This is a genomic window from Microbacterium sp. LWO14-1.2 (genome assembly GCF_038397715.1).
GTDB lineage: Bacteria > Actinomycetota > Actinomycetes > Actinomycetales > Microbacteriaceae > Microbacterium.
Genome location: NZ_CP151633.1, coordinates 502160 through 728126, shown reverse-complemented (window position 1 = coordinate 728126; position 225967 = coordinate 502160). Strand labels below are relative to the sequence as shown.

General features: G+C 69.5%; 206 protein-coding genes, 2 tRNA genes and 1 riboswitch (2 of these 209 cut by a window edge). Of the genes, 123 read left to right on the top strand and 85 right to left on the bottom strand.

What is annotated here, in order from left to right:
* Together MRBLWO14_RS03575 and MRBLWO14_RS03570 are read left to right on the top strand one after the other, a co-directional pair.
* Nucleotides 1-2228: the 3' portion of an aminotransferase gene (locus MRBLWO14_RS03575; RefSeq protein ID WP_341935091.1), read on the top strand. It extends 718 nt beyond the left edge of the window; only the last 2228 of its 2946 coding nucleotides appear in the window; the start codon falls outside the window, past its left edge; it ends in the stop codon at nt 2226-2228.
* Between the two features lie 153 nt (nt 2229-2381).
* Nucleotides 2382-3809, top strand: coding sequence for an APC family permease (locus MRBLWO14_RS03570; protein ID WP_341935090.1), 1428 nt, complete (start codon nt 2382-2384; stop codon nt 3807-3809).
* A gap of 84 nt (nt 3810-3893) precedes the next feature.
* Here MRBLWO14_RS03570 and gdhA read toward each other — a convergent pair whose 3' ends face one another.
* Nucleotides 3894-5270 (bottom strand): NADP-specific glutamate dehydrogenase, encoded by a 1377-nt coding sequence (gdhA, locus tag MRBLWO14_RS03565; protein ID WP_341935089.1) that lies wholly within the window; start codon nt 5268-5270, stop codon nt 3894-3896.
* A gap of 178 nt (nt 5271-5448) precedes the next feature.
* Nucleotides 5449-8136, bottom strand: a complete 2688-nt coding sequence (locus tag MRBLWO14_RS03560; RefSeq protein ID WP_341935088.1) for a phosphoenolpyruvate carboxylase — start codon at nt 8134-8136, stop codon at nt 5449-5451.
* A 149-nt stretch (nt 8137-8285) separates the two neighbouring features.
* Between MRBLWO14_RS03560 and MRBLWO14_RS03555 the strand changes: the two genes are divergently transcribed.
* From MRBLWO14_RS03555 to MRBLWO14_RS03545, 3 genes are all read left to right on the top strand, one after another.
* The gene (locus tag MRBLWO14_RS03555; RefSeq protein ID WP_341936155.1) at nt 8286-8939 is read left to right on the top strand and encodes a MazG family protein; all 654 of its coding nucleotides are present in this window, start codon (nt 8286-8288) and stop codon (nt 8937-8939) included.
* 88 nt (nt 8940-9027) lie between these two features.
* Complete coding sequence (locus MRBLWO14_RS03550) at nt 9028-10299, top strand: ATP phosphoribosyltransferase regulatory subunit (RefSeq protein ID WP_341936154.1); 1272 nt, start codon at nt 9028-9030, stop codon at nt 10297-10299.
* An 82-nt stretch (nt 10300-10381) separates the two neighbouring features.
* Nucleotides 10382-11197, top strand: coding sequence for an SGNH/GDSL hydrolase family protein (locus tag MRBLWO14_RS03545; protein ID WP_341935087.1), 816 nt, complete (start codon nt 10382-10384; stop codon nt 11195-11197).
* Here the strand turns inward: MRBLWO14_RS03545 and MRBLWO14_RS03540 are convergent.
* Nucleotides 11163-12419, bottom strand: a complete 1257-nt coding sequence (locus MRBLWO14_RS03540) for an APC family permease (RefSeq protein WP_341935086.1) — start codon at nt 12417-12419, stop codon at nt 11163-11165. The genes MRBLWO14_RS03545 and MRBLWO14_RS03540 overlap by 35 nt on opposite strands.
* Nucleotides 12420-12473: 54 nt before the next feature.
* Complete coding sequence (locus MRBLWO14_RS03535) at nt 12474-12944, bottom strand: DUF4442 domain-containing protein (RefSeq protein ID WP_341935085.1); 471 nt, start codon at nt 12942-12944, stop codon at nt 12474-12476.
* A gap of 106 nt (nt 12945-13050) precedes the next feature.
* Here MRBLWO14_RS03535 and MRBLWO14_RS03530 point away from each other — a divergent pair, with 106 nt between their 5' ends.
* The 10 genes from MRBLWO14_RS03530 (at nt 13051) to MRBLWO14_RS03485 (ending at nt 22771) form a co-directional block, all read left to right on the top strand.
* Entirely contained in the window at nt 13051-13479 is a 429-nt protein-coding gene (locus MRBLWO14_RS03530; protein ID WP_341935084.1) for a GntR family transcriptional regulator, read from the top strand.
* The gene (locus tag MRBLWO14_RS03525; RefSeq protein WP_341935083.1) at nt 13476-14528 is read left to right on the top strand and encodes a DUF1648 domain-containing protein; all 1053 of its coding nucleotides are present in this window, start codon (nt 13476-13478) and stop codon (nt 14526-14528) included. Before MRBLWO14_RS03530 ends, MRBLWO14_RS03525 begins: the two co-directional genes overlap by 4 nt.
* On the top strand, nt 14525-15493 hold the full coding sequence (locus MRBLWO14_RS03520; protein WP_341935082.1) for a type II CAAX endopeptidase family protein: 969 nt from the start codon (nt 14525-14527) through the stop codon (nt 15491-15493). The genes MRBLWO14_RS03525 and MRBLWO14_RS03520 overlap by 4 nt, the downstream gene beginning before the upstream one ends.
* Before the next feature lie 32 nt (nt 15494-15525).
* Nucleotides 15526-16185, top strand: a complete 660-nt coding sequence (locus MRBLWO14_RS03515) for an O-methyltransferase (RefSeq protein WP_341935081.1) — start codon at nt 15526-15528, stop codon at nt 16183-16185.
* Nucleotides 16186-16284: 99 nt separating this feature from the next.
* Nucleotides 16285-17565: a phosphopyruvate hydratase gene (gene eno, locus MRBLWO14_RS03510; RefSeq protein WP_341935080.1), complete on the top strand. Its 1281-nt coding sequence runs from the start codon at nt 16285-16287 to the stop codon at nt 17563-17565.
* A gap of 55 nt (nt 17566-17620) precedes the next feature.
* Complete coding sequence (locus MRBLWO14_RS03505; protein ID WP_341935079.1) at nt 17621-18178, top strand: septum formation initiator family protein; 558 nt, start codon at nt 17621-17623, stop codon at nt 18176-18178.
* A gap of 61 nt (nt 18179-18239) precedes the next feature.
* Nucleotides 18240-18782 carry a DUF501 domain-containing protein gene (locus MRBLWO14_RS03500; RefSeq protein WP_341935078.1) on the top strand — a complete coding sequence of 181 codons (543 nt, stop codon included), beginning with the start codon at nt 18240-18242 and terminating at the stop codon, nt 18780-18782.
* Nucleotides 18779-20068: a S8 family serine peptidase gene (locus MRBLWO14_RS03495; RefSeq protein ID WP_341935077.1), complete on the top strand. Its 1290-nt coding sequence runs from the start codon at nt 18779-18781 to the stop codon at nt 20066-20068. Before MRBLWO14_RS03500 ends, MRBLWO14_RS03495 begins: the two co-directional genes overlap by 4 nt.
* A 39-nt stretch (nt 20069-20107) precedes the next feature.
* The gene (locus MRBLWO14_RS03490) at nt 20108-21685 is read left to right on the top strand and encodes an FAD-dependent oxidoreductase (protein WP_341935076.1); all 1578 of its coding nucleotides are present in this window, start codon (nt 20108-20110) and stop codon (nt 21683-21685) included.
* A 279-nt stretch (nt 21686-21964) separates the two neighbouring features.
* Nucleotides 21965-22771 carry a cation-transporting ATPase gene (locus MRBLWO14_RS03485; RefSeq protein ID WP_341935075.1) on the top strand — a complete coding sequence of 269 codons (807 nt, stop codon included), beginning with the start codon at nt 21965-21967 and terminating at the stop codon, nt 22769-22771.
* Nucleotides 22772-22782: 11 nt separating this feature from the next.
* On the opposite strand, the gene MRBLWO14_RS03480 is transcribed toward MRBLWO14_RS03485, so the two are convergent.
* Nucleotides 22783-22858: transfer RNA gene (locus MRBLWO14_RS03480), tRNA-Leu, on the bottom strand.
* 86 nt (nt 22859-22944) lie between these two features.
* On the opposite strand from MRBLWO14_RS03480, the gene MRBLWO14_RS03475 reads away from it, so the two are divergent.
* The 3 genes from MRBLWO14_RS03475 to MRBLWO14_RS03465 all read left to right on the top strand — a co-directional run bounded on the left by MRBLWO14_RS03475 (nt 22945) and on the right by MRBLWO14_RS03465 (nt 26153).
* Nucleotides 22945-24192 (top strand): alanine racemase, encoded by a 1248-nt coding sequence (locus MRBLWO14_RS03475; protein WP_341935074.1) that lies wholly within the window; start codon nt 22945-22947, stop codon nt 24190-24192.
* A complete protein-coding gene (locus MRBLWO14_RS03470) occupies nt 24189-25502 on the top strand; it encodes a D-arabinono-1,4-lactone oxidase (protein ID WP_341935073.1) in 1314 nt (437 codons plus the stop codon). Before MRBLWO14_RS03475 ends, MRBLWO14_RS03470 begins: the two co-directional genes overlap by 4 nt.
* Before the next feature lie 84 nt (nt 25503-25586).
* The gene (locus tag MRBLWO14_RS03465; RefSeq protein WP_050721493.1) at nt 25587-26153 is read left to right on the top strand and encodes a LemA family protein; all 567 of its coding nucleotides are present in this window, start codon (nt 25587-25589) and stop codon (nt 26151-26153) included.
* A gap of 42 nt (nt 26154-26195) precedes the next feature.
* On the opposite strand, the gene MRBLWO14_RS03460 is transcribed toward MRBLWO14_RS03465, so the two are convergent.
* Both MRBLWO14_RS03460 and MRBLWO14_RS03455 read right to left on the bottom strand, forming a co-directional pair.
* A complete protein-coding gene (locus MRBLWO14_RS03460) occupies nt 26196-26675 on the bottom strand; it encodes a hypothetical protein (RefSeq protein ID WP_341935072.1) in 480 nt (159 codons plus the stop codon).
* Entirely contained in the window at nt 26672-28018 is a 1347-nt protein-coding gene (locus MRBLWO14_RS03455) for a crosslink repair DNA glycosylase YcaQ family protein (protein WP_341935071.1), read from the bottom strand. Before MRBLWO14_RS03455 ends, MRBLWO14_RS03460 begins: the two co-directional genes overlap by 4 nt.
* 208 nt (nt 28019-28226) lie before the next feature.
* Here MRBLWO14_RS03455 and MRBLWO14_RS03450 point away from each other — a divergent pair, with 208 nt between their 5' ends.
* A complete protein-coding gene (locus MRBLWO14_RS03450) occupies nt 28227-29423 on the top strand; it encodes an AI-2E family transporter (RefSeq protein WP_341935070.1) in 1197 nt (398 codons plus the stop codon).
* On the top strand, nt 29420-30649 hold the full coding sequence (ilvA, locus tag MRBLWO14_RS03445; RefSeq protein WP_341935069.1) for a threonine ammonia-lyase: 1230 nt from the start codon (nt 29420-29422) through the stop codon (nt 30647-30649). Before MRBLWO14_RS03450 ends, ilvA begins: the two co-directional genes overlap by 4 nt.
* A gap of 136 nt (nt 30650-30785) precedes the next feature.
* On the opposite strand, the gene greA is transcribed toward ilvA, so the two are convergent.
* A complete protein-coding gene (gene greA / locus MRBLWO14_RS03440; protein WP_341935068.1) occupies nt 30786-31274 on the bottom strand; it encodes a transcription elongation factor GreA in 489 nt (162 codons plus the stop codon).
* Between the two features lie 96 nt (nt 31275-31370).
* Entirely contained in the window at nt 31371-31757 is a 387-nt protein-coding gene (locus tag MRBLWO14_RS03435; protein WP_341935067.1) for a DUF4307 domain-containing protein, read from the bottom strand.
* Nucleotides 31758-31826: 69 nt separating this feature from the next.
* Here MRBLWO14_RS03435 and MRBLWO14_RS03430 point away from each other — a divergent pair, with 69 nt between their 5' ends.
* Nucleotides 31827-32111 (top strand): hypothetical protein, encoded by a 285-nt coding sequence (locus tag MRBLWO14_RS03430; protein WP_341935066.1) that lies wholly within the window; start codon nt 31827-31829, stop codon nt 32109-32111.
* 70 nt (nt 32112-32181) lie between these two features.
* Here MRBLWO14_RS03430 and MRBLWO14_RS03425 read toward each other — a convergent pair whose 3' ends face one another.
* Nucleotides 32182-32910, bottom strand: coding sequence for a hemolysin III family protein (locus MRBLWO14_RS03425; protein WP_341935065.1), 729 nt, complete (start codon nt 32908-32910; stop codon nt 32182-32184).
* A 120-nt stretch (nt 32911-33030) separates the two neighbouring features.
* On the opposite strand from MRBLWO14_RS03425, the gene MRBLWO14_RS03420 reads away from it, so the two are divergent.
* Together MRBLWO14_RS03420 and MRBLWO14_RS03415 are read left to right on the top strand one after the other, a co-directional pair.
* The gene (locus tag MRBLWO14_RS03420; protein WP_341936153.1) at nt 33031-33810 is read left to right on the top strand and encodes an isoprenyl transferase; all 780 of its coding nucleotides are present in this window, start codon (nt 33031-33033) and stop codon (nt 33808-33810) included.
* A 299-nt stretch (nt 33811-34109) separates the two neighbouring features.
* Complete coding sequence (locus tag MRBLWO14_RS03415; RefSeq protein WP_341936152.1) at nt 34110-35396, top strand: PhoH family protein; 1287 nt, start codon at nt 34110-34112, stop codon at nt 35394-35396.
* A gap of 71 nt (nt 35397-35467) precedes the next feature.
* On the opposite strand, the gene MRBLWO14_RS03410 is transcribed toward MRBLWO14_RS03415, so the two are convergent.
* From MRBLWO14_RS03410 to xseA, 5 genes are all read right to left on the bottom strand, one after another.
* On the bottom strand, nt 35468-36880 hold the full coding sequence (locus MRBLWO14_RS03410; RefSeq protein ID WP_341935064.1) for a class II fumarate hydratase: 1413 nt from the start codon (nt 36878-36880) through the stop codon (nt 35468-35470).
* Nucleotides 36877-37566, bottom strand: coding sequence for a carbonic anhydrase (locus tag MRBLWO14_RS03405; protein ID WP_341935063.1), 690 nt, complete (start codon nt 37564-37566; stop codon nt 36877-36879). The genes MRBLWO14_RS03410 and MRBLWO14_RS03405 overlap by 4 nt, the downstream gene beginning before the upstream one ends.
* A 3-nt stretch (nt 37567-37569) precedes the next feature.
* Nucleotides 37570-38208, bottom strand: a complete 639-nt coding sequence (locus MRBLWO14_RS03400) for a DUF4245 family protein (RefSeq protein ID WP_341935062.1) — start codon at nt 38206-38208, stop codon at nt 37570-37572.
* Nucleotides 38205-38444 carry an exodeoxyribonuclease VII small subunit gene (locus tag MRBLWO14_RS03395; protein WP_341935061.1) on the bottom strand — a complete coding sequence of 80 codons (240 nt, stop codon included), beginning with the start codon at nt 38442-38444 and terminating at the stop codon, nt 38205-38207. Before MRBLWO14_RS03395 ends, MRBLWO14_RS03400 begins: the two co-directional genes overlap by 4 nt.
* Nucleotides 38445-38636: 192 nt before the next feature.
* A complete protein-coding gene (gene xseA / locus MRBLWO14_RS03390) occupies nt 38637-39917 on the bottom strand; it encodes an exodeoxyribonuclease VII large subunit (protein WP_341935060.1) in 1281 nt (426 codons plus the stop codon).
* Nucleotides 39918-40007: 90 nt separating this feature from the next.
* Between xseA and MRBLWO14_RS03385 the strand changes: the two genes are divergently transcribed.
* The 3 genes from MRBLWO14_RS03385 (at nt 40008) to MRBLWO14_RS03375 (ending at nt 42618) form a co-directional block, all read left to right on the top strand.
* Nucleotides 40008-41051 carry a 4-hydroxy-3-methylbut-2-enyl diphosphate reductase gene (locus tag MRBLWO14_RS03385; RefSeq protein ID WP_341936151.1) on the top strand — a complete coding sequence of 348 codons (1044 nt, stop codon included), beginning with the start codon at nt 40008-40010 and terminating at the stop codon, nt 41049-41051.
* A 2-nt stretch (nt 41052-41053) separates the two neighbouring features.
* Complete coding sequence (locus MRBLWO14_RS03380; RefSeq protein WP_341935059.1) at nt 41054-41842, top strand: IclR family transcriptional regulator; 789 nt, start codon at nt 41054-41056, stop codon at nt 41840-41842.
* A 254-nt stretch (nt 41843-42096) separates the two neighbouring features.
* Entirely contained in the window at nt 42097-42618 is a 522-nt protein-coding gene (locus tag MRBLWO14_RS03375) for a DUF6264 family protein (RefSeq protein WP_341935058.1), read from the top strand.
* A 64-nt stretch (nt 42619-42682) separates the two neighbouring features.
* On the opposite strand, the gene fbaA is transcribed toward MRBLWO14_RS03375, so the two are convergent.
* Nucleotides 42683-43711: a class II fructose-bisphosphate aldolase gene (gene fbaA / locus MRBLWO14_RS03370; RefSeq protein ID WP_341935057.1), complete on the bottom strand. Its 1029-nt coding sequence runs from the start codon at nt 43709-43711 to the stop codon at nt 42683-42685.
* A 182-nt stretch (nt 43712-43893) separates the two neighbouring features.
* Here fbaA and glpX point away from each other — a divergent pair, with 182 nt between their 5' ends.
* Both glpX and MRBLWO14_RS03360 read left to right on the top strand, forming a co-directional pair.
* Entirely contained in the window at nt 43894-44880 is a 987-nt protein-coding gene (gene glpX, locus MRBLWO14_RS03365; RefSeq protein WP_251585932.1) for a class II fructose-bisphosphatase, read from the top strand.
* 158 nt (nt 44881-45038) lie between these two features.
* Complete coding sequence (locus MRBLWO14_RS03360; protein ID WP_341935056.1) at nt 45039-45341, top strand: hypothetical protein; 303 nt, start codon at nt 45039-45041, stop codon at nt 45339-45341.
* A gap of 23 nt (nt 45342-45364) precedes the next feature.
* Here the strand turns inward: MRBLWO14_RS03360 and MRBLWO14_RS03355 are convergent, their stop codons facing one another.
* Nucleotides 45365-46624 carry a DNA recombination protein RmuC gene (locus MRBLWO14_RS03355; RefSeq protein ID WP_341935055.1) on the bottom strand — a complete coding sequence of 420 codons (1260 nt, stop codon included), beginning with the start codon at nt 46622-46624 and terminating at the stop codon, nt 45365-45367.
* 72 nt (nt 46625-46696) lie between these two features.
* On the bottom strand, nt 46697-47320 hold the full coding sequence (locus MRBLWO14_RS03350) for an exonuclease domain-containing protein (RefSeq protein WP_341935054.1): 624 nt from the start codon (nt 47318-47320) through the stop codon (nt 46697-46699).
* 59 nt (nt 47321-47379) lie between these two features.
* Between MRBLWO14_RS03350 and MRBLWO14_RS03345 the strand changes: the two genes are divergently transcribed.
* The gene (locus tag MRBLWO14_RS03345; RefSeq protein WP_341935053.1) at nt 47380-48120 is read left to right on the top strand and encodes a class I SAM-dependent methyltransferase; all 741 of its coding nucleotides are present in this window, start codon (nt 47380-47382) and stop codon (nt 48118-48120) included.
* 36 nt (nt 48121-48156) lie between these two features.
* Nucleotides 48157-49230, top strand: coding sequence for a redox-regulated ATPase YchF (gene ychF, locus MRBLWO14_RS03340; RefSeq protein ID WP_341935052.1), 1074 nt, complete (start codon nt 48157-48159; stop codon nt 49228-49230).
* Between the two features lie 27 nt (nt 49231-49257).
* Here ychF and MRBLWO14_RS03335 read toward each other — a convergent pair whose 3' ends face one another.
* Both MRBLWO14_RS03335 and MRBLWO14_RS03330 read right to left on the bottom strand, forming a co-directional pair.
* The gene (locus MRBLWO14_RS03335) at nt 49258-49647 is read right to left on the bottom strand and encodes a CPCC family cysteine-rich protein (protein WP_341935051.1); all 390 of its coding nucleotides are present in this window, start codon (nt 49645-49647) and stop codon (nt 49258-49260) included.
* Between the two features lie 141 nt (nt 49648-49788).
* Nucleotides 49789-50670 (bottom strand): manganese catalase family protein, encoded by an 882-nt coding sequence (locus MRBLWO14_RS03330; protein WP_341935050.1) that lies wholly within the window; start codon nt 50668-50670, stop codon nt 49789-49791.
* A gap of 202 nt (nt 50671-50872) precedes the next feature.
* Between MRBLWO14_RS03330 and MRBLWO14_RS03325 the strand changes: the two genes are divergently transcribed.
* From MRBLWO14_RS03325 to MRBLWO14_RS03310, 4 genes are all read left to right on the top strand, one after another.
* Entirely contained in the window at nt 50873-52297 is a 1425-nt protein-coding gene (locus MRBLWO14_RS03325; protein ID WP_341935049.1) for a M20/M25/M40 family metallo-hydrolase, read from the top strand.
* Nucleotides 52298-52395: 98 nt separating this feature from the next.
* A complete protein-coding gene (locus MRBLWO14_RS03320) occupies nt 52396-52956 on the top strand; it encodes an alpha/beta hydrolase (protein ID WP_341935048.1) in 561 nt (186 codons plus the stop codon).
* A 49-nt stretch (nt 52957-53005) separates the two neighbouring features.
* A complete protein-coding gene (locus MRBLWO14_RS03315) occupies nt 53006-53254 on the top strand; it encodes a DUF4190 domain-containing protein (protein ID WP_341935047.1) in 249 nt (82 codons plus the stop codon).
* Nucleotides 53255-53288: 34 nt separating this feature from the next.
* Nucleotides 53289-54953 (top strand): ABC-F family ATP-binding cassette domain-containing protein, encoded by a 1665-nt coding sequence (locus MRBLWO14_RS03310; protein ID WP_341935046.1) that lies wholly within the window; start codon nt 53289-53291, stop codon nt 54951-54953.
* 51 nt (nt 54954-55004) lie between these two features.
* On the opposite strand, the gene MRBLWO14_RS03305 is transcribed toward MRBLWO14_RS03310, so the two are convergent.
* The 3 genes from MRBLWO14_RS03305 to MRBLWO14_RS03295 form a co-directional block, all read right to left on the bottom strand.
* Nucleotides 55005-55349, bottom strand: a complete 345-nt coding sequence (locus MRBLWO14_RS03305; protein ID WP_341935045.1) for a LysR family transcriptional regulator — start codon at nt 55347-55349, stop codon at nt 55005-55007.
* A gap of 131 nt (nt 55350-55480) precedes the next feature.
* Nucleotides 55481-55780: a Fe-S cluster assembly protein HesB gene (locus tag MRBLWO14_RS03300; RefSeq protein ID WP_096715219.1), complete on the bottom strand. Its 300-nt coding sequence runs from the start codon at nt 55778-55780 to the stop codon at nt 55481-55483.
* Nucleotides 55781-55856: 76 nt separating this feature from the next.
* A complete protein-coding gene (locus tag MRBLWO14_RS03295) occupies nt 55857-56366 on the bottom strand; it encodes a GNAT family N-acetyltransferase (protein ID WP_341935044.1) in 510 nt (169 codons plus the stop codon).
* 102 nt (nt 56367-56468) lie between these two features.
* Between MRBLWO14_RS03295 and MRBLWO14_RS03290 the strand changes: the two genes are divergently transcribed.
* The gene (locus MRBLWO14_RS03290) at nt 56469-57011 is read left to right on the top strand and encodes a DNA starvation/stationary phase protection protein (RefSeq protein ID WP_341935043.1); all 543 of its coding nucleotides are present in this window, start codon (nt 56469-56471) and stop codon (nt 57009-57011) included.
* Nucleotides 57012-57044: 33 nt separating this feature from the next.
* Here MRBLWO14_RS03290 and MRBLWO14_RS03285 read toward each other — a convergent pair whose 3' ends face one another.
* Nucleotides 57045-57569 carry a DUF6328 family protein gene (locus MRBLWO14_RS03285; protein WP_341935042.1) on the bottom strand — a complete coding sequence of 175 codons (525 nt, stop codon included), beginning with the start codon at nt 57567-57569 and terminating at the stop codon, nt 57045-57047.
* Nucleotides 57570-57653: 84 nt separating this feature from the next.
* Here MRBLWO14_RS03285 and MRBLWO14_RS03280 point away from each other — a divergent pair, with 84 nt between their 5' ends.
* Nucleotides 57654-57854 carry a hypothetical protein gene (locus tag MRBLWO14_RS03280; protein WP_341935041.1) on the top strand — a complete coding sequence of 67 codons (201 nt, stop codon included), beginning with the start codon at nt 57654-57656 and terminating at the stop codon, nt 57852-57854.
* Here MRBLWO14_RS03280 and MRBLWO14_RS03275 read toward each other — a convergent pair.
* On the bottom strand, nt 57821-58420 hold the full coding sequence (locus tag MRBLWO14_RS03275) for a 1-acyl-sn-glycerol-3-phosphate acyltransferase (RefSeq protein ID WP_341935040.1): 600 nt from the start codon (nt 58418-58420) through the stop codon (nt 57821-57823). The genes MRBLWO14_RS03280 and MRBLWO14_RS03275 overlap by 34 nt on opposite strands.
* Before the next feature lie 129 nt (nt 58421-58549).
* On the opposite strand from MRBLWO14_RS03275, the gene MRBLWO14_RS03270 reads away from it, so the two are divergent.
* On the top strand, nt 58550-58699 hold the full coding sequence (locus tag MRBLWO14_RS03270; RefSeq protein WP_341935039.1) for a hypothetical protein: 150 nt from the start codon (nt 58550-58552) through the stop codon (nt 58697-58699).
* Nucleotides 58700-58805: 106 nt separating this feature from the next.
* Here the strand turns inward: MRBLWO14_RS03270 and MRBLWO14_RS03265 are convergent, their stop codons facing one another.
* Complete coding sequence (locus MRBLWO14_RS03265) at nt 58806-60281, bottom strand: MDR family MFS transporter (protein ID WP_341935038.1); 1476 nt, start codon at nt 60279-60281, stop codon at nt 58806-58808.
* 176 nt (nt 60282-60457) lie between these two features.
* On the opposite strand from MRBLWO14_RS03265, the gene MRBLWO14_RS03260 reads away from it, so the two are divergent.
* Nucleotides 60458-62509, top strand: coding sequence for an ABC transporter ATP-binding protein (locus MRBLWO14_RS03260; protein ID WP_341936150.1), 2052 nt, complete (start codon nt 60458-60460; stop codon nt 62507-62509).
* 54 nt (nt 62510-62563) lie between these two features.
* Here the strand turns inward: MRBLWO14_RS03260 and MRBLWO14_RS03255 are convergent, their stop codons facing one another.
* The 7 genes from MRBLWO14_RS03255 to MRBLWO14_RS03225 form a co-directional block, all read right to left on the bottom strand.
* Complete coding sequence (locus MRBLWO14_RS03255) at nt 62564-63337, bottom strand: SDR family oxidoreductase (protein ID WP_341935037.1); 774 nt, start codon at nt 63335-63337, stop codon at nt 62564-62566.
* A gap of 34 nt (nt 63338-63371) precedes the next feature.
* On the bottom strand, nt 63372-64319 hold the full coding sequence (locus MRBLWO14_RS03250) for a glycosyltransferase family 2 protein (protein ID WP_341935036.1): 948 nt from the start codon (nt 64317-64319) through the stop codon (nt 63372-63374).
* A 127-nt stretch (nt 64320-64446) separates the two neighbouring features.
* Nucleotides 64447-65586, bottom strand: coding sequence for a cysteine desulfurase family protein (locus MRBLWO14_RS03245; RefSeq protein WP_341935035.1), 1140 nt, complete (start codon nt 65584-65586; stop codon nt 64447-64449).
* A 4-nt stretch (nt 65587-65590) separates the two neighbouring features.
* The gene (nadC, locus tag MRBLWO14_RS03240) at nt 65591-66442 is read right to left on the bottom strand and encodes a carboxylating nicotinate-nucleotide diphosphorylase (RefSeq protein WP_341935034.1); all 852 of its coding nucleotides are present in this window, start codon (nt 66440-66442) and stop codon (nt 65591-65593) included.
* A complete protein-coding gene (nadB, locus tag MRBLWO14_RS03235; RefSeq protein WP_341935033.1) occupies nt 66442-67926 on the bottom strand; it encodes an L-aspartate oxidase in 1485 nt (494 codons plus the stop codon). Before nadB ends, nadC begins: the two co-directional genes overlap by 1 nt.
* Complete coding sequence (nadA, locus tag MRBLWO14_RS03230; protein WP_341935032.1) at nt 67923-69260, bottom strand: quinolinate synthase NadA; 1338 nt, start codon at nt 69258-69260, stop codon at nt 67923-67925. The genes nadB and nadA overlap by 4 nt, the downstream gene beginning before the upstream one ends.
* Nucleotides 69257-69943, bottom strand: coding sequence for an NUDIX domain-containing protein (locus MRBLWO14_RS03225; RefSeq protein ID WP_341936149.1), 687 nt, complete (start codon nt 69941-69943; stop codon nt 69257-69259). Before MRBLWO14_RS03225 ends, nadA begins: the two co-directional genes overlap by 4 nt.
* Nucleotides 69944-70225: 282 nt before the next feature.
* Here MRBLWO14_RS03225 and MRBLWO14_RS03220 point away from each other — a divergent pair, with 282 nt between their 5' ends.
* From MRBLWO14_RS03220 to MRBLWO14_RS03160, 13 genes are all read left to right on the top strand, one after another.
* On the top strand, nt 70226-71917 hold the full coding sequence (locus MRBLWO14_RS03220; RefSeq protein WP_341935031.1) for an ABC transporter substrate-binding protein: 1692 nt from the start codon (nt 70226-70228) through the stop codon (nt 71915-71917).
* Between the two features lie 40 nt (nt 71918-71957).
* The gene (locus tag MRBLWO14_RS03215) at nt 71958-72953 is read left to right on the top strand and encodes an ABC transporter permease (RefSeq protein ID WP_251585878.1); all 996 of its coding nucleotides are present in this window, start codon (nt 71958-71960) and stop codon (nt 72951-72953) included.
* A complete protein-coding gene (locus MRBLWO14_RS03210) occupies nt 72946-73929 on the top strand; it encodes an ABC transporter permease (RefSeq protein WP_341935029.1) in 984 nt (327 codons plus the stop codon). Before MRBLWO14_RS03215 ends, MRBLWO14_RS03210 begins: the two co-directional genes overlap by 8 nt.
* The gene (locus MRBLWO14_RS03205; protein WP_341935028.1) at nt 73926-74789 is read left to right on the top strand and encodes an ABC transporter ATP-binding protein; all 864 of its coding nucleotides are present in this window, start codon (nt 73926-73928) and stop codon (nt 74787-74789) included. Before MRBLWO14_RS03210 ends, MRBLWO14_RS03205 begins: the two co-directional genes overlap by 4 nt.
* Nucleotides 74786-75622, top strand: a complete 837-nt coding sequence (locus MRBLWO14_RS03200; protein WP_341935027.1) for an ATP-binding cassette domain-containing protein — start codon at nt 74786-74788, stop codon at nt 75620-75622. Before MRBLWO14_RS03205 ends, MRBLWO14_RS03200 begins: the two co-directional genes overlap by 4 nt.
* A gap of 56 nt (nt 75623-75678) precedes the next feature.
* Nucleotides 75679-75773, top strand: a riboswitch (glycine riboswitch).
* A gap of 150 nt (nt 75774-75923) precedes the next feature.
* Entirely contained in the window at nt 75924-77030 is a 1107-nt protein-coding gene (gcvT, locus tag MRBLWO14_RS03195) for a glycine cleavage system aminomethyltransferase GcvT (RefSeq protein WP_341935026.1), read from the top strand.
* Nucleotides 77027-77404 (top strand): glycine cleavage system protein GcvH, encoded by a 378-nt coding sequence (gene gcvH / locus MRBLWO14_RS03190; protein WP_341935025.1) that lies wholly within the window; start codon nt 77027-77029, stop codon nt 77402-77404. Before gcvT ends, gcvH begins: the two co-directional genes overlap by 4 nt.
* Nucleotides 77405-77411: 7 nt before the next feature.
* Nucleotides 77412-80288 carry an aminomethyl-transferring glycine dehydrogenase gene (gcvP, locus tag MRBLWO14_RS03185; protein WP_341935024.1) on the top strand — a complete coding sequence of 959 codons (2877 nt, stop codon included), beginning with the start codon at nt 77412-77414 and terminating at the stop codon, nt 80286-80288.
* Between the two features lie 259 nt (nt 80289-80547).
* Entirely contained in the window at nt 80548-82182 is a 1635-nt protein-coding gene (locus MRBLWO14_RS03180; protein WP_341935023.1) for an ABC transporter substrate-binding protein, read from the top strand.
* A gap of 98 nt (nt 82183-82280) precedes the next feature.
* Complete coding sequence (locus MRBLWO14_RS03175) at nt 82281-83207, top strand: ABC transporter permease (RefSeq protein ID WP_341935022.1); 927 nt, start codon at nt 82281-82283, stop codon at nt 83205-83207.
* On the top strand, nt 83200-84141 hold the full coding sequence (locus MRBLWO14_RS03170; protein ID WP_341935021.1) for an ABC transporter permease: 942 nt from the start codon (nt 83200-83202) through the stop codon (nt 84139-84141). Before MRBLWO14_RS03175 ends, MRBLWO14_RS03170 begins: the two co-directional genes overlap by 8 nt.
* Entirely contained in the window at nt 84138-85811 is a 1674-nt protein-coding gene (locus MRBLWO14_RS03165; RefSeq protein ID WP_341935020.1) for an ABC transporter ATP-binding protein, read from the top strand. The genes MRBLWO14_RS03170 and MRBLWO14_RS03165 overlap by 4 nt, the downstream gene beginning before the upstream one ends.
* A gap of 2 nt (nt 85812-85813) precedes the next feature.
* The gene (locus MRBLWO14_RS03160) at nt 85814-86377 is read left to right on the top strand and encodes a PH domain-containing protein (protein ID WP_341935019.1); all 564 of its coding nucleotides are present in this window, start codon (nt 85814-85816) and stop codon (nt 86375-86377) included.
* A gap of 19 nt (nt 86378-86396) precedes the next feature.
* On the opposite strand, the gene MRBLWO14_RS03155 is transcribed toward MRBLWO14_RS03160, so the two are convergent.
* Together MRBLWO14_RS03155 and MRBLWO14_RS03150 are read right to left on the bottom strand one after the other, a co-directional pair.
* The gene (locus tag MRBLWO14_RS03155) at nt 86397-87182 is read right to left on the bottom strand and encodes a CPBP family intramembrane glutamic endopeptidase (RefSeq protein ID WP_341935018.1); all 786 of its coding nucleotides are present in this window, start codon (nt 87180-87182) and stop codon (nt 86397-86399) included.
* A gap of 32 nt (nt 87183-87214) precedes the next feature.
* The gene (locus tag MRBLWO14_RS03150) at nt 87215-88324 is read right to left on the bottom strand and encodes a hypothetical protein (RefSeq protein WP_341935017.1); all 1110 of its coding nucleotides are present in this window, start codon (nt 88322-88324) and stop codon (nt 87215-87217) included.
* Nucleotides 88325-88447: 123 nt separating this feature from the next.
* On the opposite strand from MRBLWO14_RS03150, the gene typA reads away from it, so the two are divergent.
* The 4 genes from typA to MRBLWO14_RS03130 all read left to right on the top strand — a co-directional run bounded on the left by typA (nt 88448) and on the right by MRBLWO14_RS03130 (nt 94238).
* Entirely contained in the window at nt 88448-90361 is a 1914-nt protein-coding gene (gene typA / locus MRBLWO14_RS03145) for a translational GTPase TypA (RefSeq protein WP_341935016.1), read from the top strand.
* A 162-nt stretch (nt 90362-90523) separates the two neighbouring features.
* Nucleotides 90524-91399, top strand: a complete 876-nt coding sequence (locus tag MRBLWO14_RS03140) for a phospholipase (RefSeq protein WP_341935015.1) — start codon at nt 90524-90526, stop codon at nt 91397-91399.
* 104 nt (nt 91400-91503) lie between these two features.
* A complete protein-coding gene (gene glsA / locus MRBLWO14_RS03135; RefSeq protein ID WP_341935014.1) occupies nt 91504-92619 on the top strand; it encodes a glutaminase A in 1116 nt (371 codons plus the stop codon).
* Complete coding sequence (locus MRBLWO14_RS03130) at nt 92616-94238, top strand: MFS transporter (RefSeq protein ID WP_341935013.1); 1623 nt, start codon at nt 92616-92618, stop codon at nt 94236-94238. Before glsA ends, MRBLWO14_RS03130 begins: the two co-directional genes overlap by 4 nt.
* Here the strand turns inward: MRBLWO14_RS03130 and MRBLWO14_RS03125 are convergent, their stop codons facing one another.
* Nucleotides 94239-94787: an XRE family transcriptional regulator gene (locus MRBLWO14_RS03125; protein ID WP_341935012.1), complete on the bottom strand. Its 549-nt coding sequence runs from the start codon at nt 94785-94787 to the stop codon at nt 94239-94241.
* Nucleotides 94788-94880: 93 nt separating this feature from the next.
* Here MRBLWO14_RS03125 and MRBLWO14_RS03120 point away from each other — a divergent pair, with 93 nt between their 5' ends.
* The 6 genes from MRBLWO14_RS03120 (at nt 94881) to MRBLWO14_RS03095 (ending at nt 99381) form a co-directional block, all read left to right on the top strand.
* Complete coding sequence (locus tag MRBLWO14_RS03120) at nt 94881-95594, top strand: AzlC family ABC transporter permease (RefSeq protein WP_341935011.1); 714 nt, start codon at nt 94881-94883, stop codon at nt 95592-95594.
* Nucleotides 95591-95905 carry an AzlD domain-containing protein gene (locus MRBLWO14_RS03115; RefSeq protein WP_341935010.1) on the top strand — a complete coding sequence of 105 codons (315 nt, stop codon included), beginning with the start codon at nt 95591-95593 and terminating at the stop codon, nt 95903-95905. Before MRBLWO14_RS03120 ends, MRBLWO14_RS03115 begins: the two co-directional genes overlap by 4 nt.
* A gap of 65 nt (nt 95906-95970) precedes the next feature.
* Nucleotides 95971-96468, top strand: coding sequence for a histidinol dehydrogenase (locus MRBLWO14_RS03110; RefSeq protein ID WP_341935009.1), 498 nt, complete (start codon nt 95971-95973; stop codon nt 96466-96468).
* A gap of 9 nt (nt 96469-96477) precedes the next feature.
* Entirely contained in the window at nt 96478-96798 is a 321-nt protein-coding gene (fdxA, locus tag MRBLWO14_RS03105) for a ferredoxin (protein ID WP_341935008.1), read from the top strand.
* Nucleotides 96799-96801: 3 nt separating this feature from the next.
* The gene (gene dapC, locus MRBLWO14_RS03100) at nt 96802-97914 is read left to right on the top strand and encodes a succinyldiaminopimelate transaminase (protein WP_341935007.1); all 1113 of its coding nucleotides are present in this window, start codon (nt 96802-96804) and stop codon (nt 97912-97914) included.
* A 171-nt stretch (nt 97915-98085) separates the two neighbouring features.
* Nucleotides 98086-99381: a citrate synthase gene (locus tag MRBLWO14_RS03095; RefSeq protein WP_341935006.1), complete on the top strand. Its 1296-nt coding sequence runs from the start codon at nt 98086-98088 to the stop codon at nt 99379-99381.
* Nucleotides 99382-99474: 93 nt separating this feature from the next.
* Here the strand turns inward: MRBLWO14_RS03095 and MRBLWO14_RS03090 are convergent, their stop codons facing one another.
* Both MRBLWO14_RS03090 and dapD read right to left on the bottom strand, forming a co-directional pair.
* The gene (locus MRBLWO14_RS03090; protein ID WP_341935005.1) at nt 99475-100854 is read right to left on the bottom strand and encodes a DEAD/DEAH box helicase; all 1380 of its coding nucleotides are present in this window, start codon (nt 100852-100854) and stop codon (nt 99475-99477) included.
* Between the two features lie 246 nt (nt 100855-101100).
* A complete protein-coding gene (gene dapD / locus MRBLWO14_RS03085; protein WP_341935004.1) occupies nt 101101-102054 on the bottom strand; it encodes a 2,3,4,5-tetrahydropyridine-2,6-dicarboxylate N-succinyltransferase in 954 nt (317 codons plus the stop codon).
* Nucleotides 102055-102119: 65 nt separating this feature from the next.
* Here dapD and dapE point away from each other — a divergent pair, with 65 nt between their 5' ends.
* From dapE to MRBLWO14_RS03070, 3 genes are all read left to right on the top strand, one after another.
* On the top strand, nt 102120-103193 hold the full coding sequence (gene dapE / locus MRBLWO14_RS03080) for a succinyl-diaminopimelate desuccinylase (protein WP_341935003.1): 1074 nt from the start codon (nt 102120-102122) through the stop codon (nt 103191-103193).
* Nucleotides 103175-104392: a hypothetical protein gene (locus MRBLWO14_RS03075; protein WP_341935002.1), complete on the top strand. Its 1218-nt coding sequence runs from the start codon at nt 103175-103177 to the stop codon at nt 104390-104392. Before dapE ends, MRBLWO14_RS03075 begins: the two co-directional genes overlap by 19 nt.
* A gap of 97 nt (nt 104393-104489) precedes the next feature.
* Nucleotides 104490-104663: a DUF3117 domain-containing protein gene (locus MRBLWO14_RS03070; RefSeq protein WP_017203323.1), complete on the top strand. Its 174-nt coding sequence runs from the start codon at nt 104490-104492 to the stop codon at nt 104661-104663.
* Nucleotides 104664-104766: 103 nt separating this feature from the next.
* On the opposite strand, the gene MRBLWO14_RS03065 is transcribed toward MRBLWO14_RS03070, so the two are convergent.
* The gene (locus tag MRBLWO14_RS03065) at nt 104767-105402 is read right to left on the bottom strand and encodes a class I SAM-dependent methyltransferase (RefSeq protein ID WP_341935001.1); all 636 of its coding nucleotides are present in this window, start codon (nt 105400-105402) and stop codon (nt 104767-104769) included.
* Between the two features lie 90 nt (nt 105403-105492).
* Between MRBLWO14_RS03065 and MRBLWO14_RS03060 the strand changes: the two genes are divergently transcribed.
* Nucleotides 105493-105879, top strand: coding sequence for a Sec-independent protein translocase TatB (locus MRBLWO14_RS03060; protein WP_341935000.1), 387 nt, complete (start codon nt 105493-105495; stop codon nt 105877-105879).
* 38 nt (nt 105880-105917) lie between these two features.
* On the opposite strand, the gene MRBLWO14_RS03055 is transcribed toward MRBLWO14_RS03060, so the two are convergent.
* The 4 genes from MRBLWO14_RS03055 to MRBLWO14_RS03040 are packed head-to-tail and all read right to left on the bottom strand — an operon-like array spanning nt 105918 to nt 109337.
* Nucleotides 105918-106397, bottom strand: coding sequence for a YcxB family protein (locus MRBLWO14_RS03055; RefSeq protein WP_341934999.1), 480 nt, complete (start codon nt 106395-106397; stop codon nt 105918-105920).
* Entirely contained in the window at nt 106394-107518 is a 1125-nt protein-coding gene (locus tag MRBLWO14_RS03050; RefSeq protein WP_341934998.1) for an Mrp/NBP35 family ATP-binding protein, read from the bottom strand. The genes MRBLWO14_RS03055 and MRBLWO14_RS03050 overlap by 4 nt, the downstream gene beginning before the upstream one ends.
* Nucleotides 107515-108057 (bottom strand): DUF1003 domain-containing protein, encoded by a 543-nt coding sequence (locus tag MRBLWO14_RS03045; RefSeq protein ID WP_341936148.1) that lies wholly within the window; start codon nt 108055-108057, stop codon nt 107515-107517. Before MRBLWO14_RS03045 ends, MRBLWO14_RS03050 begins: the two co-directional genes overlap by 4 nt.
* Complete coding sequence (locus MRBLWO14_RS03040) at nt 108057-109337, bottom strand: CBS domain-containing protein (RefSeq protein ID WP_341934997.1); 1281 nt, start codon at nt 109335-109337, stop codon at nt 108057-108059. The genes MRBLWO14_RS03045 and MRBLWO14_RS03040 overlap by 1 nt, the downstream gene beginning before the upstream one ends.
* 102 nt (nt 109338-109439) lie before the next feature.
* Here MRBLWO14_RS03040 and MRBLWO14_RS03035 point away from each other — a divergent pair, with 102 nt between their 5' ends.
* Entirely contained in the window at nt 109440-110177 is a 738-nt protein-coding gene (locus MRBLWO14_RS03035; protein WP_341934996.1) for a general stress protein, read from the top strand.
* Nucleotides 110178-110208: 31 nt separating this feature from the next.
* Nucleotides 110209-110871: an alpha/beta family hydrolase gene (locus MRBLWO14_RS03030; protein WP_341934995.1), complete on the top strand. Its 663-nt coding sequence runs from the start codon at nt 110209-110211 to the stop codon at nt 110869-110871.
* 64 nt (nt 110872-110935) lie between these two features.
* On the opposite strand, the gene MRBLWO14_RS03025 is transcribed toward MRBLWO14_RS03030, so the two are convergent.
* Together MRBLWO14_RS03025 and MRBLWO14_RS03020 are read right to left on the bottom strand one after the other, a co-directional pair.
* Nucleotides 110936-112357, bottom strand: coding sequence for an aminopeptidase P family protein (locus MRBLWO14_RS03025; RefSeq protein WP_341934994.1), 1422 nt, complete (start codon nt 112355-112357; stop codon nt 110936-110938).
* Nucleotides 112358-112394: 37 nt separating this feature from the next.
* On the bottom strand, nt 112395-113423 hold the full coding sequence (locus MRBLWO14_RS03020; RefSeq protein WP_341934993.1) for an endonuclease/exonuclease/phosphatase family protein: 1029 nt from the start codon (nt 113421-113423) through the stop codon (nt 112395-112397).
* A gap of 86 nt (nt 113424-113509) precedes the next feature.
* Here MRBLWO14_RS03020 and MRBLWO14_RS03015 point away from each other — a divergent pair, with 86 nt between their 5' ends.
* Together MRBLWO14_RS03015 and MRBLWO14_RS03010 are read left to right on the top strand one after the other, a co-directional pair.
* Nucleotides 113510-114382 carry a PHP domain-containing protein gene (locus MRBLWO14_RS03015; protein ID WP_341934992.1) on the top strand — a complete coding sequence of 291 codons (873 nt, stop codon included), beginning with the start codon at nt 113510-113512 and terminating at the stop codon, nt 114380-114382.
* 64 nt (nt 114383-114446) lie between these two features.
* Nucleotides 114447-115454 (top strand): DUF817 domain-containing protein, encoded by a 1008-nt coding sequence (locus MRBLWO14_RS03010; protein WP_341934991.1) that lies wholly within the window; start codon nt 114447-114449, stop codon nt 115452-115454.
* Here the strand turns inward: MRBLWO14_RS03010 and MRBLWO14_RS03005 are convergent.
* Nucleotides 115367-116881 carry a DEAD/DEAH box helicase gene (locus MRBLWO14_RS03005; RefSeq protein ID WP_341934990.1) on the bottom strand — a complete coding sequence of 505 codons (1515 nt, stop codon included), beginning with the start codon at nt 116879-116881 and terminating at the stop codon, nt 115367-115369. The two genes, MRBLWO14_RS03010 and MRBLWO14_RS03005, sit on opposite strands and share 88 nt — an antisense overlap.
* A 167-nt stretch (nt 116882-117048) precedes the next feature.
* Between MRBLWO14_RS03005 and MRBLWO14_RS03000 the strand changes: the two genes are divergently transcribed.
* Nucleotides 117049-117762, top strand: a complete 714-nt coding sequence (locus MRBLWO14_RS03000; protein ID WP_096714816.1) for a ferritin-like fold-containing protein — start codon at nt 117049-117051, stop codon at nt 117760-117762.
* Between the two features lie 28 nt (nt 117763-117790).
* Here MRBLWO14_RS03000 and MRBLWO14_RS02995 read toward each other — a convergent pair whose 3' ends face one another.
* Both MRBLWO14_RS02995 and MRBLWO14_RS02990 read right to left on the bottom strand, forming a co-directional pair.
* Nucleotides 117791-118078, bottom strand: a complete 288-nt coding sequence (locus MRBLWO14_RS02995; RefSeq protein WP_341934989.1) for a hypothetical protein — start codon at nt 118076-118078, stop codon at nt 117791-117793.
* 6 nt (nt 118079-118084) lie between these two features.
* Nucleotides 118085-118309, bottom strand: a complete 225-nt coding sequence (locus MRBLWO14_RS02990; protein ID WP_096714814.1) for a DUF3107 domain-containing protein — start codon at nt 118307-118309, stop codon at nt 118085-118087.
* Nucleotides 118310-118478: 169 nt separating this feature from the next.
* On the opposite strand from MRBLWO14_RS02990, the gene MRBLWO14_RS02985 reads away from it, so the two are divergent.
* Both MRBLWO14_RS02985 and MRBLWO14_RS02980 read left to right on the top strand, forming a co-directional pair.
* On the top strand, nt 118479-121715 hold the full coding sequence (locus MRBLWO14_RS02985) for an ATP-dependent DNA helicase (protein ID WP_341934988.1): 3237 nt from the start codon (nt 118479-118481) through the stop codon (nt 121713-121715).
* Nucleotides 121712-125203, top strand: coding sequence for an ATP-dependent DNA helicase (locus tag MRBLWO14_RS02980; RefSeq protein ID WP_341934987.1), 3492 nt, complete (start codon nt 121712-121714; stop codon nt 125201-125203). Before MRBLWO14_RS02985 ends, MRBLWO14_RS02980 begins: the two co-directional genes overlap by 4 nt.
* Here MRBLWO14_RS02980 and MRBLWO14_RS02975 read toward each other — a convergent pair.
* Nucleotides 125149-126513, bottom strand: a complete 1365-nt coding sequence (locus MRBLWO14_RS02975; RefSeq protein ID WP_341934986.1) for a hypothetical protein — start codon at nt 126511-126513, stop codon at nt 125149-125151. The two genes, MRBLWO14_RS02980 and MRBLWO14_RS02975, sit on opposite strands and share 55 nt — an antisense overlap.
* Nucleotides 126514-126611: 98 nt before the next feature.
* On the opposite strand from MRBLWO14_RS02975, the gene nudC reads away from it, so the two are divergent.
* On the top strand, nt 126612-127508 hold the full coding sequence (nudC, locus tag MRBLWO14_RS02970) for an NAD(+) diphosphatase (protein ID WP_341934985.1): 897 nt from the start codon (nt 126612-126614) through the stop codon (nt 127506-127508).
* Complete coding sequence (locus MRBLWO14_RS02965) at nt 127505-129226, top strand: ATP-dependent helicase (protein ID WP_341934984.1); 1722 nt, start codon at nt 127505-127507, stop codon at nt 129224-129226. Before nudC ends, MRBLWO14_RS02965 begins: the two co-directional genes overlap by 4 nt.
* Before the next feature lie 816 nt (nt 129227-130042).
* Here the strand turns inward: MRBLWO14_RS02965 and MRBLWO14_RS02960 are convergent.
* The gene (locus MRBLWO14_RS02960; RefSeq protein ID WP_341934983.1) at nt 130043-131500 is read right to left on the bottom strand and encodes a zinc-dependent metalloprotease; all 1458 of its coding nucleotides are present in this window, start codon (nt 131498-131500) and stop codon (nt 130043-130045) included.
* Between the two features lie 116 nt (nt 131501-131616).
* On the opposite strand from MRBLWO14_RS02960, the gene MRBLWO14_RS02955 reads away from it, so the two are divergent.
* Together MRBLWO14_RS02955 and MRBLWO14_RS02950 are read left to right on the top strand one after the other, a co-directional pair.
* Nucleotides 131617-132711, top strand: coding sequence for a PDZ domain-containing protein (locus tag MRBLWO14_RS02955; protein WP_341934982.1), 1095 nt, complete (start codon nt 131617-131619; stop codon nt 132709-132711).
* Nucleotides 132712-132776: 65 nt separating this feature from the next.
* A complete protein-coding gene (locus MRBLWO14_RS02950; RefSeq protein ID WP_341934981.1) occupies nt 132777-135674 on the top strand; it encodes a UPF0182 family protein in 2898 nt (965 codons plus the stop codon).
* A gap of 42 nt (nt 135675-135716) precedes the next feature.
* Here the strand turns inward: MRBLWO14_RS02950 and MRBLWO14_RS02945 are convergent, their stop codons facing one another.
* Nucleotides 135717-136562 (bottom strand): type II CAAX endopeptidase family protein, encoded by an 846-nt coding sequence (locus MRBLWO14_RS02945; RefSeq protein ID WP_341934980.1) that lies wholly within the window; start codon nt 136560-136562, stop codon nt 135717-135719.
* 149 nt (nt 136563-136711) lie between these two features.
* On the opposite strand from MRBLWO14_RS02945, the gene MRBLWO14_RS02940 reads away from it, so the two are divergent.
* Both MRBLWO14_RS02940 and MRBLWO14_RS02935 read left to right on the top strand, forming a co-directional pair.
* A complete protein-coding gene (locus tag MRBLWO14_RS02940) occupies nt 136712-137536 on the top strand; it encodes a nitrilase-related carbon-nitrogen hydrolase (protein WP_341934979.1) in 825 nt (274 codons plus the stop codon).
* A gap of 55 nt (nt 137537-137591) precedes the next feature.
* Nucleotides 137592-139088, top strand: coding sequence for a cytosine permease (locus tag MRBLWO14_RS02935; RefSeq protein WP_341934978.1), 1497 nt, complete (start codon nt 137592-137594; stop codon nt 139086-139088).
* A gap of 68 nt (nt 139089-139156) precedes the next feature.
* Here the strand turns inward: MRBLWO14_RS02935 and MRBLWO14_RS02930 are convergent.
* Nucleotides 139157-139230 (bottom strand) — tRNA-Met (locus MRBLWO14_RS02930).
* Nucleotides 139231-139311: 81 nt separating this feature from the next.
* On the opposite strand from MRBLWO14_RS02930, the gene MRBLWO14_RS02925 reads away from it, so the two are divergent.
* Nucleotides 139312-140118 (top strand): carbon-nitrogen hydrolase family protein, encoded by an 807-nt coding sequence (locus MRBLWO14_RS02925; RefSeq protein WP_341934977.1) that lies wholly within the window; start codon nt 139312-139314, stop codon nt 140116-140118.
* Between the two features lie 36 nt (nt 140119-140154).
* Here the strand turns inward: MRBLWO14_RS02925 and MRBLWO14_RS02920 are convergent, their stop codons facing one another.
* Entirely contained in the window at nt 140155-141354 is a 1200-nt protein-coding gene (locus MRBLWO14_RS02920) for an aminotransferase class I/II-fold pyridoxal phosphate-dependent enzyme (RefSeq protein WP_341934976.1), read from the bottom strand.
* Nucleotides 141355-141454: 100 nt separating this feature from the next.
* On the opposite strand from MRBLWO14_RS02920, the gene MRBLWO14_RS02915 reads away from it, so the two are divergent.
* From MRBLWO14_RS02915 to MRBLWO14_RS02905, 3 genes are read left to right on the top strand one after another with little or no spacing between them, the layout of a single operon-like run.
* Entirely contained in the window at nt 141455-143104 is a 1650-nt protein-coding gene (locus MRBLWO14_RS02915; RefSeq protein WP_341934975.1) for a trypsin-like peptidase domain-containing protein, read from the top strand.
* 56 nt (nt 143105-143160) lie between these two features.
* Entirely contained in the window at nt 143161-144411 is a 1251-nt protein-coding gene (locus MRBLWO14_RS02910) for a CDP-glycerol glycerophosphotransferase family protein (protein ID WP_341934974.1), read from the top strand.
* Nucleotides 144408-145844 (top strand): CDP-glycerol glycerophosphotransferase family protein, encoded by a 1437-nt coding sequence (locus MRBLWO14_RS02905; protein ID WP_341934973.1) that lies wholly within the window; start codon nt 144408-144410, stop codon nt 145842-145844. Before MRBLWO14_RS02910 ends, MRBLWO14_RS02905 begins: the two co-directional genes overlap by 4 nt.
* 21 nt (nt 145845-145865) lie before the next feature.
* Here the strand turns inward: MRBLWO14_RS02905 and MRBLWO14_RS02900 are convergent, their stop codons facing one another.
* The gene (locus tag MRBLWO14_RS02900; protein WP_341936147.1) at nt 145866-146891 is read right to left on the bottom strand and encodes a glycosyltransferase; all 1026 of its coding nucleotides are present in this window, start codon (nt 146889-146891) and stop codon (nt 145866-145868) included.
* A gap of 148 nt (nt 146892-147039) precedes the next feature.
* Between MRBLWO14_RS02900 and MRBLWO14_RS02895 the strand changes: the two genes are divergently transcribed.
* The 6 genes from MRBLWO14_RS02895 (at nt 147040) to MRBLWO14_RS02870 (ending at nt 152940) form a co-directional block, all read left to right on the top strand.
* Nucleotides 147040-148320 carry a CDP-glycerol glycerophosphotransferase family protein gene (locus MRBLWO14_RS02895; protein ID WP_341934972.1) on the top strand — a complete coding sequence of 427 codons (1281 nt, stop codon included), beginning with the start codon at nt 147040-147042 and terminating at the stop codon, nt 148318-148320.
* Nucleotides 148320-149093: a biotin--[acetyl-CoA-carboxylase] ligase gene (locus tag MRBLWO14_RS02890; RefSeq protein ID WP_341934971.1), complete on the top strand. Its 774-nt coding sequence runs from the start codon at nt 148320-148322 to the stop codon at nt 149091-149093. The genes MRBLWO14_RS02895 and MRBLWO14_RS02890 overlap by 1 nt, the downstream gene beginning before the upstream one ends.
* Before the next feature lie 54 nt (nt 149094-149147).
* Nucleotides 149148-149702 carry a PH domain-containing protein gene (locus tag MRBLWO14_RS02885; protein WP_341934970.1) on the top strand — a complete coding sequence of 185 codons (555 nt, stop codon included), beginning with the start codon at nt 149148-149150 and terminating at the stop codon, nt 149700-149702.
* A gap of 74 nt (nt 149703-149776) precedes the next feature.
* Entirely contained in the window at nt 149777-150901 is a 1125-nt protein-coding gene (locus MRBLWO14_RS02880; protein WP_341934969.1) for a 5-(carboxyamino)imidazole ribonucleotide synthase, read from the top strand.
* Between the two features lie 120 nt (nt 150902-151021).
* A complete protein-coding gene (purE, locus tag MRBLWO14_RS02875) occupies nt 151022-151489 on the top strand; it encodes a 5-(carboxyamino)imidazole ribonucleotide mutase (protein WP_251586432.1) in 468 nt (155 codons plus the stop codon).
* Between the two features lie 50 nt (nt 151490-151539).
* The gene (locus MRBLWO14_RS02870) at nt 151540-152940 is read left to right on the top strand and encodes an LCP family protein (protein ID WP_341934968.1); all 1401 of its coding nucleotides are present in this window, start codon (nt 151540-151542) and stop codon (nt 152938-152940) included.
* A gap of 364 nt (nt 152941-153304) precedes the next feature.
* Here MRBLWO14_RS02870 and MRBLWO14_RS02865 read toward each other — a convergent pair whose 3' ends face one another.
* Both MRBLWO14_RS02865 and MRBLWO14_RS02860 read right to left on the bottom strand, forming a co-directional pair.
* Entirely contained in the window at nt 153305-153913 is a 609-nt protein-coding gene (locus MRBLWO14_RS02865) for a hypothetical protein (protein WP_341934967.1), read from the bottom strand.
* A gap of 143 nt (nt 153914-154056) precedes the next feature.
* Nucleotides 154057-155820, bottom strand: coding sequence for a DUF4012 domain-containing protein (locus MRBLWO14_RS02860; RefSeq protein WP_341934966.1), 1764 nt, complete (start codon nt 155818-155820; stop codon nt 154057-154059).
* An 84-nt stretch (nt 155821-155904) separates the two neighbouring features.
* On the opposite strand from MRBLWO14_RS02860, the gene MRBLWO14_RS02855 reads away from it, so the two are divergent.
* The 5 genes from MRBLWO14_RS02855 (at nt 155905) to MRBLWO14_RS02835 (ending at nt 163224) form a co-directional block, all read left to right on the top strand.
* Nucleotides 155905-156978, top strand: coding sequence for a glycosyltransferase (locus tag MRBLWO14_RS02855; protein WP_341934965.1), 1074 nt, complete (start codon nt 155905-155907; stop codon nt 156976-156978).
* Nucleotides 156930-159545, top strand: coding sequence for a VCBS repeat-containing protein (locus tag MRBLWO14_RS02850; RefSeq protein ID WP_341934964.1), 2616 nt, complete (start codon nt 156930-156932; stop codon nt 159543-159545). The genes MRBLWO14_RS02855 and MRBLWO14_RS02850 overlap by 49 nt, the downstream gene beginning before the upstream one ends.
* A 168-nt stretch (nt 159546-159713) precedes the next feature.
* The gene (locus MRBLWO14_RS02845; RefSeq protein ID WP_341936146.1) at nt 159714-160544 is read left to right on the top strand and encodes an ABC transporter permease; all 831 of its coding nucleotides are present in this window, start codon (nt 159714-159716) and stop codon (nt 160542-160544) included.
* Complete coding sequence (locus tag MRBLWO14_RS02840) at nt 160541-161278, top strand: ABC transporter ATP-binding protein (RefSeq protein ID WP_341934963.1); 738 nt, start codon at nt 160541-160543, stop codon at nt 161276-161278. Before MRBLWO14_RS02845 ends, MRBLWO14_RS02840 begins: the two co-directional genes overlap by 4 nt.
* Nucleotides 161275-163224 (top strand): DUF6541 family protein, encoded by a 1950-nt coding sequence (locus MRBLWO14_RS02835; protein ID WP_341934962.1) that lies wholly within the window; start codon nt 161275-161277, stop codon nt 163222-163224. The genes MRBLWO14_RS02840 and MRBLWO14_RS02835 overlap by 4 nt, the downstream gene beginning before the upstream one ends.
* A 13-nt stretch (nt 163225-163237) precedes the next feature.
* On the opposite strand, the gene MRBLWO14_RS02830 is transcribed toward MRBLWO14_RS02835, so the two are convergent.
* Together MRBLWO14_RS02830 and MRBLWO14_RS02825 are read right to left on the bottom strand one after the other, a co-directional pair.
* A complete protein-coding gene (locus MRBLWO14_RS02830; RefSeq protein WP_341936145.1) occupies nt 163238-163621 on the bottom strand; it encodes a DUF2304 domain-containing protein in 384 nt (127 codons plus the stop codon).
* Nucleotides 163622-163626: 5 nt separating this feature from the next.
* Nucleotides 163627-164313 carry a glycosyltransferase family 2 protein gene (locus tag MRBLWO14_RS02825; RefSeq protein WP_341934961.1) on the bottom strand — a complete coding sequence of 229 codons (687 nt, stop codon included), beginning with the start codon at nt 164311-164313 and terminating at the stop codon, nt 163627-163629.
* A gap of 79 nt (nt 164314-164392) precedes the next feature.
* Here MRBLWO14_RS02825 and MRBLWO14_RS02820 point away from each other — a divergent pair, with 79 nt between their 5' ends.
* The 4 genes from MRBLWO14_RS02820 to MRBLWO14_RS02805 are packed head-to-tail and all read left to right on the top strand — an operon-like array spanning nt 164393 to nt 168890.
* A complete protein-coding gene (locus MRBLWO14_RS02820) occupies nt 164393-165004 on the top strand; it encodes a DapH/DapD/GlmU-related protein (protein WP_341934960.1) in 612 nt (203 codons plus the stop codon).
* The gene (locus MRBLWO14_RS02815) at nt 165001-166098 is read left to right on the top strand and encodes a DegT/DnrJ/EryC1/StrS family aminotransferase (RefSeq protein WP_341934959.1); all 1098 of its coding nucleotides are present in this window, start codon (nt 165001-165003) and stop codon (nt 166096-166098) included. Before MRBLWO14_RS02820 ends, MRBLWO14_RS02815 begins: the two co-directional genes overlap by 4 nt.
* A complete protein-coding gene (locus tag MRBLWO14_RS02810) occupies nt 166098-167093 on the top strand; it encodes a Gfo/Idh/MocA family oxidoreductase (RefSeq protein WP_341934958.1) in 996 nt (331 codons plus the stop codon). Before MRBLWO14_RS02815 ends, MRBLWO14_RS02810 begins: the two co-directional genes overlap by 1 nt.
* Nucleotides 167094-167096: 3 nt before the next feature.
* Nucleotides 167097-168890, top strand: coding sequence for an ABC transporter ATP-binding protein (locus tag MRBLWO14_RS02805; protein ID WP_341934957.1), 1794 nt, complete (start codon nt 167097-167099; stop codon nt 168888-168890).
* Nucleotides 168891-168916: 26 nt separating this feature from the next.
* On the opposite strand, the gene MRBLWO14_RS02800 is transcribed toward MRBLWO14_RS02805, so the two are convergent.
* Both MRBLWO14_RS02800 and MRBLWO14_RS02795 read right to left on the bottom strand, forming a co-directional pair.
* The gene (locus tag MRBLWO14_RS02800; protein WP_341934956.1) at nt 168917-169999 is read right to left on the bottom strand and encodes a glycosyltransferase; all 1083 of its coding nucleotides are present in this window, start codon (nt 169997-169999) and stop codon (nt 168917-168919) included.
* Nucleotides 170000-170025: 26 nt separating this feature from the next.
* Nucleotides 170026-171105, bottom strand: coding sequence for a glycosyltransferase family 2 protein (locus tag MRBLWO14_RS02795; protein WP_341934955.1), 1080 nt, complete (start codon nt 171103-171105; stop codon nt 170026-170028).
* 77 nt (nt 171106-171182) lie between these two features.
* Between MRBLWO14_RS02795 and MRBLWO14_RS02790 the strand changes: the two genes are divergently transcribed.
* Nucleotides 171183-172379: an acyltransferase gene (locus MRBLWO14_RS02790; protein WP_341934954.1), complete on the top strand. Its 1197-nt coding sequence runs from the start codon at nt 171183-171185 to the stop codon at nt 172377-172379.
* On the opposite strand, the gene MRBLWO14_RS02785 is transcribed toward MRBLWO14_RS02790, so the two are convergent.
* The 4 genes from MRBLWO14_RS02785 to MRBLWO14_RS02770 form a co-directional block, all read right to left on the bottom strand.
* On the bottom strand, nt 172363-173580 hold the full coding sequence (locus tag MRBLWO14_RS02785; protein ID WP_341934953.1) for a glycosyltransferase: 1218 nt from the start codon (nt 173578-173580) through the stop codon (nt 172363-172365). The two genes, MRBLWO14_RS02790 and MRBLWO14_RS02785, sit on opposite strands and share 17 nt — an antisense overlap.
* On the bottom strand, nt 173580-174743 hold the full coding sequence (locus MRBLWO14_RS02780; RefSeq protein WP_341934952.1) for a glycosyltransferase family 4 protein: 1164 nt from the start codon (nt 174741-174743) through the stop codon (nt 173580-173582). The genes MRBLWO14_RS02785 and MRBLWO14_RS02780 overlap by 1 nt, the downstream gene beginning before the upstream one ends.
* Before the next feature lies 1 nt (nt 174744).
* Nucleotides 174745-175782: a hypothetical protein gene (locus tag MRBLWO14_RS02775; protein ID WP_341934951.1), complete on the bottom strand. Its 1038-nt coding sequence runs from the start codon at nt 175780-175782 to the stop codon at nt 174745-174747.
* A gap of 118 nt (nt 175783-175900) precedes the next feature.
* Complete coding sequence (locus MRBLWO14_RS02770; protein ID WP_341934950.1) at nt 175901-177109, bottom strand: hypothetical protein; 1209 nt, start codon at nt 177107-177109, stop codon at nt 175901-175903.
* Nucleotides 177110-177284: 175 nt separating this feature from the next.
* Between MRBLWO14_RS02770 and MRBLWO14_RS02765 the strand changes: the two genes are divergently transcribed.
* Nucleotides 177285-177959 carry a GCN5 family acetyltransferase gene (locus MRBLWO14_RS02765; RefSeq protein ID WP_341934949.1) on the top strand — a complete coding sequence of 225 codons (675 nt, stop codon included), beginning with the start codon at nt 177285-177287 and terminating at the stop codon, nt 177957-177959.
* A gap of 4 nt (nt 177960-177963) precedes the next feature.
* On the opposite strand, the gene MRBLWO14_RS02760 is transcribed toward MRBLWO14_RS02765, so the two are convergent.
* The gene (locus MRBLWO14_RS02760) at nt 177964-178842 is read right to left on the bottom strand and encodes an LpxD N-terminal domain-containing protein (RefSeq protein WP_341934948.1); all 879 of its coding nucleotides are present in this window, start codon (nt 178840-178842) and stop codon (nt 177964-177966) included.
* Nucleotides 178843-178927: 85 nt separating this feature from the next.
* Between MRBLWO14_RS02760 and MRBLWO14_RS02755 the strand changes: the two genes are divergently transcribed.
* From MRBLWO14_RS02755 to MRBLWO14_RS02740, 4 genes are read left to right on the top strand one after another with little or no spacing between them, the layout of a single operon-like run.
* Nucleotides 178928-179158: an acyl carrier protein gene (locus MRBLWO14_RS02755; RefSeq protein WP_341934947.1), complete on the top strand. Its 231-nt coding sequence runs from the start codon at nt 178928-178930 to the stop codon at nt 179156-179158.
* Nucleotides 179151-179918: an SDR family oxidoreductase gene (locus MRBLWO14_RS02750; RefSeq protein WP_341934946.1), complete on the top strand. Its 768-nt coding sequence runs from the start codon at nt 179151-179153 to the stop codon at nt 179916-179918. Before MRBLWO14_RS02755 ends, MRBLWO14_RS02750 begins: the two co-directional genes overlap by 8 nt.
* Before the next feature lie 26 nt (nt 179919-179944).
* Entirely contained in the window at nt 179945-180952 is a 1008-nt protein-coding gene (locus MRBLWO14_RS02745; RefSeq protein ID WP_341934945.1) for a ketoacyl-ACP synthase III, read from the top strand.
* A gap of 7 nt (nt 180953-180959) precedes the next feature.
* Complete coding sequence (locus MRBLWO14_RS02740; RefSeq protein WP_341934944.1) at nt 180960-182912, top strand: DUF6541 family protein; 1953 nt, start codon at nt 180960-180962, stop codon at nt 182910-182912.
* Nucleotides 182913-182928: 16 nt separating this feature from the next.
* Here MRBLWO14_RS02740 and MRBLWO14_RS02735 read toward each other — a convergent pair whose 3' ends face one another.
* Nucleotides 182929-183909 (bottom strand): glycosyltransferase family 2 protein, encoded by a 981-nt coding sequence (locus MRBLWO14_RS02735; RefSeq protein WP_341934943.1) that lies wholly within the window; start codon nt 183907-183909, stop codon nt 182929-182931.
* Nucleotides 183902-184330, bottom strand: coding sequence for a GtrA family protein (locus MRBLWO14_RS02730; RefSeq protein ID WP_341934942.1), 429 nt, complete (start codon nt 184328-184330; stop codon nt 183902-183904). Before MRBLWO14_RS02730 ends, MRBLWO14_RS02735 begins: the two co-directional genes overlap by 8 nt.
* A 62-nt stretch (nt 184331-184392) precedes the next feature.
* On the opposite strand from MRBLWO14_RS02730, the gene glf reads away from it, so the two are divergent.
* From glf to MRBLWO14_RS02715, 3 genes are read left to right on the top strand one after another with little or no spacing between them, the layout of a single operon-like run.
* Nucleotides 184393-185529: a UDP-galactopyranose mutase gene (glf, locus tag MRBLWO14_RS02725; protein WP_341934941.1), complete on the top strand. Its 1137-nt coding sequence runs from the start codon at nt 184393-184395 to the stop codon at nt 185527-185529.
* Nucleotides 185530-185539: 10 nt separating this feature from the next.
* Nucleotides 185540-186358 carry an ABC transporter permease gene (locus MRBLWO14_RS02720; RefSeq protein WP_341934940.1) on the top strand — a complete coding sequence of 273 codons (819 nt, stop codon included), beginning with the start codon at nt 185540-185542 and terminating at the stop codon, nt 186356-186358.
* On the top strand, nt 186358-187092 hold the full coding sequence (locus MRBLWO14_RS02715; RefSeq protein WP_341934939.1) for an ABC transporter ATP-binding protein: 735 nt from the start codon (nt 186358-186360) through the stop codon (nt 187090-187092). The genes MRBLWO14_RS02720 and MRBLWO14_RS02715 overlap by 1 nt, the downstream gene beginning before the upstream one ends.
* 29 nt (nt 187093-187121) lie before the next feature.
* Here MRBLWO14_RS02715 and MRBLWO14_RS02710 read toward each other — a convergent pair whose 3' ends face one another.
* The 3 genes from MRBLWO14_RS02710 to MRBLWO14_RS02700 are packed head-to-tail and all read right to left on the bottom strand — an operon-like array spanning nt 187122 to nt 190589.
* Entirely contained in the window at nt 187122-187718 is a 597-nt protein-coding gene (locus MRBLWO14_RS02710) for a hypothetical protein (protein WP_341934938.1), read from the bottom strand.
* Nucleotide 187719: 1 nt separating this feature from the next.
* On the bottom strand, nt 187720-188682 hold the full coding sequence (locus MRBLWO14_RS02705) for a glycosyltransferase family 2 protein (RefSeq protein ID WP_341934937.1): 963 nt from the start codon (nt 188680-188682) through the stop codon (nt 187720-187722).
* Nucleotides 188679-190589 carry a glycosyltransferase gene (locus tag MRBLWO14_RS02700; protein WP_341934936.1) on the bottom strand — a complete coding sequence of 637 codons (1911 nt, stop codon included), beginning with the start codon at nt 190587-190589 and terminating at the stop codon, nt 188679-188681. Before MRBLWO14_RS02700 ends, MRBLWO14_RS02705 begins: the two co-directional genes overlap by 4 nt.
* 151 nt (nt 190590-190740) lie before the next feature.
* Here MRBLWO14_RS02700 and galE point away from each other — a divergent pair, with 151 nt between their 5' ends.
* Nucleotides 190741-191730: a UDP-glucose 4-epimerase GalE gene (galE, locus tag MRBLWO14_RS02695; RefSeq protein ID WP_341934935.1), complete on the top strand. Its 990-nt coding sequence runs from the start codon at nt 190741-190743 to the stop codon at nt 191728-191730.
* 2 nt (nt 191731-191732) lie between these two features.
* Here the strand turns inward: galE and MRBLWO14_RS02690 are convergent, their stop codons facing one another.
* The gene (locus MRBLWO14_RS02690; RefSeq protein WP_341934934.1) at nt 191733-193031 is read right to left on the bottom strand and encodes an O-antigen ligase family protein; all 1299 of its coding nucleotides are present in this window, start codon (nt 193029-193031) and stop codon (nt 191733-191735) included.
* Entirely contained in the window at nt 193028-194443 is a 1416-nt protein-coding gene (locus tag MRBLWO14_RS02685; RefSeq protein ID WP_341934933.1) for an O-antigen ligase family protein, read from the bottom strand. Before MRBLWO14_RS02685 ends, MRBLWO14_RS02690 begins: the two co-directional genes overlap by 4 nt.
* 107 nt (nt 194444-194550) lie before the next feature.
* On the opposite strand from MRBLWO14_RS02685, the gene manA reads away from it, so the two are divergent.
* The 4 genes from manA to MRBLWO14_RS02665 all read left to right on the top strand — a co-directional run bounded on the left by manA (nt 194551) and on the right by MRBLWO14_RS02665 (nt 200763).
* Nucleotides 194551-195693 (top strand): mannose-6-phosphate isomerase, class I, encoded by a 1143-nt coding sequence (gene manA, locus MRBLWO14_RS02680; RefSeq protein ID WP_341934932.1) that lies wholly within the window; start codon nt 194551-194553, stop codon nt 195691-195693.
* Between the two features lie 158 nt (nt 195694-195851).
* Nucleotides 195852-196169: a WhiB family transcriptional regulator gene (locus MRBLWO14_RS02675; RefSeq protein ID WP_144877231.1), complete on the top strand. Its 318-nt coding sequence runs from the start codon at nt 195852-195854 to the stop codon at nt 196167-196169.
* A gap of 71 nt (nt 196170-196240) precedes the next feature.
* Entirely contained in the window at nt 196241-199387 is a 3147-nt protein-coding gene (locus tag MRBLWO14_RS02670) for a glycosyltransferase (protein WP_341934931.1), read from the top strand.
* On the top strand, nt 199384-200763 hold the full coding sequence (locus MRBLWO14_RS02665; protein ID WP_341934930.1) for a DUF5719 family protein: 1380 nt from the start codon (nt 199384-199386) through the stop codon (nt 200761-200763). The genes MRBLWO14_RS02670 and MRBLWO14_RS02665 overlap by 4 nt, the downstream gene beginning before the upstream one ends.
* A gap of 37 nt (nt 200764-200800) precedes the next feature.
* Here MRBLWO14_RS02665 and MRBLWO14_RS02660 read toward each other — a convergent pair whose 3' ends face one another.
* Nucleotides 200801-201226, bottom strand: a complete 426-nt coding sequence (locus MRBLWO14_RS02660) for a hypothetical protein (RefSeq protein WP_341934929.1) — start codon at nt 201224-201226, stop codon at nt 200801-200803.
* Between the two features lie 74 nt (nt 201227-201300).
* On the opposite strand from MRBLWO14_RS02660, the gene MRBLWO14_RS02655 reads away from it, so the two are divergent.
* A complete protein-coding gene (locus tag MRBLWO14_RS02655) occupies nt 201301-201507 on the top strand; it encodes a DUF3499 family protein (protein ID WP_096714759.1) in 207 nt (68 codons plus the stop codon).
* Here the strand turns inward: MRBLWO14_RS02655 and MRBLWO14_RS02650 are convergent.
* Complete coding sequence (locus tag MRBLWO14_RS02650; protein ID WP_341934928.1) at nt 201504-202313, bottom strand: RDD family protein; 810 nt, start codon at nt 202311-202313, stop codon at nt 201504-201506. The genes MRBLWO14_RS02655 and MRBLWO14_RS02650 overlap by 4 nt on opposite strands.
* Before the next feature lie 16 nt (nt 202314-202329).
* Between MRBLWO14_RS02650 and MRBLWO14_RS02645 the strand changes: the two genes are divergently transcribed.
* Nucleotides 202330-203322 carry a stage II sporulation protein M gene (locus tag MRBLWO14_RS02645; RefSeq protein WP_341936144.1) on the top strand — a complete coding sequence of 331 codons (993 nt, stop codon included), beginning with the start codon at nt 202330-202332 and terminating at the stop codon, nt 203320-203322.
* 30 nt (nt 203323-203352) lie between these two features.
* Here the strand turns inward: MRBLWO14_RS02645 and MRBLWO14_RS02640 are convergent, their stop codons facing one another.
* From MRBLWO14_RS02640 to MRBLWO14_RS02620, 5 genes are all read right to left on the bottom strand, one after another.
* A complete protein-coding gene (locus tag MRBLWO14_RS02640) occupies nt 203353-204660 on the bottom strand; it encodes a DUF58 domain-containing protein (protein WP_341934927.1) in 1308 nt (435 codons plus the stop codon).
* A complete protein-coding gene (locus tag MRBLWO14_RS02635; protein WP_341936143.1) occupies nt 204661-205584 on the bottom strand; it encodes a MoxR family ATPase in 924 nt (307 codons plus the stop codon). It lies immediately after the preceding gene.
* Nucleotides 205585-205682: 98 nt separating this feature from the next.
* A complete protein-coding gene (locus MRBLWO14_RS02630; RefSeq protein WP_341934926.1) occupies nt 205683-206873 on the bottom strand; it encodes a DUF4350 domain-containing protein in 1191 nt (396 codons plus the stop codon).
* Nucleotides 206870-207508: a DUF4129 domain-containing protein gene (locus MRBLWO14_RS02625; RefSeq protein ID WP_341934925.1), complete on the bottom strand. Its 639-nt coding sequence runs from the start codon at nt 207506-207508 to the stop codon at nt 206870-206872. Before MRBLWO14_RS02625 ends, MRBLWO14_RS02630 begins: the two co-directional genes overlap by 4 nt.
* On the bottom strand, nt 207505-208944 hold the full coding sequence (locus MRBLWO14_RS02620) for a hypothetical protein (RefSeq protein WP_341934924.1): 1440 nt from the start codon (nt 208942-208944) through the stop codon (nt 207505-207507). The genes MRBLWO14_RS02625 and MRBLWO14_RS02620 overlap by 4 nt, the downstream gene beginning before the upstream one ends.
* A gap of 95 nt (nt 208945-209039) precedes the next feature.
* On the opposite strand from MRBLWO14_RS02620, the gene mtrA reads away from it, so the two are divergent.
* The 5 genes from mtrA to raiA all read left to right on the top strand — a co-directional run bounded on the left by mtrA (nt 209040) and on the right by raiA (nt 214685).
* A complete protein-coding gene (gene mtrA / locus MRBLWO14_RS02615; RefSeq protein ID WP_341934923.1) occupies nt 209040-209720 on the top strand; it encodes an MtrAB system response regulator MtrA in 681 nt (226 codons plus the stop codon).
* 5 nt (nt 209721-209725) lie between these two features.
* On the top strand, nt 209726-211399 hold the full coding sequence (gene mtrB, locus MRBLWO14_RS02610; protein WP_341934922.1) for an MtrAB system histidine kinase MtrB: 1674 nt from the start codon (nt 209726-209728) through the stop codon (nt 211397-211399).
* Complete coding sequence (locus MRBLWO14_RS02605) at nt 211396-213114, top strand: LpqB family beta-propeller domain-containing protein (RefSeq protein ID WP_341934921.1); 1719 nt, start codon at nt 211396-211398, stop codon at nt 213112-213114. Before mtrB ends, MRBLWO14_RS02605 begins: the two co-directional genes overlap by 4 nt.
* A 124-nt stretch (nt 213115-213238) precedes the next feature.
* The gene (locus MRBLWO14_RS02600) at nt 213239-213934 is read left to right on the top strand and encodes a phosphoribosyltransferase family protein (RefSeq protein ID WP_341934920.1); all 696 of its coding nucleotides are present in this window, start codon (nt 213239-213241) and stop codon (nt 213932-213934) included.
* Nucleotides 213935-214028: 94 nt separating this feature from the next.
* Complete coding sequence (raiA, locus tag MRBLWO14_RS02595; protein ID WP_341934919.1) at nt 214029-214685, top strand: ribosome-associated translation inhibitor RaiA; 657 nt, start codon at nt 214029-214031, stop codon at nt 214683-214685.
* Between the two features lie 67 nt (nt 214686-214752).
* On the opposite strand, the gene MRBLWO14_RS02590 is transcribed toward raiA, so the two are convergent.
* Both MRBLWO14_RS02590 and MRBLWO14_RS02585 read right to left on the bottom strand, forming a co-directional pair.
* Nucleotides 214753-216087 (bottom strand): hypothetical protein, encoded by a 1335-nt coding sequence (locus tag MRBLWO14_RS02590; protein WP_341934918.1) that lies wholly within the window; start codon nt 216085-216087, stop codon nt 214753-214755.
* Nucleotides 216088-216150: 63 nt separating this feature from the next.
* The gene (locus MRBLWO14_RS02585; protein ID WP_341934917.1) at nt 216151-216753 is read right to left on the bottom strand and encodes a PadR family transcriptional regulator; all 603 of its coding nucleotides are present in this window, start codon (nt 216751-216753) and stop codon (nt 216151-216153) included.
* Nucleotides 216754-216914: 161 nt separating this feature from the next.
* Between MRBLWO14_RS02585 and secA the strand changes: the two genes are divergently transcribed.
* Complete coding sequence (gene secA, locus MRBLWO14_RS02580) at nt 216915-219725, top strand: preprotein translocase subunit SecA (RefSeq protein WP_341934916.1); 2811 nt, start codon at nt 216915-216917, stop codon at nt 219723-219725.
* Nucleotides 219726-219802: 77 nt separating this feature from the next.
* Complete coding sequence (locus tag MRBLWO14_RS02575) at nt 219803-221029, top strand: pyridoxal phosphate-dependent aminotransferase (protein ID WP_341934915.1); 1227 nt, start codon at nt 219803-219805, stop codon at nt 221027-221029.
* On the opposite strand, the gene MRBLWO14_RS02570 is transcribed toward MRBLWO14_RS02575, so the two are convergent.
* Complete coding sequence (locus MRBLWO14_RS02570; RefSeq protein WP_341934914.1) at nt 220953-222194, bottom strand: P-loop NTPase; 1242 nt, start codon at nt 222192-222194, stop codon at nt 220953-220955. The genes MRBLWO14_RS02575 and MRBLWO14_RS02570 overlap by 77 nt on opposite strands.
* Nucleotides 222191-222811, bottom strand: coding sequence for an SAF domain-containing protein (locus MRBLWO14_RS02565; protein ID WP_341934913.1), 621 nt, complete (start codon nt 222809-222811; stop codon nt 222191-222193). Before MRBLWO14_RS02565 ends, MRBLWO14_RS02570 begins: the two co-directional genes overlap by 4 nt.
* 98 nt (nt 222812-222909) lie before the next feature.
* On the opposite strand from MRBLWO14_RS02565, the gene MRBLWO14_RS02560 reads away from it, so the two are divergent.
* Nucleotides 222910-223188 (top strand): helix-turn-helix domain-containing protein, encoded by a 279-nt coding sequence (locus tag MRBLWO14_RS02560; RefSeq protein ID WP_341934912.1) that lies wholly within the window; start codon nt 222910-222912, stop codon nt 223186-223188.
* Here the strand turns inward: MRBLWO14_RS02560 and MRBLWO14_RS02555 are convergent.
* Nucleotides 223176-223787, bottom strand: coding sequence for a hypothetical protein (locus MRBLWO14_RS02555; protein ID WP_341934911.1), 612 nt, complete (start codon nt 223785-223787; stop codon nt 223176-223178). The genes MRBLWO14_RS02560 and MRBLWO14_RS02555 overlap by 13 nt on opposite strands.
* Nucleotides 223788-223914: 127 nt before the next feature.
* On the opposite strand from MRBLWO14_RS02555, the gene MRBLWO14_RS02550 reads away from it, so the two are divergent.
* Both MRBLWO14_RS02550 and MRBLWO14_RS02545 read left to right on the top strand, forming a co-directional pair.
* Complete coding sequence (locus tag MRBLWO14_RS02550; protein ID WP_341934910.1) at nt 223915-224301, top strand: Rv3235 family protein; 387 nt, start codon at nt 223915-223917, stop codon at nt 224299-224301.
* Between the two features lie 24 nt (nt 224302-224325).
* Nucleotides 224326-225810: a histidine kinase N-terminal domain-containing protein gene (locus MRBLWO14_RS02545; protein ID WP_341934909.1), complete on the top strand. Its 1485-nt coding sequence runs from the start codon at nt 224326-224328 to the stop codon at nt 225808-225810.
* Between the two features lie 69 nt (nt 225811-225879).
* Here the strand turns inward: MRBLWO14_RS02545 and MRBLWO14_RS02540 are convergent, their stop codons facing one another.
* Nucleotides 225880-225967, bottom strand: the final stretch of a protein-coding gene (locus MRBLWO14_RS02540) for a WhiB family transcriptional regulator (protein ID WP_017203224.1). Its footprint extends 161 nt past the window's final position; 88 of the gene's 249 nt are visible here — the last part of the coding sequence; its start codon lies beyond the right edge, outside the window; the stop codon is at nt 225880-225882.

The window sequence follows — 225967 nt, the reverse complement described above, 5'->3', positions numbered from 1 at the left end:
TCGCCGTGTGCGCCTCGTCGATGCTGCACCACGAGCCGGAGCGTCCGCTGCGGGTGCTCGACACGATCGTCGCCTTCCACGAGCGTGTGCTGCTGCAGCGGGCGGAAGCACGGGCGGTGTGGCCGCTCATCGTGCTGCGAGCGGCGCTGCTCGTCGCCAGCGGGTGGCGGCAGCTCGCGATCGACGGCGCCAACGACTACGCGCGGGAGCGCATCGCGACGGAGCAGGCGATCTTCGACGCCGCCACGGCCGTGCCGCTCGCCGAGGCGGTCGAGCACGTGCTCGACCGACTGGGCGTCGTGCCTGCGCCCGACCGGCCGCGGGCGACCCACGGACTGCTTCCCGACCTCGCCGGCGGACTCGTCGTCGTCGATGCGGGCGTCGAATCGGCCGAGCTCGACGCAGGACGCTGGACGGATGCCGCGGCCGAGACCCGCCTCGTCGCCGAGGCGCACGCTCGGGGAGCCGCCGTGGCGGTGCTGCCGTACGGCACGTTCCGACTCACCCGTGCGACGGTCGACGCCGCCGATCCGGCGGCGACGTGGCCGGTCGAGGCCGAGCTGCACGTGGCCCCCGGACGGGAGTCGCGCATCATCGCTCCGTGGGCCGGCGACCTGCAGGACGACGACGCAGGCCTCCGCCTCGTCGCGGACGACGGGTGGGTGCTGGAACTGCGCGGCTCAGGACTGCGTGGCTCAGGATTGCGTGGCGGGCCCGCAGGCCGGCTCGTGGGAGCGGGCGAGCAGATCGCGACGGTCGCGGCGGCCGGGGACCCCGCCGTGCTCGTGATCGGAGTCCGGCGGATCGGCGCGCCTCCTCACCACGGTCGGGGCGACGCCGCGGCCCTCGTGACCCCCGACCCCGTGCCCGCGTGGCGGCGGCTCACTGCGGATCCGGCCGCGCTGCTCGGCATCCCCTCGCACGCCGAGCACGACGAAGCGGGGGAGGAGCTGCGTCGGAGAGAGCGCATCTTCGCCGAGGCGCAGGAACGGTATTACGAGCGTCCGCCGCAGATCGAGCGCGGCTGGCGCCACCACCTGATCGACACGACGGGCCGCACCTACGTCGACATGGTGAACAACGTCGCCGGACTCGGCCACGCGCACCCTCTCGTGGCGGACGCCGCGAGCCGTCAGCTGCGCACGCTCGCGACCAACTCGCGCTTCCTGTTCCGCGACCTCGCCGAGTACAGCGAGCGGCTCATCGCGCTGATGCCGGAGGGCAGTGCGCTCGACACGGTGCTGCTCGTCAACAGCGGCTCCGAGGCGGTCGATCTCGCCCTCCGGCTCGCGCAGGCCGCCACCGCGCGTCGGACGGTCGTCGCGCTCCGCGAGGCGTACCACGGGTGGACCATGGCGAGCGACGCGGTCACGACCAGCGCGTACGACAACCCCTTCGCGCTCGAGACGCGTCCCGACTGGGTGCACGTCGCCGACGTGCCCAACCGCTACCGCGGCGCCTATCGCGGCGACGACACGGCCCACCGCTACCTCGCGGACCTCGACGCCGACCTCGACCGACTCGCCGCCGAGGGGCGGGACGTCGCGGCCTTCCTCTGCGAATCCGTGCTCGGCAATGCCGGCGGCGTGCTGCTCCCCGACGGCTACCTCGCCGGAGCCTACGAACGCGTGCGTGCTCGCGGTGGGCTCTGCATCGCCGACGAGGTCCAGGTCGGGTTCGGACGCATGGGGTCGACGTTCTGGGGCTTCGAGCAGTCGGGCGTCGTGCCCGACATCGTCACGATCGCGAAGCCCATGGGCAACGGGTTCCCGATCGGCGGCGTCATCACCTCGAAGCGGATCGCCGACGCGCTCAGCAGCCAGGGGCAGTTCTTCTCGTCGGCGGGCGGCAGCACGCTCAGCTGCCGGGTGGGGATCGCCGTGCTCGACGCGATGGAGGCGGACGGGCTGCAGAGCAACGCCCGCGAGATCGGTGCTCGGCTGGCTGACGGGTTCCGGGAGCTCGCGCGACGGCATCCGCTGATCGGGCCCGTGCACGGCGCGGGCCTGTACCTCGGCGTGGAGCTGGTGCGCGACAGGGAGACGATGGAGCCGGCGGATGCCGAGGCCGCGGCGATCTGCGAACGGATGCGGGAGCTCGGGGTCGTCGTCCTCACGACATCGGAGCGGTCGAACGTGCTCAAGGTCAAGCCGCCGCTGTGCCTGACCGCGGACAGCGCCGACCACGTGCTCGCCTCGCTGGATCGGGTGCTCTCGGAAGGATGGTGAGCCCGGCCTTCGAATCCGGCCTTCGTTCGTCATGTTAAATGCGTATTTCGAACGAGATTTGCTCTTCCGCTGACGAATAGCCCGGGTCCATACTGATGCTCAGCGTCGGACGACCCGAAGTCCGGCCCCTGCGCTGTTCCCGGAGGAGTACATATGGCCACGAAGACCAAGCCGCTCGCGCAGGGAGGCGGAACCCTCCGACGCAACCTCGGACTGTGGGCGATCGTGGGACTCGGTCTCGGCTACATGACGCCCACCGTCGTGTTCGACACCTTCGGCATGGTCGCCCGCGACACGAACGACGTCGTCCCGGCCGCGTACCTCGTCGCGCTGATCGTCATGGTGTTCACCGCCATCAGCTACGGCAAGATCGCCAGCGCCATCCCGAGCGCCGGATCCGCCTACACCTACGTGCGCGAGTCGATCCATCCGAACCTCGGCTTCATGGTCGGCTGGACCTCGCTGATCGACTACGTGCTCCTGCCGATGGTGAACTGCCTCATCATCAAGAGCTACCTCGAGGCGATGTTCCCCGACGTCCCGGCCTGGATCTGGGTCGTGCTCTACTGCATCCTCGTCACGAGCATCATCTACATGACCATGCGCGGCACGTCGAACCTCAACATGATCCTGCTCGTGTTCTCGATCGTCGTCATGGTGGTGTTCGTGGTGCTCGTCGTCGCGCAGCTCATGCGCGGGGAGGGCGCGGCGACGATCCTCTCGGTCGGCGCCTTCCTGCACGACGACGTGACCATGGGAGCGGTGCTGACGGGCGCCACCATCGTCTGCTTCTCGTTCATCGGCTTCGACGCGGTGACGATGTACGCGGAGGAGGCGAAGGATCCGAAGATCATGCCCAAGGCGATCCTCCTCACGGTCCTCCTCGGCGGGGGGATCTTCCTCGTGGCCTCGTACGTGTCGCAGCTGCGGTTCCCCGACTGGAACGAGTTCGCCCCCGGCGGCGACATGCAGTTCGTCGAGGACTCGACCCTGCCGATCATCGGCGATCTCGTGGGCGGCGACGTCTTCATGGCGGTGCTCACCGCGGCTGGTTTCTGCGCGACTCTCGCGTCGGGTCTCGCCTCGCACGCCTCGGTCTCGCGCATGCTCCTCGTGATGGGGCGCAACAACGTGCTGCCGCAGCGCGCCTTCGGCTACATCAACCGCCGCACCCACACGCCGACGTTCAACATCGTGCTGGTGGGGGCGATCTCGCTGCTCGCGATCCCGTTCACGCTCGAGCTGATCGCCGCGTGGATCAACTACGGCGCGCTCATCGCGTTCACGTTCGTCAACGTCTCGGTGATCGCCTGGTTCGCCATCCGCAAGGGTATGCGCCGCACGCCGCGGGAGATCTTCTCGTACATCGTGATGCCGGGCATCGGCATGCTGCTCACGGGGCTGCTGTGGGTGAACCTGCACCCCGACGCGCTGATCGGCGGCATCACCTGGACGGTGCTCGGTCTCATCTACCTCGCGGTCATCACGAAGGGCTTCCGCAAGAAGGTGGTCGCGTTCGACGAGAACCAGGCGGTGACGGGCTACAACAAGGTCGTGAAGGTGCCGGTCGACGAGCGCTGAGGCGTCCGCCGGTTTCGAATCGCTTGAATTGCAGCATTCCCCGGGTGGGAGCTGCCATTCAAGCGATTCGAAACGCGGATGGCGTCAGATGACGCCCTGCGCGAGCATCGCGGCAGCCACGCGCTCGAAGCCGGCGATGTTGGCGCCCGCCACGTAGTCGCCCGCGACGTCGTAGCGCTCGGCGGCGTCGAACGCGGCCCGGTGGATGTCGGCCATGATCTCGCGCAGCTTGTTCTCGCTCGCGTCGAAGCTCCAGCGCTGACGGGAGGCGTTCTGGCTCATCTCGAGCGCCGAGGTGGCCACGCCGCCGGCGTTCGCGGCCTTGCCGGGGGCGAACAGCACGCCGGCCGCCTGGAAGGCGTCGATCGCCGAGGGGACGCACGGCATGTTCGCGCCCTCGGACACGGCGCGGACGCCGTTCGCGATCAGCGCCTGCGCGGCCTCGTGGTCGAGCTCGTTCTGCGTCGCCGAGGGCACCGCGATGTCGACGGGGACCTCCCACACGCTGCCGCCCTCGACGAAGCGGGCACTCGGCCGGCGACGCGCGTACTCGACGATGCGGGCGCGCTCCACCTCCTTGATCTGACGCAGCAGATCGACGTCGATGCCCTCGTCGTCGACGACATAGCCGGAGGAGTCGGATGCCGTGACTGCGGTCGCCCCGAGCTGCGCAGCCTTCTGGATCGCGTAGATCGCGACGTTGCCCGAGCCGGAGACCGCGACGCGCTTGCCGTCGAGCGAGTCGCCGTGCACGCCGAGCATCTCCTGCGCGAAGAACACCGCGCCGTACCCGGTGGCTTCGGTGCGCACCTCGGCGCCACCCCATCCGGTGCCCTTGCCGGTGAACATGCCCGACTCGTGGCGGTTGGTGATCTTGCGGTACTGGCCGAACAGGTAGCCGATCTCGCGGCCGCCGACGCCGATGTCACCGGCAGGCACGTCGGTGTGCTCGCCGAGGTGACGGTAGAGCTCGCTCATGAACGACTGACAGAAGCGCATGATCTCGGCATCTGACCGTCCGTGCGGGTCGAAGTCGGATCCGCCCTTGCCGCCGCCGATGCCCTGTCCGGTGAGCGCGTTCTTGAAGATCTGCTCGAAGCCGAGGAACTTGATGATCGACAGGTTCACCGAGGGGTGGAAGCGCAGGCCGCCCTTGTACGGGCCGAGCACCGAGGAGAACTGGATGCGGTAGCCGCGGTCTACCTGCAGCCGTCCCGCGTCGTCGACCCACGGGACGCGGAACAGGATCTGCCGCTCCGGCTCGACGAGGCGCTCGACGATCCCGCCGTCGACGTACTCCGGATGCCGTTCGAGCACCGGGGCGATCGAGTTCAGCACTTCGTGCACGGCCTGCTGGAACTCCGGCTCGTGCGGGCTGCGCGCCAGCACGGTGTCGAAGACGGGCTGCACGGTGTCGGCGAGCGGGTGGAAGTCGGCGGAGGGGGAAGGTGAAGGGGTCACGCGCGAGAGGGCTTTCTGACGGGGTTCAGGGGCGTGCGATCGTGTCGCGTGAAGAAGGGGACGCCGGATGGGGCGAGCTTTTCACTCTATCGGGATGCCGGAATATGGCATGCCGAGCGCACGGACAGGCGGGCGGGACGCGGTGCGACCGCCTCCCGCCCGCCTCTCCGGCATCAGGTCATCCGGTGTTCTGCAGCCCGGCTGCTACGCCGCTGACCGACAGCAGGAGCAGACGACGCTGCTCGTCCTCCGATCCGGAGCCCACGGCCTCGGCCGGGTCGCGGAGGGCGCGCAGCGCGCGCAGCTGCAGCAGCGACAGCGCATCGACGTACGGCGTGCGCAGCTGCACGGCGCGCTGCAGGATCGGCTTGTTCTCGAGCAGGCCGACGCCGCCGGTGAGACGGATGACCCACTCGCGGGTGAGCGCCAGCTCGTCGAGCACGAGCTGCGCGAGGTCGTCGCGGTCGCCGAGCGCCAGGTACTGGCGGGCGATGCGCTCATCGGTCTTCGCGAGGCTCATCGCGACGTTGTCGATCATGGTGTGCAGCAGCGGCCACTCGCGATACGCCTCGGCCAGTCGCTGCTCGTCGCCGACGGCGGCGAGGGCCGTGCCGAGACCGAACCACCCGGCGAGGTTGATGCGCGCCTGCGTCCACGCGAACACCCACGGGATCGCCCGCAGGTCTTCCAGCGACTCCACCGACAGGCCGCGTCGCGCGGGGCGCGACCCCAGCGCGAGCAGCCCGATCTCCTCCATGGGGGTCACGGTCGCGAACCACGGGGCGAAGCCGTCGGCCTTCACGAGCGAGAAGAACCGCTCACGGGACGAGCGGTCCATGACCTCGGCGATGTCGGCGAAGCGGCGCGCGGCGTCGCTCGTGCGCTGCTCGACGGTAGGGGAGGAGGCGAGCAGCGTCGCTGCGGCGACCTGATCGATGTGACGCATCGCGATCGCCGGCTCGCCGTAGCGGGCGAAGATGACCTCGCCCTGCTCGGTGAGCTTGAAACGGCCGTCCACCGAGTGGGGCGGCTGCGCGAGGATCGCGGAGTTCGCGGGGCCGCCGCCGCGGCCGAGAGCACCGCCCCGACCGTGGAACAGCGTCAGCTCGATGCCGGACTCCTTGGCCCAGAGCGCGATCTTCTCCTGGGCCTCGTACAGCGCGAGGTTCGCGGCGACCGGGCCGACGTCCTTCGACGAGTCGGAGTACCCCAGCATGACCTCGAGGCGGTTGCCGGTGGCGGCCATGCGCTCGCGGAACTCGGGGAACGTGACGGCCTCGGCGAGGATCGCGGGCGCGGCCTGCAGGTCGGCGAAGGTCTCGAACAGCGGCACCACGTCGAGCACCGGGGCGTCGTCGCCGAGCGCGTGGCGGGCGAGCGTGTACACGTTCGCGAGGTCGGACGCGGCCTGCGTGAACGACACGACGTAGCGACCGGCAGCACGCAGACCCCGGTCGCGCTGGATGTCGGCGATCGCGCGGAAGACCTCGAGGACCTCCTCGGTCTGGGCGCTCACCGGCTCGTCACCGGAGAGCTCGGCCAGCGCCTTCGCGTGCACCTGCGAGTGCTGACGCACCTCGAGCTCGGTCAGGTGGAAGCCGTACGTCTCGACCTGCCAGATGAGGTGCTGCACACCGCCGAACGCGTGACGGCGGGCGCCGGCATCCGCGAGCGACGACTGCACCGCGCGGAGATCGGCGAGGAGCTCCTCGGGGGCGCCGTACCGCTCGTCGTCGCCGCGACGGGTGGCGCCGACGCGATGCGCGAGGGCGAGCACGACCCGGCGGTGCGGCTCGCCGGGCGACCGTGCGGCGAGCTCGTCGGCGAGTCCGGGCTCGGCGGTCGCGAAGCGCTCCCACAGTGCGAGCACCTCGTCGCTGGGCGGCGTGTCCTCGGCATCCAGCGTCAGCGTGCGGCCGATGCGCTCCAGGGCGCGCTCGAGTCCGCGCAGCACGTGGTCGGAGGCGATCTGCGACGCCTCCCTGGTGACGGATGCCGTGACGAACGGGTTGCCGTCGCGGTCGCCGCCGACCCAGGAGCCGACGCGTACGAAAGCCGGCACGACGGGCTCGCTCGCGCCCGAGTCGTCGCCGCGCAGGGCGTCGTCGATGCGGCGGTACACGTGCGGCACCGTCGTGAACAGCGTCTCGTCGAACACGCTCATGACCGTGCGCACCTCATCGGTGGGCGAGGGCTTCTGCGCGCGCAGAGGCGCAGTGCGCCACAGGGTCTCGATCTCCTCGAGCATGCGGCGGCGCGCCCGGTGCTGCTCCGCGCCGCTCTCGCTCGCGGCGTCGTGCTGGGTGAGCAGCTCGGAGAGGCGGCGGATGCTCGACGACACGGCGCGCCGGCGGGCCTCGGTGGGGTGCGCGGTGAACACGGGGTGGAAGCGCAGGCCCCGCAGGCGGCGGCGCGCTTCATCGTCGCCCACCTCGGACTTCAGTCGGGCGTAGGCGGTCGCGACGGTGTCGGCGGCGTCCTCGCGACCGGGCTGGCCGGCGCGCTCGCGCAGCACGCGCACGCGCTGGTGCTCCTCGGCGAGGTTGACCAGGTGGAAGTAGCACGTGAAGGCGCGGGCGACCTCGTCGGCGCGCTCGATCGTGAACGATTCCGCGATCGCCGCAGCGCGGTCGAACGCATCGGACGTCTCCTCGTCGTACGCCTGGATGGTGGCGAGACGCAGGCGCTCGACGTCGGCGAACAGCTCGTCGCCTCCGGCTTCGCGCAGCACCTGGCCGAGGAGACCGCCGAGCATTCTCACGTCGGAGCGCATGGCGTCCGGAATGCCGCGGCCCGCTTCGAATCGGCCGATGATGCGGATGGCCGAGGTGTCGGTGGGCTCGGGAAAACTCTGTGCGGGGGTCACGCACACGAGCGTAGCCGGGTCGGGAGCGGTGCCCTGCACGCATGACGGCGCGAGACATGAGAGAGTCGATCCGAACCGAGGACCCGCACCGAGGAGCAGCCGTGACCGAAGACTCCCAGACCGATCCGCTGCGAGCGGCAGCCGACACGATGCGCGCGGTCAGGGAGCGCTGCGTGTGGTCGCAGCGCATCACGCATCGCGACCTCGTGCCCTACCTCATCGAGGAGTCGCACGAGGTGATCGAGGCCGTCGAGAGCGGCACGAGAGACGACCTGCGCGAAGAGCTCGGCGATCTGCTGTGGCAGGTGCTCTTCCACTCGGCGATCGCTGCGCAGGACCCCGACGATCCGTTCGACATCGACGACGTGGCGCAGACCCTCACCGAGAAGATGGTCAGGCGGCATCCCCATGTCTTCGCGGGCGAGGTCGCGACCACGCCCGACGAGGTGCTCGTGCACTGGAACGCCGCGAAGGCGGCCGAGAAGCGCGCGAGGACCAGCGTGCTCGACGGCGTGCCGCGCGGGATGCCGGCCCTCGCCCTCGCGCAGAAGCTCGTCGGACGTGCAGCCGGTGTCGGCGTCACGCCCGACGCGTCCGGGCCCCAGCCATCGTCCGGGCCCCACCCCTCGTCCGGGCCCCAGCCCTCGTCCGGGCCCCAGCCATCGTCCGAAGGCGAGCTCGGCGATGCCATGCTCGCCCTCGTCTCCCTCGCCCGCGAGCGAGGGTGGGACGCCGAGCGGGCACTGCGCGAGCGTCTGCGCGGCCTCGAGGACGAGGTGCGCGCCGCGGAGGCCGAGGGCTGAGGCCACTGCATCCGTCTCCGACCGGGACGGGCTTGCGTCTCCGACCTGGGAAGATGGAGACGTGGCTACTGTGAACCCGCCGCGCGGCATGCGCGACATCCTCCCCGCCGACAAGGCCCGCCGCGAGCGGGTGCTCTCCGTCATCCGCGACCGCTACCGCGCGCACGGCTTCGACGAGATCGAGACCCCGGCGCTCGAGGAGTACTCGCGCCTGCACGCCGGCATCGGCGGTGACAACGAGAAGCTGGCCTACAACGTGCTGCGTCGCGGCCTCGACGCCGAGGCGATCAGGGCGGCGGCCGACGACCAGGGCGCGCTCGCCGACCTGGGGCTGCGCTACGACCTCACCGTGCCGCTCGCGCGCTTCTACGCGAGCAACCGCGGACAGCTGCCCGGCGTGTTCCGTGCGATCCAGATCGGGTCGGTCTGGCGCGCCGAGCGCCCACAGAAGGGGCGCTACCGCCAGTTCGTGCAGTGCGACATCGACATCATCGGCGACGACTCGTCGCGGGCCGAGGCCGAGCTGATGGTGGCCTCGCTCGACGCCACGGGCGCGCTGGGTCTCGAGGGCGCGACGGTGCGCATCAACGACCGCCGCGCGCTCGACTGGATGCTCGACAGCTTCGGCTTCACCGCCGAGGAGCGCCCCGGCGTGCTCATCACGATCGACAAGCTCGACAAGATCGGCGTCGAGGGCGTGGCGGCGGAGCTCCGCGAGCGGGGCGCCGCGGCATCCGCCGTCGACGCGTTCGAGGCGTTCCTGCAGCGCCCGCAGACCATGGAGTACAACCCGTTCGGCGAGAGGCAGATCCGCAAGGCGCTGCCCGACGGAGCGCCCGACGACATCGTCGCGCACCTCGTCGGCATTGGAGACGCCGTGGCAGCGGGTCTCGCTCCGGACGCTCCCTCCGCCGACGTCACCGACATCCCCCTCGTCTTCGACCCGTTCCTCGTTCGGGGCATGGGCTACTACACGGGCACGATCTTCGAGCTCGCGCACCCCTCGGTCGGCTACTCGCTGGGCGGCGGAGGTCGCTACGACGGCATGATCGGCCGCTTCCTCGGGCAGCAGGTCGCGGCGGTCGGGTTCTCGCTCGGCTTCGAGCGCCTCGTCGACCTCGTCGCGGACGGGACGGATGCCGAGGAGCGCGCCGTCGTGCTGATCCACGACGCCGACGTGCCGGTCGGGGAGCTCGTCCGGCACAAGGCCGCGCTCGTCGCGTCCGGTGCCCGCGTGCGGCTCGAACGGCGCACCAAGAACGTCAAGGCGCTGCTGGAGCGCTCTGCCGCCGACGGCTACACGGCCTTCGCGACCGTGAGCGCCGGCGCCTCCGACCTGGAGCTCAAGCCGCTCAGCTGACGGACGCGGTGCGGAGTACCCGGCGCAGCGTCTCCCGGATTCCGTTCACGCCGCGTTCACGACCGTGGGGTCGAATCAGCGCATGCGCCGATCGCCCATCGCCGTTCTCGCCGGGATCGGCGTCGTCGCCGTCACCACCGCGTTCGGCGTCGGCGCCGTGCTGCGGCGCCAGGCGGCGATCGCCCGTCGCCGCATCGGCAAGCCCCTGGGCGAGGAGTCGATCGACGCCGATCGAGTCTGGCGCCGCGCACTCGAGGGCGACCCCGTCGACCTGCTCGTGCTCGGCGACTCGCTCGCGGCAGGGCTCGGGGCCGAGCGGCGCAAGGAGACCCTGGGCGGTCGGCTCGCGAAAGGGCTCGGTCGCCGCCTGCACCGCCCGGTGCGCTTGCGGACCGGCGCCGTGGTGGGCTCGGAGTCGCCCGACCTCGACGCGCAGCTCGCACTCCTTCCCGCCGGGTATGCGCCGGATGTCGCCGTGATCGTGGTCGGCGGCAACGACGTGACCCACCGGCTGCCCGTGTCGACCTCGACGCGGCACCTCCGTCACACGATCGACGAGCTGCGAGCCCGCGGTGCCGAGGTCGTCGTGGGGACGTGCCCCGACCTCGGCGCGCTCCGTCCGGTGCCGCAGCCGCTGCGTCGGCTCGTATCGAGCCTCTCCCGTCGGCTGGCCGAGGCGCAGACCGCCACGGCGCGCGACGCGGGCGCCGTCGCGGTCGACCTGCGCCGCGCCGTCGGACCCATGTTCTTCGACGACCCCGACGCGATGTTCAGCCTCGACCGCTTCCACCCGAGTCCTCTCGGCTACCGTCGCACGGCCGACGCGCTGCTTCCCGCAGTGGTCCGAAGCGCGGAGACCGCGCTCAGCGCCCGTCGCCGTCCGGAGGCTGCGCGCTGACCGCGAGCCGCAGTCGTATCGCGCGGCAGAGGATGCCGAGCAGCACCACCGCCGTGCCGACCAGCGACGCCGCGACCGGCAGCGTGTTCACGAGCAGCAGGCACCCGAGTGCGCCGACGACCTGCAGCGCACGAGGGTACCGCCGCACCGGCCCCGCCTGTCGGAACGCGGCGGCGTTCGCGATGAGGTAGTAGAGCAGCACCCCGAACGACGAGAAGCCGATGGTCTCTCGCAGATCGCCGAGCATCACGATGGCGATCACGACGACGCCGACGGCGATCTCCGCGCGGCGGGGCACCTGCCACCGGTCGTCGATCCGGGCGAGGACGCGCGGCAGATCACTCTCCCGTGCCATCGCGAGGGCGGTGCGCCCGATGCCGGTGAGCAGAGCGAGCAGCGCGCCGAGCGACGCGGCTGCCGCGGTGATCCGCACGACGGGACCGAGCGCCGACCACTCGCTCGCCGCGACCACCTCGGCGAGCGGAGCGGTCGTCGCCGCGGCATCCGCTCCGAGCGCCAGCATCACCGTGATCCCGACAGCGGCGTACACGACGACGGCGCCGCCCAGGGCGAGGACGATCGCGCGGGGGATCGTCCTCGCGGGGTCGACGACCTCTTCGCCGAGCGTCGCGATGCGCGCGTACCCGGCGAACGCGAAGAACAGGAGCCCCGCGCCCTGCAGCACGCCGTACGCGTTCGTGGCGGGCAACGGCGTCGGCTCGCTGATCCCGATCGACCCCGCGCCGATCGCCACGACGACGGCCAATCCGACAAGCGAGCATGCGACGAGGATGCGGGTGAGCAGCGCCGTGCGGGTCACGCCGAAGCAGTTCACGACGACGAGAGCTGCGACGGCGACCACGGCCACCGGCACCTGCCACCCCGCGGGCGCCGCGTAGGCGGCGAAGGTGAGCGCCATCGCCGCGCAGCTCGCGATCTTGCCGATCACGAAGCTCCATCCGGCCACGAACCCCCACCAGGGGCCGATCTCCGCCCGCGCGTACGCGTAGGTGCCGCCGGCGACGGGATGCACCGCGGCGAGCTGGGCCGAGGCGGTGGCGTTGCAGTAGGCGACGACGGCGGCGATGACCAGAGCGACGAGGATGCCGTTGCCGGCGACTCCGATGGCCGGACCCCACACCGAGAACACGCCGGCGCCGATCATCGATCCGAGACCGATCGCGACGGCGTCGGGGAGGCTCAGTCGGCGGGCGAGGGGCACGGAATCATCGTGGCACGGGCGGATGAACGGGCGGTGTCGCGAGGCGCGGGCACATCAGGACCGGGCGGCCGTCACCCGCTTCTTCTCGCGCACGTACACCTCGCGCCGCACCCGGGCGACCACGTCTCCGTCGCTGTCGGTGATCACCGTCTCGAACCATTCCCGCACCTTGGCGCCGCCCGCGGCGCGGGCTCGCAGCTCGTCGGCCTTCTCGCGCGTCACCTCGAACTCTGCCGTGAGCACCCCGCGGCCCGGTTTGACGAACTCGATCTCGCCGCGGGTGTCCCACACGACGTAGTCGCGGCCGAGCTGATGCATGACGAGCATGAAGAAGTACGGGTCCGTCATCGCCGACATCGATCCGCCGAACGCGGTCTTCACGTAATTGCGGGTCACGACGTTGACGTGCAGTTCGACGGTCGCGCGGGTCCAGTCGTCCGAGAACCGACGGACGCGGATGCCGCTGAAGAGGTTCGGTGCCCAGAGGCTCATGCCGATCGCGAGACGGCGTGGGGTGATGCGCATCCCGACAGTGTGCGGCAGAGGAGCGCACCATCCGAACTCTTCTGGAGATTGCCACAGTTGTTATAGTTCACATAGAATTACTAGCGAAGGATGAGGAGGTGCGCGGATGCTGATCAGAGTCGACCCCGAGAGCCCCCGGCCGCTCTACGACCAGGTGGCGGCATCGATCCGCGCCGATCTGCTCGCGGGCGTCCTCGCCCCGGGCGACCGGCTCCCCGCCGCCCGCGACGTCGCGACGGCGCTGCGCATCAACCAGCACACGGTCCTGCACGCGTACCAGGGGCTGCGCGACGAGGGGCTCATCGATCTCCGCCGCGGGCGCGGAGCGGTCATCTCGGCCGCAGCCGCGCCGCTCGCCGACCTCGCGCACGAGATCGACGACCTCGTGGAGCGCGCCGCGCAGATGGGGGTCTCCGCCGAGATCCTCGCCGGCATCATCCGCACACACGCCGACGCCCGGCCCCGTCCGGGTGCCGCGCAGAGCTCGACGCGCAGTCGCGCGGCGACGCACGACCCAGAGGAGGCACAGCCATGACGTCCACCGGCCCCCGACCCGCTTCCGGCACCCCGCTACGGCGGGCACGCCTGCTCTTCACCCTGGTCGCGATCGTCGTACCCGTCGTCATCGTGGCCGTGGCCGCCGTCGTGCTCTCCGGATGGCTGCCGGCCTTCACCGAACCCGTCGCCGTGCACTGGGGCACGGGCGGGGCCGACGGCTTCGGCCCGGCCTCCCTGTACCTGTGGCTCCTCCTGGGAGTCGGCCTCGGGGTCCCCCTCCTCCTGGTGGTGACGACACTGGTCGCCGTGCGCGATCAGTGGGGTGGCGCGGCCCGGCTGATGGGCGCGCTCGCCGCAGGCATGTCGGCGTTCGCCGCGGTCACGAGTCTCGGCTCCCTGTGGATCCAGCGCGATCTCGCTCCCGGGGCGGAGGTGCCGGGCGTCGGCGGCGTCACGGCTGCGGCCCTGGCGGCCCTCCTCGTCGTCGGAGGTGCCGCCTGGTCGGTGCAGCCGCGCTACCGCACCCCCGCCGGGCGACCGCTCGCACCGCGGCAGGACGTCAGCGTCGGCGCCGCCGAGCGCGTCGTCTGGCTCGCGACGACCACGATGCCGCGGGGTGCGCTGATCCTTCTGGGGCTCGTCCTGGCCGGGATGATCGTGCTCGCCGCGACCATGCTGTCGCTCGGCGTCGCCGGCTGGTGGGTCGTCGCGGTGGGCGCGCTCGTCGTGGCGGTCGCGCTCGCGGCCACCGCCTCGTACCGCGTGAGCATCACTCCCGAGGGCTTCAGCGCCCGCTCCCTGCTCGGGCGACCGCGCGTCGACATCCCGGTCCACGAGATCGTCGATGTGCGCGCGATCGACGTCTCGCCGTTCGGCGACTTCGGCGGCTGGGGATGGCGGATCTCCACCGACGGCCGCACCGGCATCGTGACGCGGCGAGGTCCGGCGATCGAGGTGTCGCGCCGGGAACGAGCGTCCTTCCTCGTCACGATCGACGGGGCCGAGGAAGGGGCTGCGCTGCTGCGGACCTATGTCGACCGGCACACCGGCGGCCCGGCCGCCGCGACAGGGGAGGGCGACCGATGACCGCGGCGCAGAAGGTCCGCTGGGCGCCCGTGCTCGCCTTCGTGCTCCTCGCATGCGGGCTCGCCTGGCTCGTCGCGTTGCCGCTGTGGCTCGGCGACGGCCTCGCCGAGCCGCTGGCTCCCGTGCTCCTCGTCGTCATGATGCTCACCCCTGCCGTCGCCGCGCTGATCGTCACGTTCGCGCTCGGGGCACCCGCGCGCGGCACCCGGCTGCGGTTCCTCGGGTTCTGGCCGCTGCGGCCGGCGAGGCGCGTCGTCTGGCTGCTGCTGATCGGCTGGCTCGGTCCGCCGGTGGTGGTGGCGCTCGGCATCCTCATCGCGGTCGCGCTCGGCATCGTGCAGCTCGACTTCACGTTCGCGGGCCTCGCGGCGCAGATCGAACAGGCGCTCCCGGCAGGGGCGCCGATGCCGCCGGTCGGTCTCGTCGTGATCTCGCAGCTCGCGATCATCCCCATCGCCGCCCTCGTCAACAGCATCCCGGCGCTCGGCGAGGAGCTGGGATGGCGCGGATGGCTCCTGCCCGCCCTCCGACCGCTCGGCACGTGGCCGGCGCTGCTCGTCAGCGGAGTCATCTGGGGGCTCTGGCACAGCCCGGTGATCCTCCTGGGCTACAACTTCGGCCGGACCGACATCTCCGGTGTGCTGTTCATGACCGTCGGGTGCGTCGCCTGGGGCGTGCTGCTGGGGTGGCTGCGGTTGCGGTCCGCCTCGATCTGGCCGGCGGTCGTGGCGCACGGATCACTGAACGCGTCGGCGGGGCTCATCCTCATCGTCGCCGCCGGACAGCCCGACCTCGCGCTCGCCGGCCCTCTCGGAGTCGCGGGGTGGGTGGCGGCGGCCGTCGTCGTCGCGGTGCTCCTCGTCACCGGTCAGTTCCGGCGTCAGCCCGAGCTCGGTGCGGCACCCGTCGCGACGACGAGGGTCGGCGAGACGGATGCTCCGGCATCCCCGTCCGTCGCCCCTTGACGCCCTCGTCCGCATCGCGGTTGGCTGAGGGCATGGAATCCACGCCCTCAGCCTGGTCGCACGCCGACGCCTATCTCGCTCACCTCCTCGTCGGGCACGATCCGCAGCTGGAGGCGGCGCTGGACGCCCAGCGCGAGGCGGGACTGCCCGAGATCGAGGTCGCGCCGGTCGGCGGCAAGCTGCTGAACCTGCTGGTGCGCATCAGCGGCGCCCGGCGGGTGCTCGAGATCGGCACACTCGGCGGCTACTCGACCATCTGGATGGCGAGGGCCGTCGGGCCGGAGGGGCGGGTCGTCACGGTCGAGGCCGAGGCCGACAACGCCGCGGTCGCGAGGGCGAGCATCGATGCGGCCGGCGTCGGCGACCGCGTCGACATTCGCGTCGGCCGCGGAGCCGACGTGCTGCCGACGCTCGACGGCGGCTTCGACCTCGTGTTCATCGACGCCGACAAGGAGTCCAACACCACCTACCTCGACTGGGCCGCGAAGCTCGGGCACCCCGGCACCGTGATCGTGCTCGACAACATCGGGCGCGAGGGCGAGATCGTGCGCGACGACAGCACAGACCCCAAGGTGGTCGGCACGCGCGAAGGCCTGCGGATGCTGGGGGAGGACCCCCGCTTCGACGCCACAGCGCTGCAGACGGTCGGGGTGAAGGGGTGGGACGGCGTCGCCCTGGCCGTGGTCGTCTGAGCCCGGACGCCACCCCGTGGCCGGAGCGGCCGGCGGGCTAGACTGGGCGCGGATCGACGACGCTCCACACATCTTCCTCTCTGAACAAGGAGCACATCAGTGGCACTGATCGAGGCTGTAGGCGCACGCGAGATTCTCGACTCGCGCGGAAACCCGACCGTCGAGGTGGAGGTGCTCCTCGACGACGGCGTCGTCCAGCGGGCGGCCGTCCCGTCCGGTGCATCCACCGGCGCGTTCGAGGCGTACGAGCTGCGCGACGGCGACAAGGCCCGCTACGGCGGCAAGGGCGTGCTCAAGGCCGTCGAGGCCGTCATCGACGAGCTCGGCCCGGCCCTCGAGGGCGTCGAGGCGAGCGAGCAGCGCATCGTCGACGAGATCCTCATCGAGACCGACGGCACCGAGAACAAGCAGCGCACCGGTGCCAACGCCATCCTCGGCGTGAGCCTCGCCGTCGCGAAGGCCGCCGCCGACTCGGCCGACCTGCCGCTGTTCCGCTACCTCGGCGGACCCAACGCGCACGTCCTGCCCGTGCCGCTGTTCAACGTCATCAACGGCGGCGAGCACGCCGACAACGGCATCGACATGCAGGAGTTCTTCCTCGCGCCGATCGGCGCCGAGACCTACTCCGAGTCGCTGCGCTGGGGCGTCGAGACCTACCACGTGCTGCGCAGCGAGCTGAAGGCCGCAGGCTACGCGACGGGCCTCGGCGACGAGGGCGGCTTCGCCCCCGACCTGCCGAGCAACCGCGAGGGCCTCGACTTCCTGGTCAAGGCCATCGAGAAGGCCGGCTTCACGCCAGGCACCGACATCGCACTCGGCCTCGACGTCGCCGCGACGGAGTTCTTCTCCGACGGCGTGTACCGCCTCGACAACAAGGACTGGAGCGGCCCCGAGCTCATCGAGTACTACCAGGGCCTCGTCAACGACTTCCCGATCGTCACGATCGAGGACGCGCTCGCCGAGGACGACTGGGACAACTGGAAGCTCCTCACGGACGCGCTGGGCTCCAAGGTCCAGCTCGTCGGAGACGACCTGTTCGTCACGAACCCGACCCGCCTCGCCGACGGCATCAAGCGCGGCGTCGCCAACTCGCTGCTCGTCAAGGTCAACCAGATCGGCACCCTGACCGAGACGTTCGACGCCGTCAGCCTCGCACAGCGCTCCGGCTACACCGCGATGCTGTCGCACCGCTCGGGCGAGACCGAGGACACCACGATCGCCGATCTCGTCGTGGCGACGAACGCGGGTCAGATCAAGGCGGGTGCGCCTGCTCGCAGCGAGCGCGTCGCGAAGTACAATCAGCTTCTGCGCATCGAGGAGGAGCTGGGCGACGCCGCGGTGTTCGCCGGCCGCTCCGCCTTCCCCCGTTACCAGGGCTGAGCGCAGCTGAAGACGATCCACCAGGCCTGAGAGGTCTGAACCAGGAGGAGGAGCCGTGGCACGACGACCGGCTCCTCCTTCGGCCTCCGCGGGGTCCTCGCGCGGCACCCCGTCGACCGCCGCCACGGCTCCGCGCGCCGCTCGTTCCCCCCGTGGCTCGTCGCGAGGCGCCGCGGAGAGGCGGGTCGACGTCCGGGAGTGGGCATCCGGCATCCGGCTCTCGGCCTTCTCCGTCATCATGCTGTCGCTCGTCGTGCTGGGTGCGTGGGTGCTCGTGCCGACGCTCGGCACCTACATCGACCAGCGGCAGAAGATCGCCGCGCTCGAGCACTCGATCCAGGTGTCGGAGGACGAGATCACCGCACTCCAGAAGGAGCGCGAGCGCTGGAACGACCCGGCGTACATCACGACCCAGGCCCGAGAGCGTCTCTACTACGTGAAGCCCGGCGAGGTCGTCTACCTGATCGACAACGACCTCGACCCCGCCGCGCTGCCCCAGGAACAGGGGCCGGTCAGCGACACGCTCGAGGAGAAGCCCTCGGACTGGATGCCGCAGCTGCTGCGCACCCTCACCTCGGCCGGTCTCAGCGACACCGCCGTCGTCGCGCGCTGACCGCGGTCGCGGCCCGCGCGGCTCCGAGCATCCTCCCCGACTGCTCCCGTACGCTTGTCGGGTGACCACCCCGCCTTTCCCTGCCCCCACGCCCGCCGAGATCGCCGTGGTCTCTGCCCAGCTGGGGCGTCAGGCCCGCGGAGTCGTGGGCATCGCGGCGCGCTGCGCGTGCGGCAACCCGACCGTGGTCGCGACGACGCCGCGGCTGCCTGACGGCACGCCCTTCCCGACGTTCTACTACCTCACGCATCCCGCGGCCACCGCGGCGATGTCGACCCTCGAGGCCACCCAGGTCATGCCCGAGCTCGCAGCCCTGCTCGCCGACGACGCCGACATCGCAGCGGCCTACCTGGCCGCGCACGAGGCGTATCTCGCCGACCGTGCCGGCTTCGGCGACGTGCCGGAGATCGACGGGGTCTCCGCAGGGGGCATGCCGGCCCGTGTGAAATGCCTGCACGCCCTGGCGGGCCACGCGCTGGCCGCGGGGCCCGGGGTGAACCCGATCGGCGACGAGGCGCTCGCGCGCTCCAGCTGGTCACCCGACGTCTGCCGCTGCGACGACCCCGGCGCGGCGCTCCGCGACCCCGAGGCGTCATCGGCATGAGCCCGGGGCGGATGCTGCGCAGTGCCGTCGCCGCCGCGGCGGTGGTGGCATCCGTGCTGCTCCTCGGCGCGGCGACTCCGCCGCCGGTCGCCGACGACCCGCAGGACCCCACGCGCGCCGCGGAGTACTGGCTCGACGGAGCGCGGATCCGCGAGGCCTGGCAGACCACCAGGGGAGAGGGCGCGACCATCGCGGTGATCGACACGGGCATCGGCAAGGTCCCGGGCACGTTCGACGGAGCCGTGGTGGGCGGGACAGACGTCTCCGGCGCCGGTTCGCCGGACGGCCGCACGCCACTGGGAGCGGTCGACGGGAACCACGGATCCTGGGTGGCGTCGCTGGCCGCCGGTCGTGGGGCCGCCGACGGCACGGGCATGATCGGCGTGGCGCCCGAGGCGAATCTGCTGTCGATCTCGGTCGGCTTCGGCGCCGCAGCGGCGGTGCCCTTCACCGAGCAGGTCGCGAAGGCCATGCGATGGGCGGTCGACAACGGGGCCGACATCATCAACCTCTCCTTCACCACGAACACGCTCGACTGGGACCGCAGCTGGGACGACGCGTTCCTGTACGCCTTCGAGCACGATGTCGTCGTCGTCGTCGCGGCGGGCAACCGCGGCAGCGGCACCGACATCATCGGGGCGCCGGCGACGATCCCCGGCGTGCTCACGGTCGGGGGAGTCGACCAGACCGGCACTGCGAGCATCGAGGCGTCGACGCAGGGCATCACTATCGGTGTCGCCGCGCCGAGCGAGGGACTGCTCGGCGTCTCGGCCGACGGCAAGCTCGTCTCGTGGAGCGGCACCAGCGGCGCGGCGCCGATCGTCGCGGGCATCGCCGCGCTGATCCGGTCGGCGCACCCCGATCTCGACGCGGCGAACGTCATCAACCGCATCATCAAGACGGCGATCCCCGTCGAGGGGATGGCGCGGGTGCCGGACCCCTTCTACGGGTACGGGCTCATCGACGCGCAGGCCGCGGTGACCGCCGATCCCCCGAAGGTCAGCGAGAACCCCATGGGCGATCTCGCAGAGTGGGTGCGCCTGTACCGCAGGGCCGAGACGGTGCCCCAGCCGGAGCCCACGGCGACGCCCATCGCGGTGCCGCCGTTGCCGGCGGCCGACGCGCCGTCGGAGCCGGGTTCACCGCTGCTTCCCAGCGCTGATTCACTGCGCTACGGTACCCTGCCGCTCATCGCGCTCACAGTCCCTGGTATCCTGATAGCGCTTGGCGTCACCGCTGCTGCCCGGCGCATCCGATCGGCGCGCGCTCGCACGCCACATTCCTGACTCCCGAGGAGTTTTTCCCCCGTGCCTCAGAACAGCACTGTGCCCAAGATTCTGATCGTCGGTGGAGGCTACGCAGGCTTCTACACCGCGTGGAAGCTCGAGAAGCACCTTCGCAAGGGTGAAGCAGACGTCACCATGGTCGACCCGCTGCCGTACATGACGTACCAGCCGTTCCTCCCCGAGGTGGCCGCCGGCTCGATCGAAGCCCGCCATTCGGTGGTCGCCCACCGTCGTCACCTCAAGCGCACGCACGTGCTCACCGCCAAGGTGACGAACATCAACCACGCCGAGAAGACGGCGACCATCACGCCGCCGCTGGGCGAGCCGTACGAGTTCGCCTACGACCAGATCGTCGTCACGGCCGGCGCCGTCTCGCGCACGTTCCCGATCCCGGGCATCGCCGACAACGCGATCGGCCTCAAGACCATCGAAGAGGCCGTCGCGATCCGCGACCGCCTGATGTCGAACTTCGACAAGGCGGCCTCGCTGCCGGCCGGCCCCGAGCGCGACCGTCTGCTGACCGTCGTCGTCGTGGGTGGCGGCTTCGCGGGCATCGAGGTGTTCGCCGAGCTCCGCTCGCTCGCCTCGTCGCTGGTGGGCAAGTACCCGCAGCTGACGTTCGACGACACGCACTTCCACCTGATCGAGGCGATGGGCCGCATCATGCCCGAGGTCTCGCTCAAGACGAGCGAGTGGGTGCTGAAGGACCTCGCCAAGCGCGGCGCCAACGTGCACCTCGACACGCAGCTCACGAGCGCGGTCGACGGCAACGTCGAACTGTCGACCGGCGAGGTCATCCCAACCGACCTGATCGTCTGGACCGCCGGCGTCATGGCGAACCCGACCGTCGTGCGCGGCGGCGACCTGCCGGTCGAGGAGCGCGGTCGCATCCAGACCCGCGCCGACCTGCGCGTCGGCACGCCCGAGGCCTTCGTCGAGGGCGCCTGGGCCGCCGGTGACGTCTCGGCCGTCCCCGACCTCTCGGGCGGCGGTGTCGGCGGCTTCTGCGTGCCGAACGCGCAGCACGCCGTGCGTCAGGCGAAGCTGCTCGCGAAGAACCTCGTCGCGGTGCTCCGCGGTGAGGCTCCCAAGGAGTACTTCCACAAGAACCTCGGCGCCGTCGCGGGCCTCGGCCTCTACAACGGTGTCTTCCAGTCCGGCAAGATCGCGCTCAAGGGCTTCATCGCCTGGCTCGCGCACCGCGGGTACCACGGTCTCGCGATGCCGACGTGGGAGCGCAAGTGGCGCGTGCTGTGGGGCTGGTGGAACAACCTGTGGCTCGGCCGCGACCTCGTCAACCTGCAGACGGTGCAGAACCCGCGTTACGTGTTCGAGGAGTTCGCCGCTCGCCCGCGTCCGGCCGCCGACGCTCCGGCGCCCGCCGCTCCGGCCGCTCCGGCACTGCCCGGGTCCCACTCCTCGGAGCCGGCGACGACCATCGCCGCCGCCGAGAAGACGCCGGATGCCGACGAGCCGGTGACCGACGACGCTCCCGCCGAGACGCCCGCTTCCGAGACGTCGGCGGCGAAGGCTCCGGCCAAGAAGCCCGCGGCGAAGAAGCCGGCCGCCAAGAAGGCTCCTGCGGAGAAGCCGGCCGAGACGGCCGCCGCCAAGTAATCCGCTCGACGAACGCCCCGATTCCTCACGGAGTCGGGGCGTTCGTCGTCTCCGGCGCACTCCCACTCGCACCCGGCTCATAGGCGCACTCGTTAGCGTGGGGCCTGCAAGGGGAGTACTCCCATCTGCGGTGGCGTCGTCATTACGGACATGAGATCGTGTCCCGGCCCATCGGCCCGCGAGGGTGGAGGAGACCGGGCGTCCGTATCAGCGCGGACGGCCATGGATCCTCGTCACCGGTTCCGGGCGGTCCGCTCGTCACACGAAGGAACCGCCACCATGGGAAAGCTGAACCGCCTGCTCGGAATGGCCGCGAAAGCGCTCGACCTCGACGGCACCGGCAACCGCGCGTCCATCTCGCGCGCGCCGCACCAGTCCCGCACGTCACAGCCCTACGCGCCGCCCTCGCCTCGCGACCCGTACACGCCTCCCGCCCCGCACGCGGGGTACGCGCCGCCTTCCATCGGCACCAGGGGCGGAACGGATGCTGATCGCGCGGCCATCGCACGCTACGACTACCTCCTGCAGACCGCCGATCCGCATCGCGTCGAGCAGATCCACCGCGAGGCATTCGCGCGGCTGACGCCGGAGCAGCGCGCCCAGGTCCAGCAGCGGATGACGGCCGAGCTCGCACCCGGCGAGCGTCCGGCATCCGCATCACCCGACGACCTGGCCCGCGCGGCAGGGCGCACCGAGGCAGCGCGCCCCGGGCGGATGCGCGGACTGCTGTCGCGCGTCGGCGGCTTCGGCGCCGCCGGAGTGGTGGGCGGCGCCGCGGTCGGAGCCCTGGGCGTCGTGGCCGTCGGAGCGATCGGCAGCGCGGTCGCCGCCCCGCTGCTCGAGCAGGCGGCCGGTCTCGGGGTGGACTTCGACGCCCTGGCGCAGGGCATCGATCTCGAGGCGATCGCGGGCGGGCTCGGCACCGAGGAACTGGCCGGCGCGGCGGAGGGCGTCCTGGGATCCGCGGGTGACACCGTGTCTGGTCTCGGCGACACCGTGTCGGGTCTCGGCGACACCGCTGGCGAATGGGGTCAGAAGCTCGGCGATCTCGGCATCCCCGGCATCGGCGACCTGTTCGGGCGCTGATCGGTGCGCGGTGGTGCCCCCGCTGGGACTCGAACCCAGACTGAAGCGATTTTAAGTCGCCTGCCTCTGCCATTGGGCTACGGGGGCACGACCGCCAGCCTAGTGCCGGAATCGTCTGCGACCCGGTCCCGCAAAGGGTGAATCCGAGTCCGTCCAGGTCGTATGGTGGGGGAGTGCTCGACCTCACCGCCGACCTGAGCCCCGCATCGGAGCAGTCCCCGGTCGCCCCCGAATGGCACGACCCCGCGCGGTACTGGCCGCGCCTCTCCGCGGCCACGGGTCACCTCCCCGCGCCCGTCGCCGTGATCGATCGCGAGGCACTCCGCCACAACGCGCTCGACATGCTGGTGCGGGCCGGAGGGCTCCCCATCCGCGTGGCGTCGAAGTCCGTGCGTGTGCGCGCCGTGCTCGACGCCGTGCTGCAGCTGCCCGGCTATCGCGGCATCCTCGCCTTCACCCTGCCGGAGGCGCTCTGGCTCGCCGAGACGCACGACGACATCGTGATCGGTTACCCGACGGTCGATCGCTCCGCTCTCGCTGAGCTCTTCGCATCGGAGCAGGCAGTGCAGCGCATCACGCTCATGGTCGACGACCCTGCGCACCTCGATCTCATCGACAGCGTCGCCCCGCCGGAGCGCCGGCCGGAGATCCGTGTCGCGATCGACGCCGACGCCTCGCTCCGGTCCGCGACGCTCGGGCACATCGGCGTCCGTCGCTCCGCACTCTTCACCGCAGGCGAGGTCGCGGCCTTCGCGCGTGCGATCGTGCGCCGCCCCGGCTTCCGCCTCGTCGGCCTGCAGATGTACGAGGCGCAGATCGCAGGACAGGGTGACAGCGCCGGAGCCGACGCCCCCGTCATCCGCCTCGTGCAGGCGCGCTCGCGGGCCGAGCTGCGCGACCGCCGGGCGCAGATCGTCGGCGCTCTCACCGGCATCGCGCCCCTCGAGTTCCTCAACGGCGGCGGCACCGGATCGCTGGAGTTCACGGGCAGCGACGAGTCACTCACCGAGGCGAGTGCGGGGAGCGGACTGCTCGGCGGTCATCTCTTCGACGGCTATCGGTCCTTCCGTCCCGCTCCCGCGGCGGCCTTCGCGTTCGATGTCGTTCGCCGCCCCGCCGCCGACATCGCGACCGTGCTCGGCGGCGGGTGGATCGCCTCGGGCCCGGCCGTCGCTTCGCGACAGCCCCGTCCGGTCTGGCCCGACGGACTGCGCACCCTCTCGCGCGAGGCAGCGGGAGAGGTGCAGACGCCGCTGCAGGGGCCCAAGGCCGCGCAGCTCGGCGTCGGCGACCGCGTGTGGTTCCGTCACGCGAAGAGCGGCGAACCGGCCGAACGCATCGACAGCTACCACCTGGTGTCGGGGGACGAGGTCGTGGACGAACTGCCCACCTACCGCGGCGAGGGGAAGGCGTTCCTGTGACCCGCATCGGCGGCACCTGGCAGAACTGGGGGCGCTCGGCGCAGGTCGCTCCGCTGCGCGTCGAACGTCCGCGCAGTCCGGAGGGCGTGCAGCGCGCGGTCAAGGCCGCCGTCGCGCAACGGCTGAGCATCAAAGCGGTCGGCGCGGGTCACAGCTTCACGGGCATCGCGATCGCGCCCGGTGTGCTCCTGGAACTCGACGACCTGCAGGGTCTGGTCTCGGCGGATGCCGCAACGGGGCGTGTCACGCTGCTCGCCGGCACGCGCCTGCACCGTGTCCCTCGGCTGCTCGCGGCGCACGGCCTCGCGATGCAGAATCTCGGTGACATCGACCGTCAATCGATCGCCGGGGCGATCTCGACCGGCACGCACGGCACGGGCGCGGCGTTCGGCGGGCTCGCGACCCAGGTGGTCGGCATCACCCTCGTCACCGCGGAAGGAGAGTTCCTGCGGATCGACGAGGAGCACCAGCCGGAGTTGCTCCCCGCCGTCGCGCTCGGTCTCGGGGCGCTCGGCATCATCGTCGAGGTCACGCTCCAGTGCGTCCCGGCTTTCGTTCTGCAGGCCGTCGACAGGCCGGCGCCGCTCGCCGACGTGCTCGACACCCTCGATGAGCGCGTCGCGGCATCCGATCACTTCGAGTTCTACTGGTTCCCGCACACCGAGGTCGCCCTGACCAAGCAGCAGACCCGGCTGCCGGAATCGGCGCGGCGTCAGCCGCTGCCGCGCGTGGGGAAGTGGGTCGACGAGACGCTCCTGTCCAACGGCGTCTACCGGGTCGCGTGCGCTGCGGGGCAGGCCGTCCCGGCGATCACGCCGCCGTTCAGCCGCCTCGCTGTGAAGGTCACGGGCGACCGCGAGTACACGGACCTGTCGCACCGTGTGCTGACGCAGAGCCGCACCGTGCGCTTCCGCGAGATGGAGTACGCGCTGCCGGCCGAGAACGTCGTGCCCGCGTTCCACGCCGTGCGTGCGCTGATCGCGCAGCGAGGCTGGCGCATCGAGTTCCCCATCGAGGTGCGGTTCGCCGCCGCCGACGACCGGTGGCTGTCGACAGCACACGGACGTGCGAGCGGATACATCGCCGTGCACCGCTACTGGCGGGCCGACCCCACCGAGTACTTCGAGGCCGTCGAGCGGATCATGCTCGACCACGGCGGCAGGCCGCACTGGGGCAAGCTGCACACGCTGACCGCGGAGCAGTTGCGCGAACGCTACCCGCGGTTCGACGACTTCGTGGCGCTCCGCGACCGCCTCGACCCCGAGCGCCGCTTCACCAACCGGTACCTCGACCGCGTGCTCGGCGCCTGACCCGCCGTGTCGTGGTCATGCACCCAGTCGACGCGCAGACTGCGCCGATAGGATGAGACAAACACGAGGAAGGGTGGGCCTCTGATGGAATGGCTCGTGCCGGTACTGATCGTCGTCGGAGTGATCCTGCTCGTCGGCATCTACCTGTGGGCGACGTACAACTCGCTGGTGCAGCTCAACGTCCGCGTCGACGAGGCCTGGAGCGGCATCACCGTGCAGCTCAAGCGACGAGCCGACCTGATCCCGAACCTCATCGAGACGGTCAAGGGCTACGCCTCCCATGAGAAGGCCGTGTTCGAGAACGTCACGCGTGCTCGCGCCGAGACGCTGTCGGCAAGCGGGCCGGGCGAGGCGGGCATCGCCGAGGGGCACCTGCAGCAGGCGCTGCGCAGCCTGTTCGCGGTGGCCGAGGCGTACCCGCAGCTGCAGGCGAGCCAGAACTTCCTGCAGGTGCAGCAGGCGCTCGTCGACACCGAGGACAAGATCCAGGCCGCCCGCCGCTTCTACAACGGCGGTGTGCGCGAGCTGAACACGAAGATCAAGGTCTTCCCCAACAACCTCTTTGCCAAGGGGCTCGGCTTCACCGAGCGCGAGTTCTTCGAGGTGGCCGACAGCGGCGCGATCTCCGAGCCGCCTCGCGTGCAGTTCTGACGCTCCGCGCAGCGAACGACGACGCCACTACGGGCAACGACGTCACCACGCAGTGAGGTCGATGCCCGTCGTCGTGCGCGCGATGTCGCCGCGCAGCGACCAGTCGTCCGTGCGGTAGGTCTCGGTGCGTGGAGCACCGTCCTGACCCGTTCCCGTCACCGTGGCGACGAGCTCGCCACCCTCCGCCACGAAGCCGTCGTCGCTGAGGGCGACCTGGGGCATCCGCTCGATGCGGAACCGAGCGTCCGCCACCACCGCGAACTCGGTTCCCCACGGGATGCGGATCCCGCACGCGTCGGGGACCACGCCGTTCGGCGCGCCCGCCGCCGTGCACTGCTCGAGATGCTCCTCGAGCTCTGCTTGAGCCGCGGCGAGCAGATCGACAGTGGCGGTCGGCGACGGGGGCGGACTCGATGACGCCTCCGGCGTGCGACCCGATGTCGACCACACGATCGCGGCGATCGCGAGGACCACGACGATCATCGCCCCGCCGCCGAGGAGCCACCGCGTGCGTCGCGTCACCGCGTCGCCTCCTCGAGCTCCTCGGGTTTCCCGCTCTCCTCGTGTCCGCCGAGCTCGCCGGGCTCCTCGGGTTCGCCGGGCTCGCCGGTCTCCCTCGCATGCACGTGTCGGCGCACCGACGCGGCAGGCAGGGCGCTGAGGGCGCGGTGCAGGCCGTCGGCGGCGGTTCCCCAGCCCGAGACCGACACGTGCTCGAGGCCCTGCCACGTCGCAGCGAGCGCGAGTTCGCTCGCGATGCGCTCGGCGTCTGCACCGGCATCCGCCTGCGGCTCCCACCACGCCGACTGCACCTGCAGAGTGGACGTCGCCCGCTCGGCCTTCAGGTCGACGCGGGCCACCACCCGGTCGCCGACCAGTACGGGGAGCGAGTAGTAGCCGTAGCGGCGCTTCGCCGCGGGGACGTAGATCTCGATGCGGTAGTCGAGGTCGAAGGCGCGGAGCGCGCGGTCGCGGAACCACACCACCGGGTCGAACGGCGTGAGCAGCGCTGCCGCGTCGATCCGGCGCGGCAGCACGGCATCGCGGTGCCGCCATGCGGCGAGAGGACGGCCGTTGCGCTCCCATCCGCGCACTCGGACGGGCGCGAGTTCGCCCTCGTCGACGAGGTCGGCCACGGCGCGCGAGATCGTCGCGCGGTCGCGGATCCGGTAGTAGTCGGCGAGATCGGCCATCGTGGCGACGCCCGACGAGCGAGCCGCACGCCGGATCAGCTCCCGGATGGAGTCGTCGTACGAGACCTCGCGCGAACGGACGTGGTCGGGGATGACGTGCTCGGCCAGCGCGTAGCTGCGCTCGAAGCCCTTCCTTCCGCTGATCGCGACGTCTCCGGTGCGCCAGAGATGCTCCAGCGCCAGCTTCACGTCGTCCCAGTCCCACCACGTGCCGCGTTCGCGGGGCGCATCGGCGCGCAGGTCGGCCGGCCGCAACGGTCCCTGCGCACGCAGCTCGTCGAGGACCCAGGAGAGGGTCTGGGCGTTCTGGCTCGCCCACGAGTCCGGGTCCGCACCGCGGCGTCGGAACCTCTCCATGCGGAAGCGCCACAGCGGCCAGTCCTCGACGGGGATGAACGTGGCCTCGTGGGCGAGGTACTCGACGTAGTGCGTCGTGCGCGAGAGGAAGACCCGGTCGAGGAGTGCGGGATCGTAGCTCCCGAGACGCGAGAAGAGCGGCAGGTAGTGCGACCTCGCGAACACGTTGACCGAGTCGATTTGCAGAACGCCGAGACGGTCCATGACCCGATGGATGTGCCGCGTCGTCGGAGCCGTCGTCGGCCGGGCGCGGGAGAAGCCCTGGGCCGCGAGCGCCATGCGGCGTGCCTGCGCGGAGCTGAGAGTGTCGGTCACCCGGCCAGCGTAGCCAGGGTCGCCGACATCGGGGCGCTGCCGCCGACCCGATCCGCATCGCATCTGCGTCCCGATCCGCACCGCATCTGCGCCCCGATCCGCATCGCATCTGCGCCCCGATCCGCACCGCGTCATCTCGCCGATCCACACCGCGTCATCTTGCCGCTCCGCGTCGGGGGAGCGGGGTCGAGCGCCGTAGACTTGGGCGATGAGCGAAGAGCAGCGTCCTCGGCTGAGAGACCTCTTCCGGCCGCGCCCGATCTCGACCGACCGCACGGTCACGACACCGGCCGACGAGGCGGTTCCGCGCGGTCTGCGCATCAGCGCCGCCTACGCCTGGCGCCTGCTCCTCATCGCGGCCGTGGTCGCCGGGTTCATCTGGATCGTCATCCAGCTCAAGCTTCTCGTGATCCCGCTCATGGTCAGCATCCTCATCACCGCGCTGCTGTGGCCGGCCTTCCAGTGGATGCTGCGCCACCGGTTCCCGCGGTGGGCTGCCGTCGCCATCTCCCTCATCGGAACCATCGCGATCGTCTCGGTGCTGATGTGGCTCGTCGTGTGGCAGGTGCGTCAGCAGCTCCCCGACGTGCAGAAGCGCAGTGCCGACGCGATCGAGCAGTTCCGCCAGTTCCTGCTCGACGGGCCGTTGCACCTCAGCGAGGCGCAGATCCAGGGCTACATCGATCAGGGCCTGCAGATCGTCAACGAGCAGGCGCAAACCCTGTTGAACGGCGCTCTCGCTGTCGGCACCACCGCGGCGCACGTCGTCACCGGCGCGGTGCTGGCCCTCTTCATCCTCATCTGCCTTCTCGCCGACGGCGGCCGGATCTGGCGGTGGACGCTGCGCCTGTTCCCGCGTGCAGCTCGCCCCGCGGCGGACGCCGCGGCGACCAACGGATTCGCGACCCTCGTCAACTACGCGCGCACGCAGCTCTTCGTCGCCGCGATCGACGCCGTCGGCATCGGGGTCGGCGCGGCCCTACTCGGCGTCCCGCTCGCGATCCCCGTCGCCGTCCTCGTCTTCCTCGGTTCGTTCGTGCCGATCGTCGGCGCCGTCGTCACCGGCGCGATCGCCGTGCTGCTCGCCCTCGTCTACAACGGCCCCTGGATCGCCCTCGCGATGCTCGGTGTCGTGCTCGCAGTGCAGCAGCTCGAGGGACACATCCTGCAGCCGATCATGATGGGATCCGCCGTCAAGGTGCACCCGCTCGCCGTGGTGCTCGTCGTGGCCGGCGGCTCGATGGTCGGCGGCATCCCCGGGGCGCTGTTCGCGGTGCCCCTCGCGGCCTTCGTCAACGTCGCCGCGGTCACCATCAGCACAGGGTCCTGGCGCACGGGCGACCAACCGGACGCCGACCTGATCTGGAGCACAGTCCCGCGCGAGCGGACACGGAGGAATCGATGAGCGCAGTCCCCAGCCTGACCGAGTTCGAGCACGCCGCTCAGAGTCTGGCTGAGGTGATCATGCACACGCCGACCCTGCCGTCGCGCGCGCTGACCGATGTCCTCGGCTCGCCCGTGATGCTCAAGATGGAGAACCTGCAGCGTACCGGATCCTTCAAGATCCGCGGCGCCGCCTACCGTCTGTCGCGGCTCAGCGCCGAGGAGCGCGCACGCGGCGTCGTGGCGGCGTCGGCCGGCAACCATGCGCAGGGCGTCGCCCTCGCCGCGCAGGCGCTCGGCATCCCCGCGACCATCTTCATGCCGATCGGCGTCCCGGTGCCGAAGCTCCTCGCGACCCGCAACTACGGAGCGGAGGTGGTGCTCGAGGGCGAGACCGTCGCGACCTCGCTGCGACTGGCCGCCGAGTTCGCCGAGCGCACCGGTGCCGTGCTCATCCACCCGTTCGACCACCGCGACATCGTGATCGGTCAGGGCACGCTCGGTCTCGAGCTTCTCGACGACGCCCCCGAAGTCGACACGATCGTGCTCGGCATCGGCGGCGGCGGCCTCATCGCCGGCGTCGCGGCCGCCGCCAAGCTGCGCGCCGCCGAACGCGGCAGGTCGATCCGCATCGTCGGCGTGCAGGCCGAGAACGCCGCTGCCATGCTTCCGTCTCTCGAAGCGGGGCGTCCCGTCGACATCGAGACGCGACCCACCATCGCCGACGGCATCCTCGTCGCGCGCCCCGGAGCGATCCCCTTCGACATCATCAAGGATCTCGTCGACGAGGTCGTCACCGTCTCCGACGACGATCTGGCGCGAGCGATCCTCATCCTGCTCGAGCAGACCAGGGTCGTCGCCGAGCCGGCGGGCGCAGCGGGCGTCGCCGCGATCCTCGCGGGGAAGGTGCAGTCGTCGGGCACGACGATGGCGGTGCTGTCGGGAGGCAACATCGACCCGCTGCTGCTGCAGCGCGTCGTGTCGCACGGACTCGCCGCCTCCGGCCGCTACCTCACCATCCGCATCCCGCTGCCCGACCGCCCCGGCCAGCTCGCGCGGGTGTCGGAGCTCATCGCCGAGGCGGGAGCCAACGTCATCGAGGCCATGCACACCCGCCACGGTCACGGGCTGCAGATCAACGACGTCATCCTGGAGCTCAGCGTCGAGACGCGCGGACCGGAGCACTCCGACTTCACGCTCGAGACGTTGCGGCGCGAGGGGTTCGTGCCGATGGTGGTGCCCGACTGATCCTTCGTAGGCACCTGATGCCGCGATGCGCGCAGAAGAGCCGCGTCAGGTGCCAACCGAACGTGACGGCCGCCACCCGGGTGCGCACACGACGAAGGCCCCGTCCGAACGGACGGGGCCTTCGTGATGTCACCGGTCAGCCGGTGTAGGTCTCGACGTTGACGATCTCGACCGAGATCGAGCGGCCGTTCGGCGCCTCGTACGACGACTTCTCGCCGACCTTGAGTCCGAGGATGGCCTGGCCGAGCGGGCTCGCCTCGCTGTAGACGTCGAGGTCGCTGCCGGCCGCGATCTCGCGGCTGCCGAGCAGGAAGACCTCTTCGCCGCCCGCGACGACGGCCGTGACGACCGTGCCCGGCTCGACGATGCCGCGGCTGGGCGGAGCCTCGCCGACCTTCGCGGTCTTCAGCAAACCCTCGAGGGTGCGGATGCGGGCCTCCTGCTTGCCCTGCTCGTCCTTCGCGGCGTGGTAGCCGCCGTTCTCCTTGAGGTCGCCCTCTTCGCGGGCGGCCTCGATGCGCTTGGCGATCTCCTCGCGACCCGTCGTCGACAGGTGCTCCAGCTCGGCGACGAGCCGGTCGTAGGCTTCCTGCGTGAGGAAGGGAACCTGAGCGTCAGTAGACATGACGAAGCTCCTTCATTCGGTATCCGCCGACGTCCTGCGGGGGATATGCCAAGACGCCCCGGCACGGTGCCAGGGCGTCGTCTGTCTGCCCTGAGTCTAGGCGACCCAGCAGCTGTTCACCAAACCCGTCGTCGCCTCCGCGACGGTGGGCACGGTGGTCGACAGCGCCTGGGCGTGGGAGTCGGATGCCGGGATCTCGACGACCTTCCAGCCGACCACGCCGAACTCCTCGTCGAGCGCCTCGACGACGCACACGACGTCCTTGCCCTGCGCGCCGGTGATCTGGAAGCGCACGTCGACCGTGTGCTCGTCGACGAGGTCGAAACCCAGATCGTCCGAGTCGACGTTGTTCATCTGCTCCGTCACGACCGACCAGCCGAAGGCCCCGACGAGGAGCACGGCCACGGAGATGAGCACGATCCACGGCGCTTTCCGTCTGCGGGTACGTCCATAGCGGTCGTCGAGCTGCTGTGCGGTCGTCACGGGGCGGGTCTTCCGGTCGTTAGGCTGGTAACTCCAGGTTATGCGACCTGCGCAGGAAAGGCAGACTCCATGCTCGCTCTGACCGAGACCCCGATGCCGACACCGTCGATGACGGTGGCGCCCGAGTCGGTCACCCCCGGATTCGTCGGCTTCGCCGCCGTGGTGATCCTGCTCGTCGCCGTGATCCTGCTGATCCTCGACATGAATCGCCGGATCCGTCGCGTGCGCTATCGCGAAGAGGTCCGCGAGGAGCTGGATGCCGAGGAGGCCGCACGCGCGGCGGACGAGGCGACGGAGACGGATGCCGACGAGCCGATCGTGCGCGAGGGCGACGACGACCCGGAGAAGCGCTGACGCACGACCCCACGGCCCGTCCCGGACGGCCGGCGCCCGACGACCGGCCTCGCGGCGCGCAGCCGCGCGGTCAGGCGCCCAGCGAGGGCGACAGCGGCTCGAGAGCGATGAGCAGGCACGCCGTCCAGTGGCACAGGAACGCCAGCACGGTGCACACGTGGAAGATCTCGTGGAACCCGAAGTGGCCCGGCCACGGGTTCGGCTTCTTCAGCGCGTAGACCACGGCGCCGCCCGTGTAGAGCAGTCCGCCGACGATGACGAGCACCATCATCGCGACGTTGGCGTTCAGCAGATCGACGATGTACATCACGGCCGCCCAGCCGAGCAGCAGGTACAGGGCGACGTACAGCCAGCGCGGCGCGTTGATCCAGAACACCCGGAACAGGATGCCGAGCAGCGCCCCGCTCCACACGAGGATGAGCAGCAGCATCCCCTTCTCGGGCGGCAGCGCTAGTACGGCGAGGGGAGTGTACGTGCCGGCGATGAGCAGCAGGATGTTCGCGTGATCGATGCGCTTGAGGACGACCTTGACCGTGGAGCCCCAGTTGAAGCGGTGGTAGACGGCGGAGTTGCCGAACAGCAGCAGCGACGAGGCCATGAAGACGGCGGCGGCCCACTTCGCGGCACCGCCCTGGGCGAAGACGATCAGGACGATCCCGGCGGCGATCGCGACGGGGAATGTCCCGGCATGGATCCAGCCGCGCCACGTGGGCTTGATCTCGACGTGCGCGTCATCGGCCGCCTCTTCGAGCAGCGGCAGCTGGGGAAGATCGGGGGCGGAGGCGTCGGGAGTGCTCACGTGCTCACTCTAGGCGGGGTGCCATTCCACCAGGCGTACATAACCTGAGAGCACTCCGAAGGCGACGTCGACGCTCGCTCCCGGGCTTTACCGAGCCCCGCACGATAGCGTAGGGAGGTGATGTCACGTGATGGTCAGGGGCGGGGGCCGCTGTACCGCCTCTACACCAGCCGGCTGCGCCGCCACATCGATCCGGCGTCCGTTCCGCATCACGTCGCCATGATGATCGACGGCAACCGTCGATGGGCACGGCAGCTCGGCTACGACACCCCTGCGGAGGGGCACCGTGCCGGCGCCGCCAAGATGCGCGAGTTCCTCGGCTGGTGCGACGAGCTGGGCATCCGGGTCGTGTCGCTCTACCTGCTGTCGAGCGACAACCTGCGCAAGCGTGACTCCGCGGAGCTCGCCGACCTCATCGAGATCATCGCGGAGCTCGCCGAGGCACTGTCGCAGGAGGGCAACTGGCGCGTCAAGCACGTCGGACGCTCCGACATCCTCCCGCCGGAGCTCGCGCGCGTGCTCGACGATGCGCAGGAGCGCACGAAGGATCACACCGGTATGCACGTCAACCTCGCGGTCGGCTACGGCGGACGCAACGAGATCGTCGACGCGGTGCGCAGCATCGTCACGGCGCATCAGGCGTCCGGCGGGACGATCGAAGACCTCGCTGCCCACCTCACGCCGGAGATGATCGGGGAGCACCTCTACACGGGCGGACAGCCCGATCCCGACCTGGTCATCCGCACGAGCGGCGAACAGCGGCTCAGCGACTTCCTGCTGTGGCAGAGCGCCCACAGCGAGTTCTACTTCGTCGAGGCGCTCGGCCCGGATCTGCGGCAGGTGGACTTCATCCGCGCCATCCGCGACTACGCCGACCGCGACCGCCGATTCGGCCGCTGACCCGCCGACCGCGAGCGGCGCGGATCCGTTCATCAACACGTAACGAATTGCTGGCGTGTCGAGCCGACGACATGTCGGCGGCTGGTCGTAGCTTCTAGGCATCGGGCAAGGCGCCCGTCGAGTCGGCCTCAGGTTCGCGACTCGTGACCCCCTGGTCGACTCGTTCGAATAGCCGGGATTCCCCGGGTCGGGAGTGGGTCGTGACCTCACGTACAGCGCAGCAGTCCTCCAGCAGCACCGCGCAGCAGTCCACCCGTAAGACGACGAGTCGGGCCACGTCCGCAGTCCCTGATCAGGACCTGCGCACCTGCGTGCTCGACACCTCGGTCCTGCTGAGCGATCCGCAGGCCCTGTTCCGTTTCGCGGAGCACTCCGTCGTCCTCCCGGTCGTCGTCATCACCGAGCTCGAGGGCAAGCGCCACGACCCCGAGATCGGCTACTTCGCGCGCCAGGCCCTCCGCCACCTCGACGACCTGCGCATCGAGCATGGTCGCCTCGACTTCCCGGTCGAGGTCGGGGAGGGGGGAACGCTGCGCGTCGAGCTCGCCAACACCGACACCTCCGTGCTGCCCGCCGGCATCCGACTCAGCGACAACGACAGCCGGATCCTGTCCGTCGCGATGCACCTCGCCCAGGACGGGCAGGACGTCACCATCGTCTCGAAGGATCTGCCGATGCGCGTGAAGGCCGCGTCGCTGGGCCTGCGCGCCGAGGAGTACCTCGCCGAGCAGGCCGTCGACTCCGGCTGGACGGGGATCACCACGCTCGACCTGTCGGGCGACGAGATCAGCGACCTGTACGAGAGCGAGGTGGGGATCAGCGAGGAGGCCCGCGGCCTGCCCGTGAACACGGGACTGATCATCCACTCCGAGCGCGGCTCGGCGCTGGGGCGCGTCACGGGGGACGGCGAGTACCGCCTCGTGCGCGGTGACCGCGACATCTTCGGCATGCACGGCCGCTCCGCCGAGCAGCGCATCGCGATCGACCTGCTGCTCGACCCGGAGGTCGGCATCGTCTCGCTCGGCGGACGCGCGGGAACGGGCAAGTCCGCTCTCGCGCTCTGCGCGGGTCTCGAGGCCGTGCTCGAACGGCAGCAGCAGAAGAAGATCATCGTCTTCCGCCCGCTGTTCGCCGTCGGAGGCCAGGAGCTCGGCTACCTGCCTGGAGACCAGGGCGAGAAGATGGGACCGTGGGGCCAGGCCGTGTTCGACACGCTCGGATCGGTCGTCTCGGGCAACGTCATGGAAGAGGTCGTCGAGCGCGGGCTGCTGGAGGTGCTGCCGCTCACGCACATCCGCGGACGCTCGCTGCATGACGCCTTCGTGATCGTCGACGAGGCGCAGTCGCTCGAACGGAACGTGCTCCTCACGGTGCTGAGCCGGATGGGACAGAACTCGCGCGTGATCCTCACCCACGACGTGGGCCAGCGCGACAACCTCCGGGTCGGACGCCACGACGGCATCGCCAGCGTGATCGAGACCCTGAAGGGGCACGACCTGTTCGCCCACGTCACGCTCATGCGCTCGGAGCGCTCGGCGATCGCCGCGCTCGTCACCGAGCTGCTGGAGGGCGGCGAGCTCAGCTAGACAGACGGGAACGGACAGGTGGATGCCGCAGGGAGCGTCCCTGCGGCATCCACCTGTCCGGACGGCCCGGGTCAGCCCGGGTGGGTCATCGAGAGCAGGTCAAGCTTCTCGTCGAGCTGCTCGAGGGTGAGGTCGCCGCGCTCCACGTAGCCGAGGTCGATCACGGCGTCGCGGACCGTGATGCCCTTCGCGACCGAGTGCTTGGCGATCTTCGCCGCGGCCTCGTAGCCGATCAGCTTGTTCAGGGGCGTCACGATCGACGGGCTCATGCCGGCGAAGGCGGCCGCGCGCTCGAGGTTGGCCTGCAGGCCGTCGACGGTCTTGTCGGCGAGCACGCGCGAGGCGTTCGCGAGCAGACGGATCGACTCGAGCAGCGCCGTACCCATGACGGGGATCGCGACGTTCAGCTCGAAGGACCCGGATGCTCCGGCCCAGGCGACCGTCGCGTCGTTGCCGATCACACGCGCGCACACCATGAGCACGGCCTCCGGCACGACGGGGTTGACCTTGCCCGGCATGATCGACGACCCCGGCTGCAGGTCGGGGATGTGCAGCTCGCCGAGACCCGTGTTGGGGCCGGAGCCCATCCAGCGCAGGTCGTTGTTGATCTTCGTGAGCGACACCGCGATCGTGCGCAGTGCGCCGGACGCCTCGACGAGACCGTCACGGGCGCCCTGTGCCTCGAAGTGGTCCTTCGCCTCGGTGATCGGCAGCTCGGTCTCGGCTGCGAGCAGCTCGATGACCTTCTGCGGGAAGCCGAGCGGGGTGTTGATGCCGGTTCCGGTGGCGGTGCCGCCGAGCGGCACCTCGGCGACGCGGGGGAGCGCCGACTGCACGCGCTCGATGCCGAGGCGGATCTGACGCGCGTACCCGCCGAACTCCTGACCCAGGGTGACCGGGGTGGCGTCCATGAGGTGCGTGCGACCGGACTTGACGGCGTCCTTCCAGAGCTCCGCCTTCGCCTCGAGGGCGACGGCGAGGTGGTCGAGGGCCGGGATGAGCGTGTCGATGAGCGCCTGCGTGACCGCGATGTGCACGGAGGTCGGGAACACGTCGTTCGACGACTGCGAGGCGTTGACGTGGTCGTTCGGGTGCACGTTCGCGCCGAGGATGCGGGTGGCCAGCGTGGCCAGCACCTCGTTCATGTTCATGTTCGACGACGTACCGGAGCCCGTCTGGTACGTGTCGACGGGGAACTCTCCGTCGTGCGTGCCAGCGGCGACCTGGTCGGCGGCCTGGGCGATGGCGTCGGCGATCGCACCGTCGAGCGTGCCGAGCTCCTTGTTGGCGAGCGCCGCCGCCTTCTTGATGCGGGCGAGCGCGGCGATCTGCGCCGACTCCAGGCCCTTGCCCGAGATCGGGAAGTTCTCCACCGCGCGCTGGGTCTGCGCCCCGTAGAGCGCGTTCACGGGCACCCGCACCTCGCCCATGGTGTCGTGCTCGATGCGGTACTGCGACTGGTCGTCGCTGCGCTGGTCGGTCATTCCGAACCCTCCTTGGTTGCGGGGCTCTGCCCCTCGGTCTCGATTCCGTCGGTCTCGATGCCGACGGTGATGACGGGCACGGCGGTGCCCTCTGCGAGTCGGTAGTTGGCGCCCACGATGCCCAGGCGCCCCTCGGCCACGGCGTTCGAGATGATCTCGGACGACTGCAGCAGGTCGCCCACCGTGTTGCGCAGGTGCTCGCGCCCGACGAGCTCGGCGTCGATCTCGTCGACGGTCGTTCCGCCGCTCTCGGCGAGCACCTTGCGGGCCGCGGGCACGATCGGGGCGATGAGCTTCCAGATGTGCGGAGGCAGCGGGTCGGCGTTGATCGCGGTGCCGTCGATCGCGGCGCGCACAGCACCGCACGAGTCATGCGCGAGCACCACGATCAGCGGTACCTCCAGCACGGCGACGGCGTACTCGAGGCTCGCGACGATGGACTCGCCGATCACCTGACCCGCGTTGCGCACGACGAAGAGATCGCCGAGGCCGAGGTCGAAGATGATCTCGGCGGCCAGGCGGGAGTCGGAGCACCCGAAGAGGGTCGCCACCGGGTGCTGCGCGGCCTCGAGGTCGCGGCGCCGCGCCACATCCTGATTGGGGTGACGGGGCTCGTCGTTCACGAATCGCCGGTTCCCCTCCTGCATCTGCGTCCAGGCGGCGGCGGGCGTGAGCGGGTGCGTCATGGGCTACTCCGAGAGATCGCGGATCTGGGGGACGAGGGTTTCGGCGAGGTCGGCGGTCGATTCGGCCGAGCGCGAGCCGTACAGGAGCACGTAGTCGTCGCCGGCCTGCGTGCCGATGGCGTAGGTCACGTTCTGCTTGGCGCCCGCATCACCGAGCGAGTACACGTCCCACTCCAGTCCGCCGATGTCGGTGGCGTCGGTCGGGGCGATGCCGTTCAGCCGCTGCGGGGCCCAGGAGGAGTCGACGCCGAAGGCCTGGGCGAGCTTGATGAAACCGCGCTCGTTCTGCGATGCGGGGGCGAGCGTGACATCCCACACGGGGGTCGCGCCGCTCGTGAGGCCGGCGGCGTTCACACGCCAGAAATCACCGAGCTCGGGGACGATGACGGGGCTGCCGACGGAGGACTCGACGTCGGCGGCGATGCCGACCATGTCGACTGTGCGCTCGGTGGCCGGCTCGCCGCGGGGCACGGCCAGCACGATGACGACGACGATCGCCAGGGTGGCGAGCAGTGCGGCGATGAGTCCGCGGACCGTCTGACTCGACCGGTACGCCTTGCTGAACTCGGCCTTGCGGACCGCGGTCTCCTCTGGCGTTTCGGGGCGGCCGAGCTCGGCGACGATCGGGGCTCGTCTGCTCATGACTCCGCTCCGTCGGGGGAGTCGGATGCTGCGGCCCGTGCGGCGTCCAGGCGGCGCTTCGCGCCGAGGAGCCACTCCTCGCACCGGGCAGCGAGCGCCTCTCCGCGCTCCCAGAGGGCGAGTGACTGCTCGAGGGTCGGCGCGCCCTGTTCGAGCTCCGCCACCACCTTCACGAGCTCGTCACGCGCGGCCTCGAACGACAGCGTGTCCACAGGGGTGTCGTTCAGCGCACTCACGCCTCCATCCTACGCGGTGCGCGCCGAGCGCTCACGCGGAGAGCCGCCGCGCAGAGCCGCCGCACAGCCACCGTGCGGCCAGCGTGCGGCCAGCGGAAGCCAGCGGAAGGACCGCCGTACTCCGACGGCGTCGCACGGTGGCAAGACAGCTCGCCTCGCGTCTCACACGTCGCGTTCCGCGTCGGGATCCGCTCAGTCGTCGCTCTCGGCGATCTCGCCCTCGGAGCGCGCCGAGATCGACCCCCGGTCGACCGTGATCGTCAGGGCGCTGCCCGCCGGTGCGTCGGCGGCGTCACGAAGGATCACACCGCCGTCGAGGTGTGCGATCGCGTAGCCGCGGGCGAGCGTCGCGGCGGGGGAGAGCGCGCGCAGCGAGGCTCGCAGCTCGCTCGTCTTCCTCCCCGCGGCGTCGAGCTGCCGGGTGATGCTGTCGCGGCCCCGGGAGAGCATGAGCCATACCTCCTGCGACCGTGAGTCGATGATCGGGTCGGGGGAGCGCAGAGCCGGCCGCGAGCGCAGCTGCTCGAGCTGCGCGATGTCGTGCGTGACGCGCTGCGTGAGACGCGACGTGGCACGCGAGCGCAGCTGGGCGATCAGCGCCCGCTGCTCGCTGACGTCCGGCACGACGCGCTTCGCGGCATCGGTCGGTGTCGATGCGCGCAGGTCGGCGACGTCGTCGAGCAGGGGGTGGTCGTTCTCGTGGCCGATCGCGCTCACCACGGGGGTGGATGCTGCTGCGACAGCACGCACCAGGCGCTCGTCGCTGAACCCGAGCAGGGTCTGGGGATCGCCGCCGCCCCGCGCGATGACGATCACATCGACGTCGGGGTCGGCGTCGAGGCGGGCGAGAGCGGCGAGGGTGTCGGGTACGCACCGGTCGCCCTGGACAGCCGCGTACTCGGTGCGGAATCGCACCTGCGGCCACCGGAGCTCCGCGTTGCGGTGCACGTCCTTCTCGGCATCCGATCGCTCGCCGGTGATGAGGCCGATCACGTGCGGGAGGAAGGGGAGGCGCTTCTTGCGCGACGGGTCGAACAGGCCCTCCTGGCGCAGCTGCGCACGGAGGCGTTCCAGACGCTCGAGCTGGTCGCCCAGCCCGACGTGCTTCATGGCCGACACCGCGAAGCTGAAGTCACCGGACTTCACGAAGTAGTCGGCCTTGACGGCGGCGACCACGTGATCGCCGACGCCGAGGTCGTTCGGGATGCGCGGACGCACGCTCGACCAGATACGGATCGAGATCTGCGCATCCGAACGGGTGTCCTTCAGACGGGCGAAGATGTTGCCGGCGCGGATGTTCCACGAGGTGATCTCGCCCTCGACCCACACGGTGTTCCAGCGGGCGACGAAGTCGCGGATCGTGGCGTTCAGCCGCGCCACCGAGGTGGGTGCCGACGCCGACGAGTCGCGCGGCGCGACGGCGTCGGCGGGGGGCGTCTCGCCGGGACGCGTCGACGCTTCGAAGACTGTCATCCGCTCAGTGCACCTTCCCGGTCCTGCTCAGCCAGCCGACGGTAGAATCGAAGGGTGACTTCGACTGCCGTTCATCTCCCGACTCCCCGCATCCCACGAGTACGTGCGGCGGCAGGTCGGCTTCAGGATAACCCGGTGGTCGGACAGAAGCGTGTTCTGCTCGCCGCTCCGCGCGGATACTGCGCCGGCGTCGATCGCGCAGTGGTCGCGGTCGAGAAGGCCCTGGAGCGCTACGGCTCGCCCGTCTACGTGCGCAAGCAGATCGTGCACAACATCCACGTCGTCACCGAGCTCGAGGAGAAGGGCGCGATCTTCGTGGAGGAGGTCGACGAGGTCCCCGAGGGAGCGCACGTCGTCTTCAGTGCACACGGAGTGTCGCCCGCGGTCGTGAACGCGGCATCCGATCGAGGTCTGCACGCGATCGACGCGACCTGCCCCCTCGTCACGAAGGTGCACCGCGAGGCCGTGCGCTTCGCGCGCGACGACTTCGAGATCCTGCTCATCGGTCACGACGGCCACGAAGAGGTCGAGGGCACGGCGGGCGAGGCCCCCGATCACGTGACCGTGGTGAACTCCCCGGAGGAGGCGGACACGGTCGAGGTCAAGGACCCGTCGAAGGTCGTCTGGCTCTCGCAGACCACGCTGTCGGTCGACGAGACCATGGAGACCGTCAACCGCCTGCGCACGCGCTTCCCCGAACTGCACAATCCGCCGTCCGACGACATCTGCTACGCGACCCAGAACCGTCAGGTGGCGATCAAGAAGGTCGCGAAGGACGCGGATCTCGTGATCGTGGTCGGATCGGCGAACTCGTCGAACAGCGTGCGCCTCGTCGAGGTGGCCCTCGAGTACGGCGCCAAGGCCGCCTACCGCGTGGACTACGCGGAAGAGGTCAAGCAGGAGTGGCTCGACGGCGTCGCCACCGTGGGCGTGACCAGCGGGGCCTCGGTGCCCGAGGTGCTCGTGCGCGAGGTGCTGGACGCCCTCGACGGCGCAGGCTACCGCGACGTCGAAGAGGTGAAGACGGCGGAGGAGGACCTCATGTTCTCGCTGCCCAAGGAACTGCGACAGGATGCCTCGGGTCAGCGCGACTCGCGGGCTCTGGGAGGTCGCGCGTCCGGCGGAGGCGCATAGCGGTGAACGCCCCCGAGGCGGAGCCGACCCTCATCGGGTCGGTGCAGCGCGCGCTGCGTCTGGTCGACATCGTCGCCAACTCGCCTCGGCCGATGCCGGTGAAGACGCTCTCCGCCGTCACCGGGCTCACCACCGGCACGACCTACAACCTCGTGCGCACCCTGATCCACGAGGGATATCTGACGAGCGAGCCCGACGGGCTGGTGCTCGGGACGCGCTTCCCGGCCTTCCAGTCGGAGACCGACGCTCGTGGAGTCTTCCTGGCACGCGTACGGGCGGCACTCCGCACGGTCACCGACGAGGTCGGCGCGACGGCCTACCTGTCCCGGTACCACGACGGCGAGATGCACCTCGTCGACATCGTGGATGCGGTGCGGAATCCGCGCATCGAGCTCTGGGTCGGCCTCGACGCCAGCGCGCACGCGACCGCGCTCGGAAAGCAGATCCTCGCCGATCTCTCCGACGATGAGCGGCTCGACTATCTCTCTCGGCACCGTCTCGAGGAGCTGACCCCGCGCACGATCAGCGATCGTCGCACCCTGCTCACCCAGCTCGAGCACTCCCCGGGCTTCGCCGTCGACGAGGAGGAGTACGCGATCGGCAACACCTGCGTGGCCGTGCCGGTGATCGCACCGAACGTGATGGCTTCGCTCGCGATCTCCCTGCCGTCCGAGCACGTCGTCGACCGGAGGCTCGTGATGAGGATGCAGCAGACGGCGCGGCGGCTGTCCCTGCAGCTGGGGACCGAGGTCCTGTCCGACAGCGAGAGCGTTCTCGACTTCTCGATCTGACGTTGTTTCACTATCTGAAGAAATAGCCCTGGTGGATCACCCCGGGCCACTCCTATCATCAAGGTGTAGCCGTCTGTGCAAACGAGGCTACTGGTGTGAGAACGTCCCCAGCGTTCCATCTACCACCAGGACGGCAGGTGTCCCCAGCATCCGCCGTCCGCGGCCCCGAGGATTCCCCAAGCCTCCGGGGCCGTCATCGTGTCCGGGGACTTCCGCTGGGAGTCGTTCCGAGGCGGCCCGGATAGCATGACGGGATGACCGACCAGCGGCCGCAGTACGGGGAGCTCGCCACTCCCGAGGAGCAGCGCAGAGCGGCGGGCCTGCCTCCGCTCGACCAGATGCCGGATGCCGCCGTCGCCGCCCCTCCGGCTGCGGTCGAGGCGGAGCTGCCTGTTCGGCGGACGAACCCCGTCGACCGGTTCGTCACGATCGCGTTGCTCGCGTACGGCCTCATCAACGTCGTGCTGACCGCGATCTCCTACCTCGACTTCCCGACCGCGATGAACGAGGTGATGAAGATCGTCGGCGTCGACGGCGAGTTCACCAACATCGCGCAGGGGCGTGTGTGGGGCACCATCGCGGCGATCGTGCTCGTCGTCGGATGGTCTGTGACCGTGGCCGTCTCGCTCCGCCGGTTGCGCAGCAGGCGCCTCAGCTGGTGGGTTCCCATCGTCGGAGCGGCGATCACGCTGCTGCTCACGTCGATCTGCGCGGCGATCCCGATGATGGGCGATCCCGCATTCGTGGACTACATCATGAGCACCACCGCTCGCTGATCCAGCCCTGGACGCACGGATGCCCCGGCCGAGTCGGCCGGGGCATCCGTCTGTCAGCGGTGGGTCAGCTCTGCGACTGCCCGTACGAGCCGAGCTGACGGGTCGACTCGACCACGCGGGCCGCCATCGCGGTCTCGGCGATCTTGCCCCACGCCCGAGGGTCGTACTGCTTCTTGTTGCCGACCTCGCCGTCGACCTTCAGGACGCCGTCGTAGTTCTTGAACATGTAGTCGGCGATCGCACGCGTGTACGCGTACTGCGTGTCGGTGTCGATGTTCATCTTGATGACGCCGTTGGCGACCGCGAGGGCGATCTCGTCGTCGGTCGAGCCGGAGCCGCCGTGGAAGACGAGGTCGAGCGGCTTCGGGCCCGTGCCGTACTTCGCGGCGACCTGCTCCTGGATCTCGCCCAGGAGCTCCGGGCGCAGCTTCACGCCACCCGGCTTGTACACGCCGTGGACGTTTCCGAACGTGAGCGCCGCGATGTAGCGGCCCTGCTCGCCGAGTCCGAGAGCCTGCACGGCCTGGTCGACGTCGGCGAAGGTCGTGTAGAGCGCCTCGTTGGAGCCCTCGTGCGCGACGCCGTCCTCCTCGCCGCCGACGACGCCGATCTCGACCTCGAGGATCGCGTTGATCGCCTTCATGCGGGGGAGCAGGTCCTTCGCGATCTCGATGTTCTCTGCGAGCGGCACGGCGGAGCCGTCCCACATGTGCGACTGGAAGATCGGGTTGCGGCCGGCCTTGACCTCTTCCTCGGATGCCGCGATGAGCGGCTCGACGAAGCCGGCGAGGGCGTCCTTCGGGCAGTGGTCGGTGTGCAGCGCCACGGTGACCGGATAGTTCTTGGCGACCTCGGTCGCGTAGCGCGCGAAGGCGAGGGCGCCGGTCGCGCGAGCCTTGACGGTGTGGCCGGCGAAGTAGTCGGCGCCACCCGTGGTGACCTGGATGATGCCGTCGGAGCCGGCCTCGGTCAGGCCCTGCAGGACGGAGTTGATCGTCTGCGAGCTGGAGACGTTGAAGGCGGGATACGCGAAGCCGCCGGCCTTCGCGCGGTCGAGCATTTCGGCGTACTGATCCGGGGTGGCGACGGGCATGAGAACTCCTGCGATAGGTGAAGCCGGGACAGCTGTCACTCTATCGGGGTCGGTGTCCGGATGCCGTCGAGGGAACCCCGTCCACGGGCGCTCCCTGCCATGGTGTTAAGAACTACGATTCCTTCGGTCGCCGAGGGGCGAAAACGGCGGTGTGAACCGTGTTCCGTGGCTAGGCTGACCGCATGGTGAGTCTGACGGCCGATCTGAGCCCCCTGCGTCCTGACCGAAACCTCGCAATGGAGCTGGTGCGTGCGACAGAGGCGGCGGCCATCCGAGCCGTTCCCTTCATCGGGCGCGGCGCCAAGGAGGCGGCGGACGGCGCGGCGGTCGACGCGATGCGCGCGTTCCTCGGAACGGTCGCGTTCCAGGGCCGGGTCGTGATCGGCGAGGGGGAGAAGGACAACGCCCCGATGCTGTTCAACGGCGAGGTCGTCGGCACCGGCACGGGTCCCGAGTGCGACATCGCCGTCGACCCGATCGACGGGACCTCGCTGACCGCCGCCGGACGTCAGAACGCGCTCTCGGTGATCGCGGTCTCGGACCGGGGCTCGATGCTCGACGCCTCGAGCGTCTTCTACATGGACAAGCTGGTCACGGGCCCGGCGGGTGTGGGCGTCGTCGACATCCGCCTTCCGATCGGCGAGAACATCCGCAAGCTCGCCGGGGCGCTGGGCAAGCCGGTGGATGAGATCGTGGTCTCGGTGCTGAACCGGCCCCGCCACGAGAAGCTCATCCAGGAGATCAGGGATGCCGGAGCCGGCACCCGCCTGATGAGCGACGGCGATGTGGCCGGCGGTATCAACGCCGCGCGACACGCCGCGCGGACCGACATGTGCGTCGGCGTCGGAGGCAGCCCGGAGGGCATCGTCACGGCCTGTGCGATCAAGGCTCTCGGCGGGCACATCCAGGGCCGTCTGTGGCCCCGCGACGACGACGAGCGCCAGCGCGGAATCGACGCCGGTCTCGACATGGACAAGGTGTACGAGGCCGACGATCTCGTGCGCGGGGACAACACGATCTTCGTGGCGACGGGCGTCACCGACGGCCAGCTCGTCGCGGGTGTTCGACGCGAGCACGGGTACATCTACACCGAGAGCGTCGTGCTGCGCGGGGCCTCGGGGACGCTCCGCCGGATCGCTTCGGAGCACCTCGTCTCGAAGTGGCTCTGACCTGATCGCCGCCGCGTCGTCGCGGCATCGTTACCGAGCCGGTATGCCCTCACGGCGACCCGGCGCCGAGCTTTCCTGCAGGGTCGTGTCACAATTGACCCTGGGTTTGTCGCCGTCGACGGAGCCGCCAGGCACCGCAGGCACAGGAGGGCGAACAGATGGCAACGCAGCAGACGCGTGGTTCTCAGGCCGCGCGGACGAAGATCGTCACCACCAACACAGGTCGCATCCTGCGTGTGAACGTCGACGAGATCTCGGCACCGGGAGCCGCCGCCCCTGCGGCAACGCCTCCCGGAGCGCCGTCACCGGTCGTCACCGATCCTGCGCGTCGAGCGGACGTGCTGTTCCGCAAGCGCCGTGACGAGGGCCACGAGCTCAGCTCCTGGTGGATGATCGGTGCGTTCGTGGTCACGAGCGGTCTCGTCATCCTTCTCATGAGCGGCGTCCCCGGCGTCGCCTGACCCGGGCGCCCCGAACCCGGGAATCAGTCCCTGCCCCGGTCGCCACTCCCTTCCAGGCGCGAACGCACCTCACCCACGTCCGCGAACAGCGAATCGTCGACGGGGTCGCCGTTGCCGACCAGCTCCGGCGCTGTGAATCGCCGCGTCTGCGTCGTCACGCCCTTCGGCGACTCTGCCAGCCCGGTCGTGTCGATGCCGGGGAACTGACGCGCGGTCACGAGTACCCGGCTCTCGAGTGAGCCGGCGAAGCGGTTGTAGCTCTCGACAGTGCGTTCCAGCGCGCGACGCAGATCATCGGCATGCCCGGCGAGCACCCCGAGGCGGTCGTACAGCTGCGTGCCCAGAGCGAGTAGGGCGCGTGCCTCGGTCGAGACCTCCTGCTGAGTCCAGGTGTAGGCGACCGTCTTGAGCACTGCCCACAGGTTCACCGGCGAGGCGAGCGCGACGCGGCGGCCGAAGGCGTAGTCGAGCAGCGTCGGGTCCTCGTCGACGGCGGCCGACAAGAGGGACTCACTGGGCAGGAAGCAGATCACGAACTCGGGGCCCGACTCGAGGCCCGACCAGTACGCCTTCTTGGCGAGTGCGTCGATGTGAGCGCGCACCGCCTTGACGTGCTTCTGCATGTGCGCGCGCCGCTGCGTCTCGTGGGCATCGCCGATCGGGAGCGCGGACGCTTCGAGGAAAGCATCGAGGGGGACCTTGGCATCCACCGGGATCGATGCGCCACCGGCCAGACGGATCACCATGTCCGGCCGCCCCTGGCCGTGATCGGAGGCGATCGTCGTCTGCAGGTCGAAGTCGACGTGCCGCGTGAGTCCGGCTGCCTCGACGACGCGCCGCAGCTGGGTCTCGCCCCAGACGCCGCGCGTGGCGGTCGAGCGGAGCGCGCCGGCGAGCGACTCCGTCGTCGCGCGCAGGGCCTCATCGGACTCCTGAGCGCGACGCAACTGCTCGGCCAGCGAACCGAACTGCTCATGGCGCTCCTGCTCCATGGCCGACACCTTCGTCTGCATCTGTCGCAGACTCTCGCGCACCGGTGCAAGGGCCGTGAGAACGGCGTTCTGCTGCTGCACGCGCTCGGCCTCGGCCCGCTGCGCCGAACGCGAGTGCTCGACGGCATCGCGATACAGGTCGTACTGCCGGTCGCGGTCGTCACGCAGGGCGGCGAGCTCGGCCTCGGCGCGCGCGAGGACGACACCGCCGCGTCCGGCGCGAAGCACCCATCCTCCTGCGGCGCCGAGCAGCAGCGCCACGAGCAGGAGAACGATCGTGAGAGGAGCCATGGCTCCATGGTGCCCGCGGCCTCCGACATTCCCCGGAACGACCCGGCGATCGGGCGATCCGAGGAGCAGGCGTCAGGCGACCGCGAGGTCCTGCGCGGCGACGAGCGTCTCGGCGGGGCGCGGCTGCGGTGCGCGAGGAGTCGTCACCCGCAGGCTGAGAGCCTCGGCGAGGGAGAACACGTCGGGCGTGGCCAAGCGCTGCGCGGCATCCATCACGATGTGCGCGCAGGCCAGTGCATCCGCGAGGGCGTCGTGGTGGGAGAAACCGGTGAAACCGGCCGCCTCGGCGGCTTTCGGAAGCCGATACGACTCGAGGTCGTAGACCTTCCTCGCCACCTGCAGGCTGCAGAGGGATCGATAGGGAGGGCAGTCGAGGCCCGTGGCCTCCGATGCTCGCCGGAGGACGTTGAGGTCGAAGCCTGCGTTGTGCGCCACGAGCACGTCGGAACGGGCGAAGTCGCACAGCGCAGCGAACTGATCGATCCAGGACGCGGCCGAGACCACGTCCTGCGCACGGATCCCGTGGATCCGCACGTTCCATTCCTGGAACTCGTCGTGCCCCACGGGTGGGCGGATCAGCCATCCGGCCGTGGCGACGACCCGGCCGTCGCGGACGCGCACGAGTCCGACGGAGCACGCGGAGGCGGGGCTGGAGTTCGCCGTCTCGAAGTCGATCGCGGTGAAGTCCAGGGGCACGACTCCACTCTCTCCCGCGGCGCTCGGGCCGCGAGGAGGACGCGCCGTAGGCTGGCGACATGAGCGATGGACTGTCGACATCCTTCGGTGCCGAGGCGCACAACTACGAGCTCGGTCGCCCCGACTACCCGTTCGAGGCCGTGGCCTGGATGCTGGAGCCGCTGCCCGCCGACTCGCGCCGCATCGCCGATGTCGGCGCCGGGACCGGCAAGCTCACGCGCGTCCTCGCCAAGGCGCCCGATGCCGAGATCGTCGCCGTGGATCCGGATGCCGAGATGCTCGCCACGCTGCGCGGAGCGATCCCCGGGGTGCCGACGTTCCTCGGAACCGCCGAGAGGCTGCCCCTCCCGGACGCCAGTCTCGACGCCGTCGTGCTCGGCCAGGCGTGGCACTGGGTCGATCCGGTGCGCGGCTCGGCGGAGATCGGGCGTGTGCTGCGCGACGGGGGTGTGCTCGGACTGATCTGGAACATCCGCGACGAATGCGTGGAGTGGGTGCGCCGCCTCACCGCGATCATGCACGGCAGCCACGCCGAGGTCATGCTCGCAGAAGGGGGACCCGAGGTCGCGCCGCCGATGGGGGCGCTCGAGGAGCAGTCGTGGGAGTGGGTGCGTCCGATCACGCGGGAGCTGCTGCACCGGATGGCCGCCTCCCGCAGCTACATCATCACCGCGTCGGACGACGAGAAGCTGCGCATCCGGCACGATATGGATGCGCTGTTCGACGAGCTTGGTCTCGACGGCGACGCGACGATCGACCTGCCGTATGTGACGAGGGCCTTCCGCAGCCGCAAGAGCTGACGGGCGGGGTCCGGCCGGCGGGTAGACTCGTACCCCGTGGCTCTCACTATCGGAATCGTCGGCCTGCCCAATGTCGGCAAGTCCACCCTCTTCAACGCCCTGACCAAGAACGACGTGCTCGCGGCGAACTATCCGTTCGCGACGATCGAGCCGAACGTCGGCGTGGTGAACCTGCCCGACCCGCGTCTCGACAAGCTCGCCGAGATCTTCCACAGCGAGCGCATCCTGCCCGCGGCGGTGTCGTTCGTCGACATCGCCGGCATCGTGCGCGGTGCGAGCGAGGGCGAAGGCCTGGGCAACAAGTTCCTCGCGAACATCCGCGAGGCCGACGCGATCGCGCAGGTCGTCCGCGGCTTCGCCGATGACGAGGTCGTGCACGTCGACGGGGCCGTGAACCCCGCATCCGACATGGAGACCATCAACGCCGAGCTCATGCTCGCCGACCTCGAGACCGTCGACCGGGCGATCACACGGTACGAGAAGGAAGTTCGGGGCAAGAAGATCGAGCCCGTCGTGCTCGAGACGGCGAAGGCCGCGAAGGATGCTCTGGAGCGCGGCGTCCTGCTCTCCACCAGCGGACTCGACCTGAGTCCAATCCGCGAGCTCGGACTCCTCACCTCGAAGCCGGTCATCTTCGTGTTCAACGTCGATGAGGGCGTGCTCACCGACACCGCCCGCAAGGAGGAGCTGGCCGCGCTCGTCGCTCCCGCGAAGGCGATCTTCCTCGACGCGAAGATCGAGTCGGAGCTCAAGGACCTCGATCCCGAGGACGCCGCGGAGCTGCTCGCCTCGACCGGCCAGGACGAGTCCGGCCTCGACCAGCTCGCCCGCACCGGGTTCGACACGCTCGGCCTGCAGACGTACCTGACCGCCGGTCCGAAGGAGGCGCGTGCCTGGACGATCCCCAAGGGGTCGAAGGCGCCGCAGGCCGCCGGAGTCATCCACACCGACTTCGAGAAGGGCTTCATCAAGGCGGAGATCGTCTCGTTCGACGACCTCGTCGAGACCGGTTCCGTCGTCGAGGCCCGCGCCAAGGGCAAGGCCCGCCTCGAGGGCAAGGACTACGTCATGCAGGACGGCGACGTCGTGGAGTTCCGCTTCAACAACTGATCGGATCGCGCTCCTGCATCTCGGCTTCTACCGGGCCGAACGCCAGTAGTTCGGACGCCACCAGTACAAGGTCGTGAGGTCGTCGGGCCACTCTGCGTCGCGGTGGCCCTTGGCTTCGAATGCATCCTGCTCGAGGTCGATCGGCCGCCAACCGGCATCCATCTGTTCCTCTTCCGAAGCCGGCCGGACGTGCTTGACGAATCGGTCCTCCATTGCTCCGAACAGCGCATAAGCGCGCTGGGAATCGATGAGGGAGGGGCGATTGGCTCCACCCGCGTATGTGGGCCATCGGAGTTGGACGGCATCGTCCTCCCAGAAGCACACAGGGCACAGTTCGTACGATCCTGGCGGCTGACCAAGAGTGAGATGACCGCAGCATGGGCACGGATAGACGGTCCGGTCATCCAGGTTGGGCACGGCTTCAGGTTATCGGTGGTGCGAAATGCCTTTCGGTGACGCGGCGTGATGGAGTTCCGCTTCGGCAACTGAGGCGCCCATGCCCTCTCGGCCGGATCCGCGTCCGACCGAGAGGGAGCACGAGCATCCGACGTTTTCGCGTCACTCCTTGTTCATCGCGTCCTGGGCGGCGCCGGCGACCTTCTCGACGACGTTCGGCATGTCTGTCGTGCCGTAGAACCGCGCGTCGGGACGGGTGGGCGGCGGCATGACCGCCGTCGTCGTCGGGCCGTCGTGGTAGCTGAACTCGCCCTTGCCGTCCGGCGTCGGCCCGCTCGCCCAGGACCCCTCGGCGGCCGCCGCTCCGTCGCTGAAGTTGAGGTACTGGTACGAGACCTCGCGGTGCTCCTTGTTCAGTGGGAAGTTGCTGGGCACGGGCAGTTCCTCGGCTCCCTCCGCCTTGAGCTCCTCGACCGCGGCGAGCCACTGGTTCTGGTGCATCGTGTCGCGGGCGAGCAGGAAGCCGAGCATGTCCCGGATGCCGTGGTCATCGGTCATGTGGTACAGCCGGGCGACCTGCACTCGGCCCTGCATCTCGGCGTTGGCGTTGGCCATGAAGTCGGCGAGCAGATTGCCGCTCGACGTGATGTACGAGCCCTGCCACGGGTTGCCGTTGCTGTCGACCGGGCGCGCCCCGGCGCCTGCGACGATGCCCTGCTGCACGTCGGTCCCGCCGACGATGGCGGCCACGGTCGGGTCATCCTGCACGGCATCCTCTGTGATGCCGAGCGGCGCCTTCTCGAGCAGCTGCGCGATCATGACGGCGAGCATCTCGACGTGCCCCATCTCCTCGGCGCCGATGCCGAACACCAGGTCGCGGTACTTGCCGGGGATGTGCATGTTCCAGGCCTGGAACTGGTACTGCAGCGCGACGGTGATCTCGCCGTACTGTCCGCCGAGCACCTCCTGCAGCTTTCGCGCGTAGACGGCATCCGGGGCCTCGGGTGTCGCGGAGAACTGGAGCTCCTGTCGGTGGAAGAACATGGTGCGCCTTTCTGATCGTCTGTCGGTGGACTGGCCATGCAACGCTCGTGACCCCGGATCACGAGGGGGGTTTCCAGATCCGCCCATCCCTGCGACAATCGCGCGCCCGCCCGTCGACTGCTTCTCCGTGCTCCTGTAGCGGTGTCCGCCGCCCCGCGTCAAGCCCGAAGCGCGGGGAACGGCAGAGGGCCAGGGTGGCCGCATGGACGACACGGAACCGCGCGCGGCAGACGACCGGGCCAGCGACGGGTTCGCTTCGTACCTGGAGGATGCCGCAGGCGACATCGTCGATCGGCTCTCCGCCTGGGTGATGATCCCCTCCGTGTCGGCGGATCCCGACCGTCGGATGGACATGACGCGATCTGCGCACTGGATCGCCGGCGAGATGCGTGACGCTGGGCTCGAGACGACGTTGCTGCCGACGGGGGATTCCTTCGCGGTGTTCGGCGAGAGACTGGTCGACCCCGAGGCGCCGACGATCCTCGTCTACAGCCATCACGACGTGCGGCACGCGAAGCCGGAGGAGTGGAGCGAGACCGAGCCGTTCACCGCCGTGCTCCGCGACGGACGTCTCTACGGGCGCGGGGCGTCCGACGCGAAGGGGCAGGTGCTCGCGCACGTCTGGGGCCTGCGGGCGTTCGACGCCTGCGGCGAGCTGCCTCTGAACGTGAAACTGCTCATCGACGGCGAGGAGGAGATCGGCTCGCCGAACCTCGAAGCACTGCTGCGTGAGCACCGCGACCGGTTGGGCTGCGACGCGATCGTCTTCTCCGACACGATCCAGTGGCGCGATGACGCGCCGGCTCCCGTGACCTCGATGCGCGGCACCCTGACAGCCACGCTGACCGTGATGGGACCCGAACGCGACGTGCACAGCGGGGTCGCATCTGGGGTCACCCTGAATCCGTCGCTGGTCCTGGCGCGCATCCTCGCGGGCATGCACGACGACTCGGATCGGATCGCGATCCCCGGCTTCTATGACGGCGTCGCCGCTGTGTCACCTGACCGGCGTCGAGAGCTGGGCGAGCTTCCGTTCGACGAGGACGTCTGGCTTGAGCGCAGCGAGACGCGCGTGGTCACGGGCGAGGCGGGGTACACGGTGCCCGAGCGCCTCTGGGTGCGACCGGCCGTCGAGGTGATCTCGCTGCTCGCAGGCGATCCGACGGGCATCGAGCGCTCGGTGATCCCGCGGGAGGCGACGGCCTCGCTCAGCATCCGGACGGTTCCCGACCAGCGCAACCACGACATCGCCGACCGTCTCCGCGAGTACGTCGCCGCGGCGATGCCGACCGGCGCCGCGTACGAGCTGACGGTCGACGAGCGCATCGCGCAAGAGCCGTACACCGCCCCGCGCGGCGCGATGCTCGACGCTCTCGAACTCGCCCTCGCGCGGGGGTACGGGACGGAGGTCCGTGGTCGCATGGGCAACGCCGGGGGCGGACCCGCGGAGCTGCTCTCTCGCGAACTCGACGCGCCTGTCTCGTTCCTCGGCACGGGCCTGCCCGAAGACCACTGGCACGCCAGCGACGAGAGCGTGGACGTGAGGATGCTGCTGCAGGGCGCTGCCACGATCGCTCACCTGTGGCAGGAGATCGCACGTCGAGGGAGATCCGCTCTGCGCGAGTGAGCGGGATACGCTGGAGGACGAGGGATGACGGCGACGGACGAGCGCGTCGCCGCGAGCCCCTCGTCACCCACTGAGACGGCACGAGGAGAACCACGCCCATGACCGACACCCAGATCTTCGAGCCCGACGGCCGCGCGATCCCGTTCGCCGACGAGGGCGACGGTCCGGTCAAGCTGGTCCTCATCCAGGAGCAGGGGCTCGCCGCCGACGTGCTGGGTGTCGCCGCGCACTACCTCGCCGAAGAGGCGGGCTTCCACGTGCTGCGCATCGGACACCGTGCAGGCGACGCGACTCTCGAGGACCGCGTCGAGGATGCCGTCGCCGTGATCGACCACGTCGGCATCGACGACACCTGGGTCGGCGGTCACGGGTTCGGCGGCACGATCGCCCGCGCCCTCGTCGCCGCTCACACCGACCGCGCGAACGGCCTGCTGCTGCTCGGCGTGGAGGACATCGACATCCCCGTCGCACCGGCGATCCCCGTGCTGATCGTGCAGGGCACGGAAGACACCGACACCCCGCCCGCGAACGCCGAAGCGCTGCAGGCGAGCGTGCCCGACCGCTCCAGCATCAAGACCATCGCCGGAGACCACCTCTTCCCCATGCATCACCCGATCGAGACCGGTGTGATCATCGAGGAGTACCTCGACTGGGACTGACGCTCTCAGAGCGTGGCCGCGCTGGGGCAGTGGGCGCTACGGTGAACTCGTGACCCACGTTGACACCGCGCCGCGAACAAACACGCTCGCGCTCATCGCCTTCATCGCCGCGTTTGTGATGCCGCTCGCCGGTCTCATCCTGTCCGTCTTCGCGCGCCGACAGCTCGACGACCCGCGGAACTCGGAGACGGGACGGGGACTCGCGCGTTGGGCCATGGTTATTGGGGTGCTGGGCACGCTCACTCACGGCTTGTTTCTCGTGTTCTGGCTCACGATGTTCTTCCAGGCAGTCGGCTGACAGTCGCTCGTCCGGCGGCTGAGAGGATGGTCTGATGACCGCCACCCTCGTCGCTCAGAACCTCGCCGGAGGCCACGGCCACCGCATCCTCTTCGAGGGGGTCGACCTGACCGTCGCTCCCGGCGATGTCGTGGGAGTCGTGGGTGCGAACGGTGCGGGCAAGTCGACCCTGCTGAGGCTGCTCGCGGGCGTCGATGCACCCATGGACGGTACGGTCTCGCTCGCGCCGGCCGATGCGTTCGTCGGCTGGCTGCCCCAGGAGCACGAGCGTGTGCCCGGTGAGACGGTCGCCGAGTACATCGCTCGCCGCACAGGGTGCGCCGACGCCACCAGGGAGATGGATGCCGCGGCCGCGGCGCTCGGAGATCCGAGCCTCGCGCCGGCCGGCGCCGACCCGGCCGACACGTACTCGACGGCGCTGGAGCGCTGGCTCGCCAGCGGTGCCGCCGACCTCGACGAACGGATCCCGCCCGTGCTCGCCGACCTCGGGCTCCCGAGCGGAGGGCGGGTCGACGAGCACACACTCATGACGGCCCTGTCCGGCGGGCAGGCAGCGCGAGTGGGACTGGCCGCGCTCCTGCTCTCACGTTTCGACATCGTGTTCCTCGACGAGCCCACGAACGACCTCGACCTCGACGGCCTCGACCGACTGGAATCGTTCGTCCGGGGCCTCCGCGGGGGAGTGGTGCTCGTCAGCCACGACCGCGAGTTCCTCGCTCGGAGCGTCACCCGCGTGCTCGAGCTCGACCTCGCCCAGCACACGCACCGGCTGTACGGCGGCGGGTACGACGCGTATCTGGAGGAGCGCGCCGTGCTGAAGCGGCACCTGAGGGAGAAGTACGACGAGTTCGCCGAGAAGAAGGCCGACCTCATCGCCCGCGCCCGCACCCAGCGGGAGTGGTCGAGCCAGGGCGTGCGCAACGCGATGAAGAAGTCGCCCGACAATGACAAGCTGCAGCGCAAGGCGTCGATGGAGTCCAGTGAGAAGCAGGCGCAGAAGGTGCGTCAGATGGAGAGCCGCATCGCCCGCCTGGAAGAGGTGGAGGAGCCGCGCAAGGAGTGGCAGCTGGAGTTCACCATCGGGTCGGCTCCGCGGTCGAGCACGGTCGTCTCGACGCTGAGCGGCGCGGTGTTCCACCAGGGCGACTTCACGCTGGGGCCCGTCTCGCTGCAAGTCGACGCCGGCGATCGCATCGGCATCACCGGGCCGAACGGCGCCGGCAAGTCGACACTGCTGCGCGGGCTGCTCGGCCGTCAGAGCCCGAACGAGGGATCCGCCAGCATGGGCGCCAGCGTGCAGATCGGCGAGATCGACCAGGCGCGGTCACTGCTGCGCGGACCTGCCGCCCTGGCTGACGCCTTCGAGTCGGTGGTGCCCGAGATGTCGTCGGCCGAGGTACGGACGCTGCTCGCGAAGTTCGGGCTCAAGGCCGACCACGTCACCCGCTCCGTCGACGAGCTGTCTCCGGGCGAACGCACCCGTGCAGCTCTCGCCCTCCTGCAGGCGCGCGGCGTAAACCTGCTCGTGCTCGACGAGCCCACCAACCACCTCGACCTGCCCGCGATCGAGCAGCTCGAGCAGGCGCTGGAGAGCTACACCGGCACGCTGCTGCTCGTCACGCACGATCGGCGCATGCTCGACGCGGTGCAGACCACACGCCGATGGCTGGTCGAGGACGGACGAGTCGTCGAGCGCTGACGCTCAGCGGCCCTGACGCTCAACGTTCTTGGCGCTCGGCGCCCCTGACGCTCAGCGGCCCTGACGCTTCTTGTAAGGCTTCGGCTGTCCCTTGACGATCGGCGCGCGTCCCTTGCCCTTCGACGCCTTCGCCTTGCCGCCGGCCGGCGCCACGGTCTTCGGCGCGGGCGGGGGAGCGGCGGCGACCGCGGCCTGCGCCTCTGCAAGGAACAGAGTGCCGACGTTCGTCAGCCGCGGGGTGCCCTCACGGTTCACGAGTGTGTGCCCGACCTCTGCTTCGAGCTTGTCGAGCGACGTGTACAGCGAAGCCAGGGGGATGCCGAGCTGTGCGGCCGCCCGGGGGAAGTGCAGCGTCTCGGCGAGCACCACGTAACGGCGCAGCAGCGCGATCTTCATTCGGGTTCGCCTCCTCGGCGGTGCTCGGTCTCCTCCCAACCTACGCGACGTGCCCGTCGGGTGCGCCGCGCCCCGGACGCGCGGATGCCGCGGCTCGACGAGCCGCGGCATCCGTGATGAAGCCGGTGAGGTCAGGCGACCTGGCTGAGCACGGCGAAAGACACCGCGCCCTCGTCATCGACGCCGGCGTCGAGCACCTTGTCGTCGAGCGCGGCCGCAGCGGTCTCGTCGAGGAAGAGACGGGTGCCCGAGACCTCGACGACCTGGTCGGCCGGCTCCGGATCGGGTGCGACGAGAACCGCGAGGCGGGCGCCGCCGTCGGGGCCGGGATCGGGCGTCGAGTGGATGCGGAGACCGGCGTCTGCGGCGTCGGTCTGACGGCTGACGAGGGTGTTCACGATGGCGGTTGCGTTGTCGGTGAGGGTGAGCACGAGACTCTCCTTCCGGTAGCGGACACGAGGCGGTCGCGACGTGTCCGGGCCACGATGCCGAACCCCACGGGCAGGATCAACCCGACGCGCCCGGTTCGGAGGGTTCTCCCACCGGATGCAGAGTTTTGCGCAGGAACACCTGGTCGGTGCCGTCGCCCTGCGGGATGCGGGCGCTCTCGACATACCCGCACGCCTCGTACAGGCGGATGTTCGCCTCGCTCAGGCTGCCCGTGAACAGCTCGGCGGTCTCTGCCGACGACGCCTCCTCGGCGGCCGACAGCAGCGTTCGACCGATGCCCTCTCCCTGCATGTCGGGCGCGATCGCGATCCGGCCGATCAACAGCATCCGCTCGTCCTCCGCGAAGCGGATCGCCCCCACCAGCCGACCGCCGACCCGCGCGCCGAGGCCCGACCCGGAGCGAAGCTCCGCCTCGACCTCGGCCAGCGTCTGCGTCAGCGGCGGCATGTCGGCGCTGCCGTAGATCTGTGCTTCCGAGACGAACGCGGCGCGCTGCAGAGTCATCACCTCCCCGGCGTCCTCGGCGCGGAGCGGCGCGATCTCGATCTGGTCGTTCGTGTCTGTCATTCGTGACCTCCGCACGCCACCATCGGCGGTGCGGGGAGCGGGTGTCAACCCCCTCGATCCCGGCGGCCCATCCGGGCTATCGTCGCCGCCAGGAGGACACACATGGCTGAGAAGAAGAGCACCACAGGCACCACGACGAACAAGCGCGGAGCGAAGACCACCCGTCGTCAGAACGCGGAGAAGGGATTCACCGCGTCGCCCACGCTCGCGGCGAACCTGCAGACCGTGCTGGTCGACCTGATCGAGCTGTCGCTGCAGGGCAAGCAGGCGCACTGGAACGTCGTCGGACGCAACTTCCGCGACACCCACCGCCAGCTCGACGAGATCATCGACGCCGCCCGGACGTTCAGCGACACGGTCGCCGAGCGCATGCGCGCGCTGCACGCCGTTCCCGACGGGCGCACCGACACGATCGCGGAGACGACCTCCCTTCCGGCCTTCCCCATGGGCGAGGTGTCGACCGAGGACACGATCGACCTCATCACCGCACGCCTGGAGGCCGCCATCGGTACCATGCGCGATGTGCACGACGCCGTCGACGAGGAGGACCCCACCTCGGCCGACATCCTGCACGCCGTGCTCGAGAGCCTCGAGCAGTTCGCGTGGATGGTCAGCGCGGAGAACCGCACCCCCGCGGGCAGCTGACGCAACACACATCACCGTGCGGCGGGCTCGGACTCATCCCTCGCGGATGTCGTTCCGAGCCCGTCGCACGAGTGTCGGCATCGCGACCCACAGGGCGGCGATCACCACGACCGACGCGATGAGCGCGACGAGACCGGCCGTGCGGTTGACGGTGAAATCGATGATGAGCGTCGTCACGCCGACCGTGAGCGCGGCGATGACGATCAGATCGATCCGCACGATGCGCGCGGCCACCCGCACGAGCTGCGGCTTGCGCTGGCGCCCGAAGAGGGCCCTGTGCATCCCGACCGGTGCGAGTGCGAGGATGGTCGCGAGGGCGGCCAGGCCGACGAGCACGACGTACACGTCGCGCTGGAAGGCATCCATGTCCTCGAAACGAGGTTGGAACGCGACCGCGAGGAGGAAGCCGGTGAGGATCTGCGTACCGGTCTGCATGACCCGCAGCTCCTGCAGGAGCTCGTCCCAGTTGCGGTCCGCGCGCTCGTTGGCCGTCTCGTCCCGACCGTCCCTGCGGTCATCGCGTTCGATCGGGTGCAGCGGGCGGTCTTCCGGGTTCATGGCAACAGTCTCCCGGTACGGGATTCCCGGTGTCCAGGCTCTTGACCCGGCCAGCGAGGCCGCACCCGTGGACGGAGGTCGCCGATGACTCTGCCGCCGATCAGGGAGTGGTGGAACGACCTCTCCGAGGAGGCGAGACTCGCCGTCTTCGAGCACGCGCCGCACGTGGGCGAGATCGCCCGCGAGGAGATCCGCGAGATCACCGGTGCGGTCGTCGGCATGGCGGAGACGCTGACAGACGACGACCTCGACTACGCGCGGTCGGAGACAGAGAAGGGCGTCTGACCGGGCTCTTCACGAAGCCTCGGCTCACGGCGGCGTTCGGGGCGCAGGCCGGCCTTGTCGGAGTAGAAGGCGCGGATGCGGTCCATGTCGGCGCCGACGTCGCCGGTCAGCTCGATGGTCGGCCCGAGACCCGTGGTCATCGTAGTGCGGTCGACGAACCCGAGCGTCACCGGCATTCCGGTTTCGCGGGCTATCCGGTAGAAACCCGATTTCCAGTACCCCGTCGCGCTGCGGGTGCCGTCGGGCGTGACGACGAGACCGAACACCTCGCCCTGATGCACGCGCGCGACCACGTCGCCGACCACGCGCGCGGGGTCGGAGCGATCCACGGGGATGCCGCCGAGGCGACGCATGATCGGACCCCGCCACCCTCGGAACAGGCTGCTCTTGCCCAGCCAGCGCACGTCGATGCCGAGGCGCCACGCGATCGCGAGCATGAGCACGAAGTCCCAGTTGGAGGTGTGCGGAGCGCCGATCAGCACGGTCGGGCGGGTGGGCACCGCCTCGACGGTCAGGGTCCAGCGGCTGAGCGCCCAATAGAGGCGGGCGAGGAGTCGGGTCACCATGCTCCAACGCTAGGGGAGAGGGCTGTCGATTCCCTGGCGGTTGACAGCCGCCGGGCCGGTATGCGGTCGGCGACCGGTCACGTAGGCGCGAACGGCGCCGACAGTGCGCAGCAGGCGTACCATCGAGGGATGGCCACCACACAGGAACCCGCAGAGCACGAGCAGCGCCCTGCGCTGTCGCCGCTGCCCGGCGCCCTGAACCTCCTGGACGACGCCGACGACAGCGTCGGCTACTGCAGCGGCGGCGTCTGCCACTTCCCGGCGCCCAAGAAGCAGTAGCGAGTCCGGCCCGCACACTTTCTGCCGACGGCCACCCGCTGCATCGCCGAGACCCCCGCCTGCGACGTCAGCAGGCGGGGGTCTCGGCGATCGTGGGTATCGATGATCAGTGGCCGCCGTGGAAGCCGGACGGCTCCTCGGCGGGCTTGCGCACGAACGCGCTGAGAACGACCGCGGCCAGGGAGATGATCGCCGCGATGAGGAACGCCATGCGCGCGCCCGGTGCTCCGGCGACGGCGGTCGTCAGACCCTCGCTCTCACCCGCGTGCAGGATCGACGAGTACGTCACCGTGAGCAGGGCGACGCCGGCCGCGCCACCCACCTGCTGCAGTGTGTTGAGCACCGCGGAGCCGTGGGAGTAGAGCGACCGGTCGAGCGAGCCGAGCGAGGCGGAGAACAGCGGCGTGAACGACATCGCGAGGCCGACCGACATCGCGGCCTGAACGAGGATGAGCACCCAGAAGACCGTGTGCTCGCCGACCGTCGAGTAGAAGAACAGCGATGCTGAGACCAGGATCGTGCCCGGGATGAGCAGCGGGCGCGTGCCCTTCGCATCGTAGATGCGGCCCATGACCGGACCGAGCAGACCCATCAGCACCGACCCCGGTAGCAGGATGAGGCCGGACTCGAGCGCGTTCAGACCTGCGACGTTCTGCAGGTACTGCGGGAGCAGGGTGAGGGTGCCGAACATCGACAGCGCGAGGATCGTCATGATGATGACCGAGAACGTGAAGTTCACGGAGCGGAAGACGCGAAGGTCGAGCAGGGCGTCGTCGACGCGCTGCAGGACGAGCTGACGCCACACGAAGAGACCGAGCGCGACAGCGCCGACGACGAGTGCGGTGATACCGGCTGCCTCGCCCGAGCCGCCCTCGCCGCCGAACTGGCTGAGGCCGAAGACGATGCCGCCGAAGCCGAGTGCGGCGAGCGGGATCGAGAGCACGTCGAGCGGCACGACACGCGTCTCGCCGAGGTTCGTCATCCACTTCACGCCGATGACGAGCGAGATGAGCGCGATCGGCAGGATGATGGCGAACAGAGCTCGCCAGTTCAGCGTCTCGAGCACGGCGCCCGCGAGGGTCGGGCCGATCGCCGGAGCGAGGGAGATGACGAGGCCGACGCGCCCCATCATGCGGCCACGCGACTGCGGCGGGACGACGTTCATGATCGTGGTCATCAGCAACGGCATCATGATGCCGGTACCGGCAGCCTGGATCACGCGGCCGGCCAGCAGCACGGCGAAGCCGGGTGCGACCAGGGCGACCAGGGTTCCCAGCGAGAACGCGGTCATCGCGGCGATGAACACCTGCCGGGTCGTGAAGCGCTGCAGGATGAAACCGGTGGTCGGGATCACGACGGCCATGGTCAGCATGAACGCGCTGGTGAGCCACTGGCCGAGCTCGGGCGGGATGCCGAGGTCGGCGTTGAGGTGCGGGATCGCGATACCCATCGTCGTCTCATTGAGGATGGCGACGAACGCGGCCACGAGGAGCAGCCAGATGACGCGCATGTCGCTGCGCGCGATCTCGCCCCTCGCTGCGGGAGGGGGCGTGGTGATGGAACCGGTGTCGACGGCAGACATGCGGCGGCCTCCTAGGCGCGGAAGAGGGAGGGTGCGCGAGTGCGCGGGGACCATTCAGCGTAACGTCAGGTTCGGACATTCCATTCCGCATCCGGGTGAATCCGCTCTCGGCGGAGAGCGGAGCCGGCCGATCCGGGCCCGGTGTCGTCGGCGCTGACTACGCTGGCGACATGAGCATGGGCGGCGGTATGGGAGGGCGCGGCGGAGGCTTCCGCGGCGTCGACGAGGCGGCGCAGCGCCGCATGAACGCCGAAGCGCCGCGCATCAACGGGCTCGGCGGCCGCGTGATCGCGCTGTTCCGCCCGTACCGCTGGCGCATCGCTGTGACCGGCGTCCTCGTGGTGGTGGGCGCGGGCATCGCCGTCATCCCGCCCCTGCTGGTGCAGCGCATCTTCGACGACGCGCTCTTCCCGGTCGACGGCGGCGGCCCGCAGCTGTCGCTGCTCGGGTGGCTCGTGGGCGGCATGATCGGCCTCTTCCTCCTCTCGGCGGTGCTCGGCGTCGCGCAGACCTGGCTCACGTCGACCGTGGGCAACAGCGTGACGGGTGATCTGCGCGTGCGACTCTTCGAGCACCTGCAGGCGATGGAGCTCGGATTCTTCACGCGCACGAAGACCGGCGTGATCCAGTCGCGGCTGCAGAACGACGTGGGCGGCGTCTCCGGCGTGCTCACGAACACCGTCACCAGCATCCTCGGCAACGTGGTCACCGTCATCGCGTCGCTCGTCGCCATGATCCTCATCGACTGGCGGCTCACCCTGATCGCCGTCGTGCTCATGCCGTTCCTCATCATCGTGCAGCGGCGGGTCGGTCAGGTGCGGGCGCGCATCGCGGGCGAGACGCAGGAGTCGCTCTCCGAGCTGACCTCGATCACACAGGAGACGCTGAGCGTCTCGGGGATGCTGCTGTCGAAGGCCTTCAACAGGCAGCGCACCGAGTCGGCCCGGTATCAGGCGGAGAACCGCAACCAGGTCGTCCTGCAGGTGCGGCGTGCGATGAGCGGCCAGGGCTTCTTCGCGGTCGTGCAGGTCATCATGGCCAGTGTCCCCGCGATCATCTACCTCGTCTCCGGATACCTGATCGCCGGCGGCACCGGCGCGATCACGGCCGGCACGATCGTCGCCTTCACCACCGTGCAGGCGCGTCTCCTGCAGCCGCTCATGGGGCTGATGCGCGTGTCCCTCGACCTGCAGACCTCGTCGGCGCTGTTCGCCCGCATCTTCGAATACCTGGATCTCGTGCCCGAGATCCAGGACGCCCCCGACGCGATCGACGTGGCCAGGGCTCCCGGTCCTCGCGGCCGGATCGAGTTCGACGAGGTCGTATTCCGCTACCCCGACGCGGCGGCGGACGCGCGCCCCACCCTGCAGGGGGTCTCCTTCGTCGCAGAGCCGGGGCAGCACGTCGCCTTCGTCGGGCCGTCGGGCGCGGGCAAGACGACCGTCCTCTATCTGGCGCCGAGGCTCTACGAGGCGCACGGCGGCGCGGTGCTCTTCGCCGGCGCCGACGTGCGCTCCCTCACCCAGGAGTCGATCATCGACCAGGTCGGCATCGTCTCGCAGGAGACCTACCTCTTCCACGCGACGATCCGCGAGAACCTGCTCTACGCGAAGCCCGGGGCGACCGAGGACGAGATGATCGCCGCGTGCACGGCGGCCAACATCCACCACATCATCGCGGGCTTCGAGCAGGGCTACGACACCGTCGTGGGAGAGCGCGGCTACCGCCTCTCCGGAGGCGAGAAGCAGCGCATCGCGATCGCGCGGGTTCTGCTGAAGGATCCGCCGGTGCTGCTGCTCGACGAGGCGACCTCCGCCCTCGACACGGTGTCGGAGCGCGTCGTCCAGGAGGCGCTCGACGAGGCCGCGAAGGGGCGCACGACGCTCACGATCGCGCACCGGCTGTCGACGGTGATGTCGGCCGACGTCATCCACGTCCTCGAAGCGGGGCAGATCGTCGAGTCGGGCACCCACGCGGAGCTCCTGGCCCGCGGCGGCCTCTACGCCGAGCTCGCCGCCCAGCAGGTGGCCGCGTCACGCGTGCTCGACACCGAGGCGGAGGTCGAGCAGGCCGTCACCGGCGGCGTCGGCGCCGCGCTCGCGGAACGGCGCGCCGATCGAGCGCCCGACGATTCCGCGGGCGAGGATGCGGTGGCCACCCTCACGGCGTCCGTACCGCTGCTCGATGCGCCGCCGGCCGACGACCGGGTGTACCCCGAGCCGCACTGACGGACCCATGCATGCACCCGGGCAGCGCTCTCGGGTGGCGGCCCGGACCACGTCTCAGTGGACCGAGAGGCCGCCGTCGACGAACAGCGAGTGTCCGGTGATGTAGGCCGACCCCGCGCCGGCGAGGAACACCGCCGCGGCGGCGAAGTCCTCGGGAAGGCCGTTGCGGCCGATCATGGTCCGCTCGGCGAGCGCGGCGATCTGCGCGGGATCCTCCTGCAGACGCGCGTTGAGCGGTGTGAGCACGAATCCCGGCACGAGCGTGTTGCTCGTCACACCGGAGCCGCCCCACGCCTCCGCCTCCGAGCGCATGAGGGACTCCACTGCGCCCTTCGACGCGCCGTACACGCCGCTCGACACGAACGCCCGATGGGCCTGCTGCGAGCTGATGTGGATGAGCCGGCCGTACCCGCGCTCGGCCATGCCGGTCGCGTAGCGCTGTCCGAGCAGGAAGGGCGCGAGGGCGTTCACGGTCATCGTGGCATCCCAGTCGTCCTCGGTGATCTCGGCGAACGGCGGACGGATGTTGATGCCGGCGGAGTTCACGAGGATGTCGGGCTCACCGAAGGGTTCCACGGCGGCCTCCGCAAGAGTCCGGATGCCGTCGCGGGAGCCGAGATCGCCCACGACGCCGGCCGCACGGCATCCGGCATCCTGCAGGTCAGCCACGGTGCGCGCGATCCGCTCCTCGCCGCGGGCGACGATCACCGTCGCCGCTCCGGCGCGGGCGAGCGCGGTCGCGATGCCGCGTCCGATGCCGGAACTGCCGCCGGTGACGACGGCCGTGCGGCCGTGCAGCGAGAACAGGTCGGCGAGGTAGTCGTTCATGATCTCTTCCGTGGTCGGGGTGTCGAGCCGGCCGTCACCAGCGAAGGCCGGCGACGAGGGTGGGATCGGGGCGCGCATCGGCGAACTCGGGAAGCGACTTCAGGTCGGCGACGAAGGCGTCGAGCAGGGCCCGGTACTCGGGGTCGGGATGCTGCGCGGCGATCTCCTGCAGCGGCGGCAGGTCCATCGCGAGGATCAGGTCGAGGCGAGCGGTCACGGCCGCGCGGGCTCCTGCCTCGTGCAGCACCCGGATGCCGCCGCGCAGTGCAGCGAGGTAGTCGCGCAGCACGGGTATCCGGTCCTTGCCCTGCGTGATCGAGGTGCCGTCGGCGCGCACGCGCCAGCGCACGACCGCGTCGGGGATCACGTCGAAGGCTCGCGCTCGGGTGTAGAGCAGTTGTGCGACGACCTGATCCTCGTAGGCGACGCCCTCGGGGAACCGCAGGTCGCGCCACAGCTCGGTGCGGCTCACCTTCGACCAGGCCACGATGTTCGCGCTCGCCGCAGGATGCTCGATGATCGTCGTGCCGAGGCGCTCGGGGTCGGTCGCCGCGGCCACCCACGGCTGCACGCGACCGGAGACGTAGCGCTCGCCGTCGAAGCGCGACCGTACGTAGGCGCCGGCGACGAGGTCGCTGCCGCTCGCGGCGAGGGTCGAGGTCAGGCGTTCGAGGGCCGAGGGTGCGAGCTCGTCGTCGCCGTCGAGGAAGCCGACGAGCGGGGTGTCGACGACGTCGAGCGCGGTGTTGCGGGCGGCCCCGAGGCCCCGGGAGTCGTCGTGCGCGATCACGTGGAACCGGCGATCGTCCGCCGCGGCCTGCGCGAAGATGTGTGCTGTCGCGTCGTGGGACCCGTCGTCGACGAGCACGGCCCGCCACCGCTGTTCGGTCTGCGCTCGCAGGGAGTCGAGGGCTGCCGGCGCGAAGGCGGCGATGTCGCGACCGGGGACGATCATCGTCACGATCGGGGCGGAGTCGGTCACCCAGCCGAGTCTAGAGCGCGGCGGTGGGTCGCGGTCTCCCGCGGCGACGGCGCGACGGCGCGACGGCGCGACCGCGCGACAGCAGACGAGAGCGAGTGCGCGGAGTGCCCGCCGTCGAGGCCGGACGTCAGGTGCCTGCCGCCGCGCGCACCGCATCCGCGACCGCGTCGGCCAGTCGGTCCGGAACGCCCGGCGGCAACGCGGTGCGCCCGAACGTGAAGCGCACGGCGGTCTGTGCGAGGTCGGGGTCGAACCCGCAGGCGAGCAGCACGTGCGAGGGCTCGCCGCTGTCGGCGGCGCACGCCGATCCGCTCGACGACACGATGCCGCGTCGCTCCAGTTCGAGCAGCACGGTCTCTCCGTTCACGCCGGCGAACGTGAAGCTGGCGCACCCGGGCAGCCGTGAGTGCGGGTGGCCGGTGAGCGCGGCCTGCGGCACGGCTGTCAGGACGCGCTCGATGAACCGCGTCGTGGCTTCACCGACAGCCTCGTGCACGGCCCGTTGCTCGGAGGCCGCGAGCTCGAGCGCCGTGGCGAGGGCGACGGCCCCGGCGACGTTCTCGGTGCCGGAGCGGCGTCCGCGTTCCTGCCCGCCGCCGTGCAGCAGGGGCTCGATCGGGACCCGCCCGCGAACGGCCAGCACCCCGATGCCCTGCGGCGCGCCGATCTTGTGCCCGGCGACCGTGACGGCGTCCGCGCCGAGATCGCGCAGAGGAAGCCATCCCGCCGACTGCACGGCGTCGACGTGCAACGGCACTCCGACCGCAGAGGTCACGGCCTGGAGCGCCGCGATGTCCTGCACCGTGCCGATCTCGTTGTTCGCGTGGTCGACGGAGACGAGTGCGGTGTCCTCGCGCAGCGCCCTGCGCAGGTCGTCGGTGCTCACGCGACCCGTGCGGTCGACCGGCAGGTGTGTCACCGCGACACCGTGGAACCGGTGCAGGTAGTCGGCGGGAGCGAGCACGGACTCGTGCTCGATCGACGACACGATCACGTGGCGCCGCCCGCGGTCGAGCGCCGCCAGCACGATGCCCTTGACGGCGAGGTTGTTCGCCTCCGTCCCGCCGCTCGTGAAGATCACGTCGCAGCTCCGGAACCCGAGCACCGTGGCGACGCGCGACCGCGCCTCGTCCAGCGCCTGCGCTGCAGCCTCTCCGACGGTGTGGTGGCTTGAGGGGTTCCCGAACGCCCCGGTCAGGTAGGGGAGCATGGCGTCGCGTACCTCGAGGCGCAGGGGCGAGGTCGCGGCGTGGTCGAGGTACAGCATCCGCTCAGTCGATCCGGACGTCCAGGCCCAGATCCAGCGCGCGGGCGGAGTGCGTGAGCGCGCCGACCGAGATCACGTCGACCCCGGTCGCCGCGATCGCGGCGACCGTGTCGAGGTTCACGCCACCCGATGCCTCGACCTGAGCGCGTCCGTCGATGAGGGCGACTCCGGCTCGCAGTTCGTCCGGTGTGAAGTTGTCGAGCAGCACGGTGTCGGCGCCGCCCGCGATGACCGCGTCGATCTGGTCGAGGCGGTCGACCTCGACGACGACGTGCGTCGTGTGGGGCAGCTGCGCCAGTGCCTCGCGCAGCGCCGAGGCGAGGTCGCGCCCGGAGCGCTGCAGCACGGCGAGGTGGTTGTCCTTCGCCATGACCGCATCCGAGAGGGAGTGACGGTGGTTGTGCCCGCCGCCGGAGACGACGGCGTGGCGCTCGAAGGCCCGCAGACCGGGAGTCGTCTTGCGCGTGTCGGCGATGCGGGCCGACGTGCCCTCCGTGGCGCTCACGTAGGCGGCAGTGACCGTGGCGATGCCGCTCATGCGCTGCGTGAAGTTCAGTGCGATGCGCTCGGCCGTGAGGATGCCTCGGGCGTTCCCCGACACCGTCGCGAGCACGTCGTCGGCGGCGAACTCATCTCCGTCGCCGACGTGCACGTCGACCCGGATCGCGGGGTCGGTGAGCGTGAAGGCCGCGGTGAAGACCTCGCCGCCGCTGAAGACGCCGGCCTCCCGGGCGACGAGATCGGCGGTGGCCGTCGCGTCGGGCGGCAGCAGCACGCTGCTCGTGATGTCGCCCCAGGGCGCGTCCTCTTCGAGGGCGGCGCCGACGACGCGGGAGATGGCGGCGGGAGTGAGCATCAGACGGTCTCCAGAAGGGGTGCGGGAGCGGGTTCGCGATAGTGCGCGCCGACCGGGTCGACGCGGGAGAGGGCGGCGGATGCCGTGGCCTCGGCCAGCAGGAGCAGATTCGCGTCCTCATGCGCCCTGGCCGTCTCAGGCGGCGTCGCAGCCGCAGCCCAGGCGCGCACGGTCGCGAGGGCCGCCTCGAGGCCGGGGGTGTCGCGGAGCAGTCCGACATGATCCCACATCAGCCGCTGCAGCGCGTCGCGGCGGAACGGGACGGCGGCGGTCACGGGCGGGGAAGCCTGCTCCGGGCGGGCGGCGACCTGCAGCTCGGTCCACGGAGCCGTGAGCGCGGCTGCCGCGCGGGCGCCGAACACCGCCCCCTCCAGCAGCGAGTTCGAGGCGAGTCTGTTCGCGCCGTGCACACCGGTGCGGGCGACCTCGCCGACCGCGAAGAGGTTCCGGAGGGTGGTGCGGCCGTCGAGGTCGGTCTGCACCCCGCCCATGAGATAGTGCGCCGCGGGTGTGACGGGGAGGGGATGCGCCGACCAGTCGAGACCGCGCTCGCGGGTGACCCGATCGATCGTCGGGAACCGTCGGGCCAGCCTGGTCGCCCCGAGCATCGTCGCATCGAGATGGACGGGCGAGCCCTGGGCGGCGGCCCGTCGCGCGATCGCCCGCGACACGACGTCACGGGGAGCCAGTTCGCCGTCGGGGTGCGTGTCGAAGACGAAGCGCCGTCCTGCGTCGTCCACGAGCGTCGCGCCTTCGCCGCGCACGGCCTCCGAGATGAGGAACGGGGAGCCGACCGCGAGCACGGTCGGGTGGAATTGCACGAACTCGAGGTCGGCCACGGCCGCACCGGCGCGGATCGCTGCCGCGATGCCGTCGCCCGTCGTCCCCTCCGGGTTCGTCGTGTGCGCGTACAGGCACCCCGCGCCGCCGGTCGCGAGGATCACGGCATCCGCGGAGAGCTCGTCGATCGCTGTCCCCGCGAGCAGACGGATGCCGCGCACCGCGCCGTCCGTCACGACGAGGTCGACGAGCATGGCCCGCTCGACGACCGCGATCCGCGCGTCGTCGCGCACCGCCGTCACGAGCGCCCGGGAGATCGCCGCACCCGTCGCATCGCCGCCCGCGTGCACGATGCGCGCGTGGCTGTGCGCGGCTTCCCGGCCCAGCAGCAGCCGACCGTCGGCATCCCGGTCGAAGGCGACGCCGCGGGCGATCAGCTCGGCGATCCGCGCGGCTGCGCCCTGCACGAGCACGTCGACGGCGCCGACATCGGAGAGACCCGCGCCGGCGGTGATCGTGTCTGCGGCGTGCTGCTCCGCGGAGTCGTCCGTTCCGTAGACGCCGGCGACGCCGCCCTGTGCGTAGCCCGTGCATCCGTCTCCGATGGCGCCCTTCGTCACGAGCGTCACGTGGTGACCGGCTTCCGCGGCGTGCAGCGCGGCGGTGAGCCCGGCGATGCCGGATCCGACCACGACGACGTTCATCGCGCGCTCGCCGCCACCGGGGGCTTCGCGGCCAGCATCCGCTCCAGCGCGGTACGGGCGGGGTCGGCCACGTCGGACGTCACCCGGATGCGGTTGGGGGTGCGACCGGCCACGAGTTCTTCCAGCACCCACGCGAGATAGCCGGGGTGGATGCGGTACATCGTAGAGCACGGGCACACGACCGGGTCGAGGCAGAAGATCTCGTGCTGCGGGAACTGTGCGGCGAGACGCCGGACCAGGTTGATCTCGGTGCCGATCGCGAAGGTCGTCGGCTCGGTCGCGGCGGCGATGGCCCGACGGATGTAGTCGGTCGATCCCGCCTCGTCGGCGGCGTCGACGACCTCCATCGGGCACTCGGGGTGCACGATGACGCGGACCCCCGGGTGCTCGGCACGCGCCTGGTCGATCTGGCCGACCGTGAATCGGCGGTGCACGGAGCAGAACCCGTGCCAGAGGATGACGCGGGAGTCGGCGAGCTCCGCCTCGGTGGATCCGCCGATCGGTTTGCGCGGGTTCCACATCGGCATCTGCGAGAGCGGAACGCCCATGGCCTTCGCCGTGTTGCGGCCGAGGTGCTGGTCGGGGAAGAAGAGCACGCGGCGACCGCGCTCGAACGCCCACTCGAGCACCGTCTGCGCGTTCGAGGAGGTACACACGATCCCGCCGTGGCGTCCGACGAAGCCCTTGATCGCCGCGGAGGAGTTCATGTAGGTCACGGGGATCACCGGGACGCGCCCGTCCTCGTCCTGCTCGTCGAGGTCGCCGAGCACATCGGCCAGCTGCTCCCAGCAGTCCTCGACCTGACCGATGTCGGCCATGTCCGCCATGGAGCAGCCGGCGGCGAGGTTCGGCAGCACGACGGCCTGGTCGGGCCCGGAGAGCAGGTCCGCCGTCTCGGCCATGAAGTGCACTCCGCAGAACACGATGGCCTCGGCATCCGGTCGGTCCTTCGCCGCCGTCGCGAGCTGGAAGGAGTCGCCGACGTAGTCGGCGTGCCGCACGACCTCCTCCCGCTGATAGAAGTGGCCGAGGATCACGACGCGATCGCCGAGCACCTCCTTCGCAGCACGGATCCGCCGGTCGAGCTCCTCCTCGGTCGCCTCGCGATACTCGGCGGGGAGCTCGCCCTGCCGAGGTGCGCCGGTGGGGATGACGTCGCCCATCGACGACCCCGGTCCGTAGCCGGGCCGGATGTCGAAGTCCCAGGGCCCTGCGGCGAGGTCCGTCGTACAGGTCGCGTCGGTCGAGGCGCCGGCGACGATCGCCTGGATCGCGTGATCCACGGAGGCGTCCGAGGTCGGCACGGACGGGGTGGGGACGAAGGTGATGCTCATCGGATGCTCGTTTCCTCGGGTCCGAGCGGGCCGTGGTCGGCCAGCTCCACATCGGTGTCGTATCGGTAGAGGCGTGCGGGGCGGTGGCTCCCGGTGCGGAAGCGGTCGGTGGGGATCAGGTTCCCCGTCGCCTCGACCTGACGGCGGAAGTTCGCGGGGTCGAGCTGGCGGCCGAGGATCGACTGGTACGCCTCGCGGAGATCGGAGAGCGTGAACTCGGCGGGGAGGAACCCCTGCGCGACGCGGCTGTAGCCCACCTTGTTGCGGAGGCGCCACAGGGCGTAGTCGACGATCTTGTCGTGGTCGAAGGCGAGAGGAGGGCGCTCGGAGAGATCGAACCAGCGCACGTTCTCGGGCGCGTGACCGGATGCGCGGTGCGCGGCGCTCTGCGCGTCGACGTCGTCCTGGCGGAGCAGCGCCCAGTACACGATCGACACGACCCGCGTGGGGGAGCGGTCGACGGCCCCGAACGCGTAGAGCTGCTCGAGGTAGCTGGGCGTGAGGCCGGTGGTCTCGGCGAGGGTGCGCGCTGCGGCGTCCACGGGGGACTCGGCCGCGGTGAGCCAGCCGCCCGGCAGCGCCCACTCGCTGTCGAAGGGCGCGCGGGTGCGACGCACGAGGGGGAGGGCGAGCACGGGGTCGCCGCTCTCCGCGCGCCGCAGCGTGAGGATCACGGTCGACACGGCGACGTCGATCCCTCCACTTTGAGTCTTGAGCACCTTAACCTCCTGCGATTGATCTTAGTGTCATGGCGACCCTTAGTGCAGCAATGTGACGGCATCCGCTCGTCGAGTCCGAAACGTTATGCAGGAGCGTCGAGAGGTCTTGTCGAGGGTGGGCGGGTTTGTTAGGTTACTGTCCTAACAAACCCCCTCTTCCGGGAGTTTGCCCGCGAACCCGACCCAGGGTTCCGTCTCCATCCGGAGAGTCCCTCCTGCAGTGCAGCACCGAGAGGAAACGACAGAATGATCCGTACCGGAAAGCGCAAGATCGCGCTCACCGCCGTGGCGGGGGCTTCCGTCCTCGCCCTGGGCCTGACGGCCTGTGGCGCGGGTGGCAACGACGGGAGCGGCGCAGACGGCGACCGCGCGCTCCGTGTCTGGGCCGGAAGCCAGACCCCGATCACGGCGAACTACAACCCCTTCGCGCCCACCGTGCTCCACGGTGCGCTCGGCCCCATCTACGAGCCGCTGTTCTTCTTCAACAAGACCTCCGACTCCGAGCCGGAGGGCATGATCGGCGACACGTACGAGTACAACGAGGACGGCACGGTGATCACGATCACCATCAAGCCCGACCTCAAGTGGAGCGACGGCGAGCCGCTCACCGCAGCCGACGTCGCGTTCTCCTTCAACTACGAGGCGAACAACCCCGAGGGCAACGGCCTCGTCTCGGCCGAGGCGACCGACGACACCACGGTCGTGCTCACCTACTCGACCGCGCAGTTCACGACCGAGTTCCAGCGTCTCGGCTCGACGTACATCCTCCCCGAGCACATCTGGAAGGACGTCGACGACTACGCGAACTTCGCCAACGAGGAGCCCGTCGGATCCGGTCCCTACGTGGTCGACAAGACCACGAGCGAGTCGTACACCCTCGTCGCGAACGAGAACTTCCGCGGCGCCGACGACCTCGGGGTCAAGAAGGTGCAGTACATCGCGGTCGACAACAACCAGACCGCGCAGGACCTGCTCGCCGCCGGCAAGCTCGACTGGACCGGCATGTTCATCCCGAACCCCGACGACGTCACCGCGAACGGCGCGATCTCCTGGATCAACACCCCGCAGGACCCGACCGTCCTCTACACCTGCTCGAACGCCGAGCTGGGCTGCTCCGGCCCGCAGACCGACGTCGCCGTGCGCCAGGCGCTGAACGCGGCGATCGATCGCGGCACGATCAAGGACAAGGCGTTCGTCGGCCTGACCGGCGACATCTCGCCCACGTACGCGCTGCTTCCCCGCGACGAGAAGTGGGTCGCCGACTCCGCGAACGAGGTCAGCCCGCAGGAGGCGGACGCCGCCGAGGCCGGGTCGATCCTCGAAGCCGCCGGCTACACGAAGGGCTCCGACGGCATCTACGAGAAGGACGGCCAGAAGGTCGAGCTCACGCTCACCTCGGTCGACGGCTGGACCGACTACAACGACGCCGCGAAGCTGATCGCCGAGCAGGCCGAGGCCGCGGGCATCAAGATCAACGCCTCGACCGTGCAGTGGCAGGAGTTCTCCGACTCGCGTCAGAGCGGTGACTTCCAGCTCATCGTCGGAGGCATGGTCGGCACCTCCGTGGCCGACCCGTTCCAGATCTACCGCGACTGGTTCGGCGGCACGACCGTCGGCTCCACCGGCCCCGTGGGCGAAGAGGTGCCGACCGGCCGCTGGAACTTCAGCCGCTACAACAACCCGGTCGTCGACCAGGCCGTGCAGTCCGCGATCAGCACGAACGACGAGGCGACGAAGAAGGAGCTGTACGGGACGATCCAGACCGAGATCGTGCGCGACCTGCCGTACATCCCGCTGGTGATCAACGCGACCCAGACCTTCTACAACACGAAGGATTACACGGGCTGGCCGACCGAGGACGACCTCTACGCCTTCCCGCCGTCCTGGGGCTCGATCGCGGCAGGCTACGTCCTGACGCATCTGCAGCCGGCCAAATAGTCCGCGTCACCGGGGAAGCAGGGAGTCGAAGAAGACCGTCATGAAGTTCTACGCACGACGAATAGGGTTCTACGCGTTCACGCTGTGGGCCGCCATCTCCATCAACTTCCTGCTTCCCCGCATGATGCCGGGCAATCCCGCCGACATCATGATCGCCAAGATGCAGCGCGCGGGCGGCGAGGTCTCCGAGACCACCATCCGCAACATCAAACTGCTGCTCGGTGGCGACGACTCCTCCCTCTGGGAGCAGTACCTCTCCTACTGGGGGCGGATGTTCCAGGGCGACCTGGGCGTCTCCGTCACCAAGTTCCCGACCCCGGTGACCGAGTTGATCGGTCAGGCGCTGCCGTGGACGCTGATCCTCGTCGGCACCGCGACCGTCATCTCCTTCATCCTCGGCGTCGTGCTCGGCGCCTGGGCAGGGTGGAAGCGCGGCACGTGGGTCGACCACATCATCCCCGCGACGACCGTGCTGCAGTCCATTCCGTACTTCTGGATGGCCCTCATCCTCGTCGCCGTCTTCGCCGTGGGGCTCGGATGGTTCCCGATCTTCGGCGGCTACGACGTGTTCGACTTCCCCGACGGCCCGGAGCCCACGTGGGCGTTCTTCTCCAACGCGCTGTCGCACGCGATCCTGCCCGCGCTCACCATCGTGGTCAGCTCGGTCGGCGGATGGCTGTTCGGCATGCGCAACATGATGGTGCAGACGATGTCGGAGGACTACGTGCTCACCGCTGAGGCGAAGGGCCTGCGTCCCCGTCGCATCATGACGACCTACGCCGCGCGCAACGCCGCCATCCCGTCGATCGCCGGCTTCTCGATCACCCTCGGCTTCGTGGTCGCCGGCTCGATCGTCATGGAGCAGGTGTTCACCTACCCCGGCATCGGCAAGCTCATGTTCCAGGCCGTGACGAACAACGACTACGCCCTCATGCAGGGCCTGTTCCTCGTCATCACGATCACGGTGCTCGCCGCCAACTTCTTCATGGACCTGATCTACGGATTCATCGACCCGAGGGCGCGCCAGAATGTCTGACACCAAGCTCACCCCGATGCAGATCGTCAAGGAGCAGCCGACCTCGGAGCCGGCCACCACCGTCACGCTCGCGACGCAGAAGCCGAAGAAGGGGCGCGGTCTGATGCCGACCCGCTCGGCGAAGTTCATCGTCGGCATGGTGCTCGTGCTGTCGATCGTGCTGTTCGCGATCATCGCGCCGATGTTCACGCAGAACCCGCGCAGCACGGACAACGCCGCTCTGCAGCCTCCGTCCGCCGAGCACTGGCTCGGCACCACCAAGCTCGGCAACGACACGCTCGCCCAGCTCGCGATCGGCGCGCAGGGATCGCTGCTGGTCGGGCTCGTCGCCGGCGGCATCGCGATCGTCCTGTCGCTGGTCTTCGGCGTCCTCGCCGGCTATCTCGGCGGCTGGCGTGAGGACGCGCTCGCGCTGCTGACGAACGTCATGATCGTCATCCCCGGCCTCCCGCTCGTGATGGTGATCGCGTCGTTCGTCCCGCAGCGCAGCTGGCAGCTCGTGGCGTTCGTGCTCGGCATCACCTCGTGGGCGGGTGCCGCCTACGTGCTGCGGCTGCAGACCCGCTCGCTCCGCACCCGCGACTACGTGTACGCGTCGAAGGTCGCGGGTGAGCGCTCGTTCCGGGTCATCCTCGTCGAGATCATGCCGAACCTGCTGCCGCTGCTGACCGCGCAGTTCCTGTTCGCGATCATCTTCGCGATCCTCGGCGAGGCCGGCCTGTCGTACCTCGGTCTCGGCCCCAACTCGTCTATCACGTGGGGCAGCATCCTCAACGACGCGCAGTCCGGCCAGGCGCTCGGTCGAGGCGCCTGGTGGTGGTTCGTGCCGCCGGGTGTGATGATCGCGCTCCTCGGGGCGGGGCTCGCGCTCATCAACTTCGCGATCGACGAGGTCATCAACCCCAAGCTGCGCAACGCACCCGACGCGGCTCGCCGCGTGCGCAAGGCCGCCAAGACGAAGGGAGTCGCCGCGTGAGCGCCCCGGAAGCCGTGCTGACCGCACGCAACGTGTCCATCGAGTACGAGGTCGATCCGCCGGTGAAGGCCGTGCGCGACGTGTCGCTGACGCTCCACCGGGGCGAGATCCTCGGACTCGCCGGCGAGTCGGGATGCGGCAAGACCACTCTCGCGTACGGCATGAACCGGCTGCTCAAGGCGCCGGCGCTGATGACCGCGGGCGAGATCGTCTTCCACGATCGCGACGGCACCGACATCGACGTGGTCGCGCTCGACGGCGACGGGCTGCGGGCCTTCCGCTGGGACAAGATCTCGATGGTGTTCCAGGGCGCGATGAACTCGCTCAACCCGGTGATCGACGTGCGGGCGCAGATCTTCGACATCTTCGACACCCACCGACCGGGCATGTCGAAGCAGGACAAGCAGGCGAGAGCCGAGGAGCTGCTGACGCTGGTGGGGGTCGACCCCTCGCGTCTGCGCAGCTTCCCGCACGAGCTCTCCGGCGGCATGCGCCAGCGCATGATGATCGCGATGGCGCTCGCCCTCGATCCGCAGGTCATGGTCATGGACGAGCCGACCACCGCGCTCGACGTCGTCGTGCAGCGGGGCATCATCCGCGAGATCATGCGCTTGCGCGAGCGCCTCGGGTTCGCGGTCATCTTCATCACCCACGACCTGCCGATGCTCATCGAGATCAGCGACCGCATCGCGGTGATGCTGCAGGGCGAGATCGTCGAGCAGGGCACGGCGGAGGAGATCTACCGCACCCCGCAGCACGAGTACACCAAGCGCTTGCTGTCGAGCTTCCCGAGCCTGACGGGGGAGCGCGGCGACTTCGTCCGCACCGGCAGCCGCGTCAGCCAGGAGGAGATCCGATGAGCGCCCCCACCCTCGAAGCGCGGAACCTCGTCAAGGACTTCCACCTGCGGTCCGGGTTCAAGACCTCGGTACTGCACGCCGTGAAGGACGTGTCGTTCACGATCGAGGCGGGCAAGACGGTCGCGCTCGTCGGCGAGTCGGGATCGGGCAAGTCGACGATCGCGCGGATGCTGATGAAGCTGGAGACCCCGACGAGCGGGCAGATCCTGCTCGACGGGCAGGAGACGGGCACGAGCGGCCGCGCGGTCGAGGCGTACCGCTCGCAGGTGCAGATGGTGTTCCAGGACCCGTTCGCGTCGCTGAACCCGTACCACACGATCTTCCACCACCTCGAGCGGCCGATCCGGCTGCACCACCCGCGGCTGTCGCGGACCGAGGTGCGCGATCGTGCTCTCGAACTGCTGGAGCGCGTGCGCCTCACGCCGGCGGAGAGCTTCGCCGAGCGGCGCCCCCACGAGCTCTCCGGCGGACAGCGTCAGCGCGTCGCGATCGCGCGCGCCCTCGCGCCGGGCGCGCGGTTCATCGTCGCCGACGAGCCCGTCTCGATGCTCGACGTGTCGATCAGGCTCGGGGTGCTCAACCTGCTCGCCGACCTGCAGCGCGAAGACGACCTCGGCGTGCTGTACATAACGCACGACCTCGCCACCGCGCGCCACTTCAGCGACGAGATCATGGTGCTCTACAAGGGCGACGTCGTCGAGCGAGGACCCGCGGACGACGTCATCCTGAACCCGCAGCACGAGTACACGAGGACCCTGCTCGGCGCTGCGCCCGAGCCCGAGAACCTGGGCCGTCTGCGCGACGAGGTGAGGGCGGAGCTCGCGGGGCTCTGAGCGGTGGCGGCAGCGGGTCACCCGCTACACTGGGACCACAATCGAACATCGGCCGAACGGGCCACGCGGGAGAGCCCCGGCGAACGCAGCCGGGCACCGAAGGAGCAAGCCTCCCCGCCAATCTCTCAGGTACGCGTACCGCGGGGTCCCGGCCACTCTGGAAAGAGACGTGGAGCGCAGAGCCCCACGTCCGCCGACGGTGAAAGCCCCTCAGGGGTGAAACTCTCAGGCCCATGACAGAGGGGGAGTTCCGAGGAACGACGTCGCCGCCGTTCCGCCCGACCCAGCCCGGGAGAACTCCATGTCCGACCCCCGCTACACCCCGCTGCGAGACCGCCATGAGTCTCTCGGCGCGTCCTTCACCGACTTCGGCGGCTGGCAGATGCCGGTCAGGTACACGTCGGACCTCGCCGAGCACCACGCGGTGCGCCAGTCCGCCGGGATCTTCGACATCTCGCACATGGCCGAGTTCACGGTGCGCGGCGCGCAGGCCGCCGACTATCTCGACCACGCCCTCGCCGGGCGCCTGTCGGCGCTCGCCGTGGGCAAGGCCAAGTACTCGCTGCTGCTCGCCGAGTCCGGCGGGATCATCGACGACGTCATCGTGTACCGACTCGGCGACGAGGACTACCTCGTCATCTCGAACGCCGGGAACCGGGATGCCGTGCGCGAGGCGCTCTCCGCCCGGACCGACGGCTTCACGGTCGAGGTCGACGACGTCTCCGACGACTACGCCCTCATCGCCGTGCAGGGTCCGAACGCCGAGGCGATCCTCGCCGAGACCGAGGGAGTCGCCGACGTCAGCATCCCGTGGTCGGAGCAGCGCTACTACGCGTGGGCGACCGCGACGTTCGAAGGTCAGCCGCTGCTGCTCGCTCGGACCGGGTACACGGGCGAGGACGGCTTCGAGCTGCTCGTCCCCGCGGCGCTCGCCGGTTCGCTGTGGGATGCCGTGCTCGCCGCCGGTAAGTCGCACGGGTTGATCCCGGCCGGTCTCGCCGCCCGCGACACGCTCCGCCTGGAGGCGGGCATGCCGCTCTACGGCCACGAGCTCACGCTCGACACGAAGCCCGCGCAGGCGGGCCTCGGCCGCGTCGTCGTCTCGGCGAAGGAGAGCTTCGTGGGGAAGGACGCCGTCGATGCGGCATCCGATGCCCGCGTCCTCGTCGGTCTCGCCGCCGAGGGCAAGCGCGCCGGTCGCGCCGGCTACGCGGTCGTGACCGAGGACGGCACGCCGATCGGCGAGGTCACGAGCGGTGCCCTGAGTCCGACCCTGGGGCATCCCATCGCGATGGCCTACGTCGATCCTTCTTCCGCTGCGGAGGGATCCGCAGTATTCCTTGACGTGCGGGGAACCCGCATCCCCGCGACCGTGACCGCCCTGCCTTTCTACCGGAGGACAAAATGACCGATCTGACCACCCTCAAGTACAGCGAAGAGCACGAGTGGGTCGCCGTCGACGGCGCGGTGGCGACCGTCGGCATCACCGACTTCGCCGCAGACGCCCTCGGTGACATCGTCTTCGTCGAGCTGCCGGCCGTGGGCACGGCGGTCTCTCGCGGCGACGTGTTCGGCGAGGCCGAGTCGACCAAGTCGGTGTCCGAGCTCTACGCCCCGGTCGCCGGCACGGTGACCGAGGTGAACCAGGCCGTCGTCGACGACCCTGCGCTGCTGAACTCCTCGCCGTTCGAGGACGCGTGGCTCATCAAGGTCGAGGTCGCGGACGACGCGCTCGACGGACTCCTCGACCGCGACGCCTACGTCGCGCACACGGAGGGCTGATCGCCTCGTGGTCTCTTTCGCCGATCGTCACATCGGACTCACCTCGTCCGCCCAGAGTCGGATGCTCGACGCGCTCGGACTCTCGGCCGAGTCCGCCGAACAGAGCTCGATCGAGGCGCTGATGCGCGAGGCTGTGCCCGCCTCGATCTTCACGGCCGAGCACGAGGACAGCGTCATCCCGCCTGCCGCGAGCGAGACGGAGGCGCTCGCCGAGCTCCGTTCGCTGGCCCGCCGCAACGCGGTGAACCGACCGATGATCGGCCTCGGGTACTACGGCACCATCACGCCGAGCGTCATCCAGCGCAACGTCCTCGAGAACCCGTCCTGGTACACCGCCTACACGCCGTACCAGCCCGAGATCTCGCAGGGCCGCCTCGAGGCGCTCATCAACTTCCAGACGATGGTCTCGGAACTGACGGGTCTCACCACCGCGAACGCCTCCATGCTCGACGAGTCGACGGCTGTCGTCGAGGGGATGCTGCTCGCGCGGCGCGCCTCGAAGACGACGTCGAACGTGTTCGCCGTCGACGCGGACGCCTTCCCGCAGACCAGGGCCCTTCTCGCCGCTCGGGCGGAGGCCGTCGGCATCGAGGTCGTGACGGTCGACCTCGCCGCGGGGGAGGAGCTGCCCGCCGAGCTGTTCGGCGTCTTCGTGCAGTACCCCGGCGCATCGGGGCACGTATGGGACCCGAGCGCCGTGATCGACGCCGCGCACCTCGCCGGCGGTCTCGCGGTCGTCGCAGCCGACCTGCTCGCACTGACGCTCCTCGCGTCACCGGGGAGCATGGGCGCCGATGTCGCGGTCGGCACGACGCAGCGGTTCGGTGTGCCGATGGGCTTCGGCGGACCGCACGCCGGCTACATGGCCGTGCGCGCCGGTCTCGAGCGTCAGCTGCCCGGACGCCTCGTCGGCGTCTCGGTCGACGCCGACGGCCGTCCCGCCTACCGCCTGTCGCTGCAGACCCGCGAGCAGCACATCCGCAGGGAGAAGGCCACGTCGAACATCTGCACCGCTCAGGTGCTGCTCGCCGTCATGGCTTCCATGTACGCGGTCTACCACGGCCCGGACGGGCTCAGCGCGATCGCCCGTGAGACGGCCGCCAAGGCCGCTCTGCTGCGCGACTGGCTTGTCGAGGCGGGTGCCGAGGTCGTGCACGACGCCTTCTTCGACACGCTGCACGTGCGCGTTCCCGGCACCGCAGCCGAGCATGTCGCGGCCGCGCACGAGAAGGGCATCCTCCTGCACGGGGTGGATGCCGACACCGTGGGCATCTCGGTGGACGAGACCACCACGACCGCCGACCTCCACGAGGTGGCGCGGGTGTTCGGCGGTCCGCAGCAGCGCGTGTTCGGCCTGACCGGCCCGCTCTCGGCGCTACCCGAGGCGCTGCTCCGCCAGGACGAGTACCTGACGCACCCGGTCTTCCACGCGCACCGCAGCGAGACCGCCATGATGCGCTACCTGAAGTCGCTCGCCGATCGCGATTACGCGCTCGACCGCGGCATGATCCCGCTGGGCTCCTGCACCATGAAGCTCAACGCGGCCACCGAGATGGCGGCGATCACGTGGCCGGAGTTCGCGGGCATCCACCCGTTCGCCCCGGCATCCGACGTGCAGGGCTACCTCGACCTCATCGAGCAGCTGGAGTCGTGGCTCGCCGAGGTCACCGGGTACGACGCCGTCTCGCTGCAGCCGAACGCGGGCTCGCAGGGAGAGCTGGCCGGGCTCCTGGCGATCCGGGGGTACCACCACGCCAACGGCGACGTGCATCGCACGATCTGCCTGATCCCGTCGTCGGCCCACGGCACGAACGCCGCCTCGGCGGTGCTCGCCGGCATGAAGGTGGTCGTGGTCGCGACCGACGAGCTGGGCAACGTCGACCTCGCGGATCTGCGCGCCAAGATCGCGCTGCACGCCGACGAGCTCGCCGCCCTGATGATCACCTACCCGTCGACGCACGGCGTGTACGAGCAGGACGTCGTGGAGATCACGGCGGCCGTGCACGACGCCGGCGGTCAGGTGTACGTCGACGGGGCGAACCTGAACGCCCTGCTCGGCTACGCGCGGTTCGGCGACCTCGGCGGCGACGTCTCGCACCTCAACCTGCACAAGACGTTCGCGATCCCGCACGGCGGTGGCGGACCGGGCGTCGGTCCGGTCGCCGCGAAGGCCCACCTCGCGCCGTTCCTGCCCTCTCACCCGCTCGCGCAGCGCGCCGAGCACGCGGGCGGCTTCGTGTTCGACGGCGGACCGATCTCGGCAGCGCCGTACGGCTCCGCCGGCATCCTGCCGATCTCGTGGGCGTACGTCCGCATGATGGGCGCCGACGGTCTGCGTCGCGCCACGGCATCCGCCGTCCTCTCGGCGAACTACATCGCCGCACGCCTCGGAGAGCACTACCCGGTGCTCTACAGCGGCGAGAACGGACGAGTGGCGCACGAGTGCATCCTCGACCTGCGTCCCCTCAAGGAGGCCACGGGTGTCACGGTCGACGACGTCGCGAAGCGGCTCATCGACTACGGCTTCCACGCCCCGACCATGTCGTTCCCGGTCGCCGGCACCCTCATGGTGGAACCGACGGAGTCGGAGGACATCGACGAGATCGAGCGCTTCGTCGAGGCCATGGTCATGATCAAGGCGGAGGCGGATGCCGTCGCCGCCGGCCGCTGGCCCGCCGACGACAACCCCCTGGTGAACGCTCCGCACACCGCGGTGTCGCTCATCGCAGGGGAGTGGGAGCACGCCTACACGCGGGAGGACGCCGCCTACCCGGTGCACGCCCTCGTCGCGGGGAAGTACTGGCCGCCGGTGCGGCGCATCGACCAGGCGTACGGCGACCGCAACCTCGTGTGCGCCTGCCCGCCGATCGAGGCCTTCGCCTGATCACGGCGACAGGAAGGGGGTCGGATGCGGTGGCATCCGACCCCCTTCAGCGCTCGTGACGCCGGCGCGTCCGCAGAGCGGCCAACAACCGTACTCGCGTCGGCCGCGTGTTTCAGCAATATTACGGATGGTCACCACTGAGTAACGGTTCATTAGCCGAGCGCGGGGTTGCGTGCACCCCGGGTTACGCTCAACTATCCCTACGCGTTCGACGATGAGCGCGCAGTCTGATGAATACCCGTCCACAGGAGGACACACAGTGAAGCGCAACAAGATCGCCCTTGCGGGCACCGCGCTGTTCGCGATCGGCGCCCTGGCGCTCGCGGGCTGCGCGAGCGGCGGCGGCAACAACGACGGCGGCAACGCCGGTGGCGAGGCCGACGCGGATGCCATCATCACGACGAACGGCTCCGAGCCCGAGAACCCGCTGATCCCCACCAACACCAACGAGGTGGGTGGCGGCAAGATCCTCGACGAGATCTTCGCCGGTCTGATCTACTACGACGCCGAGGGCAAGCCGGTCAACGACATGGCCGAGGAGATCACGACCGAGGACCCGCAGCACCTCACTGTGAAGCTCAAGGAGGGCCAGACCTTCACCAACGGTGAAGAGGTCACCGCCGACAACTTCATCAAGGCGTGGAACGAGGGCGCCAAGGCCTCGAACAAGCACCTCTCCAGCTACTTCTTCGAGGACATCGAGGGCTTCAGCTACGACGAGGACTCGGAGCTCACGGGTCTCGAGCAGGTCGACGACTACACGTTCACCATCGCGCTGAACAAGCCGGCGTCCGATTTCGCGCTGCGTCTCGGCTACTCGGCGTTCTACCCGCTCCCCGACGTCGCGTTCGAGGACATGGCGGCGTTCGGTGAGAACCCGGTCGGCAACGGTCCCTACAAGCTCGACGGCGAGGGCGCGTGGCAGCACGACGTGCAGATCGACCTCGTCCGCAACGACGACTACGACGGTGGCCGCAAGGCCGCCAACGGCGGTCTGACGATCAACTTCTACGCCACGCAGGAAGCGGCCTACGCCGACCTGCTCGGCGGCGAGGTCGACGTGATCGATGTCATCCCCGCGGCGTCGCTGCCGACGTTCCAGGACGAGCTGGGCGACCGGGCTGTGAACCAGCCCGCAGCCGTCTTCCAGTCCTACACGATCGGTCAGTTCCTCCCGCACTTCTCGGGCGAAGAGGGCATTCTCCGCCGTCAGGCGCTGTCGATGGCCATCGACCGTGACCAGATCACCGAGAAGATCTTCTCGGGCACGCGTACCCCGGCCTCCGACTTCACGTCGCCGGTCATCGACGGCTGGTCCGACTCGGTCCCCGGCAGTGACGTTCTGAAGTACGACCCCGAGAAGGCGAAGGACCTGTGGGCTCAGGCCGACGAGATCTCGCCCTGGGAGGGCACCTTCCAGATCGCCTACAACTCGGACGGCGGACACCAGGAGTGGGTCGACGCGGTCACGAACCAGATCAAGAACAACCTCGGCATCGACGCCTCGGGGGCCCCGTACCCGACGTTCGCGGTCATCCGCGAGGAGATCAACAACCGGTCGATTCAGACCGCTGCCCGTTCAGGGTGGCAGGCTGACTACCCGGGTCTGTACAACTTCCTCGGCCCGCTCTACGCGACGGGCGCAGGCTCGAACGACGGCGACTACACGAACCCCGAGTTCGACGCCGCCATCGAGGCCGGAATCAGCAACCCGGACCCGGCCGCGCAGCTTGAGGACTTCACCAAGGCTCAGGAGATCCTCTTCAACGACCTCCCGGCCATCCCGCTGTGGTACTCCAACGTGACCGGTGGGTACAGCGAGAACGTCGACAACGTCACGTTCGGCTGGAACTCCGTCCCGCTGTACTACGAGATCACGAAGGCCGCCAAGTAGGTCTGATCACGAACGACCCCGCGAGGCGGTGACGGAAGCGTCACCGCCTCGTAGGCTGTTCTGGTTACCCTGCTCGCGTTCCTAGAAAGGGACAGCGGATGCTCAGCTACATCCTCAGACGTCTCCTGCAGGTGATCCCGGTCTTCTTCGGGGCCACCCTGCTCATCTACTTCCTGGTCTTCGCCATGCCCGGCGACCCGATCCTGGCGTTGTTCGGAGACCGCACCCCCAACCCCGCACTCGTCGAGGCGCTGCGAGAGCAGTACCACCTCAACGACCCGTTCATCGTCCAGTACTGGTACTACATCACCGGCGTGCTCCAGGGCGACCTCGGGAACACGTTCTCGGGCCGTCCCGTCTCGGCGGTCCTCGCGGACACGCTCCCGGTCACCGGTCGACTGGCGATCATGGCGATCGGCATCGAGTTCACGCTCGCGATCATCGTCGGCACGATCTCGGGTCTGCGCAAGGGCAAGCTTTTCGACAACACGGCGCTCGTCATCGCTCTCGTCGCGATCGCGATCCCGATCTTCGTCCTCTGCTTCATCGCCCAGTACTTCCTCGCCATCCAGTGGGGCTGGTTCAAGCCCACCGTCGGGGCGGAGAACGACTGGGGAGGGCTCTGGCTCCCGGCGATCGTGCTCGGGTTCAGCCTCTTCGCCGTGAGCATGCGCCTGATGCGCAGTTCGGTGATCGACACGCTCAACCAGGACTGGGTGCGCACCGCGTACAGCAAGGGCCTGCCTCGCGGCCGTGTCATCCCCGTGCACGTCCTGCGCAACTCGCTGATCCCCGTGATCACCAACTCCGCGACAAACTTCGGCGTGCTGCTGGTCGGTGCGACCGTGACCGAGGGCATCTTCAATGTGCCCGGTGTGGGAAACACCCTGTTCCAGGCCGTTCAGCGAGGGGAGGGCCCCACGGTCGTCTCCTTCGTGACCGTATTCGTCATCCTGTACGTGCTGGTGAACCTGCTCATCGACCTGCTGTACGGTCTGCTCGACCCGAGGATCCGTTATGTCTGACCCCACGACACAGAAGCACTACGTTGCTCCGGTCGAGACGGAGTCCATCGCCGTCGACGCCGTCCGAGTCGCCGAGAAGCCGAGTAACCTGTGGCGCGACGCGTGGCGCGATCTGCGCCGTCGCCCGCTCTTCTGGTTCTCGGTGGTGCTCGCCGCACTGTTCGTCGTCGTCGCCGTCTGGCCGTCGCTCTTCACGAACGTCGACCCGCGCAGCTGCGACCTCATGTACAGCAACGAGGGTCCGGCGGCCGGCCACCCCCTCGGATACACGTTCCAGGGCTGCGACATCTACTCGCGCATCATCTGGGGGGCCCAGACCTCGCTCGCCGTGGGCCTGATCGCGACCGTGATCTCGTCGATCCTCGGCCTGATCATGGGCGCCCTCGCAGGCTTCTACGGAGGCTGGCTCGACGCGCTGCTCTCGCGCATCGGTGACATCTTCTTCGCCATCCCGTACATCCTGGCTGCTGTGGTCGTCATGACCGTGTTCTCCGACGCTCGTTCGGTATGGACGCTCGCGTTCGCCATCGGCGGGTTCGCGTGGGCCTCGACGGCTCGCGTGGTGCGTGCGGAGATTCTCCGCGTCCGCCAGGCGGATTTCGTGATGGCCTCGCGCTCACTCGGACAGTCGAAGTTCGGGACGCTCCTCCGCCACGTGATCCCGAATGCGATCGCTCCGCTCCTCGTCGTGTCGACGCTGGGCCTCGCAGCCGCGATCGTCGCGGAGGCGACGCTCTCCTTCCTCGGCGTGGGACTCGGCAGCTCCGTCATGTCCTGGGGCAACGACATCAGTCAGGCCCAGGCCGCGCTGCGAGTCGCCCCCATGGCGCTCATCTATCCGTCGATCGCCCTCACCCTCGCGGTGCTGGCGTTCGTCACCCTGGGCGAGCTCATCCGAGACGCCCTCGACCCGAAGGCGAGGGCACGCCGATGAGCGACCGCACTGCCGCACAGGTGCCGCTGCTGAGCGTGCGCGACCTCACTGTCGCGTTCCGCACGCAGGAGGGCCTGCGAGAGGTGCTCCACGGAGCGAGCTTCGACATCTTCCCCGGCGAGACCGTCGCGATCGTGGGCGAGTCCGGTTCGGGCAAGTCCACGACGGCCACGGCCATCGTGAACCTGCTCCCGGGTACCGGCGAGGTCACGGGCGGATCCATCACCCTCGAGGGACGCGAGCTCACCACGCTCGGCCGTCGCGAGATGGAGGCCGTGCGCGGTCGGGACATCGGCTTCGTGCCGCAGGACCCGATGTCGAACCTCAACCCGGTGTGGAGCATCGGCTTCCAGGTCAAGGAGGCGATCCGTGCGAACGGCATCGCCCAGGGTCGGGATGCCGTCAAGGCCCGCACCGTCGAGGTGCTGCAGCAGGCGGGTCTGGCGGACGCCGAGAAGCGTCTTCACCAGTTCCCGCATCAGTTCTCCGGGGGCATGCGCCAGCGGGCCCTGATCGGCATCGGTCTCGCGGCCGACCCGAAGCTCCTCATCGCCGACGAGCCGACCTCGGCTCTCGACGTGACGGTGCAGCGGGTCATCCTCGACCACATGGCGTCGCTCACGCGAGACAAGGGCACCTCGGTGCTGCTGATCACGCACGACCTCGGCCTCGCGGCCGAGCGTGCCGAGAAGATCATCGTGATGAACGGCGGGAACATCGTCGAGGCCGGCCCGAGCCGTCAGATCCTCGAGGACCCGCAGCATCCGTACACGAAGCGGCTCGTCGCCGCGGCGCCGAGCGTCGCGTCGCAGCGTATTCAAGCGGTCGTGGAGGACCGGGGCATCGAGACTCTCGACGACCTCGCCGACATCCCGCCGACTGTGCGTGTGGCCGGACTCACGAAGGACTACAAGATCCGCCAGGGCGGCTTCCGCAGTGAGGCCTTCCGAGCCGTGGATGACGTGTCCTTCGAGATCCCGCGCGGCAAGACGCTCGCGCTCGTCGGAGAGTCGGGCTCGGGCAAGTCGACGGTGGCGAAGATGGTCCTCAAGCTCGAGGACCCGACTGCCGGCACGATCGAGATCGACGGTCAGGACGTGTCGAACCTGTCGAACGCGCAGGCGTTCGGGCTGCGCCGCCGCATGCAGCCGGTGTTCCAGGACCCGTACGGCTCGCTCGATCCGCTGCGCAACATCGGCAACACGATCGCGGAGCCGCTGCAGATCCACGGCGTGGGCGACCGGACGGCGCATCGTGAGCGGGTCGAGGAGCTCCTCGACCAGGTCGCGCTGCCGCGTGCGCTCGCCACTCGGTACCCGAACGAGCTCTCGGGCGGTCAGCGCCAGCGTGTGGCGATCGCCCGCGCGCTCGCCCTCAAGCCCGACATCGTCGTGCTCGACGAGGCCGTCTCTGCGCTCGACGTGCTCGTGCAGGACCAGATCCTCAAGCTCCTGGCCGACCTCCAGTCGGAGCTGGACCTGACCTATCTGTTCATCACGCACGACCTCGCCGTCGTGCGTGTGTCGAGCGATCTTGTGTGCGTGATGGAGAAGGGCAAGGTCGTCGAGCAGGGCACCGTCGACGAGATCTTCGCCAACCCGCAGCAGGAGTACACGGACCGTCTGCTGCAGGCGATCCCGGGGGCGTCGATCACCCTCGGCGGTCACTGAGCGTGTCGGCTGACTCTCGGCCCGGAGCCGCGCGGACGTTCCGCGCGGTCTCCGGGCCGGTCTCGTTGGTCCTGTGCTCGCTGCTCGCGCTGTTCCTGCTCGGCGACGCCGTACTGCGCGCCGGCTGGGGGCAGATGCTCCTCCTCGCCCCGTGGGTTCTGCTCGGCCTGTGGGTCGTGTACGAGATCGCGTTCGTCTCGACCGTGCGGATCGACGACGACGGGGCCGTGGTGCAGAACATGCTCCGTCGCACGTCCTTCGGCTGGAACAGGGTCCGTGACATCGACCTGCGCTGGCAGCTCGTCTTCTCGCTCGACGACGGGAGCGACGTGACCTGCTACGGCGGCCCCGCGAAGGCGCGTCCCGTGCGGCGGCCGACGGGAGACGACGCCGAGGCCAAGGCACCCTCCGGTCTGCGGGAGCTGTCCGAGATCCGCGACCGGTGGCAGGCCGCCTCCGGTAAGGCGGATGCGCCCGTGCGCCGTGACTGGGACTCGCGTGCGCTGATCGCACTCGCTGCGATCGTGGTCTGGGCTGTCGCAGCCGTCCTCATCGCGGGCGGCTGACGCCGCGCGCGCGTGCGACTCAGCCGGGGAGTCCGAACAGCTCCGGCCAGGTCGCCGCGGCCCAGGGGTAGCCGACGAACACGGTCGCGTCGATGAGGAAGTGCGCGACGAGGAACGGCATCAGGCGTCCGGAGCGCTGGAACAGCCAGCCGAAGAGCAGTCCCATCGCGAGGTTCCCGATGAACGCTCCCGGGCCCTGGTAGAGGTGATAGCTCGCTCGCAGCACCGACGTCGCGAGGATGATCGGCCACGGACCCCAGCCGAGCTGCTTCAGCCGGGCGAACAGGTACCCGAGAACGACGAACTCCTCCTGGATGGAGGCCCGGGCCGCGGCCAGCAGCAGCACGGGGACCGTCCACCAGTGCGCGTCGAGCCCTGCCGGGTTCACCGCGACGAACAGACCGACGGCGCGCCCCACGAGGTAGAGGGCCAAGCCGGGGATGCCGATCGCCAGGACCAGGAGGATGCCGCGTGCGGCATCCGATCCGACCTTCCGGCCGTCGAGTCCGAGCGCCCCGAGGTGCGGGCGGCGCGACTGCCACAGCAGGAAGCAGACGAGCAGCACCGGCACGATCGAGAACCCGATCGAGAGGATCTGGTAGATGAGGTCGAAGACCTCGCGGTCACTGCGCGAGGGGTTCAGCGTCGCCGTCTGGTCGGCGAGCGGTGTCGTGTCCGTCAGGCGGTAGGCGAGCTGCACGATCGCGTAGACGGCGGACTGGCCGAGTCCGAGCGCCAGGACGATCGCGATCTCCCACCACAGACGGGAGCGCGAGGGGGCGGGGGAGAGGTCGACGGCTGCCACGTCCCCGATCGTACGTCCCCGTGCCCGCAGCGTCACGGCAGGGGAGCGTTCACCTCGGCGGCCCATCGGCGGATGAGGCCCCGCTCCTCCTCGCCGCAGACGTATCCGTAGCCCATCGTGCGGTTCTCGAAGGTCAGGGTCCACTGGTCGAGGTACGTGAGGGCGTAGCAGTCCGCCATCGACTCCGAGCTTCCCTGGAAGTAGCCCTGATCCACGAGCTGAGTGGCCCTGCTGACGCCGTCGGGATGGGCGTCGGAGTCCGCACGCTGGTACAGGTGCGTGAGCTCGTGCAGCACGACGACGCGCATGCCCATGTCTCCCGGCAGCTGGTCCTCCGGGGCGAGGTGCACGGCGAGCGGGTCCTCCGAGACGCAGCCGGCGGTGAAGCGGCCCTCATCCGTGTTCTGGGAGGTGGCGCAGGCCGTCGCAGCATCCCAGGCGATGTCGATGAAACCCGCCCCCGCCTCGTCCACGATTCCCTCGGTGACGGAGCCCGAGGCGTTCGTGCGCCGGGCTTCCGCGTCCGCGATCCGCTGCTCCAGCTCCTCCCGGGCCGTCTGCGCGCTCTGCGCGAGCTGCGCGGCGCGCTCGTCCGTGATGCCGGGCGCCGCCATGCTCTTCTCCAGCCTCTCGAACTCGGCGGTCCTGGTGACCAGCGGTGCGACCGGGTTGCCGTCGAGCTGAGCGGCGAGATCGTAGAACCTGGTGCGCTCCGCCTCGAAGGCCGATGCCGGATCACCGGTCACGGGCGCACCCGCGTCGGGGCCGGGATCGGAGTCGCCACCGGGCGTCGAGAGCACGGCGCCGGCCACGAAGACGCCGACGACGACGAGCGCCACGAGCGCCATGCCGCCGCACCCGATGAGGAAGCACCCGACCCGGCTGCGGCGCGGAGGGGGAAGGGGCGCGCCGGTGGAGATCGGGTAGCTTCCCGCCGGTACGGGATAGCCCTCCGCGGGGATCGGCCGGGCGGCGGGATTCACCTGCGAGATCCACTCCCGCAATGCGGGATAGCAGCCGGGGTGACTCAGCAGCAGAGGGTGCAGGTCGCTGCGTCGTGCCGCGATGTCGGCGAGCTGGGCGGGCGGAGTGTAGGGATTCTGCACTGCGGCGAGGTCGGCGTCGGGCATCTGTTCCCCCATGCCGCCAATCTAGCCGACGGTCTGCGCGGTGCCCTGTGGGCCGCTCAGGAACGTGCCCGTGCGCATACGGTAACCTGGAATGTCGGCTTCCCGGCGAAAACCCACACTCTTTAGGACTCCTGCATGGCGCACGCCCTCCGCTCTGACCTCCGCAACGTCGCAATCGTCGCGCACGTCGACCACGGGAAGACCACTCTCGTCGACGCGATGCTCCGCCAGACGGGCTCGTTCGGTGAACACGCCCACGTCGACGAGCGCGCCATGGACTCCAACGACCTGGAGCGCGAGAAGGGCATCACGATCCTCGCGAAGAACACCGCGATCACCTACAAGGGTGCCCACGCCGACGGCCAGGAGATCACGATCAACGTGATCGACACCCCCGGTCACGCCGACTTCGGCGGCGAGGTCGAGCGCGGTCTCTCCATGGTCGACGGCGTCGTGCTGCTCGTGGACGCGAGCGAGGGCCCGCTGCCGCAGACCCGCTTCGTGCTGCGCAAGGCGCTCGAGGCGAAGCTGCCCGTCATCCTTCTGGTCAACAAGACCGACCGGCCCGACGCCCGCATCGCCGAGGTCGAGGAGGAGGCGCACGATCTGCTGCTCGGCCTCGCCTCCGACCTCGTCGACGACGTGCCCGACCTCGACGTCGACGCGCTGCTCGACGTGCCGGTCGTCTACGCCTCCGGACGCGCGGGCGCCGCATCGCTGAACCGTCCCGCCGACGGTTCGCGGCCCGACAACGACGACCTCGAACCGCTCTTCGGCGCGATCCTCGAGCACGTCCCGGCTCCGTCCTACGACGACGAGGCGCCTCTGCAGGCCTGGGTGACGAACCTCGACTCGAGCCCGTTCCTCGGTCGCCTCGCGCTGCTGCGCATCTTCAACGGCACGCTCAAGAAGGGCCAGACGGTCGCCTGGGTGCGCTCTGACGGCACGACCAGCAACGCCCGCGTCACGGAGCTCCTCAAGACCCGTGCGCTCGAGCGGTACCCCGCCGAGTCCGCCGGCCCCGGTGACATCGTCGCGATCGCCGGCTTCGAGAACATCACCATCGGTGAGACCATCGCCGACCCCGAGGACGTGCGTCCGCTGCCGGCCATCACGGTCGACGACCCCGCCATCTCGATGACGATCGGCACGAACACGTCGCCGCTCATGGGCAAGGTCAAGGGTCACAAGCTCACCGCCCGCATGGTCAAGGACCGTCTCGACCGCGAGCTGATCGGCAACGTCTCGCTCAAGGTCGTGGACATCGGCCGCCCCGACGCGTGGGAGGTCCAGGGTCGTGGAGAGCTCGCGCTCGCCATCCTCGTCGAGAACATGCGCCGTGAGGGCTTCGAGCTCACGGTGGGCAAGCCCCAGGTGGTCACGAAGAAGATCGACGGCAAGACCTACGAGCCGTTCGAGCACCTGACGATCGACACGCCGGAGGAGCACCTCGGCGCGATCACGCAGCTCCTCGCGAACCGCAAGGGACGCATGGAGAACATGACGAACCACGGCACCGGCTGGGTGCGCATGGAGTTCATCGTGCCGTCGCGCGGCCTCATCGGTTTCCGCAGCGAGTTCCTCACCACCACCCGCGGCACCGGCATCGCCAACGCCATCTCGCACGGCTACGAGCCGTGGGCGGGTCAGATCACGACCCGTCAGAACGGATCGATCGTCGCCGACCGCTCGGGTGTCGTCACGCCGTTCGCGATCATCGCCCTGCAGGAGCGCATGTCGTTCTTCGTGCAGCCCACGGCGGAGGTCTACGAGGGCATGGTCATCGGCGAGAACTCGCGCGCCGACGACATGGACGTGAACATCACCAAGGAGAAGAAGCTCACGAACATGCGGTCGGCCACGGCCGACAACTTCGAGTCGATGACGCCGCCTCGCGTGCTGACCCTCGAGGAGAGCCTGGAGTTCGCCCGCGACGACGAATGCGTCGAGGTCACGCCCGAGGCAGTGCGCATCCGCAAGGTCAACCTGGACGCGAACACCCGTGCCCGCGAGACCGCGCGCCTCAAGCGTCAGGACGCCGACGCCTGACCCTCGGTCCCTCGAAAGGGCCCTGCACCGTCCGACGACGGCGCAGGGCCCTTTCTCATGAAGCGCTCAGGTGCGATGTTGCAGAATCGTTACCTTGCGCCTGGGACCGACTCCCGATGAGGGTCCCGTGAGGGGCGCACGACGACCCGAAAGTCGATACCCATGCTGCAGAACACCCGTGCGCTTCGGCGCGCCTCGTCCGTGGCGGAGGCCCGCAACGCCGTCACCGCCCGCCGCCCGAAGTGGATCTTCGGAACCATCGCGGGAGGCGTCATCGGCGCCGCCCTCACCGTCGGCATCGTCTCCGCCCCGGCCGCTGCCGGCGCCGAGACGCCCGATCCCGTGGCCGACGTCGCCACGTTCGTCACCGGCGGTGCCGCGCCGCTCACCAAGAAGGTGGACGACGCCGCGATCCACATCTCGATCGCGCAGGATGCCGCTGACGCCGCCGACGCCGTGACCGCGGAGGTCGCCGCCTCCGGCCTCGACCTCGCCGGCGCGCCCGCCGCCGTCGACACCACCGACCTCGATTCGTGGATCGACCGGCTCGGCGACCGCGACGGGCTGTCGTCCCGCGAGCTCACGAGCCTGGAGGCCTACGTGGTCGCAGAGACCGAGGCCGTGACGAACGAGACCGCGACCCTGCAGAACGACTACGCGGCTGCCCAGCAGCGCAAGGTCGAAGAGGAGCAGGCCGCTGCAGCCGCGGCGGCGCTGGCCCAGGCCAACACCCCGGACGGGGCGAAGGCCACAGCCCGGGAGATGATGGCGAGCCAGTACGGCTGGGGCGACGACCAGTTCTCCTGCCTGAACTCGCTGTGGACCAAGGAGTCCGGGTGGAACTACAAGGCCTACAACAAGTCCGGCGGCGCGACGGGCATCCCGCAGGCGCTCCCGGGCAGCAAGATGGCCTCTGCGGGCGCTGACTGGCAGGACAACGCCGCTACCCAGATCGCCTGGGGTCTCGGCTACATCAAGTCGGTGTACGGCACGCCCTGCAGCGCGTGGGGTCACTCCCAGGCCAGCAACTGGTACTGAGCCTCACCCGCGCTCGTCCGACGGCCCTCTGCCCCTAGGCAGGGGGCCGTCGTCGCGCTACGGTGAGCGAGACGGCTGGGGCGTCGCCGACCCGAGGAGGGCGCGTGGAGTCCGCAGCACGGCACGGCATCCCGGCCCGCGTCTCGACGGGGTCGCTCCCCGGGTGGGCGAGCGTCGAGCACCTGCTGCTCGAGGCGCACGCCGAGAGCATCGGCGTCGACGACGGCGCGGTCGCCGACTACATCCCCGAGCTGGCGCACGCCGATCCGTCGCTGTCCGGGCTGGCGCTGGTCGAGGTCGACGGCGGTCTGCACGATGCGGGCGATGCGCGGCATCCGTTCTCGATCCAGTCCATCTCGAAGATGTTCGTCTACGCGCTCGCGATCCAGGAGCACGGCCACGAGCGAGTACGCGAGATCGTCGGAGTGAACAACACCGGGCTCGCCTTCAACTCGGTGATGGCCTTGGAGCTCAACGACGGCCACCCGATGAACCCCATGGTGAATGCGGGAGCCATCGCGACCACAGCGCTCCTGCCGGGTGACACGTCGGTCGAGCGCTGGGAGCTCCTCCGGGAGGGACTGTCGGCATTCGCCGGACGGCAGCTCCGGCTCGACGGAAAGGTCTACGCCTCCGAGGCCGAGACCAACGACCGAAACAGAGCGCTCGGGCGCCTGCTGCGCAGCTACGGGCGGCTGCACGGCGACCCCGACGAGGCCGTCGACGTCTACACGAGGCAGTGCGCGCTCCTCGTGACGGCCCATGACCTCGCCGTCATGGGGGCCACGCTGGCCGACGGCGGTGTGAACCCGGTGACCGGGCATCGGGTCGTCTCCGCCGACGTCTGCCGCGACACGCTCGCCGTGGCCGCCGCCACCGGCCTGTACGAGCGCTCGGGGGAGTGGCTCTTCGAGATCGGCCTGCCCGCGAAGTCGGGGGTCTCCGGCGGAATCGTCGCCGTCTCGCCGGGCAAGTGCGCCGTCGCCGGGTTCTCGCCGCTGCTCGACCGGGCAGGCAACTCGATCCGATCGCAGCGGGCGATCGCGCACCTCTCCCGATCACTCGGGCTCGACCTCTTCGCGTCGGCGCCCGCAGGGGACCACCCGGCAGGCGACCGCCCCGTAGGAGACCACCCGGCAGGCGACCACCCGGGGGCGGACACGCCTCACGCGACTGAACAGCCGACCGACCCGTCGCCGACGACCGAGGAGACGCGATGACCTCCACCGCCCGTCCCGAGACCCGCACCTCCTGGCTGCCGCTGGTCAGCCTCTTCCTCGCGCAGGTGCTCATGTCGTTCAATGTCGCCGCGCTGCCGATCTCGCTCGGCGGCATCGTCGCCGAGTTCGGTGTGCCGCCCACCGTCGCGAGCACCACGATCGTGATGTACGGCCTGGCGGTCGCCGCGCTCGTGATGACCGGTGCGAAGCTCGGTCAGAGGATCGGCTGGGTGCTGATCTTCCGGATCGTCATCGTCCTGTTCGCCGGCTCGGCCGTGCTCATGATCGTCTCACCGAGCGTCGGGTGGGCGATCGCCGGGCAGGCGGTCGCCGGTGCCGCCGCCGCCATCATCGTCCCCTCGATCGTCGCGCTGATCGCCGAGAACTACCGCGGCGGGCAGCAGGCCACGGCGATCGGGGCGATCGGATCGGCTCGGGCGATCTCCGGCGTCACGGCCTTCCTCATCGGCGGCACGCTCGGCACCCTCGTCGGCTGGCGCCCCCTGTTCGTGATCGTCCTCGCGATCGCAGTGCTCGTCTTCGCGCTGAGCTTCACGCTGCGCGGCGACCGAGGCGACGCCTCCATCCGCATCGACCTCGTGGCCTCGCTCCTCATCGGCGCCGCGATCGTGCTGCTCACCCTCGGCTTCAACAACCTGAACGGCTGGGGCGCCCTCGCGGCGACGGAAGCGGCGCCGTTCAGCATCCTCGGGCTCTCGCCCGCGCCCGTCTTCGTCGTGGTGGGGATCGTGCTCGGTCAGTGCTTCTTCGTGTGGACCCGTCGGCGCATCGCGCGCGGAGGGGTTCCGCTGATCGACCTGCGGGTGCTCGAATCGTCGCGCGAGCGGGCCGCCGTGTACGCGATGTTCATCGTCGTGGCGCTCGAGGCCTGCGTGAACTTCACGATCCCGCTGTACATCCAGATCGTGCAGGGGCGGACGCCGTTCGACACCTCGCTGGCGATGATGCCGTTCAACCTCACGGTCTTCATCACGGCCACGCTCGTCGTGCGCTTCTACCGTCGCTATCCGCCACGCGTCATCGGGGTGTTCGGGTTCGTCCTCACCACGCTCGCGCTGATGTGGCTGTCCTTCGTCGTGGACAACAACTGGGAGACCCTCGCGACCATCGTCGGCCTCGTCGTCTTCGGCATCGGGCAGGGCGCGCTCGTCACCCTCGTGTTCAACGTGCTCGTCACGGCGGCGCCCTCGGAGCTCGCGGGCGATGTGGGGTCGTTGCGCGGAACGACGCAGAACCTCGCGTCCGCCGTGGGGACGGCGCTGGCCGGCGCCCTGCTGGTGTCGCTGCTCGGTCTGAGCGTGGGGCGCGCGGTGGTCGAGCATCCGGAGCTGCCGCCGGAGCTCGTGGCTCAGGTCGACCTCGACGACGTGAACTTCATCAGCAACGACGACCTGCGCGCTGTGCTCGACAGGACGGACGCGACCCCGGCTCAGGTCGACGCCGCGGTGTCGGTGAACGAGCAGGCGCGGCTCGGCACTCTGCGGCTCGGTCTGCTGATCCTCGCGGGCATCAGCGCGATCGCCATCGTGCCGGCCTCGCGCCTCCCGCGCTACAAGCCCGAGGAGATCCCCGATCCATCGCCCGCGGCGGGGGAGTGATCAGCGCAGCTCGGAGATGAGCACGGCGCTCGTGCCCGGGACGACCGCCTCGAACACGTGCGGCACGTCTCCGGCGTAGGAGAGGTAGTCGCCGGGGTTCAGCAGCACGGCTTCGCCGACCGGACCGATGTGCGCCTGGCCTGCGATGAGGATGACGTGCTCCGTGGTGCCGCTGTGATGCGGATCCGAGCGTCGCGGGTCGCCCGGCTCGGCCTGGATCAGGTAGACGTCGCGGCGGGCGCCCGGTGGGCTCGCCGAGAGGAGGGTGGCGCTGTACGCGGCCGCCGACGACGGGACTCCGGCGAGCTCGTCCGCTCGGATGAGCGTGGGGGCGTTCGCCTGCTGGTCGACGAGCACGGCGAACGGCACGCCGAGTGCGACGCCGAGCGCCCACAGCGTCTCGACGCTGGGGTTGCCGGACCCCGACTCCAGCTGCGAGACCGTCGCCTTGGAGATCCCGGCGCGACGGGCGAGCTCCGAGACCGAGATGCCGGCTGCCTCCCGCTCTCGGCGGAGGGTGCGGGCGATGCGAGTGCGGAGGTCGTCCATCCGTTCATCATGTCAAACGATCGTTCGCTTGACTATGCTATTCGACCTGTTCAGAATGATGATCATGTGTTCACTCGATCGAACGGGCGACGAATGACGGCCGAACGCGAGGTCTGGCGAGAGGCCGCGGGCGTCGTGATCGCGACCAGCGCGTACGGCGTATCCTTCGGAGCGCTCGCGGTCGCCTCGGGGCTCGACGTCTGGCAGACCTGCGTCCTGAGCCTGCTCATGTTCACGGGCGGATCCCAGTTCGCTTTCGTCGGGGTCTTCGCGGCCGGCGGGGTGGCGGCGCTGCCTTCGGCGGTCGCCTCGGCCGCGCTGCTGGGTGTGCGGAACGTCGCCTACGGGATGCGCATGTCCCCCCTCGTCGGCACGACCCCCGCGCGTCGCGCGGCGGCCGCCCACTTCACGATCGACGAATCGACGGCCGTCGCGGTGTCGCAGAGTGATCCGCGACTGCGGCAGGTCGGCTTCTGGGTCACCGGCATCGGCATCTTCCTCGGATGGAACCTCACCACCCTCGTCGGCGCGCTCGTCGGCGACGTGCTCGGCGACCCGAAGACCTGGGGGCTGGATGCCGCGGCCGCCGCCGCCTTCCTCGCGCTCCTCTGGCCGCGGCTCCGGCAGCGCCAGGCGATCGCGGTCGGCGTGGCAGCGGCCGTCGTCGCCGCAGCTCTGACTCCCGCCCTCATGCCCGGTCTCCCGGTGCTGGTCGCGGCACTGGTCGCGATCCTCGTCGGATGGTTCAACTGGCTGGGTCGGGACGATGATGCATCGACCGTCTCTGCGCCGGAGGGGCTCCGATGAGCGTCTGGAGCGCCGTTCTGCTCGCTGCCGTCATCTGTCTCGCGCTCAAGGCCGTCGGATACCTCGTGCCGCCCACGGTGCTCGAGGCCCCACGTCCGGCACGCATCTCCGATCTGCTCACCGTGGCGCTGCTGGCGGCGCTCGTGGCGGTGCAGACCCTCGGCGCCGGTCAGGCCGTCGTCGTCGACGCCCGGGTGCCCGCGCTCCTCGTGGCGGCGGGCCTGCTCGGGCTGCGGCAGTCGTTCCTCGTGGTCGTGGTGGCCGCGGCGGCGGTCGCGGCGCTGCTGAGGCTGGCGGGGCTCGCGGCGTGAAGCCGGCCGTCGCGGCGGCGTCTGCATCGACCGTGGCGGGTGTCGAGCGCGCGTAGGATCGATCCGTGCGTATCGGATGGATCTCCCGGGTGCTGTCCTGGGTGGCCGCGGCTCTCGTCGGCGGCGTCTTCGGAGTGGCAGGCACCATCGCCCACAGTGTGACGTGGGGTCCGGTGCCGGTGGGACTCATCGTCGGGACCGTCGCGTGCGGCGCGATCCTCGTCGCCATCCGTGCCCTGACCCACGACCGCGGAGCGGCCCTGGCCTCCGGCCTCGGCATGCTCGGGATGCTCGTGCTGATCTCGGGCGTCGGTCCGGGGGGCTCGATCGTGGTGCAGGAGTCCCTGAGCGGCAGGGTCTGGATCTACGTGGTCGCGGGGCTCGTGCTCCTCGTCGTCGCATGGCCGCGGATCGCACGCGTGCCGTCGCGCACGGAGGCGCCCGCGGCCGCGGCTGAGACGGAAGCCCCTTCCGCACCCATCACCGAGGTCCCCGGTGTCGATCGGCGTCCCGCCGGCGGCATCGAGCCCGAGCGGGGAGATCGCACGGGTCTCGGCACGTAGACTGGTGGCGTGACGTATGTGATCGCCCTCCCGTGCGTCGATGTCAAGGATCGCGCCTGCATCGACGAATGCCCCGTTGACTGCATCTACGAGGGCGAACGGTCTCTGTACATCCACCCTGACGAGTGCGTCGACTGCGGTGCCTGCGAGCCGGTCTGCCCCGTCGAGGCGATCTACTACGAAGACGACCTGCCCGAGGAGTGGCAGGACTACTACAAGGCCAACGTCGAGTTCTTCGACGAGATCGGGTCGCCCGGAGGGGCGGCCAAGGTGGGCGTCATCGCGCACGACCACCCGATCATCGCCGCGCTGCCGCCGCAGGGCGAGTAGCCCGTGAGCGTCCACGACCTCGCCGACTTCCCCTGGGATGCGGTGGTCCCGTACCGCGAGCGCGCGGCGCAGCATCCTGACGGTCTCGTCGATCTGTCCGTCGGATCGCCCGTCGATCCCACGCCCGACCTGATCCGCCAGGCTCTCGCCGACGCGACCGATGCGCACGCCTACCCGCAGACCGTCGGCACGTCGTCGCTCCGCGAGGCGATCGTCGACTGGTACGCCCGTCGCAGGGGAGTGCCGGACCTCACCGTCGACAACGTGCTCCCCACGATCGGCTCCAAGGAGCTCGTGGCGCTCCTCCCGACGCTCCTCGGGCTCGGTGAGGGAGACATCGTCGTGCATCCGCGTGTGGCCTACCCGACGTACGAGGTGGGCGCGCGCGTCGCGGGAGCGACACCGGTCGCCGCCGACGATCCCGCCGAATGGCCGGAGGGCGCCAGACTCATCTGGATCAACACGCCGGGTAACCCCGACGGGCGCACCTGGACCGTCGAGGAGCTCGCCGCAGCGGTGCGCCGCGCGCGGGAGCTCGACGCCGTGCTCGCGAGCGACGAGTGCTATGCGGAGCTCGGCTGGGACGGAGCCTGGGCATCGGAGACGATCCCGTCGGTCCTCGACCCGCGGGTCACCGGTGGCAGCAGGGCCAACCTGCTGAGCGTCTACTCGCTGAGCAAGCAGTCGAACCTCGCCGGCTACCGGGCGGCGTTCCTCGCGGGTTGTGCCCGCATCGTGGGCGACCTCCTGACGGCCCGGAAGCACCTCGGGCTGATGCCTCCGGCTCCCGTGCAGCACGCGATGGCCGTCGCGCTCGGCGATGACGAGCACGTGGCCGCGCAGAAGGAGCTCTACCGCGAGCGCCGCGACGCCCTGCGCCCGGCTCTCGAGGCGGCGGGATTCCGCATCGACGGCTCCGAGGCCGGGCTGTATCTGTGGGCGACCGCGGGGGAGGACGCGTGGGCGAGCATGACCCGCCTGGCCGACCTCGGCATCCTCGCCGGTCCCGGCTCGTTCTACGGCGCCTCGTCCGGGCAGCACGTGCGCCTCGCGCTCACCGCGCCCACCGAGCGGGTGCTCGAGGCCGCGCGGCGTCTGCGCGCGTCGGCACTGTAGAAGTCCTCCCCGGCACCCCCGTTGTTTTGTGCGATGTCACAGTAGGCCGATGCGCCTACTAGGCTGTAAAAGCGATTCGGTCGCGTATCGACGATCTCGGCCCGACCCCGACGCACAGCGTCGTGACATCGCCACACAAGGCTTGATGAAGACCCATGAGGAGGCCCCCGCGTGAGCGCAGCGGCAGACCAGCAGGCGACGGCGAAGCTGACGATCGGCGAGACCACCGCGGAGTTCCCCGTCGTGCGCGGCACGGCCGGACACGACAGCATCGACTTCTCGACGCTGACCAAGCAGACCGGCTACACCGGCCTGGACTACGGATTCGTGAACACCGCGTCGACGAAGTCGGAGATCACGTTCATCGACGGCGACAAGGGCATCCTGCGGTACCGCGGATATCCGATCGAGCAGCTCGCCGGCAAGACGAGCTACCTCGAGGTGGCCTGGCTCCTCATCTACGGTGAGCTGCCCTCGGCGGCCGAGCTCGCCGAGTTCGACGAGAAGATCCGTCGTCACACCCTGCTGCACGAAGACCTCAAGCGGTTCTTCTCCGCCCTGCCCCACACCGCGCACCCCATGTCGGTGCTGTCGTCGGCCGTCGCCGCGCTGTCGACCTACTACGAGGGCCAGACGGACCCGCACAACCCCGAGCACGTCGAGCTCAACATGGTGCGCATGCTCGCGAAGCTGCCGGTCATCGCCGCCTACGCGCACAAGAAGAGCGTCGGTCAGGCGTTCCTCTACCCCGACAACTCGCTCGGCTTCGTGGAGAACTTCCTCAAGCTGAACTTCGGCGTCAACTCCGAGCCGTACGAGATCAACCCGGTCATGACGAAGGCGCTGGAGCTCCTCCTCATCCTGCACGAGGACCACGAGCAGAACGCCTCGACCTCGACCGTCCGCCTCGTCGGCTCCACCGGCGCCAACCAGTTCGCGTCGATCTCCGCCGGCATCCAGGCTCTCTCCGGGCCCCTCCACGGCGGAGCGAACGAGGCCGTGCTCACGATGCTCGGCCAGATCCGCGATTCCGGTCAGAGCGTCTCGCGCTTCGTGGAGCGGGTGAAGAACAAGGAAGAGGGCGTCAAGCTCATGGGCTTCGGCCACCGGGTCTACAAGAACTACGACCCGCGCGCCAAGCTCGTGAAGGAGGCCGCTGGCGAGGTCCTCGCGGAGCTCGGCGTGACCGACCCGCTGCTCGATCTCGCGCAGGAGCTCGAGGAGATCGCGCTCGCGGACGATTACTTCAAGGAGCGTCGCCTCTACCCGAACGTCGACTTCTACACCGGCGTGATCTACAAGGCCATGGGATTCCCGACCCGCATGTTCACCGTGCTGTTCGCGATCGGCCGCCTTCCGGGCTGGCTCGCCCAGTGGCGCGAGCTGCAGCTCGACCCGCAGACGAAGATCGGCCGCCCGCAGCAGCTGTACACGGGATCGGTCGAGCGCACCTTCCAGACCCGCTGACGGTCGCACGTACCGGAACACAGACGAGAAGAGCGGATGCTGTACGGCATCCGCTCTTCTCGTCTGTGGGCTCTCGTCGAGCTCAGCCCGGGGTCAGCGCCCCTGACCGCCGCGACCGCGACCGCCCTGACGGGAGCCGCCCTGCGGCTGACCGCCCTGGCCGCCCTGACCCTGCCCGCCGGAGCGGGGACGACGGCGCCGACGCGACGGCGGCGTCGTGGCCGCACCGCGCTCACCGCCTGCCGGGCGCTGCTTCGGGGCCTGGCGCTGCGGCTGCTTCTGCACGGGTGCCGGGCGCACGTGCGGTGCACGCTCGGGAACCAGCTGCTCGACGGCAGCGGGCGTGACCTCTTCGAGCGCGACGGAGATGGCGGCCTTGCGCAGCAGGTCCTTGACGTCGCGGCGCTGCTCGGGCAGCACCACCGTCACGACCGTGCCTGCGGCACCGGCACGCGCCGTACGGCCGGAGCGGTGCAGGTACGCCTTGTGCTCCATGGGCGGGTCGACGTGCACCACGAGGTCGACGTTGTCGACGTGCACGCCGCGGGCTGCGACGTCGGTCGCGACGAGCACGCGCACACCGCCGTCGTCGGGGTCGCTCGAGAAGGCGCCGAGATTGCGCTCGCGCGCGTTCTGGGACAGGTTGCCGTGCAGGTCGACGGCGGGGATGCCGGCTGCGGTGAGCTGCTTCGCGAGCTTCTTCGCCTGGTGCTTGGTGCGCGTGAAGAGGATGCGGCGGCCGGTGCCGGAGGCGAGATCGCGCACGAGGGTCGTCTTGTTCTCCGTGGAGTCCACGACGAGCACGCGGTGCGTCATCTCGCCGACCGGGACGCTCGCCTCGTCGACCTCATGGCTCACGGGGTTCACGAGGAAGCGGCGGGCGAGGGTGTCGATGCCGCGGTCGAGCGTCGCGCTGAACAGCAGTCGCTGTCCGCCGGCGGGCGTCGCGTTCAGGATGCGGGTGACACCGGGAAGGAAACCCAGGTCGGCCATGTGGTCGGCCTCGTCGAGCACGGTGACCTCGATCTCGCTCAGGCGCACGACCTGCTGCTTCATGAGGTCCTCGAGGCGACCAGGGCAGGCCACGACGATGTCGACGCCGCCGTTCAGAGCCTGCTCCTGCGGACGCTGGCTCACACCGCCGAACACGGTGGTGACCTTCAGGCCCGCGGCCTCGGCGAGGGGAGCGACGGTCGCGGCGATCTGCGTCGCGAGCTCGCGGGTCGGTGCCAGCACGAGTCCGCGGGGGAGGCCGGAACGGCGCTTCCTGCCGGATGCGGCGAGGCGCGCGACGAGGGGGAGCGCGAACGCGATGGTCTTGCCGCTGCCCGTACGGCCGCGGCCGAGCAGGTCGCGGCCCGCGAGAGAGTCGGGCAGCGTGTCGCGCTGGATGGCGAACGCCTCCGTCTTGCCCGAGGCGGCGAGGACGGCGGCGAGGTCGGCGGGTACGCCGAGTTCGAGGAAGGAAGACATAGAGAAAGCTCCATCAGCGCGTGCGGACGACCGCACGCGAGGATTCTGGGTATGAGGTGGCGACGGCGCAGGACAGCGCATCGGTTCGCCGTGCGAAACGCCAGCGAAGGCTGGTTGTGGGGGCGGCTCTGGAGCGCCCGCTTCGGTCCTCGGAGACCCCGTGACGACGACGACATCGCCGGACTGGAGGCCCGTACGACCCCCTCAGTCTATCAGCGCGGCCATGATCGCCGGCGCCGGCCGTTCTCAGGCGTGCAGAGCCTCGTTCAGAGTGACGCCGACGCCGGCCCTCGTGACGGCCTCGACGGCGCCGCTGAGCGAGTTGCGACGGAACAGCAGACCGTCGCGCCCCGACAGCTCCGCGCCCTTGACGGAGGGACGCCCGCCGCCGGGCGTCGCCGGCGCGTCGACCAGGACCACCTTGGTTCCCGCCGTCACGTAGAGGCCCGCTTCGACGACGCAGTCGTCGCCGAGCGAGATGCCGATCCCGGCGTTCGCGCCGAGGAGCGTGCGCGCGCCGATCGAGACGCGATGCGATCCGCCACCGGACAGCGTGCCCATGATCGAGGAGCCGCCGCCGATGTCGCTGCCGTCACCGACCACGACGCCCTGCGAGATTCGTCCCTCGACCATCGAGGCGCCGAGCGTGCCGGCGTTGAAGTTGACGAAGCCCTCGTGCATGACCGTCGTGCCGGGCGAGAGGTGGGCGCCGAGTCGCACTCGCGAGGCGTCGGCGATGCGCACGCCGGCGGGCTGCACGTAGTCGGTGAGCCGCGGGAACTTGTCGAGTCCCTGCACCTGGATGCCGGCGCGCTGCAGCAGCGGGCGGAGTCGCGCCGCGTCGTCGGGATGCATCGGTCCGGCGTTCGTCCACGCGACGTTCGGCAGGTGACCGAAGATGCCGTCGAGATTGAGCTCGTTCGGACGCACGACGAGATGCGACAGGGCGTGCAGACGGAGGTAGGCGTCGACCGTCGAGGTAGGGGCCTCGTCGAGGTCGATGTGCAGCTGCACGGTCTCGACGGTCACGTTGCGGCGCTCGTCCGGTCCGGCGACGGCGTCCAGGGTGAGGAGGGCGGCTGCGGCGTCCCCCGCCGTCGGCGCCGTGGTCGTGACCTCGGGGAACCAGGCGTCGAGCACGGTGCCGTCACCGGCGATCGTCGAAAGTCCAGTACCCCACACGGTGCGCGCCTCAGTCATGCCTCCACGGTATCGCCCCTTCCGCCTCGCCGACGCCCGCATGACGGGGTAAGTAGGCTGGGCTCATGCTGCTCGACCTCACCGCGTCATCCCTCGACCTGACCCGCGCGATCTGCGACATCCCCAGCGTCTCCGGCGACGAGAAGCCGCTCGCCGACGCGATCGAGGAGGCCGTGTCCGGCTACGCCCACCTCGAGGTGATCCGCCACGGGAACACGATCGTCGCGCGCACGGCCCTGGGCCGGGCGCAGCGCGTCGCGATCGCCGGGCACATCGACACCGTGCCGATCAACGGCAACGTCCCCACACGCGACGTCGACATCGACGGCGTCCCCCACCTGTGGGGCCGAGGGACCGTCGACATGAAGGGCGGTGTCGCGGTGCAGCTGAAGCTGGCCGCCGAGCTCACCGATCCCGCTGTCGACATCACTTGGATGTGGTACGACAACGAGGAGGTCGAAGCCTCGAAGAACGGACTGACGCTGCTCGCCGCCGAGCGCCCCGATCTGTTCCAGGCGGACTTCGCGATCCTCGGCGAGCCGTCGAACGGCGAGGTGGAGGGCGGATGCAACGGCACGATGCGTGCGATCGTGCGCACGTCCGGAGTGCGCGCCCATGCAGCCCGCGCGTGGATCGGCGAGAACGCGATCCACCGTGCAGCGCCCGTCCTCGCGAGGCTCGCGGAGTACCGCGCGCGGGAGGTCGCGGTCGAGGGTCTGCTCTACCGCGAGAGCATGAGCGCCGTCCGCATCACCGGCGGCGTCGCCGGCAACGTCATCCCTGACGCGTGCGAGATCGAGGTCAACTACCGCTTCGCCCCCAGCAAGTCGGCGGCGGATGCCGAGGCCCACATCCGCAACCTGCTCGCAGGCTTCGACGTCGAGATCACGGATGCCGCCGAGGGCGCCCGTCCCGGTCTCGATGCCCCGATCGCGAAGGAGTTCGTCGCCGCGGTCGGCGCCGAACCGCGCCCGAAGTACGGATGGACCGACGTCGCGCGCTTCTCCGCCCTCGGCATCCCCGCGGTGAACTACGGGCCGGGCGACCCTCATCTCGCCCATCACGACGAGGAGCGCGTGCCCGTCGCGCAGATCGAGGCCGTGGAGCGAGGGCTGCGTACGTGGCTCAGCTCGCGCTGACGCTCGCTCGGCGGTGGGCGCGCACCCCCGTGCCCCTCAAGATCGCCGTGATCTACCTCGCGGCGAGGGCGGTCACGACCGCTCTCATGATCGCCGCCGCCCTGCAGTCGACCTCGCTCTCGCGCTTCGGCGCCGATCCCGGCCTCGGCGACTTCGTCGTGGGATGGGATGCGCAGTGGTACTGGCTGGTGGCGGAGGAGGGCTACCCGTCGACGCTCCCGCTCACGGACTCCGGCGACGTGGCGGAGAACGCCTGGGCGTTCATGCCCGTGTTCGCGTACGCGGCGAAGGGCATCGGGTTCCTCCTCGGACCCTGGGGAGCGGGCGCGCTCCTGCTCTCTTTCGCTGCCGGGTACCTCGCCTGCCTCGCTCTGCACCGGCTCCTGCGAGACCGGATCGGGCGCACCGCCGCACTGTGGGCGGTCACGTTCTTCGCCTTCGGGCCGCTGGCCGCGATGTTCCAGGTGGGCTACGCGGAGACGCTGTTCCTGCTGCTGCTGTTCCTCGCGCTCGACGCCACGATCCGACGCAGATACGCGTGGCTCTACCTGCTCGTGCCCGTCATGGCGTTCACGCGTCCCGGCATCCTGGCGTTCGCGCTCTACCTCGGGCTCCACGGCATCCTGCGGTTCCTGCGCCGCCGCGAGGACCCGCTCCGGCCGAGCGAGACGGCGCACATCGTGGCGCTGGGAGCGCTCGCCGTGGTCTGCGGCTTCGGCTGGCAGGTCATCGCGGGCGCCGTCACCGGCGACCCCGGCGCCTACCTCGCGACCGAGCTCGCGTGGCGCCGCCTCTGGATCGTCGGGGGAGTGGAGGGGTTCATCCCCTTCGAGGGCTGGGTGCAGGCGTCGTCGTTCTGGTTCGCGCAGTGGGGCCTGCCCACCGCGTGGGGGCCCGTCGCCCTCGTGCTGCTCGTCGTCGCGCTCGCGGCCGCACTCCTTCTCGTGCCGCAGGTGCGCCGCGTCGGCGCCGACCTGAGGCTCTGGAGTGCGAGCTACCTGCTCTATCTGCTCGCGGTGTTCTTCCCGCAGTCGAGCACGTTTCGCCTGCTGCTGCCGCTCAGCCCGCTGTGGGGAGCGGTCGCCGTCCCGCGTTCCCGGCTGTGGCGACTCGGCGTCCTCGTGCTCTGCGTGCTCGGCCAGTGGGTCTGGATCTTCCACGTCTACGCGCAGGGGAACACGTTCTGGCAGGTCCCGTGAATGTTAACGCGTGATTGCATTTCTTCTCAGCGGACATCCAGGTCTCGGTTGCACCCGATAAACTGATCGCATACCACCGGAGGAAAAGGAGCCCACGATGGCAGCGATGAAGCCGAGGACCGGAGACGGACCGATGGAGGCCGTGAAAGAAGGGCGCCTCATCATCGTGCGTGTCCCGCTCGAAGGCGGCGGCCGCCTGGTCGTGTCCGTGAACGACGCTGAGGCGAAGGAGCTTCACGACGTGCTGGCTGCCGTCGTGGCGCCGGCCTGACCGAACTCCGGTCCGCTCGACGCGGACCACCGAAAAGGGCGACGGAGAGATCCGTCGCCCTTTCTCGTCCGTGCGGGGTCGCCGTCGGTCGTGGTCGAGGTGCTCAGTCGGTGGCGACGCTGACGAGCTGCAGAAGTCCCTCGCCGGCCGACGAGACCGTTGCGAGGACGGCAGGCGATTCCTGCGTCTCCTGGATGAGGGAGCGGAACGCCGTCGTGACCGCATCGCGCTGCACGGGGTCGGCGACCTTGCCGCCGACGAGTACGCGCGGGACGAGGACCATCCCACCGGTGCGCACCAGGCGCAGACCGTGCTCGACGTACTCGATCACGTTCTCGGGGTCGGCGTCGACGAGGACGATGTCGTAGGAGGCCTCGTTCATGCGGGGGAGCACGTCGGCCGCGCGGCCCGTGATGAACCGCGCCTTGGTGGCGGGGATGCGGGCATCGGCGAACGCCTGCCGTGCTGCGGCCAGATGCTCCGGCTCGTTGTCGATCGACGTGAGGACGGCCTGCGGCGCTCCACGCAGCAGCCAGAGACCGGAGACGCCCGCGCCGGTGCCGATCTCGACGATCGACCGGGCGCCGGTCGCCGCGGCCAGCACGGCGATCTGCGAGCCGACCGCGGCGCTCACCGGGGCGGCGCCGAGCTCGACGGCGTGGGCACGAGCGCGGGCGATCGCGGATGGCTCCACGATCGACTCGCGGATGAAACGTGCGTTCGCATCGTTCTCGCTCATTGCCCTGATTCTCCCGACTGAGGTCTGTGTGTTCCCAGCGTATGCGCTCGGCGTGCGGCAGGCGGGCAGGCGCGGCGGTAGCCTGGACAGATGCAGTTCGGGATCACGTTCGAGAAGCTGCTGCTGATCGGTCTGATCGCTGTTCTGCTCGTCGGACCTGAGCGGCTGCCTCGCTATGCCGAGAGCGTGGCGAAGCTCGCCCGCCGTGCCGGCGAGTTCCTTCGCGACACGCGCTCGCGAGTGCGCGACGAGATGGGCCCCGAACTCGACGACGTCGACTGGCGCAAGCTCGACCCCCGCCAGTACGACCCCCGACGCATCATCAGGGACGCGCTGTTCGAGGACGACAGGACCCCGGCTCCCACCCCCAGCGCCGGAGTGGTCGCGGAACCCGCGGTGGTCGCGCCGAAGAAGCCGACTGTGCGACCGGACTTCTCCGTCGACAGCCCCCCGCCGTACGACCCCGAGGCGACCTGAGCCGACCGGCGGTCCGGGCGTTCAGCCGATGCGGTCGCTCAGCCGATGCGGTCGCGCAGACGCGCGACGTCGTCGTCGGTGAACACCGCGCGCGGTACCGCGGTGACGGCGGATGACCCCTGCACGCGCAGGATGACCGCGTCGCTCCCCACACGCATGCCCTGGAACGTCTCGTACGGGATCACGGAGACCCGGCGATCAGCGCCGATCTGCAGGTCCTCGTCGTTGAGCCGAGCCCAGACGACCGTGCCCGGCGGCATCGCGGTGCGCACCGCTCGCCGCGCCCCCGACACCGTCGTGCCGATCGCCACGGCCATGAGCGCGACGCTCGCGAGCGGCAGCCAGCCGGCGGACCCGGAGTCGCCGACGCCGGCGCCGGCCGTGAGATTCAGGATGCTGAGCACGAGGCTCGCCGCCAGCGCGACCCACATGACGACCGCCCAGGGCCGCGTGAGGCCGTAGACAGCGGCGTCGCGGGCCATGCGGCGCACGAGGGACTCCGAGACGGTGACGGTCACGACGGGCCGACCGTCATCGGGAGCGAGCGACCGGAGAGACCGCGGCCCTGACGCGCGAGCGTGCGGGCGAGGTCGCGGATCGCGACGGCCGCGGCATCCGTTCCGTCCGTCAGCACGATCGGAGCGCCCGCGTCGCCGCCGGCTCGCAGCGCGGGGCTGAGCGGGATCGAGGCGAGCAGGGGCGCGGGGGCGTCGTCGGAGAGCGCGGCGGCGACGGCCGCTCCGCCGCCCGAGCCGAAGAGGTCCATGACAGAGCCGTCGGGCAGCGTCAGCGGGCCCATGTTCTCGACGACCCCGATCACGCGCTGCCCGGTCTGGCGCGCCACCAGCCCGCTGCGGATCGCGACATCGGCCGCTGCCGTCTGCGGTGTGGTGACGACGAGGACCTCGGCGTGCGGCAGCAGCTGTCCGATGGAGATCGCGATGTCACCGGTGCCCGGCGGCATGTCGATCAGCAGCACGTCGAGGTCGCCGAAGAAGACGTCGGTGAGGAACTGCTGCACGGTGCGGTGGAGCATCGGACCGCGCCACGCGACCACGGCCTCGCCGTCGCGGAGGAACATGCCGATCGAGATGGTCTTCACCCCATAGGCGACCGGCGGCAGCATGAGGTCGTCGATGCGTGTGGGCTGGGTGCCGGCGGGGATGCCGAGGAGCCCGGGGATGGAGAAGCCGTGCACATCGGCGTCCACGAGCCCGACGGCGAGGCCCTGATCGGCCAGCGCCACCGCCAGGTTCGCGGTGACCGACGACTTGCCGACGCCGCCCTTGCCGCTCGACACGAGGATCACGCGGGTCAGCGAGTCCGGCCCGAAGGGCATCTGGCGCGGTGGGCGGCCGTCGCGCAGCTTCTCGGTGAGGGCCTTGCGCTCGGCCGGGGTCATCACCCCGACCTCCACGTCGACCTCGTCGACTCCGGCAACGGAGACCGCCGCCGCGCGCACATCCGCCTCGATGCGGGCCGCGGCGGGGCAGCCCACGATCGTCAAGACGATGCCGACCTGCGCGCGCGCACCCTCGACCGCGATGTCGCGCACCATGTCGAGGTCGCCGATGGGGCGGCGCAGCTCAGGGTCGGTCACGGCCGAGACAGCCGCGCGGACGGCGTCGACCGCGGTCATGAGGTGGCGCGGCTGTTCGCCCGCCGCTCCTCGGGGGAGTCCTCGTGGTCGCCGAGCTCCGCCAGCAGGGCCTTCAGCTCCTGCCGCAGCACGTCCCGCGTGACGACCTGACTGTTGCGCTCCTCGAGGGACATGCGCAGCGCCACGATCTCGCGGGCGAGGTACTCGGTGTCGGCGAGGTTGCGCTCGGCGCGCTGCCTGTCCTGCTCGATCTGCACGCGGTCGCGGTCGTCCTGACGGTTCTGCGCGAGCAGGATCAGCGGTGCGGCGTAGGACGCCTGCAGAGAGAGCATGAGAGTCAGGGCGGTGAAGCCGAGCGCGGCGTCGTCGAAGCGCAGGCCATCGGGCATCAGGGTGTTCCAGCCGATCCACAGCACGCAGAAGAGGCTCAGGATGACGAGGAACGCCGGCGTGCCCATCGCTCGGGCCACCCATTCCGTGAACCGGCCGAAGCGGTCGCGGGACGTCGACCGGGGGCGGGAGGCGCCGCGCCCCAGCGGGGCGTCGAGCTGGGGCGAACGGCTGCGGGAGCGGGCCATCATCCCACCTCCTTCTTCGCGGGTGCGGGCTGCTGCACGCTGTCATCGGTGTCGTGCGTGCGCCAGTCGTCGGGGAGGAGATAGTCGAGGACGTCGTCGACGCTGATCGCTCCGACGAGCCGATGCGCGGCGTCGATCACGGGGAGCGAGACGAGGTCGTAGCTCGCCAGCATCCTCGCCACCTCGGCCGCGGACGCCGTGACGGGCACCGGCTCCAGACTGTCGTCGACGATGGCGCCCAGCCGCTCGTGCGGCGGGTAGCGCAGCATCCGCTGGAAATGCACCATGCCCAGCAGACGCCCGGTCGGCGTCTCGAACGGCGGCAGCGTCACGAACACCGCGGCGGCCAGCGCCGGATGCAGCTCGTGGCGGCGGATGAGCGCGAGGGCCTCGGCGACCGTGGCGTCGGCGGAGAGCACGATGGGCTCCGGCGTCATGAGACCGCCCGCCGTGTCGGGGCCGTAGCGCAGCAGCATCCTGACGTCCTCGGCCTCCTCCGGCTCCATGAGCTCGAGGAGCTGCTCGAGGCGGTTCGGCGGCAGCTGTGCGAGCAGGTCGGCGGCGTCGTCCGGCTCCATCTGATCGAGGATGTCGGCGGCGCGCTCGTCGCCCAGTCGGTCGAGGATGTGCACCTGCTCGTCCTCGGGCATCTCCTCGAGGGCGTCGGCGAGCCGATCGTCGGAGAGCTCCTCGGCGACCTCGATCATGCGCTGCTGCGGCAGGTCGAGGAGCGTGTTGGCGAGGTCGGCGGCATGCAGCTCGGAGTAGGACGCGACGAGCTGCTCGGCCGACTGCGCCTCTCCGGGGGCGCGCTGCTCGGCGACCTCGCTCCACGCCGCGAACGTCGTCGGGCCCTTCGCGAACGGCGACGCGCTCGTCTTCGGGCGGCGCAGGAACAGCTGGCTGATCGCCCACTCGCCGAGACGGTTGGGCTCGATCGCGACGTCTTCGATGACGGCGTCGCCGCTGCCGTCGACGAGGGTCACGCGGCGTCCGAGCAGCTCCGCCAGGATGCGCACCTCACCGGCGCGCGGCGAGAACCGGCGCACGTTGATGAGGCCGGTCGTGATGACCTGGCCGGAGCGGATCGACGTGACGCGTCCGATCGAGAGGAACACCTGACGGCGACCGGGGATCTCGACGACGAGACCGATCACGCGCGGTGCGGCGGTACTTCGGTACACGATGACGACGTCACGGACCTTGCCGAGCCGGTCGCCCACGGGGTCGAAGACGGCGCAGCCTGCCAGGCGCGCGGCGAATACCCGTTGTGTGCTCACCCATCCAGCGTAGTCCGCGAGACGCCGGGGGAGAGCGGTGCGCCGACCCGCGGAGACGGCTGCTCGGAGCGCGCCGAAAGGACGGCGTGGGAGAATGGCCGGATGAGCATGCTGAACCGTCCGGCCGACAGTCGCGACGAGGGAGAGATCGTCGCCTCGACCCGCGATTACGAGGGCGCGCAGAAGACCGTCTCCAAGCTGATCGCCCAGGAGGTGCCGGCGCGGGACATCGCGATCGTCGGGCAGAACGTCCGCACGGTCGAGCGCGTCACCGGACGTCTCGGCTACGCCGCTGCCGCGCGCTCCGGTGCCATCAACGGCGTGCTCATCGGACTCTTCCTGTCGGCCATCCTCGTGCTCGGCAACCCCGAGGTGCCGATCCAGCTCTTCGTCGGCTTCGTCTTCATCGGCGTCGCGCTCGGCATGCTGCTGAGCCTCGTGACCTACGCGATCGTGCGGCGACGCCGCGATTTCGCCAGCGTCACGCAGTTCGCGGCGGACCACTACGAGGTCCGTGTCCAGGCGACCTCGCTCGCCAAGGCCCGGCAGGTGCTCGGCGCCGTGCGCCCCGCGACCGTGCGCCCGCCCGTCAACCTCGATGAGCCGCCGAAGTACGGCGAGCGCATCCCGACCGGTGGCCAGCCCACCCCACCGCCGACCGCCCCCGAGGCGCCGTCCGCGAAGCCGGGTGAGGGCGACGCCCCCGCCGCCGATCCGGTGATCCCGCCTCGTCCCGCCGATCCCGTCGCGCCGCCCGTCGACGCCCCCGGCAGCGACGCGCCCGGCAGCGACGTGCCGGGCAGCGACGTGCCGGGTAGCCCGAAGCCGGAAGGCGCGTGATGGGCGCGCACTTCCCGCGCCCGCGCGTCTGATGGTCGACGTCCGCGTCGTCCTGCCGACGGGGGAGACCATCGTCTCGGCCGACTGGGCGGGCGACGGCGACACGGTCGTCGCGATCGCGCACGGGGCCGGCACGGGCAAGGACCACCCGTTCCTCACCGGCTTCGCCGATGCGCTCAACGACCTCGGGTTCACGACGCTGCGATTCAACTTCCCCTACGTCGAGCAGGGGCGACGGATGCCGGGTCCTGCCGCGCACGCGATCGCCACGTGGGAGGCCGTCCTCGCCGAGGTCCGTGAGCAGCGTCCGGACGCGGAGGTCTGGGCGGCGGGGAAGTCGTACGGCGGACGTATGGCCTCGATGGCCGTGGCCCAGGGGCTGGCGGTCGGCCGGCTCGTCTACCTGGGCTATCCGCTGCACGCACCGGGGAAACCGGAGAAGCCTCGAGCGGAGCACCTGCCGGAGATCGCGGTGCCGCAGCTCTTCGTGGAGGGCACGAACGATCCGTTCATCCATCCCCTCGCACAGTTCGACGAGGTCGTGGCGACCTGCCAGGACGCCCGCGTCGTCTGGATCGACGGCGGCGGCCACACCTTCGAGGTCAGAGGGCGCAAGAGGCCGGCCGACGAGATCGGGGCGTCTCTCGCGCCGATCGTTGTCGAGGCCGCCCGAGATCAGGACCGCACCCCGTGATCAGGAGTCTCCGGAGGGATCGTCCTGATCTCGGTGCGGTGTCCTGATCTCGGGGACGCGAGACTCAGGCCTGCACGCGCGCGATCCAGGCCTCGACCTCGTCGGCGGTGCGGGGGATGCCCGCCGACAGGTTGACGGGTCCGTCCTCGGTCATGAGGATGTCGTCCTCGATCCGCACGCCGATGCCGCGGTACTCGGCCGGCACGGTGAGGTCGTCGATCTGGAAGTAGAGCCCCGGCTCGATCGTGAAGACCATTCCGGGAGCGAGGATGCCGTCGTAGTACATCTCGCGACGCGCCTGCGCGCAGTCGTGCACGTCGATGCCGAGGTGGTGCGAGGTGCCGTGCACCATGTAGCGACGGTGCTGACCGCCGGCATCCGCATCGAGCGCCTCCTGAGCCGTCACCGGCAGCAGGCCCCACTCGGCGACGCGGGCGGCGATGACCTTCATCGCGGCCTCGTGCACCTCGCGGAACCGCACCCCGATGCGGGCGGCGGCGAAGGCGGCGTCGGCGGCCTCGCGCACGGTCTCGTACACGCGGCGCTGCACCTTGGAGAAGGTGCCGGAGACCGGGAGGGTTCGTGTGATGTCGGCCGTGTACAGGCTGTCGGCCTCGACGCCGGCGTCCACGAGGATGAGGTCTCCCGGCACGACCGTGCCGTCGTTGCGCGTCCAGTGCAGGTAGCAGGCGTGCGGGCCGGACGCGGCGATCGTGTCATAGCCCTCGCCGTTGCCGTCCTCACGGGCGCGGCGGTGGAAGACACCTTCGACGACGCGCTCGCCGCGGGCGTGCGAGACCGCGTCGGGGAGGGCGCGGATGATGTCGTCGAAACCCTGCGCGGTGATGTCGACGGCGCGGCGCATCTCGGCGATCTCGTAGTCGTCCTTCACGAGACGCAGCTCGGAGACGACGCGGGTGAGGTCCTCGGACTCGTCGAGCACGAGCGAGCCATCGACCTCGGTGTACTCGTCGAGGTGCGCGGTGGCGATGTCGAGGTCGGCGGCGACCCCGGCGAGAGAGGGGCGCGGTCCGATCCAGAACTCGCCGACCGTCGCATCGGCGTAGAACTCGGTGGTCGTGCGGTCCGCGCGCTCCCGGAAGTAGAGGGTGACGTCGTGGCCGTCGTCGGTCGGCTCGAAGACCAGCATCGAATCCGGCTCCGAATCGGCGGCCCACCCGGTCAGGTGCGCGAAGGCGGAGTGCGCGCGGAACGGGTAGTCGGTGTCGTTGCTGCGCTGCTTGAGCGACCCGGCCGGGATCACGAGGCGCTTGCCGGGGAAGGCGGCCGAGACGGCGGCGCGGCGGGTGGCGGCGAAGGCGGCCTGCGGGCGCGCTGTCGGGAGGGACTCGGGGCGGTCCGCCCATCCGGTCGAGATGGTGTCGAGGAAGCCGCGGGGGAAGGGCTGCTTGCGGTTGGTGGTGCTGTTCTCGACCGGGGTCTCGACGGCGGGCTCTGCGATCGTGTCGCGCTCTGCGGTGCTCATCCCTCCAGTCTGTCACCTGCTCGGCGGCGGAGGGATGTCAGCCGGCGGGCTCCAGCTGCACGACCAGACCGCGGTGGTCGCTTCCCCCGGCGTCGTCGATCACGAGCGAGCCGGTCGGCGTCCAGTTCGGGGAGGCCATGACGTGGTCGATCGGCGCGCTGAGGAGTGCGGGGAGCGAGCTCGGCCATGTGCCGCTGAGACCGTTGCCCGTGCGCGATGCGACGTCGCGGCAGTACCCCATGTCGCCTCCGTCGACGCCGAGGCCCGCCATGTGGTCGACGGTCGCGTTGAAGTCGCCCGCCAGCACGAAGTTCCCCTCGGGGCACTGATCGGCGATCCAGCGCAGATCGCTGCTCCACTGCTCCATCTCCTCCATGCGCGGAGCGACCGCATGCACGGCGACGATCGTGGGACCGCCGGCGTTCCCGCCGACGGGCATCAGCACGGCGCTCGGCACGGAGCCGGTGTTGCTCGATCCGTCCTCCGACGATTCGATCACCGAGTACTCGCCGAGCTCGGGGGAGACGAGCACGGTCGTGTGCCACGACTTCGGGCCGTCGACGACATCGGGCTTGAACTGCACGTGGTGCACCCACATCGGGTGCCCCTGCTCGCGCAGCATGACGGCGATCTGCTCGCCCACGGCCTCGGTGGTCTCGGGGAGAGCGACGATGTCGGCGCCCTGGTCGAGGATCTGCTGTGCGATCTCCTCCGCCGAGACCGCGTCGCCGGCCGTGTTCCAGGTGAGCACGCGGATGCTGGTATCGGTCGCTGCGGGGAGGGTGCCGGTTCCGAAGCCACGCGTCATGCCGACCACGCCCGTCGCGCCGGCACCGAGGAGCGCCACGATGAGGACGGAGGCCGCGAAGCCGCGCAGCGGCCGGGCGAGGAGCAGGAGGAGCGCGAGCACCGCGACCACGAGGAACACGCCGAGCACCAGGCCGCGGGCGGCGACGATCTGGGCGAACGGCCAGGTCTGCTCGAGGTGGAAGAACTGCGGCCACACGACGATCGCCGTCGCGATCGCGAGCAGCACCGTGAACAGGATCCCCAGGAGTCGTAGCATCCCGTCCAGCCTAGGAGCGGTCGCTGTGAAGTCCCTGCCGCGGGCCCGCGCGTCTCGGGGGCTCCGCCGCTCGGTACGCTCGGAGGATGGCCGCTCGCTCCCACCGCTTCGCAGGTCCCGCCGACCTGCACCTGCACTCCAACCACTCGGACGGCACGGAGTCGCCCGCCACGGTCATGCGGCAGGCTCACGCGTACGGTGTGCGGACCGCCGCTCTCACCGACCACGACCGCACCACGGGCTGGGACGAGGCCGGCGCCGCCGCGGCCGACCTGGGGATCACGTTCCTCCCCGGGATGGAGCTCTCAGCCAAGCACGAGTGGCGCAGCGTGCACGTGCTGGGATACCTCTTCGACCCCGCGCACCCCGGGCTGACGGCCGAGACGGAGCGCATCCGCGGAGACCGCATCGGTCGCGCGGAGAGGATCGTCCGCAGCATCGGTCGCGACTACGACCTGCACTGGGAGGACGTGGTCGCGCAGACCACTCCGGATGCGACGGTCGGCCGGCCGCACATCGCCGACGCGCTGGTCGCCCGGGGCATCGTCCGCGACCGCACGGAGGCCTTCGACGGCATCCTGCACCCGCGGGAGGGATACTACGAGCCGCACTACGCCCCGGACCCGCTCACCGCGGTGCGGCTCATCACGGAGGCCGGCGGGGTCGCGATCATCGCGCACCCCGTGACGGCGGGGCGCGACCGCATGATGCCCGTCCCGTTCATCGAGCGCCTCATCGACGCGGGACTCGGCGGATTCGAGATCGACCACCGCGAGAACACCGAGGCGGGCAAGCGGACCCTGCGGCGGATCGCGGCCGATCACGACCTCATCGTCACCGGCTCGAGCGACTACCACGGCTCGGGCAAGCCCAATCTGCCGGGGGAGAACACGACGTCCGACGAGATGGTCGCCCGGCTGATCGAGCGCGCGACAGGCTCCTCGCCGCGCTATCCCTGACCCGCACCGCAGCCGACTCGGATCTCACGGCGAACTGTCGAGGAGCGCGGATACGCTTCACGGCATGCAGAGAGCGACGTCCCTCGAGCAGCGCATCGACGCGATCGCTCACCGCATCCTCCGCGACGCCTCCGATCGCGGCGTCCGCGCGGGGCTCGTCGAGTTCGCCGTGTTCGTGCTCAAACAGGCCTGGGCCTGCGTGTTCGGAGCGCTGCTGCTGGTCGCGATCGTCGCGGCGCGGCTCTGGTACCCCGACGACGCAGCGCTCGCGCGCAACGACGTGCTCACGATCGCCGCGGTCCTCATCCAGATCGGGATGCTCGTGTTCCGCCTCGAGTCGGGGCGCGAGCTGTGGGTCATCGTGCTCTTCCACCTCACCGGCACGGTCATGGAGCTCTTCAAGACCGACGTGGGGTCGTGGGCCTATGCCGCAGACGGCATCCTGCGCATCGGCGGCGTCCCGCTCTTCAGCGGCTTCATGTACGCGGCCGTCGGGTCGTACATGGTCAGGGTCTACCGTCTCTTCGACCTCGGCTTCACGCGGTACCCGTGGCGCTGGCTCACGACCGTCCTCGCGGCGGCGATCTACCTCAACTTCTTCACGCACCACTGGTGGTGGGACGCACGATGGGTGCTCCTCGCGGGCGTGGCGATCGTGTGGCTGCCGACCGTCATGCACGCGCGGGTCTGGCGACGGACGATCCGATTGCCGCTGCTCGCTGTCTTCGCCGGGGTCGCCGTCTTCATCTACCTCGCCGAGAACATCGGGACGTGGGCCGGGGCGTGGGCGTACCCCGACCAGGTCGTCGCGTGGCAGCCGGTGTCGCTGAGCAAGCTCAGCTCCTGGTTCCTGCTCATGATCATCTCGGTCGTGATGGTCACGTGGGTCTACCCGCCGCGAGCGCCTGGGCGTCGTCCGGCGACGACGGAGGGGGCGGATGCCGTAGCATCCGCCCCCTCGGAGGTCGTGTCGGGTGGAGTCGATCAGGCGCCGGCGACCGGTGCCGCTCCGGCACCCGAACCGCCGCGACGGCGACGGCGACGGCGAGCGGGCGCCGGCTTGCCGTCGTGATGCTCCTTGCCCGCGCCGTCGTGCGTGCCCGCACCCTCGGCACTGCGGTCGGCGGATGCGGACGAGCCGCCATCAGCGCCCGTGCTCTCGGTCGCGCCTTCGGCGAAGGTCGATCCGACCTGAGCTGATCCGCCGCGACGGCGGCGACGACGACGCGTGCCGCCCTCCGAGGCGCCCTCTGCTGCGGCATCCGCTGCCCGTTCGGGGCGCGGGGCGCGAGCCGGCTTCTCGGTCTTGGGCGCCGAGACGAGGCGGCCCTTCGTGCCGGCGGGGATGTCGAGGTCCTCGTACAGGTGCGGGCTCGACGAGTAGGTCTCCAGCGGCTCCGGCTGGCCGAACTCGAGCGCGCGGTTGATGAGGGCCCACTTGTGCAGATCCTCCCAGTCGACGAAGGTCACGGCGATGCCGGTCTTGCCGGCCCGACCCGTGCGACCGGCGCGGTGGAGGTACGTCTTCTCCTCGTCGGGGATCGTGTGGTTGATGACGTGGGTGACATCGTCGACGTCGATGCCGCGGGCGGCGACGTCGGTCGCGACCAGGACGTCCTTCTTGCCGGCCTTGAAAGCGGCCATCGAGCGCTCGCGCTGGTCCTGGCCCATGTCGCCGTGCACGCCGCCGACGTTGAAGCCGCGGTCGCTCAGCTCGTCGACGAGGCGCTGCGCCGCGCGCTTGGTGCGCGTGAAGATCACGGTCTTGCCGCGGCCCTCCGCCTGCAGGATGCGCGCGATGACCTCGTCCTTGTCGAGCGAGTGCGCGCGGTACACGAGGTGCTTGATGTTCGCCTGCGTGAGACCCTCGTCGGGGTCGTTGGCGCGGATGTGGATCGGGTTCGTCATGAAGCGGCGAGCGAGAGCCACGATCGGGCCGGGCATGGTCGCCGAGAAGAGCTGGGTGTGGCGGACCGCCGGGACCTTCTGGAAGATCTTCTCGATGTCGGCGAGGAAGCCGAGGTCGAGCATCTTGTCGGCCTCGTCGAGCACGACCTCGGTCGCGTTCGAGAGGTCGAGCAGGCGCTGACCGGCGAGGTCGATCAGACGACCGGGCGTGCCGACGACGATCTGCGCGCCGGCCTTCAGCTGGTCGATCTGGCCCTCGTACGCCTTGCCGCCGTAGATCGCCACGACGCTGGTCGAGCGGTTGCTGGTGAGCAGGTCGATGTCCTCGTACACCTGCACCGCGAGCTCGCGGGTCGGCACGACGATGAGTGCTTTGACGCCCGGCTCCGGGTTCTGGCCCAGGCGCTGCACGACCGGGATGCCGAAGCCGAAGGTCTTGCCCGTGCCGGTCTTGGCCTGGCCGATGATGTCCTGGCCGGGGAGGCCGAGGGGGATGGTCTGCTCCTGGATGGGGAAGGCGTCGACGATGCCCTTGGCGGCGAGTGCGTCGACGATGTCCTGATCGATTCCGAGATCAGCGAAGGTAGTCAATGTTCAGATGCCTGTCCGGCGACCTGCGAGGATCGCCACGTTTCACGGATCCACGCCGTCTCATGTGCCACAGGCGCGGGCCCCGCTCCGACGGCGGGGACGGCTCCAGCCTACCCGAGGGGGCACCGGAGCCTCGGAGTGACCTCTCGTCCGAGTATTGTGAACCCGTGGTCAACTGGTTCTGGAAGCGCAGGGCGCCCCGCCGCACGATGACGTTGCGCAGCCGCGGCGATCAGGGCACGTCGACGAAGGTCGACTTCTCCGAGGTCGCCCCCGAGCTCGATCGGTTCCTGGGACAGGCCGCGTATCTGCAGCTCGGCTACTTCGAGACGCTGACCCGGCTCATCCGCGCCACACCCGAGCTCTCCGAGAAGGAGTCGCTGTCGCGGGCGGCCGGCGCGGCCCTCACCAAGCACCGTGCGATCGTCGACCTCATCGCCGAACGGGGCGACGACCCCACCCAGCTGATGCTGCCGTTCCGCGAGAACCTCGACGCGTTCCGCCGCAAGACGATCGGCGCGCGCCCGCGCGAGACCCTGCTGTCGGTGTACATCACCGCCGGCATGCTGGACGACTTCTACCTCGCGCTCGCATCGAGCTACGGCGAGGTGGGCGCCAGGGTCGTCGACATCCTCAGCGAGGACGACGCCAGGCACGAGATCGTCGCGATCATCCAGGAGACCATCGACGGCGACGGAGAGTGGCGGTCGCTGCTGTCGATGTGGGCGCGCCGTCTCGTCGGCGACACGATCCTCGTCTGCCGCTCCGCTCTGCGCCAGCCCGAGCTGGCGGCCATGACCGAGGAGCGCGTCGAGCCGGTCTACACCGAGCTCATGGGCGCGCACGCCCGGCGCATGGATGCGATGGGGCTGGCGTCCTAGCGGGCTCTCCCGTCGGGAGCGCGGGCGTTCAGATGCCGAGAGCGGCCTTGGCCGACGCGTCGGACCGGCGCCGCAGCGCCACCAGCGCGGCCGTCGCGGCCGCGGCGAGCAGCACCGAGCCGAGGACGCTCGCGAGCCACAGCCAGACGCTGTCCTCGCCCAGGCCGAGCCACTGCAGGCCCGTGTAGAGGACCGCGGCCACGGCGGTCGCGACCGCCGGAGTGAACGCCACACCGCGCAGCTCACGGCCGCCGATCACGAAGTGCGCGGCGATCCCGAGCACGCACGCGCCGATGAGCGCGAGGAGGATGTACATCGCGGGTCAGGCCACGAAGCCGACGCGGCGCGATTCCTCGGTGCCGAGCTCGATGTAGGCGAGGTGCGCGGTGGGGACCAGGTAGGAGTTCCCCTTCACATCGGCGAAGTTCAGGTGCGAGGTGCTCTGCTCGAGGGCGGAGGACACCTGCGTGCGGACCTCGTCCGCGGTCGCCGAGGTCTCGAAGCTGAGCTCGCGGCCGGTGTTGATGATGCCGATGCGGATTTCCACGCGTACTCCCGTTGTCGAATCGACCATGCTGTGCGCCCAACTCTACCCCGCGGCGTCGGAGCGGGATCGGCCGGACGAGGCGGTTTCGCCCTGAGCGCACAGGGCGCCCGTGACGTGGTCCCGTGGCTGCCGGACGACGATGTCGGCGCGTCGCAGTAGCGTGGAGGACATGACAGAGGATGCCGCGCAGACCGCCGTGATCGGCGCAGACGCGACGGCATCCGGCATCGTCATCGGTGCGCCGGGCACAGGGAAGACACGGGCGCTGATCGAGCGCGTCGTGCATCTCCTCGGCGCCGAGGGACTGCGGCCGGAGCACGTGCTGGTGCTGACGCCGAGCCGTCAGGCGGCGACGTCGCTGCGCGATCGCATCGGCGTGCGCATCGGGCAGGCCACCCCCGGTCCTCTGGCGCGATCGCTCGGGTCGTTCGCCTTCCAGATCGTGCGGGGCGCCATGGTGCACCGGGGCGAAGAGCCGCCCGCGCTGCTCACGGGAGCGGACCAGGACCGACTGATCGCCGACCTCCTCGCCGGCGACGCGGAGGACGAGCACATCGACTGGCCGGAGGCGCTGAGCGCGTCCGTGCGCGGATCGCGCGGCTTTCGCTCCGAGCTCAGGGCCTTCCTCGCGGAGTGCGCCGAGCTGGGTGCGCATCCCGACGACCTGCGTCGCGCCGGGGATCCGGTCTGGACGGCCGTGGCCGACTTCCTCGTGGAGTACCGCGCCGTACTCGACCTCGCCCGTGCTGCGCACCGAGACGCGGCCGACCTGCTCACCGAGGCGCGCACGATCCTGCAGAGCGCGGGTGCCGCAGAGCTCGGGCCGCTCGCCGATCTCCGCGTCGTGCTCATCGACGACGCCCAGGAGCTCACCCGAGGCGGCGTGGCGCTCGTGCAGGCGCTCCGTGAGCGGGGCGTGGCCGTGCTCGCTTTCGGCGACCCCGACATCTCCTCCGGCGCGTTCCGCGGCGCGACGCCCGAGCTGTTCGCGCAGCTCGCCGCCACGCTCGGCGGGGTGCACGTGCTCGACGCCCCGCACCGTCAGACCCCATCGCTGACCGCGCTCACGCGCACCGTCACGCAGGCGATCGGCGCATCGGGTCGAGTCGACCATCGGCGTGCGCCCGCACCGCCGCTCGACGGCGCGGAAAAGGAGACGTCGGTCTCGACCTTCATCGCCCCCTCGCCCCATGAGGAACTCGATCGGATCGCGGGCGTCATGCGCGAGTGGCATCTGGCCGATGACGTGGCCTGGGACCGCATGGCCGTGATCGCGCATGACACGCGACAGGTCGCGCAGCTCGAGACCGAGCTCGCCGCACGCGAGATCCCCACGCGCGCCGCAGGCGTGCAGCGCCCGCTCGGCAGCGAGTCGGCGGTGCGCGACATCGTCGGCGTCGTCCGCCTCGCACTCACACCGGCTGACGAGCGCACACCGCAGGAGTGGGAGGAGGCGTTGCGCACGCCCTTCGGCGGAATGGACGCGATCGGCCTCCGCCGACTGCGTGCACGTCTGCGGCACGTGGAGCTCGAGCAGGGAGGATCCACACCGGCCAGGGAGCTGCTGCGACAGGCGCTCACCGCGCCCGACCACTTCACCCTCATAGATGCGGCGGAGTCCCGCACGGCGGCGCGATTCGCGCAGACCGTGGCCGAGGTCGCGAAGGGAGCAGCGCAAGGAGAGACGATCCACGACCTGCTCTGGCGGGTGTGGGACCGTGCGAGGGCGGTCGACGGAAGGTCTCTGCAGATCGCGTGGCGCGAGATGTCGATGCAGGCCAGCGGCGCCGAGACCGCCAGGTCGCTGGACGCGCTGGTGTCGCTGTTCGGCGCGGCCAAGCGGTTCGTCGAGCGCACACCGAACGAGCGACCGGAGGTGTTCGTCCGCGACATCCTCGACAGCGAGGTGCCGGAGGACTCGCTCTCGAGCCCCGACAGGCCGGGACGCGTGACGCTGCTCACGCCGGCCACGGCGCTCGGGACCGAGTTCGACGCCGTCGTCGTCGCCGGTGTGCAGGACGGCGTGTGGCCCAACGTGCGCCTCCGGGGCGGCATGCTGCAGACGTGGCGACTCGCCGACGCGCTGCTCGCTGCTCGCACGGGGCGCGCCGAGGAACCCCAGGGCGTGCTCGATCGCCGCCGCGCGGCGCTGCATGACGAGTTGCGCCTCTTCGTCAGGGCGATCTCACGATCACGACGTCGGCTGCTCATCACCGCTGTCGATGACGACGACATGACCCCGAGCCCGTTCTTCGCGTTCCTGCCGCCCCCGCCGCCTCCCGCCCATCACGCCTCCGCGGAGCATCCCCTCACGCTGCGCGGGCTCGTCGCGCGGCATCGCCGGGTCCTCACCACCTCGCACTCCGCGACAGCGCGGGCCGAGGCCGCATCGCAGCTGGCGGTGCTCGCCCGGGAAGGCGTTCCCGGTGCCGACCCCTCGGACTGGTACGGGGTCACTCCGCCCTCGACCGACGCCGGACTCCGCGACCTGGCGGCGGAGGGCGCCCGGGTATCGCCGTCGCGCCTCGAATCATACGAGGAGTGCGGTCTGAACTGGGCCGTCTCGGCGCTGGGCGGAGACACCGTCATGCCGCCGACCGCCGGCATCGGCACGATCGTGCACGAGGCGATGGAGAAGTCGCCGGACGGCGACCTCGAGCAGATGCGCGCCGTGCTCGCGGAGCACTGGCCCGAGCTGGATTTCGAGACGGAGTGGATCGGACGCAAAGAGCGGCGCCGCGCCGACACCCTCATCGACCGGCTGCACACCTACCTGCACGACGTCCGCCGCGACGGCGGGCGGGAGATCGCGAGCGAGGTCGAGTTCCGCTTCGCCGTCGACATCCCCGCGAGCGACGACGACATGCCGACAGTGCATCCCGTCGGCGAGGAGCACGGCGATCAGGCGATCATCCACGGCTACATCGACCGCGTGGAGCTGTATCCGCCCGGAGCCGGTGATCACCCCCACGCGCGAGGGCAGAAGTGGCAGCCCATCGCCGCGGTCGCCGAGGCCGACGATGCACGGCGGGAGCGGGTCGTCGTGGTCGACCTCAAGACGGGGAAATCCGATCCGGAGTCCGATCCGGGCGTCGTCGAGCACGCGCAGCTCGCGGCGTACCAGGTCGCGGTGCAGCAGGGGCTCATCCCGGATGCACCGGCCGACGCGCTCGCCGGGGCTCGGCTGGTCGTGGTCTCGAAGACCCTCGCCAAGAGCGACTACCGCATCGCACACCAGCACACGCTCGACGACGAGGCGCGGACGGCCTTCCTGCGCCGGGTGGGGGAGGCCGCGCGCGGCATGTCGGCGTCCAGCTTCACCGCTCAGGTCGAGGCGCACTGCGCCGACACGCAGCGCCGCATCAACCCCTGCCGCATCCACACCGTGCCGGCGGTGAGCGCATGAGCCTCGTCGACACGCGCACGACCGCCGAGGCGTGGCCGGGCACCCTCGGCATCTCGGCGACCGATGTGGCCGCCGCGCTCGGACAGCCGTCGCCGACGCCCGCGCAGCAGCGCGTCATCGAGGCGCCGCCCGTGCCCGCGCTCGTGGTGGCCGGGGCGGGGAGCGGCAAGACCGAGACCATGTCCGGACGGGTCGTCTGGCTGGTCGCCAACGGGCACGTCCGCCGCGACGAGGTGCTCGGTCTGACCTTCACCCGCAAGGCGGCCGGCGAGCTCGCCGAGCGCATCGGGTCGCGGCTCGCCGTCATCGACGAGTACGGGCGCCGGGGGCTGCTGCCCTTCCTCCCCGAGATCGTGGCGACCGGCGCGCTGCAGCGCGTCGATGCCGCCGCCGGTCGGCAGCGCGACGTCGTCCGCTCGCGGGTGCTCGACGAGCTCGCGGACGCGTACGGCACAGGGTGGGATCCGGCGACACCGCGCGCTGCGGAGGAGCTGATGATCCGCCCCCGGGTGTCGACCTACAACGCCTTCGCCGACGGGATCGTCAGAGAGCACGCCGCTCGTATCGGTCGCGACGCCGACGTGGCGATGCTGAGTCAGGCCGCGTCCTGGATGCTCGCGCGCGAGGTCGTGCTGCGCTCGGACATCCCCGAGCTCGAGCAGATCGACTTCGCCCTGGGAACCGTGATCGACGCGGTGCAGCGGCTGGCCGGCGACGTGCTCGACCACCGCGTCGACCTCGATCACGCGGTGCGCATTGCGAGGGAGCACGCCGAGGCCTTCGGTCCCTATCGGGGAACAGCCGCGGTCGAGACCGCCGCGACGAACCTCCTGAGCCTGGGGACGCTCGCGCAGCTGGTGCGCGACTACATCTCCGAGAAGAGCCGGCGGGGAGTGCTCGACTTCGCCGACCAGGTCGGCGGGGCGTACGACATCGTCGAGACGGCGGCCGACGTGCGTGCCGAGCTGCGCGAGCAGCACCGGGTCGTGCTTCTCGACGAGTACCAGGACACGTCGGTCATCCAGACGCGGTTCCTGGCAGAGCTCTTCCGGGACTCCGCGGTGATGGCCGTCGGCGACCCGCATCAGTCGATCTACGGGTGGCGCGGCGCGAGTGCCGACAACCTGTACGCGTTCTCCGGAGCGTTCACGGGTCCGGACGAGGCCCCGGCCGCGACGTACAGTCTGATGACCAGCTGGCGCAACGACAGCCGGATCCTCGATGTCGCGAACCACGTGCTGGAGCCCCTGCAGCGACCCGGACTCGACGTCCCTCCGCTCGAACCGCGACCCGGGGCAGGGGAGGGCGCGGTGCAGGTGCGCTACCCCTTCATGGTCGACGACGAGGCCGATGAGGTCGCCCAGTGGTTTGTCGAGCGACGAGCAGCGCACGACCAGGCGGCAGCGGGTCGCCCTCACACCGGGGCGATCCTGTTCCGCTCGAAGCGGCACATGCAGACGTTTGCGGCTGCTCTCGCCGCACGCGGCGTGCCGCATCGCATCCTCGGTCTGGGAGGACTGCTCTCGACGCCCGAGGTGGTCGACGTGGTGTCGACGTTGCGGGTCGTGCACGATCCGACGGCCGGTTCCGCCCTGATCCGCCTGCTCACCGGACCGAGGTTCGCGGTCGGCGTCGCAGACATGGCCGCGCTCTACGACCTCGGCCGCACTCTGTCCGAGCGCGATACGGGGATGATGCCGCTCCCCGAAGAGGTGCGTGTGCGTCTGCGGTCCTCGCGAGGCGCCGACGAGGCCGTCTCCATCATCGATGCGGTCGACGTCGTGCGCGCCGTGCGCGACGACTATCGGCTGATCGCGGGCATCAGCCCCGAGGGGCGCTCGCGCATCCGCGCCGCGGGGGAGATGCTCGAACGGCTGCGGCGTGCCTCTGCTCAGCCGATCCCCGAACTCATCCGGCTGATCGAAGCGGAACTGCGGCTCGACATCGAGCTCGCGGCGAACGAGACGCGCGGCCCGGCACGGGTCGCGGCGACCCAGCTGAGAGCATTCGCCGACGAGGTGCGCGCCTTCCTCGCCGCCGATGAGCGCGGCACCATCGGAGCGCTGCTCGCCTGGCTCGACAAGGCGGAGAGCACGGACGAGCTGATGCCACGCCCGGAGCCTCCCGAACCGGGCGTCGTGCAGCTGCTGACGATCCACGGCTCCAAGGGGCTGGAGTGGGATGCCGTCGCCGTGGTGCGGCTGGTCACAGACGAGCTCCCCGGTCGGGTGTCCGACACATCGGGATGGTTCGGATTCGGCGTCGTCCCCTTCGCGCTGCGCGGTGACCGCGACGCGCTGCCCCGGTTCGACTGGGACCCGGCGGCGGCGATGGGCGACGAGACCGATCCGAAGAAGCGGCAGGCCCTGGCGCAGTCGTCGCTGTCGGGCGGAGTGTCGAAGGCGAACCCGCAGGGCGGTGCTCTCAAGCGGTTCAAGGACGCGTACCGCGACTACCAGCAGCAGGAGGAACGCCGCCTGGCGTACGTCGCCGTCACCAGGGCGCGGACCGACCTGCTGCTGACCGGCGCCCACTGGGCCGGGCAGAAGTCGCCGCGGGTGCCGAGCCCGTTCCTCGTCGAGGCGCTGGACGTGCTCGGCCTCGACGCGATCGATCCGGTGGATCCCGACGACAATCCCTACGAGGGCCCCGGCGCCACGCTCAGCTGGCCGCTCGACCCGCTGGGGGCTCGCCGACCGCTCGTCGAGTCGGCGGCAGCTGCCGTTCGAGCCGCTGCGGCCGACGATCCGGTCGCGACTCCCGAGCTGGCGCGTCTGCTCGCCGAGCGCGAGGCGCGCCACCGCGGCACGGCCGCTCAGCCTCCCACGCGTGTGCCCGCATCGCGGTTCAAGGACTACGTCACCGATTTCGACGCCACGATCTCGTCGATCGTCCGCCCGATGCCGGAGCGGCCGTACCGGCAGACGAGGCTCGGCACGCTGTTCCATGCCTGGGTCGAGCGGCGCAGCGAGCTGGTAGGTGTCGGCGTGCGCGTCGAGGAAGCGCTGTGGGAGCTCGATGAGGACGACCCCTCGGTCGACTCTCCCGGTGATGTGTCGCCCGCGGACGCGGCGGACCTGCACACCCTGCAGGAGATCTTCGAACGCAGCGAGTGGGGCGGCCTCGCGCCGATCGCCGTCGAGATCGAGATCGACTTCGCGCTCGGCGGAGCACCGGGCGACGACGGCTCAGGGCACATCGTCATCTGCAAGCTGGACGCGGTCTACCGTCGAGAGGACCGTGGCGGACGCATCGAGATCGTGGACTGGAAGACGGGCAAGGCACCTCGCACCGCGCAGGAGCGCGAGGAGCGGATGCTGCAGCTCGCCCTCTACCGGCTGGCCTACCACCGCCGGTTCGGCGTCCCGCTGGACGAGATCGACGTCGCGCTCTACTACGTCGCCGACGACCTGGTCATCCGCGGCGACAGGGTCTACTCGGAGTCCGAGCTCCTCCAGCGCTGGAGTGCAGCGCGCGCGGCCCGCTGAGCCTCGTCCTCGGGGGAGTCGTGCGCCTCCGAGGACTCGTCGGCGCCCGGCGCGGTCGCGGGTGATGAGTGCCGGGAACCGTCGCCCGCACGGGATCCGCTGAACCGGTCCCGCACCCCCGAGAGATCCTCGGTCTCGAGCCCGCCGACGTTCGCGCGCCGTGCGGCCTCAGCGGCGGCTTCGGCTGCGGCATCCGACAGGTCGTGCGTGCTGTCGGCGTCCGCGGCCTCTCCCGCGGTGCCGGTGGCGCTCTGGCTGTCGTCCGGCTCGTCGTGCCACAGCTCGTCGGGGTTGTAGGCGTCGGTCTCCATCGCCGTCGCGCCCGGGGCTCCCGCCCCGGAGGCCGCGGTGGCGGGAACCCGACCGAGCGCGTCCATCGCCGAGTCGACGCCTTCTCCGCGTGCGGAGATCACGGTGAGATCGTCGTGCCGGAGGCCGTCCGCGAGGGCCTCGAGCAGGGCTGCGGCGTCGTCGACGATGTCCTGCCGGTGCAGCGAGTCGCCGTGCACGAGCCAGCGTGCGAACTCGAGCTCGGCGAGCAGGCGGCCTCGGACGTCGAGTGCCGGATCGGGGACGCGGTCGATCGTGCGGGCGTATGCGGCTGTCACGTCGTCGGCGGCGTCGGGCGCCGTCGAGAGCCAGGAGAGGTCGACCGCGGGGTCGCCCACGGACAGCGAGTGCCAGCCGAGCAGACCGGTGACCTGGGGGCCGGCCTCGGGATCGTCGCGGAAGACGAAAGAGGTGGCCTGCACGCCGCCCAGCACGACGGTCGACTCGAAGCGCCAGAGGTCGTCGTCGGCCACGGCCTCGCGCCACCGCACAGTGAGGCGCGCGGGCACGCGTCCGGTCGCCGCGGCGGTGTCGACGAGTCTGGCGATCTCGTCGCGGCTCTCCTGCGCTGTGCGAGCGAGCAGACCAGCGCCCCGGACGACCGAGGTCGGCAGGGCGTGTACGGCGGCGATCGCCGCGCCCATCGATTCCGCGGCTCCGCGACCGGCCGGCACATGAGCGGCCTCGATCTGGAAACCGGGGAGGAGTTCCGTGACGAGCGCGCGAGCATCGCCGAGGCGGGTCTCGCCGATGTACGCGGGAGCCTCGAACGGCAGCATCGCGCGGGCTCCTGCGGTGAGCGCTCGGAGGGCGAGCGCCTCGGCGGCCAGCTCCCGGCCGCCTTCATCGTCCTCGGCCACGCGGATCGCGAGCTCCCGACCGTCGGCGAGAGAGGCGACCGCGGAGTCGAAACGTCCGTCGCCGTCGGCGGTCAGCGGTCGCGCTCCGGTCACCTCCGCTCCGGGCAGTGCGGCCGTCACCGCCGCGGCTAGAGTGAAAGGAGAGCGTCCCATACCCCCCAGGGTAGGCGGGCGCCGGGGCGGTCCCGCCTCCGCCACGCCCGTGAGAGAGGGAGTCGATGACCACGATGCGCGCGTCCTTCGACCGTGCGGCCGAGCTGCGCGTCGAGGCCGGAGTGATCGAACGGCTGCGTGCCGACGACTCGACCAGGGTCATCGCCGTCCGCGACGGCCGTGCGCGCATCGCCCGTGCGGATCTCGACGAACCGCGGCTCCTGCGCGTCGCGCCGTCAGAGATCGGCGAGGCCACCTGGGCGCTGCTGGGCCGCGATGCCGGCGGTATCGTCGTGCTCCTCGCGGTGCTCACTCCCGAATCCGACACGGTCGACACCACGCCGGACGAGACCTGGCTGGGACTCCGCGATCTCGGGGCACGACTGGGCGACGAGGACTCCGAGCTCCTCATCGAGGCCCTCGCGCTCGGCGGATGGCTGCGCGATGCGCCGTTCTGCCCGAGGTGCGGCGGGGGCACGGAGCTCCGTCAGGCCGGCTGGTCACGGCACTGCCTCGTGTGCGGCCGCGAGCACTTCCCGCGCACCGATCCCGCGGTGATCGTCGCCGTCGAGAGCGCCGACGGCGAGCGTCTCCTCCTCGGGGCCAACGCCAACTGGGGTGGGCGCATGTACTCCTGCTTCGCGGGTTTCACCGAGGCGGGGGAGTCGCTCGAGACGACCGTTCACCGGGAGCTCGCCGAGGAGGCGGGGGTGCGCCTCGCATCGCTGCACTACGTGTCGTCGCAGCCGTGGCCGTTCCCGCGGTCGCTCATGCTCGGGTTCCGCGCCGTCGCGCTCGACGAGACCGAGGTGCGCCCCGACGGCGAGGAGATCATCGACGTCCGCTGGTTCACTCGCGACGAGATCGGCACCGCCCTCGCCGGCGAGGGACCCGTCGGGTTGCCGGGCCCGGCATCCATCGCCCGCGCCCTGATCACGGCGTGGTACGAGGGGCGCGCGTGAGCGCACTCGACGCCCTCGACGACAGGCAGCGGGAGGCGGCATCCGTGCTGCGCGGCCCCGTCGCGGTGCTCGCCGGCGCGGGAACGGGCAAGACGAGGGTGATCACGCACCGCATCGCGCACGGCGTCGACACGGGCGCCTACTCCCCGTCGCGCGTGATGGCGGTCACCTTCACGGCCAAGGCGGCGGGCGAGCTGCGGGGACGTCTGCGGGCGCTCGGCGTCGAGGGCGTCGCCGCCCGCACCTTCCACGCCGCAGCCCTCGCGCAGCTGAACTTCTTCTGGCCGACCCTCGCCGGGTCGCCGGCGCCCTCGATCATCGACAACAAGGTGCGGATGCTCGGGCAGGCCGCCGACGCGATGCGCCTTCGACCGAGCACGGCGACGCTGCGCGACATCGCCTCCGAGATCGAGTGGCGCAAGGTGTCGATGCTCTCGATCGAGAAGCACGCCTCGCTGGGCCGTACGCCCAGCGGCATCGACGCCCAGCAGCTCGTCGAGCTGCAGCAGCGCTATGAGGCGCTGAAGGACGAACGCCACCAGCTCGACTTCGAGGACGTGCTGCTCGCATGCGCGGGGATGCTGGAGGCGGAGCCCCGCGTCGCCGCCTCGGTGCACGAGCAGTACCGCCACTTCACGGTGGACGAGTTCCAGGACGTCTCGCCGCTGCAGAACCGGCTGCTCGAACTCTGGCTCGGCGACCGCCGCGACATCTGCGTCGTCGGCGACGCCAGCCAGACGATCTATTCGTTCGCGGGAGCCGAGCAGCGGTTCCTCCTCGAGTTCGAGCGACGGCATCCCGACGCCACCGTCGTGCGACTGGAGACGAACTACCGGTCCCAGGCTCCGATCCTCGAGGCGGCGAATGCGCTCATGCGGGGCAGGCCGGGGGCCCTCGAGCTCATGCCGGCGCGCGAGACGTTCTCGGCGGATGCGCCGACCGTGACCGCCTACGACAGCGAACGCGACGAGGCGGAGGGCATCGCCGCCGCGGTGTCCGCGCGCATCGAGGCGGGTGCGTCGCCCTCGGACATCGCGGTGCTCTACCGGGCGCACGCCCAGTCGGCGGCTCTCCAGCAGGCGCTCGCCGCGGAGGGCATCGCCACCTCGGTGCTCGGCGGCACCCGCTTCTTCGCGATGCCCGAGGTCCGCCAGGCGATCCTCGCGCTGCGGGCGGCAGCGGTCGCCCCCACCGAGCACGGGTTCCTGCCCGGAGTCCAGCGAGTGCTCCGCGAGCTGGGCCTCACCGACGAGCCGCCGGCGGCCGGAGGGGCGCAGCGCGACGGGTGGGAGGCGCGTCGCGCGATCCTCCGGCTCGCCGAGGAGGCCGGGCCGGACGAGACGCTCCGCAGTTTCAGCGATGCCCTGATGGCGCGGGCGAAGGACCAGCACGAGCCGACCATGCGCACGGTGACCCTGTCGACGCTGCACGCGGCGAAGGGACTCGAATGGCCGCACGTGCATCTCGCGGGCTGGGCGGAGGGGGCGCTGCCCATTTCGTACGCCACGGGTTTCGACGCGATCGACGAGGAACGGCGCCTCGCCTACGTCGGCGTCACGCGGGCCGCGCGTACTCTCGCGGTGTCGTGGTCGCGGTCCGCCGGCCGAGGGGAACGGGCGCCGTCGCGCTTCCTGGCCGAGATAGGAACGACTGCTCGCGGCACCGGCATTCTGCGTGAAACGTCACCGGCCGCAGTTCGCGCCGAACGCCGCCGCTGAGCTCCAGGACCCCTCCGTCCGCTCCGGCGGTCAGGACGGCGGCGACCGCGGTCGCGGCATCGGCGATGCGGACGGCGCTGACCGGCCCCGCTGCCCGGCCGATCAGCTGCGCGTGCAGGCGCGGCCAGGCCGGGTCGCGGTCGCGGTCGTGAGCGTCGCGGCACGCGAGGCACGGAGAGCTCCCCGGCACCACCAGCGGCCCCACGGTGATCCTGCCGCGCTCGAGAGCCACAGGCAGGTGCGGCACGTCATCGCGCAGGTGACGCCGGAAATGCAGGGCGGCGGCCGCGCCCTCGACGAGCACCACCGCGACGTCCGCTGACGAGCGCGGGTCGCCGGGCGGCACCCCTTCGTCGAGCAGCGCTTCACGCAGGCGGTACTCGCACCGGCCGTCGCGCACGTCGATGCTCTCGACCCAGGCGGCACGATGCACGGCGACCTCGTCGATCAGCAGCGGTTCGAGGCGGCGGTACAGCGCCCTGGCCTCCGCGTGCGGCGCGCCGAGGGAGTGCGCGATCACGTCGAAGGCGGCGCGGCGGAAGCCGGCGGCCATCCGCGCGAGCAGCTGCTCGACCCACGGCGCGGAGACCGGGATGCGCAGCGTCCCCTCGATCCCGACCTGCAGAGTGTCGCCGTCTCGCCAGAGCAAAGGGACGGCGGGGTCGATGCGGGTGATCGTCTGAGTGCTGAGCGGCATCCCTCGATTGTGCGGAGGAATCGGATGCCGTGGCACCGCTGCCGCCGTATCCGTGGAGAACTCCCCGGGGCGCCGTCTCCGTGCAGGGGAGGCGCCCCGGGCGGATCTTGGCGGCTCGGTCAGACGGGGCGGTCGCCCTCGGGGGACTCGTCGTCGCCGGACTCGTCGTGCGCGTCCGGCGAGGAGCCTCCCGCGTCGTTGCCCGGCTCGTCTGCGCCCGGCGTGTCGGCGCCCCGCTCGTCGGCGCCGCCGAAGTCGTCACCGTCGAGCAGCCGGGCCAGCGCCTCGTCGAACTCGTCGGCCACCGGCTGTTCGCCGCGGGCGGTGGCCTGCAGCCGCGCGACCAGGGCGGTGGGGTCGTCGATGTCCTCGGAGGTCGGCATGAGGTCGGGGTAGTCCCACAGCGCGTCGCGTCCGGCGGCGCCGACGGCATCCGTCACCGCCTGCCACATCGCCGAGGCCTCCCGCAGCCGGCGCGGCCGCAGCTTGAGCCCCACCAGCGCGCCGAGAGCGTCCTCGGCGGGGCCGCCGACGGCACGCCGGCGACGCGCGGCCTCCGCGATGCGCGCGCCGTCGGGGAGGCGCGCGGTCGCCTGCGCGGTGACCACGTCGACCCAGCCGTCGATCGTCGCGACGAGGTTCTCGAGCCGCGCCAGCGCCTCGCGCTGGGCGTCGGTCTGCGTGGGCAGGAGCGCGCCGCCCTCGATCGCCGCGCGCAGCTCCTCCGGGTCGGAGGGGTCGAGACGGCTCGCGACGTCTTCGAGTGCGTCGACGTCGACCGTCACGCCCCGAGCGAAGTCGGTGATCTGCGCCATGACGTGCAGGTGCAACCACTTCGCGTGCCGGTAGAGACGCGCGTACGCGAGTTCGCGGGTCGCGATGTACAACGCGATCTGGTCCTCGGGGATCTCCAGACCCTCGCCGAAGCCAGCGAGGTTCTGCGGGATCACGGCGGCGGTGCCGGCGGGGAGCACGGGGATGCCGACGTCGCCGCCCGACACGACCTCGAGCGACAAGTTGCCGAGCACCTGGCCGAACTGGGCGGCGAACACCGACCCGCCGAGCCCGCGCATGAGCCTGCCCGCCCCCTGCACCACGCCGCGCATGTCGTCGGGGACCTGGCTGTCGAGCGCGGCGGTGAGCGCGTCGGCGATGCTCGTCGACACGGGGTCGGCGATCTCCTTCCACACCGGGAGGGTCGCCTCGACCCACTCGCCGCGGGTCATGGCTCGGGGAGACTCGGCGAGCTCCGAGATGGTCGTCGCCTCGCCGAGCCAGAGATCGGCGAGCGCGAACGAATCGGCGAGCGAGGTGCGCGAGCCCTCGGAGATGCCGAGGCCGTCGCGGTTCGCGATGTGCAGAGCCTGCCGCAGGGCGTTCTCCCAGGCGTCTCCGCCGAACGCGCCCTGGAGCTGCGCCATGATCGTCTGCATCATCGCCGGGTCGAGCTGAAGCCCGTCCATGCCCGAGAACGCGTTGCGCAACGCCTCGGGGTCGATGTCTCCGCCTCCCTGGCCGGACATCATTCGTCGGAGGAACTCCTGGAAGTCCTCGGGGGTCGGGTCGTTGTCTGCCATCGGGTTCGCCTCTCAGCACGTCTGAAGCCGTGGCATCTACGCTAGTCACAGGATCGGCCGCGAGACCCGGGCACGGGCAGATCGCTGTACGCCGCCCGCGAACGACGGAGGAACCTGTGGATCGAACCCGGTCTGTGAAGCTCGGACTGGGAGTATGGGCGCTGATCGTGGCGTTGATCGCGCTCGTGGTGCTCACCTTCCTCCCCACGCCGTACGTCATCCAGCGACCGGGACCCGTCTACGACACCCTCGGCACGGCGGCGGGCGCCGACGATGAGCAGGTCCCGCTCATCAAGGTCGAGGGCGCGGAGACCTACGAGACGGCCGGCACGCTCGACCTCACGACCGTGCAGGTGGTGGGCAACCGCGAGCGCACCCCCAGCTGGTTCGAGCTCGCGCTGGCGTGGACCGACCCGTCGCGCGCCGTCGTCCCGATCGAGTCTGTCTTCCCCGAGGGGCAGACGAGCGAGCAGCGCGACGAGCGCAACGCGACCCTGATGGTCGACTCGCAGCACGAGGCGACGGCGGCTGCGCTCAACGAGCTCGGGTACGACACCGGCGCGGCCGTCGCCGTCGTCGACGTGCTCGACGACGCCCCCGCCGCGGGGCTGCTGGAGCCCGAAGACGTCATCACCGCCGTCGACGGCACCCCCGTCGCCTCGGCGAAGCTCCTGCGCGAGGCGATCCAGGATGCCGGAGGCGACCCCGTGGAACTGACCGTGCTGCGCGCGGGGGAGGAGCGGACCGTCGACGTCACCCCCGAGAAGCACGTCGAGGGAGATGTGACGACCTGGCTCATCGGCGTCACGCTGCGCACCGACTACGACTTCGAGATCGACGTCACGATCCAGCTCGACAACGTCGGAGGACCCAGTGCCGGCATGATGTTCGCGCTCGGGATCATCGACACGCTGACCCCCGGTGAGCTCAACGGCGGGCAGAACGTCGCCGGCACCGGCACGATCGAGGCCGACGGCACGGTCGGGCCGATCGGGGGCATCCGACAGAAGCTCTACGGAGCGCGGGATGCCGGCGCCGAGTACTTCCTCGCTCCCGAGTCCAACTGCGACGAGGTGACGGGGCACGTCCCCGACGGGCTCACGGTGCTCAGCACCTCGACGCTCGACGAGTCCCTCGCGGCGCTCGAGGTGATCGCGAACGGGGGAGACGTCGACTCCCTGCCGACGTGCGACGCCGCCGCCGCGAAGTGACGTCGTGACCTCCCCGTGACAGGAACGACAGCCGCACCACAGTAAGGCGTGCCTAGGATGGAAGGGTGACCTCGACTTCCGCACCGAACCCGGCCACTCCTCGAACCTCCCGAAGAATCTTCGGCATCTCGTTGGCGATCATCGCCGCGCTGATCGCCGTCTTCTTCGTCTTCTCGTCGCTCTTCACCGAGTACCTCTGGTTCGACCAGCTGGGCTTCACGAACGTGCTCACGACGCAGTGGATCGCGACGGTGACCATGTTCGTCGTCGGGTTCCTCGGCATGGCCGTGCCGCTGTTCGTCGCGATCCAGCTCGCCTACCGGCTGCGCCCGGTGTACGTGCGGCTGAGCTCGCAGCTCGACCGCTACCAGGAGGTCATCGAGCCGCTCCGTCGCCTGGCCATGTGGGGCATGCCGATCTTCTTCGGCCTCTTCGCCGGCTTCTCGGCCGCCAGCCAGTGGAAGACCGTGTGGCTGTGGGCCAACGGCGTGGCGACCGACTCCGTCGACCCGCAGTTCGGTGTCGACACCGGCTTCTACATGTTCGCGATGCCGTTCTACTCGATCCTGCTCGCCTTCGTGTCGGCCGTGCTGCTGCTGACGCTCATCGTCACGGCGCTCGTCTCGTACCTGTACGGCTCGGTGCGGATCGGCCAGGGCGAGCTGCGCATCTCGAAGGCCGCGCGCATCCAGCTCGCCGTCATCGCCGGTCTCTACCTCCTCGTGCAGGCCGCGAGCCTCTGGCTCGACCGGTTCAAGACGCTCGTGAGCCCCGACGACCGCATCGTCGGCCCCGCGTACACCGGTGTCAACGCCACCATCCCCGGCCTCGCGATCCTCGCGATCATCGCGGCGATCGTGGCCGTGCTGTTCTTCGTCACCGCCGTGATCGGCCGCTGGCGGTTCCCGCTCGCGGCGACCGCGCTGCTCATCATCGCCTCGCTCGTCGTGGGCGTCGGCTACCCGTGGGCGGTCACGACGTTCCAGGTGCGCCCGAACCAGAACGCCTACCAGGCGGAGTTCTACCAGCGGAACATCGACGGCACCAAAGAGGCGTACGGCGTCGCCGACCTCGAGACCACGCCGTTCGAGGCCGAGACCGACGCCGAGGCGGGCCAGCTCCGCGCCGACGCCGAGACGACGGCATCCATCCGCATCGTCGATCCGGCCGTCATCAGCCCGACCGTCCGTCAGCTCGAGCAGTACCGCGGCTACTACCAGTTCCAGGAGAACATGGACGTCGACCGGTACGAGATCGACGGCGTCATGCAGGACACGGTGGTGTCGGTGCGCGACCTCGACATGGCCGGCGTCGACGTCTCGAACTGGAACAACCGCGCCGCGGTCTACACGCACGGCTACGGTCTCGTCGCGGCGGCGGGCAACCAGCGCACGAGCGACGGCGAGCCCGTCTTCCTCGAGCGCGGCATCCCGTCGTCCGGATTCCTGACCGATCAGGAGAACTTCGAGCCCCGTGTCTACTTCGGCGAGAACTCGCCCGAGTACTCGATCGTCGGAGCGCCCGACGGGTCCGATCCCGTCGAGATCGACTACCCGCGCGGAAAGGACGGGTCGAGCGAGACCAAGACCACGTTCGACGGCGACGGCGGACCGAAGATCGGCAACACCTTCACGAAGCTGCTGTACGCGCTGAAGTTCCAGTCCGAGCAGATCCTGTTCTCGAACCTCGTGAACGACGACTCGCAGATCCTGTACGACCGCGATCCGAAGACGCGCGTCCAGAAGGTCGCTCCGTACCTCGAGCTCGACAGCGACCCGTACCCGAGCGTCGTCGACGGTCGCATCGTCTGGATCATCGACGGCTACACGACGAGCTCGTCGTACCCCTACTCGACGAACGTGAGCCTCTCCGAGGCGATCGCCGACTCGAACCTCCCGTCGCCGTCTCTGGCCATCGACGAGATCAACTACATCCGCAACTCGGTCAAGGCGACCGTCGACGCCTACGACGGATCCGTGACGCTGTACGCGTGGGACGACCAGGACCCGGTGCTGCAGACGTGGCAGAAGATCTACCCGTCGACGCTCAAGCCGGTCAGCGAGATGTCGGGCGACCTCATGAGCCACGTGCGGTACCCGACCGACCTGTTCAAGGTGCAGCGCGACATCCTTGGGATCTACCACATCAACACGGCCGGCTCCTTCGCCCAGCAGGACAACCGGTGGCAGACGCCGAACGATCCGCGCAGCGACTCGGTGCTCCAGCCGCCGTACTACCTGACCATGCAGATGCCGGGTCAGGACTCCCCGCGGTTCTCGATGTTCTCGACGTTCATCCCGAGTGCCTCCGGCAGCGGCGGCAACCGTGACGTGCTGATGGGTTATCTCGCGGTCGACTCGGATGCCGGCTCGGAGGCCGGCAAGAAGTCGGAGGGCTACGGCCAGCTCCGGATGCTCGAGATCGACACCGACACGACGGTGCCCGGTCCCGGCCAGGTGCAGAACACGTACAACTCGGACACCTCCGTGGTGCCGCAGCTCAACCTGCTGCAGCAGGGTGAGTCGCAGGTGATCTACGGCAACCTGCTCACGCTGCCCGTGGGTGGCGGTCTGCTGTATGTGCAGCCCGTCTATGTCCAGTCGTCCGAGGGGACGAAGCTGCCGCGTCTGCAGAAGGTGCTCGTCGCCTTCGGTGACAAGGTGGCGTTCGAAGACACCCTGACTGCGGCGCTCGACGCGCTGTTCGGTGGCGACTCCGGCGCGACAGGCGGCGATGATCAGGTCGAGCCGACGCAGCCGGATCCCGACACCGGCGAGGTGCCGACCGAGCCCACCACTCCGACCGATGCGCAGGCCGACGCCCTCGCGGACGCGCAGCAGGCGCTGCTCGACCGCGACGCCGCCCTCAAGTCGGGCGATCTGACGAAGTTCGCCGAGGCCGACAAGCGTCTGACCGACGCGGTCAACACGCTCCTCGAGCTGGAAGGCGCATCGGGAGAGTAAGTCTCGCGATCGGGCCGCGCGTCTCGGCCGCTGCGAACGGGGTCACCTCCGGGCAGCGGCGGGGACGCGCGGCTTTCTCGTGCGGCGATCTTCGCGGATGACGCTGAACAGGATCATGACCGCTAGCACGGTCATCGCGATCTGACTGCCGACGGCGAGGGGGCTCACAGAGCCGTCATCGCCGGGAGCCGCGAGCCAGCGGGCGTAGTCGCCGAGGCCGTGCAGCACGATGGGGACCCACAGGGTTCCCGTGACCCGCAGCGCGGCGTAGAAGAGCACACCGTCCATCGTGGTGACGGCGACCTGGAACGCGATGGTTCCGACGGGCACCCCGCCCATCAGGCTGCCGAACGAGTGCGCCACGCCGAAGGCGAGCGCGGTCACGAGCAGCGTCACGGTCTCGCCGTGGCGGGCGCGGACGGACTCGAGCAGGATGCCCCGGAAGTACAGCTCCTCGCCGAGGCCCACGAGCAGATAAGCGAGCAGCCCGACGGCGACGTACGCGGCGCTCAGGCGTGACCAGTGCACGTCGCTGACGAGGGCGACGAGCTGGGCGACGATCGCGAGAGGCACCAGCCACCACCAGAGTCGACGCGGCGTCGCGCGTGCGATGGGTGCGTCGGTCCAGACATCCGTCCACCACCCGGAGAGACGGGCGAAGACCAGACCGGCCGCGATCGCGATCGGGAGTGGGATGAGGTGCGTGAGCGCCAGCTCGGCGACGGGATCCGCATCGGCGGCGCCGAGCACGTCGATGAGCGCACCGCCTCCGGCCGCGAACGCGATGTACACGATGACGGCGAGGAGGCCGATCCAGAGGCGTCGCCGGACGCGATCATCCGTCGAGATCGAGGAGGGGAGCGCGGGGCGTTCGCCGGGCCGGGTCATGGTGCGATCATGCCAGCCCGGACCCGTCGGCGGGGAGGCTGTCCACAGTCCGATCCCGGGGGACCGAGCGGCGTCCATCGGCGAACCCGATGGGGAGCACAGGATCGGTGGGATGGGACGATGCCCCGTCGCGTCCTACTGTTGCTCACATGACGGTCTCTTCTCCGCGCACCATCGAAGCGATCGCTGTGAGCCCGCTGATCGAGATCGGCGACGTGGAGGGGAACCTCCGCCGCCTGGGCGATGCTCTCTCCGCATACGGCGACGACGCCCCGCGCCTCGTGGTGGCGCCGGAGCTCGCGACCAGCGGTTACGTCTTCGCAGACCGAGATGAGGCCGTGCGCCTCGCGATGCCGCGCGACGACGACCGACTGACCCGACTGGCGGCGCTGTTGGGCGCGCAGACGGTCGCGGTGATCGGCTTCGCCGAGAGCGACGGCGACGACCTCTACAACTCCGCCGCGGTGCTGGCGCGTGACGGCGTGCTGGCCGCGTATCGCAAGTCCCATCTGTGGGGCGAGGAGAAGCTCGTCTTCACCCCGGGAACGGATGCCGGGATGGTCGTCGACTCCGCGATCGGCCGACTGGGCGTCGCCATCTGCTACGACAACGAGTTCCCCGAGGTTCCCCGAGCACTCGCGCTGTCCGGCGCCAACCTCCTGGCACTGCCCGTGAACTGGCCTCTGGTCCCGCGCCCCGCGGGGGAGCGGCCTCCCGAGACCATCCAGGCGATGGGCGCGGCGCGGTCGTCCCGGCTCCCCACGGTCATCGCCGACCGCCACGGCGTGGAGCGCGGAGTGGAGTGGACCGGCGGGACCGCGGTGATCGACGGGGAGGGCTGGGTCGTCGCGGAGGAGAGCGACGGCGTGGCCACCGCGATCCTGCGGATCACGACCGGTGACAAGGGGCTGGGCCCGCACAACGACCTCTTCGCGGACCGTCGGCCCGACATCTACCGCGCGCACCCGTCCTGACCTGCGGGCCTCGCGCCGGCATCCCCCGATTCCTCACCCGAAAAGGAACCCACCCATGGCATATGAGAGCAGCGGGCTGCCCGAGCCCGGCGTCGCGCAGACCGAGGTCGCACTGCCCGCGACCAGCGGCATCGAGGTCAAGTCCATCGACTGGGTGCCGTTGACCGAGCGCACCGGCACCCCGTCGAGTCTGTTCTCGCTGTGGTTCATGTCGAACGCGAACCTCACGACGCTGGCGACCGGGATGGTGGGCGTCGCCATGGGTGCGAACTTCCTCGTCTCGGTCGTCGCGATCGTGCTCGGCGTGTGCGTCGGCACGGTGTTCACCGCCTTCCACTCGGCGCAGGGTCCGCAATTGGGGCTGCCGCAGATGATCCAGTCCCGCGCCCAATTCGGCTACCGCGGGGTCGCGATCGTGTGTCTCGTGGTCGTCGCGAGCATCGTCGGGTTCAACATCTTCAACCAGCTGCTCGCCGGGCAGGTGCTGACGACGACGACCGGCGTGGATGCGGGCGCGTGGTGGTACGTGCTCATCACGGCTCTCGCGCTGACTCTCGCGATCGTCGGCTACCACTGGATCCACCGCGTGCAGAAGTGGCTCACCTGGCTGTTCCTCGCCACTTTCGGTGTGTTCACCGTGGTCGCCCTCTTCGTGCTGCCTCTCCCTGCAGCGGACTTCTCGCTCGCGGAGATGAACTGGCCGGCGTTCCTGGTGCAGTTCGCGGCCGCTGCGGCCTACGCGCTGGGCTGGGCGCCGTACGTCTCCGACTACTCGCGCTATCTGCCTCCGCAGACGAGTCCGAGCAAGGCGCTCTTCCACACCGCGTCGGGAGTGATCGTCGGGGCCGGTTGGCTCATGATCCTCGGTGCGTTCGTGGCGTCGCTGTTCACGGAGGCCGACCCTGTCGAGGCGATCGGCACCGCCGCAGACGCGATCCTGCCGGGGCTCGGCCCGGTGCTGCTGTGGTCGGCGCTGCCTGCGCTCATCACGGTCATCACGATCAACATCTATGCCGCGAGCATCGAGCTCATCACGGTCGCCGATTCCTTCCGGCCGGTGCGGCCGACGCGGATGACCCGTATCGTCGCGTGCTCGCTCGTCGGTCTCGGCGGTCTGCTGGGTGCCGCATTCTCGACGGGGGAGTTCCTCGAGTCGTTCGGCAGCTTCCTCGTCGTGCTGCTGTACGTGCTGGTGCCCTGGACCTCGGTCAACCTCGTCGACTATTACCTGGTGCGTCGTGGGCGCTACGCGGTCGCGGAGATGTTCCGCCCGCACGGCCTGTACGGCGCATGGGGCTGGCGCGGGATCACGGCGTACGTCGTCGGGATCGCCGCGATGATCCCGTTCGTCGTCACGACCTGGTTCACCGGTCCGGTGGCAACCGCCATCGGCGGGATCGACATCGCTCTGTTCGTCGGCCTCATCGCCTCGGCGATCGCCTACGTCGTCCTCGCGCGCGGTCTCGACCTGGACGCGGAGAGGCGACTCGCCCGCGAGGAGGCGAATGCCGCCGGCATCCGCTCCGTGAGCTTCGGCGCCGACCGCGGCTGACGGGCGCTTCAGGAAAAGCGAAAGGCCCTCTGACCTGGATTTCTCCGGGCCAGAGGGCCTTTCATTTGTTGCGGGGACAGGATTTGAACCTGCGACCTCCGGGTTATGAGCCCGGCGAGCTACCGAACTGCTCCACCCCGCGGCACAAGGAATAACCTATCACGGATGTCGGAGGTGCGCGAATCGAGCCCGACCCCCCGGGCGTGTGGGGGAGGATGAGCACATGACCTCCGCCGCCGTGCCCGTCGCCGTCTGCCAGTTCGCACCCACCGACTCCCGCGAGCGGAATCGCGAGCGCGTCGCCGAGCTGACCGCACAGGCCGCAGCCAGGGGTGCCCGACTCGTCGTCTTCCCCGAGTACTCGAGCTACTTCGTCGACCCGATGGACGAGTCCCTCGCGGCGAACGCCGAGACGCTGGACGGGGAGTTCGTGTCGTCGCTGCGCGCCGCGGCATCCGACCACGGCGTCGTCATCGTCGCGGGACTCGTGGAGCAGGCCTCCGACGCCGGGCACGTGCGCAACACGGTCGTCGCCGTCCGAGGCGACGGCATTCTCGCCACGTACCGCAAGCAGCACCTGTACGACGCTTTCGGGCAGACGGAGTCGGACTGGGTGGAGGCCGGTGACCTCGACGCGGCTGCGACCTTCGAGGTCGCCGGTATCCGCTTCGGGCTGATGACCTGCTACGACCTCCGGTTCCCCGAGGTGGCGCGCACGCTCGTCGACGACGGAGCCGACGCGCTGGTCGTGCCGGCCGAATGGGTGCGCGGCCCCCTCAAGGAGCACCACTGGACGACGCTGCTCGCCGCCCGCGCCATCGAGAACACCGCGTACGTGATCTCGGCCGACCACCCGACGCCCATCGGAGTGGGACACTCGCAGATCGTCGATCCGCAGGGCGTCGTGCTCGCGGGAGCCGGCACGACCGAGGGCATCGCGGTGGCCACGGTCGAGGCGGCGTCGATCGAGCGCGTCCGCGCGGCGAACCCGTCGCTGCGCGTGCGGCGCTACCGGGTGGTCCCGCGCTGATCGGTCTCTCCGCGGCCGCCGTGGTCGCGCGGCCGATCAGAATCCGGCGGCGAGTCTGGCCGCGGCGTCTTCCAGCACCTCGACGCGCTTGCACGCCGCGAAGCGCACGAGTCCCGCGTAGTCGTCGCGGTGCTCCGGGGAGACGAACGCCGTGAGCGGGATCGCGACCACGCCGGCACGCTCCGGCAGCGCGCGGCAGAAAGCCGCGGCATCCGCTCCGCCGAGCCCCGAGGCGTCCGCCACCGTGAAGTAGCCGCCCTGGGGCGGGTGCACCGTGAAGCCCGCTGCGCGCAATCCGGCGCCGAGGATCTCGTGCTTGTGGGCCATCGTGCGCGCGGCATCCGTGAAGAACCCCTCGCCCAGCCGCAGCCCCACGGCCACCGCCGGCTGGAACGGAGAGCCGTTCACGTAGGTCAGATACTGCTTGACCGTGAGGACGGCCGTGATGAGCTCGGCCGGTCCGTGCACCCAGCCGATCTTCCAGCCCGTCGCCGAGAAGGTCTTGCCCGCCGAGGAGATCGTGAGGGTGCGCTCCGCCGCACCGGGGAGCGTCGCGATCGGGGTGTGCGGGTCACGGAACGACAGGTGCTCGTACACCTCGTCCGTCACGATGACCGCGTCGTGCAGCTCGGCCAGCCGGACGATCTCCGTCAGCACGTCTCGATCGAAGATCGTGCCGGTCGGGTTGTGCGGATCGTTGACGAGGATGACCCGCGTGCGGTCGGTCACGGTCCGGGCCAGTCGCTCCAGATCGGGTTGGAACCCCGGTGCGCGGAGGGGTACGGTCCGCAGTCGTGCGCCCGCGAGAGCGACCGCGGCGGCGTAGGAGTCGTAGTACGGCTCGAACACGACGACCTCGTCGTCGGGTCCGTCGATGAGAGCGAGCAGGGTCGCGGTGAGAGCCTCGGTCGCCCCGGCGGTCACGATGACCTCGCGCTGGGGGTCGACCTCGAGCCCGTAGAACCGCCGCTGATGCTCGCTGATCGCGGCGAGCAGATCCGGGATGCCGCGGCCAGGCGGGTACTGGTTCTCACCGCGCGAGATCGCGGCCTTGGCCGCCTCGAGCACCTCGGCCGGACCGTCCTCGTCGGGAAAGCCCTGGCCGAGATTGATCGCGCCGGTTCGGGCCGCTGCCGCCGACATCTCTGCGAAGATCGTAGGTGCGACGGAACCGTCTGGTGCGAGCAGTCCGGCTCCTGCTGCCGTGCGCCGCCATGCGCCGGGGATGACACTCATGAACAACAGGCTAAGGCCATAGCGGAAACTCATCCTCGACATACGAAACGCACAGATATGAGGCGCACTCTGAAGGGGCGTTGTTGAAGGAGCACACACCATGAACGAAGACACCACCCCCGACCAGCCGGCACCCGCGTCGCACGACGCCGTGCCGTCCGCCCCGGCATCGTCCGACGTCGACCGTTCGACGACGGATGCCGCCACACCGACCCCCGCCGGCGAGGCGACCCCCGCCGCCGCTGCCTCCGGCATCCCCGCCGCTCCGGGCCGCGGCCACGAGGTCCCGCCGACGTTCACGTCGTCGCAGCCTGCGACTCCGGCGTTCGACGCGCCCACGTTCGAGGCACCGGCCGCGCACCTCGGCCAGGCGCCGACCGCACCGCAGGCACCCTACGGGGCACCGGCGCCGCAGGGCCCGGCCTTCCAGGGCTCGTCTCCGCACGGAGCGCCCACCGCGACCGCTCCGGGTGCCGCCTTCGGCATCCACACCGCGCAGCCGGTCGCCGGGTCTGCACCGGAGGGGCCGGCCGTCAAGACCAAGGAGAAGCCGCGCGCAGGCGTCAAGTTCGCCGCGATCGTCGTCGCTGCGGCTCTCGTCGGCGGTGTCGCCGGGTTCGGCGGCGGCGCGATCCTCACCGGCATCTCCAACCAGAACACCACGGGCGTCGCCCAGGGTCCCGAGACCGTCACCGTCAACAACCCCGGATCCGTCAACGAGACGACCGCCGTCGCCACCGCCGCGCTGCCGTCGGTCGTGACCATCGAGGTCGCCGGGTCCAACGAGGCCGGCAGCGGCTCCGGCGTCATCATCAGCAAGGACGGCTACGTCCTCACCAACACGCACGTCGTGACGCTCGGGGGAGCCGTGGCCGACCCGACGATCCGGGTCACCACCTCCGACGGACGCATCTTCTCGGCCACCGTCGTCGGCACCGACCCGATCTACGACCTCGCGGTCATCAAGCTGACCGACGCGAAGGACCTCACCCCGATCGACTTCGCCGACTCGTCCAAGCTCAACGTGGGCGACACCGCTGTGGCGCTCGGCGCGCCGCTCGGCCTGTCGAACTCGGTCACCACCGGTATCGTCAGCGCCCTCAACCGGAGCATCCAGATCCAGTCGTCCGCCCTTCCCGACTCGTCGTCGGAAGACGCGCCGCAGGAGCAGCAGTCGCCCGAGGAGGGCGACGGCCAGGGCCCGTTCCAGTTCGACCTCCCGGGGAACGGCTCGCAGCAGAGCTCGGAGAGCATCTCGATCGCCGTGATCCAGACCGACGCCGCCATCAACCACGGCAACTCGGGCGGTGCTCTGGTCAACAGCAAGGGCGAGCTCATCGGCATCAACGTCGCGATCGCGGGCTCCGGCAGCTCGGAGGAGTCGGGCTCCATCGGCATCGGCTTCGCGATCCCCTCGAACATCGCGAAGCGCGTGTCGGAGGAGATCATCGCCGACGGTGCGGCGACCCACGGCCTGCTCGGGGCATCGGTACGCGACGCCGCCAGTGCGGAGAACGCCTCGGTCTCGGGCGCCTACATCGCCGATGTCACGGGCGGGGGAGCGGCGGCCGCCGCGGGTCTCAAGGCCGACGACATCGTCACCGCCTTCAACGGCGTGCCGATCACGAGCGCCAATGACCTCACCGCCCAGGTCCGTGCCGCGGCCGCGGGCAGCGATGCCAAGGTCACGTACATCCGCGGTGGCAAGGAGTACGAGATCGACGTGACCCTCGGCCAGCTGGCCGGCTGACTCGACGACGCTCCTTCGCTCGCAGACAGGACGCCACCCCGCGATAGGCTCGCGGGGTGGCGTCCTTCTCGTTCGGCTCCGGCAATGCGGCCAAGCTGCTCCGGATCCCGCTGTACCTCGTGGGGCGCATCGGCACTCTCGTCATACCCCGAGGGACGCGCTGGGTGTTCGGCTGCGGCGCGGGCATCGGCGACGGCGCGCTCGCCCTGCAGCGACTCGCAGCTTCGCAGGGGCACGACACCCTGTGGTTGACCTCGTCCGAGCGAGAGGAGCGCGACGCTGCGGCCCTCGGCATCCGCACCGTTCCGAAGTCGGGCCTCCGCGGGTGGTGGGCCACCGCGCGAGCGGGAGTCATCGTGGTCACGCACGGGCTCGGCGATGCGAACCGCTACGCGAACTCCGGCGCTTTCATCGTGCAGCTGTGGCACGGCATCCCGCTCAAGCGCATCGGCCTGGACTCCCCGGCGACGACGCAGGTTCCCGCGGTCCCCGGGGCACCGCTGCTGCGCACGCTCGTGGCGTTCCTGTACCGACGCGCCGCGCAGCGGATCCGAGTGCTCCCCGCCGCGTCGCATCGGTCGCGCGGGCGGCTGGAATCGGCTTTCGGTCTCGGCGACGATCGGGTCGTCGTCACGGGCGAGCCTCGTGTCGACGTGCTGTCGGCGGGAGAGCCTGCCGAGCGGCGCGCGGCGGCATCCGCTCTTCTGCAGCGCACGGTCGGTGACCTGTCCGGCGCCCGCACCGTGCTGTACGCGCCGACCTGGCGCGACGGCGCCCCGGACCCCGCGGTGCCCAGCCCGGACCAGTGGGCACGCATCGTCCGTGCACTCGAGGAGCGCGATGCCGTGCTGCTCGTGCGGTCGCACCCGCTGGGAGAGGGGCACTACAGCCCGCCGACGCCCACCGCCCGGGTGCGGATGCTCGGCGCGAGCCTGCTCCCGGACGTCACGCCTGCACTGCCGGCCGTCGACGTGCTCGTCACCGACTACTCCTCTCTCGCCTACGACGTCGGACTGCTCGGGATGCCGGTGATCCACCTCGCACCGGACGCCGAGGAGTACGCCGAGACGAGAGGGTTCTACGGTCGCTTCGAAGACGTCGCCGGTGACGATGCGGCTCAGGACTGGGAGGGCGTGATCGCGCAGCTGGCCTCGCTGCTCGACGACGAGAGCGCCTTCCGGGCGAGGTCGGAGCGTTCCGATACGCTCAGCGCGGAGATGCATGCGTTCCGCGACGGCGGCAACACCCGACGCGTGTACGACAGGATCCGTGCGCGGGGAGTCCCTGCGCCGAAGGGAGCAGCATGACCACCGCCCTGATCGACGAGGCGGCGGAGACCCTGGTGGTCGCGGGGACCGGGGAGCGTCCGACCAGCGCGTCCCTCGTCGGACCCCGCGCACGGGTCGACGGCCGCATCACCGGCGGCGGCAAGACCTGGAAGGCGACCTTCCCGCTCCGTGCGTCCCGCTGGGGCGGAGCCGAGCTCCCGCTGCCGACCGGCGAGTACCGCATCCGCATCCCCGGTGTCGAGCTCGACGACCTCTCCGTCGCTCCCCGCCTCCTGCCGGGTCTGCGCATCGCCGTCGAGAAGGCGACCGCCCGGGTGGCCGCGCCGATCGACCCCGTCTACGAGACCGCCGAGGGGCAGTCCACGCTCGAGGGGCGCTACGTCACGCACTCCGGAGCGACCGAGAACGCGGTGTTCTTCGAGAGCTTCTACGGCCGCAGCGTCGGCTGCAACCCGCGGGCCATCGATCGCGCGCTCGCCGCGCAGGCCCCGTCTGTGACGCGTTACTGGAGCGTCGTCGATCTGTCGGTGGCGGTGCCCGAGGGGGCGATCGCCGTCGTCGAGGGGAGCCCGGAGTGGTGGCGCGCCCGAGCCGCGGCGAGGCTGCTCGTCGTGAACGACTGGCTGCGACGCCGATTCGCGCGCAAACCAGGCCAGCGGGTGCTGCAGACCTGGCACGGCACGCCCCTCAAGCGGCTCGCGCTGCATCGGCCGGGATTCGATCCGCGGCGCATGGCGGCGGTCGTCAAGGAGTCGCGTCGCTGGGACGTGCTGCTCGCGCAGAACACGTACGCCGAGCGCGTCCTGCGCAAGGCATATGCGTTCTTCGGGCGTCCGATCTGGGTCGAGGGGTATCCCCGCAACGACGCGCTCGTCACGGGCGACCCCGCCGCCATCCGATCCGCGCTCGGCATCGGCGAGCAGGAGCGCGTGCTGCTCTACGCCCCCACGTGGCGCGACGACCGCGCCGAGATGGTCGACTTCGTCGACCCCGAGCTGCTCGCGCAGCAGACCGACTCCGTCGTGCTCGTGCGCGGCCATTCGCGCACGATCGACACGGATCGCGACCGTGCCGGGGCCCGCGTGATCGACGTCACCGGCTACCCGGAGACCTCGCAGCTGCTCCTCGCCGCGGACGCGCTCATCACCGACTACTCCTCGGTGATGTTCGACTACAGCGTCACGGGCAAGCCCCTCTTCTTCCTCGTGCCCGACCTCGACCACTACCGCGGTCAACTGCGCGGCTTCTACTTCGATCTCGAGGCGCGTGCCCCCGGTCCGCTGGTCCGCACGCAGGAGGAACTCGTGGCAGCGCTCGCCGACGAGGGGGTCCGAGCCGCCTACGCGTCGCGCTATGCGGCGTGGCAGGCGCAGTTCAACAGTCGGGACGACGGTCGCGCCGCAGAGCGCGTCGTCGCCCGCATCCTCGATCAGGGCTTCGTCACCCGCTGACCCCGGTCGCGGACGCGTCCGTCAGGGGAGAGGCGTGTTCCTGGTGCCCAGTCGCGAGGCGTCGACGGTGTCGCGCGCACCGCGCAGCACACCGCCGAGGAACCCGATGCCCCAGGAGAGGTGCATGGTCGGCATCACGATCGCCGTCCACATCCGCTGACGCGGCCCGCCACCGCCCGGCAGCGCCGCGACCGCGAGCACGAGCAACACGTAGACGAGCAGCGGCAGGTACAGCAGTGCGGAGAGCACCCACGAGAGCACTTGGCCGACGACGCCCGTCAGCTGCAGCACGGCGAGGACGACGGCCGCGGCGACGATCGCGACGAGCGCCGGCGGGGCGAAGAAGCGGATGCCGTTGCGGCGCCCGAACCGGCGGACGAGCTCGCCCCGCCAGGCGCCGGTCGCACGGAACTGCCGTGCGAGGCGGATCCAGCTCTCCCGGGGCCAGTAGGTCACCGACAGCCGGGGGTCGAACCACACGAGGTGACCGGCCTGGCGGATGCGGAGGTTGAGCTCCCAGTCCTCGCCGCGACGGATGGACTCGTCGAAGAGGCCGACCTCTTCGACGACCGCCCGACGCATCACGCCGAGATAGGCGGACTCTGCCTCTCCCTCCTGCGTCCCGCCGTGGTAGGCGCCGCCGCCGAGACCCACGGGGGAGTTGTAGAGCCGGGCGACGGCTTTCTGGAAGGGTGTGCGGCCGTCGGCGCGCATGACGCCGCCGACGTTGGCGGCACCGGTGCGCTCGAGGGTGGCGAGAGCGCGCGCGGCGTACCCGGGCGACAGCTCGGAGTGCGCGTCGACCCGGATGATGGTGTCGTAGCGGCTGGCGCGGATCGCTGCGTTGAGGCCGACCGGGATGTGGGCTTCGGGGTTGTCGACGAGGCGGATCCGGTCGTCTGCGGCGGCGAGGCGCTGAGCGAGCTCCGTCGTCCCGTCGCTCGACGGGCCCAGGGCGAGCACGAGCTCGGCCGGTACCGACAGCTCCTGCGAGAGCACCGAGCCGACGGCGTGCTCGAGATAGTCGCGTTCGTTCAGCACGGGCATGACGAACGACACCCCTGCCCCTGTGGCGTCGTCGTCTCTGTCTGGCACACCATGATCATGGCACGAGCGCTCGACCGTTCCCTGATGCGTCGCCGTCCGGGACCTCGGCACGTCAGGGCGGGCCGACGCCACTCGGTATCCTGGAGGGATGGGTGCACTCTCCGATGCGAAGAAGGCCTACCGACTGCTGAAGCGCGCGCTGGCCTCCCGGAAGGCCGTGCAGAGGGTTCGTCGCCGGCTCGCCGAGCGCGATCCGCACCCGGCCGGCCACTATCAGGTGGCCGTGTACTTCGCCGACGGCGACGTGAACATGTACCAGATGCGCCAGTGGTATCGGCCGCTCCTCGAGCTCTCGAAGCGCTGGCCCGTCGTGGTGCTCTCCCGGGCGGCGACCGGCGCCGACAGACTCCTCGACGAGGACGGCCCGCCCGTGGCCTTCGTGCCGACCGTCAGGGATCTGGAGCGCTTCGTCTCGACGCAGGACATCCGCGTCGTCCTCTACGTCAACCAGAACACCCGCAACTTTCAGATGTTCCGGTACGGCCGCCGGTGGCACGTGTTCATCAACCACGGCGAGTCCGACAAGATGTACATGACCACGAACCAGTACAAGGCGTACGACTATGCGCTGGTCGCCGGTCAAGCGGCCCGCGACAGGCTCGCGCGAACGCTCTGGGACTACGACATCGACCGCCGGACCATCGAGATCGGGCGTCCGCAGGCCGACCACTACTCGGGAGCCCTGCCCTACACCGCCGACGACCGGACGGTCGTGCTCTACGCCCCGACCTGGGAGGGCGACCGCCCGAGTGCCCACTACGGCTCCATCGCCTCGCACGGCGAGGCGCTCGCCGCGGCGGTGCTGGCGTCGGGCAAGCACCGTCTGATCTATCGTCCGCACCCGCGCAGCGGTGTCGTCGACCCGGAGTACGGTGCCGCGCATCGTCGGATCCTCGCGGCGATCTCCGCCGCGAACAGTGCCGATCCCGGTGCGCAGCACGTCTACGACGACGGTCCTGAACTCGGGTGGCAGCTCGCGGCGGCCGACGTCGCCGTGGTCGACATCTCGGCGATGGTCTACGACCGCCTGGCGGTGGGCAAGCCCCTGATGATCACGCGACCCGTCGACGAGCGCGCGGAGGTCGACACGAGCGGCTACCTCTCGGACTGCGAATGGCTCGATGCGGACGCCGCGGCCGACATCCTCGCCCACGTCGAGAGGGTCCGTGCCGACGAGGCGGCGACCGCTCGTCTGCGCATGTGGGTGCAGCACTACTTCGGCGACACGACACCGGGTGTCGCGACCGCGAAGTTCCACGCGGCGATCGAGCGGCTCATGACGGAGTGGGACGAGTGGCAGGCACGCGAGATCGGCGCCGTGCGCGGTGACGAGGACGACGATGACGACGAGGCGGACGAGGAGATCTGATGATGGATCTGCAGCGCACCCGCGAGGTCTCGTCCCGAGTCGAAGAGCTCGAGGAAGTCGGGTCGACCAATGCGGCGCTGCGGGTGCTATCGGCGGATGCCGACGGCTGGCCGCACTTGTCCATGCTCCTCACCGCGAATCAGACCGCGGGACGCGGCCGTCTCGACCGCACCTGGTCCGCCCCCGCCGGATCGGCGCTCGCTGTGTCCGTCGTGCTGTGTCGTCTCCCCGACGACCCGGAGGCGCGCGGCTGGATCCCGCTCGCGGCGGGTGTGGCGATGACGGATGCTGTCGCCGCGCAGCTCCCAGACCGCACCGTCGCGGTGAAGTGGCCGAACGACGTGCTCGTCGACGGGCGCAAGATCTGCGGCATCCTCGCCGAGGCGACCGGTGACGCCGTGATCGTCGGAAGCGGCGTGAACACCGCGATGACGGAGGCCGAGCTGCCGGTTCCCACGGCGACGTCCTTCGCCGTGCTGGGAGCGACCGTCGACGTCGACCGTCTGCTCGCGACCTACCTCGAGCGGCTGTCGGCATCGATCGAGGCGCTCGCGGAATCCGGCGACGCGGTGTCGAGCGGTCTGCATGCCGCCGCCGTCGAGCGGTGCGTGACGCTCGGTCTCGACGTGCGCGTGTCGCTGCCGGGGGACCGGTTCCTCGAGGGCAGGGCCGAGACCATCGACGAGGACGGACGCCTGGTCGTGCGCGCGGGCCAGGAGACGCATGCGGTGTCGGCGGGAGACGTCGTGCACGTCCGCCCGGCCCAGCCCTGACACGCGGAGTCACGGGAGAGCGGGTTTGTCCGTGATGGCGGGCACAATGGAGGGGTGACCCAGCCCGTGACCCTCGGCGGTCGGCCGACGATGCCGCCTCCCGGCGTGCCGTCGGAGGAACTGCTCATCGCCCGCTTCCGCGGTCACGCGCGTCGGCTGACGTGGTCGGCTCTCGTGCTCATCGTGGTCTTCGGCGGCACGGGATACTTCTTCGACAACCTCCCCGAGCCGTTCGAGAACTGGATGCTGCTGAGCGCCGCGGGCGCCCTGATCCTCCTGCTCGTCGTGGTGCCGTGGATCGTGTGGTGGTCTCGCACCGTCACCGTGACGACCCGGCGCGTGATCGTGCATCACGGCGTCGGCGCGCGGAACAGGCAGGAGATGTCGCACGCCAGGGGATACACGATCGGTGTCCGACGCGGCGCCCTGCAGAGGCTGTGGGGAGCGGGGACGATCACTCTCTCGAACGGCGTCGATGCACCGCTCCGCCTCGCGAACGTGCCGAACGTGAGGCTGGTGCACGAGACCCTTGCCGACCAGATCGAGGTCAGCCAGATCCTGGCGCACCGCGACGCGCAGTCCGTGCAGGACGGGACGCCGACCTTCTGAGCGGCTGCCCCGTACTCGTGTGAACGAGCCTCGCGCGGATGCGGAAGAATGGTCCCGACGAATGGAGGCGGCACATGGCGCTGCGCGTGGGCGTGATCGGTGGAGGCCAGCTGGCCAGGATGATGATCGCTCCGGCGGTCGAACTCGGGCTCGATCTGCGGGTGTTTGCGGAGAGCGAGGGCATGTCGGCCCAGCTCGCGGCCACAGCCGTCGGGGACTACCGCGACCTCGACACGGTCAGGGCGTTCGTGAAGGACGTCGACGTCGTCACATTCGACCATGAGCACGTGCCGCAGGAGGTCCTCCGGGCGCTCGTCGCCGAAGGGGTCGAGGTGCATCCGGGACCGGATGCCCTGCAGTTCGCGCAGGACAAGCTCGTGATGCGCGCGCGGCTCGCCGAACTGGGCGTTCCCCAGCCCGACTGGGCGCCGGTGCGCGACGCCTCCGAGCTCCAGGCCTTCCTCGACGCGCACGACGGTCGGGGAGTGGTCAAGACTCCTCGCGGCGGCTATGACGGCAAGGGCGTACGCGTGGTGCGTGCGGCGGGCGAGGCGCAGGACTGGTTTGAGGCGCTCGCCGACGGCGAGGCGTTGCTCGTGGAGGAGCTCGTCGGTTTCGTCCGCGAACTCGCTCAGCAGGTGGCGAGGCGTCCGAGCGGCGATGTGGTCGCGTATCCCGTCGTCGAGACCGTGCAACGCGACGGCGTGTGCGCCGAGGTCATCGCCCCGGCGCCGGCCGCCGCCGAGCGCCTCGTGCAGGTGGCCGAGGGCATCGGGCGACAGATCGCCGAAGGTCTGGGCGTCACCGGCATGCTCGCGGTCGAGCTCTTCGAGACCGACGACGAGCGGATCCTCGTGAACGAGCTCGCCATGCGCCCCCACAACAGCGGCCATTGGAGCCAGGACGGAGCGGTGACGGGCCAGTTCGAGCAGCACCTCCGTGCCGTCGCCGACCTGCCGCTCGGCGACCCGACTCCCCGGTCGCCGTGGTCGGTCATGATCAACATCCTCGGCGGCCCCCAGGAGGGCACGATCGGGGAGCGTTTCGCCAGCGCCATGGTCGAGCACCCGTCTGCGAAGATCCACACCTACGGCAAGGATCCGCGTCCCGGCCGCAAGGTGGGCCACGTGAACGTCTCGGGCGACGATCTCGACGACGTCGTGTACGTCGCCAGGGCGGCGGCAGCGCACTTCGAGTGAGAGCTGCAGCGGCTCGACGTTCCTCGCGTGCCGTTCGGGGGATCTCACAGCCGCAGACCGTAGCCTGAGTGGGTGACTGAGCCACTGCACTCCTCTGCCGCTCCGCTGGTCGGCGTCGTCATGGGTTCCGACTCGGACTGGCGCGTGATGAGCGACGCATCCCAGGCGCTCAGCGACTTCGGGATCCCGCACGAGGTCGAGGTCGTCTCGGCTCATCGCACCCCCGACAAGCTCATGCAGTACGCCCGCGAGGCGCGCGGCCGCGGCATCCGGGTGATCATCGCCGGCGCCGGCGGCGCGGCTCATCTGCCTGGCATGCTCGCCTCGATGACCGCGCTGCCCGTCATCGGCGTCCCTGTCCCGCTCGCCTACCTCGACGGCATGGACTCGCTGCTGTCGATCGTGCAGATGCCCGCCGGCATCCCCGTGGCCACGGTCTCGATCGGCGGGGCGAAGAACGCCGGACTCCTCGCGGTGCGGATCCTCGGCTCGTCCGACGACGATCTCGCCGATCGCGTCGAGGCATATGCACTCGACCTCGAAGCGCAGGTCGAGGAGAAGAACGAGCGGCTGAAGGGCTCGCTGTGACCCTCGCGCCGCCGCGTGGTGCGGCGCGACCCCTGATCGAGACGCGCCCGATGCGGAATCCGGATACCGCGGATGCCGGCATGATGACCAAGCGCGGGTGGTGGGTCGTTCTCCTGAACGTTCTCATCCCCGGTTCTGCGCAGGTGGTCGCCGGGAACAGGAAGCTCGGGCGCTTCGGTCTGGGAGCGACGCTGCTGTCGTGGCTCCTCGTGGTCGTCGCGGTGGGGTTGGCGCTGTTCGCCCGCCCGGTCTTCCTCTGGCTCACGGTCGGTGGCGGATGGATCTCCGCCGCGGTTCTCACGATCGTCCAGGTGCTGCTCATCGCGTACATCGTGCTGTGGATCGTGCTGACGTTCGACGCGCTGCGCGTCGTGAGGCTGGTGCGAATTCCGGGACCATCGAAGTTCGCGATCCCGCTCGTCGCCCTCCTGATCCTCGGGCTCGTCGGGGGTTCGACCGCCTACGCATCGACCATCGTGGGCTCGGCGCGGAACACCATCTCGACGATCTTCGGTCAGAGCGGGCCGAGCCTGCCGCCGAGCGACGGGTACTACAACATCCTCCTCCTCGGAGCGGACAGCGGCGACGGCCGCGATTCGATGCGGTTCGACAGCATCTCCGTGGTCTCGGTGAACGCCGATACCGGGGCGGTCACGATCACGGGTATCCCGCGCGAGCTGCCGAACGCGCCGTTCAGCGAGGGCAGCCCGATGCAGGCGCTCTACCCGAACGGCTTCGAGGGGCACAGCTCGAACTCCTGCGGCTGGAACGGGTGGATGAACCACGTTCGCAACGCCGCGGAGATCTGCCGCGAAGACGGCGGCAAGAGCCTGTACCCGGATGCGGCTGCTCACGGCTCCGATCCCGGTATCGAGGCGACGAAGGATGCCGCGGAAGGTGTGCTCGGCATCGAGATCCCGTACTACGTGTTCGTCGACATGCACGGCTTCGCCGCCCTCGTCGACGCGCTCGGCGGTGTGGACATCAATGTCACGGAGCGACTGCCGAAGGGCGGACCGCCCGATGGCGTGGACCCGCATGACGTCGATGCGTGGGCGATCGGCTGGATCGAGCCGGGGCAGCAGCACATGGACGGCGATACCGCGCAGTGGTACGCGCGTTCGCGGTACACGACCAGCGACTGGGATCGGATGAAGCGTCAGCGTGAGCTGCAGGAGGCGATCCTCGCGCAGTTCACCCCGCAGACGGTGCTGACCCGGTTCAACGAGGTCGCGGCGGCGGGGACGGCGCTCATCAGCACCGACCTCCCTCAGGACAAACTGCCGGAGTTCTTCGACCTGATGACGAAGGCGAAGGAGCAGACGGTCACCACCATCGAGCTCACTCCGGACAACGGCATCGACGAGCACTCGCCCGATTACGCCTACATCCACGAGCTCATCCAGCAGACGCTGCACCCGCCGACACCCACTCCGACGCCTGCTCCCTGAGTCCGGCTCCTGAGGCGATCGGTCGGGAATCAGCACCGGGCGCACGAACAAGCCCCGGCCACCGGGCGCCTGAGTAATCGTGATGGCGGCCGTGCGCACGAGTACGCTCACGGCCGCCGGGCGCACGAGGTGCCCCACGGCCACCGTGCGCATGAGGTGAGCCCCACGGCCAGCGGGCGCACGAATAAGCCCACGGCCACCTCCCGGAAGTGAGAGGGGCGGCCGTGGGCCTTTCCGGTTCAGGACCGGATTCGCCAGGCGACGGTGATCGGAGGGGGAGGGATCACCGTCGCCCAGTCGATTCCCGCAGGGCGGGAATCTGATCTCGGCACGCGCGCGTCAAGGTGCGCGCGTACGTGAGCGATCAGGCGCGCTTGCGGCGAACGATCCCGGTGGCGACGAGGGCGCCTCCACCGATGAGCGCAGCGGCACCTGCACCGAGCAGCCACGGCGACACGCTGCCACCGGTGAGGGCCAGCTCGAGTCCGTCGCCCGTGAGAGCCAGCTCTGTGCCGGCGGCAGCCGGGTCGTGGTGGCAGCTCGAGCCGACGACGGCTCCGCCGGACACCGTGACACGAGCCGTGTAGGACGATGCGCCCTGGGCCGTGGCCCCGGCGGCACCCTGCGACCGGTCGAAGGTGATCGCGTACGTGCCTTCGCCACCAGCGGGCGGACGGAACGACACGACCAGGCTGCCGTCGGCAGCGGCGGTGTTCCCCGACACGGCCGCGTCAGCGGCGTTCGCGCCAGAGACCGATACACCGAGAACCTCGGACGGCTGGTAGTAGCCGGCGGCGAACTCGATGGTGGACGCGCCGCAGGAGTTGATGACCGGGTCATCGACCGAGACGCGCGGCGTGTCCGCGTACGAATCGGAAGCGGTCGGCACGACCGTCGCGGCGGAGGCGACAGCGGGTGCCATGAGCACCAGTGCGCCAGCGGTCAGGCTGATGGCAGCCAGTTTCTTCAGCATGATTCTCCCCAGAAATTCACGCGGAATCGCATCCGGACACACCCCTGCATCCGATTGCGTGGGTTCCTCCTGTCCCCACGACAGGATTGGTGAACCCAGTTATTCCCCAGTGGACAAGAGACTACATCACGGTCTGACGGAAGTCACGATCCGCAGACAAGTTCTTCACGAGACATTTCGGGATTCCGGATCATCGGTGTGTGCTCGACGTCGGTCAGGCGGTTTCCCGCGCCCGTGCCCTGGAAGTCCACGGTGATGGTGGCCGACTCGCCGGGGGCGAGGAGCACCTCGTGCTGGACGATCGAGCGCGTTCCGAGCAGCGCTGTCTGGACGTTGTCCGCGCCGCCGCCCTCCTGCTCGACGCGCGACGGCGTCGCGCCCTCCGGGCCGTACACCGCGATCAAGGTGCGGACGGAACCGGGTTCGACGCCGAACGCTCCGGCGCCCGTCACGTAGGAAGGCAGAGACGTCGCGGCATCCGCGGGTGCGTCGTTCGTCCACGTCACCCGGACCCGCGTGGTCGGGTGGCCCTCGCACGTGCCGAGGGACGTCGTGATGACGGCATCCGTGTAGTAGTCCATCTTGGCGCCGGTGGTGTCGTTGAAGAGCACTCCGACGTGACTGGTCGCGTCGTCGCGGGGGAGCGCGCCGCCGAGGGCGGTCCCGGCCAGCAGTTCCTCCTCGTCCTCGTGAGCGCTCCAGATGCGGATGCGATCCTGGTCGGCCGATGTCGCGAGAGCGGCGACCAGAGCCTTCGGATCGGTCCCGGAGAGTGCGGCCCCGAACAGCGCCCCTGCGGCCTGCGCGAAGACCTGGTCCTGCGCCGCCGGATCGGGAACGGCGGTGTAGATCCCGGAGAGGAGCAGACTCACGACGTCGTCCTCCGTCACCGTGAACGGCCCGAAGGCAAGAGGTCCCGTCGCTGCGAGCAGGTTCTCGGTCATCACGGCATCCACAGCGATCACTCCGTCGACCGGCGTGCCGAAGCGCTGCTGCCAGCGGGCGGCGACGAGCGGGCCTGCCTCCGTGAAGTCGGGGATGTTGGTGATGTTCTGCAGGTAGCGACCGGGGCGGTCCTCGAACAGCGCGACCGACGACTCGCTGAGGGGGAGCGACTCGGTCAGGGCGGGGAAGTCCATCGTCGACGCCTGCTGCAGCAGCGAGATCTGCCCGTTCTCCGCGTGCAGGAGAGCGATCGCCCCGATGATGCCGCCCGACGAGCGCAGTTCCGCATTGTTCTGCATCGCGATCACGTAGTTCCTCGGGCCCTCCGCGCCGAGCATGCTGGGCAGCAGCGCTGCCGCGCCGTGCAGCGAACCCACGACCGTCGCCGCCTGCGTGACGGCCGAGCGCATCTCGCCGACCGCATCGGCCAGAGGAGGGAGCGTCGCATCCGCGTCGATGGCGAGCGCGCGCTCCTCGGCGGCGCTCAGCGTGGCGGCGGCGTCGGCCAGGGGTGGCTCGATCGTGGCGAAGGGCGTGAGGTCGATCCGCCCCCCGGAGAACCCGAGGCTCGCGAGGTCGAGCCTGCCTGCGACATCGAGGACGGGGACGAGGGCGTCCGACGCGACCTCGTCTGCGATCTCGGCGACGTCGCTGACGGCCGAGAAGTTCGGGCCGATCCAGGGCAGCACGCCGAACGCGTGCCACACGGGGTCGGAGGTGAGTCCGTGAGCGGACTCCGCGTGATGGGCGATGCGGTCGGAGAGCCTGGTCGCCTTCTCGAGATCGCCCTCTCCGATCGCCGCCTTCAGCTGAGACGACGACGTCGACACCCGCTGCAGGTCGCTGACCGCACCGATGCCGCGTATCGTCACCCACCCGATCGCGAGCACGAGAAGGGTCAGGATCACGCCGACGGTCCACCGCAACCATCGGCGACGTACCGGCAGGCGTCCGTCACTCACCCCTGCATTCAAGCATGCGCTGCATATCACCGTCGCTCCGCGCCGCCTCCGAGATTCGGCGGGCCCGGAGATTACGCTGGTCACATGGGTGCTCGGTTGCGTGTCGTTCTGGATCAACTGGTGCACGTCGTCGATCAGGACCAGGCCTGGGCGGCGCTCGACCTGACACGTGCTCTCGTCGACACGGCGCCGTCAGGATGCGACGTCGAAGCGATCGTCCCCGCTCAGGGCGAGGTCACGGTGCCGGGGCTGTCCGGCGTGCACCGGCTGTCGCTCGCGCGGCGGGAGCTCGCGGCATCCTGGCAGATGGGGATCGCGCCAGGGATCGGGGGCGGCCTCATCCATTCCGCGTCGCTGATGGCGCCGCTCGTGCGGCATGACCGGGTGCACGACAACGATCAGACGACCGTCACGCTGTGGGACCTGAGGGCATGGGATGCCCCGGAGACACTGGCGAAATCCGCGGTCTCCTGGAATCGCGCGATGCTCAAGCGCGCCGCCAAGCACGCGGACGCCGTCGTCGTGCCCACGCACACGATCGGGGCGCGGCTCGCGGAGATCGCGAAGCTGGGGGAGAGGATCCGGGTCATCCCCGGAGCGGCGCCCACGGGATTCGTCGTCCCGCTCGACGCGGCGCAACGCCGTGCGACCCTGACCATCCCCGACCGCTACATCGTGGTCACCGGACGACCCGCGACCATCGAGGCGGGTTTCCGAGCGGCGCTCGCCGCCGGCGCGGATGCCGTGGTGCTCGATGCAGCAGAGGGCGCGGAGCCCAAACTGGCGGAGATCGCGGCCGCGTCAGGACTCCCCGAGTCGCGTGCCCGCATCCGCTCCGCCCTTTCCGCCGAGGATCGGGCCGCTGTTCTCGCCGGTGCCGCGGCCTTCGTCGCGACGGACGACGTCGCGGCGTGGCCGTGGCGCGCGGTCGAAGCCATGACGCTGGGTGTCCCGGTCGTCGCACTCGACACAGGAGTGCATCGTGATGTCGTCGCGGATGGCGGCGCTCTCGTCGCCGAGGACGACATCGAGGATGCGGTGGTGGACGCGACGGGATCCGGCGCGCGACGCCTCAGCGTGCTGGCCGCCGACCGCTCGCGCGCCTTCTCTTGGCATGGAGCAGGAGAACGCGTCTGGGGGCTGCACGCCGACCTGTAGAGCGCTGTGCGTCGCCTCGAAGTGCGCTGAACGAAGCCTGTGCGTTCAAAGACACGCCGATCGAAATCTGCGGATTTCTTGCAACAGTGGCATCATCACGTAACTTCCGTCACACTGGTCACATGTCTCGACGTGCCCCACGCTCTCGAAACACCATGAGGACGACCCGAATCCTCGCCACCTTCGCCGCAGTGACGGCTCTCGTGGTCGGTGTGCTTCTTCCCTCTGCCTCCGCTTCGGCGTTGACCGCGGGTACCGGAATCGTGCAGTCGCGCGACGTCAAGACGACGCTGGTCGGTTTCAACCCGGGCAACATGATCAGCGACGCGGTGTTCACGGCGAAGGACACCATGACGGAAGCGCAGATCCAGGCCTTCTTCAACAGCAAGGTCTCGCGCTGCCTCGGTGGGTCCGACCAGTACGGTCCGATCATCTGCCTCAAGGACTACTCGATCACCTCGGTGAATCGTCCGGCCGACCGCTACTGCGACGGCTACACCGGCGCGCCGAACGAGTCGGCGGCTCGCATCATCTATCGCGTCGCTCAGTCCTGCGGGATCAACCCGCAGGTGCTCATCGTCATGCTCCAGAAGGAGCAGAGCCTGGTGACGCACACCTGGCCGAGCGGCAACAGATACTCCGCGGCCCTGGGGCAGGGATGCCCGGACGGCGGTGTCGCCTGTGATCCGGCCTACGTCGGCTTCTTCCATCAGATCTACGGTGCGGCCCGTCAGATGCAGATCTACATGGAGGGTCGCTACTTCACGTACTACGCCCCGGGCAAGACGTGGAACATCCTCTGGCGCGACCCGGTGAAGGTCAACGGCGTCTACACGAACGTGTGCGGGAGTGCTCCCGTGTACGTGGCCAATAAAGCCACATCCGCGCTCTACTACTACACGCCGTATCAGCCGAATGCCGCCTCGCTCGCTGCGGGGTACGGTCTCGGCGACAGCTGCTCGTCCCACGGCAACCGCAACTTCTACAACTACTTCACGGACTGGTTCGGGTCCACTCAGGTCCCTTCGGTGCCCACGCTGAGCTCTGTCAACTCCTCTGCCTACGTCGTGGGTATCGATTCTGCGGGAACCATGTGGGGTTACCCGTTCGCAAAGGCCGGATGGGGCGAGCGTAAGCAGCTCGCAAGCGGCCTCGGAAACTCGACCGCTTCCATGTTGGTCGAGGACCTGTCGGGAACGGGCAGCCGCGACCTGCTGGTGCGCCAGGGATCGCGAGTCCTCGCCTTGAAGGGCACGGGAAGCGCCTACAGCGATGCCCGCGACCTTGGCATCGACTGGAGCGGAGTCGTTCTCTCGACCTCTGCCGGCGATATCGATGGAGACGGCATCCCGGATGTCATCACCACCGACGCCGCAGGAAACCTCATGCTCTGGCGGGGTGACGACCGGGGTGGGCTCCGTCCCGCAGTTCGAATCGGTTGGGGATGGTCGGGGTTCAACGTTCTCATCGGAAACGTCGATCTCAACGGCGACGGTAGGCCCGATCTCCTCGGACGAGACGGGAGCGGCCGCCTCTGGGCCTTTTACGGAAATGGCGCAAGCGGGTGGATCAGCCAGCTGCAGCTCGGTCAGGGCTGGGGCGGCATGACGTCCATCTTCAGTCCCGGTGACTTCGATGGAGACGGCGTCGACGATATCCTCGCGCGCACGGCGGCCGGGGATCTCTGGCTCTACCGGGGTAACGGTGCAGGCGCGCTCGGTGCCAGCGCGATGGTGGGAAACGGCTGGTACTCACTCTCTGCGCTCGGGGGCAGCAGCTCCGCGGTCGTGCAGTCCCGCTCCCTTCCTGCCGGCGCAGGGGACGTGGACAAGGACGGCGCCCCCGATGTCTTGGCACTGAGTGCGCAAGGAACACTTCACGCCTATCGAGGCAACGGCTCCGGGGGCTGGAAGGGCGTACAGCAGGTCGGGTCGGGTTGGGTCCAGGGCGACCGCATGATCAATCTCGGCGACTTCAACGGCGATGGGATGATGGACATCGGTCGCATCACCGCTGACGGCGCGTTCCTGATGTATCCGGGGGTCGCTTCCGGAGGCTATGGTGCGGGGGTGACCATCGGCAACGGGTGGCACACGATCGATCTCGTCGTCGGCGGTCTCGACTACGACGGGGACCGTCTCCCCGATGTCCTCGGTCGTGACTCAGCCGGTCAGCTCATGCTCTACCGAGGAGACGGGAAGGGCGGTTGGATCGGCACCGGCACTCCTATCGGCTACGGCTGGGGGAGCGTTGGTCTGGCGTTCAATGCGGGCGATTTCGACGGTGATGGAAAGGGCGACCTGATCGTCCGCGGTGCGGACTCCAGCCTGGTCCTCTACCCGACGAACGGTAACGGTGGCTGGGGCACGCCTCGAGCCATCGGCTATGGCTGGGGTTCATTCACGTCGGTAGTCGGAGTCGGAGACTTCGACAGGAACGGGGCTCCGGATGTCGTCGCGCGGACGGCTACCGGGGAGCTGTACCTGTATCGGGGCAACGGCGTGGGCGGCTGGGCGAGTTCCTCGATCATCGGAACCGGGTGGAACGGCCTCGTCGCGATCGGCTGATCAGCGGAAGGCGGGCTGTCTGCGGCGCTTCCTCAGCGACCCGTAGGATACTAAGTGCGTTGCGGCGACCGCCGCCGCTGCTGAATGAGTGGGCCAGTGACAGATACCCGAGATCTTTTCGCCGTCGTCCCGCGTTCCGACTTCGAAGTCCCCGGCAAGAGCCGTGGCCTGATCGATGTCGTGCGCTGGCGCTATCTGCTCTACCTGCTGGTGCAGACGGGCGTCACCACGCGGTACCGCAACTCGGTGCTCGGCTGGACCTGGTCGTACGTGCGACCGGGCGCGCAGTTCCTCGTCTTCTGGGTGGTTCTCGGGCTCTTCCTGAGCCTCAACCGCGACATTCAGAACTATCCGATCTACCTGTTCTCGGGCATCGTCGTCATCAACCTCTTCTCGGAGGCGTTCAAGAATGCGACGACCTCGATCGTCAACAATGCCCCGCTCGTCCGCAAGGTCTTCCTGCCGCGGCAGTTGTTCGCTGTTTCGGCCGTGTTCGTCGCCTTCATCCACTTCCTGCCTCAGCTCGCACTGCTGCTGATCGTCTGCCTCTTCCTCGGCTGGATCCCCGGCGTCACGCTCCTCGGCATCGGAGCAGCGATCGCGGGGATGCTCATCGTCGCCGTCTTCGCGCTGGGGCTCGGCTTGTTCTTCGGTGCCATCAACGTCCGCTTCCGCGACGCCGAGAACATCGTCGAGCTCCTTCTCCTTCTCGCGACGTGGGCGTCGCCGGTGCTGTACGCCTGGACCATGGTGCAGGACGCGATCGGCAAGCTCGGCTGGCCGGACTGGGTCATGGAACTGTACTTGCTGAACCCCATCACGCAGGGTGTCGAGCTCTTCCACTACGCATTCTGGCGTCCGGTGACGCAGGTCACGATGGAGCTGCCGCCGAACCTCGGCTGGAACACGCTCTGGGCGGCGCTGATCGCCATCGGCACGCTCTTGCTGGGCCAGTTCGTCTTCCGACGCCTCGAGGGAAGGTTTGCGCAAGACCTATGAGCACCGCCACGACCACGCGCCCGAGTATCATCATCGACGGCGTCCGCAAGAAGTTCACCCTGAACCACGCGCTGTCCCTCAAGGACACCGTGGTGGCGTGGATCCGCCGTCGTAAGACGAGCAGTACCTTCGAGGCGCTCAAGGGGCTCGACCTCGTGATCAACGAGGGGGAGTCAGTCGCGATCCTCGGCTTCAACGGATCGGGCAAGTCGACCCTCCTCAAGCTCATCTCGGGCGTCATGGAGCCGGACGACGGCCAGGTGCTCACGCGCGGCCGGGTCGCCGGGCTCATCGAGGTCGGCGCAGGCTTTCACCCTGAGCTCTCCGGACGCGAGAACGTCTTCCTCAATGCGGCGATCCTCGGCATGCAGCGCAAAGAGGTGGAAGAGCGCTACGACGAGATCGTCGCCTTCAGCGAGATCGAGCAGTTCATCGACCAGGAGGTCAAGCACTACTCCTCGGGCATGTTCATGCGCCTCGCGTTCTCGGTGGCCATCCACGTCGAGCTGGACGTGCTCCTGGTCGACGAGATCCTCTCGGTGGGCGATGCGCCGTTCCGGGAGAAGTGCCGTCTGAAGTTCCAGGAGCTCATCGCGCAGAAGAAGACGCTTGTCGTCGTCAGCCACGACATGGAGATGGTGCGCGAGCTGTGCACCCGAGGTGTGGTGATCAACAAGGGCGAGGTCATCTACGACGGTGAGGTCGAGGGCGCCATCGCCCTGGTGGACGAATGATCCTCGACTGGGTGGCGCAGAGCGGCCTCTTCGCGCTCGCAGTCGTCGTGCTTTTCGCGCCGGGCCTCCTGCTCGGCGCGCTGGCGCGACTGCGGGGTCTCGCGCTATGGGCTCTCGCACCCGCGATCTCCGTCGGCGCGCTCGCACTGATCGCGGTGGTGCTGCCGCTGCTCTCGGTGCGATGGAACCACCTGAGCGCAGCGCTCGGCATCCTCGTGCTCGCCGCGCCGACGTGGCTCCTCGGACGGCTCGCCCGCCCTGCCGGACCGCCGCAACGACGGCTGCGCTCGAGGCCCACCGCGCGATTGCTCATCGCCGCCGGACTCATCGTCGGCGGCGGTCTCAACGCCGCGCGCCTCATGACCTACATCGGGCTGCCGGGGGCGATCTCGCAGACGAACGACGCCGTGTTCCATCTGAATGCGCTCCGTTGGATCGCCGAGACCGGATCTGCGTCGTCGCTCGATGTGTCCGGCCTCATCGGTGCTTCGTCGTTCTACCCGGCCGCCTGGCATGCAGTGGCTTCGCTCGTAGCGGTCGACGTCGAGGTGATCCCTGTCGCCGTGAACATGGTGGCGCTCGTGATCGCCGCGGTCGTGTGGCCGCTGGGCATCGCATTCCTGACCCGGGTGGTCGTACGTGACAGCGCACGGATCGTCGCTCTGGCTGCGGCCCTGTCGGCGGGGCTTCTGGCGTTCCCACAGCTCATGTTCGAGTGGGGTGTTCTCTATCCCTATGCGCTGTCGCTCGCTGTCCTTCCGGCCGTCGTCGCAGCGACCGTGACGGTGTGCCGGACGTGGATCGGCGAGAACGGCCGCCGTCGTCTCGCCGCCAGTGCGGCACCTGTCGCCATCGTCGTGCTGGGCCTGAGCGCGGTCGCGCTCTCGCAGCCGTCGAGCATCCTCGTATGGGGTCTGCTGGTGATGCTCTGGGGCACGGGCGCCACGGCCCTCGGTGTAGCCGGACGCCCCCGGCCCTCCATCATCGTGCTGCTGATCGCGGGGTGGCTCGCGTTGGCGCTGTTGTGGGCCGCGCTCGCCTACCTCGCTGGGGCCGTCCTGTGGCGGTCCTACCGGGGTGTGCCCGGTGCCGCCCTCGATGTGCTGCTGAACAGCCACTCCCTCCTGCCCGCTGCGCCGCTGCTCAGCGCACTGATGGTGGTCGGTCTCGTCATCGCGGTCCGCGATCGCCGTCTCATGTGGCTCGTGGCATCCTGGGTCATCGTGTCCATGCTGTACGTCGTGGCCGTGGGCACCGATCTCCCGGTGATCAAGCGAGCACTGACCGGCCCCTGGTACGGAGACTCCTTCCGGCTCGCGTCGGTCGTTCCGATCGTCGTGATCCCGCTCGCGGTGATCGGTGTCGACGGCCTGATCCGATGGCTGGCGGCGCGTCGCTGGCGGCTGACCTCCGGGCGTGGCTGCGGACTGACCGCGGTCGCCGTCGCGGTAACCGCCGTCCTCGGCACGATCTCCGTCGCCATCGAGCCGGTCGTCCTGCTCCGCGTCGGGGCGGAGACCGACAAGCAGTCGCGCTACGCCATCGACGGAAGCAGCTACCTGTCACGCGACGAGTACGGCCTCCTGGTCAAACTGCCCGATCTCCTGCCCGAGGATGCTGTGCTCATCGCGAACCCATCGACCGGCGCCGCGTTCGCTTACGTACTGGGGGACCGCGACATCATTCCGCGGACGTGGTCGCCTCCGCAGTCACAGGCCTGGGATGTGATCGCTCTCGGCCTCCGCGACGCGGGGGAGGAGGCCGAGGTGTGCGACGCTCTCGCCGCCTACGGAGCCCCTGAGTACGTGCTGGACTTCGGAATCGGCGGAACGCGTCCCGGCGAGTACATCATGCCCGGTATGACCGATTTCGATGGTCGTCCCGGTTTCGAGGAGGTCGCACGAGAGGGAGACGCGAGTCTCTGGCGCATCACCGCCTGCGCCTGAAGGGTCGATCGCCTCAGGCGCTCGGGGCGTCGGGAGAGCGCTCCGGTGCCTCCGTCGCGTCCGCGGGCTCCGAGTCGGTCGCCTGCAGCAGGGCCAGCTTCCGCGCGAGGAGGGTGAGCCGCTGCTGCTGTGCAGCGTTCCGGCGCGACTGCGTGTACACGAAAGCCAGGAACATCAGGATCAGCGCGTACAGAAGCAGGTCGGTCCCTCGACCGACTCCGATCAGGTTAGCCACCCAGGTCAGCCACTGGGGGAAGAGGATCGACAGCACCGCCGCGAGCACGAAGACGCCGAACAGCAGCCTCCGGATGGCGAGGTGGCTGTCGGCGCCCGTGCGACGCATGAAGAACGCGCCGATCGCGACGACGCCGACGATGAGCAGGATCTGGATCCACATGGTGGTCACCGGACGACCAGGTCGACGAGGATGTTGACGGAGTTGAGCACCGATTGGCCCTTCGATTTCGAATAGTCGGTGTAGAGGAGCTCGACCGGATGCTCGATCCAGGGGAGTCCGGTGTGTCCGAGCTGGAGCACGATCTCGGTCGCGTGCGCCATCCGATCCTGCTTGAGCTGGATCTGCGCGGCGGCGTCCCTCCGGATCACGCGCAGCCCGTTGTGCGCGTCGGTGAGCTTGATGCTCGTCGTGAGGTTCGTGACCCATACGGCCGTCTTCAGGATGACCCGCTTGATCCAGCCCGGTTTGGTGCGGTCGTCGAGGAAGCGAGAGCCGAAGACGATCGCGGCACCCGCCTCACGGGCTGCCGCGACCATGTCTCGCGCATCCTCGACCCGGTGCTGGCCATCGGCGTCGAAAGTCACGATGTACTCGCACTCCGGACGTGACACCGCGTAGTCGAGGCCGGTCTGCAGTGCAGCCCCCTGGCCGAGGTTGATCGGGTGCTCGATCACGATCGCGCCGGCTTGACGCGCCTCCTCGGCCGAGCCGTCGGTGGAGCCGTCGTCGATGCACACCACGTGCGGGAAGAAGGGGAGGAGCCCTCGGATCACGCCGCCGATCACCGTGGCTTCGTTGTACAGCGGGACGACGATCCAGGTGTGGGGATCGGGGATGCTGGGGCTTGTCACGCCTCTATCCTCTCAGGAATCCCGACACCGAGCAGATAGGATGGTCCCATCCCATTCCCTGTTGCGAGGAGATACCCGTATGGGCTCACCGGCCGGTGTGCGAATCGTCGATTCCGCAGATGTGTCACCCGAGGCGACGATCGGCTCCGGAAGCTCGATCTGGCATCTGGCCCAGGTCCGTGAGGGGGCTCGCCTCGGTGAGAACTGCATCATCGGCCGCGGCGCCTATGTCGGCACCGGTGTCGAGATGGGGGACAACTGCAAGGTGCAGAACTACGCACTCGTGTACGAGCCCGCGAAGCTCGCCGACGGCGTGTTCATCGGCCCCGCCGTGGTTCTGACGAACGACACCTACCCGCGCGCGATCAACGCGGACGGCACGATCAAGAGCGCACACGACTGGGAGCCCGTCGGCGTCACCATCGAACGAGGAGCGGCCATCGGCGCACGCTCCACGTGTGTCGCGCCGGTGACGATCGGCGCCTGGGCTACTGTCGCCGCCGGTGCCGTCGTGGTGAAGGACGTCCCCGCCTACGCTCTCGTCGCAGGCGTCCCCGCGCGCCGCATCGGCTGGGTCGGCGAGTCGGGTGTGCCTCTGGCGGCCGGAGACGACGACAAGACCTGGGTCTGCCCGACGACGGGCGACCGCTACATCGAGACTGACGGAACACTGAGCAAGGAGATCGCGTGAGCGAGTTCATTCCCCCCGCAAAGCCCATCATCGGCGACGAAGAGCGCGAGGCCGTGGATCGCGTGCTCCGCAGCGGCATGGTCGCGCAGGGCCCCGAGGTCGCCGCCTTCGAGCAGGAGTTCTCGGCGCACTTCGTTCCCGGTCGCCCGTCGGTGGCCGTGAACTCCGGCACCGCCGGTCTGCACCTCGGCCTCCTCGCGGCCGGCGTCGGCGCGGGCGACGAGGTGATCGTCCCGTCCTTCACATTCGCCGCGACGGGCAACTCCGTCGCTCTCACAGGTGGTACGCCCGTCTTCGTCGACATCGAGCCAGATACGTTCTCGCTCGACCCGGAGGCGGTCGCTGCGGCGATCACCCCGCGCACCAAGGGCATCCTCCCCGTCCACCTGTACGGACACCCGGCGCGGATGCGTGAGCTCGAGGCTCTCGCCGCCGAGCGCGGCGTCGCTCTCTACGAAGATGCAGCTCAGGCGCACGGTGCGTCGCTCGACGGCCGTCCGGTCGGCTCGTTCGGCGAGTTCGCGATGTTCAGCCTGTACCCGACGAAGAACATGACGAGCGGCGAGGGCGGCATGGTCACCACCGCCACCGACGAGATCGCACGTCGCGTCAAGCTGCTGCGCAACCAGGGCATGGAGCGCCAGTACGAGAACGAGGTCATCGGCTTCAACGCTCGTATGACGGACATCCACGCCGCCATCGGCCGCGTCCAGCTGACGAAGGTCGACGCGTGGACGAAGACTCGCCAGGAGAACGCCGCCTACCTCGACGCCAACCTGCGGGGCGTCGTGGTGCCGCCGGTCGCCGACGGCGCGGTGCACGTGTACCACCAGTACACGGTGCGCGTACCAGAGGATCGTGACGGCTTCGTGGCCGCGCTCAAGAGCGAGCACAACGTGGGAGCCGGCGTCTATTACCCCATCCCGAACCACCGCCTACCCTCGCTCACGCACTTCGCCCCTGGGCTCGATCTGCCCGAGACCGAGCGCGCCGCGCGCGAGGTCGTCTCGCTGCCGGTGCATCCGTCGCTCAGCCGCGACGACCTCGAGCGCATCGTCGCCGCGGTGAACACCGTCGCCGGAGCGGGCGCCTGATGGCCGCTCTGCGCGCCGGCCTGCTCGGCGTCGGCATGATGGGGCGCAACCACGCCCGCGTCCTCCGTGACGTCGAGGGCATCGACCTCGTCGCGATCGCCGACCCGGGCGGGGACCCGCACAACGTCGCCGGGGATCTCGAGATCCTCCCCGACATCGAGTCCCTGATCGCAGCGGGCATCGACATCGCTGTGGTCGCGGTTCCCACGGCTTTCCACGAGGACGCGGCGCTCAAGCTCGCCGACGCCGGGGTGCACACCCTGGTCGAGAAGCCCATCGCGCACTCCGTCGAGGCGGGCCGCCGGATGACCGACGCCTTCGCGGCGAAGGGACTGGTCGGCGCGGTCGGCCACGTCGAGCGCTTCAACCCCGCACTGCAGGAGATGCGCCGTCGCCTCGAGGCTGGCGAGCTCGGCGACGTGTACCAGATCGCGACGCGCCGCCAGAGCACGTTCCCGGCGCGCATTGCCGATGTGGGCGTGGCGAAAGATCTCGCATCGCACGACATCGACCTGACCAGTTGGGTCGTTCAGAGCGATTACACGACCGTGTTCGCCCAGACCGCACACAAGAGCGGTCGTGAGTTCGAGGACATGATCACGGTCACCGGCCGATTGGCAAACGGTGTCATCGTGAACCACCTGGTGAATTGGCTGTCGCCGATGAAGGAGCGCGTCACGGTCGTGACCGGCGATCGCGGCACGTTCATCGCGGACACAGCGACGGGCGACCTGACGTTCTACGCCAACGGGACGATTCCTCTCGAGTGGGAGTCCATGCTCGCGTTCCGCGGCGTCTCCGAAGGCGACATCACGCGGTTCTCCTTCGCCAAGCGCGAGCCGCTGAAGGTCGAGCACGAGGCGTTCCGGGACGCCGTCCTCGGCAAGCCGAACCACGTCGTGACGATGGAGCAGGGGCTGCGGACCCTTGAAGTCGTCGAGGGTGCGATCGCATCCGCTCGGACCGGCTCGTCGACGTCGTTCGCGGCGTCCTAGACGATGAAGCGCATCTGGCCGGTCCTGCGGGACCTTCTCCCGTTGCTGCCCCAGGGCGCGCGCCGGTACTTCATGGGTTACATGGTGGCCACGACGGTCATCACTGGCCTCGACGTCGTCGCGATGTCATTGCTGGCACTCATCATCGGCCCCGCGCTCTCAGGCGGGACCTTGAGCCTGCCGATCATCGGCGAGGTAGCGACCGAGATGATTCCGCTTCTCGCGCTCGGCGCCTGTCTGCTGATCATCTTGAAGTCCGTTCTCTCGATCTCTCTGCACTGGTTCGCCACTCGACGGTTCGCCTCGTACGAGCTCGAGATCGGGGACCGGATGTTCAAGGCCTATATCAACTCGAGTTGGGAGGAGCGCTCAAAGCGATCGGTCGCGGAGATCACTCGCATCGCCGACGGAGGCATCGCCAACACCATGGCGGGGTTCCTCCTGCCGCTCATGCGCGTTCCGAGCATGATCTTCACGTTCGTGCTCATCATCGTGGTGCTCCTGGTGGCAGACCCGTGGACGGCGATCATCGCGTTCGTCTACCTCGGCGTCGTCGCCCTGATCGTGCACCAGGTGGTCACGAGGCGCTCGCTCGAGGCCGCGCAGGTCAACCTGAACTACAGCTATCGGGTCGCGATCCTGATGACCGAGATGATGGAGGCACTCAAAGAGCTCAGTCTTCGGAACCGCCTCTCCGAGGTGTCCGATCTCGTCACCGCGAACCGCAACCGTTCGGTGCGGGCCCGAGCGAATGGATCCTTCCTCGGGATCATTCCAGGCTTCGCGTTCGAGGCGGCGCTCATCGGCGGAGTCATCCTCATCGGTGGCTTCTCCTTCGCCCAGGGAGGAGTCACTGCTGCGCTGTCGTCGGTTGCGCTCTTCGCCGCAACTGGGTTCCGACTGATCCCGGCCATCACGGGCATTCAGGGGGGTATCGTTCAGGCTGTCGCGAGCACGCCCGCCGCGCTGGACGTGATCGGCGACCTGACGTCCGCGGAAAAGGACATGGCGACCTCGCAGGCTCCTGAGGACACGGCGCTACTCGCGGATAACCCGCGCGAGCTCAGACTTCAGGACGTGCGATTCCGCTACCCGAGCGCTTCGGAAGACGTCATTCGAGGCATGTCCCTGTCGATACCGCTGGGCAGCTCGCTGGGAATCGTCGGCCCTTCTGGCGCAGGAAAGTCGACCCTTATCGATCTTCTTCTCGGTCTCAGCCAGGCTTCGCAGGGTCAGATAACCATAGACGGCCAGCCTCTCGGCTCGGTTCTTCGCCAGTGGCGCGGACGGGTCGGTTATGTGCCTCAGCGCGTCGCGTTGTTCGATGGCAGTATCGCACAGAACGTCGCGCTCACCTGGAACGACGAGATCGACGAGGCGCGCGTCCTCCACGCGCTCGAGCGCGCACAGTTGGGTTCCCTGATCCGCTCTCGCGAGGGAGGTATCCACGAACGCATCGGGGAGCGGGGTGTATCGCTCTCCGGCGGACAGCAGCAGCGTCTCGGCATCGCTCGCGCCCTTTACACCGACCCGTTGGTACTCGTCCTCGATGAAGCGACGAGTTCGCTCGACACCAAGACCGAAGACGATGTCACGAAGTCGATTCGGGCGCTCCAGGGCGAGGTCACCCTGATCTCGGTCGCGCATCGTCTCTCCACGATCAAGGATTACGACCGCATCTGTTACGTCGACGAGGGGCGCATCGCTGCTTCCGGTACGTTCCTCGAAGTCGCCGCGACTCTGCCGGCGTTCGCAGAACAGGTCGTACTGGCCGGACTCGCGAAGGATTTGGGCTGAGGAGACGGAGCCATCACGGCGAACGGTCAGCCGGCGGTCATCGCCCGCATCCCCGCGAAGAGGGTGCGGAGGGGCGCCTGTCGATGTGCGACGAGGAAAGGGTTCCGCGTCACGAGTGCACCGACCGTGCGATAGTTCCATCGCGCGTCCAGCAGATGGAGGATTCGCGCCTCGTCAGGAGCGTCCGAACGTAGCTCATCGATCACGTCCCGGTCGACGCGAGCGAGAAGGGCGGTGACACCCGGTGCGAGACGTTCGGCGCGGGCGACCACATCGACGAGATCATCCCGGTGCGCGAGGAGTCCCGGTTCGGACCTCATCCGGGCGAGGACGGCGTCGAAGAAATGAACACGAAGCACCTTGATCAGCAAAGCGCTACGCGCCCTGCGTGCCAGGCGGGGAAACCACTCGGTGGCTTCGATCGCATCGAGAAACGCAAAATCCTCCGACACGCTGCGTGCCGAGAATGTGACGCGGTCATCAGCGTCGTCGTTTACGACGTATGCGGGGCCGGTGAGGTCGTATGCGATGTGCTCGCCGGTGAACCACAACGTTGCGGAGTACGCGAGATCCTCTCCGGAAGGGAGTCCCTCTGTGAAGCGGAGTGAGGGGAAGCGACGGCGATCGACCAGGCCCAACGGAGCGCTGCGGTACGCGAGACGGTCTTTGCGAGGATCGAGGTCGCGCGTCCGCCGGCCGTTTCGTACCGGTGGGTAGGGGTCATTGCTCCGGCCGACGATACGGATGCGCGCGATGACCGTCGAGGCGCCGGTTTCGGCCTGGAGTGCAAGCCAGGAGTCGACCGCGCCGGGTTCGAGCTCGTCATCGGACCCCATGACCGAGACGAAAGGCGCCTGCGAGTGCGCGAGGCCGAAGTTCATCGGGTTGGCGGGGGAGCGCACGCCATCGTGCAGTTCGAGGAGCCGCACGTCGGGATGTTCGGCGAGGTCGCCGAGGTTCGCGCGGATGATCTCGGGGTCGATGTTGTGGGCGACGACATTGACGCGGATCCGCGCGCGGTTCCGGTCTATCACGGAGGTCACTGCGCGGGCTATCGGTCGGGTCGCCGAATGAACGGCGATGGTCAGGTCGACGTCAAAAGCGGGCACGGATCGATGCTACTCGCTCAGGCACGTCACGAATCGCGGCTGGGTGCCACTGTGGCCCGCAGAGTTCGATAGGGGCCCTGCGCATGCAGGGACAGCAGCGGGTTGCGGGTGACGAGTGTTCCCAGCGGACCACCCTCCCATCGAGCGGCGAGCAACTGCCTGATACGGTCAGCATCAGGCGCCGACGAGCGGACTTCGTCGATGATGCGCCGCTCGACACGCGCCAAGAGCGCCACCGAACCGGGCGCGGCGAGATCGATGCGGCGGATCACGGCATCGATCTCGTTCTGATGGGAGATTATCCCTCCTGGTCCCTGCAGTCGATGGTAGATGGCATCGAACAGATGCAGGCGAAGGACCTTGACCCCGAACGCGACCCTCTGATTGCGAGGCAGACGGGGGAACCACGGCGCATCGATCGTGGTATCGAGGAACGCGAAGTCGTCGGTCACGGAGCGGGCGACGTGCGTCACCCGATCGTGCTCGTCCTCATGACCGATGTAACCGGGTCCCGTCGCAGCATAGGCAACCCTGCGGCCCGTGAACCACAACACCGCCGTGAACTCGAGATCCTCGCCCGAATGCAGATTCGGAGTGAACCGCAGGTCGGGGTGGTGCGACCGGGAGATGAGTCCGAGCGGCGCCGACCGATAGGCGAGGCGATCCTTGGCCGGGTGCAGATTCTTCGTGCGGCCGGCACGGACAGGCGGGTAGCGATCGGTCCCGCTCTCAAGGCGGTCGATGCGTGCCATGACGGTGGAGGCCCCGGTCTCCCGTGCGATGGTGAGCCAGGAGTCGATGGCTCCCGGAGCCAGTTCGTCGTCCGATCCGAGGAAGCTGACGAAGGGAGCTGTCGCCCTATCCAGGCCGAGGTTCATGGGTCCGGACGGCGAAGGGATTCTGTCCTCGAGGTGCAGGACGCGTAGTCGCGGATCTTCGACCACCGGTTCGAGGTTCCCGATGATCGCCTCGCGACTGATGTTGTGCGCGATCACCGTGACGCGCACATCGGCATCCGTCGCATCGAGCACTGAACGCACAGCACGCAGGACGGGACGGGTGCGGGTGTGTACGGGGATGATGACGTCGACATCGGGCGGGGTCACAGGTCCAGTCTAGTTTTCGGTCGGCGCGGCGCCAGACGCGCGGTGGACCGAAGACCGGAGACCACCAGTACAATTGCGTGGGCCGCTCTCCCGCGGCCACGCGCGAACAAGGAGCCCCGATCCTGGACAACCGCTCGATCCTCGAAGAACGGACCAAGCGCCTCGATGCACTGACCGGACTCCGGTGGTGGGCCGCGTTCATGGTCTTCCTCTACCACATGCTCGTGTTCGCCCCGCTCCCCGGGGTGATCACGACGGTCTTCGCGCAGGGCTACTTCGGGGTGACCTTCTTCTTCGTCCTGTCCGGCTTCGTGCTCACCTGGTCTGCGAGACCCGGAGTGAGTGTGTCGACGTTCTATTGGCGCCGTTTCGCGCGCATCTGGCCCGCGCACATGGTCGCGCTGGCCCTCGCGATCCCCGTTTTCTACACGCTCACCACGATTCCCGAGGGTAGCTTTCTGAAGCCGTTCGACTTCGGCATCCTGCTGCTCTCGGTGGTCCTTCTCCAGGGATGGTGGAACGCGCCCACCATCCTCTTCTCCGGTAACCCGGCCGCATGGACGCTCACCTGCGAGGCATTCTTCTACGCGCTGCACCCCTGGATCTCCCGGATCCTCGTGCGCTTCTCCCGACGCGGCGCGCTCTTTTTCGCGGCCGGTGTCGTGGCGTGCGCGTTCAGTTACCGTCTTCTCGTGTTGCTGTTGCCGGCGAGCGGTCTCGCTGACCTGCCGACCCCGGTCGTACGGGTGACGGAGTTCGTCCTGGGAATGGCGCTCGCATGGGCGATCCGCGCCGGGTGGCGAGTTCGGCTCTCTCCGCTCATCGGCGTCGGTTCCATGTTCATCACGGTTTTCGCGATCGTCTTCGTTTCGCAGTACCAGATCGACGTGCCAGTGGTGAGGCACATCCCCGCATTCGGCAATGAGCTGTTCACTCTGGCATGTGCAGCGGCGATCGTCTCGCTGGCTCAGCGCGGACTTGCAGGCAAGCGTTCGCTGTTCGAGTCCAAACTGCAGGTCTCGCTGGGCGAGTGGTCGTTCGCGTTTTACCTCGTGCATGCGACCTTCATCTACGTCGCACTTCGGATCTTCGGATTCCAGGACCCGTCGTGGCGGAACCTTGCCTGGTTCGCCGCGCTGTTCGCCGTCGATCTGATCGCCGCATGGGCACTGCACAGTTTCGTGGAGCGTCCGGTCGAGCGACGGATGCGCGGTTGGAAGGACGAGCGCGATCGTCGTGCACGGACGCGCGCCGACGTCAGGAACGCGGGCTGAGCCACCTGTCCATCAGGACTCGCGCGCTCGCACGGCCCGAGTGCACCTTGCGAACGAAGTCCGGACCCGCCGTCGCCAAAGCCCGCATGCGCTCCGGGTCGTCGATGAGTCCTCGGACAGCGGCCGCCAGGGTGTCGGGGGTAGCCTCAACGATCGGCAGGGGCATGCCGGTCGCAGCATGGACATGCTCTCGTACTTCGGGCAGGACGTGTCCGATGACCACGCATCCGGCGGCCATGGCTTCGCACGCGGCGACGCCATAGGATCCCGCGCGGAACTGATCGATCACGATGTCGGCATCCGCGAAAACACCTGGCATCTGCGAGGAGGGAACACCGGTTACCAGCTCGTAGTCCACGACTCCGTCCTCGATCAACGGCTGTAACGCCGGAACGATGTAGTGGCTGCCCTTCTGCAACGGCGCACTTGCGGCGTGGACGATGCGCGCTGAGCCATCCCGGGTGCGGACTCCGTCGCGAGCGAAAGCATCCGCGTCGACGACGACGGGGCACCATACGCCGCGAGGTACGTCCGCAAGCAAGTCCGGGGTGGAGACGAAGGTCGGCCGTTGCCACCGGTCTAACAGTGCGCGGTTCCTCTCGGCGTCGACTCGAAGCGTCTCCGTTCGCGGGTCCTCAGGGTAGAGCGACCATGGTGTCCGACGCGCATGATCGTCCGGATCCCTGACGTCCGTGCCATGACACATGAAAGCGACAGAGAGGCCGGCTCGTTCCATCGCTTCGATCTCCGCGGACAGATCGCGTCCGAACCGCCGGCCGAAAATCGGCCGTTCAGCCTCGATGAGGACATGCGTGAAGCCGGTGACGGCCTTCCACTCGGCAGCAGCCCAGGATCCGGAGCCCTGCGCGACGGCGAACGGCACCAGCGTATCCGCTGGGAAAGCGAAGCCGCCCGGGAGCTCCTCGGCCATGTTCCTCGCTCCGATGTCTGCATCCGCCGATTCCAGTGCTCGCGCCCACTGGAATGCCTGTCCGGAGTAGTTCGTCGGGGCGATGAACACGCGTATCGCTGTCTGGGGCACGTCCGTCACCTCGCCCGAGGACGACATGCCGAGCATGGTCATGGTGAGCCGGCCGATGAAGCCATCCGGGTTCCGCGCCGGCTCCTCGAGTACCCGATTCATCCATTGCGGCATGGAGGATCGGTGGCGCACCAGCCAATCAGCGATCGCCGAGAACATCAGTGTCTCCTCCGCCCGGAGCCGACGTCGGCGAGGACGAGAGCAACCCGTTTGGCCACGGCGCGCATCGTATGGTTTCCGTCGATCCAGGCGCCGAGCGCACGTCGCCGCTCTGGCTCGAACCCGGCGTCAGCGAGCCGTCTCATCGCCTGCGCAATCTCCTCGGCGTTGTAATCGCACGCGGTCCCGGCGCCGAGATCGTCCGGGATGCCGCTCAGGAACGGCCCTGTCGGACCGGGGCCGGCGAAGATGACGGGACAACCTGCCGCCAGCGAGGAATACGTCTTGGTGGCGAACGCGAACTCGTACGCCGTGCCCGGCTTGAGGGTCGCGATACTGGCGACTGCGGAGGCGAAGTGAAGGTTCAACTCTGCGGGCGCGATGGGGTCGAGAAAGTCGATGGCATCAGAAACCCCCAATGCCTGCGCTCGCTTCTCGAGCATCGACTTCTCCGTGCCGTTGCCGATCACGCGCAGACGGTACCCGGGGTGCGTCCGGCTGAAGGCCGCGAACGCGTCGATCATGATGTCGGCGCCATGCCAGGCAGAGTAACTCCCGGCGTAGAGGAAGAGCTTGTCCGGTTCGTTGTCGACCACCTTGAACTCGGCTGTGTCGGCGCCGAAGCCCGTGACGACCACGCGCGTCTGGGCGCCGAGGTCCCTCACTCGCCGCACCACTCCCTCCGAGATCGTGACAACAGTCTCTGCGCCACGTAGAGCGAAGCGCTCTACCCACCGCAGCACACGAATGACTGCACGCGAATTCGTCGCCATGTCCGCAGCATCGGACCAGATGTCCGCGGCGTCGTACACGTAGGGGATGCGCCGGAGAGCACAGACGACACGCACGACGGCACCGGTGGTGGGCGGGGGCTCAGCCAGCACGACATCGGGTCGCGTGGCGAACAGCAGGCGGACTGACAGGGGGACATCGAACGACAGGTACGGGAGGTATCCGCGGACGTAGCCGTCGCGATCGCGCAGCACAGGAAACGTCCGCACGTCCTCACTCGCCTCGATGGAGTCTGAGCGGCGAGGCGGCTTCGCCGTCAGGACCATGACACTGTGGCCATCGGCGCGAAGGGCGTCGGAGACGGAACCGAGGAACAGCGACGCTGCGGACGGCTCCGGTCTGTAGATCCGCGAGACGATGGCTACCCGCATGTCAGGCCGTGAAGAAGTGCTTCATGAGCACGTCGCGCGAGTAGTCGCCGTTGTGCAGCCGATTAACGAACGCGGGGCCGGACTTCGCGATGGTGCGGTAATGACCGCGTCGCTCGACGACATCGCGCAGGACCTGCTCGATGGAGTCGATGGTGGTGGGGACGATGGGAAGCGGCATCCCCGCCGCGGACTCCACCACGTCGCGCACCTGATCGCTCACGTGAGCGAGCAGCAGGCGGCCGGCCGCCATCGTCTCGCAAGCCGCCACGCCGTAATCCCCGGAACGGAACTGATCGAGCACGACATCAGCGTCGGCGAAGACCTCGGGCATCCGGTCATTGGGTATGCCCTTGAGCTCGACATACTCGATGAGCCCTTCTTCGTGGAGTCTCCGTGCGACGGGAGCGATCTGCAGTGTGCCTTTGGCATTCGGGTTCGTGGGGGCGTGCACGACCTTGATTCGCTCCCGTTCGAGGAGGGGGGCGTCGTTTGCCCACTTCTCCTCGTCGACGATCACCCCGAGGAAGTGTGCGTCGGGGAGATCCATGAGGAGTCCGGCTGTCGACACGAAAGTCGGTGCGGCGAGGTCGGCCACCAATTCGAGATTGCGCGCCACGACGGGTTCGAGCAGATCTGCGGACACCCAGATGTCGTTGTGGAAGTACGACCACTCATCGTTCGCCATGTGACGGGACGGGAGCCGCACATCCGTGCCGTGCCCGGCGACTCCGACCGTCAACCCCGCATCCCGGAGCAAAGCCGCCTGTCGCCGAACGTCGCCCTTGAACATACCGCCGAGTATGGGGAAGCACGCCTCGATCAGCACGTGCGTGTAGTTCTCACGCAGGTCGTCGAGCATCGCCCGCTGCCACGCTCTGGAGTGCTCCGCGGTGCGCCAGCTCAGAACGTGATCCGCACCGTAATTGAACGGATTGTTCGCTTCATGAACGTAGTTCCTCGCGGACACGAGGCCTGAGCTCTCGGCAGCGCGCGACCAGCGGTAACCCTGACCGGCATAGTTCACCGGGCCGACGAGCATACGGTACTGCTTGCTCGTGTCGGGTACGGGAGGCTCCGGCGGTACCACACCTCTGGCACGATCCACTCCGGATGCGATGGCGTCCTGAAAGGCTTTCGGCAAGAGTTTCCAGGTCGCTTCAACTGCCGGGTGCATCCTCAGAGTCCTTTCGAGCGAAGGGATCGACCGGGGAGATCCACCGATCGATGAGAATCTGGGCTGAACGCCGGCCGTCGTGCACTGAGCGCACGAACGCGCGAGACGATTGCGCCAGTGGGACGAGATCCGTCCGCGCGAGGCCACGCAGCACGTCCTCAAGAGTATCCGGCGTCGCCTCGACGATCGGGAGTTCCTCTCCGGTCGTGCCGTGTACCGCCTCGCGCACCTGCGAGGATACCTGTCCCACGACCACGCATCCGGATGACATCGCTTCGCAGGCGGCGACGCCGTAGGAGCCGGCCCGGAACTGATCGAGGACGACGTCCGCCTGCGCGAACGCCTCCGGCATTCGCGCCGACGGGACGCCCTGCAACAAGGTCAACTCCACGATGCCCTCGGCCACGAGCTTGTCGAGCGTTGGCATGATGAGGGGCGTGCCCTTGGCTGCTGCGACGGACGGTGCATGCGCGACGCGGAGTGGCGTTCCTTCGGGTCGGATAGAGCGTGGCTCATGCCAGCGCTCCGGATCCACGACGACCGGCACCCATGCCGCACCCGGCAGATCGACGAGCAGATCGGGAGTGGAGACGAACACGGGGCGACCACTGTGTGAGACGAGGTCTATGTTGCGTGCGGCGAGGGCCTCGGCGCGCGGACGATACACGCTCGGGTCGGCGAAGTACGACCACGGGTTGTTGCGGATATGACGGGAAGGAAGGCGGACGTCGGTTCCGTGACCCAGGTATGCGACATCCACCCCCGCTGCGATCAAGGCGCCCGCCTGACGAGCGACGGATCGGTCGAGAAGTCGGCCGAACGGCGGCTCCTCGGCTTCGATCAGCACGTGGGTGGCGCCCTTGGCAGCAGCGAATTGCCGTCGCTGCCATTCCGGGTCGTTGTGATATGTGCCAACGGGCACGACGAGGTCTGCGTCGAAGTGGAATCCACCGGGGACGTCGACGGCCATGTTCCGGGCCGAGATGTCGGCGGAGGCGGCTTCGAGGGCTCGAGCCCATGCGGTTCCCTGCGCGGAATAGTTCACCGGCGCTACCAGTACCCGTACCGGCTTCGCATCGAATGACGTCGCCGCTACCGATCCTCGAGGCGCCGGAGGCCCCAGGCGTCGAGCTGCAAGCCTGCCGACGAGACTCGTCGGATTGTCAGCGATCCGATCGATGAGGCCGTTCACGACCCGCGGATAGCGGTTCCGGTTCACGACAGCCGACCGTGATCGTGTCGTGCTCTACACATGTTCTCCAGTCTATCCGGGCTCGGTGAAGCGTTGCTGCAACGGCTACTCGATATCATGGCTGGTCGACGCGCCCTTCCTCGGGTGCCAGGGTTTTCAATCGAACGGCGGATTCATGACCTCTCCAGAGCCGGGCAAGCTCGGTTTCTCGCTCAAGGACTACGCGGACACGCTCAAGGCGTACCTCGCCGACGGATACGCCGTCACGAGCTTCCGCGAGTACCTCGAGGCGCCCCAGTCGAAGCATCTGGTGCTCCGCCATGACATCGACAACAGCATCGAGCAGGCGCTGCGCGTTGCTCGGGTCGATGCGGAGGCCGGCTGCACCTCGTCGTTCTTCTTGCGAGTGCATGCGCGAGGCTACAGCCTGATGAGCCTGCCGTCTCTCCTCATCATCCGGGAGATGGAAGAACTCGGCCATGAGGTGCAGCTGCACCTCGAGGGCGGGATCGGAGAGGTCATGGGCGGCGACAACTTCGAGTGGGCTGAGCGGCAGCGCACGGTCTTCGAGACTGCCGTCGGCCGTTCGCTGGGAGGGTTCAGCCTGCATGAGCCGGCGCGCCTCGGCGGCTTCGAGTTCGCCGCGCAACTACTCGAGCGCTGGTCTGAGACAGTGAGCTACCACGCCTATGAGCCGCGATTCATGATGCCGAACATGAAGTATCTCAGCGACAGCAGCGGGAACTGGCGCGAAGGTCACTTCGCACTGTGGGTCGGCAAGGAACCGCTCATGCAGGTTCTCACTCATCCCTTCTGGTGGTTCGACAAGGTGCCAGCTGAGAACTACTGAACCCTCAGGGTGCGTTGGTGCCGATCTTCTTGGCCGGATTTCCCACGCGAACTTCATCGGCCGGGACGGATTTCAGCGCGACCGCGCCGATCCCCAGAAGAGAGTTCGAACCGAGGGTGACCCCCTGGATGATCGACGCGTTCGGGCCGATCCAGGCATTGTCCTCTACGGTGACGCTCCCAGAGATCTCTGCGCACGCCGTCACGATGACATTCCGACCGATCTGGCAGTTGTGCGCAACATGGACGTGGTCATCGACCTTCGTATGGTCCCCGATGCGAGTCGGGACGATCGTGCCTGAGCACACCGTGGTGAAGTTTCCGATCTCCGCGTCGTCTCCGATCACGACGGACCCCACGTGAGGGATGCGGATGTTGTCGCCAGCGGCATCCTTCTCCATGCCGAATCCTTCCTCGCCGATCACCGCATGACTTTTCACCAGAGTGCGGTCGCCGATGACGACGTCATGACCGACCACCACATGATCACGGATCTCCGCAGACGCCCCGATTCTCGCGCCGGCGCGAACCACCGTGTACTCCCCGATGTGCGCCGACGGGTGGACGTCTGCTTCCGGATGGACTCGAGCGGTCGGAGACACACCCGGCTCCGGCCGACGGGCGAAATGTCGGGTGAGCGATTGCGCGAAGGCGGCCCGAGGGTTGTCGACGGCGATGGTCGAGCCTGCCGTCGGCGTCTCCGGTGCATCGATGGGGGCCAGGACGATCGCACCGGATGCCAGCGCGCGAGCGAGCGCCTCGCTGTACTTGGCGACGTCTGTCACGAACGTCAGGTCGCCCAGTGCTGCTCCATCCAGCGGTGCAATACCGGTGATCGGCGCGTCGGGACCGATCAAGGAGGCTGACAGATCAGCGGCGATCACGGAGGCGGTGAGATCGGAGAGAGTCATCTCTTGACTGTACCGGCGTGGCCGGGACCGGCCGACGACGGATGGGTAAGATGGCCGCATGGATGAGAAGACGCTGTTGGACCTGGTCGCAGAGATCCTCGAGACGGATGTTGCGGATGTCTCGATGGCCGACGAGCTCGAGGCTCTCGGATGGGATTCGCTCGCCAACATCTCCTTCATCGCCGAGGTGGACGACGCGGTAGGTGTGACCATCGGCGCCGACGAGCTCGCGAACGCGGTCACCGTCGCCGACCTGCAGGCCTTGGTCAACGTCGCCTCCGGTGAGTGACACGCCGGATTTTCTCGGCATCGAAGGTCGAGCTTTCGCCATCACCGGCGCTTCTTCGGGGATTGGTCGTGCCGCGGCGATCATGGCCAGCCAGCATGGTGCCCGCGTTGCGCTGATCGGCCGCCGCGAGGCTGAGCTCGAGCGCACTCGGGAGTCGATGCACGGGGCGGGGCACATGGTGATGCCGTTCGATGTCAGTGCCCACGAAGAGATCCCGCGGCTCTTCCGATCGATCGTCGATGAGATGGGCGCGTTGGACGGGCTCCTCCATGCGGCGGGCGTGCACGCGACCACCCCGCTTCGAATCGTGGCGGCCGACCAGGCCGCACTACTCTTCGATATCAACGTCACGAGTTCCCTCATGCTCACCAAGGGCTTCCGTCATGCCAAAGTCCGAGGCTCGGAGCCGAGTGTCGTCCTGATGTCATCGGCCGTCGGACTCGTGGGTGAGGCCGGCGTCAGCGTCTATGCCGCTTCGAAGGCTGCAGTCGCGTCCCTCGGCCGGTCGCTCGCGCTCGAGCTCGCTCGCGAAGGCGTGCGCGTGAACAGCATCGCCGCCGGGATCGTGGAGACGGAGCTCACTGCAGGCCTGCGCCAGCGGGTCGGCGCCGAGGCATGGGCGCAGATCGAAGACGCTCATCCTCTCGGTGTCGGAACCGTCGAGGACGCCGCCAGCGCGGCGATGTATCTGCTTTCTCCCGCGTCTCGTTGGGTGACCGGGACGGCACTGGTCGTCGACGGCGGGTACACGGCCAGGTAGTGGACAGGGCATCGTAGGATTGAGCCATGGGTGCCCGAATCGCTGGAGTCGACTACTATCTTCCGGAGCAGGTCCTCTCGAATGAGGATCTCTCTCGTGAATTCCCCGAGTGGAGCGTGGAGAAGATCTCGTCAAAGACGGGGATCGATCGGCGCCACATCGCGGCGGCGGACGAGTTCTCCTCGGACCTCGCCATCGCTGCAGGGCGTGCGCTGTTCGAGCGGGACGGGATCGACGCCTCGAGCATCGACTACCTGATCGTCTGCACGCAGAGCCCGGATTACTACCTCCCATCGACGGCATGCATCGTCCAGGATGCGCTGGGGATCCCCACGTCGGCTGGCGCAACAGACATCACGCTGGGCTGCTCCGGCTACATCTACGCGCTCGGTCTCGCCAAGGGGCTCATCGAATCGGGACAGGCGGCACGAGTGCTCGTCATCACCGCGGACACCTATACCAAGTTCATCAACGACGCTGACAAGTCCGTGCGGACGATCTTCGGAGACGGCTCAGCCGCGACACTGGTGACCGATGACGGTGACGCAGACACGATCTGCGCGATGACGTATGGCACAGACGGCACTGGCGCCAAGAGCTTGATCGTGCCCAACGGCGGGCTGCGAGCGGGCACGACCCTTCAGCCCAAGGCGGATTCCGTCGGGCGGCAACTGGTCGAGGGTGCGTACGACCTGTACATGGACGGGCCTGAGATCTTCAATTTCACGCTTCGAGTCGTTCCCCCCACGGTGGATGAGATCCTCGAGAAGGCTGGCACCGATCTCGATGGGATCGACCTGTTCGTCTTCCACCAGGCGAACGCATTCATGCTGGAGCATCTGCGGAAGAAGTTGCGGGTTCCTCAGGAGAAGTTCTTCGTCTCTCTGGCCGAGACCGGCAACACCGTCTCCTCCACGATCCCGATCGCCCTGGCTGACGCAGAGCGTGCTGGCGTCCTCCGCCCAGGAATGCGTGTCATGCTGCTGGGCTTCGGCGTCGGGCTGTCCTGGGGCGGCCTCGTCGTCCGCTGGTGACCAGTCGATGACATGGCTCGACCAGGCGTGGACCGCGGTCCTCGCCCTCCTGGTGGTCCTGTTTCCAGGAGCCGTCGCAGCGCTGACCGTCCGTTTGCGGGGTTTCGCGGTGATGGCCGCAGCGGCTCCCCTCTCGCTCGCGCTCTTGACAGCGGCAGCCCTGGTCAACGTGGTGGTGCCGTTTCACTGGTCGGCCGGAACATGGCTGGCGAGCGCAGCCCTGCTCATCGCGGCCGCATTCGGGGTCCGTGTCGCCGTCGACAGGCTCTCACGTCGAGGGCGAGTCCGGCTGCCGCAGCGGCGTTCGATCGGATGGCTGCGAGAGTCGCTGCCTTTCGCCGTAGTCGCCGGTGTCGCGGCACTTTCTGCACCTCGCCTGGCCGCAGCCTTCGGCGTACCGTCGAACATCTCGCAGACTTTCGACAACATCTACCATCTCAACGCGGTGCGGCAGATCCTGGATGACGGACTCATCGCACCGACCCGTCAACTGCTCCCTGGCTTCTATCCTGACCTCTGGCATATCGTCGTCTCGACCGTCGCCGAGCTGAGCGGTGCCGGCGTCGCCGAATCCGTCAACGTCGTCAGCGTCGTCCTCGGCGCGGTCGTGTGGCCCATCTCGTGCATCTGGCTCGTACGCACCATCGTCGGCGCGCATGTCGGTGCCACGGTGACCGCGGGTGCGTTGTCGGTCGGGATGGCGGCGTTCCCGTTGCTCATGCTCGACTTCGGCGTGCTGTACCCGAACGTCCTGTCGATCTCGCTGTTGCCGTCGGCGATCGCCGCGGCCGTGCTGGTATCGGGCGTCGGCCGAGGAGATCGCCCGGACCCAGTCGTCCGCTGGCTTCTGCTGGTCGCGCTCATCCCGACTCTGGCCCTGGCGCATCCGAGTACTCTCATGGCGTTTCTGCTGCCGGGGTTCCTGCTCGCCTTCACCGGCATCGCCCTGTGGTGCCGTCGTGAGCGCGCGGCGAGACGGCCGGTCGAGCGCCGGAGGTGGGCGATCATCGCGATCGCGGGAGTGTTCCTGGTCGCCGTGACCGTCTTCGTCGTCGCCCGCCCCAATCGGACGCTCGCTTTCTGGCCGCCGTCCGCGACCATGCAGGATGCGCTCATGCAGATCGTGTCGGGCGGCCTCGTGTGGAGACCTTCGGAATGGGTGATCTCGGCAGTGGCTGCGGCGGGAGTGCTCACCGTGATCCTCGCCAAGCGCTGGCGGAGGCAATGGTGGCTCGTCGCCTCGACGGCGGGGATGATCGCCGTCTACATCGTCTGCATCGCCTTCCCGATGAGTGGCTTCCGTTACGGACTCACCGGCACCTGGTACCAGGACATCTACCGCATAGCGGCGCTGCTGCCCACATTCCTCGTGCCGCTCGGTGCTCTTGGAGTCGTCGGAATGGTCGCCGTTCTCGCGCGGCTGTTGCGCGCCGTCCAGCGTCCCTCCGTGAGGTGGGTGCCGACGGCTGTCGGAGCCGTGCTCGGTGCGGCGATCCTCGTGTCTACGCAGACCGGCCCGGCGCTCGCCGAAGAGACCGCCAACACGGCTGTGATGTATCAGCAGGAGGCATGGTCGCCACTGCTCACGAACGACGAACGCGCCCTGATCGACCGCCTGCCGGAGACCGTCCCCGCCGACGACGTCATCGTCGGAAGCCCATGGACGGGGACGTCGTTGAGCTTCGCGCTCGCGAACCGGCGAGCCCTGGTGCCGCACATCTTCCAGGAGCTCTCGCCCGACATGATCACGATCACGGAGCGGCTGAACCGTGCGGCCGCCGAACCGGAGGTGTGCGAAGCTCTCGAGCGCACCGGTACACGGTGGGTGCTCGACTTCGGCGCGGCGGAGATCCACAACGGCGATCACTCGTACCCGGGGCTCGAGGATCTGGGGAGTCTGGTCCGTCTGGCCGACAGCCAGGGCGATGCGCGCCTGTACGAGATCGTCGCCTGCGACTGAGAGGGCTCCGTCCGCGTCAGTCTGCGAGAGGTATGCGCTTCGGAGCGAAAGGCTCGTGATCCGGTGTGTCCGGTGTCGCCTGGATGTCGAGCTGCAGTGCTGCGAGGAGCATCTGGAACCCGATCATGAGGGGGAGTGCCGCGAGCATCACTGTCGCTGCTGTCGCGACGACCGATGCCGCTATCTGGAAGATGACCCAGAGGGTGATGCCGAGTCCGACGAGCGTGAAGAACAGGCCGGCGAAGAGCAGCAGGGCGATCGGTGAGAAGGACCACAGCACGTACCGATACCAGATGCGTGACCAGTAACCCACTGTGAGGCGGTGGAGCAGCTCGGGTATCACCTTGCTCAACCTGATGCTCGAGACCTCCTCGCCGTAGACAGCGGGGATCGGCACATCGGTTGCAGAGACCTGTGCGATGTTGAGGCGGATGAGGAGGTCGTTCTCGAAGCTGTACCGCCGGGCGACACGCTCGAGCGCGATTCGACTCAGCACCTCTGTCCGCACGGCTGTATAGCCGTTCTGCGGGTCGAAGAGGTTCCAGTAACCGGAAGAGAGCTTCGTGAAGAAGGACAGCACGATGTTGCCCAGCACGCGGTAGCCCGGCATGCCGCGGAACGATTCGGGCGAATAGAAGCGATTGGCCTTCGCGAAGCCGAACCCGCCGTCGGTCACCCGGTCCAGGAGATCCGGCAGATACGACGGATCCATCTGCGCGTCGCCCGCCATCACGACGTTCACGTCGGAGCCGAGCTCCATGGCCGCCCGATGCGCGGTGATGATCGATCCGCCGACCCCCTGGTTCTCCTCATGGCGGATCAGGGTGACGCGTGGGTCCGCGATGGCGCGCACGACCTCGCTCGTGGCATCCGGGCTGCAATCGTCGACGATCACGATGTGGTCCACGAAGTCGGGCATCGTCGTGATGACCGCCGTGATCATCTTCTCCTCTTTGTAGGCGGGGACGACGGCCGCGATGACGGCGTTCTTATACATCGGAGCTCCGGGGTCGGGGGGCGGCGAACACCCAATGACGATAGGCGAAGAAGTTCCAGACGGTCGTAGCCACGACGGCGATCACCTTGCCGACGAGCCATCCGCCACCGAGGTGATCCACGGTCCAGACGATCCCGGTGGTGGCCAACGTGTTGAAGATCACGAGCGCTGTGTAGCGAGCGACGCTCGGCACGACCTTGGCGTCGGACGCGAAGGCGACGATCCGCTGCAGCGTGTAGGTCACGGCGAACGAGGCGAGAAAAGACAGAGGAGTCGCGACAGCGAGGGGGATGCCGAGGGCTTCGTGGGCGAGCCACAGAATCCCGACGTCGACGAGGAAGCAGAATCCACCGACCAGAAGGTAGCGGACCGCGCTGTGCGACCAGACTCGCTGGACGGCGGCACGGACGGTTCGGGGCATGGATCGATTCTCTCAGACCGTGCGTTCAGGTCCGTCCGTCGCGCCCGGATACGATGGGAAGCATGGATCTTCTCGTCGTCGGATCGGGCTTCTTCGGTCTCACCATCGCAGAACGGGCGGCGAACGCCGGCCGCAAAGTCACGGTCATCGACCGTCGTCACCACATCGGCGGCAACGCATATAGCGAGGCGGAGCCCGAGACCGGAATCGAGGTCCACCGCTACGGAGCGCACCTCTTCCACACCTCCAACGCCACCGTGTGGGAGTACGTCAACCGCTTCACCACCTTCACGAACTACGTCCACCGGGTCTACACGACGCACAAGGGCACCGTGTTCCCCATGCCGGTGAACCTCGGCACGATCAACCAGTTCTTCCAGTCCGCCTACACGCCTGACCAGGCGCGAGCGCTGGTGCGAGAGCAGGCCGGGGAGTTCGACGTGAAGTCGGCCTCCAACTTCGAGGAGAAGGGCATCGCGCTCGTCGGTCGCCCCCTGTTCGAGGCGTTCTTCCGCGATTACACCGCGAAACAGTGGCAGACCGACCCGCACAAGCTCTCGGGCGACATCATCAGCCGCCTGCCCGTCCGTTACACCTACGACAACCGCTACTTCAACGACACGTGGGAAGGTCTCCCGACGGACGGCTACACGGCATGGATCGAACGGATGGCGGATCACCCCAACATCGAGGTGAAGCTCGGCGTCGACTTCTTCGACGAGTCGCAGCCGCTGAACAAGCGGGCGACGGTGGGGCAGGTTCCGATCGTCTACACGGGCCCGGTCGATCGTTACTTCGACTACGCCGAGGGTGCCCTGAGCTGGCGGACGCTCGACTTCGAGCAGGAGGTGCTGAACGTCGGAGACTTCCAGGGGACGAGCGTCATGAACTACCCGGACATGGACGTGCCCTATACCCGCATCCACGAGTTCAAGCACTTCCATCCCGAACGCAAAGACGTCTTCGACTCCGACAAGACGGTCATCATGCGCGAGTTCTCGCGTTTCGCGAACCGTGAGGACGAGCCGTACTATCCCGTCAACACTCCCGCCGACCGGGAAGGCCTCTTGGCCTATCGCGAACTCGCGAAGGGGGAGCGCGACGTGCACTTCGGCGGGCGTCTCGGAACGTATCAGTACCTCGACATGCACATGGCGATCGGATCGGCGCTGTCGCTGTGGAACAACACTCTCTCCTAGACTCATCATCGTGAGTCACGCTGCCGTCGGGGCGCCCGGGACGCCCCGGCGCTATCTGCATTCGCTCTGGCTGCTCTCTGCCCGCGATCTGAAGGTTCGCTATTCGACGAGCTTCCTCGGCTACCTGTGGTCCGTTCTCGACCCCCTGGTCATGAGTGCGATCTACTGGTTCGTTTTCACTCAGATCTTCCACCGCGATGTGGGTGAAGAACCGTACATCGTGTTCCTCATCAGCGCACTGCTCCCGTGGGTGTGGTTCAACTCGTCCGTGTCCGATTTCACGAGGGCGTTCAAGAAGGACTCGCGGCTGGTGCGTTCCACGGCGATCCCTCGCTCCATCTGGGTGAATCGCATCGTCCTGAGCAAGGGGATGGAGTATCTGTTCTCGCTTCCCGTGCTCGCGATCTTCGTCGTGGTCAATCTGATCGTAGAGACGGAGCCCGCGAACACCGTCCAGGTGGGTTGGGGGCTGCTGTGGCTACCGGTCGCCGTATTTCTCCAGACAGTGCTCCTCGTGGGGCTGGGGCTCCTCGTCGCGCCCCTCTGTGTCATGTACGTCGACCTCGAGCGCACCACGGCGCTGGTCCTGAGGGCGATGTTCTATGCGACCCCGATCATCTACAACGTGTCGGATCTGCCGGGGATGTTCCAGACGCTCGGCGCTTTCAACCCGCTCGCGGGGATCATGATGCTCTACCGGATGCCGTTCTTCCCGGACCAGTGGAACGCGTTCACGCTCGTCGTGAGCGTCGCGATGACACTGATCATCCTGTTGCTCGGCATCTGGACGTTCCGCGCACTCGAACGACCCGTCCTGAAGGAGCTGTGATGTCGGCGGCGATCGACGTGGAATCACTCGGAGTGCATTTCCGGCGCAACAGAAGAGGACGCCGCAGCTTCAAGGATCTCTTCGCGGGTGCATCGCGTCGGTCTCGTCCCGGAGAGTTCTGGGCTCTCCGAGACGTGTCCTTCACCGTGCAACCGGGTGAGTCGATCGGCGTGGTCGGACGCAACGGTCAGGGCAAGTCGACGCTGCTGCGACTGGTCGCCGGCGTTCTGCTCCCCGACGAGGGCCGCGTGGTCGTGAACGGGGGAGTCGCACCCCTGATCGAGATCACCGGCGGCTTCGTCGGCGACCTGACCGTTCGGGAGAACGTCCGTCTGACAGCCGGTCTGCACGGGATGTCGCGCGAGGACGTCAATCGGCGGTACGACGAGATCATCGGCTTCGCCGAACTGGCAGGATTCGAGGACACCCCGTACAAGCACCTCTCGAACGGGATGAAAGTGCGTCTCGCATTCTCCGTGGTCTCGCAACTCGACGAGCCCATCCTCCTCGTCGACGAAGTGCTCGCCGTCGGCGACAAAGCTTTCAGGGACAAGTGCTACAAGCGGATAGACGAACTCCTCGCGGACGGCCGTACGCTCTTCTTCGTCAGCCATAACGAACGCGATTTGAAACGCTTCTGCACGCGGGGTCTCTACCTCGACAAGGGTTCGCTCGTCCTGGACGGTCCGATCCTGGACGTGCTCGAGAGATACAACGCCGACTACACCATCTGAAGGTCGCCGGAGGGCGATCGATTCGTCGCTCAGAGACCGACGATGTTCCGCAGGTTCTGCACCGCGGCGCGGGCGGCGTCGATAGCCGCTCCCGTACTGCCTCCGCTCGATACAGCGGATCGGAGTTCCGAGAGGCGTTGACCGTAAGCCGTCACGCCCTCCTCCCAGGATCCCGCAATCGATGAGGGCGCCAACGTGTCGAAGAGCCGCTGCGCGTCCTCCTGCAGGGTGTCGATGACGGACAACGCATCCTGTCCGCTGAGGCTCGCCACGAGATCAAGCCCTCGCCCCGCATCCTCCAGAGGTGGGCTCACCTGGCTGCGGAACGCGTCGACGCTGGGGTCGACGACGGGCGGGGGCTCCGTCGCGACCGGCTGCTCCGTCGGAACAGCCGTGGGGGTCGCGGTCGGCGTCGGAGAAGCGGTCGGTGTGGCCGTCGGAGTCGGAGAGGGGGATTCGGTGGCGCTCGGTGTGCTGCCGCCCCGCGGGATCAGGAAGAAGAGCAGCACGCCTACGACGATGATCGCTGCGATGCTGAGACCGACGATGAGCCAGATCCGTCCGCGGTTCCTCGGATTCGGAGGCAGAGGCGCCCACTGAAGGTCCGGCTGCTGATCTTCGCTCATGTCACGCCTCCAGGGGAGCCATCGGCTGCCAGGTGCGGTCTCGACCCAAGCGGCCGCCCTCCTTGAGCCCGCGGAAGAGGTTGCTCGTGCCGCGCACGGTGCGCTCGACGAAGAACAGGCGGATGAGCTCCTTGGCGAAGGTCATCGCCGTACCCAGGCCGAAGAGCACGGGGTTGTAGTTGTCGTGAGCGCGGTAGTACTGCTTGAGATACGCGCGGTTTCGCATGATGTAGAACCGGTACGCGTTACTCGACGCGTTCATGTGGCGGATGCCCATGTCCCACTGCTTGATCTCGCGGGTGCGCCGCAGCACGAACTCGTCTACTATCACGGCCGTGGTCTTGCGTGAGGCCAGCCAGCCGTACATCTGATCGTCCCAGTAGATGAAGAAACGAGGGTCGGGGAGGCCGATCTGTGCGACGATCGAGCGGTGGATGAACATCCCCTCGAAGCATCCGCTGTTCATCTCCTTGAAGCCCGATGCGTCGAAGCCCGAGGGGGCGAACGGGATCGGGATGCCCATGCGCTCGGCTATGCGGTACTGCCAGTAGAACTCGCTGCCGTCGTAGTCGTAGCGGCGCCCTTGGATGCTCTTGAAGCGCGGCGCCCACTTGCCCATCTTGGCAAGACCGTCCGTCATCACCTCGACATCGTCATCCATCATCCAGATCCACTCGGAGCCGAGCTCGTACGCCGTGCGCATCCCTTCGCTGAATCCGCCGGATCCGCCCGTGTTGGTCTCGAGGCGGCGGTACACGATCTCAGTTCCGACGCGCGGACGGAACGACTCGACGACCTCCGTCGTGTCGTCGGATGACGCGTTGTCGATGATCACGACGTGCCCGGGCTTGGGATCCATCGCCGTGATGCTCTCGAGGAGTCCGGTGAGGAGGTGCGATCGGTTGTACGTGACGATGACGATCGTGGCGGACGCCGGGTCGAAAGCAGCAGATGCCGTGGTCATGCCTTCTCCTCGAAGATCTTCCGCCAGGACTCGGGCGAGACCAGCTCCGGGAGCTGGGCGCGATATTCGCTCTGCAACTCCGGCCAGCGTCTCTTGAGTTCCGCGTGGAGACGGATGGTGTCGCGCAGCATCCGCCGATACTTCACGCGATCGCGGGTGTAGATGTTCTTGCCCGATCCGTCCGCCGCACTGACGAGCGCGCTGTCGAAGGCGGGGACGCGCCACCAGTGGGCGTCCTCCTTGCCGAACTCCACCTCGGGCTGCTCGAGGTTGGCGGGGTCCGGCTTGTGCAGCCAGTGAGACAGAAGGGTGGAGAGGGTGAACCAGCGCAACCGCAGACCCGTCGGGTTGTCGTACTCGTTCTTGCGCAACCTCTTGTAGACCTGGCGTCCTCGACGCGCGTGCAGCACCGTCGTCGGGTCGCGGTGGACGACGGTCTCCGGGAACTCTGCCGCTCGCGAGCGAGCGGCAGGCATCGCTGTCGCGAGATTGCGACGCATGTGCGCCGGGCCGGAGAGTACGTCGCGCAGCGCCTGCGCGCGGAGCGCGACCGGGTAGTACTGCATCATCATCAGGTGCTTCAGGTCCACTCGTCTGCTGTGTGTGAGCAGACGCCCACCGCGGGGCGCGTTCGAGTGCAGCAGGCCGGCCACGATGCGGTTCCGAGCATGGAAGTAGGCCTGCCAGTCGATCGTGTCGTCCTTATTCACCCATGACACGTGCCACAGTGCGACGCCCGGCATCGAGACGGTCGGGTAGCCCGCTTCTCCGGCCCGCAGGCAGAACTCCGCGTCATCCCACTTGATGAATGCGGGCAGGGCGAGCCCCACCTTCTTGATCGCATCCGTTGGGATGAGGCACATCCACCACCCGTTGTAGTCGGCGTCCATCCGCATGTGGAGAAGGCTGGACTGGCGCAGGTTCGCGGTGCCGAAGTCGTGCGGCATCTTCTCCTGATAGAGGTTGCGCCACATGAAGGGCGCCTCGTCGACGACCTCTGCCCACCCGTGCAGCTTCGGGCGGTCGAGGAGATCGAACATGTGGCCGCCCACCAGGACGGGGGTGGTCGCGTAGCGCCCGAAGACGATTGATCTCCGCAGCGACTCCGGTTCGAGTCGCACGTCGTCGTCCAGAAGCTGCACGAAGTCGCTCTCGGGACGCTGGAGGGTTTCGTGCATGGCACGGGCGAATCCGCCCGACCCGCCGAGGTTGGCCTGACGGATCACCTGAAGCGCCTCGCCGAGGGCCTCGGCGACCTCGGTGAAGCCCTCCTGATCCGCCACGAGCTGCGTGCCCTGGTCGACGAGGAAGATCCGATCGACGAACTCGAGCGCGTCCGGGGACGCCGCCAGCGCTCGAAGCGTCTCGACGCAGTAATCCGGCTTGTTGTAGGTCGTGATGCCCAACGACGCTTTGCCGGTACGGGCCGGTTCGTGCTCGGTCGTCCACTCGGCGCCTTCGATCACGGCGCTCTTCTCGTCGGCCACGACGTCGAACCAGATCCAGCCGCCGTCGCTGTACTGCGTGAGGTCCAGGTCGAAAGTGGTCCGGGACTCGCCGTCCACCTCGCGCGTCGCGACGCGCTGACGTGTACCTCGTCCGTTCGACCGATAGACGAGGATCGTCGCGGGTCCCGTCGTGCGGACGGTGAGACGCACTTCTCTCACGCTCGTCCAGTGCTGCCAGTACGACGCCGGGAAGGCGTTGAAGTAGGTTCCGAGGGACACCCGCCGGCCGGCGACGATGCGCGCGCGGTGACGACCGAGGATGTTGCCGAGCTGCGCGCGGCTCGAGACCCGGACGGGTTCGTCCTCGATCACCGACCATGTCTCGGGGTCTACATAGAGCGGCAGAAGGTCGGGGTCACGGTCGAGCGGGAAGACGACGTTCTGTAGGACGTAAGCCACGTGATGGATCTCCGATGTTGGGTGCCTCGCGCCCTGGAGAGACAGAGGCACGGGAACTCGACGAGCAGAGAGTAGCCTACCGCCCGAAGCCAGGCGTTCCCGGTGCGTCCCGAAGGTGTGGGCTTCGAACCCCTCTGTAGACTGGCGCCCGATGAAGCTCTTGATCACCGGCGGCGCCGGGTACATCGGATCGACCGTCGCCACCGCATGCATCGAAGCCGGCTACGACGTCGTGCTTCTGGACGACCTCTCGGTCGGCCTTCGCCGCTTCGGCGAGGGGCGTGAGTTGTTCGTAGGCGACATCGCCGATGCAGACATTCTCGGAACCCTCATCGAGAGGCATCCGGACATCGACGCGGTGATCCACTGCGCAGCCCGCACGGTGGTTCCCGAGTCCGTCGCGGACCCGCTCGCGTACTACGACGCGAATGTCGGGAAGACGGTCCGGATGCTGCAGATACTGCGCGACGCGGGGATCGATCGGGTCGTCTTCAGCTCGTCGGCTTCGGTGTACGAGGGCGAGGGCGGCGGAGGAGTCGATGAGAGCGGACGTCTGGCGCCCGCCAGCCCGTATGCCAGGACCAAGGCGATGGTGGAGCAGATTCTGGAGGACGCCGCCGAAGCGGGCGATCTCCGAGCCATCGCCCTTCGCTACTTCAACCCGATCGGGGCCGACCCGCTGCTGCGTACAGGGCTACAGAACCCGACTCCTTCGCACGTGCTCGGCAAGATCCTCACCGCGCGCCGAGAGGGCCGGGAGTTCGCCATCACCGGAACCGATTGGGCGACTCGTGACGGGTCGGGTCTGCGGGATTACATCCATGTCTGGGACCTCGCACTCGCGCACGTCGCAGCCGTCGAGCGCTTCGACCAGGTCACGAGCCAGAGTCGCCCTTACCGCGTCATCAATATCGGACGCGGCGACGGCGTGACGGTCAGAGAGCTCGTCGCCGCTGTGGAGAAGGTGACGGGGGAGTCCGTCACCGCCATCGACGCTCCCCGGCGGCCGGGAGACCAGGCGGGTGCGTACGCGATCGTGGGCCTCGCGGCTGAGATCTTGAATTGGCGGGCAGAGCGCACCGTCGAGGACGGAGTCCGCGACGCGATCGCCTGGGCTGAGCGCATGAACACCGGGCGCTGACGTCACCGCTCGGGATGCAGTGTGGGGATCGCGCCCGTGTGCGCCGCGTCGATGTTCTCGCGCCACGACCGTGACTGGCCGGCGCGCAGCGCGCAGAGCACGAGCAGGAACCACCCGGCGCCTTCGAGGGTGAAGCTCTCGAACATCGAGTCGACGGCAAGGGTCACCAGCATGAGCGGCGTCCACGCGTAGACGACCGAGCGGCGCGCGCTCGCGACCAGCCAGGAGCGGACCATCGCGACGCCGCCGAGCAGCAGGAAGAGCACGAGGCCCGCCCAGCCGAGCTGGAGCATCACGTCGAAGTAGGCGTTCAGTGCGCTCTGATGCCGGTCGTCGAGGAGGAAGTTGATGTACGTGAAGGGGAACTCGCCCCGTGCCCACGGCCCGAACCAGCCCCACCCCTGGATCGGCTTGAGCGAGACGAAGTCGAGGATCGTGTTCCACAGGGTCGCGCGGATCGAGAAGTCCGAGCCGGCGTCGAGCAGGCGGATGATCGCGTGCCGCAGGATGAAGGCCGCGACGAGGGCGATGACGACGAGCACACTGAGCACCCACTGCACGACGCCGCGGCGCTCGCGCGGCGTGTGCCGCACGATCACGAGCGCGACCGTGCTCACCCCGACGGCCACGGCGAGGACGATCACGGTGGGGGAGGACGACAGGAACGCGAGCAGTGCCGCGAGCGCGATCGACGGGATCGCGAGCGGCGCGGTGACGGACTGGGAGCGCCACTCGATCACGAAGGTGATGAGCGCGATGACCGCGACGAAACCCAGCATGTTGCGGCTGCCGAAGAGCCCCTGCACAGGACCGCCGAGGGCGAGGTTCCCCTGGATGCCGAGGAATCCGAACGGCATGTCGAGCAGGATTCCGGAGAGGATCTCCATCGCGAGCGACAGCACCAGCAGGATGCGCAGCGTGTCGCCGAGGGCTCGGACCGTCTGGAGGGTGTCGCGCACGTGCCCGACCGCGATCGCGAGGAAGGCGAAGCCGAAGAGGGCCATCCAGCCGAAGGCGGTGTCGGACTTGTCAGCGGTCCAGACCAGACTCACCAGCGCCCACGCGAGGAAGGCGACGAGCGACGAGGGGGCCAGGCGCAGAGGGGAGAGCTCTGCGCGCCGGACCCAGAGCACGCTCGCTCCCACACCGCAGAGGACGGCGATGACGGTCGCCAGCGTGACCGTCGATGTGAGGCGCTCGATCGTGAAAGAGCCGAACACCGCGGCGAGAACCGCGATCGTGAAAGCCCTGGCGAACTCCGCGGATCCGAGCAGGTCGGCGAGACGCCGTTCGGGCGTCACGGAACCCGCCGTGCTCTCTCGCCGCGCTCGATCACGCGGTCGCGTTCGCCGACGCCGACGAGCGGGACGGATTTGATCTTGAAGCTGAGCATGACCAGCAGCATCCAGCCCCAGAGCATGATCGGCGTGGACTCGGTGAGGCCCTGCACGAGCAGCACGACGGTGAAGAGGCTGGGGAGCAGGGTGAGCGGCGAGTACTCGCGGTCGGCCGTGAGGTCCCAGCGCGGACGGTCGACCGCGAAGAACCAGGAGCGCCAGAGCAGGCTCAGATAGGCGAGGGCCATCAGAACGAGACCGAGAACGCCGAGCTGCATGAGGACGTCGAGCCACATGTTGTGCGCGTGGAAGACCGTGATCCCGTGGTCGACGATCCACTCGTCGAACGCCGGGTCGAACGGCACCCACGGGCTGGAGAAGCCGTTGCCGAAGAGCGGATGCTGAGAGATCCGCTCGAGCACCTTCTCCCAGATCTTGTCGGAGCGGCCGGTGAGATCGGCGCTCCGACCGAGCACCGAGAGCAGCGGACCGCGGAGCAGCCAGACGGCGCCCGCGAGCACGACGGCGCCGCCGATGAAGATGACGTAGAGGCGGGTGCGTGCTCCGGGGGTCGTGGTGCGACGCATGAGCAGCGCGACCACGAGGACGACGAGGGCCGCCGCGGCGCACGCGTACGCGGTCGCCGATCCTGCTCTGACGAGGAAGTACGCCGCCAGCAGCGACCAGAGGGCGAGCGTCGTGCGCCACCTGGCTCGCGCCGCGAACCGGATCCCGAAGGTGATGAGGGCGAACAGGCTGATGATCGCCAGCAGATTCGAGTTGCCGACGATGCCCTGGATGCGTTCGCCGTCGAACAGGTTGCCGCGGACCCAGTACCAGTGCGCGTTCACCTCGCCGTCCGGCCGGACGAAGAAGTTCGGCAGGATCGGCCCGTGCACGACGAGAGCGACCCACAGCTCGATCGCGAGAGACAGTCCGAGGATCCACTTGAACGCGGATGCGAGGGCGCGCACGATCTCGCTCCAGCTCAGCACGTGCACGATGAAGAGGGCGTTCACGGTGACTCCGGCGAGCAGAGCCCACGTGAGGAGGGTGGCACCGCGCCACTGCGACCACGCCACGGACACGAGAGCGAGCACCGTGTAGGCCGTCGCGGCCCACGGCAGACGGCGCCACGCGAAGGACTGCGGGCGGCGGCGGGACACCATCGGGATGCCGATCGCGAGCGTGACGACGACGAATGCGGCGAGGACGACGCCTGCGCCCAGTTCGCCGAGGAGGTTGTAGACCGCCGAATGCGCGAACGTGGCGAACAGCACGAGGATGATGTAACCGCGCAGCAGCAGATGCCCCGTCGACTCGCGTTCCGGTGCGCGGGGCGGAGCGGAGACCGGATGCTTCGTGTACTGCGCCATCGGGATCAGGCTACCGCGCGCACCCGAACGCCGACCGGATGCACCGCGCGCTCCCGTGCCGTGTCATCGAGTCGCTCCCCGAACGCCGCTCGCCCTACCCTGGTCACATGCTGCTCAGCCTGACGAACGTGCCCCGCGACTACGCCTGGGGATCCACCACTCTTCTCGCCGACCTCGAGGGTCGCGAGCCCGCGGCTCAGCCGGAGGCCGAGGTCTGGTTCGGGGACCACCCCGGCGACCCCGCCGACGTCGAGGAGGGCGGAACGCTCGACTCCGTCACGGGTGGTTCCCTGCCTTACCTGCTCAAGCTGCTCGCGGCCGCGTCGCCGCTGTCGATCCAGGTGCATCCGACCATCGCCCAGGCGCGCGCCGGATGGAACCGCGAGTCCGAGCTCGCACTGGACGACCCGCGGCGCAACTACCGCGACGACAACCACAAGCCGGAGCTCATCGTCGCGCTGAGCGATCGCTTCGAGTCGCTGAGCGGGCTGCGTGAGGTACCCGACACCCTGCGGCTGCTCGCCGAGCTGAACGGCGGCGCGGGTGTGGGCTCGCTCGTCGACCATCTCTCCGGCGAGGGCGACGTCCTCCGCGAGACGATCGGCTGGCTGCTCTCCGGCGACGCGCAGAGCGAGGTCGACGACGTCATCGCGGCGGTGCGCACGGCGGCCGGGTCGGCGACGGGGGAGTGGGCGGACACGTTGCGGGCTGTGTCGGCCATCTCGTCGACCTACCCCGGTGACCCGGGCGTGGTCGTGGCGCTCCTCATGAACCACGTCGTGCTGCGCCGGGGCGAGGGCGTCTTCCTGCGGGCGGGACTTCTGCACGCCTACATCTCCGGCCTCGGCGTCGAGATCATGGCGGCGAGCGACAACGTGCTGCGCGGGGGGCTGACGCCCAAGCGCATCGACGTCCAGGAGCTGCTGTCGATCCTCGACACGACGGCCGGGGAGGTCCCGGTGCTGCGACCGTCGGCGAGCGGCGCCCTCACGACCTACGAGGTGCCGGTCGAGGACTTCGCGCTCCAGCGCGCCGCACTGTCGGGCGATGCCGTCGAGGTGCCGGTGAACGGCCCGACGATGGTGCTCGCGACGGCCGGCGATGTCGCCGTGACGGGCGCCGACGGCGGACGGCGCGCGGTGCCGGTCGGCACGGTCGTCTACGCCGATGCCGAGGAAGGGTGCGTGACCCTGACCGGATCCGGAGAGGCGTTCATCGCGACGCCCGGCACCGCAGCGGACGCGCGCTGACCTCGCGACACGCCGGAGCGACACGCCGAAGGGCCCGGATGAACCTTCAAGACATCATTGAGGGTTTACGATCCGCGACTTGACCGATGCGAATCACACGGGTGTAATTAGTGGTGCACGGCCCGCCGAGGGGGCGGAATACAGGGTTGGAGATCGAGATGACGGGATACCGTTCGGACGTGCCGGACAACTGGTTCGTCGACCCGGTCAACCTCGGCGTTCCCGGGGTGCGCAAGGTCGAGGCCGACGACGACAACGCGCTCGCGTGGCAGACCGATGCTCTGTGCTCGCAGACCGATCCGGAGGCCTTCTTCCCCGAGAAGGGCGGATCGACCCGCGACGCGAAGCGCATCTGCACCTCGTGCGACGTGCGCGGCGAATGCCTCGAATACGCGCTCAACAACGATGAGCGCTTCGGCATCTGGGGTGGACTGTCCGAGCGCGAGCGCCGCAAGCTCAAGCGTCGCGCGAGCTGACGGCCGGGCTTCGGGCCACGCCGCGCGCACTGCATCCGGCGAGTGGCGAGCCCGCATAGGCTGACGACGTCATGCCAGCCCGAGTTCATGCCATCATCGTCGCGCGCCCCGGTTCGTCCGCCCGCGCGCAGCTGCTGCACACGCTGGACGCTCTGCGTTCACAGACCGTCGCGCCGGCGGCGATCACGCTGGTGATGTGCGGCGACGCGACGACTGCACGGGAGAGCGCGACCGTCGGTGAGCTGGTCGAGGGGGTCATCGAGGCCCGCACGAGCACGTCCTTCGCGGATGCGGTCGACCTGGCGAGGCCGCGGATCCCGGAGGGCAGCGCGGTCTGGCTCCTCGCGCACGACACCGCCCCGCACCCGCGGGCTCTGGAGCGACTCGTCGGCACGCTCGAGCGGTCGCCGTCGGCCGCCATCGCCGCGCCGAAACTGGTGGAGACCGACAACGACCGCGAGATCGTCTCACTCGGCGTGAGCATGACGAGCCTCGGACGCTCCGTCGAGCTCGCCGCGGGCGAGCTCGATCAGGGACAGCACGACGGCCGGGACGACGTCCTCGGCGCCGACATCCGCGGGATGCTCATCCGCTCCCAGGTGCGGGACGCCCTGCGTCCGGATCGCGCACTCGGGGGCGCCGACGAGGGACTCGATCTCGGAGTCCGCGCTCGCCTCGGCGGCGGCCGGGTGGTGCTGGCGCCCTCGGCCCGCCTCTCGGTGTCACCCGACGGCCCTGCCGCGCTCCCGACGGGCCGAGGCCGGCGAGCCTTCGCGCAGAGGCTCGCGCAGCTGCACCGTCGCCTCGCCTACGCGCCGGCGGCCGTTGTCCCGCTGCACTGGCTGACGCTGCTGCCTCTCGCGCTGTGGCGCTCCATCACGCATCTCATCGGCAAGCGCCCCGAAGCCGTGGCCCCGGAGTGGGGAGCGGCGGCGACCGCGATGGCGAGGCTGGGCGCCGTGGCGCGTTCGCGCCAGCGCATCCGCGAGTTCCGCACCTCCACCTGGTCCAGCATCGCGCCGCTCCGTGTCAGCCGGGCGGACCTCCGCCGCCGTCTGGACGACGGGCACGGCAGCGAACGCGGCGTCGCCAACGAACTGCGTTTCTTCTCCGGCGGGGGAGCGTGGGCGGTTCTTGCGGCCCTGGTGGTCAGCGTCGCCACGTTCACCTCCCTGCTCGCGTGGCCGGTCCTCGGTGGAGGCGCGCTGCTGCCCCTGCGCACGACGGTCGCGGCTCTCTGGGCCGACGCGGCCTGGGGCATCCGCGGTCTCGGCGTCGACGTCGTGGGGCCTGCCGATCCCTTCGCCGGGGTGATCGCGGTGCTCGGTTCGCTGTGGCCGGCCGGCCCATCCTTCGCCCTCGTGCTCCTGTGGGTGCTCGCACTCCCTCTCGCCGTGCTCGGCGCGTGGTTCGCGGCGACTCGCGTCACGGATCGCGCGGGCCTCCGCATCCTCGCCGGCATCGTGTGGGCGCTCGCCCCCACCTTCCTCGCCGCTCTCGTCGACGGCCGGCCCACCGGCGTGCTCGTGCACCTGCTGCTGCCCTGGCTCTTCCACGCGGCGGTGGTTTCGCACCGGTCGTGGGGAGCCGCGGGAGCCGCCTCCCTCCTCTTCGCGGGAGTCACCGCCTGCGCGCCCTCGCTCGTCCCCGCGCTGCTGCTGCTGTGGGTCATCGCCGTCGGCATCAGCCTGGCGGGCGCCCGCGTGCGCGGCGCGATCCGCCTGCTGTGGGTGCTCGTGCCCAGCGCAGCGCTCTTCGCACCCCTGGTCGTCTGGCAGCTCCGTCACGGGAGCGTCATCGCCCTGCTCGGCGACCCCGGCCTGATCTGGGCCGGACCTCAGGTCGCCGCCGATCAGGCAGGTCGCCTCGCTCTCGCTTCGGGATTCCCCTCCGCGGACCTCGGTGGCTGGGCGGACATCCTCGGGCCTGGCCTGGCCCCCTGGATCGGGATGCTGTTCGCACCGCTCGCGCTCCTCGCGCTGATCGCGGCGGTCTCTCCGCGGTGGCGCGTCGGGATCACCCTCCTGGTCGTGGCCGCGAGTGGACTCGCGACGGCCTTCCTCGCGGTCGGCATCGCCGTCTCGTTCGCCCAGGGCACTCCCGTCGCGATCTGGCCCGGCAACGGTCTGAGCCTCGCCTGGCTCGGTGTGCTCGGCGCGGCGCTCGTGACGCTCGACAGCGCGGTCTCGCTGCCCCGACTCCGCGTCATCGGCGCGGCTGTCGCCGGTCTCGCCGTCGCCGTGTGCGCGGTGCCGGCTCTCGCCGCCTTCCACACGGGCCGCACGGCGCTCACCGACGGACCCGCATCGACCCTGCCCGCCTACGTCGCGGCTCAGGCCGGTGAGGACAGCCCGGTCGGAACACTCGTGCTCACCCCGCGCGACGAGGGCGGGCTGGCCGCCGAGGTGGCCTGGGGCGCCAGTGAGACCCTGGGTGCGCAGACCACGATGCTCTCCACCGCGACCGAGCCCCTCGGGCGCGACATCACCACGCTGTCTGTCGATCTGCTCTCCGCGCGCGACTTCGACGCCGCGGCACAACTCGGCGACCTCGGGATCTCGTACGTGCTCCTCGCCTCGGTGGCGGACGACCAGTCCGACCGCGCCAGGACGCTCGGGACTGCGGCGATCACCGCACTCGATCAGCGCGCCGGTTTCGTGCAGGCGGGAACGACCGATCGCGGCGTCCTCTACCGGCTCGAAGCGGATGCCGCCCCGCGCGCGACGCTCTCCACGGGGCAGGAGGCGACGGCCCGTCTCGTCGTCACGGTGCAGCTCGTGCTCCTGTTCGCCGCCCTGCTCCTCTCGATCCCCACCCGGGCCTCCCGCCGCGCCGCGCGCGCGACCCCTCGCATCGTCGGGCTCGCGCCCGAGGAGCGACTGGTGCTGCCTCGTCACGCGGAGGACAGGGAGGCTTCCGAGCACGACGAGCTCTCCGAGCACGCCGAGCAGGTCGCCGGCGACCTGGCTGACGAGAGGACTTCGGCAGCGGAAGAATCAGTCGAATCGGAAGGAGAGGCGGATGCCGACGCTCACGCGGCCGCCGATCCGGCCGATCCGGCCGATCCGGCCGATCCTGCCGATCCGCTCGATCCTGCCGATCCGACCGTCGACGACGGTCCGCGCGACGACTCCACCACGGACCAGGACCTCGAGCGTCCGAGCGAGCGCGCTCCGCGTCCCGAGAGCGACACCGACCCCGAGGAGGGCAGGCGATGACCGGCAACCGAGCCTTCCGCGTGGCGGCGACCAGCGCTCGCGTGATCACCGGCGCTCTCGTCGCGGCGGCCTGCGTCGCCTGCACCGTGCTCGCGGTCTCGGCCACCCTGCCCACGATCACCCATGAGCCGGCGCAGGCCGACGTCACCCCGTTGCCCGGCGACGCTGTGCTGGTGTGCAACGGGGACTTCCGCGCGCTCGGCCGTGACCCTCTGAACTCGCTGGAGATGGTGTCGGCGGGATCACCGCGCTTCACGAGCGGCGGAACGGCGGGCACCCCGGAGTCCACGTCGATCACCGCCGACGACCTCGTCGGCGCGGGCGAGGTGCGTCGCCTCGTCGGCGAAGTGCAGGACCGCACGCCTCCGCTCATCGCCGGAGCCGAATCCTTCACGCTGGCGGAGGACGACCTCTTCGGGTTCGCCGCCGCTCCCTGCCGCCCTGCGAGCAGCGAGTCCTGGCTGGTCGGCGGCACCGTCGAGACCGGCGCGAAGGACGTCGTCGTCCTCACCAACCCCGGCGCCGTCCCCAGCACCGTCTCCCTGTCGGTCTTCGGCACGGTCCGAGCCTCCACCTCCGTCATCGTGCCCGCGGGCACCCAGGCGGCGCTGCCGCTGTCGTCGATCGCGAGCGGCTCGGAGATCCCGATCGTCAAGGTGACCGCCACGGGATCGCCGGTGCGCGCTGTGCTGCAGTCCTCGCTCACCCGCACCCTCGATCCGGCGGGAGTCGACCTGCAGGACGCGGTGTCGGCGCCGCAGCGGCATCCCGTGATCCCGGGCGTCCAGGTGCTCCAGGCGCCTGCCGACGGCAGCGAGATGGCGGTGCTGCGCCTGATGTCGCCCGACGTCGACACGGACGTCGTTGTCACGATGCGGAGGGTCGGCGAGTCCTCGGCGGCCACGGAGCTCCCCGTCACGCTCGCGGCCGATCAGCCGACGGAGATCTCTCTGGCCTCTGTCCCGGTCGGAGAGTACGTCGTCGACATCGAGGCGGAGGCGCCCGTGCTCGCGGGTATCCGCGAGCAGGACGGCTCCGGGCCGCAGACGGACTTCGCATGGCTGCTCCCCGCTCCGGAGTTCGACGACGAGGTCATCGTCTCGATCCCCGAGGGCCCCGCACCACGCCTCGTGCTCGCGAACGACGAGGACGAAGATGCCGTGGTCGAGATCGCCGTTCCGGGCGGCGAGCCGTCGACGGTCACCGTGCCCGCCGGATCATCCGCCTCGTTCGAGGTCGACCCCCGCACGTCGTATTCGCTGAGCACCTCCGGTCCCGTCCACGCCTCCGTGCGGATGACCGCGGCCGGTGCGCTCGCCGGCTGGCCCGTATGGCCCGAGGCCGGGGCGCAGCAGACGATCACCGTCTACCCGTGACGCCGCGGGGCTCCGCAGCCCCGCATCCGTGGTCGCGTCAGTGGTCGTGGCCGCCGAGGTCCCAGGGTTCGCGCCCGACGTACTCGGCCGCGGCACGGAACACCGCGCTCTCGATCGCCATGCGCCGGTGCGCGTTGTCATCGTGGCCAGGGGGCAGCAGCCGCTCGATGGGGAGACGGAACAGCACGATCCGGCGGTTCTCGCGGTCGAGGTACCACCGGGGCACTTCCTCGCCGCCGTCGAACGCCGGCATCGCGCCGATCTCGAAGCGTACGTCCTGCAGCTCGGGCCAGGTGCCGCGGAGGAATTCCACGGCAGTGCCGACGGTCAGGTCGAACCGGTCGATGCGGCCGTCGAGGGGAGCAAGCGGCGGGCGGACGACCTCGCTGCGACCGAGGCGACCGTGTCGACCGTGACGTGCGCCGCGCCGAGGAGAGGCGGACATGCGGGACCTGCGGGGCATAGCGAAAGTCTAGGGCGAACCGAGTGCGGCGCGGCGTCGAGCCCCCGGCGACTCCCAGACGTAACCTGACGGTGATGGACGGAAGACTCTGCTCGAAGGTCGGCTGCGCGCGTGAAGCCGTGGCGACGCTCACCTACGACTACGGCGACCAGATGGCCGCGCTCGGTCCGCTCGGCATCGCGAACCACCCGCACGCCCACGACCTCTGCGCCCCGCACGCCGACCGTCTCTCGGTCCCTGCCGGATGGCTCGTGGTGCGGCACGAGGCTCTGCGCGCCTAGACCCCGACGCGCCGTCCCGTCAGACGCTCGGCCCTGCGGTCGGCGTTCTCCAGCGCCCGCCGCTCCCGCTCGCGGCGGAGCACGGTGACGCCGATGAGCACCTCTTCGGGTGAGACCGGCGGGAGCGGGGAGATGAACGGCGACGCCTCGGCGAGCAGGTCGTGCGCCACGCGGAGCCGCGCAGCGGGGACCATGCGGGGCGCGCTCTGCAGGAACTGCGAGATGCGGCGGGCGAGGCGGTCCGGCAGTCGAGCGACGTCGGCGATCTGCGCCCACCCCGCGAGAGACGGCGGCAGCACGGGAACGGACGGGACCAGCTTGGGCGTGCGCACGCGCTGGCTGTATGTCCCGGCGACCATGTCGCCCAGGCGCTGCGATCGCGCGCTGAACGCACCGGCGAGCACAGCGACGCTGCCGAGGGTCATGTAGATCTCGAGGACGCCCAGCAGGGCGCGGATGAACGCGTGCCGGAAGCCCGGGGCGCCGCCGTCGATGCGCACGATGCGCCCGCCGACCGCGAGCTTTCCCAGACTGCGTCCCTTGAGCGCCATCTCCATCGTGATCGGCAGGACGACGAAGCTCACGACGAGTGCGCTCACGGTCGCGATACGGTCCGTGGCCTCGTCGAGGATCCCGGCGTTGACCAGCCAGATGCGCAGGAAGATCCACAGCAGGAAGACGCCGAGGCTGACGAGCATGTCGATGATGGCGCCGGCGGCACGCAGCACGAAGCCGATCGGCTGCACGTCGATCGCGACGGCCTCCCCGGAGAGCACCTCGTCGGACGTATCGAGCGGCGCGGACATGAGTACAGTAAATCAGGTGGATGCCGATGCGCTGACCGATGCACGCCGCGCCGAGTGGGAGCGGCTCGACCGGCTGAGCCGCGAGCGCCTGGACGGAGCCGGCGTCGACGAGCTCATCGTGCGCTACCGAGCGGCATCCGCCGATCTCGCCGAGTTGAAGACGTCGGTGGGGGAGTCGCCGCAGGGGTCGTACCTCTCGACCATCCTCGTGCGGGCCCGGCTGCGCCTGACGGGTGCCTCCGACAGCATCCTCACCCAGATCGCTCGCTTCTTCTCGCTGCAGCTGCCCGCCGCCCTCTACCGCCTGCGGTGGACCACGCTCGTGATCGCCGTGGCGTTCATCGCCGTCGTGGTCGGGGCCGCCGTCTGGATCTCCTCCGATCCCGCACTGATCGCGACGCTCGGCCCGCCCGACCTGCTCGCCCAGTACGCCGACGAGAGCTTCACCGGCTACTACACCGAGAACCCCGCCGCGGTCTTCATGGGGATGGTGTGGACGAACAACGCGTGGATCGCGCTGCAGTGCGTGCTGTTCGGGGTCACCGGAATCTGGCCAGTGAACGCCCTGGTGCAGAACGCCATCGGGCTCGGCATCTCCGGCGCGGTCATGGCCGCGCACGGCCGCGCCGATGTGATGGCGCTGTACATCCTTCCGCACGGTCTGCTCGAGATGACCTGCATCTTCGTCGCCGCAGCCGGCGGTCTGCACCTGTTCTGGTCATGGGTCGCGCCGGGCAACCGGTCGCGCGGCGAGTCGCTCGCCGCGGAGGGCCGATCGCTCGCCACCGTCGCGATCGGACTCGTGTTCGCCCTGTTCCTCGCGGGTCTCGTCGAGGGGTTCGTCACGGGCTGGGCGCTGCCGTGGCCGGTGAAAATCGGCATCGGGGTCGCAGCGCTCGCGGTGTTCCTGATCTACATGCTCGTGATCGGCCGTCGCGCGTACCTGCGCGGCGAGACCGGCGACCTCGTCGAGTACGAGGCGGGCACCCCGCGGCTCGTCGCCGGCTGACGTCGGCTCGCGCCCTCGCTCGGTCTCGCGTCAGAGCCGACCCGCGGCCTTGAGTTCGAGGTAGCGATCGGCGATACGCGGCGGCAAGGACTCCGGGTCGGCGGCGATCGCCTCCCCACCCGCCCTGCGGATCGCGTCCGCGACGTTCTCGGCCTCGCGCATCGTCTTCTCGGCGGCGGCCGCGACGTAGACCTCCTCGCGGCTCCCACGCTGTCTGGCGAGGTCGGCGATCCCGTCGTCCGTCACCGAGCCGACGAGGATCGAGGTGGCGCGGGTCGCGTCGGGGAAGGCGCCGAGGAAGCCTCTGGCGGATTCCGCGGCATCCTGCGCCGTGAGCACGACGATGAGCGAGGGGCGCGTCGTGAGCGTGCGCACCGCGGCGAACGCGCTCGGCCAGTCGGTGTCGACGAGTCGAGCGTGGACCGGGGCCATCGCATCGGTCAGAGCGGGGAGCAGGGCTGCGCCCTCCACGCCGGTGACCCTGGCCCGCACCACACGGTCGTACATGAGCAGGTGCACGTGGTCGCCTGCTCGCGCCGCGAGGGCGGCGAGCAGCAGCGCGGCCTCCAGCGAGGCGTCGACGCGTGTGCCGTCTCCGACGCGCGCCGCAGCGGTCCGTCCGGTGTCGATGATGATGACCACGTGGCGGTCGCGCTCGGGACGCCAGGTGCGCAGCATGGTGGTGCCCGCGCGCGCGGTGGCGCGCCAGTCGATCGAACGCACGTCATCGCCGCGGACGTACTCGCGGAGGGAGTCGAACTCGGTGCCCTGACCGCGGACCTGGATGCTGGTGTTGCCGTCGAGCTCGCGCAGACGCGCCAGCCGCGACGGCAGATGCTTGCGGGAGGAGAACGCCGGCAGCACGCGGATCGCCCCGCGTACGCGGTGGCGAGCCTGGCGACCCGCGAGGCCGAGCGGTCCGCGCGAGCGCACCATGACGAACTCGCTCACGAGCTCGCCTCTTCGGCGGGGGAGGAGCGGGATCTCGACGCGGCGTCGCTCGCCGGGCGGGACCTCGAGGCGCTGCCTGGTGCCGTCCGCGCCGGCCGTGGGCTGCCAGGCGTCGCGGATCAGCGCGTGCAGGGTGCGAGAGCCCGTGTTCTGCAGCGCCACGCTGACCGGCACGAGTTCGCCGATGCGCGTGCGGTTCGGCACTCGGCGGGTCGCGGTGACCGCACGCGGGCTGGGAGCCAGCATGACGTCGAGCGCCGTGAGCAGCACGCATGCCGCGCTCCAGATGCCGAGCGCGGCATAGGCGGGATACCCCACGAGACCCGTGAGGACGACGGGAACGATCCCGACGCCCACCGCGAGTGCGAGACGACCGGTGACGAACACCTAGATCGGCACCCTGGTCTGCTGCACCACGGAGGTGAGGACGGCGTCGGCGGACACGCCCTCCATCTGCGCATCGGGTCGTAGCTGCAGGCGGTGGCGCCACACCGGGACGAGCATCGTCTGGATGTGGTCGGGCGTCACGGCGGACGATGCGTTGAGCCAGGCCCAGGCCTTCGCTGCGGCCAGCAGACCCGTGGACGCACGGGGGCTCGCTCCCAACTCGACCGAGGGCGACTGCCGCGTGGCCCTCGCGAGGTCGACGACATACCCGAGCACGTCATTGGTCACTTCGACGCGAGCAGCGGCATCCTGCGCCGCGCGGATCACCGCGGCATCCACGACGGCCTCCACACCGGTCAGCTCCCGCGGCGAGAAGCCCGACGCGTGCTTGCGCAGCACCGAGACCTCGGCGTCGCGCTCCGGCATCCCGACGACCAGCTTCATGAGGAACCGGTCGAGCTGCGCCTCGGGCAGCGAGTACGTGCCCTCGTGCTCGATCGGGTTCTGGGTCGCCGCGACGAGGAACGGATCGGGCAGCGGCCTGCTCGTGCCGTCCGCCGAGACCTGGCGCTCCTCCATCGCCTCGAGAAGCGCCGCCTGCGTCTTCGGCGGCGTGCGGTTGATCTCGTCGGCGAGCAGGATGTTCGTGAAGACGGGCCCCGCGCGGAAGTCGAACTCCCCGGTGCGGGCGTCGTACACGAGCGAGCCCGTGACGTCGCCCGGCATGAGATCGGGAGTGAACTGCACCCGCTTGGTGTCCAGGCCGAGTGAGCGTGCGAAAGAACGCACGACCAGGGTCTTCGCGACGCCCGGCACACCCTCCAGGAGCACGTGTCCGCGAGCGAGGAGGGCGACCAGGAGGCCGGTCACGGTTCCGGCCTGGCCGACGACGGCCTTGTCGACCTCGGTCCTGACGCGGTGCATCGCCTGACGCAGGTCCGCGTCGGTGGGGTTCTCAGGGGTCACGCTGGGGCCTCGGCTTCCGGTCGGATTCGGTGTGGTCGGGGGCGGGGAGAAGTCGTTCACTCGGGTCTCCGCATCTCGCGGAGGGTGTCGTCGACGGCGTCCTCGAGCTCGCTCAGGCGACGGGCCAGTTCGACGAGCCCGGCGTCATCCGTCGGAAGGGGGCCGGCGAGCAGCGTCTGCAGCGAACCGCGGGGGATGCGGAGCCGGTCGGATGCGGCGTCGGCCACCTCGTCGGCGCTCGCCTGCACGGCCAGCCCCAGCCGGCGGGCGAGTCGCCGTCGACTCCCGTCGCGGATCGCCTCGGCGGCGTGGGCGGCGTCTCCGGCTTTCGCTGTGAGGCGTGCGCGACCGAGCATCGTCTCCGAGGCTCGCACCGTGACGGGCAGCGTCTCGGCGACGAGCGGGCCGAAGCGCTGCCCTCGCCACAGGCCTGCGGCGAGGGCGGCGAGCATGAGCATGAGGATCGCGGGAGTCACCCAACCCGGAGTGAGCGAGCCGAGGGTGTCCGGCTCCGCCGCCTCGATGTCGGTGTCGGTGAAGCTCGGGACGTACCAGACGACCTTGTCGGTCTGCCCCAGCAGAGCGAGTGCGAGAGCCGCGTTGCCGTTCTCGGCGAGGTACGCGTTGCTGAACAGCCGCGCTCCCTCGACCACGGTCCGCTTCTGGCCGTCGACCTCTCCGACGAGCACCGCGGCGGCGTCCTCGGTGCCGAAGCAGCCCTGCACCCCGGGATCCGGGGCGAAGACGCGGTCGGGGCGGATGCTGCCGACCCGGGCGAACTCGCGGATGTCGCAGTCGGCCTCGACCTCGGTCGAGTCGGCGGTCGCGTTGTCGCCCAGACCGAGGAAGGCGACGAGGTGGGTGCTGGCGGAGAGGAAGACGACGCGGTCCGCTGGTTCGATGAGGTCGGCGACGCCCTCGTCGGTGAGCGTGTACGGATTCGCCATCGCGAGAGTCGCATCCGCATCGAGCGCGGCACGCACCTCGGAGCGCGAGCGCACCACCTCGATCTCCACGCCCTGATCGCGCAGCAGCTCTGCGAGCGCTCGTGTCCCGGAATCGCCGACCCCCTCCGGGTCGAGTCCACCCCGGCCGCCGGGCATCTGCGTGGCCACCTGCGTCGCGACGAAGACCCCGAGAAGGACGAGCGCCGCGACGACCGCCCATCCGATCAACGCCTTCAGACGCCGTCGCGGATCGGGCCGATCCGCGGTCGACGTCAGCTGGTGCTCGGTCGCCGTCGTCACACTGTCGCCAGTTGCGGTCGGAGCGCGAGCAGTCGGTCGTCCGTGGCCGCGAGCTCGGCGTAGCTCTCCGCAGTCGCCGGATGCCGCAGGTAGCGGACGTCGTCGAACGACGTCGCCGCGCGTCGCACGGCGCCGGCCTCGGCGGGGAACGCCCGTGAGACCTCGCGGGCGATCGCCTGTGCGGTCGCGCCGGGTGAGGGGTCGATGAGGTCGCGCTCGAGGAGGCCGCGGGCCAGCGCACGGAATCGCAGGACGGTCGCCTCGTCCCAGTCGCCGGAACGGGCGGCGCGTTCGGCATCCGCTCGCAGTTGGGATGCCGAGCGATCGTCGTCCGCGCCGAGCAGCCCGGTGATCGGACGGCGCACGACGCGTCCGCGCCGCGGCCTGCCCCAGATGATGAGCGCGGCCACCAGAGCGGCGAAGACGATGACGCAGACGACGATCAGCGCGGTCGGCCCGACGTTCTGCCCGTTGTCGGAGCTGAAGAGATCGGCGAGGAAGCGTCCGATGTCGCGCGAGACCATGTCGAACCACGTCGGCTTGGCGTCGGCATACCGTGGGTCGGCGAGCTCTTCCTCCGCCCAGCGCCTGGCTTCGTCGCCGTCCGGGGCGAACACGTCGAGGAGAGCGATCATGCGGGTCCGTGCGGGCCGGATCCCGGCGCCGCCCACGTGCGATCGGAGTCGTCGGTCTGAGGCGCCGGGGGCGCGGGGGCAGCGGCGGGCGCGGGCGGGGCGGGGGCGGCCGGCGGGGCCGGATACGCGGGAGGCGCCGGAGAGGTCTGTCCCTGGTACGGCGACGGGGCTTGAGGCTGCGCGGGATACCCCTGCGGCGGTGCCGCCGCGGGGTAGGGCTGCGCGGGGTACGGCTGCGCGGGGTAGGGCTGGGCGGGGTAGGACTGAGCAGGGTACTGCGGGGCGGGATAGGGCTGCGCGGGATATCCGGCCGCCTGGTAGGGCGCGTTCATCGCCCATTCGGGCACCTGCTTGGGCGGCGGGGCGCTGGTCACCGCACGCTCGGGGTCCATGACGAACGGATCGCCGAGCTGCTCCTCGGACCAGCCGAGATCGCGGCGCTCGACGTGGCTGATGAGCGCCTGGTCGAGGCCCTCGTAACGCATTCGGCAGTCGAGATAGACGAGCGTGCCTGCCGTACTCTGCACCACCAGGGTGATCGCCTGGAGCACGAGGAGGAGGATCTGCGGGGCGAGGAGCGCGAACACGAACCCGAGGATCGCGGAGGGGTCGGTCGAACCCGTGGGGGCGATGACCGTCCCGAGCATCGAGCTGAGCAGCGCCACGGGGATGTTGACCACCTGCATCGCCAGGCCCATGATCGCGCCGATGAGGAAGGTGACTCCCCAGGCGACCCAGAACCGTCCGCGCGTCAGACGCCAGGAGCGCACGAGTGCATCCCGGAACTTCGCGCGCTCGAGTACCAGGATCGACGGCACGAGCAGCAGCTTGGTCGTGAGCCAGACCACGAGCGGGATGGTGGCGAGCACGAGCAGGATCAGCAGCACGACGAGTCCGCCGATCGCCTCCATGGAGCCGCCGAGGCCGCCGGCGATGAATCCGGCGATGATGAGGAAGACGATCACGATGATGCCGAAGACGAACGCGACCGAGAGCGACGCGAACGCCGCCAGGCGCCAGAACGCCGGGAGCATCTTCTTCCACAGGGCGCCGAGGGAGGCCTTGACGCCCACGGCGGCATTGCCGATCTCGGCGGCCACCACGCCCTGCATGAGGGCGGTGAAGGCGATCGAGGCCAATCCGACCGCGATGCCGGCGACGAGATTCATGCCGATCGTGCCGGCGAGCACCGCCTCGAAGTCCGGCGACGACGGGGAGAGCGACTCGAGTCGCGCGAAGGTGGTCGCGAACACGAAGCCCATCACCGCCGCACTCGACACGACGACGACCAACTGGATGACGACGCCGAAACCGAAGAGCACCTTCGGGTTGTGGCGCAGCGCCGAGAAGGATCGGCCGAGCAGCATCCCGAAAGTGAGCGGATGCAGGGGGATGATGCCCCGTTTGGGGGCTGGGGTCCACGTCTGGCCGGTCACCGGCACTCCCTCCGTCGTGCGCTCCCATCGTGTCATAACACACGTCGCGCGCGCAGACGCCGAGTCGTGGGACTGAGTGCCATAAGGTAACAGTTATGACCTCACGCATCCTTGTGGTCGACGACGACACCGCGCTCGCCGAGATGATCGGCATCGTGCTGCGCACCGAGGGCTTCGAGCCGGTGTTCTGCGCCGACGGCGCCAAGGCTGTCGAGGAATGGCGCTCGCAGCGCCCGGATCTGGTGCTGCTCGACCTCATGCTGCCCGGCATGGACGGCATCGAGATCTGCACCCGCATCCGCGCGGAGTCCGGCGTGCCCATCATCATGCTCACCGCGCGCAGCGACACGGCCGACGTGGTGCGAGGGCTCGAGGTGGGCGCCGACGACTACATCGTCAAGCCGTTCAACCCGAAGGAGCTCGTGGCCCGCATCCGCACCCGGCTGCGCCCGGCTCCGTCCACAGTCGGCGAGCAGCTGCGTGTGGGCGATCTCACGGTCGACGTCGACGCACACGAGGTGCGCCGCGGCACCGTCCCGATCGCGCTGACGCCGCTCGAGTTCCAGCTGCTCGTCGCGCTCGCCTCCAAGCCGCAGCAGGTGTTCTCCCGCGAGATGCTCCTCGAGCAGGTCTGGGGGTACCACTACAAGGCCGACACGCGCCTCGTGAACGTGCACGTGCAGCGCCTGCGAGCCAAGGTCGAGCTCGACCCGGACAACCCGAAGATCGTCATGACGGTGCGCGGTGTCGGTTACCGCGCCGGGAGTGCGGGCTAGGACCCATGGCCGCGACGACAGCGACCACCACCGCGGTCGCCGTCCTCCGCGACTGGCGAGGGTGGCCCGACGTGCTCGGTGCCCTGTGGCGACGGTCGCTGCGGTTCCGCACGCTGGCGATCACGCTCCTCCTCACCTCGACGGCGATCCTCATCACCTGCGTGACGATGGCCCTCGTCATCCAGAACGACCTCTTCGAATCGCGGAAGAATCAGGCTCTCGAAGACGCCCGGCGCTCGATCGACCAGGCCCAGACCACACTGGACTCGGCTGCGCTCGGAGACAATCCGGCTGCTCTACAGGAACTGTGGGACAGCGTCCAGGAGGATCTCGGCCGCAACTCGACCGCCGAGGGTCTCGCCGGCTTCCGCGTGAACGATGAGGTCGCCGGCCCGCTCAACGGCTTCACCGCGGGTCTCAGCGCCAACTTCATCAGCCCCGCCCTCCGCAATCGGGTGATCGAGTTCGACGACTGGCAGTCCTGGCAGTCCGCGGGGATCGACCTCGGCGGTCGCACGGTGCCGGGCGTGATCGTGGGGCAGCAGCTGCAGGTGCCTGAAGCCGGCCCGTTCGCCATCTACTTCGCGTATGACTTCGCCGATGCGGACAGCACTCTCACCTTTGTGCAGCGCACGCTGTGGATCGCCGGCATCGGACTCGTGGCGATCGTCGCGGTGATCTCCTCGATCGTCCTCCGCCTCGTCTCCACGCCGATCGTGGAGGCGGCGGAGACCAGCGCGCGCCTCGCTTCGGGAGACCTCGGAGTGCGGATCGACGTGCACGGGGAAGACGAGATCGCGACGCTCGGTCGATCCTTCAACGCCATGGCCGACAGCATCGAGGCGCAGATCAAGGAGCTCGGTGAGCTGTCGCTCGTGCAGCAGCGCTTCGTGTCCGACGTGTCGCATGAGCTGCGCACGCCTCTGACGACGATCCGCCTCGCCGCCGACATGCTCAACGATCAGCGCGAGGAGTTCGATCCGACCACGGCGCGCACCACGGAGCTGCTCCACACCCAGGTGCAACGCTTCGAGACTCTCCTGTCGGACCTCCTCGAGATCAGTCGGTACGACGCGGGCTCCGTGCAGCTCGAGCTCGAGGCCACGAGCCTGGCCCACCTGGCCGAGGACATCATCGAGCAGATGCAGCCGCTCGCCGACGGACGCGGCAGCGAGCTGCGGCTCGTCGCGCCCGGCGGATACTCGCCCGTCGACATGGATCCGCGCCGCGTGCGCCGAGTGCTGCGCAACCTGATCGGCAACGCGATCGAGCATGGGGAGGGACGCCCGATCGTGGTGACCGTGGACAGCAACCAGCACGCCGTCGCGGCCGGGGTGCGCGATTTCGGGCTCGGGATGGACCCGGCCGATGCGGAGCGGGTCTTCGACCGCTTCTGGCGGGCGGACCCGTCGCGCCAGCGAACGATCGGCGGCACCGGACTCGGACTCTCCATCGCGCTCGGCGACGCGACGCTGCACGGCGGGACCCTGGCCGTCTGGTCAGAACTCGGAGTCGGCACGAACTTCGTTCTGACCATCCCGCGCGGCGCGGTCCTCGACGGGCCGTCTCCGATCCCCGTCGAGCCGCAGGAGCCGCTCGCCGGAATGGGCGATGCGACGCAGCCGATCCAGCTCGCCGACCTGCCCGCCGAGCTGTTCGACCGAGGGAGCCTCGAATGAGAGCGTCGCCACGGCGGAGTCTCGCCGCCATCGCGCTCGCCGGAGCGATGCTCGCACTGTCGGCGTGCACCGGTCTCCCCACCACCGGCGATGTGCAGCCGGGCCTCGCGCTCGGAGCTTCGCCCGAAGACCCCGACTTCCTGCCCCTGGCGTCAGGACCCGTCGACGGGGCCGGCCCCGCTGAGATCGTCGAAGGCTTCGTGGAGGCGGCCATCACCCCGGCGGACAACTGGGATACCGCCCGTCGATTCATGACGCCCGAGATGGCGGCGCAGTGGCGACCGACTACCGGGGTGTCGATCGATGTGAGCGCTGCGTCGCGGTCGTTCGCCTCGACCGTCGAGGACGACGCCGAAGTGGATGACGGCGACACCGCCGACGTCCGGGTGACCTTCGATCAGTTGGCGAGCGTCGACGGCACCGGAGCGTACTCGGAGGCTTTCGGGGCATCCACCTCGTCGTTCGTCGTCGTGCGGACCGACGGGCAGTGGCGCATCTCCGAGGCGCCGGACGGCGTCGTCCTCGACGAATCCCGTTTCTCGCGCGTCTACGACGACTACGCCCTGCAGTTCTACGACCAGACCTGGGAGCGCCTCGTTCCCGATGTGCGCTGGTTCCCACGGCGCGCCACCATCGCGACGACCATCGCGCAGGCTCTGATCGGCGGCGCGCCGAGCCCCTGGCTCGATCCCGCGGTGCAGAACGCATTCCCCGCTGGCGTGCAGCTCGCGCGCGACGCCGTGCCGATCGATGCGGATCAGGTCGCCGACGTGGCGCTGAACGGAGCGGCCTCCGGCCTGGATCAGGTCACGCTCGCCCGCATGCGCACGCAGCTGCAGGAGACGTTCCTCGCGGCAGGTGTGCAGGTGAGCCAGGTGCGGTTCAGCATCGACGGGCGCACACTCGACGCGGGTGTCGTCAAGCTCGTCGAAGATCCTGCGGACGGGGGCAGCCTCGTCCTCAAGGACGGCATGTTCGGCAACCTGGTCGGCGGGGAGATCACGCCGCTGCCCGGGGTCTCGGACGAGATCCTCGCGCTCACGCAACCGATCACCGCGGTCGACGTCGCGCTCGATGGGTCGCACGCCGCTGTGCAGCTGGGCGACGGGCACGTCTACATTGCAGGCAACGGGAACGTCGACGAGCTCGACCAGCGCTCGTCGCTCATCCGTCCATCGATGGATCCCTTCGACTACACGTGGTCCGTCCCTGTGAACGCGCCGTCCGCGCTGCAGGCCACCAGCGTCGACGTCGCACAGACGCCGGTCGCCGACGCGTGGCCCGGCGCATCGGAGGTCTCGGCGATCCGCGTCTCGGCGGACGGAGCCCGCATCGCGGCGGTGATCGTCGTCGGCGGCGAGCGCTGGGTCGTCGTCTCGGCGATCATCAGGGATGAGAACGGCGTGCCGACGGCACTCGGGCCGACCGAGGAGATCACCCAGTTGCAGGGCACCGCATCCGGCCTCGTGTGGCTCGGTCCTGACCGACTCGCTGTGCTCGGCGACACGGACGACCGGATCGTGCTGACGCAGATCGTCGGGGGAACCGGAACCGTGGAGTCGGCACCCGCGGGAGCGCTCACGATCGCGGGGTCGCGATCGGCCTCGGGGGTGCGGATCCTGAGCGCCGAGGGTGCGGTCTTCGCACGCAGCGGTTCTGCCTGGAGTCAGGCGACGAGCGGCGTGCAGCTGCTCGCCACCCGCGCAGGGCACTGAGCGCCACGGATGACCTTCACGCCGCCTCTGCACAGAGGCGGCTTGAGGCGGAGTGCTCCACAGGCATCGACGGGCTGGGCGATCCAGCTCCACGCCGGGCCGCAGGTCGGGTCATGATCGGCGAATGGCTGATCCCTCCGTCGTCGCGACCGGCATTCGAAGCCTGGGGAGGGAAGCGCTCGCCCTCCTCCTGTCGGGGACGTGCCCCGGCTGCGCGGAGCCCGGCACGCTCCTGTGCGACCCGTGCCGGGGGCGGCTTGAGGCTTCCCCGGTCGACGTGCGCACGCCGCAGGGACGTGTGGTGCGTGCCGCGCTCACCTACGAGGGGGTCGCGGCGCGCTGCATCCGACGGATGAAGGACGACGGCGAGACCCTCCTCGCGCGTCCTCTGGGCATCGCGCTCGCCGCCGTCCTGGTGTCCGTCGCCGGATCGGGTGTCTCGGTGGTGCCGGTGCCGACCTCCAGAGCCGCCTTCCGGCGTCGTGGCTACCGCGTTCCCGAACTGCTGATCCGCCGCGCGGGTGTGCGCCCGCTGCGGGCACTGTCCGCTTCGCGCGCGAGGCGCGACCAGCGCGGGCTCGACGTCGCAGCGCGTGCGCGCAACGCCGAGGGGAGCGTGCGAGCGCGCCTTCCCGGGGTGGGAGCCCGTGTCGTCCTGGTCGACGATGTCGTCACCACGGGCGCGACCATCGATGAGGCAGCGTCCGTGCTCGAACGGGCGGGCTTCGAGGTGGTGGCGGCGGTCGCTCTGGCGGCCACGCCTCTTCACGGGAAGCACAGCGGATTCACATCCGATACATCGCCGACACGGCGGAAGTGACCCGTGACATCCGCTCTCGACCGGACTACGGTGGGGGGTCACAAGGCGACCACGGTCCGCCCTTGGCCGGGTGGACCGGGACAAGGAGGCAGCAATGGAAACGAGCATCGTCGGCGTCGGAGTGGGTATCACCGATCGCTTCCGAACCGTTGTCGAGGAGAAGATCGCCAAGATCCAGACGTTCGCAGCGCGAGCGCAACGCCTGGACGTGAAGGTCACGCACCGCGTGTATCGCAACGGTCGTGTTCCCGACGAGACCGTCGAGCTGACGTTGATCGGCAAGGGGCCCGTGGTCCGCGCCGAGGCCACCGACGGCGACAAGTTCGTCGCTTTCGACCTCGCGGTCGACAAGATGGCGGAGCAGCTGCGTCGCGCGAAGGAGAAGCGCGTCGACGGCCGCCAGCACCCGCGCGGCGCTCACTTCGAGAAGGAGAGCGGCGCTCTGGAGGGGATCGACGTGCAGCCCGCCTCGGCTGACGTGCTCCGCGCCGTCGCGACGGGCAGCATCCCCGTGCAGAGCGATGAGGACGAGGTCTACTCGCCGGTCGTGATCCGCACGAAGAGCTTCGATCCGGAGTGGATGACCGTCGAGGAGGCCGTCGACCGCATGGAGCTCGTCGGCCATGACTTCTTCCTCTTCGTCGATGCGCGCACCGATCACCCGAGCGTCGTCTACCGGCGCAAGGGTTGGGACTACGGTGTGATCGCGCTCGAGACGTCGGCGCCGCCCGCCGAGGCGCTCGCCTCGTAGCCCCGACGCACGAAGACGGCCCGCTCCGAGAGGAGCGGGCCGTCTTGTGCGTCTGCGGCGCGAGCGGTCAGTCGAACATCCCGTCGAGCAGGCTGCCGATCACGAGCCCGCCGAGGATGCCGGAGGCGATGTCCCCGCCGCCTCCGCCGCGACGGCCGCCGCCCCAGCCGCCACCGCCGCCCCAGCCGTCGCCGCCCCACTGATCCTGCGGGCGGGACGAGTCGATGTCGCGCTGCGCGAGCTGCAGCGCCTCGGAGGCGAGGTGCGCCACACGGCGCGCGCCGGCGAGGGCCTGTTCCCTCGTCTCCTCTGCGGGTAGCAGGTCCGAGAGGTCGACGCGCAGGCGCTCGGCCTCGGCGAGGCGGGTGCGGGCGTCGGCGCCGATCCAGCCGCGATGACCCGCGATGAGGCCGCGGGCCACGCCCAGCTGGCGGTCTGCGTCATCGATCGCGTGCTGCACCTGCTGGATGCTGGGGAGCGGGTGCTCGGCGCGATGGCGGGCGGTGGCGATCGCATCGTCGAGGGCCGTGTTCGCAGCCCGCAGCTGCGAGAGCTCCGCGAACGGGTCGCCGGGCGAGCCCGCGGGGGAGAGAGCACTGAGTGCGTTCTGCAGGTCGGTCACGGCGGCCGCGACGGCCGGGACCTGCGGGGCGGTCCGTGCTGCGATCAGGTCGGATCGCGAGTCGGCCACGACCTCGGCGAGAGTCGACTCCGCGCGGAGCGCCTCGATCTCGAAATCCTCCACTGCGTCGAGGAGGGCGGACGCTCGGCGGGTCGCCTCGGTCGCGGTCTCCAGGGCGAGGTTGGCCTCCTCGTTCTGCTTCGCCTCGCGGCGGCGCTCCGAGACGTCGGCGCCATGCGTGGCGAACGCGATGAGCTGCTCCGCCTCCGCGGCGCTCGCCGTGATCTGATGCATGGCCGAATCGGAGTACCGGCTCGAGAGACGGGCGACGGTCGCATTCGTCTGCGGGATGCGCTCGCTCAGCGCCGCGGCATCCGCTCGCACCTGCGCGATGATCTCGGGAGCGCGCCGGACCTTCGCGACCGATTCCGCGAGATCGGCCGTCTTCTCGTCGAGGAGGTCCTGCGCCCAGTCGCACAGCTGCACGATGCGTGCGTTGCGCGTGCGAAGCTCCTCAGGGGTGTCGGGGATCTCGTCGTGGTTCAGCTGGTGCAGCTGGAACGCCTCGCGAAGGTGTGTGCGCACGGCGGCGAGTGCCGTGCGGAGGTCGCTCGTGAGCGAATCGCCGAGCTCTGCCTCAGCGAACACCAGCTCGTCCGAGGTCGTGCGGATGCGCTCGTCGGCCGCGACGAGGGCCTGCTCGGCACGACGTGCCAGATCGGCATCCTGTGCGGCGAGTTCTTCCTGTTCGCGCTTGCGTCTGCCCCATATTCCAGCCATGACACAGATCCTAGTTTCCCGGGCATCGCGGGTGGCTGTGCATCCGCTTCAGGCGAACGGGGATCAGACGAGGGCGTCACGCTCCACACGCACCGGGCGACCGCGTTTGGGGCGATCGACGTCGAGTGCGAGGGAGAGCGAGTGCTGAGGATGCTCGGCGAGACGGGCGCCGGCATGCTCGAGCCATCGTGATTCCGCCTCGGCCGCGAAGATCATCGAGTCCAGCACCAGGGAGTGCGCGAGATCCTCGGGGCCGCCATCCTCGTGTGAGGAGCGGAGCAGACGCAGCCCGGACAGACGACTCTCGACAGCGGCGCGCTCGGCATCGATCAGGGAGGAGGCGTCGGCGCCGGGCAGGGTCGCCGCGAGTGCGACCTTGATCGCGAGCTCGTCGCGCGGGGCGACAGGTCGCTCGGCGGGGCCCGACAGCCACAGTGCGACCTCCGCGGCACCCGCGGGCGTGATCTCCCAGTAGACGTGTCCCTGCGCGTCGGCGTCGTCACGGCTGACGAGACCGTCGCGCTCGAGACGCTCCAGGGTGTTGTAGATCTGTCCGACGTTGAGCGGCCACACGGCCCCGGTGCGCCGGGCGAACTCGTGGCGCAGCTGATAGCCGTAACACGGTCCCTGCGCGAGGATCGCGAGCAGGCTCTGACGCACGGACATGGGACCTCCTGGACTCGCGACCAATATACATACCGGGAAACGGGCATGCCGCGCGCCATGCAGGCGACGTGCAGGTCACGGCCCGGTAACATGACAAGGTATGCCTTGTGCCCCGCCCGATGGGCGGCGGCGCGGGACCCATCGACAGGGAGATGACATCTGTGGCCAATCCTCTTGAGAAGCTGCTGCGCGCCGGTGAAGGGCGGGTCATCCGTCGTCTGAACCAGGTCGTGAAGGCCGTGAACGCGCTGGAAGAGGACATCTCCAAGCTCACCGACGACGAGCTGCGCAACGAGACCGCCGAGCTCCGTGCCCGGTACGAGAAGGGCGAGACGCTCGACCAGCTCATGCCGGAGGCCTTCGCCGCCGTGCGGGAGGCCGCCCGTCGCACCCTCGGCATGCGCGCCTACGACGTGCAGATCATGGGCGGCGCAGCCCTGCACCTGGGCAACATCGCCGAGATGAAGACCGGTGAGGGCAAGACCCTCGTGGCGACGTTCCCCGCCTACCTGAACGCGATCGCCGGTCAGGGCGTGCACGTGATCACCGTGAACGACTTCCTCGCCAGCTACCAGGCCGAGCTCATGGGCCGTGTCTACCGCGCGCTCGGAATGAGTACCGGCATCATCGTCTCCGGTCAGACCCCGGCCGTGCGGCGCGAGCAGTACGCGTGCGACATCACCTACGGCACGAACAACGAGTTCGGGTTCGACTATCTGCGCGACAACATGGCGTGGCGCAAGGAGGACCTCGTCCAGCGTGAGCACTTCTTCGCGATCGTCGACGAGGTCGACTCGATCCTCATCGACGAGGCGAGGACGCCGCTCATCATCTCCGGTCCGTCGTCCGGCGAGGCGAACCGCTGGTTCGCCGAGTTCGCGAAGATCGCGCGCACCCTGGAGGCGGGGGAGGACTACGAGGTCGACGAGAAGAAGCGCACCGTCGGCGTGCTCGAGCCCGGTATCGAGAAGGTCGAGGACTACCTCGGCATCGACAACCTGTACGAGTCGGCGAACACCCCGCTGATCTCGTTCCTCAACAACTCGATCAAGGCGCTCGCGCTGTTCAAGAAGGACACCGACTACGTCGTCATGAACGACGAGGTCATGATCGTCGACGAGCACACGGGGCGAATCCTCGTCGGCCGTCGCTACAACGAGGGCATCCACCAGGCCATCGAGGCCAAGGAGGGCGTGCCGGTCAAGGCCGAGAACCAGACCCTCGCGACGGTCACGCTGCAGAACTACTTCCGCCTGTACGACAAGCTCGCCGGTATGACGGGTACCGCCGAGACCGAGGCCGCCGAGTTCATGTCGACGAACAAGCTCGGCGTCATCCCGATCCCGACGAACAAGCCCATGATCCGCAAGGACCAGTCGGACCTCGTGTACAAGAACGAGACCGCCAAGTTCGCGCAGGTCGTCGAGGACATCGCCGAGCGCCATGCGCAGGGACAGCCGGTGCTCGTGGGAACCGTGAGCGTCGAGAAGAGCGAGTACCTCTCGCGGCTGCTGGCAAAGAAGGGCGTCAAGCACGAGGTGCTGAACGCGAAGAACCACGCTCGCGAGGCCGAGATCGTCGCGCGCGCCGGTCGGCTCGGAGCCGTCACGGTCGCCACGAACATGGCGGGTCGCGGAACCGACATCATGCTCGGCGGCAACGCCGAGTTCCTCGCCGTGCAGGAGCTGAAGAGCAAGGGTCTCGACCCGGTCGAGACGCCCGAGGAGTACGAGGTCGCGTGGGACGAGACCTACGAGTCGATGAAGGCCGTCGTCGCGGAGGAGGCCGAGAAGGTCATCGAAGCCGGCGGACTCTACGTGCTCGGCACCGAGCGGCACGAGTCGCGGCGTATCGACAACCAGCTCCGAGGCCGCTCCGGTCGTCAGGGAGACCCCGGTGAGAGCCGCTTCTACCTCAGCCTCACGGACGACCTCATGCGTCTCTTCCAGTCGGGGGCAGCCGAGGCCATCCTCTCGCGCACGAACTTCCCCGACGACGTGCCGATCGAGTCGGGACTCGTGTCGCGGGCCATCCGCAGCGCGCAGTCGCAGGTCGAGGCGCGCAACGCCGAGATGCGCAAGAACGTCCTCAAGTACGACGACGTCCTCAACCGCCAGCGCGAGGCCATCTACGCCGACCGCCGTCACATCCTCCAGGGCGACGACATCGCCGACCGCGTCCAGCACTTCATCGAGGATGCGATCAGCGGCGTCGTCCGCGACCACACCGGCGAGGGCCACAACGAGAGCTGGGACTTCGACGCTCTCTGGACCGAGCTCAAGACGCTCTACCCGGTCAGCGTGACCATCGACGAGGTCGTGTCGGAGGCAGCCGGACGCAAGGGCGGCATCACGGCGGACGGACTCACCCGGGAGCTGCTGTCGGACGCGAAGATCGCTTACGAGGCGCGCGAGGAGTCTCTCGGCGAGGCCGCGACGCGCGAGCTCGAGCGTCGCGTGGTGCTGCAGGTGCTGGACCGCCGCTGGCGCGACCACCTGTACGAGATGGACTACCTCAAGGACGGCATCGGCCTGCGCGCCATGGCGCAGCGCGACCCGCTGATCGAGTACCAGCGCGAGGGCTACGCCATGTTCCAGTCGATGATGGGGCAGATCAAGGAGGAGTCGGTCGGGTACCTCTACAACCTCGAGGTCGAGGTGCGTCGGGCTGGCGACTCCGACACCGCCGAGGTCGAGGCCAAGGGGCTCGCGGACGGAGCGGCCGAGCAGCGTCTCGAGTACTCCGCGGCGAACGACGCCGGCGAGGTCGAGGTGCGCAACGATCGCGGACAGGTGCAGCAGGCCGCCACGGATCGTCTCCGCCAGGCCGCGGCCCGGGCGCAGGCCCCGCAGCAGGAGGCACCCGCTCAGGAGGCGCCGCGTGGCGCCTTCGGGCAGCGGACGGATGCCGCGCCGGCGCAGCCCGCCGGCAACCGCGAAGAGCGTCGGGCGCAGGCCAAGAAGAAGAAGTAGCGCGCGGTCGAGACCACCGCGAGAGGAGGGCCAGTCCGTGAGGATTGGCCCTCCTCTCGTCGCTGTAGGCTTGGCCGATGACACCATCGCGCCACTTCGACCAGTCGTCGAAGCTCAAGAACGTCCTGTACGAGATCCGTGGGAACACGCTCGTCGAGGCGGCGCGGCTCGAGGCGGAGGGTCACCGGATCCTCAAGCTCAACACGGGCAATCCCGCGATCTTCGGGTTCGAGGCACCGCACCAGATCGTCCACGACATGCTCGCGGCGCTTCCGACGGCCCACGGTTACAGCGACAGCAAGGGCATCGTCTCCGCGCGCCGCGCGGTCGTGAGCCGGTACGAGCAGATCGAGGGCTTCCCGCGGTTCGACCCGGAGGACGTGTTCCTCGGCAACGGCGTGTCCGAGCTCATCACGATGACCATGCAGGCGCTTCTGGATGAGGGCGATGAAGTGCTGATCCCGGCGCCGGACTATCCGCTGTGGACGGCGATGACGAGCCTCGCCGGCGGAACGCCGGTGCACTACCTGTGCGACGAGAACGACGGGTGGCAGCCCGATCTCGAGGACATCCGGTCGAAGATCACGCCGCGCACCAAGGCGATGGTGATCATCAATCCGAACAACCCGACGGGCGTCGTGTACTCGCGCGAGATCCTCGAGGGCATGGTGAAGATCGCACGCGAGCACGAGCTCCTGCTTCTCTCCGACGAGATCTACGACCGCATCCTCTTCGACGACGCCGTGCACATCCCCACGGCGACGGTCGCGCCCGACCTGCTCTGCCTGACGTTCAACGGCCTCTCCAAGACCTATCGGGTCGCGGGCTACCGCTCGGGGTGGCTCGTCATCACCGGGCCGCAGGCGCACGCCAAGGGCTTCCTCGAGGGGATCAACCTCCTCGCCTCCACGCGGCTGTGCCCCAACGTGCCCGCCCAGCACGCGCTGCAGGCCGCGCTCAGCGGGGTGCAGTCCATCGACGCGCTGATCGCGCCCACCGGCCGGCTGCATGAGCAGCGCGATATCTCGTGGCAGGGACTCGAGTCGATTCCCGGAGTCTCGTGCGTCAAGCCGCAGGGCGCGCTGTACGCGTTCCCCCGTCTGGATCCGAACGTCCACGAGATCCGCGACGACGCGAAGCTCGTCTACGACCTCCTCGTGGCGGAGCACATCCTGCTCGTACAGGGGACCGGTTTCAACTGGGCCACTCCCGACCACCTGCGCATCGTCACGCTCCCGGAGCCGCGCGTCCTCGCAGAAGCCGTCGAGCGCCTCGGGAACTTCCTCGCGAGCTATCGCCAGTAGCGGCGCCGGGCTCGGGGACGAGCTCTGCGGCGAGGCGTCTGATGGCGGAGACGAGAGTCGATCGCGGGGCGACATCGGCGATCGGTCGAGCGTGCAGGAGCGCGGCATCCGTCGCCCGCTGGTCGAACGGCAGGAAAGAGACGTCCGTGATCCCGGCGAAGCGATCGAGCGTGCTGCGGATCTGTCCGCGGGCGTCGATGCCCAGGGGGCCGGGGCGCACCTTGTTGACGACGACGTGGATCCTCGCTCTCGGGGCGAGTCGCCGGAGTTCGGCGTGATCGCGCACGAAACGACTGATGCCGAGCGGGTCGGCCGCAGCGACCGCGACGACGACGTCCGCCTCGTCGAGTGCGGCCACGGTGGCGGCGTGACGGCGCGGACCCGTCACGTCGAAGGTCGCCTCGTCATCGGCGTCGAGGGCGCCTGACACGTCCACGACGCACTCCTCGGCCCAGGCGCGACTCACGGCGAGGGTCGAACGCACACGCGTCGAGGAGAGCTCCGCCCACCGGCCGGGGCGACTGATCCCGGTGAGGACGTCGACGGTGCCGCCGCTCGTCGGCAGCGATATCGCCAGACGCGTGAGCTCCGCGTCGTCGAGCGCGCCCATCTCGGCTCGGCGGCACGCTGCGGCGATCCCCGGGGACTCGTCTCCGAGGCCCAGGAGGAGGGCGGTGGCCGGGGCGACGGTATCTGCGTCGATGAGTGCCGTCCTGCGTCCACGGCGCGCGAGCTCGACGGCGAGCTGGACGGCGATCGTCGATCGACCAGGTGAGCCCTGCGGCCCCCACACGACGGTGACGCGGTGAGGGGCGGCCGCCGGCCCGGAAGCCGCCTCGATCGGGGGCGCGTCGGTCTCCAGAGCGGCGACGACCTCCCAGCCGCTCGCGGTGCTCGACAGCGCGGCCGCCAGTCCGTAGCGGCCCAGCACGCGGCTGTCGCGACCGCCGAGTGGCAGGATGCGCACGCCGGCACGGTCGCAGTTCGCGACGAAGTCCGGCGTGAGCACCTCGCGGAGCGCAGGGACGAGTACAGCGCGGCATCCCGCGGGCAGAGGCAGGGAAGCGCCGGCCGGCGCGACGGACGCAGCGACGCCCTCGAGCTCCAGCTCCGCGACGAGCGCGGACGCGCGGGGCTCGGGGATCGCGACGACGACGGACGTCATCGCGCGGTGCCGATCGGGACGATCGACAGGTTCGCGCCGCCGGTGATCGCCGCGAGCACGGCGGCGACATCCGATCGTTCGATCACCAGTTCGACGCCCGCGTCCGAGGACGCGAGCACGCCCTCGTCCTCGACGACCGATGCGACGGTCGCGGCGTCGACGAGGATGCTCGGAGGCTCCGGGGCTGCGCCGTCCTCCGGCATCCGAGACTGCCAGAGCTCGACCGGGCTGCCCACGGCCACGCCGCCCGGTACCGCGGTGCCCGTCTCGATCACGATCGTGGTCGTGCGCCGGCTCTCGGCGTCCGCGACAGCGGAGTCCGGGACGAGTTCGTCGGCGGCGAGGGTGCGGGATGCCACGGACCCGCCGTCCAGGTCCTGGGGCGCGAGATAGCGGTCGGTGAGCGAGCTCAGGTTCACCTCGACGACCTGGAAGTCGTCGGACCCGACGGCTTCTCCTTCGACGATCGTGCGCGTGGCCTGCAGCACCGGCGTGGTCGCGCCCGCCGAGGAGACCACCAGCCAGACGCCGGCGAGCGACGCCGCGATCATGCCGAGACCGACGAGGAAGCGGACGTCGCCCCAGAACGCGCGACGAGGCCGAGGGTGTGAGTTCATGCGGGCCATGCTCACAGATCCGCGCGGTGTCGACCCGGAGTTATCCACAGCGTGACGGTGTTCGTGGCGGGTCCGTGCGCCGGGAGGAGAATGGGGGCATGCCCGACTCGACTCCGCCCGCTGTGCGCTTCCTCGCGCCGGCGCAGGTCGCCGAGCTGCTCTCCATCGAGATCGACGAGGTGATCGAGCTCGTCTATCAGGGGCGACTGCGCGGATCGCGTCTCGGGTCCCCGGCTCGCTGGCGCGTCGAGGAGACGAGTCTCACCGAGTACCTCGCGGAGCAGTCGGAGGAGGCACGACGTATGGCGCTCTGGCGCCAGGCGAACGAGGCGAGCTTCCCCGAGGTGTGGGGTACCTCTCGCGCTCACGGCATGTGATCTCCGGCGATCTGCACGGAGTCCAGGGCCGCGAAGGGTACGACGCGGAAGTCCCGTACAGCGGCGATCGTCCGGGCGGTGCCCGCGTCATGCAGCGCGAGGTCCAGGTGATCCGCACCCGCGCGATCGATCGTCCCCTGCAGTTCGGACCCGTCCGAGCGGAAGACCCGCACCGCGATGCGCCGGCGGGCCAGGTCGCGCAGCACGAACCCGAGCGACATCCGCTCGCGCAGCGCCACAGCCTCGGCATCCGGGCCGTCGAGGCTCGCGAGGAGCAGTCCGTGATCGACGCCGAGCGAGCGGATCGCGGACAGCGGGATGATCCTCGTCGACGGCGCCCGCCGCGCGCCTTCGGCTTCGACCGTGGCGGCCGCGACCCAGTCGGCGCCGAGGGCACGGAGGCGCACACGCACGCGGGCCCCTGAGGCGACGTCGATCACGGTCGACGCTCCGGCGCCGCACAGCATCCGCAATCGGTCGCGGAGATCGAGGCGCGAGATGCGGAGTCGCTCCGACTCGGCATCGAGGGCCGCCCGCTCGCTCTCCCACTCCGAGGCGAGCTGACCCTCGAGGTCTTCGAACAGGCGATCCCAGTGCACTCGCACTACCGTAGGCGACGCCTTGCGGGCATGTACGAGTTATCCACATTGTTCGCGAGAAGCCCCGGATCGGCGCTCGCGCGCGTGCTCTACTGACGGCAGTTTCCCGGATGGAGAGTGCTGTCAGATGTCGCTTCACGAGTACTTCGGCCCGCAGCCGACGCCCCGTACCGAGCTGCCCGATCCCCACCCGCTGCTGCGCAGCATCACCCGCGGAGTGCTGGAGGTGCTCGCCGGGGTGCGGGAGGTGGACCAGCTCGCACGCTGGTTCAGCGAGGAGGCCTACCGCAGCCTCGTGACCAGGGCGAACCTCTCCGCGCGTGCTCGCAGCGCGCGCGGCGTCCCCCCGGCGCGGCCCACGTTCGAGATCCTCTCGATCCGCACCTCGGAGCCCGTCGACGGCATCGTCGAGGCGGTCATCGTCGTGGCAGGGCCCGGCCGCACACGCGCGGTCGCCGCGCGCCTCGAGGGGCTCGATCGCCGCTGGCGCACGACCTCTCTGGCCATCCCCTGAGCCGGCGCGCTCTAGGCTGGAAGGGTGTCAACCCTCAGTGATCTCGCCCATGCCCAGGGGCTTCTGACCGACAACGACGTGGAGTGGCTGCATCGCCTCGCCGGTGACGGACAGCTGCTCGCGGACCTCGCCTCCGCCGACATCGTCGTGTGGGTGCAGACCGACGACGGCTCCTTCATCGCCGTCGCGCACGCGCGCCCGAGCGGCGCGGCGACGCTGTTCTACCGCGACATCGTCGGTGAGCGCGTGCGTCCGCAGTGGCGGACGCAGGTGCAGGGCGCGTTCGACTCGGCGGAGATCGTCGACTCCTCGTCGCCCGACTGGTTCGAGGAGACGCCCACACGCGTGCGGGCCGTGCCGATCGTGATCGAGCGCAAGGACGCCGAGCGCGCGGCATCCGTCATCGGCGTCGTCACCCGCCACACGAACCTCGGAGAGGCGCGGACGCCCTCTCGCCAGCAGATCACGTTCGACGAGTGCGCGAACGACCTCTTTCGCATGATCGCCGACGGCAGCTTCCCCGACCTCGCAGCGCCCACATCGCCCCGTCGCGGTGCGCCGCGGGCGTCGGACGGCCTCATCCGCATCGATGTCGACGGCATTACGACGTTCGCGAGCCCCAACGCGCTCTCGGCGTTCAACCGCATGGGCTTCGACGACGAGCTGGAGGGGGAGTCGCTGGCGGAGGTCACGACCCGCCTCGTGCCGCCGTCCCGTCAGGTCGACGAGTCGCTGCCGGTCGTCGTGACCGGGCGCGCTCCGTGGCGCACCGACATCGAGGCGCGCGGGGTGACGGTCTCATTGCGGGCCATCCCGCTCAAGGATCACGGCACCCGCATCGGCGCCATCGTGCTCTGCCGGGATGTGTCGGAGCTCCGCCACCAGGAGCAGGAGCTCATCACCAAGGACGCGACGATCCGCGAGATCCACCACCGCGTGAAGAACAACCTGCAGACGGTGGCGTCGCTGCTGCGCATCCAGGCGCGGCGCACGCACTCGGACGAGGCGCGGGATGCTCTCACGCAGGCCATGCGCCGCGTCGACGCGATCGCCGTCGTCCACGACACGCTCGCGCAGGGCCTCACGCAGAAGGTCGACTTCGACGAGGTCTTCCACCGCGTGCTCAAGCTCGTCGCTGAGGTCGCATCAGCGCCCAACACGCGAGCGCGCACGCAGTCGACCGGTCGGTTCGGCGTTCTCCCGAGCGAGTACGCCACGCCGCTCGCGCTCGCACTCACGGAGGTGGTCACGAACGCCGTCGAGCACGGCCTCGCGGGGCAGGAGGGCATCGTCGAGATCGACGCGGCCCGCACGGAGGAGAACCTGCGGGTGACGGTGCGCGACACCGGTCACGGCCTCCCCGAGGGACGCATCGGCCAGGGCCTCGGCACGCAGATCATCCGCACCCTGATCCAGGGCGAGCTCGGAGGATCGATCGAGTGGCGGGGGAGCGAGGGGGAGGGCACGGAGGTCGTGATCGACATCCCCCTGCGGTGGCTCACCGCCTGATCCTGTTCACGAGAACGGCCCGAGACGATGTCTCGGGCCGTTTCTCATCGCGCTCGTGCGCGACGCGGTTCAGGAGGCGCGGCGGGCGCGAGCCGCGCGGCGCTTGAGGGCGCGACGCTCGTCCTCGGAGAGGCCGCCCCAGACGCCGGAGTCCTGG

Excerpts from the sequence above, each read along its gene's own strand:
- MRBLWO14_RS03570 (WP_341935090.1), top strand. The coding sequence starts at position 2,382 with ATGGCCACGAAGACCAAGCCGCTCGCGCAGGGAGGCGGAACCCTCCGA.
- MRBLWO14_RS03555 (WP_341936155.1), top strand. The coding sequence starts at position 8,286 with ATGCGCGCGGTCAGGGAGCGCTGCGTGTGGTCGCAGCGCATCACGCAT.
- MRBLWO14_RS03550 (WP_341936154.1), top strand. The coding sequence starts at position 9,028 with ATGCGCGACATCCTCCCCGCCGACAAGGCCCGCCGCGAGCGGGTGCTC.
- MRBLWO14_RS03545 (WP_341935087.1), top strand. The coding sequence starts at position 10,382 with ATGCGCCGATCGCCCATCGCCGTTCTCGCCGGGATCGGCGTCGTCGCC.
- MRBLWO14_RS03535 (WP_341935085.1), bottom strand. The coding sequence starts at position 12,944 with ATGCGCATCACCCCACGCCGTCTCGCGATCGGCATGAGCCTCTGGGCA.
- MRBLWO14_RS03530 (WP_341935084.1), top strand. The coding sequence starts at position 13,051 with ATGCTGATCAGAGTCGACCCCGAGAGCCCCCGGCCGCTCTACGACCAG.
- MRBLWO14_RS03525 (WP_341935083.1), top strand. The coding sequence starts at position 13,476 with ATGACGTCCACCGGCCCCCGACCCGCTTCCGGCACCCCGCTACGGCGG.
- MRBLWO14_RS03520 (WP_341935082.1), top strand. The coding sequence starts at position 14,525 with ATGACCGCGGCGCAGAAGGTCCGCTGGGCGCCCGTGCTCGCCTTCGTG.
- MRBLWO14_RS03515 (WP_341935081.1), top strand. The coding sequence starts at position 15,526 with ATGGAATCCACGCCCTCAGCCTGGTCGCACGCCGACGCCTATCTCGCT.
- MRBLWO14_RS03495 (WP_341935077.1), top strand. The coding sequence starts at position 18,779 with ATGAGCCCGGGGCGGATGCTGCGCAGTGCCGTCGCCGCCGCGGCGGTG.
- MRBLWO14_RS03485 (WP_341935075.1), top strand. The coding sequence starts at position 21,965 with ATGGGAAAGCTGAACCGCCTGCTCGGAATGGCCGCGAAAGCGCTCGAC.
- MRBLWO14_RS03465 (WP_050721493.1), top strand. The coding sequence starts at position 25,587 with ATGGAATGGCTCGTGCCGGTACTGATCGTCGTCGGAGTGATCCTGCTC.
- MRBLWO14_RS03450 (WP_341935070.1), top strand. The coding sequence starts at position 28,227 with ATGAGCGAAGAGCAGCGTCCTCGGCTGAGAGACCTCTTCCGGCCGCGC.
- ilvA (WP_341935069.1), top strand. The coding sequence starts at position 29,420 with ATGAGCGCAGTCCCCAGCCTGACCGAGTTCGAGCACGCCGCTCAGAGT.
- greA (WP_341935068.1), bottom strand. The coding sequence starts at position 31,274 with ATGTCTACTGACGCTCAGGTTCCCTTCCTCACGCAGGAAGCCTACGAC.
- MRBLWO14_RS03430 (WP_341935066.1), top strand. The coding sequence starts at position 31,827 with ATGCTCGCTCTGACCGAGACCCCGATGCCGACACCGTCGATGACGGTG.
- MRBLWO14_RS03420 (WP_341936153.1), top strand. The coding sequence starts at position 33,031 with ATGTCACGTGATGGTCAGGGGCGGGGGCCGCTGTACCGCCTCTACACC.
- MRBLWO14_RS03410 (WP_341935064.1), bottom strand. The coding sequence starts at position 36,880 with ATGACCGACCAGCGCAGCGACGACCAGTCGCAGTACCGCATCGAGCAC.
- MRBLWO14_RS03405 (WP_341935063.1), bottom strand. The coding sequence starts at position 37,566 with ATGACGCACCCGCTCACGCCCGCCGCCGCCTGGACGCAGATGCAGGAG.
- MRBLWO14_RS03400 (WP_341935062.1), bottom strand. The coding sequence starts at position 38,208 with ATGAGCAGACGAGCCCCGATCGTCGCCGAGCTCGGCCGCCCCGAAACG.
- xseA (WP_341935060.1), bottom strand. The coding sequence starts at position 39,917 with ATGACAGTCTTCGAAGCGTCGACGCGTCCCGGCGAGACGCCCCCCGCC.
- MRBLWO14_RS03375 (WP_341935058.1), top strand. The coding sequence starts at position 42,097 with ATGACCGACCAGCGGCCGCAGTACGGGGAGCTCGCCACTCCCGAGGAG.
- fbaA (WP_341935057.1), bottom strand. The coding sequence starts at position 43,711 with ATGCCCGTCGCCACCCCGGATCAGTACGCCGAAATGCTCGACCGCGCG.
- glpX (WP_251585932.1), top strand. The coding sequence starts at position 43,894 with ATGGTGAGTCTGACGGCCGATCTGAGCCCCCTGCGTCCTGACCGAAAC.
- MRBLWO14_RS03360 (WP_341935056.1), top strand. The coding sequence starts at position 45,039 with ATGGCAACGCAGCAGACGCGTGGTTCTCAGGCCGCGCGGACGAAGATC.
- MRBLWO14_RS03355 (WP_341935055.1), bottom strand. The coding sequence starts at position 46,624 with ATGGCTCCTCTCACGATCGTTCTCCTGCTCGTGGCGCTGCTGCTCGGC.
- MRBLWO14_RS03345 (WP_341935053.1), top strand. The coding sequence starts at position 47,380 with ATGAGCGATGGACTGTCGACATCCTTCGGTGCCGAGGCGCACAACTAC.
- MRBLWO14_RS03330 (WP_341935050.1), bottom strand. The coding sequence starts at position 50,670 with ATGTTCTTCCACCGACAGGAGCTCCAGTTCTCCGCGACACCCGAGGCC.
- MRBLWO14_RS03325 (WP_341935049.1), top strand. The coding sequence starts at position 50,873 with ATGGACGACACGGAACCGCGCGCGGCAGACGACCGGGCCAGCGACGGG.
- MRBLWO14_RS03320 (WP_341935048.1), top strand. The coding sequence starts at position 52,396 with ATGACCGACACCCAGATCTTCGAGCCCGACGGCCGCGCGATCCCGTTC.
- MRBLWO14_RS03310 (WP_341935046.1), top strand. The coding sequence starts at position 53,289 with ATGACCGCCACCCTCGTCGCTCAGAACCTCGCCGGAGGCCACGGCCAC.
- MRBLWO14_RS03305 (WP_341935045.1), bottom strand. The coding sequence starts at position 55,349 with ATGAAGATCGCGCTGCTGCGCCGTTACGTGGTGCTCGCCGAGACGCTG.
- MRBLWO14_RS03295 (WP_341935044.1), bottom strand. The coding sequence starts at position 56,366 with ATGACAGACACGAACGACCAGATCGAGATCGCGCCGCTCCGCGCCGAG.
- MRBLWO14_RS03290 (WP_341935043.1), top strand. The coding sequence starts at position 56,469 with ATGGCTGAGAAGAAGAGCACCACAGGCACCACGACGAACAAGCGCGGA.
- MRBLWO14_RS03285 (WP_341935042.1), bottom strand. The coding sequence starts at position 57,569 with ATGAACCCGGAAGACCGCCCGCTGCACCCGATCGAACGCGATGACCGC.
- MRBLWO14_RS03280 (WP_341935041.1), top strand. The coding sequence starts at position 57,654 with ATGACTCTGCCGCCGATCAGGGAGTGGTGGAACGACCTCTCCGAGGAG.
- MRBLWO14_RS03275 (WP_341935040.1), bottom strand. The coding sequence starts at position 58,420 with ATGGTGACCCGACTCCTCGCCCGCCTCTATTGGGCGCTCAGCCGCTGG.
- MRBLWO14_RS03270 (WP_341935039.1), top strand. The coding sequence starts at position 58,550 with ATGGCCACCACACAGGAACCCGCAGAGCACGAGCAGCGCCCTGCGCTG.
- MRBLWO14_RS03265 (WP_341935038.1), bottom strand. The coding sequence starts at position 60,281 with ATGTCTGCCGTCGACACCGGTTCCATCACCACGCCCCCTCCCGCAGCG.
- MRBLWO14_RS03260 (WP_341936150.1), top strand. The coding sequence starts at position 60,458 with ATGGGCGGCGGTATGGGAGGGCGCGGCGGAGGCTTCCGCGGCGTCGAC.
- MRBLWO14_RS03255 (WP_341935037.1), bottom strand. The coding sequence starts at position 63,337 with ATGAACGACTACCTCGCCGACCTGTTCTCGCTGCACGGCCGCACGGCC.
- MRBLWO14_RS03245 (WP_341935035.1), bottom strand. The coding sequence starts at position 65,586 with ATGCTGTACCTCGACCACGCCGCGACCTCGCCCCTGCGCCTCGAGGTA.
- nadC (WP_341935034.1), bottom strand. The coding sequence starts at position 66,442 with ATGCTCACTCCCGCCGCCATCTCCCGCGTCGTCGGCGCCGCCCTCGAA.
- nadB (WP_341935033.1), bottom strand. The coding sequence starts at position 67,926 with ATGAACGTCGTCGTGGTCGGATCCGGCATCGCCGGGCTCACCGCCGCG.
- nadA (WP_341935032.1), bottom strand. The coding sequence starts at position 69,260 with ATGAGCATCACCTTCGTCCCCACCCCGTCCGTGCCGACCTCGGACGCC.
- MRBLWO14_RS03220 (WP_341935031.1), top strand. The coding sequence starts at position 70,226 with ATGATCCGTACCGGAAAGCGCAAGATCGCGCTCACCGCCGTGGCGGGG.
- MRBLWO14_RS03215 (WP_251585878.1), top strand. The coding sequence starts at position 71,958 with ATGAAGTTCTACGCACGACGAATAGGGTTCTACGCGTTCACGCTGTGG.
- MRBLWO14_RS03210 (WP_341935029.1), top strand. The coding sequence starts at position 72,946 with ATGTCTGACACCAAGCTCACCCCGATGCAGATCGTCAAGGAGCAGCCG.
- MRBLWO14_RS03200 (WP_341935027.1), top strand. The coding sequence starts at position 74,786 with ATGAGCGCCCCCACCCTCGAAGCGCGGAACCTCGTCAAGGACTTCCAC.
- gcvT (WP_341935026.1), top strand. The coding sequence starts at position 75,924 with ATGTCCGACCCCCGCTACACCCCGCTGCGAGACCGCCATGAGTCTCTC.
- gcvH (WP_341935025.1), top strand. The coding sequence starts at position 77,027 with ATGACCGATCTGACCACCCTCAAGTACAGCGAAGAGCACGAGTGGGTC.
- MRBLWO14_RS03175 (WP_341935022.1), top strand. The coding sequence starts at position 82,281 with ATGCTCAGCTACATCCTCAGACGTCTCCTGCAGGTGATCCCGGTCTTC.
- MRBLWO14_RS03170 (WP_341935021.1), top strand. The coding sequence starts at position 83,200 with ATGTCTGACCCCACGACACAGAAGCACTACGTTGCTCCGGTCGAGACG.
- MRBLWO14_RS03165 (WP_341935020.1), top strand. The coding sequence starts at position 84,138 with ATGAGCGACCGCACTGCCGCACAGGTGCCGCTGCTGAGCGTGCGCGAC.
- MRBLWO14_RS03150 (WP_341935017.1), bottom strand. The coding sequence starts at position 88,324 with ATGGGGGAACAGATGCCCGACGCCGACCTCGCCGCAGTGCAGAATCCC.
- typA (WP_341935016.1), top strand. The coding sequence starts at position 88,448 with ATGGCGCACGCCCTCCGCTCTGACCTCCGCAACGTCGCAATCGTCGCG.
- MRBLWO14_RS03140 (WP_341935015.1), top strand. The coding sequence starts at position 90,524 with ATGCTGCAGAACACCCGTGCGCTTCGGCGCGCCTCGTCCGTGGCGGAG.
- MRBLWO14_RS03130 (WP_341935013.1), top strand. The coding sequence starts at position 92,616 with ATGACCTCCACCGCCCGTCCCGAGACCCGCACCTCCTGGCTGCCGCTG.
- MRBLWO14_RS03125 (WP_341935012.1), bottom strand. The coding sequence starts at position 94,787 with ATGGACGACCTCCGCACTCGCATCGCCCGCACCCTCCGCCGAGAGCGG.
- MRBLWO14_RS03120 (WP_341935011.1), top strand. The coding sequence starts at position 94,881 with ATGACGGCCGAACGCGAGGTCTGGCGAGAGGCCGCGGGCGTCGTGATC.
- MRBLWO14_RS03115 (WP_341935010.1), top strand. The coding sequence starts at position 95,591 with ATGAGCGTCTGGAGCGCCGTTCTGCTCGCTGCCGTCATCTGTCTCGCG.
- MRBLWO14_RS03090 (WP_341935005.1), bottom strand. The coding sequence starts at position 100,854 with ATGTCTTCCTTCCTCGAACTCGGCGTACCCGCCGACCTCGCCGCCGTC.
- dapD (WP_341935004.1), bottom strand. The coding sequence starts at position 102,054 with ATGACTGAGGCGCGCACCGTGTGGGGTACTGGACTTTCGACGATCGCC.
- dapE (WP_341935003.1), top strand. The coding sequence starts at position 102,120 with ATGCTGCTCGACCTCACCGCGTCATCCCTCGACCTGACCCGCGCGATC.
- MRBLWO14_RS03070 (WP_017203323.1), top strand. The coding sequence starts at position 104,490 with ATGGCAGCGATGAAGCCGAGGACCGGAGACGGACCGATGGAGGCCGTG.
- MRBLWO14_RS03065 (WP_341935001.1), bottom strand. The coding sequence starts at position 105,402 with ATGAGCGAGAACGATGCGAACGCACGTTTCATCCGCGAGTCGATCGTG.
- MRBLWO14_RS03060 (WP_341935000.1), top strand. The coding sequence starts at position 105,493 with ATGCAGTTCGGGATCACGTTCGAGAAGCTGCTGCTGATCGGTCTGATC.
- MRBLWO14_RS03050 (WP_341934998.1), bottom strand. The coding sequence starts at position 107,518 with ATGACCGCGGTCGACGCCGTCCGCGCGGCTGTCTCGGCCGTGACCGAC.
- MRBLWO14_RS03045 (WP_341936148.1), bottom strand. The coding sequence starts at position 108,057 with ATGGCCCGCTCCCGCAGCCGTTCGCCCCAGCTCGACGCCCCGCTGGGG.
- MRBLWO14_RS03035 (WP_341934996.1), top strand. The coding sequence starts at position 109,440 with ATGAGCATGCTGAACCGTCCGGCCGACAGTCGCGACGAGGGAGAGATC.
- MRBLWO14_RS03030 (WP_341934995.1), top strand. The coding sequence starts at position 110,209 with ATGGTCGACGTCCGCGTCGTCCTGCCGACGGGGGAGACCATCGTCTCG.
- MRBLWO14_RS03025 (WP_341934994.1), bottom strand. The coding sequence starts at position 112,357 with ATGAGCACCGCAGAGCGCGACACGATCGCAGAGCCCGCCGTCGAGACC.
- MRBLWO14_RS03020 (WP_341934993.1), bottom strand. The coding sequence starts at position 113,423 with ATGCTACGACTCCTGGGGATCCTGTTCACGGTGCTGCTCGCGATCGCG.
- MRBLWO14_RS03015 (WP_341934992.1), top strand. The coding sequence starts at position 113,510 with ATGGCCGCTCGCTCCCACCGCTTCGCAGGTCCCGCCGACCTGCACCTG.
- MRBLWO14_RS03010 (WP_341934991.1), top strand. The coding sequence starts at position 114,447 with ATGCAGAGAGCGACGTCCCTCGAGCAGCGCATCGACGCGATCGCTCAC.
- MRBLWO14_RS02995 (WP_341934989.1), bottom strand. The coding sequence starts at position 118,078 with ATGTACATCCTCCTCGCGCTCATCGGCGCGTGCGTGCTCGGGATCGCC.
- MRBLWO14_RS02985 (WP_341934988.1), top strand. The coding sequence starts at position 118,479 with ATGACAGAGGATGCCGCGCAGACCGCCGTGATCGGCGCAGACGCGACG.
- MRBLWO14_RS02980 (WP_341934987.1), top strand. The coding sequence starts at position 121,712 with ATGAGCCTCGTCGACACGCGCACGACCGCCGAGGCGTGGCCGGGCACC.
- nudC (WP_341934985.1), top strand. The coding sequence starts at position 126,612 with ATGACCACGATGCGCGCGTCCTTCGACCGTGCGGCCGAGCTGCGCGTC.
- MRBLWO14_RS02960 (WP_341934983.1), bottom strand. The coding sequence starts at position 131,500 with ATGGCAGACAACGACCCGACCCCCGAGGACTTCCAGGAGTTCCTCCGA.
- MRBLWO14_RS02945 (WP_341934980.1), bottom strand. The coding sequence starts at position 136,562 with ATGACCCGGCCCGGCGAACGCCCCGCGCTCCCCTCCTCGATCTCGACG.
- MRBLWO14_RS02940 (WP_341934979.1), top strand. The coding sequence starts at position 136,712 with ATGACGGTCTCTTCTCCGCGCACCATCGAAGCGATCGCTGTGAGCCCG.
- MRBLWO14_RS02935 (WP_341934978.1), top strand. The coding sequence starts at position 137,592 with ATGGCATATGAGAGCAGCGGGCTGCCCGAGCCCGGCGTCGCGCAGACC.
- MRBLWO14_RS02925 (WP_341934977.1), top strand. The coding sequence starts at position 139,312 with ATGACCTCCGCCGCCGTGCCCGTCGCCGTCTGCCAGTTCGCACCCACC.
- MRBLWO14_RS02920 (WP_341934976.1), bottom strand. The coding sequence starts at position 141,354 with ATGAGTGTCATCCCCGGCGCATGGCGGCGCACGGCAGCAGGAGCCGGA.
- MRBLWO14_RS02915 (WP_341934975.1), top strand. The coding sequence starts at position 141,455 with ATGAACGAAGACACCACCCCCGACCAGCCGGCACCCGCGTCGCACGAC.
- MRBLWO14_RS02905 (WP_341934973.1), top strand. The coding sequence starts at position 144,408 with ATGACCACCGCCCTGATCGACGAGGCGGCGGAGACCCTGGTGGTCGCG.
- MRBLWO14_RS02900 (WP_341936147.1), bottom strand. The coding sequence starts at position 146,891 with ATGCCCGTGCTGAACGAACGCGACTATCTCGAGCACGCCGTCGGCTCG.
- MRBLWO14_RS02895 (WP_341934972.1), top strand. The coding sequence starts at position 147,040 with ATGGGTGCACTCTCCGATGCGAAGAAGGCCTACCGACTGCTGAAGCGC.
- MRBLWO14_RS02890 (WP_341934971.1), top strand. The coding sequence starts at position 148,320 with ATGATGGATCTGCAGCGCACCCGCGAGGTCTCGTCCCGAGTCGAAGAG.
- MRBLWO14_RS02880 (WP_341934969.1), top strand. The coding sequence starts at position 149,777 with ATGGCGCTGCGCGTGGGCGTGATCGGTGGAGGCCAGCTGGCCAGGATG.
- purE (WP_251586432.1), top strand. The coding sequence starts at position 151,022 with ATGGGTTCCGACTCGGACTGGCGCGTGATGAGCGACGCATCCCAGGCG.
- MRBLWO14_RS02870 (WP_341934968.1), top strand. The coding sequence starts at position 151,540 with ATGCGGAATCCGGATACCGCGGATGCCGGCATGATGACCAAGCGCGGG.
- MRBLWO14_RS02865 (WP_341934967.1), bottom strand. The coding sequence starts at position 153,913 with ATGCTGAAGAAACTGGCTGCCATCAGCCTGACCGCTGGCGCACTGGTG.
- MRBLWO14_RS02855 (WP_341934965.1), top strand. The coding sequence starts at position 155,905 with ATGGGTGCTCGGTTGCGTGTCGTTCTGGATCAACTGGTGCACGTCGTC.
- MRBLWO14_RS02840 (WP_341934963.1), top strand. The coding sequence starts at position 160,541 with ATGAGCACCGCCACGACCACGCGCCCGAGTATCATCATCGACGGCGTC.
- MRBLWO14_RS02835 (WP_341934962.1), top strand. The coding sequence starts at position 161,275 with ATGATCCTCGACTGGGTGGCGCAGAGCGGCCTCTTCGCGCTCGCAGTC.
- MRBLWO14_RS02830 (WP_341936145.1), bottom strand. The coding sequence starts at position 163,621 with ATGTGGATCCAGATCCTGCTCATCGTCGGCGTCGTCGCGATCGGCGCG.
- MRBLWO14_RS02820 (WP_341934960.1), top strand. The coding sequence starts at position 164,393 with ATGGGCTCACCGGCCGGTGTGCGAATCGTCGATTCCGCAGATGTGTCA.
- MRBLWO14_RS02810 (WP_341934958.1), top strand. The coding sequence starts at position 166,098 with ATGGCCGCTCTGCGCGCCGGCCTGCTCGGCGTCGGCATGATGGGGCGC.
- MRBLWO14_RS02805 (WP_341934957.1), top strand. The coding sequence starts at position 167,097 with ATGAAGCGCATCTGGCCGGTCCTGCGGGACCTTCTCCCGTTGCTGCCC.
- MRBLWO14_RS02785 (WP_341934953.1), bottom strand. The coding sequence starts at position 173,580 with ATGTTCTCGGCGATCGCTGATTGGCTGGTGCGCCACCGATCCTCCATG.
- MRBLWO14_RS02780 (WP_341934952.1), bottom strand. The coding sequence starts at position 174,743 with ATGCGGGTAGCCATCGTCTCGCGGATCTACAGACCGGAGCCGTCCGCA.
- MRBLWO14_RS02775 (WP_341934951.1), bottom strand. The coding sequence starts at position 175,782 with ATGCTCGTCGGCCCGGTGAACTATGCCGGTCAGGGTTACCGCTGGTCG.
- MRBLWO14_RS02765 (WP_341934949.1), top strand. The coding sequence starts at position 177,285 with ATGACCTCTCCAGAGCCGGGCAAGCTCGGTTTCTCGCTCAAGGACTAC.
- MRBLWO14_RS02755 (WP_341934947.1), top strand. The coding sequence starts at position 178,928 with ATGGATGAGAAGACGCTGTTGGACCTGGTCGCAGAGATCCTCGAGACG.
- MRBLWO14_RS02745 (WP_341934945.1), top strand. The coding sequence starts at position 179,945 with ATGGGTGCCCGAATCGCTGGAGTCGACTACTATCTTCCGGAGCAGGTC.
- MRBLWO14_RS02740 (WP_341934944.1), top strand. The coding sequence starts at position 180,960 with ATGACATGGCTCGACCAGGCGTGGACCGCGGTCCTCGCCCTCCTGGTG.
- MRBLWO14_RS02735 (WP_341934943.1), bottom strand. The coding sequence starts at position 183,909 with ATGTATAAGAACGCCGTCATCGCGGCCGTCGTCCCCGCCTACAAAGAG.
- MRBLWO14_RS02730 (WP_341934942.1), bottom strand. The coding sequence starts at position 184,330 with ATGCCCCGAACCGTCCGTGCCGCCGTCCAGCGAGTCTGGTCGCACAGC.
- glf (WP_341934941.1), top strand. The coding sequence starts at position 184,393 with ATGGATCTTCTCGTCGTCGGATCGGGCTTCTTCGGTCTCACCATCGCA.
- MRBLWO14_RS02715 (WP_341934939.1), top strand. The coding sequence starts at position 186,358 with ATGTCGGCGGCGATCGACGTGGAATCACTCGGAGTGCATTTCCGGCGC.
- MRBLWO14_RS02710 (WP_341934938.1), bottom strand. The coding sequence starts at position 187,718 with ATGAGCGAAGATCAGCAGCCGGACCTTCAGTGGGCGCCTCTGCCTCCG.
- MRBLWO14_RS02705 (WP_341934937.1), bottom strand. The coding sequence starts at position 188,682 with ATGACCACGGCATCTGCTGCTTTCGACCCGGCGTCCGCCACGATCGTC.
- galE (WP_341934935.1), top strand. The coding sequence starts at position 190,741 with ATGAAGCTCTTGATCACCGGCGGCGCCGGGTACATCGGATCGACCGTC.
- MRBLWO14_RS02685 (WP_341934933.1), bottom strand. The coding sequence starts at position 194,443 with ATGGCGCAGTACACGAAGCATCCGGTCTCCGCTCCGCCCCGCGCACCG.
- manA (WP_341934932.1), top strand. The coding sequence starts at position 194,551 with ATGCTGCTCAGCCTGACGAACGTGCCCCGCGACTACGCCTGGGGATCC.
- MRBLWO14_RS02675 (WP_144877231.1), top strand. The coding sequence starts at position 195,852 with ATGACGGGATACCGTTCGGACGTGCCGGACAACTGGTTCGTCGACCCG.
- MRBLWO14_RS02670 (WP_341934931.1), top strand. The coding sequence starts at position 196,241 with ATGCCAGCCCGAGTTCATGCCATCATCGTCGCGCGCCCCGGTTCGTCC.
- MRBLWO14_RS02665 (WP_341934930.1), top strand. The coding sequence starts at position 199,384 with ATGACCGGCAACCGAGCCTTCCGCGTGGCGGCGACCAGCGCTCGCGTG.
- MRBLWO14_RS02660 (WP_341934929.1), bottom strand. The coding sequence starts at position 201,226 with ATGCCCCGCAGGTCCCGCATGTCCGCCTCTCCTCGGCGCGGCGCACGT.
- MRBLWO14_RS02655 (WP_096714759.1), top strand. The coding sequence starts at position 201,301 with ATGGACGGAAGACTCTGCTCGAAGGTCGGCTGCGCGCGTGAAGCCGTG.
- MRBLWO14_RS02650 (WP_341934928.1), bottom strand. The coding sequence starts at position 202,313 with ATGTCCGCGCCGCTCGATACGTCCGACGAGGTGCTCTCCGGGGAGGCC.
- MRBLWO14_RS02635 (WP_341936143.1), bottom strand. The coding sequence starts at position 205,584 with ATGCACCGCGTCAGGACCGAGGTCGACAAGGCCGTCGTCGGCCAGGCC.
- MRBLWO14_RS02625 (WP_341934925.1), bottom strand. The coding sequence starts at position 207,508 with ATGATCGCTCTCCTCGACGTGTTCGCCCCGGACGGCGACGAAGCCAGG.
- mtrA (WP_341934923.1), top strand. The coding sequence starts at position 209,040 with ATGACCTCACGCATCCTTGTGGTCGACGACGACACCGCGCTCGCCGAG.
- mtrB (WP_341934922.1), top strand. The coding sequence starts at position 209,726 with ATGGCCGCGACGACAGCGACCACCACCGCGGTCGCCGTCCTCCGCGAC.
- MRBLWO14_RS02605 (WP_341934921.1), top strand. The coding sequence starts at position 211,396 with ATGAGAGCGTCGCCACGGCGGAGTCTCGCCGCCATCGCGCTCGCCGGA.
- MRBLWO14_RS02600 (WP_341934920.1), top strand. The coding sequence starts at position 213,239 with ATGGCTGATCCCTCCGTCGTCGCGACCGGCATTCGAAGCCTGGGGAGG.
- raiA (WP_341934919.1), top strand. The coding sequence starts at position 214,029 with ATGGAAACGAGCATCGTCGGCGTCGGAGTGGGTATCACCGATCGCTTC.
- MRBLWO14_RS02590 (WP_341934918.1), bottom strand. The coding sequence starts at position 216,087 with ATGGCTGGAATATGGGGCAGACGCAAGCGCGAACAGGAAGAACTCGCC.
- MRBLWO14_RS02585 (WP_341934917.1), bottom strand. The coding sequence starts at position 216,753 with ATGTCCGTGCGTCAGAGCCTGCTCGCGATCCTCGCGCAGGGACCGTGT.
- MRBLWO14_RS02575 (WP_341934915.1), top strand. The coding sequence starts at position 219,803 with ATGACACCATCGCGCCACTTCGACCAGTCGTCGAAGCTCAAGAACGTC.
- MRBLWO14_RS02570 (WP_341934914.1), bottom strand. The coding sequence starts at position 222,194 with ATGACGTCCGTCGTCGTCGCGATCCCCGAGCCCCGCGCGTCCGCGCTC.
- MRBLWO14_RS02565 (WP_341934913.1), bottom strand. The coding sequence starts at position 222,811 with ATGAACTCACACCCTCGGCCTCGTCGCGCGTTCTGGGGCGACGTCCGC.
- MRBLWO14_RS02560 (WP_341934912.1), top strand. The coding sequence starts at position 222,910 with ATGCCCGACTCGACTCCGCCCGCTGTGCGCTTCCTCGCGCCGGCGCAG.
- MRBLWO14_RS02550 (WP_341934910.1), top strand. The coding sequence starts at position 223,915 with ATGTCGCTTCACGAGTACTTCGGCCCGCAGCCGACGCCCCGTACCGAG.